This window comes from Pseudomonas sp. 20-5 (assembly GCF_056782835.1).
The window spans coordinates 4442926-4663567 of the sequence record NZ_CM165584.1 but is presented as its reverse complement, the minus strand read 5'-3'; the positions used below and the strand labels follow the sequence as shown (position 1 = coordinate 4663567).

The following is a 220642-nucleotide window of genomic DNA, read 5'->3' as shown; positions in this document are numbered from 1 at the left end:
TGTTTTAACTCGCTTCGCTTCAAAGGCCCCTGGAGCATCGGGACAAAAGTCGAAGCAAGGGTAGCCGTCAATCTCTCGAATATCTGCAGTATCCAGTTGTGCTATTTCATTAGTGCGGGCGCCGGTGAAATAGCCTACAAGTGGAAGCCAGAACCAGAAAGGATATGCTTTGGTTCTGTTAGCTGGTAGTGCTCCGCGATAGATATAACCAGAAAATATCGCTTCAACATCTGTCTTCGAGAAGGCCTTACCGCCTCGCGTACGAACTGTTTTCCTTTCCTGAATAGGTTTAATGACTAAGTCATCTGGAGTGATAGTCGTTAGATCGAGGATGCTAGCGGCGTGTTTTTGAATGTCTTTCATAGCGCCGATTAGGGCTCTTGTCGCCTCGTGCCCAAGCATCTGCTCTGGCGTGTCAGTTGTCAGGTCATCTACAGGGGTTGGGGGATTAAGGGATGCAATAGCGTGGACTTTAACCTTGCGCGCAGCGTCGTAAGCAGCCTGCCAGTCTCGTTTAGTCAGCTGGGATACGGCCTTGTGCTGCGTAAGTACGGTCATCACGCGAGCCCGGCGCTCGCTCTCTTCATAGGTGCCTCCGTGGTTTGCTTGCCCGCCTTTCTCTGAGGTATCGGCTTTGTCCCGTTCAAGCTGGTGTTTCCATACGTCGTAGAGAGTCCATTCTGCTATTGCAGGATCAAAGTCAGGCCTCTGTGTAGTCAAGGTTGGAGCTGCGGAGGCAAAACCGCTCAGCGCCAGCTGATCTCGGAGCTTTGGCAGGATGGCTCGTAGCTCTGTCGATTGGTAGGTGCGGGAAAGCTCTAGCAGTCGTTGCGCCATCTGCTCTAATTCGGCTGGTATTGGGCGGCCATAGGCTCCAGTCAGCAGGCGCTCTACTTCCCTGCGTCGTTGGCGGGCTTCGATTTCTTGATTGGAAAGTATGGGCTCCGCTAATCGGCTCTCGTCCTGCGGACTGGAGAAATCCGGTGCAGGCTTGGTATCCGATACAAGCCCCATTAGCTCTTTGTAGTCGGCCTCGGTTAGGCCGAGTTCATCACGCTCAACCATGTTCACTACCTTGTCAAAGACGGCTTCGTAGCGTGCGACGTATTGCCGGGCACGCTTACGCGCCAGCCTTTCGCTGTCTGTTTTCAGGGTACGTCTGACTTCTCGCTGGCCATGGAGCAAGGCTCGCAATGGTCGTGGAATCACGATGCGGAAGTAGAAGGTTCCGTGTCGGTTGCGTGTGAGGTAGGAGGGGGAGGGTTTCATGCTGGGCACCGAAGCGATGCCCCACATGAGTGTCACACCTCAGTGTCACACCGGCCTGGAACGGCCGGTAGACTGAGCACAAAAGCCTATGAAATCAAGCTCTTGTGTGGTTGATGGTGGAGCCGGGGGGATTTGAACCCCCGTCCGCCAGCTCTCCGCTATCGGTTCTACATGCTTAGCCAGCTCTACTGAGTTAACTCCGCGCCGCCCGAGTGGCAGGGTGCTTGGAGCGAGCTGTATGAGTTTTAGCCGTTACGTCTACAGCGAACTTGGCGGCGATCCTGTTCTATCTGACAGTCGTTTCGGGTTTACAGGCATCCCCTAGCGACTGCTAGCCGCATTAAGCAGCTAGAGCGTAGTTGTCGTCGTTGGCAACTATAAGTTTGCAGCAGCGAATTTACGAGTTCTGCTACCAGCTCGGCATGCCCCTCAAGTTTTGTTACCGGCGTCGAATCCTAATCGGCCCCAAAACCTTGACAGGTCGACGACCAGTCTACGGCAAAGGGCTGCGAGAGTCCAATCCGCCGCTCATAAACCTTTGACGCCGCTGGGTTTCCCCTCCGGAGGCGGGCTCAGGTCCAGGGGTTTGTCCGGTGCCTTGGCGTTCCGCCCGGGCGCCAGTTGTTTTTCCACGTCGGCCTGGATCGCCTGCAACACCGGTTGCAGGTCGCGCATGTTGTCGCGGACCTCGGGGTAAGGGTGGTCCTTGGCGAAAGCGGCGATGCGTTCCAGCAACTGGGCGCGCACCGGGGAGGGCAGGTGGATGAACAGCTCGGGCATTTCCTTGGCCAGTTCGGCGGAGTAGAGCACCAGGTCCTGGCGCTCGAACTGGGCGGTGAGGCCGAGGTAGTCGAGGGCGCTGCCGGTGAGCATCGCCGCGGCCGCCTTGGTTTCCTGCATGCCCTGCAGGCGCGCGGGGTTGCGCTGCTCGGCCTGGGACAGGGTCATCCAGAATTCGACGGTGAGGGTGAACAGGATCGACTGCTCGCGCAGCGAGTAGCTCATCAGGCCCAGCGCCTCGGCGCCGTAGGGCTGTTTGGCGGCGCGGAAATCGAAGTACAGGCGCATCAGCTCCTTGAGCTTGAACAGTACTTCGCGGGCCTCGTTCTGGCGGATCTCCAGGGGGCTGTAGATGTTCAGCTGCGGGCGGAAGTTTTCCTCGCTGACCATGCGCAGGTAGAGCGGCCCGGTGAATTCGCCGCTGCGTCGCGGCAGGGCGTTCTTCTGGGTTTCCTCGATCTTCTTCAGGGCGTCGATCAGCACCTGGTAGTCGTGGCTGTCCCAGGGCTTCTGGATGTCCGGGATGCGCTGGCCGAGGTAGTAGAGGTCGGCGGCCGCGAGCGGGCGGCCGAGAACCAGTAAAAGGATGGCCAGCGGCCAGAGCAGGCGGCGTGATAGGGTCGGCACGGACTTTCCTTGCGGGGCGCGTGGATCGGCCTAGGTTAGCGATGGCCGGGGCCGCCGTCACCCCGCGCTTCGATTGGGGCGGACGGGATGGCAACGGCGCAGTGGGACGGCTTGCAGGCGGTATTCGAGGATCTCGGCGGCTACGGCGCGCTGGCGCGCCAGGCGGCGCAGGGCGAGGGGCCGCTGGTGGGGCATCTGCAACGAACCAACATCCAGCTCGCGGCGATCCCGGTGTTCACCCGCAAGGGGATCGCCGAGACCACGGTCAACGACTTGCTGGAGGCGGCGCGGGTCTCGCGGCGGACTTTCTACAAGTATTTCGCCGGCAAGCTGGAGGTGCTGGAAAGCATCTACCACAGCGCCGTGCAATTGCTGCTGGCGCGCTTCGGCGGGCTGCGCAGCGAGGCCGGCAGCGACGAGGACTGGTTGCGGGCGATGGTCTCGCTGTTCTTCGACTACCACCTGGCGGTCGGTCCGATCATTCGCATGATGCAGGAGGAGGCCCTGCATGCCGGCTCGCCGCTGGCGGCGCACCGGCAGCGCGCGCACCTGAAGATTATCGAGCTGTGGGCCGAGCGCCTGGGCGCCCAGGGCGCGGCCCACGATGCGCTGACCTACCGGGTGCTGATCTGGGCGATGGAGGCGGCTTCGCTGGAGCTGCTCAATGCCAGCGACCCGCTGGAGCTGCCGCGGGTCAAGCGGGTGCTCGGTGACCTGCTGGTGGGTACGCTCTGTCCCAGCACCCAGGCTCCGACGAGACTGCAAGGGTAACAGCCGGGCAGTCGCCGCTCGCGCCTACAGAACCTAGGTTGGGCTCGCAGCCCGCCGTGGCCATGCTCTGATGCCCTGTCATAACAACAAGACGGGAGACGTGCGTCCATGTCCGCGACACCCTATCTGCTGCAACCGCCGCTGGCGGTCGGATTCGCCCGCCTGGGCTTCGGCTCTCTCTCGCTGGAGTCGTTGCGCGAACGCTACGCCGCACCGTCCAGCGGCTCGCGCTTCATCGAGCTGGACGGTTTCCCGCTGCACTACCGCGACGAAGGCAGCCGCGACAAGCCGGTACTGGTGATGATCCACGGCGTAGTGGCCTCGCTGCACACCTGGGACGACTGGGTGAAGGCGATGTCGCCGTACTTCCGCATCGTGCGCTTCGACGTACCGGGCTTCGGCCTGACCGGGCCGGGGCGTGACAGCCGTTACTCTGGCGAGCGCATGGTGGCGATCCTCGGCCAGTTGCTCGATTTCCTCAAGATCGACAAGGCCTCGATCGCCGGCAACTCCCTGGGCGGCTATATCGCCTGGAACTTCGCCCTGGCGCAGCCGCAGCGGGTGGAGCGGCTGGTGCTGATCGACCCGGCCGGTTACCAGATGCGCAAGGTGCCGTGGATGATCGCCTCGGCGGCGCTGCCCGGCTCGACCCTGGCGATGCCGCTGTGGATGCCGCGAGCGCTGATCGCCCAGGGCATCAAGGAAGTCTATGGCGAGCCGGGGCGGATCAAGCCGGGGGTGGTCGACCGCTACTACGATCTGAGCCGCCGCCCGGGCAACCGCAAGGGCATGATGGAGATCTTCCGCGTGTTGCTGAAGGTCAACCGCGAGGAGCTCGGCACCTCCGGCGAACGCATCGCCCGGATCGTCGCGCCGACCCTGCTGATGTGGGGCGAACGCGACCGCTGGATCTCGCCGAAGCATGTACCGCTGTGGCAACGCGACCTGCCGGGGATCCAGGTGAAGACCTATCCGGGCGTCGGGCATATCCCCATGGAGGAGATTCCCGAGCAGACCGCGGCGGATGCACTGCGCTTCCTGATGGCCTGATCCCAGGCCTTCATGAAGAAGCCCGCGCTGGTCAGTCGCGGGCTTTTTAATGCGTGGACGAAAGGCCGAAATACCAGGCAGGGCAGGGAAGCGATGCATGCCCCTCTCGCGGCGCGGAGGGGCGGCGAGGAGGGTCAGGCGGCCTTCGGTTCCGGTTCGAATTGGTCGCGGTACTGCTCGATGAGGTGCAGGTTATTGTGCTGCCAGGGGTGGAAGTCCTTCTTGTAGAAGTCCAGGTACACGCCCACCAGCGAGCGGAACACGCCGTCCTTGCCCCACAGCCACTTGATGCCGTCGCGCCAGACCTTGAAGTTCCACAGCAGGCCGTCGCGCTTGAGCATGTGGACCAGGCCCTTGGTGGTGTCGAGGGCGAAGAAGAAGGTGCCCTGGACCATCGCCCGGCGGCGCAGCCTGGCCTTGCCGTTGACCAGCATGAACACGTCGTAGGCCACCGCCTTGTGCTCGGTTTCCTCCAGTGCGTGCCAGCGCCACAGGCGGGCCATGGTCGGGTCGGCGCCTTCCAGCCACCTGGGGTTGCTCAGCAGGCCGTCGGCCATGATCGCGGTGAGGTGCTCCAGGGCCGCGGTGGCCGCCAGTTGCCGCGACGGGTGCAGTTTCTGCTGGGCGAAGCGGATGCGCCGTTTGGCGCCGCCTTCCAGGCGGTCGATGTCGTAGCCGAGGGCGCGCAGGCGGTCGCTGTAGACCAGGTGCTCGCGGCTGTGGTGGCCTTCCTGGCCGATGAAGCCACGGATCTGTTGCTTCAGCGCCGGGTCCTCGACCCGTTCGCGGTAGTGGCGCACGGAGTCGATGAAGAAGCGCTCGCCATCGGGGAACAGCACCGACATGGCGTTGAACATGTGGGTCTTGAAAGCGTCGCCGCTGTGCCAATGGCGCGGCATCGGATCGGGCAGGTCGAAGTCCAGATGACGCGGGCGGATCTCCAGACCTTCGGGGGTGGTGCTGGCCATAGCGGCTCCCTGTGATGGTGAAGGACCATGGGATCGACTATCGCTTGCGGGGGATAGCCTCACAAGGTTATCTTCTGCCAACTTTCCGGTCATATCCGGCCAGCGGTCAGAACAATAAACAGCCATGAAACAACCGCTCAATTTCACCGCCGAACTGGTGCCGGTGGCCTATGCCGAGGCACTCCTCGATCTTGTCGCGGAGTACGGCGTATCCCGCCAGGCGCTGTTCGACGCTGCGCGGGTGCGTCCCGAGGTGCTGGACAGCCCGAACGGCCGCCTGTCCTTCCTCGACTTCAACCAGCTCACCTACAGCGCCCAGGCCCTGTGCGGCGAGCCGGCGCTGGGGCTGGTGCTCGGCCAGCGCCTGAACGTCTCCGCCCACGGCATCCTCGGCTACGCGGTGCTGTCCAGCGCCAACCTGGGCAAGGCCATCCAGTTCGCCCTCAAGTACTACCGGGTGCTCGGCCTGGCCTACGAACTGGAACTGGTGCTCGATGACGGCCGCGCCGAGTTGCGCGCGGTGGAGTCGATGCCGCTGGGCGCCGCCTCGGTGTTCGCCGCCGAGGGCCTGATGGCGACGCTGTATTCCATCGCCTGCTTCCTGGTCGGCGAGCCGTTGCAGGACGTGCGGGTCGGCTTCGCCTATCCGCCGCCGGCCCATGCCCGGCGCTACGCCGAGGTGTTCGGGGTGGCCGCGGAGTTCGAGCAGCCCTGGCACTGGCTGAGCATGCCCAGCGAGTACCTGGAACGACCGATGGCGCTGGCCAACCCGGCCACGGTGCAGATGTGCGAGCAGCAGTGCGAGGCGCTGCTGGCCACCCTGGACGTCCAGGAAGGCCTGCTGACCCGTGTGCGCCGCCTGCTGCTGGCGCGTCCCGGCGACTTCCCCGATCTCGAACAGGCCGCCCGCGAACTGCACACCAGCGGGCGCAGCCTGCGCCGGCACCTGTCGTCGTTGGGCACCACCTACCAGCAGGTCCTCGACGATGTGCGCAAGCGCCTGGCCCTGCAATACCTGACCACCACCCAGCTACCGCTGTACGAGATCGCCCTGCTGCTCGGCTTCAACGATTCGTCGAACTTCCGCCGGGCGTTTCGCAAGTGGACCGGCAAGCTGCCCAGCGACTACCGCGAAGCGCCCTGAGCCGACGCCGGCGATCCTCGGCAGCGGATGGATGTGCCATGCTTGGCGTTTCATAGAAATCCATGGCGCGCTTGCCGCGCCGACCGTGATCGGAGTCTTGCATGTCGACATCCCCCGCGCTGATCCGCGAAACCTTTCCCGTCGGGCCTTTGCAGTGCAACTGCACCATCATTGGCGATCCGCTGACCAGGAAGGCCATCGTCGTCGATCCGGGCGGCGACCACGAAATGATCCTGCAGCGCCTCGACCGCCTCGGCCTGCAGGTGGTCAGCATCATCCATACCCACGCGCACCTGGATCACTTCCTAGCCTCCGGCGAGATGAAGAAGCGCACCGGCGCCAGCCTGCACCTGCACAAGGACGACCAGTTCCTCTGGGACAACCTGGAGATGCAGTGCCAACTGTTCGGCGTGCCCTACACGCCGGTGCCGGCCCCGGACCGCTGGCTGGCCGACGACGAGGAACTGGCCTGCGGTTGCGGAGTGGCACTGCACACGCCGGGGCATACGCCGGGCTCGATGAGTTTCTGGTTCCCCCGGGCGAAGCTGCTGATCGCCGGCGACACCCTGTTCCGCCGTGGCATCGGCCGCACCGACCTGTGGGGCGGCGACTCGGCGGCGATCCAGCGTTCGATCCGGCAGCGCCTGTACAGCCTCGACGAGGACGCCACGGTGGTCGCCGGCCATGGCCCGGACACCACGCTGGGCGAAGAGATGCGCGAGAACCCCTTCGTCAGGGGCTGAAAAGGATTTTTCCGAGCATCGGGAATTTTGCCACTTGGCTATGCTCTAAGATATCGGCCGCCCCTCACGCAGGGGCGTTTCAGTACCTCGAGGAGTAGTTTTCCCATGTTCACCTCCCGTTGCCTGCCTCTGGCCGCAGCCGTCACCGCACTGGCGCTGCTCGCCGGTTGTGCCAACAACAACCCCTACGACACGCAAAGCCAAAGCCAGGGTGGCATGAGCAAGACGGCCAAGTACGGCGGACTGGGTGCGCTGGCCGGCGCCGTCGCCGGCGCTGCGATCGACCACAACAACCGTGGCAAGGGCGCGCTGATCGGCGCTGCCGTTGCCGGCGCGGCCGCCGCGGGTTATGGCTACTACGCCGACAAGCAGGAAGCCGAGCTGCGTCGGCAGATGGAAGGCACCGGCGTGGAAGTGCAGCGCCAAGGTGACGACATCAAGCTGATCATGCCGGGCAACATCACCTTCGCCACCGATTCGGCGAACATCGCCCCGAGCTTCTACGCGCCGCTGAACAACCTGGCGAACTCGTTCAAGCAGTACAACCAGAACACCATCGAGATCGTCGGCTACACCGACAGCACCGGCAGCCGCCAGCACAACATGGACCTGTCCCAGCGTCGTGCGCAGAGCGTGGCCGGCTACCTGACCGCCCAGGGCGTCGACGGCACCCGCCTGAGCACCCGCGGCATGGGCCCGGACCAGCCGATCGCGAGCAACTCCACTGCCGACGGTCGCGCGCAGAACCGGCGCGTCGAGGTCAACCTGCGACCGGTTCCGGGCGCCCAGGGCCCGGCGCAGACCCAGCCGCAGTACTGATCGCGGCCTGGACGAAAAAGCCCGCCATTCGGCGGGCTTTTTCATGGGCGCTGGTCGGCGCTCTTCGTCCTAAGCCTTGGCGTTACCGGGAAACTCGCGGTGCAGGCTGTCGAGCAACTGGTCCTTGCGCTCCCACAGCTGGTTGACCCATTGCTGGAATTCCGCGCGGTAGCCGGCGTCCTGGTCGTAGCTCTTGCCGACGAACTGGCGCGGAATCTCCAGTTCCTCGAAGCGCACCACGACGTCCTTCAGGCGTCCGGAAAGCAGGCACCAGAAGGTCGGGCTGCCGTCCGGGTAGTGGATGGTCACGTTGACCAGGGTCTTCAATTGCTCGCCCATGGCGTCGAGGACGAAGGCGATACCGCCGGCCTTGGGCTTGAGCAGGTGGCGGAACGGCGACTGCTGCTCGTCGTGCTTGGCGCGGGTGAAACGGGTGCCTTCGAGGAAGTTGAACACCGCTACCGGGATGCGGCTGAACTTGGCGCAGGCCTTGCGCGTGGTCGCCAGGTCCTGGCCTTTCTTCTCCGGGTGCCTGGCCAGGTAGGCCTTGCTGTAGCGCTTCATGAAGGGGAAATCGAGGGCCCACCAGCACAGGCCGATGATCGGGACCCAGATCAGTTCCTGCTTGAGGAAGAAGCGCAGCAGCGGGATGCGTCGGTTCAACTGGTATTGCAGGACGAGGATGTCGACCCAGCTCTGGTGGTTGCTGGTGACCAGGTAGGAGTGTTGGTACTCCAGGCCCTCCAGGCCCTGGACGTTCCAGCGGGTGCGCTGGACCAGGTTCATCCAGCCCTTGTTGCAGGCGATCCAGCCTTCGGCGATCAGGCTCATGATCTTGCTGCACAGGCGCTGGGCGGCGGCGAACGGCAGGAGCAGCTTGACCAGGGTCATGCCGAACAGCAGGCAGGCCCAGCACAGGGTGCTGGACACCAGCAGCAGGCCGGCCAGGGAGCCGCGCAGGAAATGGGGGAGAAACGACAGCATCAAGGAGTCCTTGTACGTAGGCGCCCGGCCAGGGCCGGGCGCGTGGAGCGGGGCGTGGTCCCGCCGTTCACATGGCACATCCTCGTGCCTGGCCGAAGCCAGTGCCGCCCACTGGGCGGCGTTCCTTCAGGCCGGGGCCTGGGCGTCCGCCTGGATGGCGGTGAGGGCGATGGTGTAGACGATGTCTTCCACCAGCGCGCCGCGCGACAGGTCGTTCACCGGTTTGCGCAGGCCTTGCAGCATCGGCCCGACGCTGACGCAATCGGCGCTGCGCTGCACCGCCTTGTAGGTGGTGTTGCCGGTGTTCAGGTCGGGGAAGATGAACACCGTGGCCTGCCCGGCCACCGGGCTGTTCGGCGCCTTCTGGCGGCCGACGCTGGCGATGGCGGCGGCATCATACTGCAAGGGTCCGTCGATCAACAGGTCGGGGCGCTGCTCGCGCGCCAGGCGGGTGGCCTCGCGAACCTTGTCGACATCCACCCCGGAACCGGAGTCGCCGGTGGAGTAGCTGATCATCGCGACCCGTGCCGGGATGCCGAAAGCCTGCGCCGACGCGGCACTCTGCACGGCGATCTCGGCCAGGTCACTGGCCGAAGGATCGGGATTCACCGCGCAATCGCCGTAGACCAGCACCTGGTCCGGTAACAACATGAAAAACACTGACGACACCAGGTTGTAGCCGGGCGCGGTCTTGATCAGTTGCAGCGCCGGGCGGATGGTGCTGGCGGTGGTGTGGATGGCGCCGGAGACCAGGCCGTCGACCTCGTCCAGGGCAAGCATCATGGTCGCCAGGACCACGCTGTCCTCCAGTTGCTGCTCCGCCATCGGCGCGTTCAGCCCCTTGCCCTTGCGCAGCTCGACCATCGGTTCGACGTAGCGCTGCCGCACCAGGTCAGGGTCGATGATCTCCAGGCCTTCCGGTAGCACGATGCCCTGGGCCTGGGCCACCGCCTGGACCTCTTCCGGCTTGGCCAGCAGCACGCAGCGGGCGATGCCGCGCGCCTGGCAGATCGCCGCCGCCTGTACGGTGCGCGGCTCGCTGCCCTCGGGCAGGACGATGCGCTTGCCGGCCTTCTGCGCGCGTTGCACCACCTGGTAGCGGAACGCCGGCGGCGACAGGCGCAGCTCGCGCGGCGTGCCGCAGCGCTGCTTGAGCCATTCGAAATCGATGTGCCCGGCGACGAACTCGGTGACCCGCTCGGCGCGCTCGCGGTCGTCCACCGGGATTTCCTTGTTCATCCGGTTCAGGTTGGTCGCGGTGTCGTAGGAGCCGGTGGCCACCGACAGAACCGGCAGGCCGCCCTGCAGGGCGCCGCGGCAGAGTTCCATGATCCGCGGGTCGGGCGGGAAGTCGCTGCACAGCAGCAGGCCGGCCAAGGGTACGCCGTTCATCGCGGCCAGGCTGGCGGCGAGGATGATGTCGTCGCGGTCGCCGGGGGTCACCACCAGCACGCCGGGCTTGAGCAGTTGCACGGTGTTGGGCACGGCGCGGGCGCATAGCACGATCTTCTGCACCCGGCGCTGCTCGTAGTCGCCGGCGTTGATCACCCGTGCGCTGAGCAGGTCGGCGATGTCGCGGGTGCGCGCGGCGTTGAGTTCGTCCTGCCAGGGAATGCAGCCGATCAGGCGGAAGTCGTCGCGCAGCAGCGGCGAGTGTTCGGTGAGGCGCCGGGCGAAGTCCGCCACGCCGTCCTCGGCGTTGGCCGCGTCGGCCTCGCCGCGGACCTTGTTGAGGATCACCCCGAGTACCTTCGGGTCGCGCGGGCCGCCGAACAGCTGGGCCTGGATCTCGATACGGTCGGTCAGTTCGGTGAGCGTCTCGTTTTCCGGCGCGGAGACCAGGATCACCTCGGCGTCGAGACTCTTCGCCAGGTGGAAGTTGACCCGCGCGGCGTAGCTGGCGTGACGGGTCGGTACCATGCCTTCGACGATCACCACGTCCTTGTCGGCGGCGGCGCGCTGGTAGAGGCTGATGATCTCTTCGAGCAGTTCGTCCAGTTGGCCGTCGCCGAGCATGCGCTCGACCTGGGCCAGCGGCAGCGGCTTCGGCGTATCCAGGCCGTGGGTGCGCGCCACCAGTTCGCTGGAGCGCTCCGGGCCGAGGTCGCCGGGATGCAGTTGGGCGATGGGTTTGAAGAAGCCAACCTTCAGCCCGGCGCGTTCCAGGGCGCGAAGCAGGCCGAGGCTGATCGAGGTGAGGCCGACGCCGAAACCGGTCGGGGCGATGAAGAAGGTATGCATCTGGGCTCCTTAAGCCGTGCGTTTGGCCACGCCGCCTGGTTGGGCGGGGGCGTCGATCCAGTTCAGTCGAGCAGGGCCAGCGTGTCGAGGGCGATCTGCCGCTCTTCGTTGGTCGGGATCACCAGTACCCGCGGATGCCCCGCGGCCTGGATCGGCCCGGCGACGCCGCGCACGCAGCGGGCGTTGGCCTCCTGGTCGAGGCGCAGGTCGAACAGCCGCAGGTGGGCGGCGGTCTTGGCACGCACCAGCGGCGAGTTCTCGCCGATGCCGCCGGTGAAGATCACCCCGTCCAGTTGCGGCAGGGCGCAGCTCATCGCCGCCAGGGACTTGGCCAGGCGGTAGCAGAACACCTCGATCGCCAGGGCCGCGCCGGGGTGGCCCTGCTCGCGCTCCTGCTCCAGGGTGCGCATGTCGTTGGACAGGTCGGAGAGGCCGAGCAGGCCACTTTCGTTGTTCAGCATCGAGTCGATGCGCTCCAGGCTCCAGCCCAGGGTCCGCGCCAGGTGGCTGTGCAGGTTGGGGTCGACGTCGCCGCTGCGGGTGCCCATTACCAGGCCTTCCAGCGGGGTCAGGCCCATGCTGGTGTCGAGGCTCTGGCCGTTGACGATGGCGCAGGTCGAACTGCCGTTGCCGAGGTGGGCGCTGAGCCAACTGCTGTCGCCGACCGCCAACCCGGCCATTTCCGCGGCGCGGTGGCTGACGTAGCGGTGGCTGGTGCCGTGGAAGCCGTAGCGGCGTACGCCATGCTCGCGGTAGAGGGCTTCCGGCAGGGCGTAGCGGTAGGCGTGCTCCGGCAGGCTCTGGTGGAAGGCGGTGTCGAACACGGCGACGTGGGGCAGCTTGGGAAACAGCGTCATCGCTGCCTCGATGCCTTGCAGGTTGGCCGGGTTGTGCAGCGGCGCCAGCGGCGCGGTGGCCCGGATCGCCTCGACCACCCGGTCGTCGATGCGCGTGGCATGGGTGAACAGCTCGCCGCCATGCACCACCCGGTGGCCGATGCCGTGGAGCTTGCCGCCCGCGGCGTTCTGCACCATCGGCAGCAACTGGGCGAGGGCGGCGCGGTGGTCGGCGTTGGGAATCATCAGGCTGTCGCTGTCGCCGCCGCGCTTCCAGCGCAGCACCGCATCGCGGCTGCCCAGGCGCTCGGCGAGGCCGTGCAGGGGAAACAGGGAGTGGGCCTCGTTGACCAGGGCGAACTTGATCGACGAACTGCCGCAGTTGATCACCAGTATGTTGCGTGAGGGCATCACTGCTCCTTGGTCTGCTCTTCTTCTTCCCGGGCACACCAGCCGCAGCGAAATTCGCGGCCGAGCTGTCTGTGCCGCTCGTTTTCGTCAAGGACCCAGGCGCGCGATTGCCAGGGCGGTTGGTGGCGCAGGTGTTGAGTATGGCCACAGGACAAGACTGCCACCCAATGGCCTTCCTCGTCCTGATGAAAATCAATCACCCGCGACGGCGCTCGCGCGCCCCGTTCATCAGGGGCGCGGTCGCTTTCGGGGCTATTGATGCGTACACTTACGCATTCATCTTCTTTATCGAAAAGGTTTCGAACCATGCAGATCGCGGCCAACAAGGCGGTTTCCATCGACTATACCCTGACCAACGACGCCGGGGATGTCATCGACAGTTCCGCTGGTGGCGCGCCGCTGGTCTACCTGCACGGTGCCGGCAACATCATCGTCGGCCTGGAGAAGGCCCTGGAAGGCAAGAACGTCGGTGACGAACTGAGCGTCGCCATCGAGCCGGAAGACGCCTATGGCGAATACAGCGCCGAACTGGTCGCGACCCTGACCCGCGAGATGTTCGAAGGCGTCGACGAACTGGAAGTCGGCATGCAGTTCCACGCCTCGGCTCCGGACGGCGGCATGCAGATCGTCACCATCCGCGACATCGACGGCGACGACGTGACCGTCGACGGCAACCATCCGCTGGCCGGCCAGCGCCTGAACTTCAAGGTCAAGGTAGTCGACGTGCGCGAGGCCAACGCCGAGGAAATCGCCCACGGCCACATCCATGGCGAAGGCGGTCACCACCACTGATCGGCGTTCATTCGCCGATTGATGGCCTGGGCCGTCCGCCGGCGGAACTGCTAAGCTGGTATAGCGAAAGGCGCCTGTGGGCGCCTTTCGCGTCATGCGCCATGCCTGGGCTCTTTACCCCGTCCCTGGGGATGCGCCGCAGCCAGGGTTCTTGCCCGGTGCGGGGCTTGGCACGTTGTGTCGCTGAATGCGCAAGGAGTACGTCATGAGTGCCTTTCACGATCTCACCCTGCAGGGGTTGGATGGACAGGACCTGCCGCTTTCCCCGTTCAAGGGCAAGGTGCTGCTGGTGGTCAATGTCGCCTCCAAATGCGGCCTGACACCCCAGTACGCCGGCCTGGAGAATCTCTACCAGACCTACCGCGAGCGCGGTTTCGCGGTGCTCGGCGTGCCCTGCAACCAGTTCGCCGGGCAGGAGCCGGGCAGCGAGGCGGATATCCAGTCCTTCTGCAGCCTGAACTATGGCGTCAGCTTCCCGATGAGCGCCAAGGTCGAGGTCAACGGCAGCGCGCGGCATCCGCTCTATCGCCTGCTGGCGGGCGAGGGCGCGGAGTTTCCCGGCGACATCACCTGGAACTTCGAGAAATTCCTGCTCGGTCCCGACGGTCGCGTGCTGGCGCGTTTCAGCCCGCGCACGGCGCCGGACGACCCGGCCCTGGTGCAAGCCATCGAGAAGGCCCTGGGTTGATCTCCCGCGGGACGCGTTCGCGTCCCGCCGCTTCCTTTCCTGTCTTGCGCCGCTTCATGACGCAACGCGATAAGCCCCTGCCTGTAACGCCTGATCACCGCCGTTGATAATGCTGGGCGGACGAGACGACCGGTCATATTCTCTCGTTCCATGACTAGCAACCGACTCGACAAGCGCGAACTGATCCTGGCCAAGGGCTCCGAGGTCATGACCCGACGTGGCTACCACGGCACCGGGGTGCTGGAGATCGTCCAGGCCGCGCGCATCCCCAAGGGCTCTTTCTATCACTACTTCGATAGCAAGGAAGCTTTCGCCCAGCAGGCCCTGGAGCACGTCTACGCGCCGCGCCTGGCGCGCTACGCCCAGGCCCTCGGCGATAGCCGCTTCAGCCCGCGCGAGCGGGTGCTGCGCTACTACGGCGAGCTGCTGGAGCACTTCGCCCGCCAGGAAAAGCCCGAATACCACTGCTTCATCGGCAGCCTGAGCTTCGAGATGGCCGAGCTGTCGCCGCCGATCGCGGCCAAGGTCGAGTCGATCCTGCAGGCTTCCGCGCGAATCCTCCAGGACTGTCTGGAGCAGGCGCGCGAGGCCGGCGAACTGGCCGCCGACGAGGACTGCGCGAGCCTGGCCGGCTTCATCGGCTTCGCCTGGCAGGGCGCCCTGGCGCGCTTCAAGGTCGGCGCCGGCCTCGCTCCGCTGAATGCTTTCATGTCGCGCCTGGAGCTGCTGCTCCGCGCCTGATACCTGCCCGAACCTCCCATTCCCCCTCAGGAGTCCGTCCATGAGTGCCCCCGTAGAAGCCCTGTTCCAACCGTTCCGCCTCGGCGCCCTGGAACTGCCCACCCGTGTGGTGATGGCACCGATGACCCGCAACTTTTCCCCCGGCGGCGTACCCAACGCCAAGGTCGTCGAGTACTACCGCCGGCGCGCCGCCGCCGGCGTCGGCCTGATCGTCAGCGAAGGCACAACGGTCGGCCACAAGGCCGCCAACGGCTATCCGAACGTGCCGCGCTTCTATGGCGAGGACGCCCTGGCCGGCTGGAAGCAGGTGGTCGAGGCGGTGCATGCCGAGGGCGGGCGCATCGTTCCGCAGCTCTGGCACGTCGGCAGCGTTCGGCGCCTGGGCGTGGAGCCGGACGCCAGCGTGCCCGGCTACGGCCCGATGGAGAAGGCCAAGGACGGCAAGGTGCTGGTCCACGGCATGAGTAAGGCCGACATCCAGGACGTCATCGCCGCCTTCGCCCAGGCCGCCCGCGACGCCCAGGCGATCGGCATGGACGGGGTGGAGATCCACGGCGCCCACGGCTACCTGATCGACCAGTTCTTCTGGGAAGGCAGCAACCAGCGGGACGACGAGTACGGCGGCAGCCTGGCCAATCGCTCGCGCTTCGCCGTCGAGCTGGTGCGGGCGGTGCGCGCGGCGGTCGGCGCGGATTTCCCGATCATCTTCCGCTTCTCTCAATGGAAGCAGCAGGACTATTCCGCGCGCCTGGTGGAAACCCCGGAGGGCCTGCGCGAGTTCCTCGCGCCGCTGGTGGAGGCCGGCGTCGATATCTTCCACTGCTCGACCCGCCGCTTCTGGATTCCCGAGTTCGAAGGCTCGGAACTCAACCTGGCCGGCTGGACCCGCGAGCTGACCGGCAAGCCGACCATTACCGTGGGTAACGTCGGCCTGGACGGCAGCGAGTTCCTGCAATTCTTCGGCAAAACCGACGAGGTGGCGCAGCCGGCGAGCATCGACGGCCTGGTGGAGCGCCTGGACAAGGGCGAGTTCGACCTGGTCGCGGTGGGCCGCGCGCTGCTGGTGGATCCGGAGTGGGCGGTGAAGGTCCGCGAGGGGCGTATCGGCGACATCAAGCCGTTCAGCCGCGAGGCCCTGGCCAGCCTGGTCTGAAGGCGCGTCCGCGACGCACCGGCCCGGCGCCGCGCCGGCAAGCAGATCCCACCCCTCGGGGTGGGATTTTTCATGGCCGTGATTTTTTCCGAAAACCCGCCGTGCGGCCGGCTGACTTCAAAGTCCGAAACGGGCATTGTATGACCGCCAACACAACAATAGGCCGAGAAACGGCCAGAGGAGCGAATCCATGCGTATCGGCCTGGTGGTCGACGCGACCTGCGACCTGCCGCCCGAATTCCTCGCCGCCCACGGCATCCGCGTGATGCCGATCGGGATCCGCCTGGGCGAGCAGCGGCTCATCGATCGACGCGACCCCGACACCACCCTGAGCTTCTACCGCGACCACCTGCCCAAGGTCGGTAGCAAGGACGGCAGCCAGCCGCTCTCCGCCGCCGAGTTGCAACAATGGTTCCTCGACGAACTGGTGACCGACTTCGACTACGTGGTCTGCCTCACCGTCGACAGCCTGCGCAGTCCGATCTTCGAGCACGCCACCCAGGCCTCCTTCGGCCTGCTCCAGCACTACCACGAGCGCCGCCACGCGGCCGGCATCGCCGGTCCCTTCACCCTGCGCGTACTCGACAGCCACTCGGTGTTCGCCGGCATCGCCTGCCTGGCGGCCGAGGGCACGCGCCTGCTGGCGCAGGGCAGCCACCCCAACGCGCTGCGTACGCGCCTCGAACAGCTCAGCCAGCAGACCTGCACCTACCTGGTCGCCGATGACCTGGGCCACTTGCGCCGGCGCGGCTTCCAGAAGGGTGATCGCAGCGGTTTCGTCGACCGGGTCAAGGGCGCAGCGCTGGGGTTGGGCTCGCTGCTCGACGTCAAGCCGGTGTTCAGCCTGGCCGATGGCGAGGACAAACCGGTGGCGCTCTCGCCGAGCTTCGAGAAGTCGGCGGAGAAGCTGTTCGGCTATGCCCTGGCGCGGGTACAGGCGGGTGAGCTGCTGGCACCGCAACTGGGTCTCAGCTATGCCGGCGATCCGACCGCGCTGCGCGACCTGCCGGGCTTCGCCGCGCTGGAGAACGCCTGCCGCGAGCGCGACATCCACTTGCACCTGGGCATGCTCAGCCCTACCGGCGGCATCAACCTGGGCGCCGGGGCCATGAGCCTGGGCTTCATCGCCACGCCGAAAGCCTTTGCCTGAGACCTACTCGCGGCTGCGTGGCAAGGCCCCGCCATCCTCTGCCGGCGGCCGCTCGGGCTTCGACCGAGCGGGCTGGACCAGCGGACTGGCGCAGGCGTCTTCCAGGTAGTTCTGGAAGTGCTCGACGATACTGTCCCAACCTTGCCGGCTGGCGTGTTGGCGGGCGTTGAGACGGACCCGGCGCAGGCGTTCCTGGTCGTCCAGCAGCCAACTGGCGACTTCGACGAAGCCGCTCTTGTCGCCCGGCGCGGCGAGCACGCCGTTGTGCCCATGGCGGATGTGCTGGCCGGCGGCGGCCTGGTCGAAGGCGACCACCGCGAGGCCGGCGGCCTGGGCTTCGAGGACCACGTTGCCGAAGGTCTCCGACAGGCTTGGGAAGAGGAACAGGTCGCCCGAGGCGTATTGGGCGGCCAGGGTTTCGCCGCGCTGGACGCCGCAGAACAGCGCTTCGGGCAGGTCCCGTTCGAGGTGCCTGCGCTCCGGCCCGTCGCCCACCAGTACCAGGCGCAGCTTCAGCTGCGGATGGGCGGCGCAGAGCGCGCGGAAGGTGCCGCCGAGCAGGCCGAGGTTCTTCTCTGCCGCCAGCCGGCCGACGTGCAGCACGGCGATGTCCTGTTCGCCCAGGCCCCAGCGCCGGCGTAGTTCGGGATCGCGCCGGGAGGGATGGAAGAGTTGGCTGTCGACCCCGCGGGAGAGCAGGTTGAGACGTTCGAAACCGCGCCGCTGCAATTCCATGCGCTGGCTGCCGCTGGGCACCAGGGTCATCTGCGTGCGGTTGTGGAACCAGCGCAGGTAGCCGGTGACCAGCCGGGTCAGCGGACCGAAGCCGTAGTGCTCGCTGTACTGCTGGAAGTTGGTGTGGAAGCCGCTGACCGCCGGGATGCCCAGGCGCCGCGCGGCGCGCAGGGCAGAGAAGCCGAGCGGGCCTTCGGTGGCGATGTAGAGCACGTCCGGGCGCTGGCGCTTCCAGCAGCGCAGCAGCTTGTGCAGGCTCGACATGCCCCATTGCAGGCCGGGGTAGCCGGGCAACGGCCAGCCGCGGGTCAGCACCAGCTCGGCGTCGCTGCGCCGGCCGTCGTCGCCGGGCTGGCGCGGGCGCACCACCTGGACCCGATGGCCAAGCTGCTGGAGACCGGCATGCAGGCGCCCCAGGGTATTGGCGACGCCGTTGACTTCCGGTGGGTAGGTTTCGCTGATCAGGGCGATGCTTAGAGGTCTGCTCATGACGTCAGTGTCGACCGACGCCGTGTAGCGGATGTGAAGTTTTGGTGACGCTTGCGTGACGGCGCCCCTGTCGGGGCGCCGTGGATTTCAGCGTTGCAGCAGGCGTGGGTTCTCCTCGCCGAAGATCTGCTTGCGCAGGGCCTTGAGGCGTTCGTCGATGGCGGCGTGACGCTGCTCCTCGTCGTCGACGCTGGCGAGCACCTCGGCGATCACCTTGTCTGACTCTTGCGCGTATTCGCGCAGTTGCTCTTCCTCGCCAGGCGTCGGCGCTTGCTGCTGGACGGAGGCGTTGTCCTTGAGCGCCATCCAGATCTCGAAGTCGAGCGCCTCGCGGCGCCTGGCATCGGCCTCCACATAGGGCGTCAGACGCTGGATCTCCTCGAAGGTCTGGCGCGGATCGGCGCCGACCGCCACCTCGCGCTTGAGCTGTTCGATCAGGCCTTCGGCGGCCTGCTTGCGTTCGATCTCGGACATCTGCCCGGCGTTGCGGCCGAACTCGCCGAGTTGCTGTTCCAGGTTGTCGGGAGCGGTGGCTGTATTCATCTCGGGGGCTCGGGAAGGAATGGAAGGTTTTGCCGCCGGTGTGTCCTGCGGGGGAGACGCGAAGGGCGCGACGGGCGCCGGCTCCGATGGGTAAAGCAACAGGACGGCGCCGATGGCCGTGCCGCAGAGCAGCAGGGCCAGCAAGGTCCAGGTCAGGGTAGGTCTCATGCGATGGACTCCTCGCTTCAGGTCGCTGCGATGTCGAGCAATGGATCGCTCCTGCTCGGCTTGCCGGTCTCGACGTGTCCGGCCAGGCGGCGGAGATAGTTGGCTTCCGTATTGCTGGCGGTCACGCTGAGGTCGTACCAGCCCTGGCTGCTGCGTAACAGCCACACTTCACTGATCGCCTGGTTCGGTTCGAGTTCATAGCGACGGCTGCCCTCCCGGGTATAGGCCGGGTTCGGCGTCACCGTCACGCTGCACGGCAGGCGGCCGAGATTGCGGATGTTCAACTGCAGGTTGCCGTTGCGTTGATAGGTGACCGATACCTCGGGCCGCGCCATCTGCGCGGCGAGATGCAGGTTGCCGTGGAACTCGCGGAAGAAGCCGTTGGGGCCGTGCACCTCGAAGGCGTAGCGGCCGTTGGCGTCGAGCAGGTCGTCGAGTTCGTCGTTGAGGGTCCGGCCCAGTTCCTCTCCGCTTTCCTGGACCACCGGATAGCTGGTCACGGTATAGAAGCGCGGATTGCCGACTTCCCGCGGCTGCACCTGGAATACCGCAGCGGAGTGTCCCTGCGGATTGCCCGGCAGGCTCATGCCGTCGTTGCCCAGGGTCAGGCGCAGCTTGCCGGCGGCGATGTCGAGGGCCAGCGTGGCGTGCAACTGGTAGGGCACCGCGAGGGTAGGGCGCTGGCCCTTTTCCTGGCCGGGCAGGCTCTTCGGCTCGTAGGACCAGTACTTGGGGCTGGGCCGGTAGAACTGCTGCCAGTAGGCGTCCTCCTTGCGCGCGTCGCTCTGCGGGACGTTGGTCAGGTCGGGGGCGACCTGGGTATCGCCTGCGCCCTGGAAGTCGAACAGCGAAGTCAGGTCGCCGCAGACGGCACGCCGCCAGGGCGAGATGTTTTCCTCGACGACGCCGAAGCGGCGTTCGAGGAAGCGCAGCACCGAGGTATGGTCGAACACTTCGGCGCTGACCTTGCCGCCCTTCGACCAGGGCGAGATGGCGATCAGCGGGACGCGGTGGCCGAGCCCGATGGGCAGCCCGCTGGATGCCTCGATCTCGCCGGCGGTGCTGACCGTGGAAAGGCCGACGCCATCCTTCCACGGCGGCACCGGGGCGCTGGCGTGGTCATAGAAGCCGTCGCCCTCGTCGTAGTTGAGGATGAACACGGTCCTGGCCCAGACCTCGGGGTTGCTGGTCAGCGCCTCGAGCACCCGGGTCACGTAGTACTCGCCGAACGAGGGGCCCCACCAGGGATGCTCGCAGTAGCAGTAGGGCGCGACGATCCACGACACCTGCGGCAGCGTGTTCTCCTGCACATCCTTGCGCAACTGGTCGACGCCGCGGGCGAGCATGGCGCGCTGCCAGAGGTCCGAATCGCGCGGAGCGTTCTTGAAGTTCCTGAACCAGGCGAGGGCGTTGCAGTCGTAGTTGTTCTGCTCCTGGAGCCGGTATTTCCAGTAGGCGTCGACGTACAGGTACCAGAGTGACGAGGAGCGGTAGCCGCCTTCCTGGTAGACCCGCCAGTCCACGCCAGCGGCGCTTAGCCGCTCGGGATAGGTGGTCCAGTCCACCGTGCCGCTGGCGCCGATGGTGCCGTCGCCCATGTCGTTGCCGATGTGTACGTCCTTGCCGTCGCCGCTGGGGGCGGCGCGTCCGCTCATGTGGTAGAGGCGGTTCGGATTGGTCGGGCCCATCATCGACTGGTGGTAGGCCTCGCACAGGGTGAAGGCGTCGGCCAGGGCGTAGTAGTAGGGAATGTCGCCGCGCTTGAAGTAGCCCATGGCTTCGGGGTACTGCACCGCCATCCACTTGTCGTTGCGGCCCTGGTTCCAGATCGCGTGGAAGGCCGACCATTCATGGTTCTGCGAACTCACCCACTGGGCGCTGGTGACCTTGGTATCCCAGTGATAGGGGGAGAACTCGTACTTGTAGTTCTGGTACCAGACCGGCTTGCCGTCCTGGCGCTTGAGCGCGCGAGGGTCGTTGAAGCCGCGGACGCCGTTGAGGTGGCCGAAGTAGTGATCGAAGCTGCGGTTCTCCTGCATCAGGATGACCACGTGCTGGACGTCCTGGATGGTTCCGGTGCGGATGTCCGGCTCGACGGCCAGGGCGCGCCGGAGCGTCTCCGGGAACAGCCCGGAAAGGCCGGCCAGGGTAGCGGCCTGGGCGCCGTGCTTGAGAAAGGTTCGACGGCGGAATTTCCAGTTTTCGGTCATCGTTTTATTTCCCGGGTGGTTTTTTGATTTCCATCAATCTGCGTACTTCTTGTTTCGAGATGATTAATCGTCTTCGCTGTTTTTCCGGCAGGGAATACAGCGAGCCGATGGTTTCATGGCGATAATTTATCGGTTGATCCCGAAAGCGACTTCGATATGACCTTGAGCGACAACTTGAGAAGTTTTTCGGGATAAAAACAAAGGGCATGGAAATGGAGTTCCATGCCCTTGTCGGCTGAATGAAAGGTCACTTGTTCATGTGTTTAAATCACATTTTATTTGACGACTTTCATGCGTCATAAAGTTGGCTGGCGAATCTCGCAACCTTGGCTGGAGCCCGCTAGGGAGTGGTGCCGAGCACCTCGAAGGAGCGGGTCGATCCGCCGATTTCGCTGATCTTCTGGGTCCAGAAGTTCTTCGCGTTGCCGTAGTGCCTGATGTAGTAATGGCCGGGCTCGGTCCCTGGTGGAATGGACCAGTTGATAGTCGCTTTCGAGGCAGATATACCCACTCTCTCCCAGCGGTATTGAGTATCCCAGTCATTATCGGTGGCAACGGTCACGGGCGTCTGTTTGCCATCCTTGCCGATATTCACCACTTCCAGGAAAGTCTTCTCGGTGCGCAAGTCATTCTTCGGATGTCCGGTCACGAAAGCGACGGTCACCTTGTCGCCGATGCGATAACTTTCCCTGGGTTGTTGCAACACGTCGCCGAAGGACTTGCCGATATAGGGATCATCGGCCACTACTCCGGTCTGGAAGTTCATCTGGCAGCAGGACAGGTCCGGCGCTATCGCCGAGGTTTCCACCGGCAGGCGTTCGCGCAGCGCCACCGCCATGTCGACGAACAACTGCTGGTAGGCGGCCTGGGTCCAGGGGCCATAGAGGGTCGAGCCGCCTTCGTATTCCTGGGCGGCGTATTCCTCGCGGGTGGTGACGTAGCTGGCATAGGCATTCGCGTAGCCATTGAAGACCACATGGCGGATACCGGCCGCTTCGCTGGCCGCCTGCACCGCGCGGCGGATCCGCACCCCGGCCATCACGGTGAACTCGGCGGGGGCGCCGAGCAGTTCCAACTGGCCGATGCGGAACATCTGGATCGGCAGCACCGTCGGCGTCCAGGGGTAGGGTTTCTTGTTGCCGGTGTCGGCGAGGATGGTCTTTTCCGCCTGGCATTGCACCAGTTCCTGCGGCGGCACGCCGGTGAGCAACCCGCCCAGGGCCGAGAGGAACGGATTGTTGCCTTCCTCCAGCCCCAGCGGGCCTGGACCGTCTTCGGTGCTACCGGCGGCCAGGCTGGTGCCGATGGCCGCGGTGCACAACTGGCGCGGCTGGCCGTCGGTGAACTCCGGGCGGATCGGCAGGCGGGTGAAGTCGACGAAACGGAAGCGCGAATCCAGTTCGCCGAGCACTTCCTCCTGGGCCTGGCCGGCGATCTCGTAGGCCTTGGCGAATTGGCGCAGACCGATCTCGCGGGTGTTGTCGAACTCGTTGTCGAAGGGACCGGAGCCGGGCTTCAGGTTCAGGTTGGGCGACAGGTTGCCGGCATTGGTCTGGGCGAAGGCGGCGACGAAACCGCTCTTGCGGCTGACGTCGTGCTCCCAGTGATAGGAGGCGTAGCCCTTGTTGTCCGGGGAGATCAGGTGATTGGCGTTGGTCATCGAGGTGCTGTGCACCGGGAACCAACTGATCGCGCCGGCCAGGTCGCCGTTGGCGTCGACGAAGCTGAGCACGCTCATCTGCGGGTCGATGCCATCCTCGTAGCCGGCGATGTCCGGATTCTTCAGGTGCGACAGCAGCGAACGGTTGCGGCTGGCGTTGCGCAGCTCGCCGCTGCCGTAGAACAGGCGGCCGGGCTGCAACCTGGCCTGGGCCCGCTCGATGGAGCGGACGATGCCGTCGACGATGGCGTTGAAGGTCTTTTCCTGGAAGCCGAGCACCGACAGGTTGTACATCGCGTAGTGGGAGAAGCCGCCCGGACCGGAGTGGGTGTGGGTGGCGGCGAGCATCACGTTGTTCTCGTCGTAGACACCGGGGTACTTCGCCTTGAGCCGGGCCAGGACCTTCAGGTGCACGGCCTGGAAGATCATCCCCAGGTCGGTGTTGACGTAGACCAGGCGACGTCCGCTGGCCGCTTCCTCGATCACGAAGGCACGCGCCCACTGGCGCATGTGGATGCCGGCGGTCTTCTGTTCGAGGGAGGAGTAACCCATCATGCCGACTTCGGCGGCTTCGCCGGTGATGTCCGCCTTGCCCAGGCCGAAGCGGTAGGGCAGGTCGTCGGCCCTGGCAGGCATGGAGAGCGCCAGCAGGACGCAGGACAGCAAGAGCGCGGTGAATGCGGAACGTGACATGGCGACCCTCTTCTTGTTTTCCGCCGCTGGGCGGGCTGGGGACGGTGGTCATCGAAAGCGGGCCGGAGCCTGCTTCGCCTGGTTGCCACTGTAGTGCCAGGGTGGTGGAGTCGAGGGGGGCGTAGCGGACAGGAAGGGGGTGAGCGCCGGCCATCCTGCATGGACGGCAAGGCAGGCGGGTAAAAAAAGGCCGCCTGCGTGGGGAGGCACCGGCGGCCAGTCGGTTCGGCAGCGTCGAGCCGGTCTGCAAGGGCTGGCGCAGGTCTCGGCTGCGGCCTGCGCCGACGCTCCCGAGGGCATTCGTAGTGTGCCCGACGCCGGCTGTCAGGGTGCTGACGCCCGCCTGACAATGCCGACAGCGGACACCGGGCGCATGCTTATTTCACCAGCGCCTTCTCGCCTTCCTCGCGGACCCAGAACAGGGTGGCGCCGGCGACGGCGGCGGGCATCATGACCAGGTTGACCAGCGGGATCAGCAGCGCCAGGTAGGTCACCCCGCCGAAACCCATGCACGCCCAGCGCTTGCTGCGCAGCCAGGCGAGCATCTCGTTCCAGCCGAGCTTGTGGTTGTCCGCCGGATAGTCGATGTACTGCACCGCCATCATCCAGATGCCGAAGAGGATCCACAGCGGCGTGGCGATCAGGTTGACCCCGGGCACGAAGCTCAGCACCAGCAGCACCAGCGCGCGCGGCAGGAAGTAGGCGAGCTTGCGCATCTCGCGACCCATGGTGCGCGGGATCATCGCCAGCAGTTCGGCCCAGCTGAACGGCGGGAAGTCGTCGCGGCCGCGAACCACCACCTCGACCTTTTCCGAGAGGAAGCCGTTGAACGGCGCGGAGATGATGTTGGCGACCATGGTGAAGGTGAAGAACACGATCACCAGCACCAGCAGGACGAACAACGGCCAGACGATGTACTGCAGGAAGCTCAGCCAGTCGGGCAGGCTGGGCATCAGCAGGTCGACCCAGTGGCTGAACTGCTGCATCGCGAAGCCGATCAGCAGGGCGAACACCAGCAGGTTGAGGGTCAGGGGGATCAGCACGAACAGGCGCAGGCCGGGACGCATGATCAGCTTCAGGCCTTCGCCGAGGTATTGCGGGCCGCTCAGGGCTGGCATAGGGAATGGTTCTCCGATGGGATGCGGGCTGAAACCTTAGCAGACTGGCGAAAGCCCGCGACAGAGCCTGTTTGTCCGCGCATTTCAGGCTGGCGCCTGGTACAGGCAATAGTGGTTGCGCTGGCGCTTGGCCTCGTACATGGCGCTGTCGGCGGCACGGACCAGTCCTTCGGCATCGCCGGCATGCCGCGGGTAGAGAGCGATGCCGATGCTCGGGGTGACGAAGTCGATGCGTTCGCCATTCAGCGCGATCGGTTGGACCAGCGCCGCCAGCAGGCGTTCTGCGAGGCGCTGCGGATTGTTTTCCTGGCTGTCCTCGAGGAGCACGGCGAATTCGTCGCCGCCCAGGCGGTAGGCCTTGTCCGGCTGCCGCAGGGTGCTGCGTACCCGTTCGGCGACGGTCCTGAGGAGGGCATCGCCGATGTCGTGGCCGAAGCGGTCGTTGACCTCCTTGAAGCGGTCCAGGTCCAGGTACAGCAGCGCCAGTTCGCTTCCGCCGGAGCCGGCGCGAAGCAACGCCTGGCCGAGCTGTTCGTCGAAGGCCTTGCGGTTGCCCAGGCCGGTCAGCGGGTCGCGGTAGGCCATTTCCAGCAATTGCTGCTGGTAGGCGATCTGGTCGCTGACGTCGCGGACGATGCCGCGGTAGCCCCGTAGTTCGCCCTGCAGGTCGTGGATCAGCGAAACCGTGGCCTCGAAGTAGCCGAGGCTGCCGTCGGCGCGCTGCAGGGGGATGGCGAAGGTCTTGCCTGCGCCGCTCTGCATGGCGCGCTGGAAGGGTTGGCGGGCACGCGCCAGGTCGTCTTCGCCGAGCAGTTCGTAGTAGGGATGGCCGATCAGCGTTTCGCGCGTCTGGCCGAGCAGTTGGCAGAGCGCGGGGTTGACGGTGAGGATCACGCCGTCGACGTCCATTTCGAAGTAGCCGTCGCGCATCGACTGGAGGATCGCCCGGTCGCGCGCCTCGCTGTGTTCCAGGCGCTCGAGCATCTGGTTCATCTCGCCCGCCAGTTGTCCCAGCTCGTCGTTGCCGAAGTCGCTCAGGCGTATCGAGTGGGCGTTGCGTCCGACTTCGGCGACCTCCCGGTTGAGCCGTTGGACCCGGCGCAGGACCCACAGCTCCAGGGCCAGGTAGCCGACCAGGAAAGCGCCCAGCGCGACCAGCAGGGAGGCGCCGAGGAAGAAGTTGATGGCCTTCTCGCCCTGGATGTAGAGCAGGCGTTTCTTGGTGATGTCGAAGCGCAGCTGCGGCTCGCCGCTGGAACTCAGGTACTGCACCGAGACCTGCTGGACATGTTCGCCGATGAACCGCCGTGGGCTGAGCAGGGCCTGGTTGTGGGTACTGCCGCTGCGGCTGCGCAGCGGCTTCCAGGTGGAGTCGGTGGCGATGTTGGGCATCGGTTGCAGGTCGGCCTGCATCTGTTCGCGGAGGTTGGCCAGGCGTTCCCGGTCGAGGAAGTAGCCGGCGAGGATCGCGCCCTTCGCCGGCGCGCTACCCTGGTTGTTGCTGATAGGCACGCTGACCAGCAGGGTCGGCAGGTTGTCGACCAGCAGCAGCTCGCTCAGGCTGTGGTCGGTGCGTCCGCGAAAGTCCAGCGCGCCGAGGCGGATGGCGCGTTGCTGCAGTGCCTCGAGCAGGGCCTGGTCGCTCGCCGAGGGGGCGCCGAAGAGCACGCGCTGGTCGGGCGCGGGCGGGGACCACTGCTTCAGTTGCAGGTGACCCCGGTCGTCGAGGAACAGGACGAAGTCGAATCCCAGGTCGTCGAGCATCTCGTGGTCGAGGTTTTCCTGTTCGAAGGTCTCGTTGGGGCGCTGGATGAAGTCGTAGCTGGCATCCCACCAGGCGTAGGTGCGAACGATGTCCAGATGGCGCTTCAACTCGAAGTCCAGCCGGTTGTGCAGGACGGTGGCGCCCTCTTGCAGGCGTTGCTGGTCCTCTCGGTCGAAACGGCTCAGCAGGATGCTTTCCGACAAGAGCCAGATACCGCCGAGACTGGCGGCCAGCAACGGCAGGAACAGCCAGAGCAGGCGTGTGCGTAGGGGCATGCGGTGAGGACGGGTAATGGGCGACAGCATGAGTCTAGCCGCAGGTTGAGAGCATAGGCTGACTCTATCGTGCGAATTGAAATTCGACATTTCAATGCATCGTCGTGGCTGGGTAACCTGCGCTGCATATTCTTCCGGGAGCCTGGCGTCGCCGGGCGCAACCCAACCTTCTAGGAGCCTCGCGATGAGCGTACTGGTCAACAAGCAAGCCCCCGATTTCACTGCCGCCGCGGTCCTCGGCGACGGTTCCATCGTCGATGCCTTCCAGCTTTCCAGCCTGCGCGGCAAGTACGTCGTACTGTTCTTCTGGCCGCTCGACTTCACTTTCGTCTGCCCCTCGGAAATCATCGCCCACAACAACCGCATGGATAAGTTCCGCGAGCTGGGCGTCGAGGTGGTCGGTGTCTCCATCGACTCGCAGTTCACCCATCACGCCTGGCGCAGCACGCCGGTGGAGAAGGGCGGCATCGGTGCGGTCGAGTTCACCATGGTCGCCGACGTCAAGCACGAGATCACCCGCGCCTACGGCATCGAGCACGAGGACGGCGTGGCCTTGCGTGCTTCGTTCCTGATCGACCGCGCCGGGGTGGTCCAGCACCAAGTGGTGAACAACCTGCCGCTGGGGCGTGAGGTGGACGAGATGGTGCGCCTGGTCGAGGCCCTGCAGTTCACCGAGGAACACGGCGAGGTCTGCCCGGCCGGCTGGCGCAAGGGCCAGAAAGGCATGAAGGCGAGCGCCGAGGGCGTGGCCTCGTACCTGGCCGAGAACGCCGAGGCACTGTGATCCCGATGCCGGGCGCGAAGTGTGCCCGGCCGACCTTTTCCCGGGGCGACCGCTCCTTCCAAGCCTTCCCCATGTGCTTTGGTGGCCCCGTTTTTATTCGCGCCGACGCTGATGTCGGCAGGAGTCCGACGAGATGCCCGATACCCTCCGCCACGCCCGAGTGATCATCCTCGGTTCCGGTCCCGCCGGTTACAGCGCGGCTGTCTACGCCGCGCGCGCCAACCTCAAGCCGCTGCTGATCACCGGCATGCAGGCCGGCGGCCAGTTGACCACCACCACCGAGGTCGACAACTGGCCGGGCGATCCCCACGGCCTGACCGGCCCGGCACTGATGCAGCGGATGCAGGAGCACGCCGAGCGCTTCGAGACCGAGATCGTCTTCGACCACATTCATGCCGTGGACCTGGCCGGCAAGCCGTTCACCCTGCGCGGCGACAATGGCACCTACACCTGCGACGCACTGATCGTCGCCACCGGTGCCAGCGCGCGCTACCTGGGGTTGCCGTCGGAGCAGGCGTTCATGGGCAAGGGCGTGTCGGCCTGCGCCACCTGCGACGGTTTCTTCTACCGCAACCGCGAAGTGGCGGTGATCGGCGGCGGCAATACCGCTGTCGAAGAGGCCCTGTACCTGGCCAACATCGCCAGCCGGGTGACCCTGGTGCATCGTCGCGAAACCTTCCGCGCCGAGAAGATTCTCCAGGACAAGCTGCAGGCGCGGGTAGCCGAAGGCAAGATAGTGCTCAAGCTCAACGCCGAGGTCGATGAGGTGCTTGGCGACACGATGGGCGTCACCGGCGTGCGCCTGAAGACCCGCGATGGTGGCAGCGAGGAGATCGCCGTGGATGGCATGTTCGTCGCCATCGGCCATACTCCCAATACCTCGCTGTTCGAAGGGCAACTGGCCCTGAAGGACGGCTACCTGGTGGTCAACGGCGGGCGCGAAGGCAACGCCACCGCGACCAACGTACCGGGTGTGTTCGCCGCCGGCGACGTGGCCGACCACGTCTACCGCCAGGCGATCACCTCGGCCGGCGCCGGCTGCATGGCCGCGCTGGATGTGGAGCGCTATCTCGATTCGCTCTGATGAGAAGACAGCCCTGAGTGCTGCGTGCAAGGAAGGCCCCGCTTCGGCGGGGCTTTTCTTTGTCCGTTCGGAAGGCCGCGGGCAGTGGGTCGTCCGGTTACGCATCCGCCGACGGCGTACATCGGGGCCGAGCGGCGTGCCGGCAGAACACGACTTAAGGACGGCGGACTGCGAATAGAGCAATTGCTCTAGCCGGCCTAGAATCCAGACGCTTCATCCTTCCCACGACAACACAATAGAAGGAGCGTCATCCATGTTTCTCAGCCCTAGCGCGATCTGCCTGCTCGGCCTGATCGCCTGGACCCTGTTGCTGGTCTTCCTGCTGGTCAGCCAGCGCGGCCTGCTGGTACTCGGCGGGCGGATGGCGGTGAACGCCTTCGCCGCCGATGGCAGCAACACGCCTGGCGGTTTCGGCCAGCGGCTGGTGCGAGTCCATGCCAACTGCGTGGAGAACCTGCCGCTGCTGGCCGGCGCGCTGCTCTACGCGATCGCCAGCGGGCAGAGCAGCCTGACCGACCCGTTGGCGCCACTGGTGCTCGGCGCACGGCTGTTCCAGTCGCTGATGCACCTGGTCAGCACCTCCGCGCTGTTCGTCTGGCTGCGTTTTGCCGGCTTCTTCGTGCAGTTGCTGGTGCTCGCCTGGTGGCTGCTGCTCCTCGCGGGGCTGGCCTAGCGGCGCCGGCTCAGTCGCCGGCGGCCAGTTGCTCGGCGAATACCTCGCGGTCGACGTTCGCTCCGCTGAGGATCAGGCCTACCTTCAGCCCCTTCAGGCGCTCGCGCTCCTGCCAGGCGGCGGCCAGCGCCGCCACCCCGGCGCCCTCGGCGACGTTGTGGGTGCTGGTGAAGCACAGGCGCATGGCCGCGCCGATCTCCCTGTCGCTGACCCGCACCAGACGATCGGCGCCGGCCAGGATCATTTCCAGCGCGCTCGGGTCCGGCGTACTGCACGCCATGCCGTCGGCCAGGCGGGTGTCGACCGGGTGGCTGATCGCCGTGCCGGCCTCGAACGACAGGGCGTAGGCCGGCGCATGGGCGGACACCACGCCGACGATGCGGGTCTTCAGGCCCAGCGCGTCGCGCGCGGCGATCAGGCCGCAGATGCCCGAACCCATACCGATCGGCACGTAGACTTCGTCAAGGTCGGCCAGCGCGGCGAACAACTCCAGGCTGTAGCTGGCGACCCCGGCCACCAGCCAGGGATGGAACGCCGGAATCAGGTGCAGGCCTTCGCGCCGGGCGCGCTCGGCGGCGTATTCGCGGGAGGCTTGGAAGTCCTCGCCGTGCTCGATCAGCTCCGCGCCAAGGCTGCGCATCGCCGCGTTCTTCTCGCGGCTGTTGCCGTGCGGCACGACGATGATCGGCTGGATGCCGTAGCGGCTCGCCGAGAAGGCCACCGACTGGCCGTGGTTGCCGCGGGTCGCGCTGATCACGGCGGCCGGCCGCTCGCCCTGGTGCGCCAGGTGGTGGAAATACACCAGGCCGCCGCGCAGTTTGAAGGCCCCCACCGGCAGGTGGTTCTCGTGCTTCATCCACACTTCGCAACCCAGTGCCTCGCATAGCAGCGGCCAGCGTATCTGCGGCGTCGGCGGCAGGCTCTGGTGGACGATGGCGGCGGCCTGTTGGAGGGCGGCGAGAGAAAAAGGCATGCGTGGTTTCCCCGTGCTGGTGGTCGGACCAGCCTAGGGAGCGCACGGCAGATTGAACAGGCACACGTAGCCAGGGTTTCGCCGGGGGACTGTACCGTTGCGCGGATTCGCCGTCTCGCGGCGGGTGCCTGGCGGCGAAAACGACTGCCGCCCGGAGCGGGCGGCAGTCGAGGGCGTTACAGCAGGGTCCAGGCGTCCTGCCAGGCCATGCCCTTGCCCGGGGCGTAGTAGAGGTCCCAGCCCTTGCACCAGCCGGAGTTCGGGTAGGGCTTGCACTGGTAGCGCTTGCCATCGGCACCGCGCACTACGGTCCCGGCGTCGTATTGCTGCAGGCCTTGCGGATAGTCGAAGTCGACCTTGCCGTCGCCGCCCGGTTGCTCGCCGCCGCCCTCGACCGGCAGTTCGATGTCGACCTGGAAGCGGTAGCCGGCCTGGCGCACGTAGACCTGGTTGTCCTGCGAGCTGGCCACCGGGCTGACCGCCCCGTAGGCATCCAGCACGCCGATGTTGACCAGGGTGGAGTCCTGGTTGACCTTCTGCGCCAGCGCCAGCGGCCATTGCTTGGCACCGTTGGCGCCCTGGGCCAGGGTCAGGCTGTGACGCTGGGCGTCGCGGCCCTGGGCATCGAACAGACGCAGGGTGACGGTAGCACCGGCTGGCAGGTCCTGCTGCGCGCGCAGGTTGCCCAGCGCTTGCCAGGGGTTGGCGACGGCGCCGCTGAAGCTCACGTCGATGCAGGCGTAGAAGGCTTCCGGGCTGTCCGAGCGCTGCCAGACGTTATAGATCACATGCTTGCCGGTCTTGCCCTGGGGCAGCGGGCAGTTCATCCGGTAGGTGCCGTTCTCCAGCTTGACGCTGGTGATCGAGCAGAACGGCGCGGGTTCCAGGTCGCTCCAGGCCAGCGGCTTCTCGGGGTTGTAGCCGTCCTTGGTGATGTAGAAGTCGAAGTAGCGGGTCGCGTGCGGCGCGCTGGCCTTGTAGACGAACTGGAAGTTGCCGCTGGCGTCCGGCGCGATGGCAGTGCTGGGCCAGTCGCTGCGAGCCAGGTTCAGGCCCTTGAACAGTGCCTTGCCGGCGCCGCAGAGCTGGCCGTCGGGGACCACCGCCTGGTGGTTGCCGTTGGCGTTGCCCTGGTTGACGCCATTCCAGTCGTACAGCGCCTGGGTGCCGCCAGCGGCGACGGCGGCCTTGCAGGCGGCCGACTTGGGATTCTCCGGACCTTCGAGGAAGCAGCCGTAGACCCGACTGGGCGGCGTTTCCATCGAGCCGTGGGCATGGGCTGCCTGGGGCAGGAACAGGGCGAGGGTGAGTGGCAGGAGTGCCAGGGTGGCTGAGTAGTGTTTCATGACAAGTCCTTTTTTCCAGAACCGGATTCATTTCGAAGCGGGCTGATCCTAGCCCTCGGTGCCGGTTTGAGGTCCCTACCAAATGTGACGGGCCGGTCAGATTCGCTACCCATTCCTGATGGATGTCGCGGAATGCAAAGCGGTCGGCACCCGCACTGTGAGCCGGTAGAGGCAGGCAAAGGGCCGCCATGGGGGCGGGGAAGGGACGCCGGCGGGAAGGTGGCGGACCTGTCAGAACGATCAGTGTCCGCGCCCGGCCGCAGCCGGGCGGGAAGGGAACTAGACCTGGCTGCCGAGCTGTTCGGCGCGACGCAGCCAGCCCTGGCGCTGTTCCTCGCTGGAACTGCGCATCGGCGCGAACTCTTCCAGGCGGCGGGTGGCGATGCCACAGGCGCCGAGCACGCTGCGCACCATCTGCCGGTGCGCCGGCGGGCCCTTGAGGAAGCGCAGCCGCGACAGCGGCTGGTCGTGGCAGACCAGCAGGTCGGCGCTGCGCCCGCCCAGCAGTTGCTCCCAGTCCTTGTCCTGGGTGCCGCGGTAGCGGAAGGCGAAGCCCGGCTGCAGGGCGCGGTCGAAGAAGCCCTGCAGCAGCGCCGGCAGGCCGCCCCACCAGACCGGGTAGACGAACACCAGGTGCTCGGCCCAGTGGATCTGCCGCTGCGCTTCCAGCAGGTCGGGTTCGAGCACCTGGCTCTGTTCGTAGCCTTCGTGGAGGATCGGGTCGAAGGCCAGCTCGCCCAGCTTCAGTTCGCGCACCACGTGATCCTTGCTGCGCGCGCCCTGGGCGTAGCATTCGGCGAGCAGGTGGCAGAAGCTCTTGCGCTTGGGCGAGCCGACGATCAGCAGGATGCGCTTGCCGTCGCCTTCCAGCGGGGTGGCGCCGGTCTTGGCGGTTTCAACCATGGTGGCCGGCCTCCAGCATCTGCTCCGGCCGTACCCATTCGTCGAACTGCGCTTCGTCCAGGTAGCCCAGCTGCAGCGCCGCGGCGCGCAGGGTGGTGCCTTCGGCGTAGGCCTTCTTGGCGATTTCGGCGGCCTTGTCGTAGCCGATGTGCGGGTTCAGCGCGGTGACCAGCATCAGGCCGCGCTCCAGCAGGTCGGCCATGCGCTGGGCGTCCGGCTCCAGGCCGGCGACGCAATGCTTGTTGAAGTTGCGGCAGCCGTCGGCGAGCAGGCGGATGGACTCCAGCAGGTTGTAGACGATCACCGGCTTGAACACGTTGAGTTGCAGATGGCCCTGGCTGGCGGCGAAGGAAATCGTGCTGTCGTTGCCCATGACCTGGCAGGCCAGCATCGACAGCGCCTCGCACTGGGTCGGGTTGACCTTGCCGGGCATGATCGAGCTGCCCGGCTCGTTGGCCGGCAGCTTCACCTCGGCGAAGCCGGCGCGTGGGCCGGAACCGAGCAGGCGCAGGTCGTTGGCGATCTTCATCAGGGCCACCGCCAGGCTCTTCAGGGCGCCGGAGAGGATGACCAGCGGCTCGTGGCCGGCCAGGGCGGCGAACTTGTTCGGCGCGGCGACGAAGGGCAGGCCCGATTCGGCGGCGATTTCCGCGGCGATGGCGTCGGCGAAGCCCTTCGGCGCGTTGAGCCCGGTGCCCACCGCGGTGCCGCCCTGGGCCAACTGGTAGACCGCCGGCAGCGCCGCGCGGATGGCGCGCTCGGCGTAGTCGAGCTGGGCGACGAAGGCCGAGAGTTCCTGGCCGAAGGTGATCGGCGTGGCGTCCATCAGGTGGGTGCGCCCGGTCTTGACCAGGCTGGCGTGCCGCGCCGACTGTTCGGCGAGACCGCCGGAAAGCTCGGCGATGGCCGGCAGCAATTGTTCGTGCACGGCCTTGGCGGCGGCGATGTGCATGGCGGTGGGGAAGCTGTCGTTGGAACTCTGCGCGCGGTTGACGTGGTCGTTGGGATGCACCGGCGACTTGCCGCCACGCGGATTGCCGGCCAGTTCGTTGGCGCGGCCAGCGATCACCTCGTTGACGTTCATGTTGGTCTGGGTGCCGCTGCCGGTCTGCCAGACCACCAGCGGGAAGTGTTCGTCGTGGCGGCCTGCGAGGACTTCGTCGGCGGCCTGTTCGATCAGCCGGGCGACTTCCGGCGGCAGTTCGCCGAGGTGGTCGTTGACCCGCGCGGCGGCTTTCTTGATCAGCGCCAGGGCGTGGATCACGGCGAGCGGCATGCGCTGGCCGCCGATGGCGAAGTTCTCCAGCGAACGCTGGGTCTGGGCGCCCCAGTAGGCGTCGTCGGGCACCTCGATGGTGCCCAGGCTATCGGTTTCGGTCCGGCTCATGAGTGTTCTCCAGGGTGCGTATCCGGCAGTTTAGGCCTTCGCTCCCGCCTTGGGTTCCGCTGCCGTCGCTTCCTCGTGGGCATTTTTCGCCGCGCTGCGGGTCGGAAATAGATTGCCCGCCGCCGGCCTCACCAGCGCGCGCGGGTCGAACCGATCCAGCCGAGGGCGCCGTCCACCGGCACGCAGTCGCCGTCGTCGTGGCGCAGGGTGCCGTTGAAACGGCCGAACCACTGGCGGGTATTGGCATAGAACAGGCCGACGCTGGGCCGCGCCTGGTGCAGCTGTTCGGGACGGAAGAGCAGCTCGACGCGACCGCAGGCGCTGTCCAGGCGCCATTCGGCCAGCGGGTCGCGAGGCTCGCGGATGTGCACGTCGTCGAGCACGCGGCTGAGCTTGCCGCCGAACCACAGGGCGTTCTCGCGCAGGTCGCTGGCTTCGGTCCAGCCGGTGCCGAAGTTGCCGGCGATGCCGCCGGGGGCGGCGAAGGCGGCGCGGGTCCAGTAGGTATGCAGCGGCCAGACACCGCGGCCGAAGTCCAGCGCGGCGAAGCTCTGGCCCGCCTGGCAGTCGTAGCGTCGGCGGCCGAGCTGCAGGCAGCCGCTGATCGGCAGGCCGAGCTGGCGGCTGCAGGCATGGAAGGTGTGTTCGCCCATCGGCACCACCAGGTTCACCGACTCCAGGTGCGACGGTCGTCGCACTTCCAGCGCCAGCTCCAGCGGCAGGCCACCGAGGTCCGGGGCCTGGCCGGTGACGCGCAGGCGCCCGGGCTGTTCGTCGAAGCGCAATTGCAGGCGGGGATGCTCGAAGGCATGGCTGGCCTGCGGCTCGTCGGGCAACTGGCAGCCGAGGCCGAAGAAGCGGATCTGCGTGTGCGCTACCGCCTGGCCGCTGTCCAGGTCGAGGAAATAGGCGGCGCCGTAGGTCAGGTAGTCGAGGTCGGCGATGGTCAGCGAGAGCATCCAGCCGGGGCTGACGATGCACCAGTGGTTCCAGCGCTTGCGCCGGCCGAAGTGGCCGGGGATGTGGCAGAGCACCCGCGGCCGGGCGGACCAGCCGACCGCCCGGGGATCGAGCCGGCCGTGGCCGTCGCAGAGGTTGCGCAGGGGCGGGGGCGATACGGCGAGGGTATCGGCGGCGGTTCCGTTCATCTAACACATCCATGTGACAGGCTGACGCAAGCATGCCGGCTGCGGAAGGAAGGCGGCAAGTACCCACTACAGAACTGATAGTAGACGGCATGGAGCGGGCGGGCGCCGGATAGGATTCTCCCGATATTCGGCGCCGCGCTTGAGCGGATTTCGAACTTAGGCGCAGAATGTCGGGTCCCACGGACACATCTACCCAACCTCAAGGATTTTCCATGACCCGTCTTCGCCTCATCGGCAGCGCCGTGCTGCTCAGCCTCAGCTCCATGGCCATGGCCGATTCCGCCAGCCAGGCCGAGCAATTCCTCAAGCTGGTCCATGCCGACAAGCTGACGGTCCCGGTCTATGCCCAGGTGCAGCAGATGCTGGCCCAGCGCTTCGCCCAGGCCAAGGCGCCGGAGAGCAAGAAGGCGGTTCTCGAGCGTTACCAGGCCAAGGCCAATGCCGAACTGGACCGCGCCATCGGCTGGGACAAGATCAAGCCCGAGCTGATCAAGCTCTACACCACCAACTTCACCGAGTCCGAGCTGAAGGACCTGAATGCCTTCTACCAGTCGCCGCTGGGCAAGAAGGTGCTGGAGAAGATGCCGCGCCTGACCGCCGAATCCGCCCAACTGACCCAGGCCAAGCTGCAAGGCGCCGTCGAGCCGGTGAACAAGCTGATGGCCGACATGGACAAGGAACTCGGCGTCGCCGCGCCGGCCCAGAAGAAAAAGTGAGTCGTGATTCGCGATGAGCATGCGTGACCGTATCCAGACCGCCCTGCAGCCCCTCGATCCGCAACACGTCGAGGTGCTCGACGAGAGCCACATGCACAGCCGCGGGCTGGAGACCCACTTCAAGGTGGTGCTGGTCAGCCCGCAGTTCGCCGGGTTGAACGCGGTGAAGCGGCACCAGAAGGTATATGCCACCCTCGGTGGGTTGATGGGCGAGTTCCACGCCCTGGCGCTGCATACCTTCACCCCTGAGGAGTGGAGCCAGGCTGCGGTGCCGGCCTCGCCGACCTGCCGCGGCGGGAGCAAGCACGACATACCCTGAGACGGCGTCCGTCGCGGCGGGGTGCAGAGCCTGCCCCTGCTGCGCTAGACTACGCACCCAGCGCCGGCCTTCCGCCGGCGTTGTCGTTTCCATGGCGCCAGCGGCTGGCGCTTTTCGTTCCGGTCCGCCCTTTACGCGGGCGACCACCTGGAGGCTATATCCCCATGACATCCATCGTCGTGGCGGCGCTGTACAAGTTCGTGACTCTCGACGATTACGTGGCGCTGCGTGAACCCCTGCTGCAAACCCTGCTCGACAACGGTGTGAAAGGCACCTTGCTGCTGGCCGAGGAAGGCATCAACGGCACCGTCTCCGGTAGCCGCGAAGGCATCGATGCGCTGTTCGCCTGGCTGCGCAGCGATCCCCGGCTGGCCGATATCGAGCACAAGGAATCCTACTGCGACGAACAGCCGTTCTACCGCACCAAGGTCAAGCTGAAGAAGGAAATCGTCACCCTCGGCGTGCCTGGCGTCGATCCGAACAAGCAGGTCGGCCAGTATGTCGAGGCGAAGGACTGGAATGCCCTGATCAGCGATCCGGAAGTCCTGCTGATCGATACCCGCAACGACTACGAGGTGGCGATCGGCACCTTCGAGGGCGCGGTCGATCCGAAGACCAGGTCGTTCCGCGAGTTCCCCGAGTACATCAAGGCCCACTACGACCCGGCGCGGCACAAGAAGGTGGCGATGTTCTGCACCGGCGGCATCCGCTGCGAGAAGGCTTCCAGCTACATGCTCGGCGCCGGTTTCGAGGAGGTCTTCCACCTCAAGGGCGGCATCCTCAAGTACCTCGAAGAGGTGCCGCAGGAACAGAGCCTGTGGCGCGGCGACTGCTTCGTATTCGACAACCGCGTGACCGTGCGCCACGATCTTAGCGAGGGCGAGTACGATCAGTGCCACGCCTGCCGCAACCCGGTTTCGCTGGAGGACCGCCAGTCCGAGCACTACGTGCCCGGCATCAGCTGTCCGCACTGCTGGGACTCGCTGAGCGAGAAGACCCGCGCCGGCGCCCGCGAGCGGCAGAAACAGATCGAACTGGCGCGGCAGCGCAACCAGCCGCACCCGCTCGGTCGCGATCCGCGCCAGTCCACGCTGGAGAACTGAACCTTGGCCAAGGCCCGCCTGCTGTACGTGATGGACCCCATGTGCTCCTGGTGCTGGGGCTTCGCCCCGGTCGCCGAGGCGCTGTCCCGGCAGGCGGCCGCCGACGGCGTCGCTTTCCACCTGGTAGCCGGTGGCCTGCGCGCCGGCCACGGCGCGGCGCTCGACCCGAATACCCGCGGCTACATCCTCGGCCACTGGCAGACCGTGCAGCAGACCACCGGCCAGCCGTTCCGCTTCGACGACGCGTTGCCCGAAGGCTTCGTCTATGACACCGAGCCGGCCTGCCGGGCCCTGGTGGCGGCGCGCAGCCTCGACGAGGAAAGCGCCTGGCCGCTGGTAAGGGCGATCCAGCGGGCGTTCTACGCCGAGGGTCGCGATGTCACCCAGGCGGCGGTGCTCGCCGGCCTGGCGGAAGCGGTGGGGCTTCCGCGCATCGAGTTCGCCGCGGCCTTCGACAGCGGCGAGGCGCGTGACGCCACCGCCGCCGATTTCGCCTGGGTCCAGGACCTCGGCATCGCCGGGTTCCCGACCCTGCTGGCCGAACGCAACGGCCAACTGGCGTTGCTCACCAACGGCTACCAGCCGCTTGCCGAACTTTCACCCTTGCTCGGCCGCTGGCTGGAACGGGGCCGGCATGAGTGAGCGCGGAGACCGCCTGAGCTGGGCGGAGATTCGTCGACTCGCACTGCGCCACAAGAAAGCCCTGTTGTTCGCCAACCTGGTGGCGGTGCTGGCCACCCTCTGCACCGTGCCGATTCCCTTGCTGCTGCCGCTGCTGGTGGACGAAGTGCTGCTCGGCAAGGGTGACGGCGCGCTGCGTTTCATGGACCGCCTGTTGCCCGCCGACTGGCAGGTGGCGTTCGGCTACATCGGCCTGATGTTGGCGGCGACCCTTCTGTTGCGGGGGGCGGCGCTGGTATTCAACGTGCTCCAGGCGAAGCTGTTCGCGCGGCTGTCCAAGGACATCGTCTACCGCATCCGCCTGCGTCTGATCGAGCGCCTCCGGCATATCGCCTTGGGCGAATACGAAACCCTCGGCGGCGGGTCGATCAGCGCCCACCTGGTCACCGACCTGGATACCCTGGACAAGTTCGTCGGGGAAACCCTCAGCCGCTTCCTGGTCGCCTTGCTGACGCTGCTCGGCACCGCCGCGATCCTGGTCTGGATGCACTGGCAGCTGGCCTTGCTGATCCTGCTGTTCAACCCGCTGGTGATCTGGTCCACGGTGCAGCTGGGCAAGCGCGTCAAGCATCTCAAGAAGCTCGAGAACGACAGCACCGCGCGCTTCACCCAGGCGCTCACCGAGACCCTCGAGGCGATCCAGGAAGTCCGCGCCGGCAATCGCCAGGGCTATTTCCTCGGCCGCCTCGGCCACCGCGCCCAGGAGGTCCGCGACTACGCCGTGGCCTCGCAATGGAAGAGCGACGCCGCCGGGCGCGCCAGCGGCCTGCTGTTCCAGTTCGGCATCGACGTGTTCCGCGCCGCGGCGATGCTCACCGTGCTGCTCTCGGACCTGTCGATCGGCCAGATGCTCGCGGTGTTCAGCTACCTCTGGTTCATGATCGGTCCGGTCGAACAGCTGCTCGGCCTGCAATACGCCTACTACGCCGCTGGCGGCGCGTTGCAGCGGATCAACGAGTTGCTGGCGCGGGCCGACGAGCCGCGCTACCCGCCGCTGCGCGATCCGTTCGCCGGCCGCACGACCGTTGGCATCGAGGTGCGCGGGCTGGATTTCGCCTACGGCGAGGACAAGGTCCTGGAGCAGTTGGACCTGAACATCGGCGCCGGCGAGAAGGTTGCCCTGGTCGGCGCCAGCGGCGGCGGCAAGAGCACGCTGGTGCAACTGCTACTCGGCCTCTACAGTGCGCAGCGCGGCAGCATCCGCTACGGCGGGGTGCCCCTGGAGGAAATCGGCCTGGACTGCGTGCGCGAACATGTCGCGGTGGTCCTCCAGCATCCGGCGCTGTTCAACGACAGCGTGCGGGCCAACCTGACCATGGGCCGCGAACGCAGCGACCAGGCCTGCTGGCGGGCTTTGGAGATCGCCCAGTTGGCCGACGGCGTGCGGCGCCTGCCGCAGGGGCTGGACACCGTGGTCGGGCGTTCCGGGGTGCGCCTGTCGGGCGGTCAGCGGCAGCGCCTGGCGATCGCCCGGATGATCCTCGCCGAGCCCAAGGTGGTGATCCTCGACGAGGCCACCTCGGCCCTCGACGCCGCTACCGAGTACGCCCTGCACCAGGCGCTCGGCGACTTCCTCGAAGGCCGCACCACATTGATCGTGGCTCATCGGCTGTCGGCGGTGAAGCAGGCCGACCGGGTCCTGGTCTTCGATGGCGGGCATATCGCCGAAGACGGCGACCACCAGCAACTGATCGCCGAAGGCGGCCTCTACGCCCGGCTCTACGGACATCTGCAACAGATGTGAGGCGCCAGGCTGTCGCCTGGCGGTTTTTCTCGTATATTCCATATAAGACATCCGGTTTTTATTGGCTGCGGCAATAAAAAACGCTGTCTGTTCCGCCAGGTGCAGGGCAGGTTCGGCAAACAGCCACTAGACTCCTACTGTTTGCCGGGTGTCCGCCTCCTCCAGCGTCGTGGCTGCCGGCAGGCAAGGCCTCGGGAGTTCTGCGACGGGATCTTGAGCGGCCGACAGGTGATGCAGTCAGGGGTGACGGAGACGGCACCCGATCGCTTAGCGCCAGTTTGAATGGTAGATGGAATGAGGCAGAACCGGACTCTCGACAAGCCCCGCCTGCTCGGCCTGGTATGGCCCTTCATCGTCGTGGTGCTGTTGCAGGCCATGCTGGCGGGCGGCAGTCTCTACGTCCTCTCCGCGGTGCGCAGCTATGTCGGCGGCGAAAGCCTCTGGTCGAAGGGCCAGAAGGATGCCATCTACTATCTCACCCTCTATGCCGACTCACGCGCCGACGAAGACTTCCGCCGCTACGAGGAGGCCATCGCGATCCCCCTCGGCGACCGCGAGATGCGCCTTGCCCTGGACCAGCCCGACCCGGACATCGAGGCGGCCCGCCAGGGCATCCTCAAGGGCGGCAACCATGCCGACGACGTTACCGCGATCATCTGGCTGTACCGCAACTTCCACGACTTCAGTTACTTCGAGCGCGCCATCGAGCTGTGGCTGGTGGGCGACAAGTACGTCATGGAACTGATCGACGTCGCCGGCAAGATGCGCGCGGGCATCGGCACCGGGCAGGCCAGTGCCGAGCAGGTGCAACAGTGGAAGACCGAGATCCATGCGATCAACGAGAAGGTCACGCCGGCGGCCAAGGCCTTCAGCGACGCCCTCGGCGAGGGCTCGCGGGCCTTGCTCAGGCTGCTGCTGGTGGCCAACCTGACCACCGCCAGCGTGCTCATCCTCCTGGCGTTCCTGCGGACCCGGCAGCAACTGATGCAGCGCCAGGAAGTGGAGAACGCCCTCGATGCCGAGCGCGAACGGGCCCAGATCACCCTGGCCTCGATCGGCGACGGAGTGATCACCGCCGACACCCAGGGGGGCATTTCCTACCTCAACCCGGCCGCCGAGCAGATGACCAACTGGACGCTGGACAAGGCCCGCGGCCTGCCCCTGGCGTCGCTGTTCCGGATCGTCGACGAAAGCTCGCGGGAGGAGGGCATGCTGCTGATCGAGCAGATCCTCAGCGGCGAGATCGACGGCGGTCGCGAGCATTCCAAGCTGGTTCTGCGTCACGACGGCAGCAGCGTGCCGGTGACCCTGGTGGGCGCGCCGATCCACCGTGGCGCCGAGATCACCGGGGTGGTCCTGGTGCTTCACGACATGACCCGCGAGCGCCAGTACATGGCGCGCCTGTCCTGGCAGGCGACCCACGATGCGTTGACCGGGCTGACCAACCGCCGCGAGTTCGAGTATCGCCTGCAGATAGCGCTGGAACGCCTGGAGCGCAACAGCGGGCGGCACGCCCTGATGTTCCTCGACCTGGACCAGTTCAAGCTGGTCAACGACACCTGCGGCCACGCCGCCGGCGACGAACTGCTGCGCCAGGTCTGTACCCTGCTGCAACAAGGCTTGCGCGAGGGCGACACGCTGGCGCGGCTGGGCGGCGACGAGTTCGGCATCCTGCTGGAGAACTGTCCGGCGGAAAAAGCCGTGGAGATCGCCGACCATCTGCGCAAGACCATCCAGGACCTGCACTTCACCTGGAGCGGGCAGCCGTTCAACTGCACCGTCAGCGTCGGCCTGGTGCACCTGCTGCCGGGTATCTCGACCCTCGAGGAGGCGCTGCGCTCCGCCGACATGGCCTGCTACATGGCCAAGGAAAAGGGCCGCAACCGGGTCCAGGTGTTCCATCAGGACGACGTCGAACTATCGATGCGCTTCGGCGAGATGACCTGGGTCCAGCGCATCCACCTGGCGCTGGAGGAAGACCGCTTCAGTCTCTATGCCCAGCCCATCGTGCCGCTGGGCGAAGGTGCGGAGGAGGGCTTGCACGTCGAACTGCTGCTGCGCCTGCGCGACGAGGGCGGGCGCCTGGTGCCGCCGCTGAGCTTCATACCCGCCGCCGAGCGCTACGGCCTGATGACGCTGATCGATCGCTGGGTGGTGGAGAATGCCTTCCGCACCCTTGTCGAGCGCGCCCAGGACCCTCGCGCCGAGCCGATCGGCACCTGCGCCATCAATCTCTCCGGCGCGACCATCGGCGACGAGTCGTTCCTGCAGTTCCTCACCGAGCTGTTCGCCCGTTACCGCATTCCGCCGCAGACGATCTGCTTCGAGGTCACCGAAACCGTGGCGGTTGCCAACCTGGCCAGCGCCATCCGCTTCATCAACGAGCTCAAGGACACCGGTTGTCGTTTCTCCCTGGACGATTTCTGCGCCGGCATGTCGTCCTTCATCTACCTCAAGCACCTGCCGGTGGATTACCTGAAGATCGATGGCAGCTTCGTCAAGGACATGCTCGAGGATCCCATCGATCGCGCCATGGTCCAGGTGATCAACCATATCGGCCACGTGATGGGCAAACGTACCATCGCCGAGTTCGTCGAGACCGTCGAAGTCATGGAAGCGCTGCGCGAGATCGGCATCGACTATGCCCAGGGCCTGGCCATCGGCGCGCCCCTGCCGTTCAGTCGCCAGCCTCCGGGGGCTGGAGTGGATGCCCAGGGCCTGTGGTCGAGCCTGGGACAGAACCTCCGGTAGGTGACCGCGGGGCGAAGAAAGAGTAGTTTCGCTGCTATGAGGCCGTTGCCGACAAGAAGAGAAGGGAGACGGGTGTGAGCGAGTTCTTTGACCGTACGGGCCCCTTGCAGGAGGCGGGAAGCTATCCGCAGTGGGCGCAGCAACTGATCGTCGACTGCCAGGCGAGCAAGGACCGGGTTTCCGGTCACGAGCTGTACCGGCGCATGCGCGACGCCGAGCTGAGCCCGGCGCTGATGCGCCTGTACCTGATCGGCGGCTGGCCGGTGGTCGAGCAGTTCCCCTTGTACATGTCGCAGAACCTGCTGAAGACCCGTTTCGCCCGCCATCCCGGCGAAGACATGGCGCGCCGCTGGCTGATGCGCAACATTCGGGTCGAACTCAACCACGCCGACTACTGGCTGCACTGGGCCGAGGCCCACGGCGTGAGCCTGGCCGAGATCCAGGCGCAAGACGTGCCGGCCGAACTGCACGCGCTCAGCCACTGGTGCTGGCACACCTGCGCCAGCGACTCACTGGCGGTGGCCATGGCCGCCACCAACTACGCCATCGAAGGCGTCACCGGCGAGTGGTCGGCGCTGGTCTGTTCGAACGGCGTCTACGAAAACGCCTTCCCCAAGGAAGGCCGCAAGCGCGCCATGAAGTGGCTCAAGCTCCACGCCCAGTACGACGATGCCCACCCCTGGGAGGCGCTGGAGATCATCTGCACCCTGGCCGGCACCAATCCCAGCGCCGAGCTGCGCCGGCAACTGCGCGACGCGATCTGCAAGAGCTACGACTACATGTACCTGTTCCTCGAGCGCTGCATGCAGCTGGAGGAGGCGCGCAGCGCCCGCAAGCTCGCGGTCGGCGCGGAGTAGTCTTGCGCGCAGCGGAATCCCGGCGTGTTCCGCCGGGATTCCGCCCGCTCCTCAGGGCACCAGGATGATCTTCTCGCAGGTGCCTTCGTTCACCGCCCGGTACTGCTCAACGCCCTGCTCCAGCGGGACTTCCCGCAGCCCGTCCGGCAGCGGCAGGCGGCCTTGGTCGAACAGCTTGCCGAAGGCGTCGAGGAAGCCTGCGCAGGCTTCCACGCCATAGAGCAGCGAGTTGATCCCCACCACCGAGCCACCGCGACGGTACAGGTTCAACGCCGGCAGGCGCACATGGCCGTCGGCCGGTGCGGCGATGATCGCCAGGCGACCGAAGGCGGCCAGCGCCGGGACCGCCGCCTCGAGCCAGAAACCGGTCGTATCGAAGATCACCTCGGCCCCGCCGGGGAAGATCCCTTCCACCTGTGCCGCCAGTTCGGCCGGCTCGCCCAGCAGCAGCGCGGCGATGCCCTGCGTTTCCAGCGCCTGGCGTTGCTCCTCGCGCCGCACCGCGCCGATCGCTTCGGCCCCCAGGGCCTTGGCCAGCGCCAGCGCGGCCTTGCCGACCGCGCCGTTGGCGCCGATTACCAGGAGCCGGGTGCCGGCCTTGACCTGGCTGCGTTGCAGGGCGTCCCAGGCGGTGCTGTAGGGCACCCCGCAACTGGCGGCCTGGGCGAAGCTCAGGCTTTCCGGCTTGAGCGCGACGCCGGCGGCCGGCAGGGTCAGGAACTGCGCGTGGCTACCGTCGCGGAAGAATCCCGGCTCCCGCCCGGTGCCCCAGACCGCCTGGCCGAGCAGAGCCTTCGGTCCCTCCACCACCACCCCGGCGAAGTCGCGGCCCGGTACCCGGGGCAGGGTGGTATAGGGGAAGCGGCCGAGGACGTTCTTCACGTCGCTCGGATTCAGCCCGGCAGCGCGGATTTCCACCCGCACCTCATCGGCGGCGGGAAGCGGGTCGGGCATGTCCACCAGCTCGAGGGCGGCGAGGTCGCCGGTACGGTCGAATTGCAGTGCTTTCATCGGGGGCTCCGTGTCGTCGCGGCGATCAGTGCAGCCACTGCTGCAGCAGGTCGCGGCCAAGGGGGAAAAGCTGTTCGCCGAGCTGCATGCCAAGCAGGCCGACCAGGGCGATGGCGGGGGGCGCCGGCGAGCGGAAGTCGAGGACGGCGTAGAGCGCGCCGACCAGCAGGCCGATGCCGAGGGAGATCAGGTAGTTCATGGCGGCTGACAGGGAGGGTGAACGATGGTGCCAGTCTAGTTGGCCGAAAAAACATCTATCGGCCAATCGCTATCGAATACCGGTCAAGGCTGGAACGGCTGGTGATGCTCGGCCCTGTACTCGGTGGGAGAGACGCCCAGCTCGCGGCGGAACATGTCGCTGAAGGCGCTCGGCGTATATCCCAGGGCATGGGCGATGCCTGCCACCGGACGGCCATCGATCAGTGCGGCGGCGGCGGTCGCCAGCTGCACCTGCCGCCGCCAGTCGGCGAAGCCCATGCCCAGGCTGCGCTGGAACAGGCGCGAGAGGGTCCGCACGCTGGCCCCGGCGTCTTCGGCCAGGCGCTCCAGGCCGATGTCCAGGGAGGGATTGGCCATCACCGCCTGGCACAGCGCGAGCAGGCGCCTGTCGGAGGCGTCCGGCAGCGGTACGCGTAGGCTGGAACGGCGCGCGCGGCCGAGTTCGAGCACGGCGAGATCGGCCAGCGCCCGATAGTAGTGGGGGTCGCTCTGTCGTTCCTGCTCCACCAGGCTGACGATCAGCTCGCGCAGCAGCGGGCCGACCACCAGCACCAGGGTGCGGTCCTCCAGGCCGCGGGAGAGTTCCGGGCTCAGGTAGATGTTGCGCATCTGCAACTCGGAGGCGACCCGCACCGCATGGCGCAGGCCCGGAGGCAACCAGACCGCCCGTTGCGGCGGGACCGGCAGGGCCTCGTCGGGCGTCTCCAGCCACATCATCCCGGACACCGCATAGAGCACCTGGCCCCAGGCGTGCTCGTGGGCATCGACGCGGTGCCCGGCAGGATAGCTGCGGGCGACGCCGCGCAGGGGCCGGCGGCTGTCGCTCAGGTCGGGTGGTGCGGGTCGTGCCATGGGAATGCCGTCGCGGAGGAAAGACGCAGGTTAACCGCTTGACGCCGATCATGCAGCGCCGGCTTTCAGCGCAGCCGTGACAGCGCTGCTGGCAGCTTTTCGCACCGCACTGTAAAGATAACTTTACGAAGACCGGGCGTTCGCCATGCATGCCGCCGGCGCGTAAGGAATAGTTGCCAGAAACCCTGCGCCAGGCCCTGTGCCGGGCCCTGCCGACGGCTTGTCCGCCGCGCCGCCACGGGGTGAGATGAAGGCATCTCCCATGTCGTCGGCCGCCTGGACCGGCGGCGGTCCATTCAACAAGAACAACGAGGAGGCCGGATGAACGCCGTGGCCAAGATCGAACAGCACAATCCCATCGGTACCGACGGATTCGAATTCGTCGAGTTCACCGCCCCCGACGCCAAGGGCATCGAGCAGCTGCGCCAGCTGTTCAACATGATGGGCTTCACCGAAACCGCCAAGCATCGTTCCAAGGAAGTCTTCCTGTTCCAGCAGAACGATATCAACATCGTGCTCAACGGCAGCCCAACCGGGCATGTCCATGAATTCGCCCTCAAGCACGGCCCGAGCGCCTGCGCCATGGCCTTCCGGGTGAAGAACGCTTCCCAGGCCGCCGCCTACGCCGAATCCCAGGGCGCCAAGCTGGTGGGCAGCCACGCCAACTTCGGCGAGCTGAACATCCCTTCCCTGGAAGGCATCGGCGGTTCGCTGCTGTATCTTGTCGACCGCTACGGCGACCGCAGCATCTATGACGTCGACTTCGAGTTCATCGAAGGCCGCAGCGCCAACGACAACTCGGTCGGCCTGACCTACATCGACCACCTGACCCACAACGTCAAGCGCGGCCAGATGGACGTCTGGTCCGGTTTCTACGAGCGCATCGCCAACTTCCGCGAGATTCGCTACTTCGACATCGAAGGCAAGCTCACCGGCCTGTTCTCCCGCGCCATGACCGCACCTTGCGGGAAGATCCGCATCCCGATCAACGAGTCGGCCGACGATACCTCGCAGATCGAGGAATTCATCCGCGAATACCATGGCGAAGGCATCCAGCACATCGCCCTGACCACCGACGACATCTATGCCACCGTGCGCAAGCTGCGCGACAACGGCGTGAAGTTCATGTCGACCCCGGACACCTACTACGAGAAGGTCGACACCCGCGTCGCCGGGCATGGCGAGCCGCTCGAGCAACTGCGCGAACTGAACCTGCTGATCGACGGCGCCCCGGGCGACGACGGCATCCTGCTGCAGATCTTCACCGACACGGTGATCGGCCCGATCTTCTTCGAGATCATCCAGCGCAAGGGCAACCAGGGTTTCGGCGAGGGCAATTTCAAGGCCCTGTTCGAGTCCATCGAGGAAGACCAGATTCGCCGCGGCGTGATCTGATCCCGCTGCCGCCAGCCTCTTCCGGGGCTGGCGGTTTTCCTTGCGCTCCGCGTTTCCGTTCCAGCGGCGCCGATCGCGCCAGCCTTGCCCGCACCGCCGAGCCACGAGCCTGGCGGCCCATTCACGTCACGTACAACAACAAACAGGTGACGCATGATCCGTGAGTCCTCCCTCCGCCCAGCCGACCGCCCGCCGCCACGCGCCCCGCATGGCGCCCGCCGTGCGCCTGCCGCCTGAGCCGCACGGCCCCGTTTCGCCTCCGACAACAATAAATTTCCACTTGCGTGAGATAATTCAATGGACGGCCAACATCCGCATTCGGGCGAGCTCAAGCGCGGCCTGAAGAATCGTCACATCCAGTTGATCGCCCTCGGCGGCGCCATCGGCACCGGCCTGTTCCTCGGCTCGGCCGGGGTGCTCAAGTCGGCGGGCCCGTCGATGATCCTCGGCTACGCCATCGCCGGCTTCATCGCTTTCATGATCATGCGCCAGCTCGGCGAGATGATCGTCGAGGAGCCGGTCGCCGGCTCCTTCAGCCACTTCGCGCACAAGTACTGGGGCGGCTTCGCCGGCTTCCTCTCCGGCTGGAACTGCTGGGTGCTGTACATCCTGGTCGGGATGTCGGAACTGACCGCGGTCGGCAAGTACATCCACTACTGGTGGCCGGAGGTGCCGACCTGGGCCACGGCGGCGTTGTTCTTCGTCGTCGTCAACGCGATCAACCTGGCCAACGTCAAGGCCTTCGGCGAAGCCGAGTTCTGGTTCGCGATCATCAAGGTGGTGGCGATCATCGGCATGATCCTGCTCGGCTGCTACCTGCTGTTCAGCGGCAGCGGCGGTCCGCAGGCTTCGGTGAGCAACCTCTGGGCACACGGCGGTTTCTTCCCCAACGGAGTGAGCGGACTGGTGATGGCCATGGCGATCATCATGTTCTCCTTCGGTGGCCTGGAAATGCTCGGCTTCACCGCGGCCGAGGCGGACAAGCCGAGGACGGTGATCCCGAAGGCGATCAACCAGGTGATCTATCGCATCCTGATCTTCTACATCGGCGCCCTGGTCGTGCTGCTCTCGCTGACGCCCTGGGACAGCCTGCTGCAGACCCTCAACGCTTCCGGCGATGCCTACAGCGGCAGCCCGTTCGTGCAGATCTTCTCGATGATCGGCAGCGGCACCGCCGCGCACCTGCTGAACTTCGTGGTGCTCACCGCCGCACTGTCGGTGTACAACAGCGGCACCTATTGCAACGGCCGCATGCTTCTCGGCCTGGCCGAGCAGGGCGATGCCCCGCGCGCGCTGGCCAGGGTCGACAAGCGCGGCGTACCGGTACGCGCCCTGGTGGTATCGGCGCTGGTGACCTTCCTCGCGGTGGTGGTGAACTATGTGATCCCGCACCAGGCGCTGGAGCTGCTGATGTCGCTGGTGGTGGCGGCGCTGGTGATCAACTGGGCGATGATCAGCATGGCGCACCTGAAGTTCCGCGCGCAGATGGACCGCCAGGGCACCCGCACGCACTTCCGCGCGTTCTGGTATCCGTACGGCAACTACCTGTGCATGGCCTTCGTGGTGTTCATCCTCGGCGTCATGTTGCTGATCCCCGGCATCCAGGTCTCGGTCTATGCCATCCCGGTCTGGCTGCTGGTGATGTGGGCCTGCTACCGACTCAAGGGAGCCCCGCGGCCGATGCCGGGCCTGCGGGTGAAGCCGGTCACCGAGTGATCGATGGGGCGCCGGCGCGCAGAGGAGAGGGGAGCGCTCCTTTGCGTGTCCCGGCGGCCCACAAGACTTTTTCTAGGGGCGCCTGTCGTTGACGCGGCAGGTGCCGAATTCCTACAGTGGCAGCGCCATTTTTTCTCGTTAGAGGGATTTCCATGAAAAAAGCGCTCTGGCTGCTTCTGGCTGCCGTTCCCGTGGTCCTGGTCGCCTGCGGCGGCAGCGACGACGACAAGCAGACCGCCCAGGTCGATTACCTGGCCCTGCCGGGGGATGCCAAGCTGGATACCCGCAGCGTCGACTACAAGTGCGAGAACGGTCGCAAGTTCACCGTGCAGTACCTGAACAAGGGCGACAACAGCCTCGCCGTGGTGCCGGTCAGCGACAACTCGACGCTGGTCTTCAGCAATGTGATTTCCGCCTCCGGCGCCAAGTACGCCGCCGGCCAGTACATCTGGTGGACCAAGGGCGAGGAAGCCACCCTCTACGGCGACTGGAAGGGCGGCGAGCCCACCGACGGGGTCGCCTGCAAGGAGCGTTGAGTTCGACCTGGCGCCTTAGTCGAAATGAAGGAGCCCGGCCGCGGCCGGGTTTCTTTTGGCCTGCTTTTCCGCTCGGCAAAGGGGTTATGCTGGCAGCCCGTTGGTCCACCGTGCCGCCCCATGCTGATCATCTCCAATGCCGTCCACCTGCCCGACCATGAGATCGAGCTGAATGCCATTCGCGCCCAGGGCGCCGGCGGGCAGAACGTCAACAAGGTCTCCAGCGCGGTGCACCTGCGCTTCGACATCCAGGCCTCGTCGTTGCCGCCGTTCTACAAGGAGCGTCTGCTGGCACTGAACGACCAGCGCATCAGCGGCGACGGCGTGGTGGTGATCAAGGCCCAGCAGTACCGGACCCAGGAGCAGAACCGCGAGGATGCCCTGGAGCGCCTGGCGGAGTTGATCCGCAGCGTGGCCAAGGTGCAGAAGGCGCGGCGCCCGACCAAGCCTACGCGCGGCTCGCAGAAGCGCCGGCTGGACGGCAAGGCCAAGCGCGGCGCGGTGAAGGCCGGGCGCGGCAAGGTGGATTTCTGAGCCGGCCGGTCTTCGCGACGGATCAGCGTACGGCCTGGGCCACCGGCTGGCCGAGGCCGCGCTCGCGGTCGCGTTGCAGGCGATAGGCCTTGGCCGCGGCCGGGATCGCAGTGACCTGGCCGGTTTCCAGCCAGCGTCGCAGGCGCGTGGCGTCGGCGAAGTGGGTGTACTTGCCGAAGGCGTCCAGCACCACCAGATTGACCGGGCTGCGGTTGATCGTGGTGCGCATCACCAGGCAGTGGCCTGCCTCGTTGGTGAAGCCGGTCTTGGTCAACTGGATGTTCCAGGTCTTGTTGTTGATCAGGTGGTTGGTGTTGCGGAAGCCCAGGGTGTAGTTGGGGTGGCGGAAGGCCACGGTCTTCTCCGGAGTGGTGCTCCACTGACTGAGCAGCGGATATTGCCGGCTGGCCACCAGCAGGCGGGTGAGGTCGCGAGCGGTGGAGACGTTGTGCAGCGACAACCCGGTCGGCTCGACGTAGCGGGTGTTCTTCATTCCCAGGGCGTGGGCCTTGGCGTTCATCGCCTTGACGAAGGCGTTCTTGCCGCCCGGATAGTTCTGCGCGAGGCTGGCGGCGGCGCGGTTCTCCGAGGACATCAGGGCGAGCAGGAGCATGTCCCGGCGGCTGATCTGGCTGCCGACCCGCACCCGGGAAAACACCCCGCGCATTTCGCTGGTCTCGCTGATGGCGATCGGCAGTACCTCGTCCAGCGGCAGTTTCGAGTCGAGCACGACCATGGCGGTCATCAGCTTGGTGATCGAGGCGATCGGCACCACCAGGTCGGGGTTGCGCGAGTAGAGCACCTTGCCGGTGTTCTGATCGGTAACCAGCGCGCTGCCCGACGCCAGCTCCTGTTGCAGCGGCAGCCCGGCCTTGGGCGGCGGGGAGGCGGATACCGCGGTGGCAACGCTGAGGGACAGGAACAGGGTGACCAGTGACAGGAGACGGTTTCTCACGTGCGTTGCTCACTAAGACGAGAAAGTGGGGGCCGTGGGGCGCAGTGTGAACTGGTGCCCATAGTTGAGCATTTTATGCTCTTTTGTAGGAAAAGCACGTAGGGCTTTGAAAGTGCTGACTTATGGTTGGCCCGGTTCAGAGAGGTTCGGCGGATAACGCCTGTGGCGTTATTCGCCCTACGCCCGCATGGTCGTGGTGCGGTAGGGCGAATAACCGCAACGCGGTTATCCGCCGCCTCGGCGGGAGTGTGCGGCATTCGCTGGGGCGAAAAAAAGCCGGCCATCACAGCCGGCTCAGGGTAACCGTGAGGGTTCAGTCCGCGCAGACCTGGGCGATGGCTTGCGCCAGGCGGTCGAGGCGGCGCGCGTCGAGACCGGCGACGTTGGCCCGGCCGCTGGAGACCAGGTAAACGGCGTGCTCGTCGCGCAGCCGAGCGACCTGCTGCGGGCTCAGTCCGGTATAGGAAAACATCCCGCGTTGCGCGCCGACATGGGCGAAGCGCTCGGCCAGGCCGTGCGGCGCCAGGGCTTCGACCAGGCCGATGCGCAGGCTGGCGATGCGCGAGCGCATGCCTTCGACCTCTTCCTGCCAGAGTCCCTTCAACTCGCTGTCGCCGAGGATCGCCGCGACCACCTCGGCACCATGCGCCGGCGGGGTCGACCAGAGGTTGCGGGCGAGGAAGGCCAGTTGGCTACGCAGGTCGGTGAGCTTCTCGGCGTTCTGCGCGCAGACGATCAGCGCACCGACGCGGTCGCGGTACAGGCCGAAGTTCTTCGAGCAGGAACTGGTGACCAGCACCTCCGGCAGTTCGCCGGCGAACAGGCGTACCGCCCAGGCGTCTTCCTCGAGACCGTCGCCGAAGCCCTGGTAGGCGAAGTCGATCAGCGGCAGCAGCTCGCGGCGACGCACCACGTCGAGCACCCTGCGCCAGTCGTCGTGGCTCAGGTCGAAACCGGTCGGGTTGTGGCAGCAGGCATGCAGCAGCACCACGTCTCCCTGGGGAATGCGCTCCAGGCCAGCAAGCATCGCCTCGACATCCAGGCGGTTGTCGGCGCTGACGTAGGGGTAGTGGGAAACCTTCAGGCCGGCGGCGGCGAACAGGGTCTCGTGGATCGGCCAGGTCGGGTCGCTCAGCCAGATGCCGCGGCCGGGCAGGCAATGGGCGATGAAGTCGCCGGCCAGGCGCAAGGCGCCGGTGCCGCCGGGCGTCTGGGTGGCGTCGGCGCGTTGCTCCAGCAACAGCGGCGAGGCGGCGCCGAGCGCCAGTTCCGCCAGGCGCGCGGCGAACAGCGCATCGCCGTGGCCGCCGACGTAGCTCTTGGTGGTTTCCTGCTCGACCAGGCGCTGCTCGGCGAGTTTCACCGAGCGCAGGATCGGGGTCAGGCCCTGGGCATCCTTGTAGACACCGACGCCGAGGTCCAGCTTGTCCGCGCGCGGATCGTTGCGGTAGGCGTCGAGCAGGCCCAGGATCGGGTCGCCCGGTACGCGGGCGACCTTGGCGAAATGACTCATTTGCGCCCCTCGGCGGTTTTCGCTACCTCGTCGGTGCGCGCCGCCATGATGAAGTCGTTGCGGTGCAGGCCCTTGATCGAGTGGCTCCACCAGGTCACGGTGACTTTGCCCCACTCGGTCAGCAGGCCCGGATGGTGGCCTTCGGCCTCGGATATCTCGCCGACGGCATTGGTGAAGGCCAGGGCATGCTTGAAGTTCTTGAACAGGTAGACCTTCTCCAGTTGCATGATGCCGTCGCGGACTTCGATGTTCCAATCCGGGATCTGCCGCAGCAGCACGGGTAGTTCTTCGTCGCTGACGTGCGGGGCGTCTGCGCGGCAGGCTTCGCAATGGGCTTGGGTGAGTGCGGTCATGGTGGGAGTCCTTGGTTGTCGCATGTGGGAGCGGCGGACGGGCCGTGCCCGTCCACCATAGTACAAGGCCGCCGCGGGGTCAGCCGCGGCGGCGGCGTTTCTCGTCAGGCCGCCTGCTTGGGCGGGAACAGCGGCGCGTGCAGGCCCAGGCGCATGGCCTCGTGGACCAGCGCCATGATGTCTTCCTGGGCCAGTTGGAACAGGCGCTTGAGGTCGGGCAGGACGAAATAGAGCGGTTGCAGGATGTCGATGCGGTAGGGCGTGCGCATCGCCTCCAGCGGATTGAAGGCCTGGTGCAGCGGCTCGTCGGAGAGGCTGTAGACGGTCTCCTTCGGCGAGGAGAGGATGCCGCCGCCGTAGATGCGCTTGCCCTGGTCGGTCTCGACCAGGCCGAACTCGATGGTCATCCAGTACAGGCGGGCGAGGAACACGCGTTCCTCCTTGCTCGCCTTGAGGCCGAGCTTGCCGTAGGTATGGGTGAACTCGGCGAACCAGGGGTTGGTCAGCAGTGGGCAGTGGCCGAAGATCTCGTGGAAGATGTCCGGCTCCTGCAGGTAGTCCAGTTCTTCCGGGGTGCGGATGAAGGTGGCGACGGGGAATTGCTGGCTGGCCAGCAGTTCGAAGAAGGTCTGGAACGGAATCAGCGCCGGAACCCGCGCCACGCGCCAGCCGGTGGTGGCCTGGAGAACCCTGTTGATCTCGTCGAGCTGGGGGATCCGGTCGTGGGGCAGGCCGAGCTGTTCGATGCCGTCGAGGTATTCCTGACAGGCGCGGCCTTCGATCACCTTCAGTTGCCGGGTGATCAGGGTATTCCAGACCTGGTGCTCGGTTTCCGGATAGTGGATGAAACCGTTGTCGTCGGGCTGGCGGGCCACGTACTGCGTCGTTTTCATACGGACTCCATGAGCGGCTTGTGGCCGCGGGGTCTTTGTTGTTGTCGTTGCCTTATCGATACCGCGTCGGGACGGTCCGTGCAGCCCCGGATAGGGACCGGGCAACGGGGAGGAATCGGCGTTTTCGTAAAGTTTTCCTTACGAATTGGCCTGGGTCGCCTGTTCATTGGGTCAGGCATTGTTGCTGGTGAGTCTAACTGTCACATATTCTTGACGGAAATTTCCGGCCGGGAGTTAAAAAACCGGCCGCGAGCCCATCAGAACGACAACACCGGGCCACGCCATGCGTATCAAAGTGCACTGCCAGAACCGTGTAGGCATCCTCCGCGACATCCTCAACCTGCTGGTCGACTACGGCATCAACGTCAATCGCGGCGAAGTCGGCGGCGACCAGGGCAACGCCATCTACCTGCTCTGTCCGAACATGATCAACCTCCAGTTGCAGTCGTTGCGGCCCAAGCTGGAGGCGGTGCCGGGGGTCTTCGGGGTCAAGCGCGTCGGCCTGATGCCCAGCGAGCGCCGGCACCTGGAACTCAACGCGCTGCTCGCCGCCCTGGACTTCCCGGTGCTCTCGGTGGACATGGGCGGGCAGATCGTCGCCGCCAACCGTGCCGCCGCGCAGTTGCTCGGCGTGCGCGTCGACGAGGTGCCGGGGATTCCGCTGTCGCGCTATGTGGAGGACCTCGACCTGCCCGAACTGGTGCGCGCCAACAAGGCGCGGATCAACGGGCTGCGGGTGAAGGTGAAGGGCGACGTGTTCCTCGCCGACATCGCGCCGCTGCAATCCGAGCACGACGAGAGCGAGGCGCTGGCTGGAGCGGTGCTGACCCTGCATCGCGCGGATCGCGTCGGCGAGCGCATCTACCATGTGCGCAAGCAGGAGCTGCGTGGCTTCGACAGTATCTTCCAGAGTTCGCGGGTAATGGCCGCGGTGGTCCGCGAGGCGCGGCGCATGGCGCCGTTGGACGCGCCGCTGCTGATCGAGGGCGAGACCGGCACCGGCAAGGAGCTGCTGGCGCGCGCCTGCCACCTGGCCAGCCCGCGCGGGCAGTCGCCGTTCATGGCGTTGAACTGCGCCGGCCTGCCGGAATCCATGGCCGAGACCGAGCTGTTCGGCTATGGTCCGGGAGCCTTCGAGGGCGCCCGCCCGGAGGGCAAGCTCGGCCTGCTGGAGCTTACCGCCGGCGGCACGCTGTTCCTCGACGGCGTCGGCGAGATGAGCCCGCGCCTGCAGGCCAAGCTGTTGCGCTTCCTGCAGGACGGCTGTTTCCGCCGGGTCGGCAGCGACGAGGAGGTGTACCTGGACGTGCGGGTGATCTGCGCCACCCAGGTAGACCTGTCCGAACTCTGCGCCAAGGGCGAATTCCGCCAGGACCTCTATCACCGTCTCAATGTGCTCTCGCTGCACATCCCGCCGCTGCGCGAGTGCCTGGATGGCCTGGCGCCGCTCGCCGAGCATTTCCTCGACCAGGCCAGCCGGCAGATCGGCTGCGGCCTGCCGAAGCTTTCCGCGCAGGCGCTGGAACGTCTCGAACGCTACCACTGGCCGGGCAACGTGCGGCAATTGGAAAACGTGCTGTTCCAGGCGGTTTCGCTGTGCGAAGGGGGAACGGTCAAGGCCGAGCACATCCGCCTGCCGGACTACGGCGCGCCGCAGCCGCTGGGGGATTTTTCCCTGGAAGGAGACCTCGACGCCATCGTCGGGCGCTTCGAGAAGGCGGTGCTGGAGCGCCTGTTCCGCGAACATCCGAGCAGCCGCCAGTTGGGCAAGCGCCTCGGCGTTTCGCATACCACGGCGGCGAACAAGCTGCGCCAGCATGGCGTGGGGCAAGGCGAGGGCTGAGCGGCATGCTTGCCGGTTTGTTGCAGGCTGGGAAAGAAACGGTGGAGGCGTCGGCCCTTGTGAAAGGGCGGCAGCACGATGAGGCGTGGGGAGGACGGCCAGGATGTTCGCCGAGAGGCGGGATTGTCGCCGCCGAGTACACAATGATCGCGCCGGATGGGCGAGCTGCCCCTCGTGGCGCGATCCTTCGGAGGTCGACCCGGAGGTCGAGCAGAGTTTAGCCGCCAGTGCAGCCGTTGCCCCAGACCTGATATTCGACGGTATGTTTCTGGCCGTTCGAATCTTCGTAGGTCATGCGTGCGGGAACGATGCCGCAGGCATTGGAAGTGTCGGTTGAAGATATAACGCGAGCCACATCCAGTTGCATGCCATAGGCATATTCTTCAACAGCGTTTTCCTGCTGGCTGGCAGGTTGATCCTGGGCGCCAGCCGCCATCACCAGCGGCGAGCAGGCGAACAGGGCCATCAGGGCGAAAGCCTTCATTACTATTTACCTGAGTAGTTTCTGAGTGGGTACGATCTGCCGTCGGAAGACAGGCGGACAGGTCACCGGGGCAACTCGATAAACAAGGCTGGGTAAGTAAGTCTGCAATCAAGTTGCGGAGTCGAAGTTCAACGGGAGTTAACTTCGGCTGTTGGGTTTATTGTAAGTTGGGATAGGCTGCGACATATAGACTCAGTCAAGACAAGAACCTTGTACGGATCGGTAACAATATCCCTGTGGCCTTCTGCGCCGCGGCTTTGCGACCGGCTCACGGGTTTCTTTCCTGGCCCAGGGGCGATTGCGGGTCGAGCAGGGCGCTGCGAATGAAGTGCAGGTAGCTGAGCACCCGTCGCAGCGGCGAGGTATCGAACTGCGGTGCGCGCGGCTCCGGCGCCGCCCGTACCGCCATGATCGCCTGGTTCACCGCGTGCAGAGCGCGCTGGCGGTTGCTCGGCCCGGGTTGCAGGAACAGCCGGATCAGCGCCCGGCCCATCAGGCGGATCGCCCGGCGCCAGGCGGTGCGTTCGGCGTAGCAGGGCTCCTGGGGCAGGCGTTGCTGTTCGAGGCGCAGCTCAATGATCGCCTGGCCGACCTCCAGCACCAGGAACATCCAGCCCAGCAACCGGCGTTGCACGTCCGGGCGGCCGGCGGAGAAGGTGTAGGCCTGGTTCAGCAGGTCGCGGGTGCCGCTTTCGAAACCGGAGACCAGGCCCTTGCTCTTGCCGCTGATGGCGAACACCACCCGCTCGCGCAGGTCGTGCTCCAGGCGCTTCCACATCCACGGCCGGTTCGGCGGCAGGATCACCATGGCGGCGACCGTGGCGAGGACCATCGACAAGAGTAGTGCCAGGTATTCGTTGAAGAAGGCCAGGGCGTCGTAGCGCGCCATGTTGGCCGGCAGCGAGGCGAAGCAGAACCACACCAGCAGGCCGACGCCGTAGCCGTTCCACTGCGGCCGCCAGAGCAGCAGGGCGCCGACCGCGAAGACCGGCAGCAGGCAGCAGAGCAGCATCGGGAAACCGTCCACGTGGGGTAGCAGGTAGAGCAGCACGAACAGCCCGATGCAGGCCCCGGCGAGGGTCCCGAGGGTGAGTTGCAGCGACAACCGGCCGGGATTCGGCGAGGTCGAGGAGAGCGCCGAGATCAGTACCGCGGTGAGGGCGAAGGTGCCGCCGTGGGGCCAGGAGGTCTGGATCCAGAACGTGCCGAGCAGGCCGATCATCAGCGCGCTGCGCGCTCCGGCGACCAGCGCGGCGACCGGGTTGGCGCGGGCGACGAAGCTTTCCTTCCATTGCTCGCGGGCATGGTGGTGTTCGGCCAGGGAAGCGTGGGTCAGGGCGTAGTTGTGCAGGTCGTCGGTGAAACGGAAGGCCAGTTCGGCAGCGGTGTTGAAATCCAGCAGGTCGTTCTCGCCGGGGCGCTGCTCCACCAGGCGCTGGCGGGCCTGGCGGATGTTCTGCATCAGTTCCGGCTTGTAGGCCTCGATGCGTTCGGCCAGGCGCGCGGCGTCGGCGTCGGTGGGCGTCCGTTCGCGAATCGGCGCGAGCAGCCCGGCAAGCTCCGCCAGGCAGGGCGCCAGGACCTCCAGGACATTCTGCGCCCCGCGCCCGCGCAGGCGTTCGAGCAGGCGGTGGAGGCCGTGGAAGCGACTGGTCATGACCATGAATTCGTTGTTCAGGCGAATCAGCCGGCCGCTGCGCAGGCGCATGTGCGGATCTTCGAAAGTAGTGGCGCTGCGCAGGTTTTCCAGGCCCACGGACTGGGCGACGAAGCGCGCGCTGAGCTCGCCGAAGCGCTCGCCGTCGAGGCTGCCCTGCAGGCCTTCGGCGGCGAACCCGGCGAAGTCGCGGAAGCGCCCGTAGAGTGTGTTGCGCAGGGCGGCGCCGCTGGTCTGCGGCAGGAAGATGGCGCTGACGGTACCGGTGCAGAGGATGCCCAGGGATATTTCCAGGACCCGCCACAGCGCCGCCATGAAAGCGCCTTCCGGGTGCGCGGTGGCTGGAATCCCGATCATGGTCGCGGTGTAGCCGGCGAGTACGCAGGCGTAGCCGCGGAAATCGCGGTAGCGCGCGGCGCCGGCGGTGCACAGGCCGACCCAGAGCGCCAGGCAGGCGAGGAACAGCACGCGCTCCTGGGCGAACAGGGCGATCAGAGTGACCATCACGCTGAGGCCGATCAGGGTTCCGACGATGCGGTAGAAGCTCTTGGCCAGGACCTGCCCGCTCTGCGTCTGCATGACGATGAAGACCGTCACCAGCACCGTGCTCGGCTGCGGCAGCTCCAGGCGATAGGCCAGCCACAGGGCGAGGCTGGCGGTGAGCAGGGCCTTGAACACGAAGACCCAGGCGACGCCGTCGCTACGCGCCCATTCGAGCAGGGCGCGGCGCAATTCGTCGGGGCTGGGAAAGAACGCGAGGGGAGCCGGTGGAACCAGGGGGAGACCTTTCCGGGTGGCGCGGGGCACTGCTGCGAATCCTGAACGACGGCGAGGGGAGGCCGAAACGGCTGGGAATTCTAGGAGCGCCCGCGCTTGCGGATAAGAGCTCGGATAGGTGAAAAATTTTTGTCACAAAAGGCAATAATAGGTGGGTTGACTCGTGACAGAATCTGCGCCGCCTTGGGGTGTCCTCCGGGTTGCGTGGAAAAGAGACGCGCCATAAGCGTCAGAGCCTAGAGGGCCGTGATGGATATCCTGTTCAATATGCGCGCGTTCGTCAGCGTCGCGGAGACCGGCAGTTTCACTGCCGCCGCCCAGCGCCTGGACCTGACGACCGCCTATGTCTCCCGTGCGGTGGCCAAGCTGGAGGCCCACCTGCAGACCCGCCTGCTGCATCGCACCACCCGGCGCATCGCGCTGACCGAAGCCGGGCAGCGCTACCTGATGCGCGCCCAGCAGATACTCGCCTACATCGAGGAGGCCGAGGCCGAGGCGGGCGACGCCCATGCGCGGCCGTCGGGCACGCTGAAGGTCCACGCGATGACCGGCATCGGCCAGCACTACCTGATCAAGGCCATCTCGCAATATTGCGAGACCTACCCGGAGGTTGGCTTCGACCTGACCCTGGCCAACCGGATCACCGACATTCTCGACGAGGGCTACGACATTTCCGTGGTGATAGCCCCCGAACTGCCGGACTCCGGTTTCGTCTCCAAGTGCATCGGCCAGACCTACAGCATCCTCTGCGCCTCGCCGGGCTACATTGCCGCGCACGGCTTCCCCAAGCTGCCGGCGGAGCTGTCCGCGCACCGTTGCCTGCGCCTGGTGAACTCGGTGATGTCGCTGGACCGCTGGCTGTTCGACGGGCCCGACGGCCAGGAACTGGCCTGCATCAACCAGACGCATTTCCAGGTCAACACCGCCGACGCCATGACCGAGGCGGTGGTCTCCGGCATGGGTATCGGCGCGCTGCCGGTGTACGCGGCGGTCAACGGCCTGAAGGACGGCAGCCTGGTGCGGGTGTTGCCGCGCTATAGCCTGTTCCATCTCAACGTCTACGCCCTCTACCCCTCGCGGCAGTACCTGGATGCGAAGATCCGCACCTGGGTCGAGTTCCTCCGCGAGCACATGCCGGCGATGCTCGCCGCGGACGAGCACAGCCTGGCGGAGAGCGGTGGGTTGGCGAACTGAGCGGGAGTGGTGGGCGGCGCCCTTCGCGACGATCGCACCCCGGCTTGTCGGGAGTCGTAGGGCGGATAACCGCCTGGCGGTTGTCCGCCGATTCTCCGGAGCCCCGCGGACAACGCCAGGGGCGTTATCCGCCCTATAGGCTGTCTCCCACCCTCTGCAACTCCTCGATCAACGCCCGCAGGCAACTCGGCAGTGCTTCCAGGTCGCGTACCAGCAGGCTGCGCTCGCGGATCGCCCAGGGCTCGTCGAGTTCGATGGTCGCCAGCTTCATCGTCCGGCTGTGGCGGCGCGCGGCGGACTGCGGGATCACGCCGATGCCGACGCGGCCCTCGATCATCCGGCAGATCGCCTCGAAGCTGGAGACCTGGATGCGCAGCGATAGCTGCTCGCCCATCTGCTCCACCCGTTCGTACAGGAAGGCGTGCAGGGTGGTGCCCTCGGGCAGGCCGATATGCTGGAACTGCAGGGTGTCGCGCAGGCGTACCCTGGCCTGTCCGGCCAGCGGATGGCCCTGGGGCACCGCCATCACCAGGCGGTCGGTGCTGAAATGCAGGACCTGCAGGCCACTGGCCGCCACCGGCCCGGCGATGATGCCGAGGTCGGTGGAGCCGTCCAGCACGCCGCGGACAATGTCGCGGCTGAGGCGTTCCTGCAGGTCGACGGTGACCCCGGGACGAGCGGCGAGGAAGCCGGCGAGGATTTCCGGAAGGAATTCGGTGACCGCGGTGGTATTGGCGAAGATGCGGATATGCCCGGCGGCGTCGCTGCCGTACTCGGTGAACTCGCTCTTCAGGTATTCCACCTGGCGCATGATCAGCCGCGCGTGCTGTAGCAGGCGCTGGCCCGCCGGGGTCAGTTCGACGCCGCGGCTGTCGCGATACAGCAGGCGGCTGCCAAGCTGGCCTTCGAGCGCCTTGACCCGCGCGCTGGCGGCGGCCGGGGAAAGGAAGGCGCGGCGCGCGCCCTGGGTCAGGCTGGGCGACTCGGCGATATGGATGAACAGGCGCAGGTCGGCGAGATCGAAATGCATGGGCACTCCATGGCGTTCGGCAAATCCGAACGCGCCATTGCGTAATTGCAAATTCTCAAAACGCTAGCATCCTATCATTCTCCTCCCATCACCCCCTAGGTCATGGGAAGCCACGCATGAGTGAGTCCGCTTTCGCCCCCTGGATCGGTCGCCAGGAAGAAACCCACGATCAATTGAGCCGCAACCTGGTCAAGCGCATCGCCGCCACCTTCGGCGAGCCGACCCCGGCCCACGGCGAAGCGCTGCCGCCGCTCTGGCACTGGGCGTTCTTCCAGGACCCGGTGGAGGCCGCCGGCCTCGGCGTCGACGGCCACCCGGCGCGCGGCGGTTTCCTGCCGCCGGCGGACGATCGCAACCGCATGTGGGCCGGCGGGCGCCTGGAGTTCCACCAGCCGCTGCGGGTCGGCGGCGAGGCCAGCCGCACCTCGACCATCCTCCGGGTCGAGGAGAAGCACGGTCGCAGCGGCGCGCTGCTGTTCGTCACCCTGCGCCACGACTACCGCCAGGACGGCCAACTGGCGCTGAGCGAAGAGCACGACATCGTCTACCGCGAACCGACCCCGCCCAAGCTCGGCGGTACCGAGGCCTTGCCCGAGGGCGACTGGCGCGAGGCGCTGGAGCCCGATCCGGTGTTGCTGTTCCGCTACTCGGCGGTGACTTTCAACGGCCACCGCATTCACTACGACTGGCCCTATGTCACCGATGCCGAAGGCTATCCGGGCCTGGTGGTGCACGGTCCGCTGATCGCCACCCTGGCCCTGCGCGCGTTCTGCCGGGCCAATCCGCAGGCGCGCCTGCGTCGCTTCGCCTATCGCGGCCTGCGCCCGCTGATCTGTCCCGAGCCGTTCGAGGTCGGCGGCCGCCTGCTCGCTGCCGGCAAGGCCGAGGTATGGGTCGGCAATGGCGCCGGCCTGGCCCAGCGCGGCGACGTGGAATTCGACTGAAAGGGCCCCAGCGCCCATCCAACGACAAGAATCGAGGAGTCACCGATGAATCCGAACAGCGAAGAGCTGAACGCGATCCGCGAGGGCGTACGTGCCCTCTGCGCCGAATTCGACGCCGCCTACTGGCGCCGCATCGATGAGCAGCGCGGTTTTCCCGAGGCCTTCGTCAAGGCCCTGACCGACGCCGGCTGGCTCTCGGCGATGATCCCGGAGGAGTACGGCGGTTCCGGTCTGGGCCTGGCCGAGGCCTCGGTGATCCTGGAGGAAGTCAACCGCTGCGGCGGCAACTCCGGCACCGTGCACGGGCAGATGTACAACATGTTCACGTTGCTGCGTAACGGCAGCGAGGCGCAGAAGCGCTTCTACCTGCCGAAGCTGGCCAGCGGCGAGCTGCGCCTGCAGTCGATGGGGGTGACCGAGCCGACCACCGGCACCGATACCACCAAGATCAAGACCACCGCCGTGCGCAAGGGCGACCGCTATGTGATCAACGGGCAGAAGGTGTGGATCTCGCGGATCCAGCACTCCGACCTGATGATCCTGCTGGCGCGCACCACGCCGCTGGCCGAGGTGAAGCGCAAGTCCGAAGGCATGTCGATCTTCCTCGTCGACCTGCGCGAGGCCATCGGCAAGGGCCTGACCGTGCAGCCGATCGCCAACATGGTCAACCACGAGACCAACGAGCTGTTCTTCGACAACCTGGAGATCCCCGCCGATAGCCTGATCGGCGAGGAAGGCAAGGGCTTCCGCTACATCCTCGACGGCCTCAATGCCGAGCGCACCCTGATCGCCGCCGAATGCATCGGCGACGGCCGCTGGTTCATCGACAAGGCCAGCCACTATGCCCGCGACCGCGTGGTCTTCGGCCGGCCGATAGGGCAGAACCAGGGCGTGCAGTTCCCCATCGCCGAGGCGCACATCGAAGTGGAGGCCGCCGACCTGATGCGCTGGCGCGCCTGCCAGGAGTACGACGCCGGGCTCAACGCCGGGGCCAGCGCGAACATGGCCAAGTACCTGGCGGCGAAAGCTTCCTGGGAGGCGGCCAACGCCTGCCTGCAGACCCACGGCGGCTTCGGCTTCGCCTGCGAGTACGACGTCGAGCGCAAGTTCCGCGAGACCCGCCTGTACCAGGTGGCGCCGATCTCCACCAACCTGATCCTGTCCTACGTGGCCGAGCACCTGCTCGAACTGCCGCGCTCGTTCTGAAGCGGGAGCCGCCCATGCAGATCGACCGTCTCGACCACCTGGTGCTCACCGTCCGCGACATCGACGCCAGCATCGATTTCTACACCCGCGTGCTGGGCATGCGCGCCGTTACCTTCGGCGCGGGTCGCAAGGCCCTCGCCTTCGGTGCGCAGAAGATCAACCTGCACCAGGCCGGGGGCGAATTCGAACCCAAGGCCGAGCGACCTACGCCAGGGTCCGCCGACCTCTGTTTCATCGTCGCCACGCCACTCGAGGCGGTGGCCGAGCAACTGCGCCAGCAGGCCGTGGAAATCCTCGAGGGCCCGGTGCAGCGCACCGGCGCCGGCGGGCCGATCCTCTCGCTGTACCTGCGCGACCCCGACCTGAACCTGATCGAACTGAGCAACCCGCTGTAGGCCGCGTGCCTCGGGACAACTACAAGAGAGCGTTGGTCATGACCGACTACACCCAGCAACTCGCCGGCTTTCTCGCCGGCCTGCGCTACCAGGACCTGCCGCCGGCGGTGCTGGCGCGGATGGAAGAATTGTTCCTCGACTGGCTCGGCTCGGCGCTGGCCGGCAAGGGCCAGCATCCGATCCCATTGTTCGAGCGCTACGCCGAACGCATGGGCCCGGCCGACGGTAGCGCGCAGATCCTGCCCAGCCGGCGGCGCAGCTCGCCGTATTTCGCCGCCCTGGTGAACGGCGCGGCTTCCCACGTGGTGGAGCAGGACGACCTGCACAACAGCTCGGTGCTGCACCCCGCGGCGGTGGTCTTCCCTGCTGCCCTGGCCGCGGCCCAGGACCTCGGCCGCAGCGGCGCCGAGCTGATCCTCGCGGCGGTGGCCGGCTACGAGGCCGGCATCCGCATCGGCGAATTCCTCGGCCGTTCCCACTACCGGGTGTTCCATACCACTGCCACGGTCGGCACCCTCGCCGCGGCAGTGGCGGTGGGCAAGCTGATGGACTTCGACCGCGAGCGCTTCGTCGACCTGCTCGGCAGCGCCGGAACCCAGGCCGCCGGGCTCTGGGAGTTCCTCCGCGACGCCGCCGATTCCAAGCAGTTGCATACCGCCAAGGCCGCCGCCGACGGGCTGCTCGCCGCCTATCTCACCGCCGACGGCCTGAGCGGCGCGCGACACATCCTCGAAGGCGAGCAGGGGATGGCCGCCGGGATGTCCAGCGACGCCGACCCCGAGCGCCTGGTGGATCGCCTCGGCAGCCGCTGGGCGTTGCTGGAAACCTCGTTCAAGTTCCACGCCTCGTGCCGCCATACCCATCCCGCGGCCGACGCGCTGCTGGCGCTGATGCAGCGCGAAGGGCTCGATCACTCGCAGATCGCCGCGGTCACCGCGCGGGTCCACCAGGGCGCCATCGACGTGCTCGGCCGGGTGGTCGAGCCGCAGACCGTGCACCAGGCGAAGTTCTCCATGGGCACCGTGCTGGGCCTGATCGCCGTGTACGGCAAGGCCGGCCTCGGCGAGTTCCATCGGCATGCGCTGAGCGACCCGCGGGTCGCAGCGTTCCGCGAGCGGGTCGAGATGCGCCTGGACCCGGAGGTCGACGCCGCCTATCCGCAGCGCTGGCTCGGGCGGGTCGAAGTACTGGATCGCGAAGGGCGGCGCCATACCGCCGCCATCGACGAACCCAAGGGCGATCCCGGCAATACCCTCAGCCGCGACGAACTGGCCGACAAGTTCCGCCGCCTGCTGGCGTTCTCCGGCGCGGCCACCGACGCCGAGGCGGAAATCCTTATCCAGCGCGCCTGGGGCCTGCGCCAGGCGCCTTCCGTAGCGCCGCTGATCTGATCAACCGAACCAGCCGCACCTCGTCTTCGACGGACGAGGGCAGGGAGTCCGACCCATGACACAATCCCACCGACCGCGCCCGCTCGACGGCATCACCGTGGTCAGCCTGGAGCACGCCATCGCCGCGCCGTTCTGCACCCGCCAACTGGCCGATCTCGGCGCGCGGGTGATCAAGATCGAACGCCCCGGCGTCGGCGATTTCGCCCGCGGTTACGACGAGCGGGTCAACGGCCTGTCGTCGCACTTCGTCTGGACCAATCGTTCCAAGCAGAGCCTCAGCCTCGACCTCAAGCAGGCCGAGGCGCTGCCGTTGCTGGAGAAGCTGCTGGCCGGCGCCGACGTGCTGGTGCAGAACCTCGCGCCGGGCGCCGCCGCGCGCCTGGGCCTGTCCTACGAGGCGTTGCGCGAGCGCTTCCCGCGACTGATCGTCTGCGATATCTCCGGCTACGGCGAAGGCGGTCCCTACGAGAAGAAGAAGGCCTACGACCTGCTGATCCAGAGCGAGGGCGGCTTCCTTTCGGTGACCGGCGGCGCCGGGCCGAACGAGATGGCCAAGGCCGGCTGTTCGATCGCCGATATCGCCGCCGGCATGTACGCCTACAGCAGCATCCTTTCGGCCCTGCTGCTGCGCGAGCGCACCGGCGAGGGCAGCCGCATCGACGTGTCGATGCTGGAGAGCCTGGTGGAGTGGATGGGCTACCCGATGTACTACGCCTACCAGGACGCGCCGCCGCCGCCGCGCGCCGGCGCTTCGCACTCGACCATCTACCCCTATGGGCCATTCCCCGCCGGCGACGGCGGCACGGTGATGCTCGGCCTGCAGAACGAGCGCGAGTGGCGGGCCTTCTGCGACAAGGTCCTGCGCCGCCCGGAACTGGCCGACGACGAACGCTTCTCGGCGAACTTCAAGCGCTCGGCCAACCGCGAGGAGCTGCGTGCGCTGATCGTCGAAGCCTTCGCCGCCTTGCCGGCCGCCGAGGTGGTGGCGCGCCTGGAACAGGCGCAGATCGCCAGCGCCCACGTCAACGACATGGCCGGGGTCTGGGCGCACCCGCAGTTACAGGCGCGGCAACGCTGGACCTCCATCGACAGCCCGGCCGGGCGCCTGCCGGCGTTGTTGCCGCCGGCCAGCAGCAGCGCCTTCGTTCCGCGCATGGATGCGGTGCCGGCGCTGGGCGGCGACAGCGACGCGCTGCTTGCCGAACTGGGCTGTACCGCGGCCGATATCCAGCGCCTGCGCGCGACCGGAACGGTATGAGGAGGCGGACATGAACCGACAGATCGTGCGCAGCGCGCTGTTCGTCCCGGCGACCCGCCCGGAGCGGATCCCCAAGGCCCTTGCCAGCGGCGCCGACCGGGTCATCGTCGACCTCGAGGATGCGGTGGAGGAGGGGCTGAAGGTCGAGGCGCGGGCCAATCTCCGGCGTTTCCTCGTCGATACGCCGGAAGCCCGGGTGCTGGTGCGGATCAACGCGGCGGAGCATCCCGGGCATGCCGACGACCTGGCGCTGTGCCGCGACCACGCCGGAGTGATCGGCCTGCTCCTGCCGAAAGTGGAGAGCGCCGCCCAGGTGCGCCACGCCGCCGTGGCCAGCGGCAAGCCGGTCTGGCCCATCGTCGAGAGTGCCCGCGGCCTTGCCGCGCTGGGCGAGATCGCCGCCGCCGCGGGGGTCGAGCGGCTGTCCTTCGGCAGCCTCGACCTGGCCCTGGACCTCGATCTCAACAGCGGCAGCAACGCAGCCGAACAGATTCTCGGTCACGCCCGTTACGCACTGCTCCTGCAAACGCGCCTGGCAGGCCTGGCGCCGCCGCTGGACGGCGTCTATCCGGCGATCCAGAACCGTGCCGGACTGGTCGAGGCAGTGCGCTTCGCTCGCGACATGGGCTTCGGCGGGTTGCTGTGCATCCATCCGAGCCAGGTCGAGCCGATCCACCAGACATTGATGCCGAGTCCCGCGGAACTGGAGTGGGCGCGTCGGGTGGCAGAGGCCGGCGCCTCCGGTGCCGGCGTCTTCGTGGTCGACGGCGAGATGGTCGACGCGCCGGTGCTGGGGCGCGCGCGACGCCTGCTGGAGCGGGCCGGGGAGGGTGGCTGAACGCGTTCGACAGACGCGAACGCGGGCTTGAGCAATGGCGAATTCTCCGAACGCGCCGGCTGCGTCAGGCTCGTCGATACCTCGAAAGCACAACAACAATCTGAGGTCACGAAATGTTCAAGACGATGGTACGGGCGCTGTTGTGCGCCCTGGCGATCGGTGGCTCCTGCCTGGCGAATGCCGCGCAGCCGATCGTCATCAAGTTCTCCCACGTGGTCGCGGAAAACACGCCCAAAGGCCAGGGCGCGCTGCTGTTCAAGAAACTCGTCGAACAGCGCCTGGGCGGCCGGGTCGAGGTAGACGTCTATCCCAACTCGTCGCTGTTCGGCGACGGCAAGGAAATGGAGGCGCTGCTGCTGGGCGACGTGCAGATGCTGGCGCCGTCCCTGGCCAAGTTCGAGCAGTACACGCGCAAGGTGCAGATCTTCGACCTGCCGTTCCTCTTCGACGACATCCAGGCGGTCGACCGCTTCCAGCGCAGCCCGCAGGGGCGCGCCTTGCTGACCAGCATGCAGGGCAAGGGCATCCTCGGCCTGGCCTACTGGCACAACGGGATGAAGCAGCTCTCCGCCAATCGCCCGTTGCTGGAGCCGGAAGACGCGCGCGGGCTGAAATTCCGCGTGCAGGCGTCCGACGTGCTCAACGAGCAGTTCCGCCAGCTCCGCGCGATCTCCCGGAAGATGTCCTTCGCCGAGGTCTACCAGGGCTTGCAGACCGGCGTGGTGAATGGCACCGAGAACACCTGGTCGAACTACGAGAGCCAGAAGGTCAACGAGGTACAGAAGTATTTCACCGAGTCCAACCACGGCTTGGTGGACTACATGGTGATCACCAACGCGAAGTTCTGGAATGGCCTTCCGGCGGACATCCGCGAAGAACTGCAGCGGATCATGGACGAGGTCACCGTGCAGGTGAACCTCGAGGCCGAGCGCCTCAACCGCGACGCCCGCCAGCGCATCCTCGCCAGTGGCGCCAGCGAGATCCATACCCTGAGCCCGCAGCAGCGCGCCGACTGGCGCCAGGCGATGCAGCCGGTATGGCAGAAATTCCGCGGCAATGTCGGTGCCGATCTGCTCCAGGCCGCCGAAGCTTCCAACCGTCCCGATTGACCCGTCCGGCCCCGCCCGGCCGGGCGGGGCATTGTGGAGAACGCTGCGATGAATCGACTCGTGCGCGTCTGGAACCGCTTCGAGGAGGGCGCTATCGCCTTCCTGCTGGCGGCGATGACGCTGGTGACCTTCCTCTATGTGGTGATGACCAACGTCTTCACCCTGTTCTACGACCTCGGCGACCGCCTGCCGACACTGCGGGCTCCGCTGTACTCGATGGGCGACGCGATCCTCGGGGTAGCCCAGGATATGTCCTGGAGCAACGCGCTGACCAAGGCGCTGTTCGGCTGGCTGATCTTCCTCGGCATCGCCTACGGCGTACGCACCGCCGGCCACCTCGGGGTGGATGCCCTGGTGCGCCTGGCGCCGCGTCCCTTGCAGCGCCTGATCGGGATACTCGCCTGCCTCTGCTGCCTGGGCTACGCCGGGCTGTTCATGGTCGCCAGCTACGACTGGGTGAAGACCCTGTTCGTCGCCGGCATCGGCGCCGAGGACCTCGACCACTTCGGCATCCTCCAGGCCTACATCGCGGTGGTGGTGCCGGTCGGCTTCGGCCTGGTGCTGCTGCGCTACCTGGAAATCCTCGTCAACCTGTTGCGCGGTCGCCAGCTCGGGCTGGGCCTCGCCGACGAGGCCGCCGAGGCCTCCAAACTGGCCGGCGAAGAGGCCGGGGAGAACCGTCCATGACCGTGCTGATCCTGTTCCTGCTGCTGTTCCTGTTCATGTTCATCGGCGTGCCCATCGCCATCTCCCTGGGGCTGTCCGGCGCCCTGACGATCCTGCTGTTCAGCCCGGATTCGGTGCGCTCGCTGGCGATCAAGCTGTTCGAGACCTCCGAGGCCTACACCCTGCTGGCGATCCCGTTCTTCCTGCTCTCCGGCGCGTTCATGACCACCGGTGGCGTGGCGCGGCGCCTGATCGACTTCGCCAATGCCTGCGTCGGGCATATCCGCGGCGGCCTGGCGATCGCTGCGGTGCTTGCCTGCATGCTGTTCGCCGCGCTGTCCGGTTCGTCGCCGGCGACAGTGGCGGCGGTCGGCTCGATCGCTGTGGCCGGCATGGTCCGCTCCGGCTATCCGCGCGCCTTCGGCGCGGGGATCATCTGCAATGCCGGGACTCTGGGCATCCTCATCCCGCCATCGATCGTGATGGTGGTCTACGCCGCCGCCACCGAGACCTCGGTGGGCAAGCTGTTCGTCGCCGGGGTGGTTCCGGGGCTGCTGCTCGGGGTGATCCTGATGGTGGTGATCTACATCGTCGCGCGGGTCAAGAAGCTGCCGGCGCAGCCGCGCGCCAGCTTCCGCGAGTGGCTGGCCGCCGCACGCCGTGCAGGCTGGGGCCTGTTGTTGCTGGTGATCATCCTCGGCGGCATCTATTCCGGGCTGTTCACCCCCACCGAGGCGGCGGCGGTGGCGGCGGTGTATTCGGCCTTCGTCGCGCTGTTCGTGTACAAGGACATGCGCCTGCGCGACTGTCCCAAGGTGCTGCTGGAGTCGGGGCGGCTGAGCATCATGCTGATGTTCATCATCGCCAATGCCATGCTCTTCGCCCACGTGTTGACCACCGAGCAGATCCCCCAGCAGATCACCGAATGGGTGGTGCAGGAAGGCCTGACCCCGATCGGCTTCCTGCTGATGGTCAACGTGGTGCTGCTGGTCGCCGGCAGCTTCATGGAGCCCTCGGCGATCGTGCTGATCCTGGCGCCGATCTTCTTCCCCATCGCCATGAAGCTGGGCATCGACCCGATCCACCTGGGCATCGTCATGGTGGTGAACATGGAGATCGGCCTGGTACACCCGCCGGTCGGCCTCAACCTGTTCGTCACTTCGGCGGTCACCGGCATGCCGCTGGGGGCGACCATCCGCGCGGCGCTGCCGTGGCTGATGATCCTGCTGCTGTTCCTGATCCTGGTGACCTACGTGCCGTTGATCTCGCTGTGGCTGCCGGGCCTGCTGGGCATGAGCTGAGGTCGCGGCGGCGGGGCGCGGGACGCGCTCCGCCGCTGGCGCAAGGCTACGATCGGCGCGGCTTATAGCTACTATCGGCGCTGTCGCGCAGTGGTAAGACCATGGTCGTATGGTTCGTGGGGTGTGCGCTCGCTACAACTGGGCACAACAAAAACAACACTCACGTACCGAGGTTAAAGCCATGTCTGCGGCATCCCTGTACCCCGTGCACCCGGAAGCGGTGGCACGGACCTTCACCGACGAAGCCACCTACAAGACGATGTACCAGCAGTCCGTCGTCAACCCCGACGGCTTCTGGCGCGAGCAGGCCCAGCGGATCGACTGGATCAAGCCGTTCGAGAAGGTCAAGCAGACCTCCTTCGACGACCATCACGTGGACATCAAGTGGTTCGCCGACGGCACCCTCAACGTGTCGCACAACTGCCTCGACCGTCACCTCGCCGAACGCGGCGACCAGGTGGCGATCATCTGGGAAGGCGACGATCCCGCCGACCACCAGGAAATCACCTACCGCCAGCTCCACGAGCAGGTCTGCAAGTTCGCCAACGCCCTGCGCGGGCAGGACGTGCACCGCGGCGACGTAGTGACCATCTACATGCCGATGATCCCCGAGGCCGTGGTCGCCATGCTCGCCTGCACCCGCATCGGCGCGATCCACTCGGTGGTCTTCGGCGGCTTCTCCCCCGAGGCCCTGGCCGGGCGCATCATCGATTGCAAGTCGAAGGTGGTGATCACCGCCGACGAAGGCGTGCGCGGCGGCAAGCGCACTCCGCTGAAGGCCAATGTCGACGACGCCCTGACCAACCCGGAAACCTCCAGCGTGCAGAAGATCATCGTCTGCAAGCGTACCGGTGCGGAGATCAAGTGGAACCAGCACCGCGACGTCTGGTACGACGACCTGATGAAGGTTGCCGGCAGCACTTGCGCACCCAAGGAAATGGGCGCCGAGGACCCGCTGTTCATCCTCTACACCTCCGGCTCCACCGGCAAGCCGAAGGGCGTGCTGCATACCACCGGCGGCTACCTGGTGTACGCCTCGCTGACCCACGAGCGGGTCTTCGACTACCGTCCGGGCGAAGTCTACTGGTGCACCGCCGACATCGGCTGGGTCACCGGCCACACCTACATCGTCTATGGCCCGTTGGCCAACGGCGCCACCACCATTCTGTTCGAGGGCGTGCCGAACTACCCCGACGTGACCCGCGTGGCGAAAATCATCGACAAGCACAAGGTCAACATCCTCTACACCGCGCCGACCGCGATCCGCGCGATGATGGCCGAAGGCAAGGCGGCGGTGGCCGGTGCCGACGGTTCCAGCCTGCGTCTGCTCGGTTCGGTGGGCGAGCCGATCAACCCGGAAGCCTGGCAGTGGTACTACGAGACCGTCGGCCAGTCGCGCTGCCCGATCGTCGACACCTGGTGGCAGACCGAGACCGGCGCCTGCCTGATGACCCCGCTGCCGGGCGCCCACGCGATGAAGCCGGGCTCCGCGGCCAAGCCGTTCTTCGGCGTGGTCCCGGCGCTGGTGGACAACCTCGGCAACCTGATCGAGGGCGCCGCCGAGGGCAACCTGGTGATCCTCGACTCCTGGCCGGGCCAGGCGCGGACCCTGTTCGGCGACCATGACCGCTTCGTCGACACCTACTTCAAGACCTTCAAGGGCATGTACTTCACCGGCGACGGCGCGCGCCGCGACGAGGACGGCTACTACTGGATCACCGGGCGGGTCGACGACGTGCTCAACGTCTCCGGCCACCGCATGGGCACCGCCGAGGTGGAAAGCGCGATGGTCGCCCACCCGAAGGTCGCCGAGGCGGCGGTGGTCGGCATGCAGCACGACATCAAGGGGCAGGGCATCTATGTCTACGTCACCCTCAACTCCGGGGTCGAGCCGAGCGAGGCGCTGCGCCAGGAGCTGAAGCAATGGGTTCGCCGCGAGATCGGTCCGATCGCCACGCCGGATGTGATCCAGTGGGCGCCGGGACTGCCGAAGACCCGTTCGGGCAAGATCATGCGGCGCATCCTGCGCAAGATCGCCGCGGCCGAGTACGACACCCTCGGCGACATCTCCACCCTTGCCGACCCGGGCGTGGTCCAGCACCTGATCGAGACCCATCGCTCGATGCAGGCCGCCTGACTTCCGCCTGATCCGAAACGACCCCGCGCGGTGCGAGCCGCGCGGGGTCTTTCATTTGGCGCGGGCCGAGGAGGAGGGCGTTTCGAATGGGCTCGCGCCGGGAATGGGGCGGCGGTAACACTTCGGTGATGCGCGCCTGCGCATAATTGGGGCGAGAGGAAACGCCACGCACAGCCAAGGTGCGACACGGGGTAGCAGTCGAGGCGAGTCGTAGCGGCCAAGCCATTGAAGGAGAAGGAATTGGCAATTTATGGCTTGAGATTTGCTTTACTCATTGATTACACTTCGCGCTTTCCGGGCACAAATGTCGCTGCCTGTCAATATCGCCGAATGCCCTCTTCGGTGCTTTTATAATTAGTTGTCGCATTGAAGAAATAACCACTTTCGGCCTGTCGCTAGAATGCCGCTCACCCCAGCTGGCGCCCTGTCCACGAGAAGGCGCCATGCGCAAGAGCCGGTGATCACGCATATCCGTCGGCAGCCTGGGCAAGGTTCTATTTCTCCTGCCAATCGATGCCATCCCCTTCGAAGGAGTTCCAGATGAAGAAGCTCGCACTTCTCGGCGCCCTGGCGCTGTCCGTGCTCTCCCTGCCCACTTTCGCCGCCGACAAGCCGGTGCGCATCGGCATCGAGGCGGCCTACCCGCCGTTCTCGCTGAAGACCCCGGACGGCCAGTTGGCAGGCTTCGACGTGGATATCGGCAATGCCCTCTGCGAAGAGATGAAGGTGCAGTGCAAGTGGGTCGAGCAGGAGTTCGACGGCCTGATCCCGGCACTCAAGGTGCGCAAGATCGATGCGATCCTCTCGTCGATGACCATCACCGACGAGCGCAAGCGTTCGGTCGACTTCACCAACAAGTACTACAACACCCCGGCGCGCTTCGTGATGAAGGAAGGCGCCAGCCTCAACGATCCCAAGGCCGACCTGAAGGGCAAGAAGGCCGGCGTGCTGCGTGGCAGTACCGCCGACCGCTACGCCTCCGCCGAACTGACCCCGGCCGGCGTCGAAGTGGTGCGCTACAACTCCCAGCAGGAAGCCAACATGGACCTGGTGGCCGGTCGCCTCGACGCGGTGGTCGCCGACTCGGTGAACCTCGAGGACGGCTTCCTCAAGACCGATGCCGGCAAGGGCTACGCCTTCGTCGGTCCGCAACTGACCGATGCCAAGTACTTCGGCGAAGGCGTCGGCATCGCCGTGCGCAAGGGCGATAGCGAGCTGGCCGGCAAGTTCAACGCGGCCATCGACGCGCTGCGCGCCAACGGCAAGTACAAGCAGATCCAGGACAAGTACTTCAGCTTCGACGTCTACGGTTCGAACTGACGCTATCCGTCAGAGGTGGCACAAACGTCCGCGACGCCTCGCGCTGTTTGTGCCACTTTTTTATTGACTGGACGCCACTGCTTTAGCGCTGCATTAGCTGCATAGAGGTACCGTTTTGATGATCACTGGCTACGGTGCGACCATCGTCGATGGCGCCTGGCTGACTCTCCAGCTGGCCCTGCTTTCCATGCTCCTGGCCATCGTCCTCGGCCTGCTGGGCGCGGCCTTCCGCCTGTCGCCGGTGCGCTGGCTGGCCTGGTGCGGCGACCTGTACGCCACGGTAGTGCGCGGCATCCCCGACCTGGTGCTGATCCTGCTGATCTTCTACGGCGGCCAGGGCCTGCTGAACTGGGTCGCCCCGCAACTCGGCTACGACGACTACATCGACCTGAATCCCTTCGTGTCCGGCGTCGGCACCCTCGGCTTCATCTTCGGCGCCTATCTCTCGGAGACCTTCCGCGGCGCCTTCATGGCGATTCCCAAGGGGCAGGGCGAGGCCGGCTACGCCTACGGCATGAGCCACCGCCAGGTGTTCTTCCGCATCCAGGTGCCGCAGATGATCCGCCTGGCGATCCCCGGCTTCACCAACAACTGGCTGGTGCTGGTCAAGGCCACCGCGCTGATTTCCGTGGTCGGCCTGCAGGACATGATGTTCAAGGCCAAGCAGGCCTCCGATGCGACCCGCGAGCCGTTCACCTACTACCTCGCCGTGGCCGGCCTGTACCTGCTGGTGACCAGCGTGTCGCTGCTGTTGCTGCGCCTGCTCGAACGCCGCTATTCGGTCGGCGTGAAAACCGCGGAACTGTGAGTCAAGGGGCCCTATCGTGATCTTCGATTTCTCCGTCATCTGGGACAGCCTTCCGCTCTATTTCGACGGCCTGCTGGTCACCCTCAAGCTGCTCTCGATCTCCCTGCTGATCGGCCTGCTGCTGGCGGTGCCGCTAGCGCTGATGCGGGTCTCCAAGCAGCCGCTGGTGAACTTCCCGGCCTGGCTCTATACCTACGTGATCCGCGGCACGCCGATGCTGGTCCAGCTGTTCCTGATCTACTACGGCCTGGCGCAGTTCGACGCGGTGCGCGAGAGCGCGCTGTGGCCCTGGCTGTCGAACGCGTCCTTCTGCGCCTGCCTGGCGTTCGCCATCAACACCAGCGCCTACACCGCCGAGATCCTCGCCGGCAGCCTGAAGGCCACGCCCCATGGCGAGATCGAGGCGGCCAAGGCGATGGGCATGTCGCGCCTGAAGATGTACCGCCGTATCCTCCTGCCGTCGGCCCTGCGGCGCGCCCTGCCGCAGTACAGCAACGAAGTGATCATGATGCTGCAGACCACCAGCCTGGCGTCCATCGTCACCCTGGTGGACATCACCGGCGCCGCGCGGACCGTCTACTCGCAGTACTACCTGCCGTTCGAGGCGTTCATCACCGCCGGCCTGTTCTACCTGTGCCTGACCTTCATCCTGGTGCGCCTGTTCAAGCTTGCCGAGCGCCGCTGGCTGGCCTATCTGGCGCCGCGCAAATCCTGATCCGGAGGACCGCATGGAGCGTATCGACCACCTGCTGCCGTGGAGCACCCTGGGAAGCGAGAAGCGCCTGAGCGTGTTCCGCTTCGGCTGCGGCGCGCGCAAGGTCTACATCCAGTCCAGCCTGCACGCCGACGAGCTGCCGGGCATGCGCACCGCCTGGGAGCTGAAGCAGCGGTTGCGCCTGCTGGAGGCGGAAGGCCGCCTGCGCGGCACCGTCGAGCTGGTGCCGGTGGCCAATCCGGTCGGTCTCGGGCAGATGATCCAGGCGCTGCACCAGGGGCGCTTCGAAATGAGCAGCGGGCGCAACTTCAATCGCGATTTCCCCGACCTGCTGGACGCGGTGATCGACAGCGTCGGCGAGCGTCTCGGCAGCGATCCGGCGGCCAATGTCGCGCTGGTCCGCCAGGCCCTGCGCGCGGCGCTGGACGCCCTGCCGCCGGCGACCTCGGAACTGGAGGGCATGCAGCGCGTGCTCTATCGCCACGCCTGCGACGCCGACCTGGTGCTCGACCTGCATTGCGACTTCGAGGCCGCCATCCATCTCTATACCCTGCCGCAGCAATGGCCCGCCTTCGCCTCCCTGGCCGCACGCCTGGGCGCCGCTGTCGGGCTGCTCGCCGAGGAGTCCGGCGGCGGTTCCTTCGACGAGGCCTGCTCGGTGCCGTGGCTGCGCCTGTCGCGCCTGTATCCGCGCGCCGAGCTGCCGCTGGCCTGCCTGGCGACCACCGTCGAACTCGGCGGCCAGGCCGACACCACCGTGCAGCAGGCCGAGGCCAACGCCGCGGCGATCCTGGCCTTCCTCGCCGAGCAGGGCTTCGTCGAGGGCGAATGGCCGGCGGCGCCCGAAGCCTGCTGCGAAGGCTTGCCCTTCGAGGGCACCGAATACGTCCACGCCCCGCATACCGGCGTGGTGAGTTTCCTGCGCCGGCCGGGCGAATGGGTGGAGGCGGGCGAACCGCTGTTCCAGGTCATCGATCCCCTGGCCGACCGTGCCAGCACCGTGTGCGCCGGGGTTTCCGGCGTGCTTTTCGCCATCGAACGGATGCGCTACGCGCAGCCGGGACTCTGGCTGGCCAAGGTGGCCGGTCGTCAACCGATCCGTCAGGGACGCTTGCTCAGCGACTGATTAGCCGAGAACACACACATGTACAAACTGGAAGTCCAAGACCTGCACAAGCGCTACGGTAGCCACGAGGTGCTCAAGGGCGTCTCGCTGGCGGCGAAAGCGGGCGACGTGATCAGCATCATCGGCTCGAGCGGTTCCGGCAAGAGCACCTTTCTGCGCTGCATAAACCTGCTGGAACAGCCGCACGCCGGCAAGATCCTGCTCAACGGCGAGGAGCTGAAGCTGGTGCCCGGCCGCGACGGCGCGCTGAAGGCCGCCGACTCCCGCCAGTTGCAGCGCATGCGCTCGCGCCTGTCGATGGTGTTCCAGCATTTCAACCTGTGGTCGCACATGAGCGCCCTGGAGAACGTCATCGAGGCGCCCGTGCATGTGCTCGGCGTGTCGAAGAAGGAAGCCATCGAGAAGGCCGAGTACTACCTGGCCAAGGTCGGCGTGGCGCACCGCAAGGACGCCTACCCGGCGCACATGAGCGGCGGCGAGCAGCAGCGCGTGGCGATCGCCCGGGCGCTGGCGGTGGAGCCGGAAGTGATGCTGTTCGACGAGCCGACCTCGGCGCTCGACCCCGAACTGGTGGGCGAAGTGCTGAAGGTCATGCAGGACCTGGCGCAGGAAGGCCGCACCATGGTGGTGGTGACCCACGAGATGGGTTTCGCCCGCGAGGTGTCGAACCAGTTGGTGTTCCTGCACAAGGGCCTGGTCGAGGAACACGGCTGCCCGAAGGAAGTCCTCGCCAACCCGCAGTCGGACCGCCTCAAGCAGTTCCTCTCCGGCAGCCTCAAGTAACATTCATCGCAGAGGCCGGCTAAGCTGCTCCCATGACTGCCCAACCCCAACGCATCGGTTTCCTCCTCTGGCCCGCCACCCGCGCGCTGACGCTATCGCTTGCCGAGGAAGCCCTGCGGGCGGCCCGGCGGTTGCACCCCGAGGCGCTCTACGAGCCGCTGTTCCTGCTCGCCGAAGCGCCGGCCGAAGAGGAGGGCTGGCGCCTGCCGGGAACGGCCTGGAACGGCAGGCTGGAGCAATGCTCGCGGCTGTTCCTGGTCGCCGACGAGGCGCCGGCGGCGGTGTCGCCAGCGCTGGGCCTGGCGCTCAAGCAACTGGCGCGTTCGGGAGCGGCGATCGGCGCGCTGTCCGCCGGCATCTACCCGCTGGCCCAGCTCGGCCTGCTCGACGGCTATCGCGCCGCGGTGCACTGGCGTTGGCACGACGACTTCACCGAGCGCTTCCCCAAGGTCATCGCCACCAATCACCTGTTCGAGTGGGATCGCGACCGCATGACCGCCTGCGGCGGCATGGCGGTACTCGACCTGCTGCTGGCGCTGCTGTCCCGCGACCATGGCGCTGAACTGGCCGGCGCGGTCTCGGAGGAGCTGGTGGTGGAGCGCATTCGCGAAGGCAACGAGCGCCAGCGCATCCCGCTGAAGAATCGCCTCGGCTCCAGCCATCCGAAGCTGACCCAGGCGGTACTGCTGATGGAAGCCAATATCGAGGAGCCACTGACCACCGATGAGATCGCCCAGCATGTGTGTGTTTCGCGGCGCCAGTTGGAACGGATCTTCAAGCAATACCTGAACCGCGTACCCAGCCAGTACTACCTGGAGCTGCGCCTGAACCGCGCGCGGCAGATGCTGATGCAGACCAGCAAGTCGATCATCCAGATCGGCCTGTCCTGCGGTTTCTCTTCCGGGCCGCATTTCTCCAGCGCCTACCGCAACTTCTTCGGCGTCACTCCGCGCGAGGACCGCAACCAGCGGCGCGGCGGCAGCGCCTTCGAGACGACCTTCACTCCCGTCGAACGCGGCTGATCGCCAACGGCGCGGCGGTTTCAGCCGGGCTTTGCGACGCCCCGGGAGGCGGATCGCCTCGGGAAGTCGCCGAGTTCGCGACGGGCCGTCGGAATGATCGTCTCCAGCAGTTCCAGCGGAACGTCGCTGGCGAACAGGTTGACCACGAAACGCCGGCCGACGTCGTCGCGAAAGACCTCGAACAGCGGCTGTTCGCCGCGCCAGCACTCCAGGCCGAGGCCGTCGCGCGGATTGACGTCGGAGGCGAAGACGAGACGGTAGTCGATTCCCTCGATGGGCATGGCTTGTTTCCCTGCTGTTCCCGCCCGCGGGGCGGCGTAGAAGAAGTATGCACCCGAGTGCATCGCGCGTTTACACTGCGCCTTCCCGATGCTTTCTGTCGCATTTCCGAAAGCCGCGGAAATTCCCGGGTTGGCGCTATAACAAGTTGTCGCATGGCGGCAATGCCGGCCCGGTCCCAATCCCTACAATCCTTTCATCGATAGCCGCCTTCAGGCAGGAGAAACACCGATGTCCGCTCCCCATGCGCAGGTAGAACGTGCCGATTTCGACCGGTATATGGTCCCCAACTACGCCCCCGCCGCCTTCATTCCGGTGCGAGGCGAGGGATCGCGCGTCTGGGACCAGAGCGGCCGCGAACTGATCGATTTCGCCGGCGGCATCGCCGTGACCTCCCTGGGCCACGCGCATCCGGCGCTGGTCAAGGCGCTCACCGAGCAGGCCCAGCGCATCTGGCACGTTTCCAACGTCTTCACCAACGAGCCGGCCCTGCGCCTGGCGCGCAAGCTGGTGGACGCCACCTTCGCCGAGCGGGTGTTCCTCGCCAATTCCGGCGCCGAAGCCAACGAGGCGGCCTTCAAGCTGGCTCGCCGCTACGCCAACGATGTCTACGGCCCGCAGAAGTACGAGATCATCGCCGCCAGCAACAGCTTCCACGGGCGCACCCTGTTCACCGTCAACGTCGGCGGCCAGCCGAAGTATTCCGATGGCTTCGGGCCCAAGTTCGAGGGTATCACCCACGTTCCCTACAACGACCTGGAAGCGCTGAAGGCGGCGATCTCCGACAAGACCTGCGCCGTGGTGCTGGAACCGATCCAGGGCGAGGGCGGCGTGCTGCCGGCGCAGCAGGCCTACCTGGAAGGGGCGCGCAAGCTGTGCGACGAGCACAACGCGCTGCTGGTCTTCGACGAGGTCCAGAGCGGCATGGGCCGGGTCGGCGAGCTGTTCGCCTACATGCACTACGGCGTGGTCCCGGACATCCTCTCCAGCGCCAAGAGCCTGGGCGGCGGCTTCCCTATCGGTGCGATGCTGACCACCGGCGAGATCGCCAAGCACCTGTCGGTCGGCACCCACGGCACCACCTACGGCGGCAACCCGCTGGCGTCGGCGGTGGCCGAGGCGGCGCTGGACGTGATCAATACCCCGGAAGTGCTGGATGGCGTGAAGGCCAAGCATGAGCGCTTCAAGTCCCGCCTGCAGAAGATCGGCCAGGAGTACGGCATCTTCGACGAGATCCGCGGCATGGGCCTGCTGATCGGTGCGGCGCTGACCGACGAGTGGAAGGGCAAGGCCAGGGATGTGCTCAACGCCGCCGAGAAAGAGGCGGTGATGGTGCTCCAGGCCAGCCCGGACGTGGTGCGCTTCGCGCCGAGCCTGGTGATCGACGACGCCGAGATCGACGAAGGCCTGGAGCGCTTCGAGCGCGCCGTGGCCAAGCTGGTCCGCGGCTGAGCGAACCCACGGGGCCCCGGCGCAGGCCGGGGCACCCGATGCGAAATCCCGGAGCGGCCCGCGCCGGAGCCGGGAACCGTGCCGCCGTGCGTGGCGCGGGATCTTCCCTGCTGGACGTTCGAAACCGTGGCACAGGAAGGTGCCGCGGTCCCGCGCATGGATGCGGCAATCATCGTTGTCTGAGAAAGGAGTGACGCCATGTTGGTGATGCGCCCCGCCCAAGCGGCCGACCTGCCACAGGTGCAGCGTCTGGCGGCGGACAGCCCGGTAGGCGTCACGTCCTTGCCGGATGACGCCGAACGCCTGCGCGACAAGATCCTCGCTTCCGAGGCCTCGTTCGCCGCGGAGGTGAGCTACAACGGCGAGGAAAGCTATTTCTTCGTCCTCGAGGACAGCGCCAGCGGCGAGCTGGTCGGCTGCTCGGCGATCGTCGCCTCGGCCGGGTTCTCGGAACCGTTCTACAGCTTCCGCAACGAAACCTTCGTGCACGCCTCGCGCTCGCTGTCGATCCACAACAAGATCCATGTCCTCTCGCTGTGCCACGACCTTACCGGCAACAGCCTGCTGACCAGTTTCTACGTACAGCGCGACCTGGTGCAGAGCGTCTATGCCGAACTCAACTCGCGCGGTCGCCTGCTGTTCATGGCCAGCCATCCGGAGCGCTTCGCCGACGCGGTGGTGGTGGAGATCGTCGGCTACAGCGACGAGCAGGGCGAATCGCCGTTCTGGAACGCGGTCGGGCGCAACTTCTTCGACCTGAACTACATCGAGGCGGAAAAGCTCTCCGGGCTGAAGAGCCGCACCTTCCTCGCCGAACTGATGCCGCACTATCCGATCTATGTGCCACTGTTGCCGGATGCCGCCCAGGAGTCCATGGGCCAGGTCCACCCGCGAGCGCAGATCACCTTCGATATCCTGATGCGCGAAGGCTTCGAGACCGACAACTACATCGACATCTTCGATGGCGGCCCGACCCTGCACGCGCGTACCTCGGGGATTCGCTCGATCGCCCAGAGCCGGGTGGTTCCGGTGAAGATCGGCGAGGCGCCGAAGAGCGGGCGTCCATACCTGGTCACCAACGGCCAGTTGCAGGACTTCCGCGCGGTCGTGCTGGACCTGGACTGGGCGCCCGGCAAGCCGGTGGCCCTGAGTGTTGAAGCCGCCGAGGCCCTGGGCGTCGGCGAAGGCGCCAGCGTGCGCCTGGTAGCGGTCTGAAGGAGCCAGTCATGATCGTACGTCCTGTTACCAGCGCCGACCTGCCGGCCCTGATCGAGCTGGCGCGCAGCACCGGCACCGGCCTGACCACCCTGCCGGCCAACGAGCAGCGCCTGCAGCATCGCGTCAGCTGGGCCGAGAAGGCCTTCCGCGGCGAGGCCGAACGCGGCGACGCCGACTACCTGTTCGTCCTCGAGGACGACGCCGGCAAGGTCGTCGGCATCTCCGCCATCGCCGGAGCGGTGGGGCTTCGCGAACCCTGGTACAACTACCGGGTCGGCCTCACCGTGAGCGCCTCGCAGGAACTCAACATCCATCGCGAGATCCCCACGCTGTTCCTGGCCAACGACCTGACCGGCAATTCCGAGCTGTGCTCGCTGTTCCTCCACGCCGACCACCGCAGCGGCCTCAACGGCAAGCTGCTGTCGCGTGCGCGCTTCCTGTTCATCGCCGAATTCCGCCACCTGTTCGGCGACAAGCTGATCGCCGAGATGCGCGGCATGTCCGACGAGGAGGGGCGTTCGCCATTCTGGGAAAGCCTCGGCCGGCACTTCTTCAAGATGGAATTCTCCCAGGCCGACTACCTCACCGGGGTCGGCAACAAGGCCTTCATCGCCGAGCTGATGCCGAAGTTCCCGCTCTACACCTGCTTCCTCTCCGAGGAGGCGCGCGGGGTGATCGGCCGCGTCCATCCGAACACCGAGCCGGCGCTGGCCATGCTCAAGGCCGAGGGCTTCAGCTACCAGGGCTACGTCGACATCTTCGACGCCGGCCCGGCGATCGAGGCCGAGACCGACAAGATCCGCGCCATCGCCGAGAGCCAGAACCTGGTGCTGGCGGTGGGCACTCCCGGCGACGACGCCGAGCCCTACCTGATCCACAACCGCAAGCGCGAAGACTGTCGCATCACCGCCGCGCCGGCGCGGGCCGCCGCCGGCACCCTGGTGGTCGATCCGCTGACTGCCAAGCGCCTGCGCCTGTCGGCCGGCGCCTCGGTACGCGCGGTGCCGCTGTCGGCGCAGAAGCGCGGTTGAAAGCCTGATGGAGGCGTCCCGGCGAGGGCGCCCGAGGAGTCGATGATGAGTACCCATTACATTGCCGGCCAGTGGCTGGCGGGCCAGGGCGAGACCCTGGAGTCCCTCGACCCGGTTGGCCAGGGCGTGGTCTGGTCCGGGCGCGGCGCTGACGCCACCCAGGTCGACGCTGCCGTGTGCGCCGCCCGCGAGGCCTTCCCGGCCTGGGCGCGGCGCCCGCTGGAGCAGCGCATCGAGTTGCTCGAGCGCTTCGCTGCGACCCTCAAGTCCCGCGCCGACGAGCTGGCCCGAGTGATCGGCGAGGAAACCGGCAAGCCGCTGTGGGAGTCGGCCACCGAAGTGACCAGCATGGTCAACAAGGTGGCGATCTCGGTGCAGGCGTTCCGCGAGCGCACCGGCGAGAAATCCGGTCCGCTGGCCGACGCTACCGCCGTGCTACGGCACAAGCCGCATGGCGTGGTGGCGGTATTCGGTCCCTACAATTTCCCCGGCCACCTGCCCAACGGGCATATCGTCCCGGCGCTGCTGGCCGGTAACTGCGTGGTGTTCAAGCCCAGCGAGCTGACCCCGAAGGTCGCCGAGCTGACGCTCAAGGCCTGGATCCAGGCCGGCCTGCCGGCCGGCGTGCTCAACCTGGTCCAGGGCGGTCGCGAAACCGGCGTCGCGCTGGCCGCCCACCGAGGGCTCGACGGTCTGTTCTTCACCGGGTCCAGTCGCACCGGCAACCTGCTGCACAGCCAGTTTGGCGGCCAGCCGCAGAAAATCCTGGCGCTGGAGATGGGCGGCAACAACCCGCTGGTGGTGGAGGAGGTCGCCGACCTCGACGCCGCCGTCTACACCATCATCCAGTCCGCCTTCATCTCCGCAGGCCAGCGTTGCACCTGCGCCCGCCGCCTGCTGGTGCCGCAGGGCGCCTGGGGCGACGCACTGCTGGCGCGCCTGGTGGCGGTCAGCGCTACCCTGCGGGTCGGTCGCTTCGACGAACAGCCGGCGCCGTTCATGGGCGCGGTGATTTCGCTGAGCGCCGCCGAGCACCTGCTCAAGGCCCAGGAGCATTTGATCGGCAAGGGCGCACAGCCGCTGCTGGCGATGACCCAGCCGATCGACGGCGCCGCCCTGCTGACCCCGGGCATCCTCGACGTCAGCGCGGTGGCCGAGCGACCGGACGAAGAGTTCTTCGGGCCGCTGTTGCAAGTGATCCGCTACTCCGATTTCGCTGCGGCGATCCGTGAAGCCAACGCCACCCAGTACGGCCTGGCCGCCGGGTTGCTGTCGGATTCCCGCGAGCGTTTCGAGCAGTTCCTCGTGGAAAGCCGCGCCGGCATCGTCAACTGGAACAAGCAGCTCACCGGCGCCGCCAGCAGCGCGCCGTTCGGCGGTATCGGCGCGTCCGGCAACCACCGGCCGAGCGCCTACTACGCCGCCGATTACTGCGCCTATCCGGTCGCCTCGCTGGAAAGCCCCAGCGTGTCCCTTCCTGCCACCCTGACTCCCGGGATCAGCCTATGAATGCCCATGAAGTGAATTTCGACGGCCTGGTCGGCCCGACCCACAACTACGGCGGCCTGTCCTACGGCAATGTCGCTTCGCAAAGCAACAGCCAGGCGGTGTCCAACCCGAAGGAAGCGGCGAAGCAGGGCCTGGCGAAGATGAAGGCGCTGATGGAGATGGGTTTCAAGCAGGGGGTACTCGCTCCGCAAGCCCGCCCGGATACCGCTGCGCTGCGTAGCCTGGGCTTCTCCGGCAGCGACGAGGAGGTGATCCGCCGTGCGGCGAAGGAAGCGATGCCTCTCCTCGCCGCCTGCAGCTCGGCGTCGAGCATGTGGACCGCCAATGCCGCCACGGTCAGCCCGAGTGCCGACACCGCCGACGGCCGCGTGCATTTCACCGCGGCCAACCTGAACTGCAAGTTCCACCGATCCATCGAGCATCCCACCACCAGCCGCGTGCTGGCGGCGATGTTCAACGACGAGCGGCATTTCGCCCATCACGCGGCGCTGCCGGCAGTGAGCCAGTTCGGCGACGAAGGCGCGGCCAACCACACGCGCTTCTGCAAGGACTATGGCGATGCCGGCGTGGAGTTCTTCGTCTTCGGTCGCAGCGCCTTCGACAGTCGCTTCCCGGCGCCGCAACGCTATCCGGCGCGCCAGACCCTGGAAGCCTGCCAGGCCGTCGCGCGTCTGCACGGGCTGAGCGAGGCCGGAGTGGTCTACGCTCAACAGAACCCGGCGGTGATCGACCAGGGCGTGTTCCACAACGATGTGATCTCGGTGGGCAATGGCGAGGTGCTGTTCCATCACGAGGACGCCTTCCTCGATACCGAGAAGGTCCTTGCCGAACTGCACGACAAGCTGGGCCGCCGCGGCGGCCGCTTCCGCGCCATCTGCGTGCCGCGCGACCAGGTCGCGGTGGAGGACGCGGTGAAGTCCTACCTGTTCAACAGCCAACTGCTGTCGAAGGCCGACGGTTCGATGCTGCTGGTGGTACCGGAGGAGTGCCGGAACAACCCGCGGGTCTGGAACTACCTGGACCAGCTCACCGGCGACGACGGTCCGATCCGCGAAGTGAAGGTCTTCGACCTCAAGCAGAGCATGCAGAACGGCGGCGGTCCGGCTTGCCTGCGCTTGCGCGTGGCGCTGCAGGAACGGGAGCTGGCGGCGGTGAATCCGGGGGTGATCATGAGCGCCGGCCTGTACGACACGCTGGTAGCCTGGGTCGACCGGCACTACCGCGACCGCCTGAGCGAGACCGACCTGGCCGACCCCCAACTGCTGCTGGAGTGCCGGACGGCATTGGATGAACTGACGCAGATCCTTAAACTGGGCTCGGTTTATTCCTTCCAACTCGATTGAGAGCCTCGCCACCATGTCCGATAGCCTGCAACTGATCCTCGAAGATACCGACGGCACCCAGCTGGAAACTTCCTGCACCCGTTTCGCCGTGGTCTGGCAGGGCAAGGAAGTGTGGGTCCAGCAAGCCGGCAACGGCCAGTTGCTGATCGGCGTCGACGTCGAAGACGGCGATACCGAATACACCAACCTGCTGCTGCGGCCGATGGCGACCAACCTGGTCAGCCTGCAACTGGAGATGGAGCCGATCGAAGAGGGCGACGACCACGAGCACGGCCCCGACTGCGGCTGCGACCACACCCACTGACTGAGGACATCCCATGCTCGCCCTCGGCAAACTGCTCGACTTGACCCTGGCCGGCCGCGAGCCGACCGAGAAGATCCAGCTCACCGCCGACGGCACCCGCCTGCACTGGCTGGCCGAGGGCGCGCTGGAAGTCACGCCGATCGGCGCCCGCGATAACGGCGTCGACCTGTTGCTCTCGGCCGGTATCCACGGCAACGAGACCGCGCCCATCGAACTGCTCGAACGGCTGATCCGCAAGGTCGCCGCTGGCACCCTCAAGCCTGCCGCCAGGGTCCTCTTCCTGTTCGGCAACCCCGAAGCCATCCGCCGCGGCGAGCGCTACGTCGAACAGGACATGAACCGCCTGTTCAACGGTCGCCACGAGGAGGGCAGCGGCAACGAGGCCTTCCGTGCCGCCGAGCTGGAGCGCCTGGCCCAGGTGTTCTTCAGCAAGACCGAGCGAGTCCACCTGCACTACGACCTGCATACCGCGATCCGCGGCTCGAAGATCGAGCAGTTCGCCCTCTACCCCTGGGCCGAGGGCCGCCAGCATTCCCGCAGCGAACTGGCCCGCCTGCGCGACGCCGGCATCGAGGCGGTGCTGTTGCAGAACAAGCCGGGCATCACCTTCAGCGCCTACACCTACGGTCAGCTCGGCGCCGAGGCCTTTACCCTGGAACTGGGCAAGGCACGTCCGTTCGGAGAGAACCAGGAGGTCAACCTGGAGCGCCTGGAGCGGAGCCTGGAGCTGCTGATCGACGGCAGCGAGGAACAGCCGGACGGCTCCCGGCTCGACGGCCTCAAGCTGTTCAGCGTGTCGCGCGAGGTGATCAAGCACAGCGACCACTTCCGCCTGCACCTCGACGACGACGTGGCCAACTTCACCGAACTCTCGCCGGGCTACCTGCTGGCCGAGGATATCGGCGGCACGCGCTGGGTGGTGGACGAGGTCGGCGCGCGCATCATCTTCCCCAATCCACGGGTGAAGAACGGCCTGCGTGCCGGAATCCTGGTGGTGCCGGCCAAGCTCTGAGGCGTATCGGCCTTCCCTCTCGATCATGACGGAGCGCTTCGGCGCTCCGTTTCCGTTGCGGCCGGGAAGATTTCCCGACTTCCCTTGTGGCTGTCGGTAGAGCGCCGTAGGATCGGGCTTTTCCGCCGAACCGAGGAGCCCTCCGTGCCTGTCATCGACCTGCGCAGCGACACCGTCACCCAGCCCACCGCCGGCATGCGCGAAGCCATGGCCGCGGCCGAACTGGGCGACGACGTCTATGGCGAGGACCCTACGGTCAACCGCCTGGAGGCCGAACTGGCGGCGCGCCTGGGCTTCGCCGCGGCGCTCTTCGTACCGACCGGGACCATGAGCAACCTGCTCGGATTGATGGCCCACTGCGAGCGCGGCGACGAATACATCGTCGGCCAGCAGGCGCATACCTACAAATACGAGGGCGGCGGTGCCGCGGTGCTGGGCTCGATCCAGCCGCAGCCGATCGACGGCGAGGCCGACGGATCGCTCGACCTGGACAAGGTCGCGGCGGCGATCAAGGCCGACGACTTCCATTTCGCCAGGACCCGCCTGCTGGCCCTGGAAAACACCATGCAGGGCAAGGTGCTGCCGCTCGACTACCTGGCCGCGGCGCGCGCTTTCACTCGCGCGCGTGGCCTGGCCCTGCACCTGGATGGCGCGCGCCTGTACAACGCGGCGGTGAAGCTGGGCGTAGACGCCAGCGAAATCACCCGGCACTTCGACTCGGTGTCGGTGTGCCTGTCCAAGGGCCTCGGTGCGCCGGTGGGCTCGGTGCTTTGCGGCAGCGTCGAACTGATCGGCAAGGCCCGTCGCTGGCGCAAGATGGTCGGCGGCGGGATGCGCCAGGCCGGTCTGCTGGCGGCTGCCGGCCTGTACGCCCTCGATCACCAGGTGGCACGCCTGGCCGACGACCACGCCAACGCCGCGCGCCTGGGCGACGGGCTGCGCGAACTGGGCTATGCGGTGGAGCCGGTGCAGACCAACATGGTCTACGTCGATGTCGGCGAGCGGGCGGTCGCGCTGCGCGACTTCCTCGCCGAGCGCGAGGTGCGGATCAGCGCGGCGGCGCGTTTGCGCCTGGTCACCCACCTGGACGTTTCCGCCGAGTCCATAGGACAAGTACTGGATGCCTTCGCGGCCTTTCGTCGCTCATAAGCGAAAAGGTCGGCAATAGGCAATAACTATCGCGCAAATACACTACAACCTTGCCCAAGGGCCGATATAATGCGGCCCTTTGCCGGCGATTCGTGGCCGCCAATTTTCCGTGGAAGAACCTATGAAAAGCGCTGAAATCCGTGAAGCCTTCCTCCGCTTCTTCGAAGAGAAGGGACACACCCGTGTCGCTTCCAGTTCGCTGATCCCGGCGAACGATCCGACCCTGCTGTTCACCAACGCGGGCATGAACCAGTTCAAGGACTGCTTCCTCGGCCTGGAAAAGCGCGCCTACACCCGTGCGACCACCAGCCAGAAATGCGTGCGCGCCGGCGGCAAGCACAACGACCTGGAAAACGTCGGCTACACCGCGCGGCACCACACCTTCTTCGAAATGCTGGGTAACTTCAGCTTCGGCGACTATTTCAAGCGCGACGCCATCCATTACGCCTGGGAGTTCCTCACCGGCGAGAAATGGCTGAACCTGCCCAAGGAAAAGCTCTGGGTCACCGTCTACGCCACCGACGACGAGGCCTACGACATCTGGACCAAGGAAGTCGGCGTGCCCGCCGAGCGTATGGTGCGGATCGGCGACAACAAGGGTGCGCCCTATGCGTCCGACAACTTCTGGGCGATGGGCGATACCGGACCTTGCGGTCCCTGCACCGAGATCTTCTTCGACCATGGGCCGGAGATCTGGGGCGGCCCGCCCGGTTCGCCGGAAGAGGACGGCGACCGCTACATCGAGATCTGGAACAACGTGTTCATGCAGTTCAACCGCACCGCGGACGGCGTCATGCACCCGCTGCCGGCGCCGAGCGTGGACACCGGCATGGGCCTGGAGCGCGTCAGCGCGGTACTCCAGCACGTGCACTCGAACTATGAGATCGACCTGTTCCAGAATCTGCTGAAAGCCTCCGCCGAGGCCATCGGCTGCGCCAACGACGACGCGCCGTCGCTGAAGGTGGTAGCCGATCACATCCGTTCCTGCAGCTTCCTGATCGCCGACGGCGTACTGCCGTCCAACGAGGGTCGCGGCTACGTCTTGCGGCGGATCATCCGCCGCGCCTGCCGCCACGGCAACAAGCTGGGCGCCAGGGGCACCTTCTTCCACAAGATCGTCGCAGCGCTGGTCACCGAGATGGGCGATGCCTTCCCCGAGCTGAAGCAACAGCAGGCGCACATCGAGCGCGTGCTGAGGACCGAGGAAGAGCAGTTCGCCAAGACCCTGGAGCAAGGCCTGAAGATCCTCGAACAGGACCTCGCCGAACTGCAGGGCAGCGTGATTCCCGGCAACGTGGTGTTCAAGCTGTACGACACCTATGGCTTCCCGGTCGACCTGACCAATGACATCGCCCGCGAGCGCGAGCTGACCATCGACGAGGACGGCTTCGAGCGCGAGATGGAGGCCCAGCGCGAGCGCGCCCGCGCTTCCAGCGCCTTCGGCATGGACTACAACAGCCTGGTCAAGGTCGACGGCGAGACCCGCTTCCTCGGCTATCAGGGCGTCTCCGGCGCCGGGCAGATCGTCGCGCTGTTCAGGGACGGCCAGGCCGTCGAGCGCCTGGAGGAGGGCGAGGAGGGCGTCGTGGTCCTCGACCAGACGCCGTTCTACGCCGAATCCGGCGGCCAGGTCGGCGACAGTGGCTACCTCGAGGCGGCTGGCGTGCGCTTCGACGTGCGCGATACCACCAAGGCTGGCGGCGCGCACCTGCACCATGGCGTGGTCGCCCGGGGCAACCTGAGCGTCGGCGGCGCGGTCAAGGCCGAGGTCGACGCTTCGGTACGCCAGGCCACCGCGCTCAACCACTCCGCGACCCACCTGCTGCATGCCGCGCTGCGCCAGGTACTGGGCGACCACGTACAACAGAAGGGCTCGCTGGTGGACAGCCAGCGCCTGCGTTTCGACTTCAGCCACTTCGAGGCGATCAAGGCGGAACAACTGAAGGCCCTGGAGGATATCGTCAACGCCGAAATCCGTCGCAACACCGAGGTCGAGACCGAGGAAACCGATATCGACACCGCCAAGGCCAAGGGCGCCATGGCGCTGTTCGGCGAGAAGTACGGCGACCAGGTGCGCGTACTGAGCATGGGCGGCGATTTCTCCGTCGAGCTGTGCGGTGGCACCCACGTATCCCGCACCGGCGACATCGGCCTGTTCAAGATCACTAGCGAGGGTGGCGTGGCTGCCGGCGTACGCCGTATCGAGGCGGTCACCGGCGCGGCGGCGCTGGCCTACCTGAACGGTGCCGAGGAGCAGCTCAAGGAAGCCGCCAGCCTGGTCAAGGGCAGCCGCGACAACCTGCTGGACAAGCTCGGCGCCCTGCTGGAGCGCAACCGCTCGCTGGAGAAGGAGCTGGAACAGCTCAAGGCCAAGGCTGCCAGCGCGGCCGGCGACGACCTTTCGGCGGCGGCGGTGGAAATCAAGGGCGCGAAGGTACTCGCCGCGCGCCTCGATGGTCTGGACGGCAAGGCGCTGTTGGCGCTGGTCGACCAGTTGAAGAACAAGCTCGGCCGCGCAGTGATCCTGCTCGGCGGCGAGCTGGACGGGAAGGTCGTACTGGTCGCAGGCGTGACCCAGGACCTGACCGGCCAACTGAAGGCCGGCGAGCTTATGAAGCAAGCCGCGGCGGCAGTTGGTGGCAAAGGTGGCGGACGCCCGGATATGGCCCAGGGCGGCGGCACCGATGCAGCGAAATTGGACGAGGCCCTGGCCCTGGCCCAGCGCTTCGTCGAGCAAGGGCTCTGATGCCATGCCGGCCCCGCGCCAGAGCGACGCGGGGCCGGGCGGCCAGCGCCCCTTGATGCCCGGCCGGCGGTGCGCCCCGCCAGTCCGGGTAGCGAAAGAATGTGGCAGGTTCAAAAGGGCGCCCTTCACGGAATCAGGCGGTTTGAAATGGCTTTGATCGTACAGAAGTTTGGAGGGACCTCCGTCGGCACCGTCGAGCGTATCGAGCAGGTGGCCGAGAAGGTGAAGAAATTCCGCGAAGCGGGCGATGACGTCGTCGTGGTGGTATCCGCCATGAGCGGCGAGACCAACCGTCTGATCGGCCTGGCCAACCAGATCATGGAGCAGCCGGTTCCGCGCGAACTGGACGTCATGGTCTCGACCGGAGAGCAGGTGACCATCGCCCTGCTCAGCATGGCCCTGATCAAGCGCGGCGTGCCGGCGGTCTCCTATACCGGCAACCAGGTGCGTATCCTCACCGACAGCGCGCACACCAAGGCGCGCATCCTGCACATCGACGACACCCACATCCGCGCCGACCTCAAGGCCGGCAGGGTAGTGGTGGTCGCCGGTTTCCAGGGCGTCGACGGCAACGGCAACATCACCACGCTGGGCCGCGGCGGTTCCGATACCACCGGGGTGGCCCTGGCGGCGGCGTTGAAGGCCGACGAATGCCAGATCTACACCGACGTCGACGGCGTCTACACCACCGATCCGCGCGTAGTGCCGCAGGCCCGTCGGCTGGACAAGATCACCTTCGAGGAAATGCTGGAAATGGCCAGCCTCGGTTCCAAGGTGCTGCAGATCCGGGCGGTCGAGTTCGCCGGCAAGTACAACGTTCCGTTGCGCGTGCTGCACAGCTTCCAGGAGGGTCCGGGCACCCTCATTACTATCGATGATGAAGAGGAATCCATGGAACAGCCGATCATCTCCGGCATCGCCTTCAACCGCGACGAAGCCAAGCTGACCATCCGTGGCGTACCCGATACCCCCGGCGTGGCCTTCAAGATCCTCGGGCCGATCAGTGCCGCCAATGTGGAAGTCGACATGATCGTGCAGAACGTGGCGCACGATAACACCACCGACTTCACCTTCACGGTGCATCGCAACGATTACCTGAACGCCCTGGAAATCCTCAAGCAGACCGCCGCCAACATCGGCGCGCGCGAAGCCATCGGCGACACCAACATCGCCAAGGTTTCCATCGTCGGCGTCGGCATGCGTTCGCACGCCGGCGTGGCCAGCCGCATGTTCGAAGCGCTGGCCAAGGAAAGCATCAACATCCAGATGATCTCCACCTCGGAAATCAAGGTTTCCGTGGTGATCGAAGAGAAGTACCTGGAACTGGCGGTACGTGCCCTGCACACGGCGTTCGAGCTCGACGCGCCGGCGCGACAGGGTGAGTGACGCTGACAGGCGAAAGGCGCGGCAACCCCGCGCCTTTTGTCGTTTTTGACCGTTTGGCAGGAACTTTCATTCCGGCGGGACTGGTCAATACTGGGTGAAGGATCGCGCTCTTGATTTCTGCGGATCCGCCGCCATTTCTTTTTTGCAGACTGTTGTCCTGAAATATTCGCGTGAGGAGAAAGGAATGCTGATTCTGACTCGTCGGGTCGGAGAGACCCTGATGGTAGGTGACGACGTCACCGTGACGGTACTGGGTGTCAAAGGGAACCAGGTGCGCATCGGCGTCAACGCGCCGAAGGAAGTCGCCGTACACCGGGAGGAAATTTACCAGCGCATCCAGAAAGAGAAAGATCAAGAGCCAAACCATTAATTTTTATCTAATTTTCCCTTTGCAAACGGGGTAAAGATGGGTATCATGCGCCCCGTGTTGCGGAGAGGTGGCCGAGTGGCCGAAGGCGCTCCCCTGCTAAGGGAGTACACCTCAAAAGGGTGTCGGGGGTTCGAATCCCCCCCTCTCCGCCATTCAAGTGTTAGAGGTTGATTCAGGCGGCGAAAGCCATCTTGGTAACTAAGTTACTGATTTGATTGAAAAAATCGCTTGACGGATAAAATCCACAATCTATAATGCGCCCCCACGACGCACTCATAGCTCAGCTGGATAGAGTACTCGGCTACGAACCGAGCGGTCGGAGGTTCGAATCCTCCTGAGTGCGCCATATTTCGAAGGGTTCCTCTCGTCAGGGGCTCGGCGAGCGAAGGATCGACAGTTGCGGTCTTTCACGGTAAAACAAGCGTTACCGGCAGGTGGCCGGAAAAAGCACCGACACGCACTCATAGCTCAGCTGGATAGAGTACTCGGCTACGAACCGAGCGGTCGGAGGTTCGAATCCTCCTGAGTGCGCCATACCGAAAGGGCCTGCAGCAATGCAGGCCCTTTTTCTTTGCCCGGGATTTTTCTTCCGCCGGAACGCGGCCCCGTCGTCAGGCGGGGCGGGAAGGGGTCAGACCAGCACCGAGTACCAGAACACCCGGCCGATCACGTTGATGTGCTCGGCGGCTTCCTGGGGCTCGTAGCGCTCGTCCGGATGCTCGTCACTGTTGAAGCTGCGAATGCGCAGGCCGCCGCCTGGAAGGCGGTAAAGCAGTTTAACGCGCAGTTGGCCGTCGTGGTCGAAGGCGTACATGTCGCCGTCCTTGATCGTCCGCGCGCTAGTGTCCACGCCTACCGTGCTGCCGTCCGGCAGCACCGGCTCCATGCTGTTGCCGCTGACCGTGACGCAGGCGGCACTGGCCGGATCGATGTTCTTCTTGCGCAGGGTGTACTTGCCGAAGCGCAGCTTGCGCCCGCCGGTCTGCAGGATCACCGTGCTGCCCTTGCCGCCGGACAGCTCGATCTCCTTGTAGAAGGGCAGTTCGATCTCGTCGGCATCCAGGGGCGTTTCGTCGTCCCATGACTCTACTGCGCCAAGCCAACTGGCATTGGGTCCTGCGTTCGCCTGGCCGCGCTCGGCGAGCATCTCGCCGCGACCTTCCGCCAGCCACAGGGGGTTGACGCCGCAGGCGCCGGCGATCTGCGCGACGAAGCTGGTGGCGCGGGACTTGCCGCGCTCCAGATCGGAAATGGAGGTCTGGGTCATGCCTACCGCCTGGGCAAGCTGGACCTGGCTGAGATGGGCGTGCTTGCGCGCCGCCTTGATGCGATCTTTGAGTTCCATAGGGGGCAAGACTAAGGGTGTGCCTGTGGCATTGCAAGCGTCAGTATATGGGTATTACCATAATTTCAGCGCTTTCCTACTCGCCTCGGGTAGGACGGCGGCCCAACACAGCCACTGCGGGTGGCTAATGCGAGCGGCCAGCCAGGTGGGCCGGCCAAGGAGGGAATACCATGTTTCAAAGTACCGAGCAGGCGCTGGCCGTGGCCTACTGGATGTTCGAGCACCAGCCGGGACCGAAGTCGTCGACGGCGATGGTGATCGATGGCCTGCGCGAGCGCTTCGATCGCAGCTTCATCGAACACCTGCCCAGCGGTTTGAGTCCGCACGAATGGCAGGCCCAGGCGGTGATGACCGTGCGTTTCGCCCAGCGCCAGCTGGCTGCGCACCCACTGGAGCTGGCGGTGGTGCGGGCCGAGTTCGCCCGCGGGCGGGATTTCGTCCTTGGCCTGGCGGCTTTGCGCGACTGGCTGAAGCCCGGGGCCGACCCGATCGAGCAGCGGGCAACCCTGGCCTTGCTGATGCGCATGTTCCGTCGTCCGCCGTCGAGCATCCGCGAGATCGAGCGACTCAGCGGCCTGTCGAAGAGCACCCTGCATCGCTGGGACAAGGAATGGCGCGAGCGGGTCGTCGCTTTGCTGCGCCAGGCCTTGCAGCGACTGGAGGAGCCGATGGCGGAGGTGGGGATCGTGGGCGAGCGCTAAAAAAATTTCTGTATGAAAACGGGTTTTCCCATATTGACGCTATGGGACGATAAAGGTATAAATTCTCCACGATTGAAATTCCTCTGGCCGAAGCCCGCCGATGCGGGCTTCGGCCGTTCCGGGCCCGCCTTTTCGGCGGGCCTTTGCATTTCCGGGAGTCATCCATGTCCGAGCCAAGCTCTGCGGCCTCCGCCGCCAGCGCAATGGCTGGCGTCGGCCTGGCCATGTACCTGCCGGGTATCGATATCGATGGCAACGCCTTGCTGGGAGGCTTCGGCGGCGCCATCTTCTTTGTCGTGTTCGCCCGTGACTACAACGCCCTGACCCGCCTCGGCTACCTGCTGGTGTCCTGGGTCGGCGGCTATTACGCCGGAATCGAGGCGCTCGGCCGCGGGTTGACCCAGACCAGCGGCATGGCCGCCTTCGTCGCCGCGACCCTCTGCGTGACCGGCGGCATCGGCATGCTCGAGTGGATGCGTGGCGGCGAACTGCCCAGCTGGATGCGCGGGCTGTTGCGCCGCCGGGGAGGCAAGTCCGATGGTTGATCCGCTGTCCACCCTGACCGTGCTGGTCTGCTCGGCGATCTGCATGCGCCTGATCACCTATCGCCGCGCCGGCGCGCGTTTCCGCCCCGGCGTTTCCCTGTGCGCCTACCTGCTGGCGTTGTGCACCGGCTGCCAGGCGCTGGGAATAGTGGCCGGGTTGTATCGTGCCGAGCACCTCTCGCCGTGGATGCTCGGGGTACTGCTGGTGCTGCTGGTCCTGCTGTTGCAGGCGCGCGGCAACCTGGCGCGGGTCCTGCGCCTGCATTGAACGAACGTACTTCGCTCCGGCCTGGCCGGCGGTTGTATCCGCCGCGTCGGTGCCTGTCCGTCATCCATCCATCCTGAAAAAGGAGTTCGCCATGTCCAGTGCAACCGTGCGCCTGGATCACGCCGCCCTGCGCGAAACGTTGCGGCAGTTGTTCGGCCTGCCCGCCGGCAGCGTCATCGATGCCGATCAACTGCTGGCCCCGCCGGCCATCCCCTTCATGACCTTGCGCCTGGAGTCCTCGAGCCTGCTTGGCAAGGTGCGGCGGGAGTTTTCCGCCAGTGGCGAGCAGGAGTCCCTGCTGGCCAGTTGCGAGAGCATCTTTCGCCTGACCTGGCATGGACCCGAGGCGCACCAGTACCTGCAGGATGCCCGCTGCCTGCTGCAGTCAGGCAATGCCGGCGAGCGCCTGCGCGTGCTGAAGGCCAGCCTGCTGCGCCTGACACCCATCGAAAACCTGTCCGTCGTGCAGGATGGCCAGGCGCTGGGGCAGGCTCGTTTCGACCTTGTTCTCGCTCACGAACACGTGCTGCTCGTCGACCTCGAGCGCACCGCTCCCGGGCAGGCCTCCGGGGGGGGGGGCAGGTGGAACGGCTTCCTAGAGGTCGTTGCGATGCATCGTAGCGATGCCATCCATACATAGAGGAGAGATCCATGGTCATGTTGATCAGTCGTCGCGTCGGCATCGTTCGCCTGGATGCGGTGATTTCCGAAAACCTCGCGCAGGCTGCCGGGAGTGTCGTCGAGACGGGGCAAGAGGCTGCCGTCAGCGCGCGCGGCGACAAGCTCATCACCATCGTCGGCAGCATTGTCGACCATGCGCCCGCTGACGAGCCGTTGCCCTCCTTGCTGCCGATGGAGGGAGGCAGCCGCGCGTTGAACGAGTACCGTGTGCGCAAGGGCATCGCTGCCTTGACTTCACTGCAAGGCGCTTCCGAAACGGTGGACGTGCAAACGGGATTCCACCTCTATCGCGGTCTGTTCATCACGCGCGTTGTTGCCCGGCGAACCGCAGAAAGAGGATTGAGCCTGACCATAACCGCCAGCCAGAGGCGTGCGCGGCGGGTAGGCGGTAGGCTGCTGAAGACTGTCGTCCGTCTTTTCCATGCAGGCAGGGCGACACCCTGCCCGGCACGCTAAGGGCGATGCCGGTCCTGCTTTCATCGGTATGAGGACGGCCCGGCCTTAGCTCCCGGGATCGACTCGCTCCACCCGGTACCTTCTCTTCCCTTCACACATCCCTCCTGATCGAAGCTCACGCTTCTCGCTCCCCGTCGCTTGTCGGCCTTGTACTGATAACGCACCTCCGCATTGTTCCCGCTGACCCGGTCCGGCTTGCCCAGCGCCCGCTCCACATCGGAGCGGGTCATTCCCGCCATTATCCGCTGCTCCACGATCGCCTTGCGGCGTTCCTTCTCGTCCAGGCGTCTGCCGCAGCGATCTTCTCTTTCTCCGATCACCGCGAGCGGCACGCTTTTCCGGCCGATGGACGCCTTTTTCGTCTTCGTCTCGGCCATCGGCGTGACGCTCCTGCCTCCCGGCGGCGGGTTGTCCGCCACGACGGTCTCGCCGGCCTGCCCGGCGGGGCAACCGAGTTGGGTGAAGCTGACATGGCCGCTGGCGTCTTCGCAGCGGAATACCGCAGCGGCCTCGCAGGTGGACGCCAGCGAGAGGAGGAGAAGGAGGGACAGGGAACGCATGGGCGGCACTCCGGGTCGGATAAGGGTGAGTGCAGGCTAACGCGTTGCCTTTTTCCGCGGGGCCGAGTGTCCTGAGTGAAATTTCCGGCGTCGCAGTCAGGCGTCGAGTGACGATGAACTTTGTGCCGCAAGCGCTTGTTCTTGCCGCCATTTTGTAACGCGCAAAACGCAAGCGGAGTGTTATCATTATCCGTATCTGCCCCGAGAGGGCCCTTGGAACACCCCCATGGACTTACCCAGTAGAAACTCGAACAGTTTCCCGTTTGACCAATCACGTTTCTGATTGACCCCTTTGGCGTGCTCCGCTACTGGGGGTGGAGCGCGCTATGACCGAAGTAGAAGCCAAGAAGCCGCAGGAAAGCCTGCAGGACCGCCTAGCGCAGGTGGTCGAGCTGCTGCATCGCCACAAGGTGGTGGAAGACCTGACCCATCGTCAGGAAGGCCAGCACCATGACCGGGTGGAAAACCTCGTCCACCGGCAGAATCTCGTAGAACTCCAGCGCAAGCTGGAGGAACTGCACCCCGCCGACATCGCCCACATCCTCGAATCGCTGCCGCTGGACGACCGCCTGACGGTCTGGCAACTGGTCAAGTCCGAGGACGACGGCGACATCCTTCTCGAAGTCTCCGACGCGGTCCGGGAAACCCTGATCGCGGACATGGACGACCACGAGATCATCGCCGCGACCAAGGACCTGGACGCCGACGAACTCGCCGACCTGGCGCCGGAACTGCCGCGCGACGTGGTCCATGAACTGATGGAAAGCCTCGACGCGCAGCAGCGCGAGCGAGTGCGTTCGGCGCTGTCCTACGAGGAGGACCAGGTCGGCGCGCTGATGGACTTCGAGATGGTCACCATCCGCGAGGACGTCAGCCTGGAAGTGGTGCTACGCTACCTGCGCCGCCTGAAGGAACTGCCCGGGCATACCGACAAACTGTTCGTGGTCGACTACGACGGCGTGCTCAAGGGCGTGCTGCCGATCAAGCGCCTGCTGGTCAACGATCCGGACAAGCAAGTGCTGGAAGTCATGGCCACCGACCCGGTGACCTTCCACCCGGACGAGGACGGCTACGACGCCGCCCAGGCATTCGAGCGTTACGACCTGATTTCCGCGCCGGTGGTGGACAAGGGCGGCAAGCTGATCGGTCGTCTGACCATCGACGAGATGGTCGACCTGATCCGTGAGGAAAGCGAAAGCGAAGTCCTCAACATGGCCGGTCTGCGTGAAGAAGAAGACATCTTCGCCTCGGTCTGGAAGTCGGTGCGCAACCGCTGGGCCTGGCTGGCCACCAACCTGATCACCGCCTTCGTCGCCTCGCGGGTGATCGGCCTGTTCGAAGGCTCCATCGAGAAACTGGTGGCGCTGGCCGCGCTGATGCCGATCGTTGCCGGCATCGGTGGCAATTCCGGCAACCAGACCATCACCATGATCGTCCGCGCCATCGCGCTCGACCAGGTACAGCCGACCAGCAACAGTCGCAACCGCCTGCTGCGCAAGGAGCTTGGCGTCGCGCTGGTCAACGGCCTGGCGTGGGGCGGAGTGATCGGCGTGGTGGCCTTCTATCTTTACGGCAACTGGGAACTGGGCGTGGTGATGACCGCCGCGATGACCCTGAACCTGCTGCTGGCGGCGATGATGGGAGTGCTGATCCCGATGACCCTGCATCGTTTCGGACGCGATCCGGCGATGGGCTCCAGCGTGATGATCACTGCGATGACCGACAGCGGCGGTTTCTTCATCTTCCTCGGCCTGGCGACGATCTTCCTGATGTAGCCGGAGCGCCACGCGAGAAGCCGCCCACGGGCGGCTTTTTTCATGGCGGTCAGATCAGCGGGGAAACCTTCGGTGGCGACCAGGACAGCACGCTCAGGCAGCGATCGCCGCCATTGACGAAATACTCGTCGACGGCCTTGGTCTCGCGGGCGACGAAGCCCTCGCGACGGCATTCCTGGTCCAGCCAGCCGCCTTGCTCGACCCGGTACAGCCAACCCTCGGATGCCGCACAGGCTGGCCAGAATTCCAGCAGGTCGGCAGCGTCGAGCTGGCGCAGGCCTTCGACTTCGACGAACTCGACGCGCCAGGTGCGCTGGTTGGCGAGGTCGCGGACGAGGATGGTCAGGCCGGCGCGATCCTGGCGGCACTCCAGGAACCAGGGGTCGACGCAGGGCGGCGCCTGGAGCAGAACCGCCAGCAGTGGCTCCGCGCGTTCAGCCACGGACGCGCAGGGTCAGGCCCTTGAGGAAGTTGCGCAGCAACTGGTCGCCGCAGGTCCGGTAGTTGCTGTGGCCGGGCTTGCGAAACAGGGCGCTCAGCTCGGGTTTGGAGACCGGGAAGTCGACGCTGTCGAGGATGGCATGGAGGTCTTCCTCCTTGAGTTCGAAGGCGACCCGCAGCTTCTTCAGGATCATGTTGTTGCTCAACGGCAGCTCCAGCGGCGGTAGCGGACGCGACTCGTCGCGACCGCGGCGCTGGATGATCAGTCCGTCCAGGCAGCGCGCCAGGTAGCGGTCGGGGCAGGCCTGGAAGCCGTCTTCGTCTTCCTTCTTCAGGTAAGCCTCGAGCAGGTCCGCTTCGACTTGCTCGCCGAACGGGGCGGCCAGTTCGGCCAGATGTGCGTCGGGAAGATCCAGCAGGTAGCGCAGGCTGCGTAGTACGTCGTTGTTGAGCATCGTGCTCTCCGGAACGGTTGGCGATGAAAAAGCCCCGCGGGGCGGGGCTCTTCAGGGGGGCTCAGACCAGCTCGGCCCAGAGGTCGTACTCGTCGGCATCGGTGATGCGCACGCGGACCTTGTCGCCCGGCTTCAGCTCGTCGCTGTCGACGAACACGTTGCCGTCGATTTCCGGAGCGTCGGCCCAGGAGCGGCCGACCGCGCCCTGTTCGTCGACTTCGTCGATCAGCACTTCGATTTCCTTGCCCACCTTGAGCTGCAGGCGAGCGGCGGAAATCGCCTGCTGGTGGGCCATGAAGCGTTCCCAGCGGTCCTGCTTGACCTCGTCCGGCACCGGCTCCAGGCCCAGCTCGTTGGCCGGAGCGCCTTCGACGGGGGAGTACTGGAAGCAGCCGACGCGGTCGAGCTGGGCTTCCGTCAGCCAGTCGAGCAGGTACTGGAAGTCTTCTTCGGTTTCGCCCGGGAAGCCGACGATGAAGGTCGAGCGGATGGTCAGTTCCGGGCAGATCTCGCGCCACTGCTTGATCCGGGCCAGGGTCTTGTCCTCGAAGGCCGGGCGCTTCATGGCCTTGAGCACCTTCGGGCTGGCGTGCTGGAAGGGGATGTCGAGGTACGGCAGGAGCTTGCCGGCGGCCATCAGCGGGATCACGTCGTCGACGTTGGGGTACGGGTAGACGTAGTGCAGGCGAACCCACACGCCCATGCTGCTCAGCGCCTCGCAGAGTTCCTTCATGCGGGTCTTGACCGGCTGGCCGTTCCAGAAGTCGGTCTTGTACTTCAGGTCCACGCCGTAGGCGCTGGTGTCCTGGGAAATCACCAGGAGTTCCTTGACCCCGGCCTTGACCAGGCGCTCGGCCTCGCTCAGCACGTCGCCGACCGGCCGGCTGACCAGCTTGCCGCGCATGGACGGGATGATGCAGAAGCTGCAGCTGTGGTTGCAGCCTTCGGAAATCTTCAGGTAGGCGTAGTGGCGTGGGGTCAGCTTGACGCCTTGCGGCGGGACCAGGTCGACCAGCGGGTTGTGTTCGGTCTTCGGCGGCACCACTTCGTGCACCGCGGTAACCACCTGCTCGTACTGTTGCGGGCCGGTGACCGCCAGGACGCTGGGATGCACGTCGCGGATCGCGTGCTCTTCCACGCCCATGCAGCCGGTGACGATGACCTTGCCGTTCTCGGCGATGGCTTCGCCGATCACTTCCAGGGACTCGGCCTTGGCGCTGTCGATGAAACCGCAGGTGTTGACCACCACGACGTCGGCGTCTTCGTAGGTCGGAACGACCTCATAGCCTTCCATGCGCAGCTGGGTGAGGATGCGCTCGGAGTCGACCAGCGCCTTGGGGCATCCAAGACTGACGAAGCCGACTTTGGGAGTGGGGGTGGACATGGCTAACCTCGGTAGGCGGGCGCGCTTGCTGGCGCCTCTGATCAAAAAGTGCGCAATTCTAGCGGCAGCGCCGCGGCTTTTCCAGTCTCCCGTGCAGCTCTTTTCCGGCCCTGGAAAAACTCTCCGCGGGCGCTCGGCAATCGGCTCCCCGGCCTTCTATAGTCATAGCAGTCCGTGGCCTCGGCGCTTGCATCGCGGACGGCATGGGCGCAGCATTTGCCGAATTTTTCCGGGGGAAAGCGTTTCATGAGTGATGCAGCGACGCGTGCCGAGGAGACGTCGGAGGGGCATTCCAGCTCTGCCATCGGCCTGATGGTCGGGGCGGTTGGAGTCTGCTATGGGGATATCGGCACCAGTCCCTTGTATACCCTGAAAGAGGTCTTCATCGGCGGCTACGGGGTGCAGGCCAACCACGATGGCGTCCTTGGCGTGCTGTCGCTGATCTTCTGGTCGCTGGTCTGGGTCGTTTCCATCAAGTACGTGATCTTCGTCCTGCGTGCCGACAACCAGGGCGAGGGCGGGGTGATGGCGCTGTCGGCCCTGGCGCGCCGGGCGGCGGCGCCGTTCGGCAGGCTGCAGACTTTCGTGGTGGTTGCCGGCCTGATCGGCGCGGCGCTGTTCTACGGCGACAGCATGATCACCCCGGCGATCTCGGTACTGTCGGCGGTAGAAGGGCTGGAGATCGCCTTCGACGGCCTGGAGCACTGGACGGTACCGCTGGCGCTTATCGTGCTGATCGGCCTGTTCCTGATCCAGAAGCACGGCACCGCGCGGATCGGCATCCTGTTCGGCCCGGTCATGGTGCTCTGGTTCGGCGCCCTGGCGGCGCTGGGCGTCTACGGGGTGATCCAGCAGCCGGAAGTGCTGCAGGCGATGAACCCTGTATGGGCCGTGCGTTTCTTCAGCTCGCATCCCGGCATCGGTGTCGCCATCCTCGGCGCCACCGTACTGGCGCTGACCGGCGCCGAGGCGCTGTACGCCGACATGGGCCACTTCGGTCGCAAGCCGATCGCCCGTGCCTGGTTCCTGCTGGTGCTGCCGGCGCTGGTGCTGAACTACTTCGGCCAGGGCGCGACCATCCTTTCCAACGCCGAGGCGGCGCGCAACCCCTTCTACCTGCTGGCGCCGGGCTGGGCGCTGCTGCCGATGGTGGCGCTGTCCACCCTGGCCACGGTGATCGCCTCCCAGGCGGTGATCTCCGGCGCCTTCTCCCTGACCCGCCAGGCGATCCAGCTCGGCTACGTGCCGCGGATGACCATCCAGCACACTTCCAGCCACGAGCAGGGGCAGATCTACATCGGCGGGGTGAATTGGGCGCTGATGGTCGGCGTGGTCCTGCTGGTGCTCGGCTTCGAGTCCTCGGCGTCGCTGGCGGCTGCCTACGGCGTGGCGGTGACCGGAACCATGCTGATCACCACCCTGCTGATGGGCGTGGTGATCTGGCGCCTGTGGAAATGGCCGCTGTGGCTGGGCGTCCCGTTCTTCTGCGTGATGCTCGCGGTGGACAGCCTGTTCTTCGCCGCCAACCTGCCCAAGGTGATCCAGGGCGGCGCCTTCCCGGTCATCGCGGGTATCGTCATCTTCATCCTGATGTCCACCTGGAAGCGTGGCCGCCAACTGCTGGTGGAGCGTCTCGACGAGGGCTCGCTGCCGCTCTCGGTGTTCATTTCCAGCATGCGCGTGCAGCCGCCGCACCGGGTCCAGGGGACCGCGGTGTTCCTTACCGCGCGTACCGACGCGGTGCCTCACGCGCTGCTGCACAACCTGTTGCACAACCAGGTGCTGCACGAGCAGGTGGTGCTGCTCACCGTGGTCAACGAAGACAGCCCACGGGTTTCGCCGGATCGCCGTTTCGAGGTCGAGGCCTATGGCGACGGGTTCTTCCGGGTGATCCTGCACTTCGGCTTCATGGAAGAGCCAGACATCCCGGCTGCCTTGCGCCTGTGCCATCTCAACGAACTGGACTTCAGCCCGATGCGCACCACCTACTTCCTCAGCCGGGAGACGGTGATTCCATCCAAGCGCATCGGCATGGCGCGCTGGCGCGAGGGGTTGTTCGCCTTCCTGCTGAAGAACGCCAACGGCAACCTGCGCTATTTCAACCTGCCGCTCAACCGGGTGATCGAGTTGGGAACCCAGGTCGAGATCTGATCCGCTCCGCTGCAAAAAAGCGCGCCCGATTGGGCGCGTTTTTTTGCGCGTTTCTCAGCGCCGTTGCGGCAGCATCCGTACCAGGGTGTTGTCGCGGCTGACGAAGTGATGGAAGAGCGCCGCGGCGGCGTGCAGGCCGATCAGGAAATAACCGGCGTTGCCGATGGTTTCGTGCCATTCCTTGATTTGCCCGGCGAGGTCGGGGTTCTTGTCGACCAGCGGCGGTAGCTCCAGGCCGAAGAACGGTATCGGCTTGCCGGCGGCGCTGAGGATCAGCCAGCCGGCGAAGGGCAGGCCGATCATCATCAGGTAGAGGGCGTAGTGCATCAGCCTGGCCAGCGTCGCCTGCCAGGCGGGGATGGCGGGCTCTATGCGCGGGGTAGGGGTGGCCAGGCGCACCAGCAGGCGCAACCAGACCAGCAGGAAAACGCTCAGGCCAAGCATGAAGTGCCATTGCTTGAGCAGTTCGCGGGTTTCGCTGCCCTTGGGGAAATTGCCCTTCAGTTCGATACAGGCGTAGACCCCGGCGATCAGCAGCAGGGTCAGCCAGTGCAGGACAATGGTCAGGCTCCCATAACGGGATTCGGTGTTTTTCCAGCTCATCACGGTTCCTTCTCTTCGGCTCTCGGGAGCCCGCTCTGCGGCGGGTCGGCCGGTATTCTCGGCGGCTCCGCTGAAGCCAGCCTGAATGCCCCCGGCAGGCTCAGTCTAGCTGGCGCCGGCCGGGGACAAGAAGGGCGGAGCGGGGAGAGCTTGATCGCGATCAGACGTCGGGAGCGTTCTCGCGGTCGCGGATGGCCTGGAGCATCTTCTTCGCCAGGGACAGGTAGTCCTCGTCGAAGTGGTGGCCGCCCGGCAGTTCGAGCTTCTCGCCGACGGCCTGGGATTGGGTACAGCCGCTTTCGTCCTTTTCTTCGGCGCCATAGATGCAGAACACCTTGGCTGCCGGCAACCTGGCCATTTCCGGGCCGGTGGCGGCTTCCTCGCCGGCCTTGCCCAGCCAGCCTTCCACTTCGATCTCGAAGCTGCCGGTCCGCGCCAGCGCCAGCAGCAGCATGGCTTTCACTTGCTGCTGGTCCTTTCCGGGCAGGCGGTTGTAGATCGCCGGCAGGATGTCAGCGCCGAACGAGTAGCCGGCCAGGACGAAACGTTTCGCGCCCCACTTCTCGCGGTAGTGTTGCATCAGCTTGGAGAGGTCGGCGGCGCTCTGTTCCGGGCTCTTGTGTTGCCAGTAGTAGCGCAGGGTGTCGATGCCGACCACCGGGTAGCCCATGCTGGCCATATGCTCGGCAGAGTCCTTGTCCAGGTCGCGCCAGCCGCCGTCGCCGGAATAGAACAGGGTGACGATGTCCGAGGGTTTCGCCGCGGGGACCTCGAGTACCGGCAGGGCCTCGGCGTTGCCTTGCAGTTGCAGGCGCAACTGATGGGCGAGCACGTCGGACAGCGGGGTGTCGTAGTCGCTGATGCTGGTTTCCGCGCTCGACTGCTTGCGGACGAAGACTGCGGTGTCGTCGTCCGGGTTGTCGTTCCAGGCCAGCAGCCACTGGCCGTGCGACGCCTGGTGCGGCAGCGGGGCGTCGCAGTCGCGCTCGGCCAGGGCAATGTCGAAGCCGACCGAGAGCGCCTTGGCCTTGTCGTCGTCCTGGCTGGCGAGCCAGCGCCAGGCGGTGGTCGAGCCCGGGCCGATGCCGGCGACCAGGTTCGGCTTGCCGCCGAGGTGGGCAATGACCGCTTCGAGCCGGGACTGCTGCGCCCTGCAATCGCCGTTTTCCGGGGGGAAGTACTGGATCACCCGGGCGGCGCTGTCGTGAGCCAGGTTCAGCATCTGGGCGTCGTTCAGTTGCTGTTCGGGGGCGGCGATCACCACCACCCGCGAGCGCGGCTTCTCGCCGGGTTCGGCAAGGGTGGCGTGGCCGCCGTCGTCGAGGTCCAGGGCTTCCAGTTTCGCCTGGGCCGCCGGTCGGCTCCAGAGCAGCAGGGCGGCACCGACGATCAGCACCAGGGCGGCGACCAGAAAACGGCGCCAGTGACGTTTCACGACAGACATATCAGCGTTTCACCAATCCAGTCAGGCCGCCGGCGATCAGCGCGGCGGTATCGGCCAGGGCCACCAGCGGGTCGAGCCCGGCTGGCACGGCCAGGTAGCGGGGTTCCCAGTCGGGCTGGAACTTGTCCTTGAAGCGTCGCAGCCCCTGGAAATTGTAGAACTGTTCGCCCCGCCGGAAGACCAGCGCGCCCAGGCGCTGGGTCAACGGCGCGCCGCGCCTTGGCTGGAGCCCGGCCAGCGGCACCATGCCGAGGCTGAAGCGCGCGTGGCCCTTGGCCTTGTAGTGGAGGATGAGGCCGAGCATGAGGAACTCCATGGTCAGCTTCGGCGCGTCCGGGTGCACGCGCATCAGGTCGAGGCTCGCCAGTTCGCGGCTGTCGGTTTCCAGCAGGTTGGCGAAGGCCACCGGCTTGCCCTGGTGGCGGACGATGGCGATGCGGAAGAAGTTCAGGTACGCCGGGGTGAAGCGGCCCAGGGAGAAGCCTTTCTCGCGCACCTGCTTGCCGCCCAGCCAGGCGTCCGATATCGCCTTCAGCTCGTCCAGCGGAGCCTGGCCCGGTTCATGGAACTCCAGGGCCAGGCCGTCGCGCTGGCCGCGGTTCCAGGTGTAGCGCAGGTCTTTCATTTCCTTGCCCTTGTTCTCCAGGTCGAAGCGCAGCAGGTCGACTCGCGCTTCTTCGCCGAGCTTGAGGGCGGTCAGGCCAATGTCCATGTAGAACGGCAGGTTCTCGGCACGCACCTGGTAGAACACCGGGCGGGCATGGTGCAGGTCGCAGAGGTCGCGGAACTGCCAGATCAGTTCGGCGCGCTGCATGGCCGGGCCGATCGGGTCGTACAGGGCGATCATGCTGCGACCGCGGCGGGCGTACATGAGGAAAGCGTCGTCGCCCTCATGGAAGAGCAGGGCCTTGTCGCCGGTCAGGGCCAGGCCGCCATCCGGCTGGTCCGAGTGGCGGATGATCCGCGCCGCGCGCTGCAGCTCTTCCGCGTTCGGCTCGCGGATCGCCGGCGGTGCCGCGCGCAGCAGCCAGCCAAGGGCCAGGGCCAGGAGCAGCAGGCAACTGCCGAGGGCGGCGCGCAGGGCGCGCGGGGCGTCGGCGTCCAGGGCGAACTGCCACCAGAGCTGGTTGCTGTAATGCACGTCCTGGTTGGCGAACAGCAGCAGCCAGACCGAGGCGCCGACCACGCAGATGCTGGCGCCTACGTAAAGCGGCGAGAAGGGGACTTCCATCAGCCGGCTGGGACGGTAGAAGGAGCGGCGGAACATGGCGAGCAGCGCGGCGGTCAGGCTCAGCAGGCTGGCTTCCTCCCAGTCGAAGCCTTTCAGCAGCGAAAGCAGGGCGCCCACCAGCAACAGCACCAGGGTCAGGGCCCAGGCGGCCGACAGCCGTCGGCGCAAACCCTGCGCGAGCAGGAGGCAGAGCACGCCGATCAGGCTGGCGACCAGGTGCGAGGCATCGATCAGGCGATGTGGAATGAGGAAACCGAGGTGTTCCAGGCGGGTGTCGATCGCCGGTGTGGCGCCGGAAAACAGCAGCACGACACCGGAGAGGAAGACCAGGATCGCCAGGATCGGTGCGGCGAAACCCGAGGCGACGCGAATCGCCTGGCGCGTCACCCACAACCGGCGCGCTTCGAGGAACAGCAACAAAAGGCAGGCCAGCAGCAGTGGCAGCACCACATAAATCAAGCGGTACAAGAGCAGGGCCGCGGCCAGCGGCGCGGCGCCCAGTTGGCCGGCGAACGCGGCCAGCAGCACCGCCTCGAACACCCCGACTCCGCCCGGTACGTGGCTGAGTACGCCGGCGGCCAGGGCGAGCAGGTAGACCAGCAGGAACGCCGCGAAGGGTGGGGTTTCCGGCAGCAACAGATAAAGGACGGTAGCGGCGGCGGCGACGTCGAGGGCGGTGATCAGCAGTTGCAGCAGCGATAGGCGCAGGCCTGGCAGGCGCAGGCTGCGGCGGCCGAGGCGGACCAGCAGGCTGTCGGGGGACGGCCGTTCTCCCGGCAGGCGGTGCCGGGCCAGGAACGCCACCAGGCCGACAGCCAGCGACAGGACGGCGATCGCGATGACGGCGACCAGGGCGCGGGGCAGGTGCAGCGCCGACGCCGCATCGTCGAGGTCGCAGAGTGCGGCGAGTGCCGCCAGCACCGGCAGTGCGCAGCCCAGGGAAAGGCTGGCAAATAGCGTCATCCGGGCAATTTCGGCAGCGCCGATGCCATGCCGGGAATACAGTCGGTAGCGTACGGAGCCGCCGGAAAGCAGCGACAGGCCTACCGCATTGCCGATGGCGAAGGCGCTGAAGCCGCCGGTGGCCAGGCTGCGCATGGGCAGCGTGACGCCAGCGAAGCGGCTGGCCGACCACTCGTAGCCGAGCAGGATGACGAAGCCGAGGGCGGTCGCGCCCAGGGCGCCGAGCAGCGCCGGCCTGGGCACGTCGGCGATGGCATCGTGGAGGGCGCCGGGATCGATCTCCCGTAGCAGGTGGTAGCAGGCCACCAGCGCCAGGCCGAACAGCAGCAAGGTGAAGACCAGGCCGATGGGCTGGCGGTAGGCGGTAATCCGATCGATCAGCCGGATGCGTTGTGGGGACGCGGGAGAGCTGGGTGGAGCGGGATGTTCTGGAACGGGAGCGTCGGTGCGCATCAGCCACCTCATGGGAATTTGCGCGACAGAGTATGGCCTCTCGGGCGAGTTCCCAAGTGGTCGCAGCAGATTTTTTCTGTGCGGGGCGGCGTCCTGTCACAGGGAGAAGACCGTCGGGTTTTGCAGGAGTTGCGTCGGCGAAGTGGCCGAAGGCCATTTGCTGGTATTCGTTCAGCGATGGTTCAGCTTGCCGTGGGCATAGTGGCGGCTTGCACTGTCCGACCATTTCCGAGGGGGGAAGGGTGACGATGATCCAGGCGGGCATTCATGTCGGCGCCGGAGTCGTGCTGGGCGTGGCCGCTGGATGGTGGCTGGGGGATTGGGAACAGTCGTTGCAGGTCAAGGACTCGGTGGCGCGGGTCGATTGCCTGTTGTACGGCGCCCTGCTGGTGGTGTTGCTCCGCCACGACGGTTGGTTGCGCCGCCTGGGCCTGCTGGGCCTGGGGCTGTTCTGCGGTTCCCTGCTGGTCTATTCGGTGAATCCAGCAAGCCTGTTCGCTGCGAAAGAGTCCTGGAGCCTTGCGCGGATCTCCATGCGGGCCTTCGGTCCGCTGGTGATGCTGGTCGTGGGGATGGCCTGCGCGCGCCTGGCACACGAGTTGCGCTGACGCAGGCGTTGCGCTCACGCCGGAGTCAGGTGACGCGATTCCTCGCGGTATTCCTTCAACCAGCGCAGCACTTCCACGGCCTCCCAGCGAGAGGGGTCGTACAACGCATAGATCTCGCCCTGGTAGCCGACCACATCGAGCGGCCGGTGGAAGCCGGCGCGCTGGAACAGCGCCTCGATCTCGGCGAAGCAGGTGTTGAAGTGCACGCGGGTGAACGGCGTCTTGCCGTCGGTGACCAGGCCGTCCATCTGCAGTTCGTCCACTGCCTGGCGGATGTCGTCGAGTTCCATCCGGTTCACGCTGCGCTTCAATTGTTCGACGTTCAGCATCTGTCTGTCCTTTCCGTATCCGTTACCGAGCATTCATCGAAGGCTGAGCTGGCTGTACGAATATACAGTTAAATGTGCGATGATGCGAGCGAACGGAGGACGAGGCGATGCAGTGGAGCAGGAGGGGCGGAATGCAAAAAGCCCCGGCGCTATCGCTAGCGCCGGGGCTTTTCGAATGTGGTTGCGGGAGCTGGATTTGAACCAACGACCTTCGGGTTATGAGCCCGACGAGCTACCAGACTGCTCCATCCCGCGTCTGTGTGGGCGCATTCTACGGACTCTCGTCGGGCTGTCAATCGATTTTTCGAAAAAAGTGTTTTTTCTTCAAATGCTTAGCGCTTGCCCAATGTTAGAATTCAGCGCTCCGGGGCAGGCCCGGCGGGGCTTGTAGCGAGATTCCGGTGCGGAAAATCATCCATATAGACTGCGACTGTTTCTACGCCGCCCTCGAGATGCGCGACGACCCCAGCCTGCGCGGCAAGGCGCTGGCGGTTGGCGGTTCGCCGGACAAGCGCGGAGTGGTCGCCACTTGCAGCTACGAGGCGCGGGCCTATGGCGTGCGCTCGGCGATGGCCATGCGCACGGCGCTCAAGCTGTGTCCCGATCTGCTGGTGGTGCGCCCGCGTTTCGATGTCTACCGGGCGGTGTCGAAGCAGATCCATGCGATCTTCCGCGATTATACCGATCTGATCGAGCCGCTTTCGCTGGACGAGGCCTACCTGGACGTCAGCGCTTCGCCGCATTTCGCCGGTAGTGCCACGCGGATCGCCCAGGACATCCGCCGCCGGGTGGCCGAGGAGCTGCACATCACCGTTTCGGCGGGCGTCGCGCCGAACAAGTTCCTGGCCAAGATCGCCAGCGACTGGCGCAAGCCGGACGGGCTGTTCGTGATTACCCCGGAGCAGGTCGACGGGTTCGTCGCCGAGTTGCCGGTGGCCAAGTTGCATGGCGTCGGCAAGGTCACGGCGGAGCGCCTGGCGCGGATGGGCATCCGCACCTGCGCCGACCTGCGCCAGGGCAGCAAGCTGAGCCTGGTGCGCGAGTTCGGCAGCTTCGGCGAACGCCTGTGGGGACTGGCCCATGGTATCGACGAGCGACCGGTGGAAGTCGACAGCCGGCGCCAGTCGGTGAGCGTCGAATGTACCTTCGATCGCGACCTGCCGGACCTGGCGGCTTGCCTGGAGGAACTGCCGACCCTGCTCGAGGAGCTGGACGGACGCCTGCAACGCCTGGATGGCAGTTATCGGCCGGACAAGCCGTTCGTTAAACTGAAGTTTCACGATTTCACCCAGACCACGGTGGAACAGTCCGGCGCCGGGCGCGACCTGGAGAGCTACCGGCAATTGCTCGGCCAGGCCTTTGCCCGTGGCAATCGTCCGGTGCGCCTGATCGGCGTCGGCGTGCGCCTGCTCGACCTGCAGGGCGCCCACGAACAACTCAGGCTGTTCTGATGCTCCTCATGGCGTCAACGAAGTCGCGAGGTTCCGCGGCGACGGCTCTTCCCCTACCGGCAAGGCGCTGAAGCGGCCGAGATCCTGCAGCAGTTCCAGGCGTGCTGCACGGAGTGGGCCGCGTATGGCTTCCTGTTGTTCCACGTCGAGCGGGCGGTCGTCGCCATCGCTCACCGGACCGTGGTGACGGTCCGTGCCACGCAGTGGGAAGCTCACCTTGAAGCCTTCGCCCAGGTAGGCGATGCGCGTGGTATCGGCGCTCACCGCATAGTCGCGATGGTAGTCCGCTGCGAGCAGGTCCTGTCCCAGCGAGTAGTCGCGGGGCGGATTGTGTACGCCCAGCAGCGGCAGGAGCGTTGCGGGCAGGTCGATGTGGCTGGTGATGCCGCGGACGGCACGGGGCGCCTGTCCGGGAATGCTCAGCACGGCGACGGTGCCGGTCTGATAGCGATTGAACTCGGTATTGTGGCCCCAGCGCGAGCGTTCCATGAACTCCTCCCCATGGTCGCCGAGCACCACTATCGCGGTGTTTTCCAGCAGGTGCTGGTTTTCCAGGTGCTGCAGCAGGCGGCCGATCTGTGTATCGACTTCGCGCACGGCATTCAGGTAGCGGTTCTTGATCAGCGGCATCTGCGCCTGGAAATCGGTGGTCAGGTAGTTGAAGTTGACCAGATAGGGGCGGATTTTCGCGGTCTCGTCGCGGAAGCTGTAGTTGGCGTGGCTCGACTCGAGGAACAGGCAGGCGAAGAACGGCCGGTCGGGTAGTCGGCGATCGACGAAGCGCAGCAGGTCGTCGGTGTTCCGGGCGTCGCGCTGCCAGGCAGGCTCCGGGCTATCCAGCACGTGCAGGTCCTGGGGGCGCAGGTTGACGAACACGCTGCGGTCGAAGGGCGGATAGCTGAAACGTTGCGCGGCATTGATCCGGAACTGGTAGTTCTGCTGCCTGAGTACCTCCATGAGCACCGGCGGCTGGCCGGCCTTCAGCACGGCGTCCCAGTAGCCGCCGTGCAGCCCGTAGAACATGCCGAAGACGCCCATCTGGGTCAGGTTGCCGCTGCTGTAGTGGTTGTCCAGGCGGATCGCCCGGTTGGAGAAGTCCCACAGCCTGGGCATGTAGCGCGGATCGAGCATGTCCCCGCGGAGCGACTCGGCGACGATCCAGACGATGTTCAATGGGTGCGCCGGGGCGCTGATCTCCAGCGGCCGGAGCGGATAGTGCAGGTCGCTCTGCTGCTGGAGCAGCTCGCGCTGGGTGGGCGTCGGCTGGATGCCCAGGCTTCGCGCCAGGCTGCGGACGGTCAATGGCAGGTAAAGCGGATAGCGTTCGCTGGCCAGCAGGATCGGCCGGTAGTCGCGCAGGGAGCTGAACGCATAGGCCAGGCGTTCGCCCAGGGCCAGGCAGAGGAAGGCCGCCAACAGGTAGCGCCAGGCGCGCCGAGGGAGCGCGGGAAGGCGCTCGCGGCTGACCTGGCAGGCGCTGTACAGCAGCACCTGCAGACAGAGGAGGGCCAGGGCCGCCAGGCTTGCGCTGAGCAGGGTGCCGTCGCCGCTGCCGAGGCTGGAGAGGCCGCCGGGCGAGACCAGCAGGCCGATGCTGAAACCGTTGAGGTGGAATCCGTACAGGTCGTAGAGGGTGCGGTCGGCGTAGAGCAGTATCTGTACCGCCGCGCTGCCGACGATGGCCAGCACGCCTGCCAGCCACGGACTGAGGCGCACGGGAAGGCGATCATGGAAATGCAGGAGCAGTCGGCAGGCGAGGTACACCGGGACTATATAAAGGAAGGCGTAGCTCAGGCTGGCAGCGACGCTCCAGAGCGGCAGCCAGGCGTCGTCGAAGACGATCCCGTCCTGCAGGCGCAGCACCTGCCAGAGCACCACCAGCCACGACAACAGAAAGAAGCGGTTGAGTGTCTCGGTGCTGGGTGGGGCGAACATCAAGCGTCTCCGGGCGAGGATGCGGAAGCCTAGGGACGTGGTGGTCAAGCGGGAATGAAATGGATGTCAAAAAAATGTAAACGGGCGGCGCCGGGTAGCGCCGCTTCAGGCTTCAGTCGTGCTCGGGGACCAGGCGCAGCGGCTTGCCTTCGGCCGGCCACAGGCGCAGCTCGTCGGACGGCGAAATGTCCCAGTGCTGGACGCTCTGCAGCAGGGCCAGGAAGCGCCGTTCCTGCTCCATGATCTCCGCCGCGCACAGGCGGCGGGTGCTGCCGATGGCGCCGAACTGAAGGAGGTCGTCCTGCAGGGTGTAGCTGGCGAACCAGTGGTTGCAGCCGCCATTGCCGAAGGCGCGGCCCTGGCCGTCGAAGGTCAGGCTGATGTGGCTGTAGTCCATCGTCGGTTGTGCCCCGACCCAGTCGACCTGGTAGGCCTGCTCGGTTTCCAGGGTGGTCTCCTGGCTGGCGCAACCGCCCAGGATCAGGGCGGCGGAGGCGAAGAGGGCGAGAGAGGGTTTCATGGCGTTTCCTTTGCGCATTTCGTACGGGCGATAGTTCACAGACCGTCGGTCGGACGGGGCGTTCGCCCTACTGGCATTTCGGGCACAGGTGCTTGCCTTCGCGGCTGCGCCAGCCCAGTTCGTGAATGCGTTCTTCGGCGGCCGGCGCCAGGGCCTTGCGACCGAGACTGGCGTCCACGGCGAACTCGAAGTCGAGACGAGCCTGGCACTGGTCGCAGTCGACCTGCCAGGTATGGATCGCCAGTTCGCGGAATGCCGGGCCGCGGGCGACCGCCAGCCACTGGCCGGGTGGGTTGATCAGGTGGCGAACCTTTTCCACGGTCAGGCGCATGCTCAGGGTCTTGCTGCCCTTGAGGCTGACCAGCAGCACGTCGTCGGCCTTGATCGAGCCGCCGGTGCCGGTGACCTGGTAGCGCCCCGGGGAGAGCGCGCGGCATTCGTTGAGGGTGTATTGCGGGTTGAGCAGGGTGTAACGGAAATCGTGTTCAGCCATGGAGCCTCCAATCAGCCGCGCATGCTACCACGCCATCAGGCCCGGACCCGATTGCGCGGCGTCCCGTCCTGCCAGGCGGCGATGTTGTCCAGGGTGGTGTCGGCGATCGCCGCCAGCGCCTCGCGGGTAAGGAAGGCCTGGTGGGCGGTCACCACCACGTTGGGGAAGCTCAGCAGGCGTGCCAGCACGTCATCCTGCAGGGGCTGGTCGGAGCGATCCTCGAAAAAGATATCCGCTTCCTCTTCATAGACGTCCAGGCCGAGGTAGCCCAGTTGTCCGCTCTTCAGCGCCTCGATCAGCGCCGCTGCGTTCACCAGGGCGCCACGGCCGGTATTGATCAGCATCGCGCCGGGTTTCATCGTCGCCAGGCGCTGCGCGTCGATGAGGTGGCGGGTGTCGGCGGTCAGCGGGCAATGCAGGCTGACGATGTCGGACTCGGCGAGCAGGGCGTCGAGCGCCAGGTAGCGGCCGCCGAGCGCTTGGATGCGCGGATTGGGATAGGGATCGTAGGCCAGCAGCTCGCAGCCGAAGCCGGCCATGATGCGGGCGAAGGTCTCGCCGATCTGTCCGGTGCCGATCACTCCGACGCGTTTGCCGTGGAGGTCGAAGCCGGTCAGCCCATGCAGCGAGAAATCGCCCTCGCGGGTCCGGTTGTAGGCGCGGTGCAGGCGCCGGTTGAGCGTCAGGATCAGGCCGACCGCGTGCTCGGCGACAGCGTGCGGCGAATAGGCCGGGACGTGCACCACCGGCAGGCCGAGCGCTTCGGCGGCGGCCAGGTCGACGTGGTTGTAGCCGGCCGAGCGCAGGGCGACCAGGCGCGTGCCGCCGGCCGCCAGGCGTTCCAGCACCGGCCGCGAGAGGTCGTCGTTGACGAAGGCGCAGACTACTTCGAAGCCCTGGGCGAGGACCGCCGTGTCCGCCTGCAGGTGGGCCTGCTGGAAGTGCAGTTCGAAGCCGTGCCGGTGGTTGCTGGCCTGGAAGCTCTCGCTGTCGTAGGCCTGGGTGCTGAAGAACAGGATGCGCATGGTCAGAGTTCGCTGGAGTCGAGGCTGGTGGAGGACAGGTGGGTGGTGGCCGAGGCAGTGTCGGCCAGGGCCTCGATGGCCTTGTCCAGCTCGTCCAGGGCCGCGGCCGCCGCCGGATCGTTCTGCTTGAGCAGGGTTTCGCTGGTCTGGCAGGCCGCGCGCAACTGCGGCACGCCACAGTAGCGGGTGGCGCCATGCAGCCGGTGGACCCTCTCGAGCAAAGCGGTGCGGTCGTCGTTGTCGCGGGCCTGGCGAATCGCCTGGCGGTCCGCCGCCAGCGAGGCCAGCAGCATCGCCAGCATGTCGGCGGCGAGGTCGGCCTTGCCGGCGGCCAGGCGCAGCCCTTCCTCGGGGTCGAGCACGCTCAACTGGCCGAGCTGCGGCGCACGGCTCATGCTGGCCAGCGACTGGCCCAGGCTCAGTCCGGTCCACTTCAGCACTACCTGGGCCAATTGCTGCTCGTCGATCGGCTTGGTCAGGTAGTCGTCCATGCCGGCCTGCAGCAATGCGCGCTTCTCGTTGGAAAGCGCATGTGCGGTGAGCGCGATCACCGGCACCGGGCTGACTTCCCGCTCGGCCTCCCAGCGGCGGATCGCCTCGGTGGCCTGGCGGCCGTCCATGCCGGGCATCTGCACGTCCATGAAGACCAGGTCGAAGCGCTCGCGCTGCACCACCTCGAGGGCCGCGTAGCCGCTGTCCACCGCGGTGACCTGGGCGCCGAGGTCGCTGAGCAGGGTCTGCACCAGCAGCAGGTTGGCCGGGTTGTCGTCGACGCAGAGCAGCCGTGGCGGCCGTCCGGAAACCATGGCGTGGGGCTTGTCGCTGCGCGTCGGGCGGACTTGAAGCAACTCCTGCAGCTTGCGTTGCAGCTTGCGGGTGCAGGCGGGCTTGGCCTCGACCTGTTCGTCGGGCAGGGTCGCGTGGTATTGCGCCTGCTCGGTGGTCGGGCAAAGCACCAGGGTCTTGCAGCCGAGCCGTTCGAATTCCCAGAACGACTGGCTCAGCTCTTCCGGCGGATGGATCGCGGCCGAGACGCCGAGCACCGCCAGGCTGATCGGCAACTGGCCGGGCGGCGGGTTGCGCAGGCTTTCCTGGAGGCTGTCGAGGTCGGCGAATTCGCTCACTTCCAGGCCGAAGTCGGTGAGCTGGTGGTGCAGCGAGCGGCGCGTCAGTTCCTGCGGTTCGAGCAGCGCCACGCGTTGGCCCGCGGCCCAGGAGGCGCCCGGCTCCTCGTTGTCGTCGCGACTTTTCGGCAGACTCAGGCTGATCCAGAACTCGGCGCCTTCCCCTGGCGTACTGTCGACGCCGATCTCGCCGCCCATCTGCTCGATCAGGCGCTTGGAGATCACCAGGCCCAGGCCGGTGCCACCGGCTTGTCGCGACAGTGAGTTGTCGGCCTGGCTGAAGGCCTTGAACAAGGCTTGCTGGTCCTCCTCGGAGAGGCCGATACCGGTGTCCTGTACGCTGATCCGCAGCTGCGCGCGGTCGTCGCTTTCGTCCTCGAGCATGGCGCGCACGGCGACGGTGCCGCCCTGGGTGAACTTGATGGCGTTGCCGACCAGGTTGGTGAGGATCTGCTTCAGCCGCTGCGGGTCGCCCTGCAATTGGATCGGGGTATCCCGGTAGACCAGGCTGACCAGTTCCAGTTGCTTCTCGTGGGCGGCCGGAGCCAGCATGGTCAGGGCGTCCTGGATCAGGTCGCGGAGATTGAAAGGGAGGTTTTCCAGAACCAGCTTGCCGGCCTCGATCTTCGAGAAATCGAGGATCTCGTTGATGATCCCCAGCAGGCTTTCCGCCGATTTCTGGATGGTCGTGAGGTAGTCCTGCTGGCGCGGGCTGAGCTCGCTCTTCTGCAGCAGGTTGGTGAAACCGAGGATGCCGTTGAGCGGGGTGCGGATCTCGTGGCTCATGTTGGCGAGGAACTCGGACTTGATCCTGCTCGCCTCCAGGGCCTCCTTGCGCGCCAGGTCCAGCTCGATGTTCTGGATCTCGATGGTTTCCAGGTTCTGCCGTACGTCCTCGGTGGCCTGGTCGATGTTGTGCTGCATTTCCTCCTGGGCGCTCTGCAGCGTTTCCGCCATGCGGTTGATGCCAGAGGCCAGTTCGTCCAGCTCGTTGCTGCCCATCGGTGGCAGGCGGGTTTCCATGCGGCCTTCCTTGAGCTGGGCGACGCCCTGGCTGATCAGTTCCAGCGGCGCGTTGATCGCGCGGCTCATGCGCAGGGCGAGGAGGGCGGTGACGCCGAGGCCGGCGGCGATCAGCAAGAGGCTGGTGAACAGGCTGCGATATCCGCGCAGCAGAGTCCCGTGGTGCGACAGTTCCAGTTCGACCCAGCCGAGTACGCGCTCGTCGTCAGGCTCGGTGGCGCCGGACAGGCTGTGGTGGCGGCCAAGAACCGGTAGCAGGAAGTGCGTGGTGTCCAGTTCGGTGGACATGCTCAGATGGCTGGCGTCGCCGGCCGGGGCGACGGTGAGCATGCTTGGCCCGGCATGGGCGAGGCGTTCCTGGCGGGCGTCGAGGAAGGTCACCGCGCGCACGTCCGGTTGGTCCAGCGCCTCGTTGGCGATGCGGTTGAGCACGGCGGTATCCTTTCGCGCCAGCGCGGTGGCGGCCAGCGGCGCCAGTTGTTCGGCGATCAGTTGCCCGCGCTCGATCAACTGGGCGCGCATGTCGGACAGCTGGACCCAGGTGAAGTAACCGCCAAGCACCATCGCCAGCAGGCTGGTGGGGAGCAGGGTGAGCAGCAGTACGCGCCCCTTGATGCCGAGATCCTTGAACACACGTCTCTCCGTCGAGCCAGATCGGGATGGCCGACGCTCCCCGGCCATACGTTTACCCCGCGCAGTTTAGCGGGTCGCGGAAGGGGAATCTGCACCGATGTGCGCAGCCCGGCGGATTCGGCTTGCGACGAAGCGGAAAGATCGTGAATACTGGCACGATTGCTAATCAATCTTATTTGGCTGCCATGTTCCCATCCCTGACGCCCGACCCCCGACTGCTGGCCATCGAGGACGATCCGACACTGGGTGCACATCTGTTCCAGCACCTCAATGGCAGCGGTTTCGAGGTGACCTGGTGCCGAGACGGGGAAGAGGGGTTGGCGGCTGCGCGCAGCGGCGGCTATGACCTGATCCTGATGGACATCATGCTGCCCGGGCGCGATGGCCTCGAGATTCTTCGCCAACTCCGCCAGGAGCAGGCGCTGCCGGTGATCCTTATGTCGGCCCTGGGCGCCGAGCAGGACCGCATCGCCGGGTTCAGCCAGGGCGCCGACGATTATCTGCCGAAGCCTTTCAGCCTGGCCGAGCTGCGGGTACGCATCGATGCCATCCTGCGTCGGATCGCCCTGGAGCGGGGGGGCGCGCCGGGCCGCTGCGCCGAACCGCTGGCGCGGCCCTCGCTGCAATTCTCTGCCGATGTCTGCGATGTCAGCCTTGGCGAGCGGTTCGCCGGCCTGACGCCGACCGAATACCGCCTGCTGGAAACCTTCCTCGCCGCGGAAGGCGAGACCCTGACCAAGGCCTTCCTTTACCAGCATGTCCTGCACCGCGGTCATACCCAGCATGATCGCAGCCTGGACATGCACGTCAGTCACCTGCGGCGCAAGCTGCAACGCCTCGGTTACGCCGGTCACCAGTTGCATACCGTCTGGGGCAAGGGTTACGTCCTGACACCGGCGCCATGATGCCCAACCGCCATTCGCTGTTCTGGCGCCTGGCCCTGGTGCTGGTGGCGTTCTTCCTGCTATCGGTATGGCTGTCCTGGACCTGGGGACGCAGTGCCGAACTGAAGGGTTACTACCTGTCCGCCGAAGCCCGCTCCGCCTTGGCGGATTATGCGCGGCGAGCCGAACGTGCCTGGCTCGACGATGGCCGCGAGGGCATCGACCGTTGGCTGGCCGAGCCGCGCCAGCGGGCGCTGGACTGGGTGGTCGTGCTCGACGGACGGTTGCAATCGCTGGGCAGTCGTCCGCTCACCACGGAGGAAGCCGAGCGCCTGACTTTCCTGCGGGGCGTCGACTGGCCGATGAGCTCCCGCTCGTTGTCGCGGCCGTTCATCAGCCTGCGCTTCCCCGAACATCCGGAGCAAGGCCGGGTGGTCCTGCGTCTTCCCGCCGAGTTCGTCCCTCCCGGCTTGTCGCCGGCCAAGCGCCTGGTCACCCATGGCCTGGTGCCGGCCGGGCTGGCCCTGCTGCTGGGAGTGTTGCTGTATCGGCGCTGGATAGTGCCGCTGGGACGCCTGCGAGCGCAGGCCAATGCCCTGCGCGGCAACGACCTGACGGCGCGTACGCAGGCAGAGATCAGCCGGCGCAGCGACGAGCTGGGCGATCTGGGGCGGGCGTTCGACCATATGGCCGAGCGACTTGACGAGCACATGGTGTTGCAGCGCCAACTGCTCCGCGATCTCTCCCACGAGCTGCGCACGCCGCTGGCGCGCCTGCAGGTGGCGGCAGAGGGCACGCTGTCCGCGCAGCTCCTGCGCGAGCGCCTGGAGCAGGAGGTACAGGGCATGCAGCAACTGGTGGACAACACCCTGGAGCTGGCCTGGATGGACACCGAACGCCCGGTATTGGCGCTGGAGGACATTTCCATCCCGGCGTTATGGGACCTGCTGGTGGAGAACGCACGCTTCGAAAGCGGCTGGGCCGCCGAGCGGTTCCGCAGCGCTCTGCCCGAGGATTGTGTCGTGCGTGGCAACCTCAATGCACTTGCCCAGGCCCTGGAGAACCTGCTGCGTAACGCCATCCGGCATTCGCCGGAAGGCGGCGTGATCCGCCTGCATGGTCGGCGCGAAGGAAGTTGCTGGTGGCTTTGCCTGGAAGACCAGGGCGAGGGTGTGGCCGAGCACCAGTTGGAGACCATCTTCCGCCCGTTCACCCGGCTGTCTTCGGCACGTACCGGCAAGGGCTTCGGCCTGGGACTGAGCATTGCCCGTCGCGCCGTGGTGCTCCAGGGCGGCCGCCTATGGGCGGAAGCCGCCGATCCGGGGCTGCGCCTGTGCCTGGTGCTGCCTTCTGCCTAGCGAGGCGCAGGTGCCTTTACATTTGGCCTGGATGTAAATGATCTTTACTCTCTTTTGTGAATGATTATCATCCGTTCCGATCTCCTCGGCCGGCCTTGTTCCGGGTCTGCGCCCTGTCCTACCCGTGCCGAGACGTCACCCGCGCAACGCCGGCGACCCAGGCTTCAGAAAAAACGTCAACGTATCCCTCGTGGCTCGCCTGCTACCCGTTTTCCCTCGACAGGAGTAGTCACGCATGTACCCCCAATTCCGTCGCGGCCATCTCGCCGCTGCCGTCCTTTTCGCTTCATCGAGCCTGCTGGGCGGGCAGGCCCTGGCCGAGGACGAGCGCCTGGAAGAGCTGGACGAACGCGCCGAATCGGTGGTCCAGCTGGGTGACGAGGTGGTGCTGGGCACCGCCGAACAGGAGCTCAAGCAGGCACCGGGGGTATCCATCATCACCGCCGAGGACATCAGGAAGCGCCCGCCGGTGAACGATCTCTCCGAGATCATCCGCACCATGCCCGGGGTCAACCTCACCGGCAACAGTTCCAGCGGCCAGCGCGGCAACAACCGGCAGATCGACATCCGCGGCATGGGGCCGGAGAACACCCTGATCCTGGTCGACGGCAAACCGGTCAGCTCGCGCAACTCGGTGCGCTACGGCTGGCGCGGCGAACGCGACACCCGCGGCGACAGCAACTGGGTGCCGCCGGAGGAGGTCGAGCGCATCGAGGTCCTCCGTGGGCCCGCGGCGGCACGCTACGGTTCCGGCGCGGCGGGCGGGGTAGTCAACATCATCACCAAGCGCCCGACCGATCGTTTGCGTGGTTCCATGACGGTGTTCACCAACATTCCGGAAAGCTCCAAGGATGGCGCCACGCGCCGCGCCAACTTCAGCCTTAGCGGGCCGCTGACCGAAGCCTTGAGCTTCCGCGCGTACGGCAGCGCGAACAAGACCGATTCGGACGATACCGACATCAACCTCGGACATACCGTCAACCCGAGCCGTACCGTGGCCGGACGCGAAGGGGTACGCAATCGCGATCTCAGCGGGATGCTGTCGTGGCAGGTGACCCCCGACCAGGTCGTCGATTTCGAAGCGGGCTTCAGCCGACAGGGCAACATCTATGCCGGCGATACCCAGAACAACAACGGCACCGCCAATACCCAGGGACTCGCCGACGACGGTGCGGAGACCAACCGCATGTATCGCGAGAACTACGCCATCACCCACAACGGGACCTGGTCGTTCGGTACTTCCAGGTTCGTCGCCCAGTACGACTCCACCCGCAACAACCGTCTGGAGGAGGGGCTGGCCGGTTCCGTCGAGGGGCAGATCGGCGCCGACCGTTCGTTCAGCACCAGCAAGCTGGAGAACTATCGCCTCAGCGGCGAACTCAACCTTCCGTTGCATGCGTTGTTCGAGCAGGTGCTGACGGTGGGCGCGGAGTGGAACAAGGAAACCCTCAACGACCCGTCCTCGCTCAAGCAGGGCTTCGTGGGAAGCGATAGCTTGCCGGGGACCCCCGCGGCCGGCTCGCGAAGCCCGAAAAGCAAGGCGGAGATCCGCGCGCTGTACGTGGAAGACAATATCGAACTGCGCCCCGGCACCATGCTCACCCCCGGGCTGCGCCTGGACGATCACAGCGACTTCGGCCTGAACTGGAGCCCGAGCCTGAACGCTTCCCAAACGCTCGGCGAATACTTCACGGTCAAGGCCGGTATCGCACGGGCCTTCAAGGCGCCCAACCTGTACCAGAGCAACCCGAACTACCTGCTCTATACCCGTGGCAACGGTTGCCCGATCCAGACCAGCAGCGGCGGCTGCTACCTGGTCGGCAACGAGAACCTGGACGCCGAGACCAGCGTAAACAAGGAACTGGGCATCGAGTTCCGGCGCGATGGCTGGGTCGCCGGGCTCACCTACTTCCGCAACGACTACAAGAACAAGATCGTCGCGCCGCTGGATGTCATGGGACAGACCGGGACCGGTAACAACATCCTGCAATGGAGCAACGCGAAGAAAGCAGTGGTCGAGGGCCTGGAAGGCAACCTGCTGGTCCCCCTGCACGAGGACCTGAGCTGGAGCACCAACCTGACCTATATGCTGCAATCCAAGGACAAGGACACCGGCAACCCGCTTTCGGTGATCCCCGAGTACACCCTGAACTCGACCCTGGACTGGCAGGCCAGCGAGCGACTTTCCACCCAACTGACCAGCACCATCTACGGCCGCCAGGAGCCGCCGAAGCATGGCACCAGCCGCAACACGCCGGTGGTCTCGCGAAAAGAGGTGGGTACCTATGGCATCTGGGGCGTCAGCGCCGGCTACACCTTCAGCGAGAACCTGAGCGTACGGGGCGGGGTAAGCAACCTCTTCGACAAGCGCCTGTACCGCCAGGGCAACTCCTTCGACGCCGGCGCGGCAACCTACAACGAGCCGGGTCGCGCCTACTACGTTTCGATGACCACCTCGTTCTGATCGCCGCGGCCAACGTGCTTTCACCGGCAGGCGCAACGCCTGTCGGACCTTTCTTTGGCGTTGGTCAGGCATCGGCTGTCCAACGCCAGGTTTTCTCTTCGGACGCCTCTGGTCATCGCATCGCATACCGTTTCGGGCGGTCTTTCGGCTGAATCGGCATGCATGACCGGATATTGCGGTGCTAGGGTCCGGCCCCAGTTTCCCGGTATCATGCTCAGCCTTTACCGTCAGTGCCGAACGAGTGCCTCCATGACCGTGCAGTACCCGACTATCGCCGACTGCGTTGGCAATACCCCTCTGGTGCGTCTGCAGCGCCTTCCCGGGGAAACCTCCAATACCCTGCTGGTGAAGCTCGAAGGCAACAACCCGGCGGGATCGGTGAAGGACCGCCCGGCCCTGTCGATGATCACCCGTGCCGAACTGCGCGGCGACATCCGCCCCGGCGATACGCTGATCGAGGCTACTTCCGGCAACACCGGCATCGCCCTGGCCATGGCGGCGGCGATCAAGGGTTACAAGATGATCCTGATCATGCCGGACAACTCCACGGCCGAACGCAAGGCGGCGATGACCGCCTATGGCGCCGAGCTCATTCTGGTCAGCAAGGAAGAGGGCATGGAGGGCGCGCGCGATCTGGCCGACAAGCTGCAGCGCGAAGGCCGCGGCAAGGTCCTCGACCAGTTCGCCAATGGCGACAACCCGGAAGCCCATTACCACAGCACCGGCCCGGAAATCTGGCAGCAGACCGGCGGCAGCATCACCCATTTCGTCAGCTCCATGGGCACCACCGGGACCATCATGGGCGTCTCGCGCTACCTCAAGGAGCAGAACCCGGCGGTGCAGATCGTCGGCCTGCAACCCATGGAGGGCTCGGCCATCCCGGGAATCCGACGCTGGCCGCAGGAATACCTGCCGAAGATCTATGACGCCAGTCGCGTCGACCGGGTCGTCGACATGCACCAGGACGAAGCCGAGGACATCATGCGCCGGCTGGCCCGCGAGGAAGGCATCTTCTGCGGCGTGTCCTCCGGTGGGGCGGTGGCGGCGATGCTGCGCCTGTCCCGCGAACTGGAGAATGCCGTGCTGGTGGCGATCATCTGCGACCGCGGCGACCGCTACCTGTCTTCCGGCGTCTATGACCCGCGCTGAGCATGTCCATGGCCAGAAATAAGGGCGGGCTGCGCTTCCAGCCCAGCGGTGGTGCGCGCGGTCCCGCGATACCGGTAGGCAAGAAGCAGCGCCTGACCATCGAGCGCCTGGCCCATGACGGCCGAGGTATCGCCCACGAGGCGGGGATGACCTGGTTCGTCAGCGGCGGGCTGCCTGGCGAGGAACTTGAGGCCCGGGTGCTGGGCGCACGAAGCAAGGTGGTCGACGCGCGCAGCGAGCGCCTGTTCAGCAGTAGCGACCTGCGTCGCCGCGAGCCCTGCACTGTAGCGGGTCGCTGCGGCGGCTGCACCCTGCAGCACCTGGAACACGGCGAGCAGTTGGCCCTGAAGCAGCGTACCTTGCAGGAGCAGTTGCAGCGTTTCGCCGGGATCGAGCCGGAAGAATGGGCCGCCCCTCTGGTCGGGCCCGAATTCGGCTATCGGCGCCGCGCTCGGATCGCCGTGCGCTGGGATGCCAGGGCGCGGCGTCTGGATGTCGGCTTCCGTGCCTCGGCCAGCCAGGAGATCGTCGCCTTCGATGAGTGCCTGGTCCTGGTGCCGCCTTTGCAAACGATTGCCCGTGCCCTGCCTGCTCTTCTGCAGGACTTCCGCAAGCCGGAAAGCATCGGCCACGTGGAGCTCTTCCATGGCACGGCCAGTGCATTGCTGTTGCGGCATACGACTGCCCTGGTCGACGAGGATCGCCAGCGCCTGGCCGCTTTCTGCTCCGCACACCAGGCCCAGCTCTGGCTGCAAGGTGCGGAACAGCCCTTGCCGGTGGAGCCGGCCGCCGAACTGGGCTACTCCTTGGGTGACTGGCAACTGACTCTGGCATACCGACCCGGAGACTTCGTCCAGGTCAATGCGCCGGTGAACGAGTCGATGATCCGCCAGGCCCTTGACTGGCTGGCGCCGACCGCCGACGAGCGGGTCCTCGACCTGTTCTGCGGGCTGGGCAATTTCTCCCTGCCGCTGGCGCGCCGGGTGGCGCGGGTAGTCGGGGTGGAGGGCGTGGCGGCGATGGTCGAGCGGGCAGGCGCCAACGCGCTGGCCAATGGCCTTGGCAACGCGCACTTTTTCCAGGCCGACCTGTCCAAAGCGCTTGCCGAAGCGCCCTGGGCGGAGCAAGGTTTTACCGCTGTGCTGCTCGATCCGCCGCGCGACGGCGCGTTCGAGGCGGTACGCGAAATGAGTTCTCTGGGTGCCCGGAGGGTAGTCTATGTATCCTGCAATCCGGCGACCCTGGCGCGCGATGCTGGCGAAATGGCCAGGCAGGGCTATCGTCTGAAGCGCGCCGGAATCCTCGATATGTTTCCGCAGACCGCACATGTCGAGGCCATGGCTTTGTTCGAGGCAGGCTAGGATGCCTGCGTAATCCGACCAGCCCGTTCGAAGGCTGGCGCAGTCATCGGTGGGCTACGCGCACCGTGGTAAAGGGTAGGCAAGATGGTACAGGTGAGAGCGCACCAGCCGGTCAACACCGACGGCAGTATCAACCTCGAGGCCTGGCTGGACCACGTCCAGAACCTCGTCCCCGGGCTCGATCGTCAGGGCTTGCTGGAGGCTTGCGAGTTCGCTCGCGAATCCGAGCAGCGAGCGATCGCCGCACAGAACTCCTGGGCGGAAGGCACGTCCAGCTTCCAGACCGGACTGGAAATCGCCGAGATCCTCGCGGACCTCAAGCTGGATCAGGAGTCCCTGGTCGCCGCGGTCATCTATCGAGGCGTGCGGGAAGGCAAGATCACCCTGGAAGCGGTCAACAAGCATTTCGGGCCGGTGGTGGCCAAGCTGATCGAGGGCGTGCTGCGCATGGCCGCAATCAGCGCCAGCCTCAATCCGCGCCATTCCATGGTGCTGGGTACCCAGGCGCAGGTGGAGAACCTGCGCAAGATGCTGGTGGCGATGGTCGACGACGTTCGCGTCGCCCTGATCAAGCTGGCCGAGCGCACCTGCGCCATTCGCGCGGTGAAGAACGCCGACGAGGAAAAGCGCCACCGCGTCGCCCGGGAAGTCTTCGATATCTACGCGCCGCTGGCCCACCGCCTGGGCATCGGGCATATCAAGTGGGAACTGGAGGACCTGTCCTTCCGTTACCTCGAGCCCGACCAGTACAAGCAGATCGCCAAGCTGCTGCACGAGCGCCGGCTGGATCGCGAGCAGTACATCGCCAACGTGATGAGCCAGTTGAAGGAAGCTCTCGCGGCCACCGGCGTACAGGCCGATCTCAGCGGACGGGCGAAACACATCTATTCGATCTGGCGCAAGATGCAGCGCAAGGGCCTGGACTTCAGCCAGATCTACGACGTGCGCGCCGTGCGCGTGCTCGTTCCGGAGATGCGCGACTGCTACACCGCGCTGGGCATCGTGCATACCCTCTGGCGGCACATTCCCAAGGAATTCGACGACTACATCGCCAACCCCAAGGAAAACGGCTATCGCTCGCTGCATACCGCAGTGATCGGCCCCGAGGGGAAGGTGCTGGAAGTACAGATCCGTACCCACTCCATGCACGAAGAGGCGGAGCTCGGAGTCTGCGCGCACTGGCGCTACAAGGGGACCGACGTCAAGGCCAGCTCCAACCATTACGAGGAAAAGATCTCCTGGCTGCGCCAGGTGCTCGAATGGCACGAGGAACTGGGCGACATCGGTGGCCTGGCGGAGCAACTGCGGGTCGATATCGAGCCGGACAGGGTCTACGTCTTCACTCCCGACGGCCATGCCATCGACCTGCCCAAGGGCGCGACCCCGCTGGATTTCGCCTATCGGGTCCACACTGAAGTCGGGCACAACTGCCGCGGGGCGAAGATCAACGGACGCATCGTGCCGCTGAACTACAGCCTGCAGACCGGCGAGCAGGTCGAGATCATCACCGGCAAGCACAGCGGTCCGAGCCGCGACTGGCTGAACAGCAACCTGGGCTACGTCACCACCTCCCGGGCGCGGGCGAAGATCGTCCACTGGTTCAAGCTGCAGGCGCGGGACCAGAACGTCGCTGCCGGCAAGGCCCTGATCGAACGCGAGCTGTCGCGCCTGGCGCTGCCGCCGGTGGATTTCGACCGGCTGGCGGAGAAGGCCAACGTGCGTACCGCCGAGGATATGTTCGCCGCTCTCGGCGCCGGCGACCTGCGCTTGGCGCACCTGGTCAACTATGCCCAGCAACTGGTCGAGCCGGACCGCGACAGCGAGCAACTCGAACTGATCCCGCGCAAGCCGAGCAAGATCGGCCACGGCAAGCGCGGCGACGTGCAGATCCAGGGTGTCGGCAATCTCCTGACGCAGATGGCCGGCTGCTGCCAGCCGCTGCCGGGAGATCCCATCGTCGGCTACATCACGCTGGGCCGTGGGGTCACCATCCACCGCCAGGATTGCGCCACCGCGCTGCAACTGGCGGGACGCGAACCGGAGCGGATGATCCAGGTCAGCTGGGGGCCGGAGCCGGTTCGCACCTATCCGGTGGATATCGCGATCCGTGCCTATGATCGTTCCGGCCTGTTGCGCGACGTGTCCCAGGTGCTGCTCAACGAGCGGATCAACGTTCTGGCGGTGAATACCCGTTCGAACAAGGAAGACAACACCGCGACCATGCAACTGACCATCGAGATTCCCGGTCTGGACGCTCTTGGACGCCTGCTGGCGCGCGTCTCGCAACTGCCCAACATCATCGAGGCGCGGCGCAACCGTACGCCTTGAGGCGAGGTGGAAACAGGCCACGGGCGCTCGCAGGCTGCCCGTGGCCTTTTCGTTTCCGGAAAGGGCAGAATGCCCGGACCGTTCACTGAAGACCCGAGATACCCATGTACCGACTCGACGACCTGCTCCACCTCATGGCGCGCCTGCGCGATCCCGAATTCGGCTGCCCCTGGGATCTCCAGCAGAGCTACGCGACCATCGTCCCGCACACCCTGGAAGAAGCCTACGAAGTAGCGGACGCCATAGAGCAGGGGGATTTCCCGCAATTGCGCGAGGAACTGGGCGACCTGCTGTTCCAGGTGGTCTATTACAGCCAGTTGGCTCGCGAAGAGGATCGCTTCGCTTTCGACGAGGTGGTGGACGGCATCACCCGCAAGCTGATCCGTCGACATCCCCACGTATTCCTCGATGGCGATCTCTATGGCAAGCCCGATGCGGCGAAGCTGGCCGAAGCGGCGGTCAAGCAGCGCTGGGAAGAACTGAAGGCCGAGGAGCGTGCCGCCAAGGCCAAGGAGCCGCAGCAGTTGTCGCTGCTGGATGACGTTCCTGTCGCCCTGCCGGCGTTGTCACGGGCGGCGAAGTTGCAGAAGCGCGCGGCGCAGGTCGGCTTCGACTGGCCGGAAGCGCTGCCGGTGGTGGACAAGGTTCGCGAGGAGCTGGACGAAGTCCTCGAGGCGATGGCAGAGGGTGACGAGGGTGCCGTGAGCGAGGAGGTTGGCGACCTGCTGTTCGTCGTGGTCAACCTGGCCCGGCATCTCAAGGTCGATCCGGAGGCTGCTCTGCGCCAGGCCAACGGCAAGTTCGAGCGGCGATTCCGGTTCATCGAGCGGAACCTGCGCGAAGCCGGCCGGAAAGCCGAAGAGTGTTCGCTGGAGGAACTGGACAGCCTCTGGGGCGAGGCTAAGAAAGCGGAGAGGAGCGCGCCCGGCTGTTAATGGGAAAATTACCGTGGCAGCCGGGCTGCCACGGCATCTGAATCAGCCGAAGATCCAACGATAGAGGATGACCAGCAGGATCACCGCCAGCACCGGGCGGAGGATTCGGTAGGCCTTCGGGTAGGCGCGTTTGAAGCGCTTCACCTGGGCGCCGATGGCATTGCCGCCGCGAATGGCGACCGAGTAGGCCTGGTTGATGCTGCCGACGCGTTCGCCTTCGACGTTCTGCGGTGCGGTCGCTCGCCCGAGAATGCCGCTTATCCAGCGATTGAGCCGGGTCAGCAGGCGGGAGCGGAGCGGCCGCTCGATATCGCAGAAGAGAATCACCCGGGTCTGCTCGGTCTCGTTCTTCACCCAGTGGACGAAGGTTTCGTCGAACATCACGTCTTCGCCATCCCGCCACGCGTAGGGCTGGCCGTCGACGTAGATGCGGCAGTTGTCCGAATTCGGCGTGGACAGGCCGAGGTGATAGCGCAGCGAGCCGCCGAAGGGGTCGCGGTGCGGATTCAGGTGGCTGCCGCCGGGAAGCAGGGTGAACATCGCGCCCTTGACGTTGGGGATGCGGCTCACCAACTCTACGGTCTTCGGGCAGAGCTGCTGGGCGGAGGGCAGCGGGCCGTCGTACCAGGTCAAGTAGAAGCGCTTCCAGCCTTTCTTGAAGAACGAGCCGAAGCCGGCTTCGTTATTGTTCAGGGCAGCCCGGATATAACCCTCGTCGAACAGGTTGAGGGCTTCTTCGCGGATGGTTTGCCAATTGTTCTTCAGTTCGTCCAGCTCCGGAAAACGGCTGCGATCCAGATAGGGCTTCGAGGGAACGCTGGAGAACAGGTACATCAGCGAGTTGTAGGGGGCGAACCAGGCGGAGTGGTTGACCAGTTGGCGCAGGAAGGGCAAGCGCGCGCGCCCACGGAAATGGACGAACAGGACGCTGGCGACGAACAGGCCCACCAGAGTGACTTTTACCAGGAGAGAAACGCTCATGCCTTGCTTTCCATGCCTTCGATATCAGGGGCCGGGAGGAGTGCCTGCGGGTGCTCGGGACGGTAGGGAGGGGTCTCCAGGGCATGCGTGGCAGTTTGCGAGCCGCCGAGACTTGCGTTGAGGCGGCTGAGGCTGGAGGATTATACCCCCTGCGAGGGCCGGCTGAACCCCAGTCGGCTGGAAGATTATGCCGCACCCCACCGGGCGTGCCACGCGAGCGAGTCGTTGACGAATGAGCATGTCATTGCGTGACCAGTTGCTGAAAGCCGGGCTGGTCAATGAGAAACAGGCCAAGCAGGCCACCAAGCAGAAACAGAAACAGCAGCGCCTGGAGCACAAGAACCAGGTCGACAAGGACGACTCCCAGCGCCAGGCCGCGGAGCAGGCCAAGGCGGAAAAGCTGGCGCGCGACCAGGAATTGAACCGCCAGCAGCAGGAAAAAGCCGAGAAGAAGGCCAAGGCCGCGCAGATCAAGCAACTTATCGAAGGGACGCGCCTGCCCAAGCTGGAAAGCGACGACTACTACAATTTCGTCGACGCCAAGAAGGTCAAGCGGATCGCGGTCAACGACCTGATCCGCGACAAGCTGAGCCGAGGCAGCCTGGCTATCGTCAGCTATGACGGACGCTACGAGATCGTGCCCCGGGATGCGGCGGTGAAGATCCAGGAGCGCGATCCGCGGCGGGTGGTGCTGCTCAACGTACAGAGCCAGGAGCCGGACGAAGACGATCCCTACAAGGACTATGTGGTGCCCGACGATCTCATGTGGTGAGGCCCGCATCCGGAGTGTCGCTTGACCGGTACGGATGCCGGTCAACTACCAATTCTGGAATGCGAAGCAGTTCTAAAATAACTACCGATGATTTCGTTTCGATAGCATAATGCCTTTCCTCAGAAATATCCTACGGTTGCCTTTGCGTGCATCTGTGGGCTAGCCGCCTATCGAAAAGGACGTTGGTATGCCTTCCTCACAGCTTCCGGGGGCTTCGCCCTCGGAGATCGATCTCGTTCAGCTGTTCCAGCAATTGTGGGCGTCGAAATGGCTGATAGCGCTGATCGCGGCCTTGGCGACCGCCGCTGCGCTCGCCTACGCGCTGTTGGCCGTTCCGACCTACCAGGTGGATGTCCTGTTGCGGCCGATCCAGACCAAGGCCCTGGAGGCTGTCAATGTCAACGGGCTGTATGCCCTGACTCCGCGGGAAGCGCTGGATCGCGTCGGCAACGAGCTGGCAGCCTACTCCGGCAGGCTGGAGTATTTCGAAGCCCATCCAGAGCTATTCCAGCAATTGAACGCCGAGGGCTTGTCCCCCGAGCAGGCTTTCTGGAAGTTCAACCAGGATGCCTTCAGCATGCAGCAGGCGGACTTGAAGAAGGACCCCCAGGCGGCGCCTTTCTTCCGCTTGTCCATGCAGTATCCCCAGGGCATGGATGGTGCCGCCATTCTCAACGGCATGCTCGCGTCGACCATCGAGAACGAGCGTCAGCGAATCCTGGACGACCTCCAGGCGCGTATCGACGGTCGCCTGCAATTCCTCGAGCAGGATATCGAAGGCAAGCGTGCCAGTTACCAGGCTACCAAGGAGGGCAAGATCGCCCGGTTGCTGGAAGCGGACAGCATCCGGCGGGCCGGCCTGGAGGATGAGCTCAAGGCGTTGCGCGGGCGGCTGAAGATGGTGCGCGATTCGCGTATCCAGCAGCTCAACGAGGCTATCCAGATCGCCACCCGGCTGGGGATCGTCAAGCCGACGACCCCGGGCGCACTGGGAGAGGTCGGGCAGGATGGCTCGCGCAGCGTTTTCCGCACCGAGGTGAATAACCAGCAGATACCCCTGTATTTCATGGGTGTCGATGCCTTGACCGCCGAGCGCGATACCTTGCTCAAACGCAAGGGCGATGACTTCACCGAGCCCCGCGTGGCGAAGATCCAGCAGGAGCTGAAGCAGCTGGAGAACAACCGTGAAGTGCAATACCTGCAGGCTCGAAAGGGCGAGGAGCGTTTCTTCGAAAACATCGACAAGCTGCGTGGAGAGCAGGCGCGCCTCAAGACTCTGAAGGCGAGCGAGCTGAAGATCGAACTGGTGCGGATCGACCAGAAGGCTTCGACCCCTCTGAAACCGATCAAGCCGCGCAAGGCCTTGGTGGTGGCCTTGGGTCTCCTGGGCGGGTTGGTGTTCGGCGTGCTGGTGGCTCTGGTTCGGGCAATGTTGCGTGCCCCTCGGCAACGGGTACAGGAAGATAGCCTGCCGCCGGGAGTCGTCAGTCTCGACCGGAGCCTTTCCGGGACCTGAGACCAAAGGTGCGCCCCCGAAGTACGCGGGGGCGCATGGTTCAGGCCGATTTACCTATCTGTCGCAGTTCTTCTTCTTTCTCCAGCTTGATCCGATAGGCGTGGGCGTCATCCTCGTTATGGAAGACGCCAACCAGCAGTCCCTGCTGATGCACGTCCCAGCAGCGGCGGCCAAGCGCACGCAGCTCGCGGGATTTGTGGTCATCGTCACGCTCGGTCACTGTCACACTCATCTTTTCTGCTCCAGGGTTGATCTGCATCAAGGCAAATCCAGCCTATTTCAATAGCAGGCTAATCAAATAGCCCTGGAATTGAGAAAAACCTTTTCAGTTTCCAAGGTGTGAAGGTGGCATGCCGGATGCTCTGGAACAGGCCTCTTCCCTCAGGCGTATGCGGCCGAACAAGGCCGCTTCCGTGAGGGCGGTAATCGCCAACAGGCGATCCAGGCGCAGCAGCAGAGTCGCTCCTTCGACGGCCACCTCAAGGTATTCCTCCTTGCCGCCGCCTGGCCGAACGGCCCGGGTATGCGTCGTGCGCGCCTCGGCTTCGAAGCGAACACCGTCCTCGAGTTCGAGGAGCAACCGGTAGCGGTAGAGGCAGGCGATCTCCAGGTAGTCATGGAGATCGCAGGCGATCGGGCGGTAGCTGTCCATTGGCCTCAACAGCCTTCCAGGGGAAGGATGTAATGGCCATGGAGCCGAATGGCTTCGGCAACCTCTGCTGTCGCAATCTCGCTATGGCAGTAGCTGCAATGCCCCTGGCTGATATCGGCCTCGTCTATGCCTCTTCCGGCGAGCCAGCGTCGAGCGAACTCGCCGGCGCGAGCCCCCAGCTCCTCCGTGACCAGGACATCGAAGTGCAGGTAGCGGCCGTCGCGGGTTCGCACATGGGTGTCGAAGATCTTCACCTCCATGGCCGTTCTCCTTATTTCAGATCGCTGAGCGCCGCACCGAAGTTAAGGTGCAGTACCTGTCCGTCGACAACCAGGGCAGGAACCGACCTGACCCCGGCCTTTTCCGCCTCGGCGATGCGTGCCGATTGTTCGGCGAGATGGACCACTTCGATGTCCACCTGCTTGCGATCGAGCAATGGCAGCAAGGAACGTTCGGCTTCGACACAGATTGCGCAGCCGGCGTGGTAGTAGATGGCTTTGGTCATGCTGATTCTCCTGTAGGAATTTAGTATCGATACGATACGTTTTCAGCCTAAACAAGGCGCGACCTCTTTGTCAAACATGTTTTTAGTCGATACTATAATGGCAAGGAGGTATCCCATGTCCGCCATCGCCCTTTACGATTATCTGGAAAGGCTGACCAGCCTGATGCGTGCCTGGTCCCGCGAGCAGCCGCTGGTGGCTGAGCTGCAGCCGGTGCAGTTGAGCGCCTTGCATTACCTGGCGCGTTGTAATCGCTATTCGGATACTCCGCTGGGGGTGACCGAATACCTCGGCTTGACCAAGGGCACAGTGTCGCAATCGCTCAAGGTGCTGGAAGGGCGGGGGCTGATCAGCAAGCTGCCGGATGCGCGGGATCGGCGCAGCGTTCATCTGCGGCTGACCGATGCGGGGCGCGCGCTGATCGAGGCGGTGATTCCGCCGCAGTTCCTCGAGCAGGCCGTCACGGCACTGGGCGAGAAGGGCGAACACTTGCAAGGCTTGTTGCGTGATCTTCTGGTCGTCATCCAGCGTCAGGAGGATGTGCCTGGTTTCGGCCTTTGTCGGTCCTGCCGGTTCCATCAACGGCGTGCGGGTTCGCCCTTCTGCGGTCTAACCGGGGAGCCGTTGAGCGATGCCGATGCCGAACTGATCTGCCGCGAGCACCAGGCCTGCGGCTGATCCGCGGGCAATAAAAAACCGGGCAATGGCCCGGCTTTTCGTGGGAGGGGGGATCAGCTCTTTTCGCCAGTGACGGTCTTGCCGTCGATGGTGCCTTCCTTGAGCATGATCTGGTATTCCTTGCCGTCGGTTTCCATCTGGTACAGGCGGACCAGCAGGTAGTCCCAGTCCTTGGCGAACCAGAGGATGGTCTTGCGGTTGCTCTTGCCCGGATCACGCACGCGCTCGACCTTGATCGCGTTGATCAGGCCAGCCTGGGTGCGTACCTTTTCCTCGCCGAGAACCCGGAAGTCGTAGGTATCGACATCCTCGCCCTCGATGATCTGGTAGCTCATGCTCTTCTTGCCGTCGGCAACGTCATGCTGCAGGACCAGTTGATAGGTGGACTTGTCCAGTTGACCGCGATTCAGGGGTTGCCGCACCGCATCGCCGCGGTCGCTGCCGAGCACCTGCTTCTGCGACCAGTCGAAGTCCAGTTCGATCTGCTTGCCTTTGCCCAGACCCTGGCGGGCGAAGCGGTAGGTCTGCGGCAGGAAGGTGTCGTTCTCGACCTTGAAGGTGCTGACTTCGTTGAGGCTGGCCAGCAGCATGGAGGCCTCGAAGTCCAGTTGCCAGCGGCCGTCGCCGAGAGCCTTCAGGCTGCGGGAGGCATTGCCGCTGATGGGCATCTGTTTCCAGTCGGCGGTATAGCTGGCGGTGAACGGCTTCAGCTCGAAGGCATAGGCCGGCAGGGTCAGCAGCGTCAGCAGGAACAGCATGGCTTTACGCATTGCGAATCTCCTTGGTGCGAATCTGATGGCCGGTGGCAGGCAGGGCCTGGCCATCCAGCAGGGCGCCCTGTTCGCCCAGGCGCAAGCGGCCCTCGGCGAACCAGCGCATGGCCAGCGGGTAGATCCGGTGTTCTTCCTCGTGAACCCGTCTGGCCAGGCGTTCCGGCGTATCTTGCGACTCTACCGGGATTACTGCCTGTACGACCAGTGGCCCCCCATCGAGTTCCTCCGTCACGAAGTGCACGCTGCAACCGTGCTCGCGGTCGCCGGCTTCGAGGGCGCGTTGATGGGTATGCAGCCCTTTGTGGCGCGGCAGCAACGAGGGATGGATATTCAGCAGACGCCCCTGGTAATGGCGAACGAAATCGGCGGTGAGGATGCGCATGAACCCGGCAAGGATCACCAGGTGCGGTTCATGGGCATCGATCCGTTGTGCCAGGGCCTGGTCGAAGCTTTCGCGATCGGCATAGGCCTTGTGATCGAGCACCTCGGCCTGGATGCCGGCCTGGCGCGCGCGTTCCAGGCCATAGGCGTCCGCGCGGTTGGAGATCACCGCGCGGATCCGGGCCGGCGTGGCGCCGTCCCGGAGGCTGTCGATCAGCGCCTGCAGGTTGCTGCCGGAGCCGGAAATCAGCACCACGACATTGCAGAGTTTCGGCATCAGTGGTTTTTCAGATTGTTCAGGACCACGCGCTCGGCGTCCGCGCCGCAGGTTTCGATGCGACCGATCTGCCAGGGTTGCTCGCCGGCGGCACGCAGGACTTCCAGGGCTTTCTCGGCGTCGCTCTGGGCCACGCAGATGACCATGCCGACGCCGCAGTTGAGTACGCGATGCATCTCGGTCTCGTCGACGTTGCCCTGTTCCTGCAGCCAGTCGAATACCGCCGGACGGTTCCAGCTGGCGACATCGATCACGGCCTGGGCGTTGTCCGGCAGGACGCGCGGGATGTTGTCCAGCAGGCCGCCGCCGGTAATGTGAGCCATGGCCTTGACCGCGCCGGTCTGCTTGATCAGTTGCAACAGCGGCTTGACGTAGATGCGGGTCGGCGCCATCAGCAGGTCGGCCAGCGGCTTGCCGTCGAGTTGGACCTGCTCGATGTCGGCGCCGGAAACCTCGATGATCTTGCGGATCAGGGAGTAGCCGTTGGAGTGCGGGCCGGAGGAGGGCAGGGCGATAAGCGCGTCGCCGGCCTGGACCCTGGAGCCGTCGATGATCTCGGCCTTTTCCACGACGCCGACGCAGAAGCCGGCCAGGTCATAGTCTTCGCCTTCGTACATGCCGGGCATTTCGGCGGTCTCGCCGCCGACCAGGGAACAGCCCGCCAGTTCGCAACCGGCACCGATGCCGGTGACTACGGTGGCGGCGACGTCGACGTTGAGCTTGCCGGTGGCGTAGTAGTCGAGAAAGAACAGCGGCTCGGCGCCGCAGACCACCAGGTCGTTGACGCACATCGCCACCAGGTCCTGGCCGATGCTGTCGTGCTTGTTCAGGTTGAGCGCCAGGCGCAGCTTGGTGCCCACCCCGTCGGTGCCGGATACCAGCACCGGCTGCTTGTAGCCGGCCGGGATTTCGCAGAGGGCGCCGAAGCCGCCGAGGCCGCCCATCACTTCCGGGCGTGCGGTGCGCTTGGCCACGCCTTTGATGCGTTCCACCAGGGCTTCGCCGGCGTCGATGTCCACACCAGCGTCCTTGTAGCTCAACGAGGGTTGCTTGCTGCTCATAAATCCAGGCCTATAGGGGTAATTCGGAGATCGGCCGGCCGCCCAGGCGTGCAACGCTGTTTGCCGGTTTTGAAGGCGCGCGATTTTATCAGGCTTGCCACGCAGCGGCCATCTCGGTTGCCGCTGGACGGACTGCTGTTTAAGGTATAGGTCCACTTGCGCGGCCTTCACAGCTCGTCGCCGCCGTTCCCATCCGTTCGTCGAGAGCCCTCCATGCGCATAGCCCGACTCTTCGTTCTCTGTTTTTCCCTGCTAGGCTTGCCCGTCTTCGCGGCAACGGTCCCCAATCTCTACCAGGTCCACGAGCCGGTTTCGTCGCAGCAGCCCGGGGAGCGCGATGCCGGACTGGTGCGAGCCCTGCAGACCCTGCTGGTGCGCCTGACCGGCAATCCGCAGGCGCCGCAGAATCCGGCATTGGCGGGGTACCTGAAGGATCCGCAGCAACTGATCAGCCAGTACGCCTTCGAAAATGGTCCGCCGCTGGCGCTGGTGGTCGATTTCGATCCGACCGCCACCGGTAATGCGCTGCGGGCCGCCGGCCTGCCGAGCTGGGGCGCCAACCGGCCGGCGGTGCTGGCCTGGTGGCTGAACGAAAGCGCCGATGGCAGCTCCCTGGTCGGTGACAACCAGGCCTCGGCCGAACCGCTCAAGCGTGCGGCGCAGAACCGCGGCTTGCCGTTGCGCCTGCCTCTGGCGGATCTCGACGAACAGATCGTCGGTACCCCGGAGAACCTCACCGCCGCCCAACCCGATGCCCTGCGCGCAGCCTCCGAGCGTTATGCCGCCGATGCCTTGCTGGCAGTGGACGCCAAGGAGGCGGACGGCAAATGGCAGGCGCAATGGCGGCTGTGGATGGGCGATTCGCGAGAGCAAGGCCAGGCTGAAGGCGCTACGCCCGACGCGTTGGCAGACAGCGTGATGCTGGCCGTCGGCAACCGCCTGTCTACCCGTTTCGTTGCCACGCCGGGAGCGGCGACCGGCCTGACCCTCCAGGTCCAGGGCGCGACACTGGCACGCTATGCCGAGTTGCAACGCCTGCTCGATCCGTTCGGCGCGCGCCTGGTAGGCGTGCGGGGCGACCGCCTCGACTATTCCGTGAAGGCTAGTCCCGAGCAATTGCGTGCCCAGCTGGGCCTGGCGCAGTTGCAGGAAGTCCCGGCCGACAGCGTACCGCTGGATGCCTCCGGCCAGCCCGCAGCGCCCAGCGCGGCGGTGCCGTCGTCGACCCAACTGAATTTCCGCTGGCAGTGAGTCGGCGCGCCGATCCGCTCCTATGCAACGGAGCGGGCCGGCGCGCGACCGGCCGATGCTCTGGGCAAGGAGCCTCGGCTATCGGCAAACCTTTGATTTTGCTTGCCTAGTTGCTCATTGTGCGGCCTTGCCGAGGCGTATAAACTTTGCAGCCTTTACGGTGACTCCTGCGGCGTTTTCGGATTGTCCGCCCAGCCTGGCATGAAACCTATTCAGCTTCCCCTCAGTGTGCGTCTGCGCGACGACGCCACCTTCGCCAACTACTATCCCGGTGCCAATGCCGCGGCACTGGGATATGTCGAGCGTTTGTGCGAAGCCGAGGCTGGCTGGGCGGAAAGCCTCATCTACCTCTGGGGACACGACGGCGTCGGCCGCAGCCACCTGTTGCAGGCGGCCTGCTTGCGTTTCGAGCAGTTCGAAGAGCGAACCATCTACCTGCCGATGGCCGATCTGGTGCAGTACGGCCCGGAAATCTTCGACGATCTCGAGCAGTGCGAGCTGGTCTGCATCGACGACCTGGATGTGCTGGTTGGCAAGCGAGAGTGGGAAGAGGGGCTGTTCCACCTGTTCAATCGACTGCGCGATACCGGTCGGCGCCTGCTGCTGGCGGCATCGAAGTCGCCCCGGGAGCTGCAGGTCAAGCTGCCGGACCTGAAGTCCCGCCTCACCATGGCGCTGATCTTCCAGTTGCACGGTCTTTCCGACGAGGACAAGCTTCGTGCCCTGCAACTGCGGGCATCCCGTCGTGGCCTGCATCTGACCGATGAAGTCGGTCGTTTCATCCTCAACCGCGGTTCGCGCAGCATGAACTCTCTGTTCGATCTGCTGGAGCAACTGGATCGCGCTTCGCTCCAGGCTCAGCGCAAGCTGACCATTCCTTTCCTCAAGGAAACCCTCGGCTGGTAAGCGTCGACAGTCCGTCGGCGAACTCCCGCATGGCCGTGCCGCAGTCCTTGGGTTTCGCTTGCGGCAGGAAGTGACCGCCTTCTATCCGTCTCTCCATCCATGCGCCGGCAATACTGGAGCGCTGTCCGCAGGCTTCCCGGCGGTCGGCAGGGCAGGAGGGGGCTCCTGCCTTACCATCAGCGTTCCCCGGCGACCCGTCGGTCGTACTGGAATCGCCAGCGCGTATAGAGCAGCGCGGCGCAGAACAAGGTCACGCTGAGTAGCACTTCGGCCCAGCCGAACAGGCGCTGCGTGGGATCGAAGGCGGCGAGTACGCCGAGGATGAAATACAGGTTGACCACGTAGCAGGCCCAGGCATGCCCGCGCGCGCTGCCCATGAGCAGTCCGGGGGCCACCACCAGCAGCGGCAGCAGCTTGAAGGCGAGGACCAGCCAGGGCACCCAGCTCGCCGCACCATGGGCGTCCGCGTAGATCAGGTCGCGAATGAGGATGAGCAGGACCAGGCCGACGAAGCTTCCCAGGCTGATGGCGCGGCTGAGCGCCAGGCGCGGCTGCAGCCACGCTACTTCGGGCAGCGGTTTGTTCTTGCGGGCCATTTCAACTCCCCAGCTTGCCGGCGGTTTCCGCCAGGCGTTTGCCCAGCGCGCGACACAGGGTCAGTTCGTGCTCATCGAGGCTGCGCTTGCCATCGGCGCCGGCGAAGTGGCTGGCGCCGTAAGGCGTGCCGCCGCCGCGGGTTTCCAGCAGGGCGGGTTCGCTGTAGGGAATGCCCAGGACCAGCATGCCGTGGTGCAGCAACGGCAACAGCATCGATAACTGAGTGGTCTCCTGGCCGCCGTGCAGGCTGGCGGTGGAGGTGAAGACCGCTGCCGGCTTGCCGACCAGGCCGCCGGTCAGCCATAGGCTACTGGTACCGTCGAGGAAGTATTTCAGCGGGGAAGCCATGTTGCCGAAGCGGGTCGGGCTGCCGAGGGCCAGGCCCGCGCAGTTCTTCAGGTCCTCCAGGGTTGCGTACAGCGCCCCCTCCGCGGGGATGTCCGGGGCGACCGCTTCGCATTCGGTGGATACCGCGGGAACCGTGCGTACGCGCGCCTCGAAGCCGCCCTGTTCGACGCCACGGGCGATCTGCCGGGCCATTTCCGCGGTAGCGCCATGGCGACTGTAGTACAGCACCAGGATGTAGGGACTGCTCAAGCGAGGATCTCCAGGACTCTTTCCGGAGGCCGGCCAACCACCGCCTTGTCACCCGCGACCAGCACCGGGCGCTCGATCAGCTTCGGATGCCTGGCCATTGCCTCGATGATGGCCTCTTCGCCAAGACTGGGCTCATCCAGGCCGAGGGCCTTGTATTCGTCCTCCCCGGTCCGCAGCAACTGGCGGGCGGGAATGCCGAGCTTGGCCAGGATCGCTTTCAGCTCGGCGGCGCTCGGCGGGGTTTCCAGATAGCGCACCACCTGCGGTTGCAGGCCGCGGGCTTCGAGCAGTTCGAGCGCTGCGCGGGATTTCGAGCAGCGCGGATTGTGCAACAGGATCAGTTCGCTCATGTCAGGGGTCGCATGGCCGGTGAAGTGACGGCTATTCTAACCGCCTCGTCGACCAGGACTGAACCCGTCGGCGCGAAGTACCGCCCCGAGAGGCGAAGAACCGGCGCGACTTCAAGGAGAGGGCATGCGCGAACATTTCAACGATGGGGTCGAGTTCGCTCGCTTCCTCGCTCATCGCTTCGTCACCGACAAGGCTCCCAACAGCGCGGCGGCGCTGACCTACACCACGTTGTTCGCGGTAGTGCCGATGATGACGGTGATGTTTTCCATGCTTTCGCTGATTCCGGCATTCCATGGCATGGGCGAGTCGATCCAGACTTTCATCTTTCGCAATTTCGTGCCTTCCGCTGGAGAAGCGGTGGAAACCTACCTGAAGAGTTTCACCACCCAGGCCCGGCACCTGACCTGGGTCGGGGTGGTCTTTCTGGCAGTCACCGCCTTCACCATGCTGGTGACCATCGAGAAAGCCTTCAACGAGATCTGGCGGGTTCGCCAGCCACGCCGCGGTGTCGGGCGGTTCCTCCTCTACTGGGCGATCCTCAGCCTGGGCCCATTGTTGCTGGGGGCCGGCTTCGCCGTGACCACCTACATCACTTCGCTGTCGCTGCTCCATGGCCCGGACGCGTTGCCGGGCGCAGAGACGCTGCTGGGGCTGATGCCGCTGGCGTTCAGCGTGGCGGCCTTCACCCTGCTCTATTCGGCGGTCCCGAACGCCCGGGTCCCGGTGCGCCATGCCCTGATGGGCGGCGTGTTCACCGCGGTACTGTTCGAAGCCGCGAAAACCCTGTTCGGGCTGTACGTAAGCCTGTTTCCCGGCTACCAGTTGATCTACGGTGCCTTCGCCACCGTGCCTATCTTCCTGCTGTGGATCTATCTTTCCTGGATGATCGTTCTGTTCGGCGCGGTGCTGGTCTGCAATCTCTCTTCTTCCCGTCTCTGGCGGCGGCGCTCGCTGCCCAAGCTGATCGTCCTGCTCGGCGTGCTGAGGGTGTTCCACCAGCGCCAGCAGCTTGGACAGTCGCTGCGCCTGACCCACTTGCATCGTGCGGGTTGGCTGTTGCCCGAGGATGAGTGGGAGGAACTGCTGGACTTTCTCGAGAAGGAGCAGTTCGTCTGCCGCGCCGGCGGAGGCGAGTGGGTGCTGTGCCGGGATCTTGGCGCCTACAGTCTGCATCGCTTGCTGAATCGCTGCCCCTGGCCCATGCCTAGCCGAGAGCGCATGCCTGCGAATCTGGACGAGGCGTGGTATCCGCCGTTCCAGCAGGCCATGGAGCGCTTGCAGGTGGAGCAGGAGGCGCTGTTCGGAGAAAGCCTGGCCCACTGGCTGGCGGACGGAACCTCGGGAGCGAAGGTGACGTAAAGTGTCAGTTTGCGGCGAACGATGTGCATGAGGCGCTGCATGCTGCCGGAGGAACCCCAGCAAGCGCAGGGAAAGCGCTGTTGGCACGCTTCTGGCAAACCCTCGTGTGACAGTCGTTTCACTCCGTAGTTCCGCCGAGGTTCCCGTTCATGCTCCCAATGTCGAACAAGGTCGTCCATTTGCATCACAAGGATGAGCAGGCAGCGCTTGAGCGTTTGAACCGGATTACCGGGCTGCAGTTCAGCAGTTGGCCGGAGTCGCTGGTGCCGGCGCGCAGCGTCAGCGAACCGTCGCCTGAGAAAGCGCGGGACGAACCCCTGCTCGATCAGGTGCGCCAGGGCTGAGCGATCCGGCTCAAGCTTCGGACACCTGCTGGGACCTGTTTTCCTGCTCCACCGCTTGTACGAAGAACTCCTCCACGACCAGTCGGGAAAAGGCCGTCGCCGACTTCAGGCGTACCTGCATGTTCTCCACTTTCTGCCGTACGGGCAGGCGGGCAATGCCGGAAAGCAGGATGCGTTGCTGGCGGTCGATTCGTCCGTGATCCACCGCCACTTCGCGCTGGCGCCCGCCATCCAGATAGCTGACCACCAGTGACACCAGCAGGTCGCAGGCATCCGGAAGATGTAGCCAGGCGGCAATGTTGTAGTCCGCGACCAGGCCCTCGTGGGCTGTCAGGGTCGGGCGTGCGGCATCCACCAGGTGTGCGGGGACGCTTCCGATCAGATGGTCTTTCATAAGCAGCAGTGTGTCCGTTTAAAAGGGCTTCGGACTCGTCGCTCTCGACTTCTCCCCAAGTCGATCCTGCCGATGCCTGGGCATACGGCCGGTTGAGTCGTCGTGTCGTGTGTGGCACGCGGATTATAGGGGTGGTCCTTTGCGTCAAACTGTGCGGTTCGACGGCGATCGTAGTGACTCTTCTCGCACTTTGTGCCTTGTAGGAAGTATCGGGGCTTCTTCTTCCCATATTCGTCTCCACTCGGTTTTGCAGAGGTGGATGGCTTCCAGTAAGGTCTCGCCATAGTGCCGCGCCGGGTTGCCCTGGTCCGGCCGAAGTTTTCCTGACTCGAGAGGTTCCTGACATGGGGAGTTGGCTACGCCCGCTGGGCGCTGCTGCGGTGTTGTTTCTCGCGGGCTGTTCGGCGGATTACGGAGTCGACCAGGACGGGCGTCCTGTCGCTGCGGAGCAGTTGGACGGGCATTGGCTGGTGGTCAATTACTGGGCTGACTGGTGCGCGCCCTGCCGGGCCGAGATTCCGGAGATGAATCGCCTTGCGCAGGTGCTGGAAGGGCAGGGCGGGCGCGTCATTGGCGTGAATTTCGATGGCCTGCGCGATGCCGAGTTGAAGAAGTCGGCCGATGGCATGGGGATTCGCTTCACCGTGCTGGCCGATGATCCGGCGCCTCGCTTCAAGCTCCCTCGCAGCGAAGCGTTGCCCGTCACCTATATCGTCGATGCTCGGGGGGAAATGCGTCAGCGTCTGCTGGGCGAGCAGACGGCCGATGGCATATTGAAACAGCTCGAGGCTTTGCGGGAGGGACGCTGATGGCGAGGATCTGCTTGCATGCCTATGTCGGCGGCCGGGTACAGGGCGTCGGTTTCCGTCAGGCGACCCGGGAAGAGGCTGATCGCCTCGAACTCGACGGTTGGGTGCGAAACCTGGATGACGGGCGTGTCGAAGTCGTCTGGGAGGGCGAGGAGGACCGGGCGAAAGCCCTGGAGCGATGGCTGGGGCGGGGCCCGCGGCACGCGGAGGTCTCTGCGGTCGAGGTCGAGCAAATGCCGCTGCAGGGGATCGCTGGCTTCGTCGTCCGTCGCTGACGAGGCGAGTTCGCCGTCAGGGCGTCTCGCCAGGGTCCGCGGCCAGGCGACCGGCATCCCGGAGCAGGGCATGCATAAACTGCTGCTGCAGTTCGGGGTCGTTGCGCGTGAGCTCGATCAGGCTCTGTTCCAGTTCGCTGGCTTCTTCTTCCAGGCCCAGCTCCGCGAGGCGTTTCACCCGATGGACCCAGTGGTGGACGTCATCGCCTTCCAGGTCGTCATAGATCAGGGCGTGAGCTTCCAGGAGCTTGCCGCGCAGGCTGCGGCTGACGCGGAGGCTGGCATCGGCGCGGGTACCATCCTGTGGGTCGCTCACCGAAAGGTGTATCTGCGAGATGCGGCTGATGTCCTGTTCGGCGAAGGGGCTGTCGAGCAGGTTGAGGCGCAGCACGCCATGACGGTCGGTAAGCAGTTCGTTGAGTTCCTTGCCGGAACTGACCAGGACCGGACGCTCCGCCCAGGGCAGGCTGGAGTATTCTAGGCGCTTGTCGCGCTGTTTCTCGTCGATGCTCGCGAGATTCTGTTCGGCGCGACCGTTGGATTCCACGTTCATGAACGGATTCACCCCGGCCAGTCCGTAGTTGATCCAGCCGTGGGTGATGTTGTCCGGTACGCTGCCGAAGGTCACCACGTTGACGATGTTCGCTCCGACGCCGGCCACCAGCGCCACCGCGCCCAACGGGATCTCGTAGATCTCCCGCCAGGCCTGGTACGGCGTATAGCGGTCGTAACGGCGCGTCACCTCGAACTCGGTGACCTCGAAGGACTTCTGGTCGTTGATCCGGACCCGGCGCTGCGGCAGTTCGAGCACATCGGGCTGGCCGACATCGACTTGCAGGGTGTGTTCGAGCAGCTTCCGCTCGACGCGCTCCTCATGCTCGCTACGCTGCGGCAACTGGTTGGCGCAGCCGCTCAGCAGAAGGCCGCCGCACAGGGCGGCGGCGAATAGGCGCAGGGGTCTTCCGGTGGGCATCGTTACGCTCAGCGGCTGAGTTTTTCGGTGATGAACGACATCAGTTCGCCGATCGGCAGGTTCTGCGACTCGCTGTCGCGGCGGCCCTTGTATTCCAGGACGCCTTCGCTGAGGCCGCGGTCGCTGATCACGATGCGGTGGGGAATGCCGATCAGCTCCATGTCGGCGAACTTCACCCCGGGGCTGGTCTTCTTGTCGCGATCGTCCAGCAGCACTTCGAAACCGGCTGCGGTCAGCTCGGCATAGAGCTTGTCGGTCGCCTGCTTGACGCTCTCGGTTTCGTACTTCAGCGGTACCAGGGCGATCTGGAACGGCGCCAGTGCGCTTGGCCAGAGAATGCCGCGCTCGTCATGGTTCTGCTCGATGGCGGCGGCGACCACGCGGGATACGCCGATGCCGTAGCAGCCCATGATCAGGTTGACCGGCTTGCCCTGTTCGCTCAGGACGCTCAGCTTCATCGCTTCGCTGTACTTGGTGCCAAGCTGGAAGATATGACCGACCTCGATGCCGCGCTTGATCACCAGGGTGCCCTTGCCGTCCGGGCTGGGGTCGCCTTCGACGACATTGCGCAGGTCGGCGACCTCGGGCAGCGGCAGGTCGCGCTCCCAGTTCACGCCGAAGTAGTGCTTGTCCTCGATGTTGGCGCCAGCGGCGAAATCGCTCATCAGGGCGACGGAGCGGTCGACGATGCAGGCGATCGGCAGGTTGACCGGGCCCAGCGAGCCGGGGCCGGCGCCGATGGCGGCACGGATCTCGGCCTCCGAAGCGAATACCAGCGGGCTGGCGACCAGCGGCTGGTTGGCGGCCTTGATTTCGTTGAGCTCGTGATCACCGCGGACGATCAGGGCGACCAGGGTGCCTTCTTCGGCGCCATGCACCACCAGGGTCTTGATGGTTTTCTCGATCGGTAGCTGGAAGCCGTCCACCAGGGCCGCGATGGTCTTGGTGTTGGGCGTGTCGACCAGGCGCATGTCCTCGGTGGCGCTGCCGCGGGCGCTCTCGCGCGGCACGGCTTCGGCCTTCTCGATGTTCGCGGCGTAGTCGGAGCTGTCGCTGAAGACGATATCGTCCTCGCCGGAGTTGGCCAGCACGTGGAACTCATGGGAGCCGCTGCCGCCGATGGAGCCGTTGTCGGCTTGCACGGGACGGAAATCCAGGCCGAGGCGGGAGAAGATCTTGCTGTACGCCTGGTACATCCCGTCGTAGGTCTGCTGCAGCGAGTCCTGGCTCAGGTGGAAGGAATAGGCGTCCTTCATGATGAATTCGCGTCCGCGCATCAGGCCGAAGCGCGGGCGGATCTCATCGCGGAACTTGGTCTGGATCTGATAGAAGTTGATCGGCAGTTGCTTGTAGCTGTTCAGCTCGTTGCGCGCGAGGTCGGTGATCACTTCTTCGTGGGTCGGGCCTACGCAGAATTCGCGCTCGTGGCGGTCCTTCAGGCGCAGCAGCTCAGGGCCGTATTGCTCCCAGCGCCCCGACTCCTGCCACAGCTCGGCCGGCTGCACCGCCGGCATCAGCACTTCCAGGGCGCCGGCAGCGTTCATTTCCTCGCGGACGATGGTCTCGACCTTGCGCAGTACCCGCAGGCCCATTGGCAGCCAGGTGTAGAGACCCGAGGCCAGGCGACGGATCATGCCGGCGCGAAGCAGCAGTTGATGGCTGATTACCACCGCGTCGGCGGGGGTTTCTTTGAGCGTGGAAAGCAGATACTGACTGGTACGCATCTTTGGCCGTTATGTCGGTTGTATCGGGAGGAATGGCTGGGCATTGTACGGTGCCGGTCTGGCTGCGTACAGGGCGCCGGCCATCGATGATGAGGAGTCAGCAGGCAATGAACGCGGCGCAGGTACAGGCGTTGATCCGCATGGGGCTGCCCATGGCCGAGGACATCGATTTTCGTGTCGAGCGTCTCGACGAACGACATGCGCTGGCGCGCATACCTTTTCACGGCAAGCTGGTGCGTCCCGGTGGAACGCTGTCCGGCCCGACCATCATGGCGCTGGCCGACGCGGCGATGTACGCGGTCATTCTCGGGCGTCTCGGGGCGGTCGAGATGGCCGTGACCTCGAACCTGAACATCAACTTCCTCAGCAAGCCCAGGCCCGAGGACCTGTTGGCCGAGGCGAGCATCCTCAAGCTGGGGCGGCGCCAGGTCGTCTGCGAGGTCGGGGTGTTTTCGCAGAGTAATGAGGAAGACCTGGTGGCCCATGTCACCGGTACCTACGCCCTTCCTTTATAGGCGCGTTGCCGCCAAGAAGAAAAAACCCGGCGATGCCGGGTTTTTTCGTTGCCTGTCGGTCGATTACAGGATCGACAGCGGATAGTCGACGATCAGGCGGAACTCGTTCTGGTCGCCTTCGCCCTGGTCGGCGTTGGCACGGTGCCAGGCCTGGCGGATGCGGAACGACAGGTCCTTGGCCGGACCGGACTGGACCACGTACTTGGCTTCGAGGTTGGTTTCGTGGTGCTTGCCATCCTCGCCGTACAGGCCTGCATAGGAGGAGCTGGAATCGACCTTGGTACCGTCGATGTCCTTACCATTGATGTAACGCAGCATGAAGGTCAGGCCAGGAACGCCGTAGGAGGCCAGGTTCAGGTCGTAGCGGGCCTGCCAGGATTTCTCGCCAGGACCGTTGAAGTCGGAGTACTGGACGGAGTTGGCGAGGAAGATCGAGTCGCCGCCGGCGCCGGAACCGTTGCCGCCGAAGCCGATGTAGTCGAACGGCTCGTCGCCATGCACCTGCTGGTAGGCCAGGGTGAAGGTGTGGGCGTCCAGGGTATACGCGCCCGCCAGGGACCAGGTGGTGTTGCTGATGTCGCCAGCCTTGGACTTGCCTTCGTCGGTGGTGCGGTAGATGTTGAAGTCGAAGCCCAGCGATTGATCGGAGGCCAGCGGGATGGTGTAGTTGGTGTTCAGGTAGTACTGGCGATAGATGTCTTTCAGCTCTGCGCCATAGAGGGAGGCGCTGAGGTTGTCGGTGATCGCGTAGCGGCCGCCAGCGAAGTCGGCGCTCTTGGCTGTCTGGCCGGCGTAGGTGGCGTAGAGCTCACCGCGCGATTTGACGGTGGTCGGCTCCTTGCCCTCGGTGAAGTGGCCTGCCTCGAGGTCGAGCCCTTCGAATTCGCTGCTCTGCAGCTGGAAGCCGGTCGCGGTCTGCGGGAACAGGCGGCTGCCGCCAGCGGCGAAGACCGGGGCGGTCGGTTGCATCTCGCCCCACTTCAGCATGGTCTTGGAGATGCGCACCTTCACGGCGCCGCCGGCGCGGCTGTAGTCATCGCGCGGCTTGCCGTCGTTCATCACCGGCAGGTTGCCGGTGCCGGTCTTGTCGGAGGTGCCGTCGAGCTTCAGGCCCAGGTAGCCGAAGGCATCGACGCCGAAGCCCACGGTGCCTTGAGTGAAGCCGGATTCGTAGGTGGTGAGGAAGCCCTGGGTCCAATCGACGCGATCACCCCGACCTTCCTTGCCGTCACGGTTGAAATAGTAGTTGCGGAGCAGCAGGTTCAGGCTGCTGTCTTCGATGAACCCCTTCGCTTCGGCCTGATCGCTGACGAATGCGTCGGCCACGGCGAACTGAGTGCTACCTGCGGAAACCGCCAGTGCAATGGCGCTCCACTTCATCACTTTCATTGTGATTGCTCCTTTGGTTTTGAAATTATCTCTGCCATCACAGTGCCGCAGTGACGGCTAGTTCTTCTTGTCGGCGCTAACTTATAGCACGCAGTGTTTCTTGGCGATAGTTGAGGTTCCGAAGCGACGGATTCTTTACCGTGCTGTCGCAAAATTGCATGACGCATGTCGCATCTGCGTAGGTGCGCAGTTGAAAAAATGACGTATGTCGCGGGGTTGGTCACTCTTGTTGAGGTCGCTTCTCAAGTCGCTTTTTCCGATTGGCGGGGCCTTGTAATAAAAATGTCATGTTCCGTACGGCCCCTCTTACTGTGATGAAAGAGGTATAAGCAAACTCCGTGCACAAATTGGAAAATGGCTTCGCCTATGTATTCCAGTTGGTCTCTTCGAGAGCGAGGCTATTCTGTTTGAAAGCAAACGAATTATGCTTTGAAACCTGATTGTAATCCGTCTGCTTCAAGGGTTGGTTGCCATCGAGTTGTCTGTGGCGAATGCGTTTGTATCCACGGCATGTCTTATGTTCGGCGTCGCGCTGTATTCATTTGGCCGGCATCTTATGGGGCGTTCGGCTGGAGAGGCGCGCCAAGCTGGGGCGGGCGGATGTGTGGGCTTGCTTTGGCCGGGCGGCGAAGTATCCTGCGCGGCAGTTACGGCGGGGCCCTTCCCGGAGGGAGGGGCTAAGCTGTCCATGAACGACGGTCGAACAGGAGAGGTCAGTATGTTCGCTTTGGATCCCCGGCTGGAGCAGGACACCCTGTTGCTCGGCGACTTTCCCCTCAGCCGCCTGCTGCTGATGAACGATGCCCGCTATCCGTGGTTCATCCTGGTGCCGAGGCGGGAGGATGTCACCGAGCTGTTCCAGCTCGATGTCGATGACCGGCAGGCGCTGTGGCGCGAGGCCACGCTGCTGGCAGAGGTCCTCAAGGACACCTTCCGTGCGGACAAGATGAATGTCGCTAACCTGGGCAATGTGGTCAGCCAGCTTCACATGCACGTGATCGTCCGGCGACGTGGTGACGACGCCTGGCCCGGCCCTGTCTGGGGGCGCCATCCGGCTCGGCCTTATTCTTCCGAGCAGGTCGAGGCGATCCGCGGCAAGTTGCGGATGGTGCTGACCGACGGCTTCCGTTTTGCCGGGGAGGCCTAGATGGAGCTGGACGCGCGCATGGATGACCTGGAATGCCGCCAGGCTTTCCAGGATGACACTTTGCAGGCTCTCAACGATGTGGTGGTCGAGCAGCAGCGCAGCATCGAGCGACTGCAGCTTCAGGTCGCGGCATTGATCAAGCGTCTGGAAGACGTCCAGGGGCTGGTGGGCGAGGCGGGGGAAGACGAAGCGCCTCCTCCCCATTATTGAATGCACAAAAAACCCGCCGTTCGGCGGGTTTTCTGTTTTTCGCGGCGGTCAGCGGCGGGAGGCGATCACGTCTTCCGCCTGCAGGCCCTTGTCCCGTTGTACCACCGAGAACTCCACGCGCTGGCCTTCGATGAGGATGCGGTGGCCTTCGCCGCGAATCGCTCGGAAGTGGACGAAGATGTCCTCGCCCGAATCGCGGGAAATGAAGCCGAAACCTTTTGAGGTGTTGAACCACTTCACGGTACCGGTCTCCCGGTTGCCGCTGTCCTGGCTGCCGCCGAGGGCTGCCGGGGCGCTGGCGCTGCGCGAGACCGGTTTGCCGGGTTTCAGGCTGCCCGCCAGTTGCAGGGCCGTGGCCAGCACCAGGCTTAGCAGGGGCAGGACGATCGCCGGCTGGTCGGCGATGGTCGGCAGCGGCGCCAGCAGGATCAGTGCCTGCAGGACGACGCCCAGGACCAGCAGGGCGGCTGCGCCGGCCTGCAGCGGGCGGGTTGGATGTGACGATTGCAGTACGGGAGCGAAGAGCAGGTTGATCAGGCCCAGAATGGCCAGGTAGATGGCATCGGGATGTTGCAGGAAGGGTGTGGCTTCGGTTCTTAGGCTGGGAATGAAGGACAGCAATAGGGCGGCGACGCCCGTGACCAGAAGGACGATTTTCAACATGTCAATGAGTTCACCTTGATGGGGTAACGATCAAGTAGCCGGACAGCGCTTCGGTGCATGAAACGAAAGGTGCGGAAGGACGGCCGGCCTATGCGCGTGACGCACGGCGGCTATTTAACAGGAAAGCAGGAGGCTACTCAAATCAAGCGGTTGGCGCCGGAGGGGGGAGGGCGGGACCCTGAGGCGGGCCCCGCTTTCTATCGAGCGATCGACGATCAGCTGGCAAGAAGGCTGCGCAACATCCAGGCGGTCTTTTCATGCACCTGCATACGTTGGGTGAGCAGGTCGGCGGTGGGTTCGTCGCTGACCTTGTCCAGCAGCGGGAAGATGCTGCGGGCGGTGCGCACCACGGCTTCCTGACCCTGGACCAGTTGCCGGATCATCTCCTCGGCTTCCGGAACGCCTTCCTCCTCCTTGATGGACGAGAGGCGGGCGTAGGCGGCGTAGGTGCCGGGCGCCGGGAAGCCCAGGGCCCGGATGCGCTCGGCGATGTCGTCTACGGCAACGGCCAGTTCGGTGTACTGGCCTTCGAACATCAGGTGCAGCGTGTTGAACATCGGGCCGGTGACGTTCCAGTGGAAGTTGTGGGTTTTCAGGTAGAGGGTGTAGGTGTCGGCCAGTAGCCGCGACAGGCCCTCGGCAATGGCTGCGCGATCCTGTTCGCCGATTCCGATATTGATTTCCATGGCGTTCTCCTTTCAGTCGGCCTTGTGAATGGGGCACTCCGAAACAGTTGGAGTGAGGCTAACACAGGGTTTTTCCCAGCGCTCTTGGTCTATGTCAAAGGCGGCGATAGGGAGAATCTATTCCGACTGCCCGGTCAAGCGAATGGTTCGCAGGGGGAGGCGAAATGCTTCCGTTCAACGGCCTGGCTTCCCGCGTGACAGGCCGGCGGGGCTGGCTGCAAGCCATGGATTTTTCAGGCTATAATCCCCGCCTTCAATGCGAAGTGAGCCCGGATGCGGGTGCTTCGCCGTTGCCGTTCACCGGGCAGCGCGGGAGATGTCCTTCCGGGGGCGTACCGATGGTTCCGGTGCTCGGTCAGGGCCGGCGAGAGCCCGGCAATGGTCGCCAGGCAGCCGGCGGCTCCACAGAATCCAAGACTTACGAGAAGCGAACCACACCATGATGCGCAGCCACTATTGCGGCCAACTGAACGAGAGCCTGGACGGCCAGGAAGTCACCCTTTGCGGTTGGGTTCACCGCCGCCGCGACCATGGTGGAGTGATCTTCCTCGATGTGCGCGATCGCGAGGGGCTGGCCCAGGTGGTGTTCGATCCGGACCGTGCGGAAACCTTCGCCAAGGCCGACCGGGTGCGCAGCGAGTTCGTGGTGAAGATCACCGGCAAGGTGCGCCTGCGCCCTGAAGGCGCGCGCAACCCGAACATGGCGTCTGGCTCCATCGAGGTACTGGGCTACGAACTGGAAGTGCTGAACCAGGCCGAGACTCCGCCGTTCCCGTTGGATGAATACTCCGATGTGGGCGAGGAAACCCGCCTGCGCTACCGCTTCATCGACCTGCGTCGTCCGGAGATGGCCGCCAAGCTGAAGCTGCGCGCGCGCATCACCAGCAGCATTCGCCGCTACCTGGACGACAACGGCTTCCTCGACGTCGAGACCCCGATCCTCGGCCGGCCGACGCCGGAAGGCGCGCGCGACTACCTGGTGCCGAGCCGTACCTACCCGGGCCACTTCTTCGCCCTGCCGCAGTCGCCGCAGTTGTTCAAGCAACTGCTGATGGTCGCCGGCTTCGATCGCTACTACCAGATCGCCAAGTGCTTCCGTGACGAGGACCTGCGTGCCGACCGCCAGCCGGAATTCACCCAGATCGACATCGAGACCAGCTTCCTCGACGAGAGCGACATCATCGGCATCACCGAGAAGATGGTGCGCCAGCTGTTCAAGGAAGTGCTGGATGTCGAGTTCGACGAGTTCCCGCACATGCCGTTCGAAGAGGCCATGCGCCGCTACGGTTCGGACAAGCCCGACCTGCGCATCCCGCTGGAGTTGGTGGACGTCGCCGACCAGTTGAAGGAAGTGGAGTTCAAGGTCTTCTCCGGTCCGGCCAACGATCCGAAGGGGCGTGTCGCCGCCCTGCGTGTGCCGGGCGCCGCCTCCATGCCGCGCAGCCAGATCGACGACTACACCAAGTTCGTCGGCATCTATGGTGCCAAGGGCCTGGCCTACATCAAGGTCAACGAGCGCGCCAAGGGCGTGGAAGGTCTGCAGTCGCCGATCGTGAAGTTTATCCCCGAGGCCAACCTGAACGTGATCCTCGATCGCGTTGGCGCGGTCGACGGCGACATCGTGTTCTTTGGTGCCGACAAGGCCAAGATCGTTTGCGATGCCCTGGGCGCGCTGCGTATCAAGGTCGGCCATGACCTCAAGCTGCTCACCCGGGAGTGGGCGCCCATGTGGGTCGTGGACTTCCCGATGTTCGAGGAGAACGACGACGGCTCGCTGTCCGCGCTGCACCACCCGTTCACCTCGCCCAAGTGCACCCCGGCCGAGCTTGAGGCCAATCCGGGCGCGGCGCTTTCCCGCGCCTACGACATGGTGCTCAACGGTACCGAGCTGGGTGGCGGTTCCATCCGTATCCATGACAAGTCCATGCAGCAGGCGGTGTTCCGTGTGCTGGGCATCGACGAGGCGGAACAGGAAGAGAAATTCGGCTTCCTGCTCGACGCGCTCAAGTACGGTGCGCCGCCGCATGGCGGCCTGGCCTTCGGCCTGGATCGCCTGGTCATGCTGATGACCGGTGCATCGTCTATCCGCGAAGTGATCGCCTTCCCGAAGACCCAGAGCGCTGGCGACGTCATGACCCAGGCACCGGGTTCCGTGGACGGCAAGGCCCTGCGCGAGCTGCACATTCGCCTGCGCGAGCAGCCGAAGGCCGAGTGATTCGAATCAACCCGCGGAGGCGCCGCTTGCGGCGCCTCCTGCCGAGAGAGCAATACGGAGTGAGTTATGGCTGGTCATTCTAAATGGGCCAACATCAAGCACCGCAAAGAGCGGCAAGATGCCAAGAAAGGCAAGATCTTTACCAAGCTGATCCGTGAGCTGACCGTCGCTGCAAGGCAGGGCGGCGGCGTCCCGGCGGACAACCCGCGTCTGCGCCTGGCCGTGGACAAGGCGCTGACCGCCAACATGACCCGCGATACCATCGATCGTGCCATTGCGCGCGGCGTCGGCTCCAACGATGCCGACAACATGGTCGAGCTTTCCTATGAAGGTTATGCGCCGAGCGGCGTAGCGATCATCGTCGAGGCGATGACCGACAACCGCAACCGTACCGCTGCCGAAGTGCGTCATGCCTTCAGCAAGTGTGGCGGCAACCTGGGCACCGATGGTTCGGTCGCCTACATGTTCGAGCGCAAGGGACAGATCAGCTTCGCTCCCGGCGTGGACGAGGAAGCGCTGATGGATGCGGCCCTGGAGGCTGGCGCCGATGACGTGGTAGTCAACGACGATGGCTCCATCGACGTGTTCACCACCTTCGCCGACTTCATTTCGGTGAACGAGGCGCTGGCCGCCGCCGGATTCAAGGGCGACGAAGCCGAAGTCACCATGATCCCTTCGACCACCGCGACCCTGGACCTGGAAACCGCGCAGAAGGTGCTCAAGCTGATCGACATGCTCGAGGACCTGGACGACGTGCAGAACGTCTATTCCAATGCCGATATCCCGGACGACGTGATGGCGCAGCTCGGCTGAGCCGATCGGAGCGATAACGCGAAGCCGGAAGTGGGGTACGCTTGATGCGTTCGAACCCCGCTTCCGGCTTTTAGTATCCAGCTTATGACTTTGATTCTAGGGATTGACCCGGGCTCGCGCATCACCGGCTTCGGCGTGGTGCGGGAAACGGCGCGCGGTTGCGAATACGTGGCGTCCGGATGTATACGGACCGGTAATGGCCCCTTGCACGAGCGTCTACACGTGGTGTTTCGCAGCGTCCGCGAGGTGATCCGCACCCATGGCCCGACGGCCCTGAGCATCGAGCAGGTGTTCATGGCGCGCAACGCCGATTCGGCCCTGAAGCTGGGGCAGGCGCGGGGGGCGGCCATCGTCGCGGCAATGGAGGAGGGGTTGAGCGTGGCGGAGTACACCGCCTCGCAGGTCAAGCAGGCAGTCGTGGGGACCGGCGGTGCAGACAAGCAGCAGGTGCAGATGATGGTCATGCATCTGTTGAAGCTGACCCAGAAACCGCAGATAGATGCTTCCGACGCCCTGGCCATCGCCCTGTGTCATGCCCATACCCAACAGAGTCTGGTCCCCCATGGCCTGGTGGGCGCACGCCGACGTGGCGGGCGCCTGCGTCTTTGAATAAGGAAAGCTCTTCGTGATCGGACGCTTGCGTGGCACCCTGGCGGAGAAACAGCCGCCACACCTGATCCTCGATGTGAATGGCGTCGGCTATGAAGTGGAAGTGCCGATGACGACCCTCTATCGGTTGCCTTCGGTGGGCGAGCCGGTGACCTTGCATACCCATCTGGTTGTGCGTGAGGATGCGCACTTGCTCTATGGCTTCGCCGAAAAGCGCGAGCGAGAGCTGTTCCGTGAGCTGATCCGGCTCAACGGCGTGGGTCCGAAACTGGCCCTGGCGCTGATGTCGGGCCTGGAAGTGGACGAACTGGTGCGTTGCGTCCAGGCACAGGACACCTCCACCCTGGTGAAGATCCCCGGTGTTGGCAAGAAGACCGCCGAGCGCCTGCTGGTGGAGTTGAAGGACCGCTTCAAGGCTTGGGAAAACATGCCCACGATTGCACCGTTGGTGATGGAACCCCGTGCCAGCGCTACAGTCTCAAGCGCCGAGGCCGATGCAGTCAGCGCGCTGATCGCCCTCGGCTTCAAGCCACAGGAAGCCAGTCGTGCCGTCGCAGCCGTACCGGGAGAGAATTTGTCCAGCGAAGAAATGATCCGCCAGGCCCTGAAGGGCATGGTCTAGGTGGCGCCCGATGATCGAGCCTGATCGCCTCATATCCGCCGTTTCCGGTCGCGAACGCGATGAGCAGCTGGACCGTGCCATTCGCCCGCTGAAGCTGGCCGACTACATCGGCCAGCCCAGCGTGCGCGAGCAGATGGAGCTGTTCATCCATGCCGCGCGCGGCCGCCAGGAGGCGCTCGACCATACGCTGATCTTCGGTCCGCCGGGGCTGGGCAAGACGACCCTGGCGAATATCATCGCCCAGGAAATGGGCGTTTCCATCAAGAGTACTTCCGGGCCGGTGCTCGAGCGTCCCGGCGATCTCGCCGCGTTGCTGACCAACCTGGAGGCCGGCGACGTCCTGTTCGTCGACGAGATCCACCGTCTTTCGCCCATCGTCGAAGAAGTGCTGTATCCGGCCATGGAAGATTTCCAGCTGGACATCATGATCGGCGAAGGGCCCGCGGCCCGCTCCATCAAGCTGGACCTGCCGCCGTTCACCCTGGTCGGCGCGACCACCCGTGCCGGCATGCTGACCAATCCACTGCGCGATCGCTTCGGTATCGTCCAGCGCCTGGAGTTCTACAACGTCGAGGACCTGGCGACCATCGTCAGTCGGTCGGCCGGCATTCTCGGCCTGGAGATCGAGCCGCAGGGCGCGGCGGAAATCGCCAAGCGCGCCCGCGGTACGCCGCGAATCGCCAATCGCCTGCTGCGCCGGGTACGCGACTTCGCCGAGGTCCGGGGGCAGGGCGACATTACCCGGGTGATCGCCGACAAGGCATTGAACCTGCTCGATGTCGACGAGCGTGGCTTCGACCACCTCGACCGTCGTCTGTTGCTGACCATGATCGACAAGTTCGATGGCGGGCCTGTAGGAATCGACAACTTGGCTGCGGCGTTGAGCGAGGAGCGGCACACGATCGAAGATGTACTGGAGCCCTATCTGATCCAGCAGGGCTACATCATGCGGACACCGCGGGGGCGCGTGGTAACACGCCATGCGTACCTGCACTTTGGCCTGAATATTCCGAAAAGGTTGGGGCCGGGGGTGACGACGGATCTGTTCACGTCTGAAGATGGTAATTAATTGCATTTGTGGGCGATTGCCGATTGGCAAAGCCGGGACTTGGTTCTAGAGTATGCGCGCGCAACACGGGGGAAAGCCGTTCCAGCAGCGTTTCCGGGTCTATTACGAGGACACGGATGCCGGCGGCATCGTCTATTACGTCAACTATCTCAAGTTCATGGAACGGGCTCGGACCGAGCGGCTGCGAGCTTTGGGGTTCGCCCAATCGCAACTGGTCGGCGACAATCTGCTGTTCGTCGTGCACTCCGCCGAGGCGCGTTACCACGCCCCGGCCAAGCTCGATGATGAACTGCTTGTCAGCGCCGAGGTCGAGGAGTTGAACCGGGCGAGCCTGAAGTTTCGTCAACAGGTTCGTCGAGCGTCGGACTCCGTCCTGCTCTGCGAGGGGCGGTTCCTGGTGGCGTGCGTGCGAGCGGACACCCTGAAGCCACGTGCTATCCCCGAAACGTTGCGTGCGGCTTTTGCCGGAAGCCCGGATTCTTTTTCAGCAGGAGATTAAAGTGGAACCGAACGTCGTCGACCATACCTCCATGTGGAGCCTGATCAGCAACGCCAGTATCGTGGTGCAGCTGGTCATGCTGACCCTCGTGGCCGCCTCGGTCACATCTTGGATCATGATTTTCCAGCGCGGCAATGCCATGCGCGCCGCCAAGAAGGCACTGGATGCTTTCGAAGAACGCTTCTGGTCGGGCATCGACCTGTCCAAGCTGTACCGCCAGGCCGGTAGCAATCCGGACCCGGACTCCGGCGTCGAGCAGATCTTCCGTGCCGGCTTCAAGGAGTTTTCCCGTCTGCGCCAGCAGCCCGGCGTCGATCCCGATGCGGTGATGGAGGGCGTGGCGCGCGCCATGCGTGTGGCCATCTCCCGTGAGGAGGAGAAACTCGAAGCCAGCCTGCCATTCCTGGCAACCGTCGGTTCCACCAGCCCGTACGTCGGCCTGTTCGGTACCGTCTGGGGTATCATGAACTCCTTCCGTGGCCTGGCCACCGTGCAGCAGGCAACCCTGGCCACCGTCGCCCCGGGTATCGCCGAAGCGCTGATCGCTACCGCCATCGGCCTGTTCGCCGCGATCCCGGCGGTCATCGCCTACAACCGCTTCTCCGCACGTTCTGAGATGCTGATCGGTCGTTACTACACCTTCGCCGACGAGTTCCAGGCCATCCTGCACCGCAAGGTGCACACCAGCGACGACTAAGACGACTGAGAGGTAAGCCGATATGGCAAGGGTTCGTCACAAGCGCAAGCCGGTCGCGGAAATGAACGTGGTGCCTTACATCGACGTGATGCTGGTACTGCTGGTGATTTTCATGGTGACCGCACCGATGCTTAACCAGGGGGTCAAGGTCGACCTGCCGAAGGTGTCCAGCGAGGCGTTGCCTCAGGACAACAACAAGCAGGTCCTGACCCTTTCGGTGAAGGCCGACGGTTCCTATTACTGGAACGTCGGCAGCGAAGTGGATACTGAAAAACAGACCGATAGTGCCGTGTCGTTGGAACAGATGACCGATGCAGTCACCAAGATCATGAGTGCCCGTCCGGACACCCAGGTATTCATCCGCGGCGACAAGGCGGTGAACTATGGTGCGGTGGTTGGCGCCATGGGTGCCTTGCAGCAGGCCGGTGTGCCCAACGTCGGGTTGATTACCGAGGCCCCCTGATCTTGAAGCAACAGTTCGAACGCTCGCCTTCCGAGAGTTATTTCTGGCCCGTCGTCCTGGCGGTGGTCCTGCACGTTCTGATCTTCGCCATGCTGTTCGTCAGCTGGGCGTTTGCTCCGGAGCTTCCTCCCTCCAAGCCGATCGTGCAGGCCACGCTCTACCAGCTCAAGTCGAAGAGCCAGGCGACGACACAGACCAACCAGAAGATCGCTGGCGAGGCGAAGAAGACCGCCTCCAAGCAATACGAAGTCGAGCAGCTCGAACAGAAGAAGCTCGAGCAGCAGAAACTCGAGCAACAAAAGCTGGAACAGCAGCAGGTCGCTGCTGCGAAAGCGGCGGAACAAAAGAAGGCTGACGAGGCTCGAAAGGCCGAGGCCCAGAAAGCCGCCGAGGCGAAAAAGGCCGATGAAGCCAAGAAAGCTGCCGAGGCCAAGGCCGCCGAACAGAAGAAGCAGGCTGACATAGCCAAGAAGCGCGCCGAGGACGAGGCCAAGAAAAAGGCCGCTGAGGACGCCAAGAAAAAGGCAGCCGAGGACGCGAAGAAGAAAGCGGCCGAGGAGGCCAAGAAGAAGGCTGCTGCGGAAGCGGCGAAGAAGAAAGCCGCCGTCGAGGCCGCCAAGAAAAAGGCCGCCGCCGCTGCCGCGGCAGCCCGCAAGGCTGCCGAGGACAAGAAGGCGCAGGCATTGGCCGAGTTGCTTTCGGATACGACCGAGCGCCAGCAGGCCCTGGCCGACGAGGTGGGCAGCGAGGTCACCGGCAGTCTCGACGACCTGATCGTCAACCTGGTGAGCCAGCAGTGGCGGCGTCCTCCATCGGCGCGTAATGGAATGAGCGTAGAAGTACTGATCGAAATGCTGCCGGACGGTACCATCACCAATGCCAGCGTCAGCCGTTCGAGTGGCGACAAGCCTTTCGACAGTTCGGCGGTGGCGGCGGTGCGCAACGTCGGCCGTATTCCCGAGATGCAGCAATTGCCGCGGGCTACCTTCGACAGCCTGTATCGTCAGCGCCGCATCATCTTTAAACCGGAGGATTTGAGTCTGTGAGTACCCTGATTCGCATTGCGCTGTTCGCCCTGGCCCTGGTGGCAGGTGCTGCGCAGGCTGCCGACCCGCTGGTGATCTCCAGCGGTAACGACCGTGCCATTCCCATCGCCGTGGTGCCGTTCGGCTTCCAGGGGGGCAACGTGTTGCCGGAAGACATGTCCAATATCATCGGCAACGACCTGCGCAACTCCGGCTACTTCGAGCCGCTGCCCCGGCAGAACATGATCAGCCAGCCGGCGCAGGCCAGCGAAGTGATCTTCCGTGACTGGAAGGCAGTTGGCGTCAACTACGTGATGGTCGGCAACATCGTGCCTGCCGGCGGACGCCTGCAGGTGCAGTACGCATTGTTCGATGTCGGCACCGAGCAGCAGGTCCTGACCGGCAGCGTGACCGGCAGCACCGATCAGCTCCGCGACATGTCGCACTACATCGCCGACCAGTCGTTCGAGAAGCTCACCGGTATCAAGGGCGCGTTCTCCACCAAGATGCTCTATGTCACCGCCGAGCGTTTCTCGGTCGACAACACCCGCTACACCTTGCAGCGCTCCGACTACGACGGCGCCCGCCCGGTGACCCTGCTGCAGTCGCGCGAGCCCATCGTGTCGCCGCGCTTCTCGCCCGATGGCCGCCGTATCGCCTATGTCTCCTTCGAACAGAAGCGCCCGCGTATCTTCATCCAGTACGTCGATACTGGCCGTCGTGAGCAGATCACCAATTTCGAGGGCCTGAATGGCGCTCCGGCATTCTCCCCTGACGGCAACCGCCTGGCCTTCGTCCTGTCGCGCGACGGCAACCCGGAAATCTACGTCATGGACCTTGGCAGCCGCGCCCTGCGCCGCCTGACCAACAACCTGGCGATCGATACCGAACCCTTCTGGGGCAAGGACGGCTCTACCCTGTACTTCACCTCGGACCGTGGCGGCAAGCCGCAGATCTACAAAATGAACGTGAACAGCGGTGCCGTGGACCGGGTAACCTTCATCGGCAACTACAACGCCAACCCGAAACTCTCGGCCGACGAGAAGACCCTGGTAATGGTCCACCGCCAGCAGGGCTACACCAACTTCCAGATCGCCGCCCAGGACCTCCAGCGCGGCAATCTGCGGGTGCTGTCGAACACCACTCTGGACGATTCGCCCACTGTTGCGCCCAATGGCACCATGCTAATCTACGCCACCCGCCAGCAGGACCGGGGCGTGCTGATGCTCGTATCCATCAACGGACGCGTACGGATACCTCTCCCTACCGCTCAGGGCGATGTGCGCGAGCCTTCCTGGTCCCCTTACCTGAACTGACGGTCGCCAACGGTTACAAACTTATACACTGGGGTTCATTAGGAGTTACATGATGGAAATGCTGAAATTCGGCAAATTTGCTGCGCTGGCTCTGGCCATGGCTGTGGCTGTGGGTTGCTCCTCCAAGGGCGGCGATGCTTCCGGTGAAGGTGCCAATGGCGGCGTCGATCCGAACGCAGGCTATGGCGCCAACAGCGGTGCCGTTGACGGCAGCCTGAGCGACGAAGCCGCTCTGCGTGCGATCACCACCTTCTACTTCGAGTACGACAGCTCCGACCTGAAGCCGGAAGCCATGCGCGCTCTGGACGTACACGCGAAAGACCTGAAAGGCAGCGGTCAGCGCGTAGTGCTGGAAGGCCACACCGACGAACGCGGCACCCGCGAGTACAACATGGCTCTGGGCGAGCGTCGTGCCAAGGCCGTTCAGCGCTACCTGGTGCTGCAGGGTGTTTCGCCGGCCCAGCTGGAACTGGTTTCCTATGGTAAAGAGCGTCCGGTCGCTACCGGCCACGACGAGCAGTCCTGGGCTCAGAACCGTCGCGTCGAGCTGAAGAAGTAAGAAGTCGTTATGCCCAAGCACCTGCGTGTCCTGACGTTCCTCGCGCTCAGCCTGCCATTAGCGGCCTGGGCGGAAGTTCCTGTGTATGACGGCGTTGCCGCCAACAATGGCGGCAACGTTCCTCCTTCCGGGTATGGCACGGCAGGTGCCGGCGGCGCCTTTGCCGGAGGTGGGGTGACAACCCCCACCTCCGTGCAGGGCGAACTGTTCATGCAGCTCCAGCAGATGCAGGACGAGTTGGCTCGCCTGCGTGGCACGCTCGAGGAGCAGCAGAACCAGATCCAGCAGCTCAAGCAGGAAAGCCTGGAACGCTACCAGGACCTCGACCGTCGGATTTCCGGTGGTGGCGCTCCCGCTGCACAGAATTCCGCACCCGCTGGCGCCATCAACGCCAATGGGGCGCCTGCGGCTCCCGCAGGCAACAACGCACCGGCGCCGAGCAGCGAGCCGGGCGACCCGGCGAAGGAGAAGCTCTACTACGATGCGGCCTTCGACCTGATAAAGAGCAAGGATTTCGACAAGGCGAGCCAGGCGTTCAATGCCTTCTTGCGCAAGTACCCGAACAGCCAGTACTCCGGCAACGCCCAGTACTGGCTCGGCGAGGTGAACCTGGCCAAGGGCGACCTGCAAGGTGCCGGCCAGGCCTTCGCGCGGGTCAGCCAGAGCTACCCCAGCAGCCAGAAGGTGCCCGACTCGCTGTACAAGCTGGCGGACGTCGAGCGTCGCCTGGGTAACAACGACAAGGCCAAGGGTATCCTCCAGCAGGTCATTTCCCAGTACCCAGGCACTTCGGCCGCTCAACTGGCGCAGCGCGATCTCAAGAACCTTCGCTGATCCCGTTCCCGATGAACAAACCCGCGCCTGTCGCGGGTTTTTTCGTTAGAATCGGCGCCCCCGTGAAGCTGCATGGTTTCAGCTCGGCTGATCTTCGTGCCTCTCCACGCGAGACCTTCCGGGATTTCGAGCGCCACGACAGGATACGTCCCGTGGCGTTCCTTCATTTACCGCAACGGAGGCGGACGACCTGTTCAGTCGTCACGCCCGTGGCTGAATATGCAACAGACCCTGCGCATCACCGAGATTTTCTACTCGTTGCAGGGGGAAACACGTACCGCCGGCTTGCCGACGGTCTTCGTGCGCCTGACCGGCTGCCCCTTGCGCTGTCACTATTGCGATACCGCCTATGCCTTCAGCGGCGGCGACGTCGTTAGCCTGGACGCCATTTTCGAGCGGGTTGCCGCCTACAAGCCCCGCTACATCTGCGTGACCGGCGGGGAGCCGCTGGCCCAGCCGAATTGCATCTCTCTGCTGGAACGGCTCTGCGACGCCGGCTACGAGGTTTCCCTGGAAACCAGCGGGGCTCTCGACGTGTCACGGGTCGACCCGCGCGTAAGCAAGGTTCTCGACCTCAAGACGCCGGGATCTGGCGAGGTCGGACGCAACCGATACGAAAATATCCCGTTGCTGACCGACAACGATCAGGTGAAGTTCGTCGTCTGTTCGCGAGAGGACTACGACTGGGCGGTATCCAAGCTGATCGAGTACCGCCTCGACCAGCGTGCCGGTGAAGTCCTGTTCTCGCCGAGCCACCATCAGGTCAGCGCGCGAGAACTGGCCGATTGGATCGTGGCCGACAACCTGCCGGTCCGCCTGCAATTGCAACTGCACAAGATTCTCTGGAACGACGAACCGGGCCATTGAGACGAGGAATTCATCATGAACCAGAAGAAAGCGGTCATCCTGCTCTCCGGCGGCCTCGACTCCGCCACCGTTGTCGCCATGGCCAAGGCCGACGGCTACGCCTGCTACACCATGAGTTTCGACTACGGCCAGCGCCATCGCGCCGAGCTGCAGGCCGCCGAGCGCGTGGCCCGGCAGTTGGGCGTGATCGAGCACAAGGTGATAGGGCTCGACCTCAATGGCATGGGCGGCTCGGCATTGACCGACGAGAGCATCGCGGTGCCCGAGTCGCCTAGCGAAGGTATACCGGTGACTTACGTGCCGGCGCGCAATACGGTGTTCCTCTCGCTCGCCCTGGGCTGGGCCGAGGTCCTGGATGCCCGTGACATCTTCATCGGTGTGAATGCGGTGGATTACTCTGGTTATCCGGATTGTCGCCCTGAATTCGTCGAGGCTTTCGAGCGCATGGCGAACCTGGCAACCAAGGCGGGCGTGGAAGGCAATGGCTTCCGCATCCAGGCGCCGCTGCAGTATCTGTCCAAGGCGCAGATCATCCAGGCGGGCGTGGCGCGTGGGGTGGATTACGGCCTGACGGTGTCCTGTTATCAAGCCGATGAGCAGGGACGTGCGTGCGGCAAATGCGATAGCTGCCGGCTGCGTGCGGATGGCTTCGCGGCGGCTGGTATTTCCGACCCGACGCCATATTTCTGAAAAAAATTCACGAGGGGTGTTGTTTTTACGTTAGAAATCAGTATTATACGCCTCGCGTTGGGTCGTTAGCTCAGTCGGTAGAGCAGTTGGCTTTTAACCAATTGGTCGTAGGTTCGAATCCTACACGACCCACCATATTAGAAAGGAGTTTCTGTAGCTCTCCGTAGAGCTCGCAACTTTAGCTTCGGAGCTGCAGTATGCCTTGGCCAGGAAACTGGCCAGAATCGACCGAGTCGATATGAAAAGCCCGCCCGACAAGGCGGGCTTTTCTGTTTCCGCAGTCCGGATATCTCATCCCCAGCGCACCGCAACTCTTATCCTTATCGACATCGGGAAGAAGGCCGGTTTCGCGCTTCCGCCAGTCATATCGGTACTGGCAGCCGCTTTCCCGTTCGTTCTGGCGTGTTCCTGTCAGACCCCGCGCAGCCTGGTGAACTGGTGCACGGCTATCCGAGGATTTGTCAGCGGACCGGGACTCCCATAGAGTGAGGTTCCTTTCCTGGCGACCGGATGAGTGACCCGATGCCGACCCCGGTTTTCATAAAGAGAACGGTACTGTTTGGCGACTGTGATCCCGAAGGGATCGTCTATACGCCACGTTTTTCATACTTTGTGCTGGAAGCGGTGCAGGAGGCGCTCGGGGTCTGGCTGGGCGGCCCGGGGCTCAGAACCCTCCTGGGGTTCAGGATTCTTCCCCCGGCGAGAGCGTTCTCCCTGGAATTCCTGCATCCGGTCACCTGGGACGACGAGCTCACGATGCAGGTGGGCGTGTCGAACGTGGGGACGCATTCTTTCTCGTTTTCAGTCGAAGGACGTCTTTCGCCGGACGTGGTGGCGTTCACTGCGAGCCTGACGCAGGTCTGTGTCTCCCCGGATACCCGCGAAGTCATGGAGGTCCCCGCGCAGCTCCGCGCGCTCCTCGCATAGAGAAACATTCTGGCTATTCGTCGCGGCGCTGGCTACGGCCGGCAGGACGCTGCGAGCGGCATGCCGCTGACCTGCTCCGTGGGGCTCCGGAGGAGGGCGGCAAGCCGCCTTCCTTCATTTCTACTCGTTGCCGAGCATCGCATCCAGATCGCGCATGGTCTGTTTCTTGGCCTGGACGCCCTGCAGTTCGACGAACATTGCCTGGACGGTCTGCACCATGCGTGCAATGGGCATCTTGCCCAGCGGCAACATCTGGTTGTTGTCGCGGATGGCCGGGGCGCAGACGAAAGCGAACGAGCGTTGCAGCCAGTAATCGTATTTCCCCGGGTCGATCCAGCCGTCGACGGTTTTCACGTTGGTGATGACGTTGTCGATGCGGCGCATGGCGCGTGCGTTGTCGAAGCGGACCCTGCGCTCCTTGCACTTGAACTGGACCTCGTAGGCCGTCAGCGTCGGCATCGACCGGTCTTCGAATAGCTGGATGATCTGCGCCGACTGGATACCTTTGGGTTGCTGCAAGATGCCGGTGGCGTTGGCGACGAATACCTCGTTGTTGTAGCGTTCGCCCTTGCCGTAGACGATCCAGTAGTCGCCGGTGCTTTCGGCGACCGCAGTCGTTGCCGTGCAGATGAAGGTGAGCGGCAGCAGCCAGCGCCGAGCGTGAAGGAATGGTTTGCCCATGAGTTCGTCCTTGAATGTCTTGTTCCCGACCGCGGAGGGTCATCCAAGGGACGAATCATAGGTGCAGCCCAAGGTGAGGGTCGACTAGCACAGATGAGCTATGGACGAAGCGGGGGAACTCGCTCGGAGTTCGCTCCATCGGCACGTTCGGGATGGTCGATGGCTGGCGCCTCGGGTGCGCTCCGCCACGCATTCGAACGAGAACGACGGGCCGGCTTTACTGCTCGGAAGGCACGCTGCGCCGCTGTTGGCGGCATCAAGCTGCCGGCGATGGGGGAGGGCGGCAGGCGCTCGTCGACTGGCCGGTCGATCTGCCGGGTACGCCTGCTGGACGTCGTTAGGGTCAGGCCGTCTGCCGCGCGATGACTCCATGAGGTCGGGGGGCTAGTCGAAAAGCGCCTCTGGCGTTTCCGCGTGGATTCGCTGCCATAACGTCTGGATCTGCGAGGCCAGTACCCGGTGCTCGGAAAGCGGCGGCAAGGCGTCCACCGGGAAGTACTCGGCCGCCGACGTTTCGTCCGTTTGTTGTTGAAGACTGCCTCCGGTGACGTGGCAGAAGAAGAAGGCTTTCAACGCATGCGGCAGTTGGGGAGGGTGGGGATGCTTGTGCTTGTCCAGCAATGCCAACAGGCGTATCGCTCGAACTTCCAGTCCGCTTTCTTCCTGGGTTTCGCGAACTACCGCATCTGCCGGCGACTCGTTTACGTCGCACCAGCCGCCTGGTAGGGTCCAGCGACTATCCGAGGCCTCCCGAACCAGCAGAACCCGCTGTTGCGAGTCGAGGATCAACGCACGGACGTCCAGTTTCGGGGTCGGGTAGTGGCTGTCCAGAGCGATCCAGTTCTCGACCCGTTCGTACGCTACCCCCTGGTCGCTGGCGATGAATTCGGCGACGGCATGCTGGAGCGCGCGAAAGCGTCCGATGTCGAAGCGGTCCTTGGAGAAGGCGAGACCGGCCTGGGCGGTGGACAGTATCAATTCCAGAAGACGGGCAAGCGCCCTGGGATCGCTGACCGATGGCATCCTTCCTTCCGTTTTTTCGGCCTTCGCGTGGTCCGCGTCGTGCAAGCCGTCCAATGGATTTGCCATAGATAGAACCCTCGCCGCTCGATGATCTGTAGAGCTGGTTTTCAACCAGGTGTTCCCTGCGTCTTCCTCGTATGCCTGTGTGCGCCAATAGTGGCTTATGCCGCTGTTTCATCGCGACCTGCGCGTAACCCAGACTCGCCTGTCGCAGCGATGGCTCCTCCGCCAGGTTCGCTTCGAACCGTCAGGCGGTCGCAACCGATGACGCCTCTTCGCACAGACTTACCGTAGGAGTTTCCCTCCCCGAAACGAGCGGTCGGGCCGGCTGCGGTCGGCTGGCAAAGGTAGACTCCGTGCCGGCCATGAGCGTTTCCAGGGCCGTTTGGGTCCGTTCGAGGAGACGCAACAAGCGATGCTCCCCTGTTTGGACGGCAGAGGCGGAGGCAATTCCCTTATGCTGCTTGCGGATAACTGGCCCGGACGGCATGTACGGCCTTGTCGTTCTACGGATGCCTGGAGTCCCGCAGGCGGGATAGCGCAACGCGCAGTGACCTTCCTTTAAGCATATCGATGGAGTCTGTATGAAAGAGCTTGGTTCGGAATCGCCGATGGAAAGTCTTTTCGACATTCGTTCACTGGAGGTCATTACCGGCGGCGAGCCGGCTGCATTGCAGCGGTTGCTGGAAACTTTATTGGCCAGCAGTCGGGATGATCGTACTCGGTTGGCGGAATTGCTTGAACTCGCAGACCTGCAAGGAGTGGCCGAACTTGCGCACAGGATAAAAGGGGCTGCGAGGGTGGTGGGCAGCAGCCTATTGGTCGAGTCTTGTTCCTGCCTTGAAAAGGCTTGCCAGAACCCATCGGAGTCTTCCGAGCGGATAGCCAATCTGGCCTCTTCATTGGAAGGCAAACTAAGTGCGTTCGAAATCAGTATCTCAACCGAATTGGCAAAGCTCTAGAGATCGGACCAGATAGAGGTTTCAGAAGCTGTTCAGGTTTCTCCATAACCTGAATCGCATCTATTCACCAGCATGGATTTCCCGTTCCCGTAAGCTCCGCGCCTGCTGCTGGGTAATGGGATAATTGGGAGCCTGCTGGGTTTGCTTTGGTTTGTCTTGGTTTTTCATTTTTCTATATAAGAGGCGCTATCGAAGCTGATGCGCTTCTTTCGGATCGTTCATTTTGTTTGGCTATTAGTGGTAACGGGCTTATGGTGTCGGAGGGTTTTTAACTACGAGGTTTTTTCCGCTTGTAGGAAACTTCATACAAGCACTGGGGAGATTTCACACGATTGCCTGGGAAGTGCTTCGTTGTCGTTCTATTCGGCTTTTCGGAGAATGTTGCTGGCTCTTATAGAGTTCAAAAATCGCAACACTTTCACTGTCAAAAGGAAGCTCAATCGTGTCCATTTCCATGAAAAGCATTCTGGCTGCCGCAGTAGCCAGCCTGGTCGTCGGCAATGCCATGGCGGCAGACGGCACCATCAATTTCAAAGGTGAAATCACCGCGGCCGCTTGCAGCATCACTGGTGGTGCCGGCACCACCGTTGGCGGTGCTGCGGGCAACCAGACCATCGACGTAAACCTTGGCAAGATCAGCATCGACTCGCTGGGCGGCACCGCGGGCGGCAGCATCGCCGGTGGTACCAGCCTGAACCTGAACCTGGACTGTGGCAAGACCGGTACCGGCCTGACCACCGTCAAGCTGAAGTTCAACCCGATGTCTGGGAGCACTATTGACCCGAACAATGAGAGCCTGCTGAAAACCGTCGGCACCGCCACCGGTGTCGGCATCGGTATCTATGGATCCGATGGCAAGCTGCTGAACCTGTCGGCGAACGAGACCATCGATGCGCCCCTGGATTCCAAGGTACAAAAAGATGGCGAAGGCAATGACATCACTGTCTACAGTGCCAAGCTGAATCTGCGTGCCGCTTATGTCAAATCCGGCTCCGTAGCTCCTACGGCTGGTAGTGCCGACGGCTCCCTGCCGTTCACCCTGGAATACAACTAAGTTCTGCTACGTGGGCGGGGTATGTATATACCCCGTTCCATGAGGTGCGAGTTCATCATGAAATATCCATTTTCTTCCAGAGTTATCTGGGGTGGCATCCTTTTGCTTTTTTCCACCCTGGCCAATGCGGGAATCACACTGGGAGGAACCCGGGTCGTTCTGCAGGCGCCTGCCAAGGAGGCTGCGATCCTGGTCAGGAACCAGGCTTCCAAGGACGTGATGATTCAATCCTGGGTAGAGGCTGATAATGGGGCAGATAAACGTGAGGTTCCGTTTGTCATCACGCCTGCCCTCAGTCGTTTGGGAGGCAACAAGCAGCAAACCCTGCGTATCCTGTTTCAAGGGGAGGGCTTGCCGAGCGACAGGGAATCCGTATTCCGCCTGAACGTCCAGGAAATTCCGCAAAAATCTGCCTCGGCTAATACGTTGCAGATAGCTTTGCGCCAGCGTATCAAGGTCTTCTACCGCCCCGATAACTTGTCGGGAACTTCCGCCGAAGCGCCTGGAAAGTTGAGCTGGCGTCTTGTCCGTCAGGGTGGAAAGTCGGTTGTCGAAGTTTCCAACGATACTGCGTTTCATGTCTCTTTAGCCAGCGTGAAATTAAAAGCTGGCAATGCCTACTATGTTGTTGATGCCGACATGGTCGCGCCGAAGTCGAGTCGCCGATTCGAAATCAAGGGAACTCCATCCGGCGTTTCTGGAAATGTCGAGTTCCAGAGCGTAAATGACTATGGCGGACTCGATAAACATTCCAGCTCCTTATCCGACTGAAGCTCAGAAGAGCAGAGTAGAAGAGCAGAAGAACTGCTCTTAACTTTCCCTATGGATGGGTGTTTCCGTTTTGTCGGAAATTAGTCCAAGGAATATTCGCGTGGCCATATTTAGGAAAAAGTTCGATTTCGAGTTGTCCGTCTATTCCAGGTCTTCCTGTCTCATGGCCTTGGGATTGGCTTTGCCTGCCGTAACCTTCGCGGTGGAATTCAACGCCGAGTTCCTGAACAACGAGGGCGGGGCGCCCGTTGAACTGAAGTATTTCGAGAACGGCAACTCGGTGTCGCCCGGCACTTACAGCGTCGACATTCATTTGAACCAGATCATGATCCGGCGCGAAGATGTCGTGTTCAGTGCCGATCCCGAAACCGGAAGCGTTCGTCCGGTCGTCCGGGTAGGGCTGCTCAAGGAGATCGGGGTCGATATAGCCCGGCTGACGCGAGACAAACTCATTCCGGATAATCTGGAAAACAATACGCCCCTGAATGTCGCCGAACTCATCCCCGGTGCATCCATCGAGTTCGACGTCAACAGCCTTTCCCTGCTGGTCAGCATTCCACAGCTGTATGTACAGCGGCACTCGCGTGGCTATGTGGATCCCTCTCTTTGGGATGACGGTGTCACCGCGTTGTTTTCCAACTACCAGGCCAACTTCACGCGCAACACCAACTTTGGCCAGAACAGCGATTATCGCTACCTGGGCCTGCGCAACGGCTTCAACCTGTTTGGCTGGCGTCTGCGCAACGACTCCTCCCTGAGCGGAGGTACCGGCATGCGCAACAAGTTCAGTAGCAACCGTACCTATGTGGAACGTGACATTCGTGCCCTGAAGGGGACCTTGTCCCTCGGCGAGTTGTATACCTCCGCTCAGGGGGATGCTTTCGAGAGCGTGCGTATGCGCGGCGTGCAACTGCAATCCGATATCGGCATGCTGCCCGACAACGAGATCAGCTATACCCCGGTGGTGCGCGGTATCGCTGAAACCAATGCGACGGTCGAGGTGAGCCAGAATGGCTTCGTGATCTATTCCACCAACGTACCTCCCGGTGCGTTCGAGATCACCGACATCTATCCCAGCGGCTCCAATGGCGACCTGGAGGTCAAGATCATCGAGGCGGACGGACGCCAGCGGTCCTTCAAGCAGTCCTATTCCTACCTGCCGGTCATGACCCGCAAGGGGAACCTGCGCTATGGCCTGGCCGCCGGTGAGTACCATAATGATGGCCAGCCGTCGGTCAACCTGCTCCAGGGGTCGGCTGTGTATGGCTTGTCCGACAGGGTTACCGGCTTTGGCGGCCTGCTCGCTGCGGAGAAGTACAATGCCACCAACCTGGGCCTCGGCTTCAACACGCCCCTGGGCGGTTTTTCTGCGGACGTGACCCATAGCCAGTCCCGCACGCGGCGGGGTGGGCGCAACCAGGGACAGAGTCTGCGGCTTCTCTATTCCAAGACCATCAACGCCACCGAAACCAGCTTTACCGTGGTGGGCTATCGCTATTCCACGGAAGGCTACCGTACTCTCAGCCAGCATATCGACGACATGTCCGAAGAGAGCTACCTCTATGGCTCAAGTTCCAGTCGGCAGAAGAGCCGCATAGACCTGACGGTGAACCAGACGCTGTTCCGACGCAGTTCGCTCTATCTCACGGCGGGCGAAACCACATATTGGAATCGCCCCGGCAGCAGCCGTCGCGTGCAGTTCGGCTTCAGCAGCGGCATCAAGCGCGCGAGCTATAGCCTGGCGGTTTCCCGTACCCAGGAGACGGGTTCGTTCGGGCGCTCCGATACCCAGTTCACGGCCTCCGTCAGCATCCCCTTGGGCGGTAGCGCACGCTCCAGTCAGGTATATGCCAATGCCGTGAGTTCACAGCATGGTGATTCGAGCCTGAACACCGGTATCTCCGGATACCTGGATGAAGCCAATGCGTTCAACTACAGCGCACAGGCCAACTACAGCAAGGACGGCGGCAACTCCGGCAGCGTCGGCCTGGGTTGGGACACGTCCAAGGCCAAGTTGTCCGCCAATTACAGCCAGGGGCGCGACAACAAGCAGATCAACCTGGGAGCAAGCGGTTCGGTAGTGGTGCATTCGGGGGGAGTGACCTTCGGCCAGCCGGTGGGGGAAACGTTCGGCCTGGTGGAGGTTCCGGAGGTCGGCGGCGTCGGCCTCGACGGCTACTCTTCGGTTCGCACCGACGGCCGTGGCTATGCCGTGCTCCCCTACATGCAACCCTATCGTTACAACTGGGTGAACCTGGATACCAATACCCTTGGAAGCGATACCGAGATCAGCGACAGCACGCAAATGGCCGTGCCGACCCGGGGCGCCGTGATCGCCAAGCGTTTCTCCGCGGAGTCCGGTCGGCGGGTGCAGTTCGACCTGAGCATGGACTCTGGAGGAAAGATTCCCTTCGGTGCACAGGCATACGACAAGGAAGAGCGGGTCGTGGGAATGGTCGACAACCTGTCCCGTTTGCTGGTGTTCGGTATCGAGGACCAGGGGCGCCTGTCCATTCGCTGGAGCGATGGCTCCTGTTCCGTCGACTATCAGTTGCCGCCCAGGAACAAGGACCTGACTTACGAACGAGTTGCGCTCAGTTGCCGTCGGTCCTCGATCTGAAATGTCACCGCTGCAGTCGGGTCAAGTCAAAAGGCGAGGATTTTTCCGGTGAACACCGGGCGCGAGGGCAAGCGGCAGCTCACTCGTCCTCGATCATGCTCAACAGGTCTGGTGTCCTGCCTCGGGTTTCCAAACGCAGCAACCACTGCTTGGCGGCCAACCCACCGGCGAAACCGGTGAGGCCGCCAGAGGCTCCGATCACCCTATGGCAAGGTGCAACAATGGACAGTGGGTTCCGTCCGTTGGCGGCTCCAACCGCCCGTACTGCGTTGGGGCTGCCGATCTGCACGGCTATTTCCGTATAGCTGCGGGTCTCGCCGAATGGAATGGTGAGCAGGGCGGACCAGACCTTTTTCTGAAATTCGGTACCTTGGAAGTCGAGCGGGAGTTCGAACCGGGAACGTTTGCCGGAAAAATATTCCCGCAACTGGCGTTCGGTTTCCGCCAGGAGGGAGCTGTCCTCGGAGAGCCGCATCTCGTCCAGCGGTACTCGGTTGGGACGCTCATGCTGCCAAAGAATCGCGACCAGAAAGGCATCGTCCCTGGCTACCAGGGTCAGTGTCCCGACCGGCGATTCCATTTTCCTGTAGCTATGGGGCATGTAGGTGTCCTCTTCGGCAGGCTCGCCCAGTGTACTACGCAATGGGATTTCAACAGGGAAGCCTGCAAATGGCAGGCGAGGCGGGGCGGAGCGCTATCGGCCCGATGGATGGCCGCCTGCTTCCAGGCATGCCGTCGCCCCCTTGGAGCCCAGGCCGAGCGCCTCGAACTGTGAGATCTGGGAGGCGATTTGCCGAGCAAAGTGGGTTGTCATTGGTTTGCCATCTCATGGGTTCGGACGAGGCCTCGAGCAAGGGTTGTAACGGTTTTTGTCTGGCCAATGGGCTCTTGCGTAAAAAGGCTGCCGCCCTTCTTGCTTGGTTGCCGTTCTCGGATCCCGCGCAGCCCGGTGGGTGTGCCAAATTTCTCGCGGTTTGGATCGCGCCGATTGCCGCGGCCTACGAAGCCCGTGGTTCTTCTCCCCGAAACTTTTTCGTTCGGACTCCGAATATCGCGCTTCGCCCAGCGCCGCTAGTTTCCCGTTCCTGACAAAGCAAGCGCTCTGGCTCAGGTATCTCCTGATCCGGATGCATATCGCTGAAGAGGGAACGTTCTGTCATGTCCACATTGGCCAACCTGACCGAGGTTCTGTTCCGCCTCGATTTCGATCCCGATACCGCCGTTTATCACTATCGGGGCCAGACTCTCAGCCGGCTGCAATGCCGGACCTACATTCTCTCCCAGGCCAGCCAACTGGCCCGCCTGCTCAAGCCCGGCGATCGCGTGGTGCTGGCGTTGAACGACTCGCCTTCGCTGGCCTGCCTGTTCCTGGCCTGCATCGCGGTCGGCGCCATTCCCGCCGTGATCAATCCCAAGTCCCGCGAGCAGGCCCTGGCCGATATCGCTGCCGACTGCCAGGCCAGCCTAGTGGTGCGTGAAGCCGATGCACCGTCGCTGAGCGGTCCTTTGGCGCCGTTGACCCTGCGTGCGGCCGCCGGACGCCCTTTGCTCGACGATTTCTCGCTGGACGCGCTGGTCGGTCCTGCGGACCTCGATTGGAGTGCCTTCCATCGCCAGGACCCGGCGGCAGCCTGTTTCCTGCAATACACCTCGGGTTCCACCGGGGCGCCCAAGGGGGTGATGCACAGCCTGCGCAACACGCTCGGTTTCTGCCGGGCGTTCGCTACGGAGTTGCTGGCATTGCAGGCGGGAGACCGGCTGTATTCGATTCCCAAGATGTTCTTCGGCTATGGCATGGGCAACAGCCTGTTCTTTCCCTGGTTCAGCGGAGCCTCGGCGCTGCTCGACGATACCTGGCCGAGCCCGGAGCGGGTTCTGGAGAACCTGGTCGCCTTCCGCCCCCGGGTCCTGTTTGGGGTGCCGGCCATCTATGCCTCGCTGCGTCCGCAGGCCAGGGAGCTGTTGAGCAGCGTGCGCCTGGCGTTTTCCGCCGGCTCGCCGCTGCCGCGCGGCGAGTTCGAATTCTGGGCCGCGCACGGGCTGGAGATCTGCGACGGCATCGGGGCTACCGAGGTCGGCCATGTGTTCCTCGCCAACCGCCCGGGCCAGGCGCGTGCCGACAGCACCGGGCTGCCGTTGCCTGGCTATGAGTGCCGGCTGGTGGACCGCGAAGGACACACTATCGAGGAAGCGGGCCGGCAAGGCGTGCTGTTGGTGCGTGGCCCTGGGCTGAGTCCGGGTTACTGGCGGGCCAGCGAAGAGCAGCAGGCGCGCTTCGCAGGTGGCTGGTACCGCACCGGCGACCTGTTCGAGCGCGACGAGTCGGGTGCCTACCGTCACTGTGGGCGGGAAGACGATCTGTTCAAGGTGAATGGCCGCTGGGTGGTGCCGACCCAGGTCGAGCAGGCGATCTGCCGTCATCTGCCGGAAGTGAGCGAGGCGGTTCTGGTTCCTACCTGCCGGCTGCACGACGGCTTGCGTCCGACCCTGTTCGTCACCCTGGCCACTCCGCTGGACGACAACCAGATCCTGCTGGCGCAGCGCATCGACCAGCATCTCGCCGAACAGATTCCCTCGCACATGCTGCCCAGCCAATTGCATGTGCTGCCGGCCTTGCCGCGCAACGACAACGGCAAGTTGGCGCGCGCCGAGCTGCGCCACCTGGCCGACACCCTTTATCACGACAACCTTCCGGAGGAACGGGCATGTTGATTCAGGCTGTGGGGGTGAACCTGCCCCCATCCTATGTGTGTCTGGAGGGGCCGCTGGGAGGCGAACGCCCTCGCGCCCAGGGCGACGAGATGCTGATGCAGCGCTTGCTGCCGGCGGTTCGCGAAGCCCTGGACGAGGCGGCGGTCAAGCCCGAGGAGATCGACCTGATCGTCGGCCTCGCCCTGTCTCCCGACCATCTGATCGAGAACCGCGACATCATGGCGCCGAAGATCGGCCATCCGTTGCAGAAGGTCCTCGGCGCGAATCGCGCGCATGTCTTCGACCTCACCGACTCGAGCCTGGCCCGCGCCCTCTACGTGGTCGATACCCTCGCCAGCGACCAGGGCTATCGCAACGTCCTGGTCGTGCGCGGCGAATCCAGCCAGGGATTGGAAGTGGACAGCGAGTCCGGCTTCGCCCTTGCCGACGGCGCCCTGGCGCTGCTCTGCCGGCCGACCGGCAAGGCCGCGTTCCGTCGCGGTGCGCTGGGCGGTGATCCGGCGCAGGAATGGCTGCCGCTGAGCATTCCGCTGAATACCGATATTCGCCAGGTAGGCGACGTCAAGGGACACCTCAACCTGCCGGCCCAACCTGGATTGCCCGAAGCGGTACGCGCCGGATTCACCCGTCTGGCCGGGGACTTCCCGCAACTGAACTGGGTGCGCGAGGAATGGTTCGGCCAGGGACGGCCCGATGGTCGTTGCCTGGGGCCGTTCGAACTGGCGTCGCAACTGCGCGCGGCACAGCGCGACCGTCTGGATGAACTGCTGCTGATCAGCTTCGATCCGTTCGGCATGGTGGTGGAGGGCGTGACCCTGGAACTGGCGGGAGAAGCTCATGCATAAGGTCAAACTGGCAGCGATCACCTGTGAACTTCCGGCTCGCAGCTACGAAAACGACGATCCGGTGTTCGCCGCGGTACCGGACCTCAGCGAGTCCTGGTGGCAATTCTGGGGCGTCAATCGGCGGGGCTATTTCGACCCGCGGAACGGCGAGAACGAGTTCAGCCTGGTGGTCCGGGCCGCCGAGCGCCTGCTGCGCAGCAGCGATACCGCGCCGGATAGCGTGGACATGCTGATCTGTTCGGCTTCCTCGCCGATCATGACCGACGCCGGCGATGTCCTGCCGGACCTGCGCGGACGTCTCTACCCGCGCATGGCCAACGTGCTGTCCAAGCAGCTCGGCCTGAGTCGGGCGCTGCCATTGGATTCGCAGATGGAGTGCGCCAGCTTCCTGCTCAACCTGCGCCTGGCAGCGAGCATGATCCGCCAGGGTAAGGCCGAGAAAGTGCTGGTGGTGTGCAGCGAGTACATCTCCAACCTGCTCGACTTCACCTCGCGTACCTCGACCCTGTTCGCCGATGGCTGCGCGGTGGCCCTGCTGACCCGCGGCGACGATGACAGCTGCGACCTGCTGGCTTCGGCCGAACACAGCGACGCTACGTTCTATGAAGTGGCCACCGGTCGCTGGCGCCTGCCGGAAAACCCGACCGGCGAGGCTAAGCCGCGGCTGTATTTCTCGTTGTTCAGCGACGGCCAGAACAAGATGGCCAGCTTCGTCCCGACCAACGTGCCGATCGCGATGCGCCGGGCGTTGGAAAAGGCCGGCCTGGGCAGCGATGACATCGATTATTTCGTCTTCCACCAGCCAGCGCCGTTCCTGGTCAAGGCCTGGGCCGAGGGCATCGGTGCCCGTCCTGAGCAGTACCAACTGACGATGGGCGATACCGGCGTGATGATCTCCGTTTCCATCCCGTACACCCTGATGACCGGCCTGCGCGAGGGCAAGATCCGCCCCGGCGATCGTATCGTCATGGCCGGCGCAGCCACTGGCTGGGGGTTCGCCGCCCAGGTCTGGCAATTGGGCGAGGTGCTGGTGTGCTGAGGCATCGCCATGTTGAACCACGGTGTCCGAGGAGGGCTGCACATGGGTAATCCGATCCTGGCCGGGCTGGGTTTCAGCCTGCCGAAACGCCAGGTCAGCAATCATGACCTGGTAGGGCGCATCAATACGTCGGACGAGTTCATCGTCGAACGTACCGGCGTGCGCACCCGCTATCACGTCGAGCCGGAACAGGCGGTCAGCGCGCTGATGGTGCCGGCGGCGCGCCAGGCCATCGAGGCTGCCGGGCTGCTGCCGGAGGACATCGACCTGTTGCTGGTGAACACCCTGTCGCCGGACCACCACGACCCGTCCCAGGCCTGCCTGATCCAGCCGCTGCTGGGCCTGCGGCACATCCCGGTACTGGATATCCGGGCACAGTGCAGCGGGTTGCTGTACGGCTTGCAGATGGCTCGCGGGCAGATCCTCGCCGGGCTGGCACGGCATGTCCTGGTGGTCTGCGGCGAGGTGCTGTCCAAGCGCATGGACTGTTCGGACCGCGGCCGCAACCTGTCGATCCTGCTCGGCGACGGTGCCGGCGCAGTGGTGGTCAGCGCCGGCGAGAGCCTCGACGACGGCCTGCTGGACCTGCGCCTGGGCGCCGACGGCAACTACTTCGACCTGCTGATGACTGCGGCGCCGGGCAGTGCCTCGCCGACCTTCCTCGACGAGAATGTCCTGCGCGAGGGCGGGGGCGAGTTCCTCATGCGCGGCCGGCCGATGTTCGAGCATGCCAGCCAGACCCTGGTACGGATCGCCGGCGAAATGCTCGCGGCCCATGAGCTGACCCTGGACGACATCGACCATGTGATCTGCCATCAACCGAACCTGCGCATCCTCGATGCGGTGCAGGAGCAACTGGGCATTCCCCAGCACAAGTTCGCGGTGACCGTGGATCGTCTGGGCAACATGGCTTCGGCCTCGACCCCGGTCACGCTGGCGATGTTCTGGCCGGACATCCAGCCGGGACAGCGGGTGCTGGTCCTGACCTACGGCTCCGGCGCGACCTGGGGCGCGGCGCTGTACCGCAAACCTGAGGAGGTGAACCGGCCATGTTGAGGCTTTCGGCTCCCGGTCAACTGGATGATGACCTGTGCCTGTTGGGGGACGTCCAGGTGCCGGTGTTCCTGCTGCGTCTCGGTGAGGCGAGCTGGGCGCTGGTTGAAGGAGGGATCAGCCGGGATGCCGAATTGGTTTGGGCGGACCTGTGCCGCTGGGTCGCCGACCCGTCCCAGGTGCACTACTGGCTGATCACCCACAAGCACTACGACCACTGCGGCCTGCTGCCCTACCTGTGTCCGCGGCTGCCGAACGTACAGGTCCTGGCGTCCGAGCGGACCTGCCAGGCCTGGAAGTCGGAAAGCGCGGTGCGGGTGGTCGAGCGCTTGAACCGGCAACTGTTGCGTGCGGAGCAGCGGTTGCCCGAGGCCTGTGCCTGGGACGCTCTGCCGGTTCGCGCGGTGGCCGACGGCGAGTGGCTGGAGCTGGGACCGCGGCATCGCCTGCAGGTCATAGAGGCCCACGGCCACAGCGACGATCACGTGGTTTTCTACGACGTGCGACGCCGACGCCTGTTCTGCGGCGATGCCCTGGGCGAGTTCGACGAGGCAGAGGGGGTGTGGCGGCCGCTGGTGTTCGACGACATGGAGGCTTACCTGGAGTCCCTGGAACGTCTGCAGCGTCTGCCGACCCTGCTGCAACTGATCCCGGGACACGGCGGCCTGCTGCGGGGGCGGCTGGCCGCGGATGGGGCCGAGTCGGCCTATACCGAGTGTCTGCGCCTGTGCCGGCGGTTGCTCTGGCGCCAGTCCATGGGCGAATCCCTCGACGAACTGAGCGAGGAGCTGCACCGCGCCTGGGGTGGGCAGAGCGTCGACTTCCTGCCCGGCGAACTGCACCTGGGGAGCATGCGCCGGATGCTGGAGATTCTCTCCCGCCAGGCGCTGCCTCTGGACTGAGACGGGACATCCATTGCGGCGATCGCCGCCGACGGCAGCGGTCGCAATTGGGGGAAAAGGGGGTTACCGATGATGAACATGCCGTTGCGCGCTAGCGTCGCGCAGGCCAGTCGCCCATGGGCGCGAGGAGGTGGCTCGTGAGCGGGGTTGGCTATCGACTGGAAGAAAGTCTGGAGTACCGCACGCTGGTGCCGGAGGCGCTGTCGATCTGGCGCATGGCCGGCGCCAACCGGATGCTGTTCGACTGCTTCGACGTGGACAGCAAGGCTGCGCGGCGTAGCGTGGCGATCCTTTCCAGCTGCCTGCGCATCGAGTGCTGGGGGCGCGATGTGGTGCTGCGGGCGTTGAACTCCAACGGACGCGCCTTGCTGGCGCCGTTGAGCGAGGACTGTCCGGCCCAGGTCACCTGCTTGCGTGACGGCGACACCCTGCACTGGCGCTTCCCCCAGGAAGAGTCGCATGCGGACGAGTGGCGACGCCTGCATGGCCTGTCCAGCCTGGAGGCGCTGCGCCGCGTGCTCGGAACGCTGGGCGACGCGGAGGGGCCCGTGCTGCTGGGCGGCCTGTTCAGCTTCGACCTGGCCGAGCAGTTCGAACCCTTGCCGGCGCCGGCCGAACCTGCGCGGCATTGCCCGGACTACCTGTTCCTGGTGCCGGAGTTGCTGCTGGACATCGATCACCTGGCGCGCCGGACTTCGCTGCAGGCGTTCGTCCACGATCCGGCCGGGCACGACCGGTTGGCCGCCAGCCTGCGCCAGTGTGCCGACGAATTCCATGGCGCCGTGGAGGAGGCTTCCGAGTCGCCGGTGGCAGGCGTACGGGCCGGCAACTACCAGGTCGACCTGGACGATGCGAGCTTTGCCCGCCAGGTAGAGCGCCTGCAGGCCCACGTGAGGGCCGGCGACGTGTTCCAGATCGTACCGTCGCGCAGCTTCAGCATGCCGTGTGCGGACCCCTGGCGGGCCTATCGCCAGTTGTGCCTGCGCAACCCCAGCCCGTACCGCTTCTTCCTCGATGCGGGGGACTTCTGCCTGTTCGGCGCTTCGCCGGAGTCGGCATTGAAGTACGACGCGGAGAGTCGCGAGGTGGAACTCTATCCCATCGCCGGCACCCGCCCGCGCGGACGCGATGCCCGGGGCGCCATCGATGCGGAACTGGACAATCGCCTGGAAGCGGAGTTGCGCCTGGACGCCAAGGAGATCGCCGAGCACATGATGCTGGTCGACCTGGCGCGCAACGATCTGGCGCGGGTCTGCCGCAGCGGTACGCGGCAGGTGCGCGACATGCTCAAGGTCGATCGCTACAGCCACGTGATGCACCTGGTCTCGCGCGTGGCTGGCGAACTGCATGGCGAACTGGATGCGCTGCATGCCTACCGTGCCTGCCTGAACATGGGCACCCTGGTCGGTGCGCCGAAGGTCCGTGCCATGCAGTTGCTGCGGCAGTACGAGGATGGCTATCGCGGCAGCTACGGTGGCGCGATCGGCATTCTCGACAGCGCCGGCAACCTCGATACCAGCATCGTCATCCGCTCCGCCGAGGTCCGCGAAGGTATCGCCCGGGTCCGGGCAGGCGCCGGCGTGGTGCTGGATTCGGATCCACGGCTGGAGGCCGAGGAAACCCGCAACAAGGCGCTGGCGGTGCTGACCGCCGTGGCCGCTGCCGAACGCGAAAGGGGAGAGCGCGATGCGCATCACGCTGTTGGATAACTTCGATTCCTTCACCTACAACCTGGTCGAGCAGTTCTGCCTGCTCGGCGCGGAGGTCCGGGTGATGCGCAACGATACGCCGTTGCCGACGATCCAGGCGGCATTGCTGGCCGACGGTTGCGAACTGCTGGTGCTGTCGCCGGGGCCCGGTCGGCCGGAAGACGCCGGCTGCATGCTGGAATTGCTCGCCTGGGCCCGCGGGCGCTTGCCGGTGCTCGGCGTCTGCCTCGGCCACCAGGCGCTGGCGCTGGCCGCCGGTGGCGCGGTGGGCGAGGCGAGGAAGCCGCTGCACGGCAAGAGCACGTCCCTGCGTTTCGATCAGCGTCACCCGCTGTTCGACGGCATCGCTGACCTGCGCGTCGCGCGCTACCACTCGCTGGTGGTCAGTCGCCTGCCGGAAGGTTTCGACTGCCTGGCCGATGCCGATGGCGAGATCATGGCGATGGCCGATCCGCGCAATCGACAGCTGGGCTTGCAGTTCCATCCCGAGTCGATTCTCACCACCCACGGCCAGCGTCTGCTGGAGAACGCTCTACTCTGGTGCGGCGCGCTGGCGGTACGCGAGCGCCTTCGGGCCTGAGCGGCGCTGCGCCGTTTCGACGATGCTCGGTTGCCAGGCCGGCGCATCGTCGAAACGCTGGCGGCCGAGTTCGCGCAGGCGCTGGCGGGCGCTTTCGAGAAAGCGCAGGAAGCTGCGCTCGGATTCCAGCGCGGTGTTGTAGTAGCAATACACCTTGGTGTCGATGCCGCCCGGTTCGTAGAGTTCGCTGAGGACTGCCAGGGTACCGTTGCGCAGGCGTTCCTCGACGAAATAATGCGGCGCGATGCCCCATCCGACGCCGGCTTCCACCAGACGCAGCATGTCGTCGAAGTTTTCCACGAAGAGCACCTTGTCGCTGACCGGCCGCAGCAGGTTCGAATGCTGCCCGGAGCGGCTGCCGAGGCTGATCTGCCGGTAATTGGCCAGGCTCGCGATGCTGTGCAGGGAGGCATTGCACAACGGGTGCTGCGGATGGGCGACGACGAACGCCTTGGTGTAGCCGAGCACGCACTGGTTGAAGCGGGAGATCTTCAGTTCCTCGTCGATGGTGATGGCGATATCGATTTCCGCGTTGTCCTGCTTGATCGTCGCCAGGCTATCGGCGGGCGAGGTGCGTATCAGGCTGACCATGTTGAAATCGTCGAGCAGTACGCTGCTCACCGTATCGCAGAACGACGGCGGGATGGCGGTGTCCAGCAACACCCGGAGATTGCGCGGACCCTTGTTGAGATTGAAGGCGATGTCGCCGATCAGCTGCTGGTAGTTCAGCAGGCTGCGCATGTAAGGGATCAGGCGAAGCGCCTGCTCGGTGGGTTCGACCTTGTAGCCGTCCCGACGGACCAGCTCCACGCACAGGTCGATTTCCAGGTTGCTGACCGCCGAGCTGACCGCGGTGTGCGACTTGCGCAGGATCCGCGCAGCGGAGGAAATCGAACCGGAGGCGATGACCTGGAGGAACATGTTCACGTGATTCAGGTTATGAATAGGCATCCCTTATTCCTTTTATTGGGTGGCGCGTGCCGCTTCCCTTGATCGGGTCAGGTTGCCGCTACTGTGGAAGAAGCGTCGAGGACTCGATAGATAGCGCCCGAGTGTTTCAACTTGTCTTCTGGATGACGTTTTCATCGGGGAAACCTCCCGTCGGTCAGTGAAGCGCAAGGGCTGGCGTGCGAGGGTGGAATCGGCCGCCGGCTCGCTTTCTGCGCGGCGGGCGCACGGCACGGGGAGTCGTCGTTTTGGAGGTGAGGGATGACGGCTCTGTTTCAGGATATTTTTATAATTATGTGAAAGAAGAGCTTATTTCAACGAAATATGTTTCATATTGCTCGTAAATTCGACGAAAAGAAAATCCGGATATTTACCGGTTATTTAACGTTAATACCAAGGGCCTAATACCAAAGTATTAACGCTGGCATGCCGGCATGTCGTGTTCGGTCGTGGAGCGAGCCGAGCCAGGGACGGTTCTAAGAAACGAAAAAATTATGTCGCGTAGGTCTAACGACCGAAACCTATGTCTTTTGTTAGCGTAGCCACCGGCCAGGCCGGTACGGATGCCGGGATGGCCCTGGCGCGACCTATGCGGTTAGAATCCGCGGCCTTGCAGGCGGATCCCCGGGGTTTGCTCAAGGGGACACGGGTGCCGTGCCCGAAACCTGCAATCGTCAGTTCCCTGCGGTCCAGCCTGCCGCCGGGTATAAAATCGAGAGACGCGCTGTTGCGCCTTCAGGTGTAGCGACTATGACGCACATTTCCGAACGACTCCTGGTACAGGCCCACCTGGCCGCCAAGCAACCCCGTGTGTTGAGCGAGCAGGAGAGCGCCGAGCATCGCGCGGCGATCGCGGCCGAACTGAAGGCGCAAAATGCTGTACTGGTGGCGCATTACTACTGCGACCCGGTGATCCAGGCGTTGGCCGAGGAGACCGGCGGTTGCGTATCCGATTCGCTGGAGATGGCCCGTTTCGGCAACCAGCATCCGGCGCAGACGGTGGTCGTGGCCGGGGTGCGCTTCATGGGCGAGACGGCGAAGATCCTCAACCCTGAGAAGCGTGTGCTGATGCCGACCCTCGAAGCGACCTGCTCGCTCGACCTGGGCTGCCCGGTGGATGAATTCTCGGCATTCTGCGACCAGCACCCGGAACGGACCGTGGTGGTCTATGCGAACACCTCCGCGGCGGTGAAGGCACGCGCCGACTGGGTCGTGACCTCCAGTTGCGCGGTGGAGATCGTCGAACACCTGATGGACAACGGCGAGCCCATCCTCTGGGCGCCGGACCAGCACCTGGGACGCTACATCCAGCGCGAGACGGGGGCCGACATGCTGCTCTGGGATGGCGCCTGTATCGTCCACGAGGAGTTCAAGGCCAAGCAGCTGGAAGACATGAAGGCGCTCTACCCGGACGCCGCCATCCTGGTCCACCCCGAATCGCCGGAAAGCGTGGTCGCGCTGGCCGATGCCGTGGGCTCGACCAGCCAGTTGATCAAGGCCGCGCAGACCCTGCCGAACAAGACCTTCATCGTCGCCACCGATCGCGGCATCTTCTACAAGATGCAGCAGTTGTGCCCGGACAAGGATTTCATCGAGGCCCCCACCGCCGGCAACGGCGCCGCCTGCCGCAGCTGCGCGCACTGCCCGTGGATGGCGATGAACACGCTCGAGCGGACCCTGGCCTGCCTGCGCGAGGGCAGCGGGGAAATCTTCGTCGACCCGGCGTTGATCCCGAGGGCGGTCCGTCCGCTCAAGCGCATGCTCGACTTCACCCAGGCCGCGCGCCTGCGCCAGGCCGGGAACGCCTGATCCTGGCGAGGGCGTCCCGCTGCGTAGGGCGAGTAAGCGCGGTGCGGTTGTTCGCCCAACCCCCTGTTTCGATGAGCTTCGCCGGGTGTTTTTCCTCGGATATGCCGCTCAGCGGAACATTTCCTTGACCATCTTTTCCTGTTGGCGAATTTCCTGCTGGCGAGCGTCGAGTCGCGCAGCCAGTTGGAAGTTGCCGCCAGCGCGGCGCTTGGCGAAATCGAGCTGCTCGATGGCGGCCTGGTAGTCGCCGGTCAGAGACAGGTACTCGGCACGGGCCTGGTGCACGCCGATGGCGTTGTTGGTCAGGCTGCGCACCTCGGCCAGGCGGTTCCAGACATCCGGGTCCAGCGGCCGCGCCTTGCTCAGGTCGTCGAGGATCTTCTCCGATTCCTGCGGCTTGCCCATCTTCAGCATCAGGTCGGCGCGCACCTGTTTCAGCGGGTAGCTGCTGGGGAACTGGGCGAGCATCTTCTTCAACCGCTGATCGGCATCCGGAAGGCGGTTGGCGGTGATGTCCAGCTCGACCTGGGCCAGGTTGTAGGCCACGTCGTTGGGTGCCTTCGCCAGCAATTGCCTGAGGTTGTCACGGGCATCGTTGAGCTGGCCGATGCGCGTCTGCGAGATGGCCAGTCCGTAGCGCGCGGCATCCAGCTTGGGATTGTCGTTGAGCATGGCGCGGAAGCGCTTGCCGGCCATCCCCGGGGTTTCCTCGAAGAGCAACTGGGTGCGCGCGCGCATCTGCTGGTAGCGCAGGCTGTCTTCCTTGCCGCCCTGGGGATACTGTTCGGCGCGGTTGCGGGTGTCGGCGATACGCGATTCGGTGACCGGGTGGGTGAGGAGGAACTCCGGCGGCTTGCCGTCGTAGCGATACTGCCGCGCCAGGCGCTCGAACATGTTCGGCATCGAGCGCGGATCGTAACCGGCGCGAACCATGTTGGTGACGCCGACGCGGTCGGCTTCCTGCTCGTTCTGCCGGGAAAAGCGCAACTGGTTCTGGATCGCCGCCGCCTGGGTCCCGGCGATCGCCGCGATACCCGCATCCCCTGCGCCGGCGGCCGCGGCGACGATGCCGGCGAGCATCGCTGCCATCACCGGCAGTTGCATGCGCTGCTGTGCCTCGATGCCGCGGGCGAAGTGGCGCTGGATCAGGTGGCCGAGTTCGTGGGCCAGCACCGCGGCATACTCGCCTTCGGTCTGGGCGTTGAGCAGTAGCCCGCCGTTGACCCCGATCACGCCGCCGGGCGCGGCGAAGGCGTTGATCTGTGCGTCGCGGATGAGGATGAAGGCCAGCCGGTGGTCCTGCAGGTCGCTGGTTTCGGCCAGCCGGTAGACGCTGCTTTCGACGAAGTCCTTGAGCTGCGGGTCGGAGATCGCATCGACCTGGTTGCGCAGCATGCTCAGCCAGGCGCGGCCCAGCTGGAACTCCTGCTCCGGCGAAACGATCGAGGAAGATGCGTCGCCCAGGGAGGGCAGATCGTCCGACATGACCGGCGAAGCGAGCATGCAGGCGAGCGTCAACAGGGCAGGGCGCAGTACATTCATGCAGGAGGCTCAGGTTGGCAAAGGCCTTACTTTAGCCGTTGGTTATCGGCACTGCCTAGGTATCTGCCCGAGCCCCCGAAGCTGTTGGACTTCGAGCGCCGTTTCAACTGGCCAGCGGCGGATAGGCTTGGGTATGCTTGTCGGCCCTTCGGGAGAGGCTGTCATGACGGATAACGATTCATCCCCCCTGGTATGTGACGCGGAGCTGGATGCCAGTGGTCTCAATTGTCCGCTGCCCCTGCTAAAGGCCAAGCTGGAGCTGAACCGCCTGCCCAGCGGCGGGGTGCTCAAGGTGATCGCCACCGATGCCGGGTCGCAGCGAGACTTCCGGGCCTTCGCCCAGCTCGCCGGCCATGAACTGCTGCGCGAAGAGGCCGCCGAAGGCGTCTATCGATACTGGCTGCGCAAGCGTTAGCGGAGCCTTCGCCGTTCCGATTCAGGATTTCCGATGATCAAGGTGTTACGCGACTGGATGCAGCGCTACTTCTCCGACGAGGAGGCAGTGGTGCTGGCGATCATGCTGGTGCTCGGCTTCAGCGTCATCCTCGCCTTCGGCGGGATGCTCGCGCCGGTACTGGCGGCGATGGTGATCGCCTTCCTGATCCAGGGCGTGGTCGGCATGCTGGAACGCTTCCGGGTGCCGCACCTGTTCGCCGTGTGGCTGGTCTACAGCCTGTTCCTCGGCTTGCTGGCGCTGTTCCTGGTGGTCCTGCTGCCGCTGCTCTGGCAGCAATTGTTCACCCTGTTCAACGAACTGCCGCGGATGCTCGGCGAATGGCAGAGCGTGCTGCTGATGCTGCCCGAGCGCTATCCCAGCCTGATCAGCGAGGAGCAGGTGCTCAAGGCCATCGAGACCGCGCGCGGCGAATTCGGCCAGATCGGCCAGTGGGCGCTGACCTCGTCGCTGGCCAGCCTGCCGGTGGTGGTGAACGTCATGATCTACCTGGTGCTGGTGCCGATCCTGGTGTTCTTCTTCCTCAAGGACAAGAAGCGCTTCCATACCTGGTTCCACCGCTACCTGCCGCGCGAGCGCGGGCTGATGAAACAGGTCTGGGCCGAGATGAACCAGCAGATCGCCAATTACATTCGCGGCAAGGTCATCGAGATCGTCATTACCGGCGCGGTGACCTACATCGCCTTCGCCTACCTGGGGCTCAACTACGCAGCGCTGCTGGCCCTGCTGGTCGGCCTGTCGGTGGTGGTGCCGTACATCGGCGCGGTGGTGGTGAGCGTACCGGTGGCGATGATCGCCTTCTTCCAGTGGGGCTGGAGCGACCAGTTCATCTACCTGATGGTGGCCCACGCGATCATCCAGGCGCTGGATGGCAACGTGCTGGTGCCGCTGCTGTTCTCCGAGGCGGTGAACCTGCACCCAGTGGCGATCATCTGCGCGGTGTTGCTGTTCGGCGGGCTCTGGGGCTTCTGGGGCGTGTTCTTCGCGATCCCCCTGGCGACCCTGGTGAAAGCGGTGCTGGATGCCTGGCCCAAGGACCTTCCCGAGACTCCGGCAGCCACGCGATAGCATCGGCCGCATGAAAAATGCAAAAGGCCGCGGATGCGGCCTTTTTTTTCGGGGCGGGGCTCAGGCGCCGTTGAGCGCCTGGGCGGCGGCGAGAACCGCGTCGACATGCCCGGGCACCTTCACGCCGCGCCACTCCTGGCGCAGTACGCCGTCCCTGTCGATCAGGAAGGTGCTGCGGTCGACGCCCATGTATTCCTTGCCGTAGAGCTTCTTCAGCTTGATCACGTCGAACAGCTGGCAGACCGCTTCATCCTTGTCGCTGATCAGCTCGAAGGGGAATTCCTGTTTGCACTTGAAGTTCTCGTGGGACTTCAGGCCGTCGCGGGAGATGCCGAAGACCTCGGTATTGGCCTTCTGGAACGCCGCGTACTGGTCGCGGAAGCCCTGGCCCTCGGTGGTGCAACCGGGGGTGCTGTCCTTCGGGTAGAAATACAGGACGACCTGCTTGCCCTTCAGCGCGGACAGGGTCACCTCCTTGCCGCTGGTTGCGGGGGCGGTGAAGTCGGGTACGGGTTTGTCGATTGCGACCGGCATGGCTCGGCTCCTCAGGGGTGTTGGGGGCGCCAGGGTTCGATCAGGGCATCCAGGTTCAGGGCGTCGGCAAAGTCCAGGAACTGGTCGCGCAGCCAGCTGATCTGGGTGCCGGCGGGCAGCGTCACGGTAATCGTGGCGTTGAGCATGGTGGTGTTAGTGTGCGGCGCCTGGTAGGTGTCGCAGGTCAGGTTCTCCAGCTCGATGTTGTGGTCGATGAAGAACTGGCAGAGTTCGTTGAGGATGTCCGGGCGATACACCGCGCTGACATAGGCCACGTAAGGCAACGCCTGGGCGCGGGTCACGTGGGCGTTGCTGCGGGTCATGCTGAGGGTGATGTCGCCGCGCTTGGTGAGGGCCGGCAGGCTGCCCTCGAGGCGGGCGAGGGCATCCCAGCTTCCGGAGATCTGCAGCACCAGGGCGCTGAACTCTCCGTGGCGGGTCAGGCGGCTGCTGACCACGGCGCAGCGGCTCTCGACGCAGGCGCGGCAGAGCAGGGTGGTCAGCTCCATCGGATTGGGGCCGAGGGCGCTGATCAGAAGGAATTGTTCGCGGGGTTGGCTGGTGGACATTCAACTTTCCTGGAATACGCTGGCGGCACGGGCCGTACCTAAAGCGGGAAGGGTAGCGAAAAGCGCCGCCGAGGGAAACGTCTGCCGCCTGTCAGCGGCTTCCGACGAGGTGGCGCTCGTCTTGTGCAAGGCCTGCCGCCGACAGTACCATTACCGCTTTAATTTCGCGGCAGGAGCGGTTGCATGATTGCGGGCAGTATGGTGGCACTGGTCACCCCCTTCGATGCTCAGGGTCGACTGGACTGGGACAGCCTCGCCAAGCTGGTGGACTTCCACTTGCAGGAAGGCACCAACGCCATCGTCGCCGTCGGCACCACCGGTGAATCGGCCACGCTGGACGTGGAAGAGCACATCCAGGTGATCCGTCGCGTGGTCGACCAGGTCAAGGGCCGCATCCCGGTGATCGCCGGCACCGGCGCCAACTCCACCCGCGAGGCGGTGGCGCTGACCGAGGCCGCGAAAAGCGGCGGCGCCGACGCCTGCCTGCTGGTGACGCCGTACTACAACAAGCCGACCCAGGAAGGCATGTACCAGCACTTCCGCCATATCGCCGAAGCCGTTGCGATCCCGCAGATCCTCTACAACGTACCGGGCCGCACCTCCTGCGACATGCTTCCGGAGACCGTCGAGCGCCTGTCCAAGGTGCCGAACATCATCGGCATCAAGGAGGCCACCGGCGACCTGCAACGCGCCAAGGAAGTCATCGAGCGCGTCGGCAAGGACTTCCTCGTCTATTCCGGCGACGACGCCACGGCCGTCGAGCTGATGCTGCTGGGTGGCAAGGGCAACATCTCCGTGACCGCCAACGTCGCGCCGCGCGCCATGAGCGACCTGTGCGCCGCCGCCATGCGCGGCGACGCCGCAGCCGCGCGCGCCATCAACGATCGCCTGATGCCGCTGCACAAGGCGCTGTTCATCGAATCCAACCCCATTCCGGTGAAGTGGGCCCTGCATGAGATGGGTCTGATCCCCGAGGGCATCCGCCTGCCCCTGACCTGGCTCAGCCCGCGTTGCCACGAGCCGCTGCGTCAGGCCATGCGCCAGACCGGCGTATTGGCTTGATCAAGGAGCTCCACGCAATGAAGCGACTGGCTGGACTGACCGCCCTCGCCCTGGTTATCGGCAACACTTCCGGCTGCGGCTGGCTGTGGGGGCCGGAGGGCTATTTCCGCGACCGCGGTGACGACTACCTCGGCGCCCGCGAAACGCCTCCCATGCAATTGCCCGAAGGGGTGCACAGCAAGCCGCTCGATCCGCTGCTGCCGATTCCGCTGAACGTCGCCACCACCCACGAAAAAGAGGGTGAGTACGAGGTTCCGCGTCCGCAGCCGCTGGCCAACGCCGGCGACATCAGCGACTACAGCCTGCAGCGCAGCGGTGATAGCCGCTGGGTCGTGGCCCAGCGTCCGCCGGCGGAAGTCTGGCCGGTGGCCCGGCAGTTCTTCGAGGAGAACGGTTTCCGCATCGCCGACGAGCGCCCGCAGACCGGCGAGTTCAGTTCCGACTGGCAATCGCTGTCGCAGCTTTCCGCGCCGCTGGCACGCCGCCTTAGCAGCCGCGTGAGCGGTGTCGAGCCGGACGGCCAGGCACGGGTTCGGGTGCGTATCGAGCCCGGCGTGCAAAGCAATACCAGCGAGGTCTACGTGCTCAGCCAGACCCGCGCCGCCGGTGACACCAGCAGCCCGAGCTGGCCGAGCAAGTCGGTGGCGCCGAGCCTCGACGCGGCGCTGCTCGACGAGATGGTCGCGAGCATGGCGCGCAGCGCCGAGCAGGGCGGCTCGGTCTCGCTGCTGGCAGCCAACTCGATCTACGACACGCCCGGCACCTTCGAGTTGAGCAAGGACGGTAGCGGCAACCCGGTGCTGACCTTGCAATCCGACTTCGACCGCTCCTGGGTCAGTGTCGGGCGTGCCCTGGATAACGCCGATATCCGCGTCGACGACCTCAACCGCAGCCTTGGCGTGTACTACGTGAACATCGCCGAAGGGGCGAAGAAGCCCGACGAAGACAAGCCCGGGTTCTTCAGTCGCCTGTTCGGCGGCGGCGAGAAGACCAAGGAAGAGGAAGACGCCAAGGCGCAGCGCTACCAGGTCCGCCTGACCACCGTCAGCGACGCCGTGCAGGTCACCGTCGACAAGGACATCAACACTTCTGCGCCGGCCGATGTCGCGCAAAACGTACTGGAAAAACTCCAGGAGAGCATGCGCAATGCGGTTCGCGGTTCTGGGCAGCGGAAGCCGGGGCAATTCGGCCTTGGTGAGCAGTTCTGACACCCGGATACTGATCGATTGCGGCTTCCCGCTGCGTGAAATCATCAAGCGTCTGGCGCGCCTGGGGCTGAGCCCCGCGCAGCTGGACGCGATCCTGGTCACGCACGAACACGCCGATCACATCCATGGCGTCGAACTGCTGGCGCGGCATTACCAAATCCCGGTCTATCTCAGTGCGGGTACCCTGAGCGGCATGCGCCGCCCGGTGCACCCCGCCGAGCTGTTGAGGGCCGGCCAGCGCCTGGCGATCCGCGGGCTGGAAGTGCAGGTGGTTGGCGTCTCGCACGACGCCCGCGAGCCTACCCAGTTCGTGCTGTCCGACGGGCAGCGGCGCTTCGGCATGCTCACCGATCTGGGAATGGCCACGGCCGAGGTGCTGGAGTGCTATCGTGCGGTGGATGCTCTGGTGGTCGAGGCCAACCACGACAGCACGATGCTAGCCGGTGGCCCGTATCCCTATTTTCTCAAGGCCCGCGTAGGCGGTTCGCGAGGGCACTTGAACAACCATCAGTCCGCAGAACTGGTGAAGCAGCTGGATTGGGGCCGCATGCAGCACCTGGTGCTGGCCCATCTCAGCGAAAAGAACAACTCGCCGCAGCTGGCCCGGCAAACCTTCGTCGACACCCTCGGGTGCGATCCGGGCTGGCTGCAGGTGGCCGATCAGCATTCAGGCCTGGATTGGCGCGAGATCGCCTAGGCCCTATTACCCGTAAGCGGAGCCCATCATGGAAAAACGCGAAGAACTCTACCGCGGCAAAGCCAAGTCGGTTTACCAGACCGACGATGCCGATCGTCTCATCCTGCTGTTCCGCAACGACACCTCCGCCTTCGACGGCAAGCGCATCGAACAGCTCGATCGCAAGGGCGCGGTGAACAACAAGTTCAACGCCTTCATCATGCAGAAGCTGGAAGCTGCCGGCATTCCGACCCAGTTCGACAAGCTGCTGTCGGATACCGAGTGCCTGGTGAAGAAGCTCGACATGATCCCGGTCGAGTGCGTGGTGCGCAATTTCGCCGCCGGCAGCCTGGTGCGTCGCCTCGGCGTGGAAGAGGGCATCGCCCTGACTCCTCCCACCTTCGAGTTGTTCCTGAAGAACGACGCCCTGGGCGATCCGTTCATCAACGAATCCCACGTCCAGGCCTTCGGCTGGGCCACTCCCGAGCAACTGGCGCAGATGAAGACCTATTCCTTCAAGGTCAATGAAGTGCTGAACAAGCTGTTCGACGACGCCGGCCTGCTGCTGGTGGACTTCAAGCTGGAGTTCGGCCTGTTCCATGGCCAGATCGTCCTCGGCGACGAGTTCAGCCCGGACGGCTGTCGTCTGTGGGACAAGGAGACCCGCAAGAAGATGGACAAGGACCGCTTCCGCCAGGGCCTCGGCGATGTGATCGAAGCCTACGAAGAGGTAGCCAAGCGCCTGGGCGTGCCGCTTTAACCTCTAAATGCGCGCAACCATCTGAAAGAACGCGAAAAAATCTTCAAGAAAGCTTCGCGTTCTTCGTACAAGCTGGTATCATGCGCGCCGCACGGAGAGATGCCGGAGTGGTCGAACGGGACGGATTCGAAATCCGTTGAGTCAGCAATGGCTCCTAGGGTTCAAATCCCTATCTCTCCGCCATTACATATGAGCAAAGCCCCTGGAATGCCTGGCGTTCCGGGGGCTTTGTCTTTTCTGGCGAGCGTTCGGGCATCCCCTCTGCCGGGCGGGCGAAAAAGCCGTGCCATGGTTTCGGGTGCCGGCCAGGTCGTGCAGCTTTCCTAGGAATGCTGCGGGCCCTTCCTTCGTTCTGCCCTTCCTTCTCCTCTGGGTGGTCGTCCCGCTCTGCCTGGGTTTCGTGGGTGCGCTGAGCGCGCATTTCTCCACCGCTTCCGATTTTCTGTCCTTCGGGCGCCGGGTCGGGCGACCTGCCGGTTTCGATGGTCGGTGCGGTTCTTCTTAGTATCCCGGCGCTTGAAGGCGCCGCGGATGTGTGGCCGAGCTGCATGGCACGGTTTCCTTCCGGCGGACAGCCAGGATATCGGTTTGTGCCGAGTCCCGGAGACGGGGCTGGGGAGGAAGAAATGCGTCCGCTCGTTTCCGTCGTTTGCGCCTGTTTCAATATCTCGAAGTATCTGGACGAGGCGATCGCCGGCATCTACGCGCAGGGCTATCCCAATCTCGAGTTGATCGTGGTGGATGACGGATCCACGGACGACACCTATGAGCGTCTCGCCATGCTCCGCGAGCGTCACGGTTTCCAGCTCTACCGCCAGGCTAACCGAGGGGTGAGCGACGCGCTCAATCACGGTTTGCGTCATGCGCGGGGGGAGTTCGTGATGACTCCCGACCTCGACGACATTGTCCTGCCTGGAGCGCTCGACACGCGCGTCGACTACTTGCTTGCGCACCCCGAGGTCGGGTGCGTGGGCGGTTTCAATATCTGTATCGACAGTGCCGGTAACGAAGTGGCGCGAGACGGTTTCAGCGAGGGTTGTGTGGAGCGTTGGGGGTTCGATGCAGCATTGGCCGAGACCCTGGTGGTCATGCCGCTTACGGCGCTCTACCGCATGGACGCGATGAAGCGGGCGGATTTCTTCGACCCGTCGATTCGCGTGCAGGATTTCCAGATCACCCTCAGGATCGCGGCGCAGGGCTATGAAATTCATCGACTACCGGCCTACATGGGGCGTTATCGCCGGCATGGAAGCGGTCTATCCGGCAGGTACAAGCTCAATTACGAGGCGGATATGCAAGCCATCGAGCCTTATCGGGCTCACCCGAATTATCGCCGGGCCCGGCAACTGATCCTGAACAAGGCGCTGAAGAAGGCTGTTGTCCAGGATGGGCGATATGCCTGGCAGCTGTTCCGCTCGGTGCCGCTGCGGGCGTGGGACCGGGTGACGCTGAAGCGATTCTGGCGCTTCCTCCGTTATCTGCCGGTCCTCGGGTTGAAAGGTGGTACCGACGTCGCGGGTCGATAACGGCGGGCCGGCTAATCTTTCAGTGGGTTGAATGTCATTTCAGGATTTCCCCTTCAGTGCCTCGCCCTGGGGAAATAGCGCGCGGCTCACGAAGCGCGCGGTATCCCGCAGGCTGGTGCCGATCCGTTCCAGGTCGTCGGGCTGGTGTTGGGCGCTGATGCCGATCGCGGAGATGGCGAAGCGCGGTTGTCCGTCGCGGTCGGTGATGGCGCTGGCGACCATGCTCACGCCGCGGTAAAGGTGTTCCTGGTCGATAGCCCAGCCGCGCTCGACGGCCTCGGTCGCTTCGGCCTGGTAGCGCTCGAAGCTCGGCGGATTTTCCCAGCGCACGCGGGTCAGTCGGCGGCGCAGTTCGTCCTCCGGCAGTTCGCGCAGGCCGGCAATGCAACGCCCGGCGGCGCCGACCAGTTCCGGCAGGCGCGTGCCGACGGCGACGTTGACGTGGGCGACGGGCGGCGCGGCAAGGGCGATGACGCGGATGTGCGCATCGTCGGTGACTTGCCACAGGGCGATGAGGATGTGGTGGGCAAGGCTTAGTCGCTCCAGCTCTGGCTGGATCAGGTCGGCATAGCTGCGTCCGACGAATCCTACGGCCAGTTCCGACAGGCCAAGGCCCAGTTGGTAGGTCTTGCCCGCATCGTCGAAGGAGGTCAGTCGTTCGTTGCTCAGGGTGCGCAGGATATTGAAGGCGCTGCTCGGGCTGATACCGGTGGCGCGAGCGATGGCGGCCACGCCTTGCGGTCCGTCGGCGTGGGCCAGGTGGCGAAGTATCTGAATGGCGTTCACTACCGCGCCGACATCTTTGCTGCTGGTGCCTTTGGTTGTGGCGTCCTTGGTCATTTTTCCTCTTTTCATTCAGTATTGTGATTGACATTCACGATAGTGAATATATTCTGGCCTTCCGGAACGTACAACCGGGGGCGGAAGCAGTATCCGGTTCGGCGTCCAGCGCGATGCACTTTGCAGCAAAGGTCGACAAGAACAAAGGAGAAACCTCGTGGCAGATCTTCCCGATGGCAGTACTCCGGGACCTGAGGCGCAGTACCTTGCGTTTCTCGCCCAGGGCCGTTTCATGTTGCAGCGCAGCCGTTCCAGCGGTCGCCATGTGTTCTACCCGCGCCAGTTGGTGCCGGGTAGCGGCGAGACTGATCTCGAGTGGGTTCCCGCCAGCGGCCTGGGTACGCTCTACGCGATCACTGTCAATCGCTCCCGCGGCGGCAATCACAATGTCGCGCTGGTCGACCTGGACGAGGGCGTGCGCATGATGTCGCGGATCGACGGGCACCAGAGCCTGCCGATCGGCACCCGTGTGCAGGCGCGCATCGTCGAGCAGGATGGTGCCAATGTCGTGGTGTTCGTTCCCCACCAGGAGGGACGACCATGAGCGCAGCCATCCGTGGCAAGACCGCCATCGTCGGCATCGGTAGCGCCGGCGTCGGCGAGGCGCCGGGCTACAGCGCCATCGAACTGCTCGGCCAGGCGTCGCTCAGGGCCATTGCCGATGCCGGCCTGAAGCTTTCCGACATCGACGCGATCTTCGCAGCCACCAGCTCCCATGCCTTTCCCACCTTGTCGGTCGCCGAATACCTCGGCATCCGCCCGAAATTCGTGGATGGCACCAATATCGGCGGCTCCAGTTTCGAGCTGCACCTGCTGCAGGCCACTTTGGCACTGGAGGCCGGTCTCTGCGACGCTGCGCTGATCTGCTACGGCTCCAACCAGCGAACCGCCGGCGGCCGCCTGGTATCGATGAGCGAGCCACAATGGCACGAGACGCCCTACAAGCCGCGCCACCCGATCACCGCCTATGCCCTGGCGGCCAGCCGGCACATGCACCAGTACGGCACCACACGCGAGCAGCTCGCCGAGGTGGCGGTCTCTGCCCGGCAATGGGCCAACCTGAATCCCGAGGCGTTCGCCCGCGGACCGTTGAGCGTCGATGACGTCCTTGCCGCGCGGATGGTCAGCGACCCGCTGAGCGCCGCCGACTGCTGCCTGGTCACCGACGGCGGCGGCGCCTGCGTGGTAGTGCGCGCCGAGCGCGCCCGCGACTTGCCCAATGCGCCGGTGTACTTCCTTGGCGCGGCCGGAGCGCAGTGGCATCGCTCGATCGTGTCGATGCCCGACCTCACCGTGACGGCGGCCTCGGAAAGCGCTCCGCGAGCCATGCAGATGGCCGGTGTGCGGCACGCCGACATCGACCTGGTGATGCTCTACGACGCCTTTACCATCAACACCCTGCTGTTCCTCGAGGACCTGGGATTCTGCGCCAAGGGCGAGGGCGGCCCATTCGTCCAGGGCGGACGCATCGCGCCCGGCGGCGAGTTGGCGGTGAACACCAACGGTGGCGGGCTGTCCTGCGTGCATCCGGGGATGTACGGGATGTTCCTGATCATCGAGGCGGTGACCCAGCTCCGCCGCCAGGGCGGCGAGCGGCAGTTGGCCAAGGCCGACGTGGCGTTGCTGCACGGCAACGGCGGCACGCTGTCCAGCCAGGTAACCGCGTTGCTCGGTACCGGCGACACGCTCTAGACCCCTGGCCGACAGGCCTTCCGGGCGCTGCCGTGGCGGCGTCCCGCGGGCGCGCTCGCCCGCGAGAAGGTTGTCGTGCCGGCCACAGACAAACGGATCAGGTGAACCCATGTCAGCGAACCACTCGCAACAGCTCATCGACGCTCCCCGTTTCGCCAGTCTTACTCCATTGATCGAACCACGCTCGGTCGCGGTGATCGGCGCTTCCAGCGACCCGACCCGCATCGGTGGCCGACCCATCGCCTACATGCTGCGCCATGGCTATGCCGGGCAAATCCTCCCGGTCAATCCGAACCGTGCTGAAATCCAGGGGCTACCGGCCTTCGCCAGCGTCGCGGAGCTGCCGCAGGCACCGGACGCGGCCATTGTCGCGGTGCCTGCGCCTCAGGTGCTGGAGACCGTCCGGGCACTGGGCCGCCAGGGGGCGCGCAGTGCCATCGTGTTCTCTTCCGGATTCAGCGAGGTCGGCGAGGCCGGCGCGGCGATGCAGGATGCGGTGGTAGCCGCTGCCCGCGAGTACGGTATGCGTCTGCTCGGTCCGAATGCGCTGGGCGCGTTCAACAGTAACCTCGGTTACTACGCGTTCTTCTCCACCAGCCTGGAACGTGGCGTACCGCTGCCCGGCCGGGTAGGCATCGCCACCCAGTCCGGCGCATACGGCGCGCACCTGCTCGGCATGGCGTGCCAGCGCCGCCTGGGAACCCCTATCTGCGTGGCCACCGGTAACGAGGCCGACGTCACCCTGGGCGACAGCATCGGCTGGCTGGTGGAGTCGCCGGAGATCGACGTGGTGATGGCCTACGCCGAATCCATCCGCAACGTCGACAGCTTCCTCGCCGCCCTGGAGGCCGCGCATCGCGCCGGCAAGCCGGTGATCCTGCACAAGGTCGGGCGCAGCGCCCTGGGTAGCCGCGCGGCGCTGTCCCACACCGCTTCGCTGGCCGGCGACGACAAGGTGCTGGACGCCGTGCTGGGCGACTATGCGGTGATCCGCGCCAGGACCACCGAGGAACTGATGGACATCGCCTACCTCGCCACCCGGCGTATCTATCCGGTGGGCAACAGCCTCGGCATGATCACCGTCAGCGGCGGCGCCGGGATCATCGTCAGCGATGTCGCCGAGGAAGTCGGCCTGCCGATGCCGCCGATGCCGGACATGGCCCAGGAGCGGCTGAAGGCACGGCTGTCCTTCGCTTCGCCGATCAACCCGGTGGACTGCACCGCGCAGGCCCTGAACGACCTGACGCTGGTGCGCGACTTTACCGAGTCGATGGTGGTCGATGGTGGCTACCGTTCGCTGCTCGCCTTCTTCACCCAGGCCGGCACCGCCGCCTCCATCGGCGCGCGTCTGGCCGAGCAGTTCCGGCGGATCAAGGAGGCTCATCCCGAGCGTCTGTTCGTGGTCTCGGTGATGGGCGAGGGGGAGGAGCTGGCACCCTACGAGGAGGCCGGCTTCGCACTGTTCGAAGACCCCACCCGGGCGGTAGTGGCGATCCAGGCCATGGGGCGGTTCGGCGAAGCCTTCGCCCGGCCGTTGCGCCTGCGCCGGCCTGCCGGCGGGCTACAGTTGCCCGCCTCCACGCCCGGCGAAGCCGAGGCCAAGCGCCTGCTGGCGCGCGCCGGTATCGAGTCCGCCGCCGAGGCGGTGCTGGGCAGTGCCGAAGAGGCGGTTGCCTTCGCCGAGGGCATCGGATACCCGGTGGTGCTGAAGCTCGCCTCGGCGGACATCCAGCACAAGTCGGAAATCGGCGGCGTGCTGCTTGGCGTAAGCGATGCGGACGCGGTACGCGCCGGTTTCCAACTGCTCCTGCGCCGGGCCGCCGAGAAGGCGCCGCAGGCGCGTCTCGATGGCGTCCTGGTGGCGCGCCAACTGCAGGGCGGGGTGGAGTGCTTCATGGGGATCCAGCGCGATCCGCTGTTCGGCCCGGTGGCGCTGTTCGGCCTGGGCGGGATCTTCGTCGAAGTGCTGCAGGACGTGGTGTTCCGCCGCTGCCCGTTCGAGGTCGACGAAGCCGAGGCGATGATCCGTAGCATCAGAGGCGCGCCGCTCCTGTTCGGCGCGCGTGGCCGGCCGCGGGCCGACGTCGCGGCGCTGGCACGGCTGCTGTCGAATCTCTCGCGGTTCGCCTGGGAGGCGGGAGAGCGCTTGCGCTCGGTGGACCTCAACCCGGTCATCGCCTTGCCGGAGGGCCAGGGCGCCTGGGCGGTGGATGCGGTGTTGGAAGTCGAGGAGGTGGCCGATGGCGCTCGATCCTGAGGTGCTCCTGAACTACCCGATCCCCGAAGTACGCCAGCGCTACAGCCGGCGCGACAGCGCCTTCTACGCATTGAGCCTCGGTCTGGGCGGCGACCCGCTGGACGAGCGCCAACTGGCCTACGTCGATCCGTGCCGCGATCTCCAGGCATTGCCGTGCATGGCCCTGGTGCTCGGTCATCCGGGCTTCTGGCTGGGCAATCCGGCGACTGGCGTGGACGCGCTGCGCCTGGTTCACGGCGAGCAGCGCCTGGAGTGGCGGCGGCCGTTGCCGGCGGAAGGCGAGGTGATCGGCCGGACCCGGGTCACCGGTCTGGTAGACAAGGGCGCCGACAAGGGCGCGCTGCTCTACAGCGAGAAGGTGCTCAGCGACGCGCTCAGCGGCGAGGTGCTGGCTGTCGCCCGCAGCACCACCTTCCTTCGCGGCGACGGCGGCTTCGGTGGTTCCCGGCAGGTGCCGGAAACGCCGCATCGCTTGCCTGAACGGACACCCGACCTGCGACTCGACCTGCCGACCCGTCCGGAGCAGGCCCTGTACTACCGCCTCAACGGCGACGACAACCCGCTCCACGCGGAGCCCGCGGCAGCGCTGCGGGCCGGCTTCCCGCGGCCGATCCTGCATGGCCTGTGCACCCTCGGCGTGGCATTCCACGCGGTGTTGCGCGGGCTCGCCGACTACCGCGCGGGGCAACTGGGACATCTGCAGGTACGTTTCTCGGCTCCGGTGTTTCCCGGCGAGACCTTGCGTACCGAGATGTGGAGCGACGGCTCGTTCCGCACTCGCGTCGTCGAGCGCGATGTGGTGGTGCTGGACAACGGCCGGGTAGGTCCGCCGCCAGAGCGGCCGGACTGAAGCGAAGGGCGGCGGCGCGAGGGAACGACTGTCGGGCTGCCGTGAAGATCAACCGAAATCCTGCTTGCGAGAACAAGAATAATGAATGCAACCGCGCTTTCCCCGAACCCGGCGCCGGCCATTTCCCGGCGCACCATGCTGATCGCCTTCGTCTTCTGCTTCCTCGGCCTGCTCGCCGACGGCGTCGACCTGATGTTCCTGGCCTACAGCCTCAACAGCCTGAAGGCCGAATTCGGCCTGAGCAACTTCGAAGCCGGCTCCCTCGGCAGCCTGACTCTCGCCGGCATGGCCGTCGGCGGCATCTATGGCGGCTGGTGCTGCGACCGCTTCGGCCGGGTGCGAGTGGTGACCTGGACCATCGTGCTGTTCTCCATCGGTACCGCGTTGCTGGGGCTGACCCAGAACTACTGGCAGTTCGCGCTGATCCGCTTCGTCGCCTCGCTCGGCCTCGGCTCGCTGTTCGTCGCCTGCAACATCCTGATGTCCGAGTGCGTCGGAACCAGGTACCGCACCACCATCCTCGCCGCCATGCAGGCCGGCTGGACCGTGGGCTACCTGGTGGCGACCCTGCTGGCGGGGCAGATCATCCCCGAGTTCGGCTGGCGCGCCTTGTTCTTCACCGCCGTGGCGCCGGCGCTGGTCTGCCTGGCCCTGCGGCCCTGGGTGCCGGAGTCGCCGTCCTGGCTCGCGGCCCAGGCCGGGCGCCAGCGTCCCGGCGCGGCTCCGCAGAGCCACGCCGAGGCTGGCGGCGCCGGCCCGCTGGGACGGATGCTGGGCGATCCGGAAACGCGCGGCATGTTCCTGCTCTGGAGCCTCACCTCCTGCTTCCTGCTGTTCGGCTACTACGGCACCAACAACTGGATGCCGTCCTACCTGGAGAGCGAGTTGGGGATGAACTTCAAGTCGATGACCGGCTACATGGTCGGCACCTACAGCGCGATGATCCTCGGCAAGGTCGCCGCCGGCGTCTGCGCCGATCTCTTCGGCCGGCGCCTGACCTTCGCCGCCGGGGCCATCGGCAGCGCCGCCTTCATGCCGTTGATCGTGTTCTACCACTCGCCCTCCAACATCCTCTGGATCCTCATCACCTTCGGCTTCATCTACGGCGTTCCGGTCGGGGTGCTGGCCACCTACATGACCGAGAGCTTCTCCACCCGCGTCCGCGGCTCGGCGGTGGGCACCGCCTACAACCTGGGTCGTATCGGCGCGGCGGTGGCGCCCGCCGGCATCGGCCTGCTGGCCACCCACGTGTCGATCGGCGCGGGTTTCCTGGTGATGGGCATCACCTACGTGCTCACCGGGCTGATCCCGGCGCTGTTCATTGCGGACCGGCTCTACGACCCGAACCGCGAGTCCCGCGATGCCGAGAGCGCTTCCCGACGGCAAGCGCCGGGCAGTGCCGGGGATACCGCCGAGCGGCGCGCGGCCAAGGCCTGATCCTGCGGCAGGAGTGCACATCCATGAGTTCTTTTCCACGACAGCCAGCGGCGGAGCAGCGGCCCGCCAGCTTCCAGGAGTTCATCGGCCTCGAGCGCTGGACCGATGCCGACGGGGTGGCGCGGGTGCGCCTGGGGCATCGCCCGGAACTGATGAACTACCTGCAACAGTTCCACGGCGGGGTGTTGATGTCGGTGCTGGACGCCGCCATGGCCCAGGCGATCCGTGCCTGCCTGCCGGACTGCTCGATGGTGACCATCGACATGGCTACCCACTTCATGGGGAGCGCCCGCGGCGAGCTTCGTGCGGTTGGCAGGGTGGTGCGACGGACCCGCACGATCTGCTTCTGCACGGCGGAAATCTGCAACGAGGACGGCGAGGTCATCGCCATGGCCTCGGGCAGCTTCAGGTACCGCGCGGCTAAGCCGTAGCGGAGTTCCGGCGGCGCGGCAGCGGAGCCATCCGTCGCGCGTCCGGACCACGGCCTGCGCGGTCGCTCCGCGCGGACAAGCCGGCGCCGCCCGTGCAGATGACGAACGGGCGGTCGGCGTATCGACAGGAGGGCGAACAGATGAGTGAGCAAGACGAGTGGGCCGGCGAGCGCGAGCAGCGTCTGCGGATGATCCGCGACAGCGCGGCTTCGCTGGTGCCGCGCGACGGCGACCTGACCCGCGTGCGCCGCGGTCGTTTCACCGGTAGCGGGGTGGACCGCCAGGCCTGGCGCGAGGTCTGCGCCATGGGCTGGCCGGCGCTGCGCCTGGATGAAGCGTTGGGCGGCAGCGGCCTGGGCATGAGCGAATACGCGGCGTTGCTGGAGGCGCTGGGGCGCGGCCTGCTGCCCGAGCCGCTGATCGAGGCCGGGCTGGTGGCGCCGCTGCTGCCGGAAGACGAGCGCGTTGCGTTGCTGGCCGCTGAGCGGCTGGTCCTGCCGGCGGGCATCGCCTACCGCGATGGGCGGCGACGCCCTCGTATGCAGCAAGGGCGGTTGCACGGCGAAGTCGCTCACGTACATCTGGCTGGTGCCGCCGATGCCTGGCTGGTGGCCTGCGAGCAGGGCCTGGCGCTGGTCGAGCGCGATGCCGATGGCGTGGAACTGCTCTGCGAGGCGACCCAGGATGGCGCTCACCTGGCGCGCCTGCGTTTCCGCGATGCGCCGGCACGGTGGTTGTCCGGCGAGGTAACGGAACAGGTTCTGGACGAGGCAGCGCTGGCCTGCGCTGCCTATCTGGTCGGACTGATGGATGGCGCCTTCGAGCGAACCCTGGAGTACCTCAAGGTACGTCGCCAGTTCGGCCGCGAGATCGGTAGTTTCCAGGCGCTGCAGCACCGCATGGTCGACCTGAGGATCCAGATCGAACTGTCGCGCGCCATGGTCGAGCAGGCCGCCGCCGCGATCGATGCCGGGGCGTCGGAAAGCGAGCGCCAGCGGCAGGTTTCCAGCGCACGGGTACGGGCCTCGGAAGCGGCTCTGCTGGTGACCCGCCAGGCCATCCAGTTGCACGGCGGCATCGGCTACACCGACGAGGCGGACATCGGCCTGTTCCTGCGCCGCGCCATGGTACTGCTCAATGCCCACGGCTCGCTGGCGTTCCACAAGGCGCGCTACGCCGCGCTGCTACAGCGGGAGGTGGCCTGATGAGCGGTTTGTTGCAGGAAACGCGCGGCACGGTGCGCCTGTTGCGCTTCGACAACCCGGCCCGGCGCAACGCACTGTCGCCGGCGCTGCGCATGGAATTGCTGCGGGCCCTGGAGGCGGCCGAATGCGACCCATCGATCCGCAGCGTGCTGCTGACCGGTGGCGAAGAGGTGTTCTGCGCCGGCGGCGACCTGGGCGACATGCGGGTGACCGAGTTGGCCGCCGGCAGGGCGCGAATGCAGGACAACGCGCGGCTGGTGCGGCAGATGGTGCGCATGGGCAAGCCGCTGATCGCCGCGGTCGAGGGCTGGGCGGTGGGGGCCGGGCTGTCCGTGGCGCTGGCCTGCGACAGCATCGTTTGCGGCGCCGGCGCCCGCTTCGCCGCCGGCTTCGGCAAGGTCGGGCTGCTCGCCGACCTCGGCCAGTTGCATACCTTGCCGGCGCGCATCGGTTGGGGGCGGGCACGGCAGATCCTGATGTTCGGCCAGGTGGTAGAGGCCGAGGAGGCACTGCGCATCGGCCTGGCCGACCGCCTCTGCGCCGCTGGCGGCGCCTTGGCGATGGCGCTGGAGCTGGCCGGGCGGGTGGAGCAGCAGGCGCCGTTGCCCCTGGCGATGACCAAGGCGTTGCTCGCCGAGGGCCTTGACCTATTGCTGGAGCGGGAGGGCGAGTTGCAGAGCCAGTTGTTTCTCAGCGCCGACCACGCCGAGGGCAAGGCGGCCTTTCTCGCCAAGCGTCCCCCCGTATTCAGAGGAAACTGAGATGAGCGACTACGACAGTCTCGATGACAACGCCTTTCGCCTGATGGTCCGTGAGTGGATCGCCGCCAACTATCCGCAGCGCATCCGCAATCCGCCCCGTCGCCTGGGGCGCGAGGAAACCCGCGAGTGGTACCTGCTGTTGTCGCGCCAGGGCTGGCTGTGTCCCGGCTGGCCCAGGGAGTACGGCGGCATGGGGCTGAGCGCCGGCAAGCAACTGATCATGATGGAGGAAATGGAGGAGTACGGCTGCGCGCGCCTGCCCGACAGCGGCGTGACCATGCTCGGCCCATTGTTGATCCGCTATGGCGACGAGGCGCAACGGGCGCGCTTCCTGCCGCGCATTCTCAGCGGCGAAGACATCTGGTGCCAGGGCTACAGCGAGCCCAACGCCGGCTCCGACCTGGCCAGCCTGCGCACCGAGGCGCGCCTGGAAAACGGCGAGTGGGTGATCAACGGACAGAAGACCTGGACCACCATGGGCTCGGAGGCCAACTGGATCTTCCTGCTGGTCCGCACCGAGCGCAGCGCCAAGGCGCAGCACGGCATCAGCTTCCTGCTGGTGCCGATGGACAGCCCGGGCATCGAGGTGCGGCCGATCCTCAACCTGGAGCTGCACGGCGAGTTCTGCGAAGTGTTTTTCAACGACGTGCGGGTGCCCTACGACAGCCTGGTCGGCGGAATCAACCAGGGTTGGAGCATGGCCAAGGCGCTGCTCGGTTTCGAGCGGATCTTCCTCGGTTCGCCCAAGCAGTCCACCTTCGCTCTCCAGCGCCTGGAGCGCCTGGCCCGGCACCTGGGACTGTGGCACGACCCTCTGTTCGTGCGCCGCTTCGCCGCGCTGAGCATGGACCTGGACAGCCACAAGGCGCTCTACGAGCGTTTCGCCGAACGCCTGCGGCGTGGGGAGAGCCTCGGCCCGGAGGTATCCATGCTGAAGATCTTCCAGTCCGAACTGTTCCAGCGCATCAGCGAGCTGGGCCTGGAGGTCGCCGGGGAGGATTCGGCCCTGCTGCAGCCCTTCGCCGAAGACCCCGAGTTGCATCCGGCGGGGATCTTCATCCAGTCGCGGCCGACCACCATCTACGGCGGCAGCAACGAAATCCAGCGCAACATCCTGGCCAAGAGCGTCCTCGGCCTGCCGGGCTGAGCGCAACCGAACGACATCCACGGGACGAAGAGGATTACCCATGAGCAGCAGACTCAATGAAGGCAAGGTCGCGATCGTTACCGGCGCGGGCGGCGGCATCGGCCGCGAGATCGCCCTGGCCCTGGCCGATTCCGGGGCACGGGTGGTGATCAACGATATCGGCGTATCGCTACAGGGCGAGGGCGGGTCGGCCTCGCCGGCCGAAGAGACCCTTGGCCTGATCCGCCAGCGAGGCGGCGAAGGTCTGATCAACACCGACAGCGTCGCCGACTGGGACAGCGCGCGGCGTATCGTCGAATGCGCCATGGACGGTTTCGGGCGTCTGGATATCGTGGTGAACAACGCTGGCATCCTGCGCGATGCGATCTTCCACAAGATGAGCGCCGACGACTGGCTGTCGGTGATCAATGTCCATCTCAACGGCAGCTTCTTCGTCAGCCGGGCCGCCGCCGAACGCTTCCGTACCCAGCAGGCCGGCGCCTTCGTACACATGACCAGCACTTCCGGGCTGATCGGCAACTTCGGCCAGGCCAATTATTCCGCGGCCAAGCTGGGCATCGTCGCCTTGAGCAAATCCATCGCCCTCGACATGCAGCGCTACAACGTGCGTTCGAATTGCATCGCGCCGTTCGCCTGGAGCCGGATGACCGACTCGATCCCGGCCGCAACCCCGGAGCAGAAGGCCCGCGTCGACAAGCTGCAGCGCATGACCCCCGAGAAGAACGCGCCGCTGGCCGTCTACCTGGCGTCCGACGCCGCCCGCGAGGTCACCGGCCAGGTGTTCGCCGCGCGTCACCACGAACTCTTCCTGATGAGCCAGAGCCGGCCGCTGCGCAGTGTGCATAGCGAGCACGGCTGGACCCCGCAGAGCATCGCCGAGCACGGCATGCCGGCGTTGCGCGGCAGCTTCATGGACCTGGCGCGCAGCCCGGACGTGTTCTCCTGGGACCCGATCTGACCGAGGAGGCAATCCATGGGCGTGTTCAGGACCCGTTTCACCGAGACCTTCGGCGTCGAACACCCGATCATGCAGGGCGGCATGCAGTGGGTCGGCCGTGCCGAGATGGCTGCGGCGGTGGCCAACGCCGGTGGCCTGGCGACGCTGTCGGCGTTGACCCAGCCGAGCCCGGAGGCACTGGCTGCGGAGATTGCCCGCTGCCGCGAGCTGACCGATCGGCCGTTCGGGGTCAACCTGACCTTGCTGCCGACGCAGAAGCCGGTGCCCTATGCCGAATATCGCGCAGCCATCATCGAGACGGGAATCCGCGTCGTCGAAACCGCCGGCAACGACCCCGGCGAGCACATCGCCGAATTCCGTCGACACGGCGTCAAGGTGATCCACAAGTGCACCGCCGTGCGCCATGCGCTCAAGGCCGAGCGACTGGGCGTGGACGCCGTCTCCATCGACGGCTTCGAGTGTGCCGGCCACCCGGGCGAGGACGACATCCCCGGCCTGGTGTTGCTGCCGGCCGCGGCCAACCGGCTACGCGTGCCGATCATCGCCTCCGGCGGTTTCGCCGATGGACGTGGCCTGGTCGCGGCGCTGGCGCTGGGCGCCGACGCGATCAACATGGGCACGCGCTTCCTGGCCACTCGCGAATGTCCGATACACCCTGCGGTGAAGGCGGCGATCCGTGCGGCCGACGAGCGTTCCACCGACCTGATCATGCGTTCCCTGCGCAATACCGCGCGGGTGGCGCGCAACGCGATCAGCCAGGAAGTACTGGCGATCGAGGCACGCGGCGGCGCCGGCTACGCCGATATCGCCGCGCTGGTCAGCGGCCAGCGCGGTCGCCAGGTGTACCAGCAGGGCGATACCGACCTGGGGATCTGGTCGGCCGGCATGGTCCAGGGCCTGATCGACGACGAACCGGCCTGCGCCGAGTTGCTCAGGGACATCGTCGAGCAGGCGCGCCAACTGGTGCGTCAACGCCTGGAGGGCATGCTCGCCGGGGTCTGATCCGCTCCGCCACGGCGGTCGCGGCAGGGAGTGGCCGCGGCGCCGTGTCTATCCACTGACGACGAAGAGACAACAACAATGAAAATTCTTCCCGTTCCGATGCTGGCCGCGGGGCTGGCGTTGCTGCCGTCGTTCGCCCAGGCGGAGTTTTTCGCCGACGGCAAGGCCGGCCTCGAACTGCGCAATTTCTATTTCAATCGCGACTATCGCCAGCCCGGCGCCAGCCAGTCCTATTCGGAGGAGTGGGCGCAGGGTTTCCTGTTGCGCTACGAGTCCGGCTACACCGAGGGGCTCTTCGGTCTGGGCATCGATGCGCTGGGCCTGCTGGGCGTCAGGCTGGACTCCTCGCCAGAGCGATCCGGTAGTGGTCTGTTGCCGTATTCGACGAGCGACCGGCGCGCCGCCCACGACTATTCCAGCCTGGGCCTGACCGCCAAGCTACGGGTCTCGCACAGTACGCTGAAGATCGGCAGCCTGATGCCCAGGCTGCCGGTGGTGCAGTTCAACGACACGCGCCTGCACCCGCAAACCTTCCAGGGTGGACTGCTGGAAGTGAACGAGATCGACGGGCTGGCGCTGCAGTTTGGCCAGTTGCGCCAGGTCAAGCAGCGCGACTCGACCAACGCCGAAGACCTCGGCATCACCCGCGGCAACAAGCGCAACGTACTGGCGGGCCGGCACCCCGGCAGCGACCGCTTCGACTTCGCCGGCGGTACCTACCGCTGGAGCGAGCGCCTGAGCAGCAGCTACCACTACGCCAACCTGGAGGATTTCTACCGCCAGCATTATCTCGGCGTGCAGCACCTCTTGCCGCTCACCGATGACCGGTCGCTGAAGTCCGACATCCGCTGGGCGCGTTCCACCGACGAGGGCGGCAGCCGCGTCGACAATCGCGCGCTGAATGCGCTGTTCACCTATCGCCTGGGTGGCCACGCCTTCGGCCTCGGCTACCAGCGCATGTCCGGCGACAGCGGCTTCGCCTACCTGGCCGGGACCGATCCGTATCTGGTCAACTTCGTGCAGATCGGCGATTTCGCCAACAAGGACGAGCGCTCCTGGCAGTTGCGCTACGACTACGACTTCGCCGCCATCGGCCTGCCCGGCCTGACATTCATGAGCCGCTACCTGCGTGGCGAACACATCGACCTTCTGGACGGCGGTGGGCGCGGCAAGGAATGGGAGCGGGACACCGATATCGCCTACCTGGTGCAATCGGGGCCGCTGAAGAACCTGGGGATCAAGTTGCGCAACGGCACCTTCCGCAGCGATTTCGGCAACGACATCGACGAGACCCGGCTGATCGTCAGCTACGCGTTGCCGCTGTGGTGAAGCGGACTTGAGTTTCCCGATGTTTCCGCGCCATTGACCCTGTAGTGGCTACAGCCTTTTCACTGGAAGCCGTCAGATCCAGACGAGAGGGTTGTGCCATGGGGTTCTTCGAACGGTTGTTGATGGGTGGGCGTCATCATGGACAGGGCGGTGGTCATCACGGCGGCGGTCATCACCGCGGTCAGGGCGGCTATCCGCCGGCGCCAGTCGCGGCGGGAATGGCCTGTCGCGCCTGCCGCACCGCGAATGCGGCGACGGCACGATTCTGCCAGGGCTGCGGCGGCGCCCTGGCGCCGCTGCGCTGTATCGCCTGCAGCGCCGATCTCGCGGCGGGCGCGAAGTTCTGCGGCGCCTGCGGTGCGCCGCAGCAGTAGCCTCAGTCGACGGCGAGGATTTCCACCGCAAGGGGGGAGTCCTTCGCCCCGGTCTCGTCGCCCGGGTGCCTGCCGATCAGGCTCTGGCCCAGTGGCGAGCGAGGCGTGATGACCAACACCTCGCGACCTTCGCAATCGATCTTCAGCCCGGCCGCCTCGGGGCCGAGGAACACTGTTCGCCGGCTGCCGTCGGCGTTCAGCAGGGTGACCAGCGCGGTGAGCTGGATGCCCTGTTCCTCGTCGAAATCGCGCAGCACCAGGTTGCGGTACAGGCCCAGCGCCTGGCGGATCTCCTCGACCCGGCGCGACTGCCCGGCGGCCAGGTAGGCCGCTTCCAGGCCGAGGGTGTCGTACTTGTTCTCGGCGACGTTCTCTTCGTGGGTTGCCGTCTCATGGGCGGTCTGCGCGGCGCGGACGGCGACTTCCAGGTCCGCGGCGAGCTTTTCCGTGATCAGGCGCAACAGCTTTTTCTTGTCCATGTCGGGTAGGCGGGGGCTGGCCGGCGAAGGCGTGCATGGTACGGGAAACACGGCGGATCGCGACAGCTCGGAGCCAGTATGAAAACTCGGAATGACGTGGCGAATAAAGGTCGTTTGTCGCTACCGGGCAAACCGACTAAAACGAGCGGAAACGAACAGCCAGGAGAACCTCACATGATCGACGGATTGCTGCGCAGTCTCGGCCTCGACCCCAATGCTTTTCGCGATGGCGAGCTTGCCGTGCATACCCCCATCGACGGCAGTCGCCTGGCTGCGGTGCGACTGGAGGGGCGCGCCGCCGTTGCCGCCAAGGTCGAGCGCGCCGAACAGGCGTTCCGCGCCTGGCGCCAGGTGCCGGCGCCGCGCCGTGGTGAACTGGTGCGGCTGTTCGGCGAGGAATTGCGTCGGCACAAGGCCGAACTCGGCGAACTGGTGTCCTGGGAGGCGGGCAAGATCACCCAGGAAGGCCTCGGCGAAGTCCAGGAAATGATCGATATCTGCGACTTCGCGGTGGGCCTCTCGCGCCAGTTGTACGGTCTTACCATCGCATCCGAGCGTCCCGGCCACCACATGCGCGAGACCTGGCACCCGCTGGGCGTGGTAGGCGTGATCAGCGCGTTCAACTTCCCAGTCGCGGTGTGGTCGTGGAATACCGCGCTGGCGCTGGTCTGCGGTAATTCCGTGGTCTGGAAGCCTTCGGAGAAGACCCCCCTCACCGCACTGGCCTGCCAGGCACTGTTCGAGCGTGCCGCGCGGGCCTTCGGCGGCGATGCGCCGGCGCACCTGAGCCAATTGCTGATCGGCGACCGCGAGGCCGGCGAAGCGCTGGTGGACGACCGTCGCGTCGCCCTGGTCAGCGCCACCGGCAGCACTCGCATGGGGCGCGAAGTGGCGCCGCGGGTGGCGGCGCGTTTCGCTCGCTGCATCCTCGAACTGGGCGGCAACAACGCGATGATCCTGGCGCCAAGCGCCGACCTCGACCTGGCGGTGCGCGGCATCCTGTTCGGCGCGGTGGGCACCGCCGGGCAGCGCTGCACCACCTTGCGCCGGTTGATTGCCCATGAGTCGGTGAAGGACGAGATAGTCGAGCGCCTCAAGGCAGCCTATTCCAGGGTCCGTATCGGTCATCCGCTGGAGGGCAACCTGGTCGGGCCGCTGATCGACGAACGCAGCTACCTGGCCATGCAGGACGCCCTGGCGCGAGCCCGCGAGCAGGGGGGGCGGGTGTTCGGCGGCGAGCGGCAATTGCAGGAGCGCTATCCGGATGCCTACTACGTGTCGCCGGCCATCGTCGAGATGCCGGGACAGACCGAAGTGGTGCGCACGGAGACCTTCGCACCGATCCTGTACGTGGTCGGCTACCGCGATTTCGACGAGGCCCTGCGCCTGAACAACGAGGTTCCCCAGGGACTGTCGTCGTGCATCTTCACCACCGACCTGCGCGAGGCGGAACTGTTCCAGGGCGCGGCGGGCAGTGACTGCGGGATCGCCAACGTCAACATCGGCACCAGCGGGGCGGAAATCGGCGGGGCGTTCGGCGGCGAGAAAGAGACCGGCGGCGGCCGCGAGTCCGGCTCGGACGCCTGGAAGGCCTACATGCGACGGCAGACCAACACCGTCAACTATTCCCGCGAGCTGCCGCTGGCACAGGGCATCACCTTCGATTGAACGGGGCGCGGCGGGCTCCCGCCGCATGGCAATGAGGCTGGCAGCGGAGTCGCGCATGGGCGGTTTGCAGCAACGGTGTCTGTGGGAAGTGGTTACGCCTCGCCTGTCCGGAGCGGCGAGCCTGAACGGCGAGCAGCGCGCCGACGTATGTGTGATCGGCGCCGGTTTCACCGGGCTTTCGGCGGCGCTCCACCTGCTGGAGGCCGGCCGTTCGGTGTGCGTGCTGGAAGCGTACGAGGTCGGCCACGGCGGGTCGGGACGTAATGTCGGATTGATCAACGCCGGCACCTGGATTCCCCCGGACGAGGTGCTCGCCACCCTCGGCGCCGAGCAGGGAGAAAAGCTCAACGCCGTGCTGGGGCGGGCGCCGGCGCTGGTGATGGAGACCATCGAACGCCTCGGCATCGATTGCCAGTTGCGCCGCGAGGGCACCCTGCACATGTCGCACAACGCCAGCGGCGTGGCCGATCTGCAACGCCGTCACGCGCAGTGGACGCGCCGCGGCGCTCCGCTGGAGTTGCTGACCGGCGCGGCTTGCCACGAGGCCTGCGGCACCCGGCGAATCAGCGCGGCGTTGCTCGACCGACGCGCCGGCACTCTCAATCCCATGGCCTATTCGCGTGGACTGGCTACCGCCGTCGTACAGCGGGGTGGGCAACTGTACCAGCGCTCGCCGGTGCTCGCCCTGGAGCGGCAGGGCGCGCTGTGGGCGGTGCGCAGCGCCGCGGGGGCGGTACTGGCGGAACAGGTGGTGATCGCCTCCAACGCCTATACCGAGGGCGAGTGGACCAACCTGAGGCGGCACTTCTTTCCCGGCTACTACTACCAGGTGGCTTCGGCGCCGCTGCACGGCGCCGCGGCCGAGCGCATCCTGCCTCACGGCCAGGGTTCCTGGGATACCAGGACGGTGCTCAGCAGCATTCGTCGCGATGCCCAGGGTCGCCTGTTGCTGGGAAGCCTCGGCAATGGCGCGAACAAGCCCGCCTGGTTCCTGCGGCAATGGGCCGATCGAATCCGGAGCCATTACTTTCCCGACCTGGGCCAGGTCAACTGGGAGTACAGCTGGACGGGTTGCATCGCCTTCACCCCCGATCATCTGATGCGCCTGTTCGAGCCTGCGGAAGGCTTGCTGGCGGTGACCGGCTACAACGGACGCGGCGTGACCACCGGTACGGTAGTGGGCAAGGCGTTCGCCGACTACTTGCTGAGCGGCGAGCGAGCGACATTGCCGTTGCCGTTCAGTGACATGAAGCCCGTCCCCGCGGCCAGGCTGCGCAGTTGCGCCTACGAGATGGGTTTTTCTCTCTATCACGCCGGTCAATGCTTGCGCGTGGTTCTCTAGGCTCGACCGAATCAAGGTGTGTTTTCAGCAAAATAATGATAGTTTGTTGTAAACACACATGAGGAGGTCGTCATGAGCGCTCTCATCAAGGAACGTCCCAGCGCCGATGCCGTCCTGGCCAAGGCCGTCCTGGCCGCGCGCGAGCAATTGGGGCTGACGCAGCTCGAACTGGCCGGCATCGTCGGCGTCGATCGCAGCGCCATCAGCCGCTGGAAGACCCAGGGCCTGCGGGTGGACAGCAAGACCGGCGAGCTGGCTCTGCTGCTGGTGCGAGTCTATCGCGCACTGTATGCCCTGTTCGGCGGGCAGCAGGAGGACATGCGCCACTTCCTGCGCACTCCCAACCATCACCTGGCGGGCGAGCCGCTGGCACTGATGGGACAGGTGCAGGGCCTGGTTCATGTGCTGGAATACCTCGATGCGATCCGCGGCAAGGTCTGATACCCGGCGCGCCTGTACGGGGGCCTACGCCTGTCACGGAAAAGGCTGGCAGCCAGAGGCGACAAGCCTGGCTGAATGGAGACTGCGGTGCCGCTACGCTGGCATCCGACACCACAGGAAGCGAGGGGCGGAAGGTGAGCGAGATCTGGCGACAGTGCAAGGGTGAGCGGCATATCCGACCGCTCCAGGGGCGCCTGGTGCGGTTGGTGGAGAGCCAGGAGCAGGTGGCGACCCTGCAATTGGTCGACACCCTGGAAGAACAGGCGTTGCTCGAGGAACTGCTCGAGTCGAGCAAGCCGCCGGTGCCGGCGGATGCCGAGCCATTGCATTACCTGTTGAAGACCCCGTTCCGTTATCCGCCCTTGCGCTGGGGGTCGCGGTTTGGCCGTCGCCACGAGCCAAGCCTGTTCTACGCCGCGTTGAAGCTGGAAACGGCCATGGCCGAAAGCGCGTATTACCGTTGCGTCCTGTGGAGTGGCATGGTGGTGCCGCCACCGAGCGGGAGGATTCTGTCCGAGCACGCTTCGTTCGAGGCGGGCTGGAAGGTGGAGCGGGGAATCCGTCTGCAGGCGCCGCCTTTCTCCGATCACGAGGCTGCGCTGACCGACATCGCCGACTACCGCGCTCCCCAGGAACTGGGAACTGCCATGCGCAGCGCCGGGGTGCAGGCATTCGAATACCGTTCGGCGCGTTGCCCGGAGCGCGGCTGCAATGTCGCCCTGTTCACGCCCGCGGCCTTCACCGAAAAGCGTCCTCGCAACCTGACGCCCTGGCTGTGCGAAACCACGGCCGGTTACGTGGCCTTCAAGCCGGCGCATGTGCCGGGGTCGCCGAAAATCTTCTCCTGGGAGCTGTTCCTGGTGGACGGAAAGTTGCCGCATCCGGCGTGAGTGGAGGGGGCACGGTTGCCAGCGATCCGGGGGCGCCGTCTGAAGGCCGCCACCTGCCGGTTGGGCAGGGCTGGCCTGCATGCCCCGAGGGAAAGAGTGGCTGAGGATTTCGAACGGCATTGCCCTGCAATGGGGCGGCAAGAGGCTTCGGCGAAAATTTGTGCACAAATGGAAAGCAGCTTGTCAAGGGTTGAGAGCGTTAGGCTCTAAACGCTTGATTTTTCATGTTTGAAACGTAACTTATTGAAAAATAACGATAAAAATAGTTGGTGAAAAAATCGTCAATCTGTCCCATAGCCCCACTCCATCGGGGGTTCGGCAGTTTTTTAGGGGCTTTTCCACTGGGTTATCCACAGGATCTGTGGATTTCCCAAGCGCTTGCTCGACAGCACATCGCACGCTCCAAGGCAAGCCCTGTAGCCGCGACAAAAATGCCGTGGAAGCAGAAATGTCCCGGCGGCGAAGGGCGCAGGGCGATGGTTTCCGTTATGGAAGTATCTGAAATGTCCTGCGCATGGGGTACGCACAGCTCGGAAGCGGAGTGCTCGTTCGGCGCGGCGCTATTCGCTCGACGGTCTTTTCCCAAGAACCTAGAATCCGCTGCACGCGCGCCTGCCAGGCGGGTGTTGCGTCGTTTTCCGCTGGAGTGCCCCATGCCCGTCGATCTACCGAACCTGTTGCTTGGCCTGCTGGCTGCCGCGATTCCCCTGGCCGGCCTGGCATGGCAGCTACAGAGAAGGGCCAGCCTGGCGGAGCGCGAGATAGCCTTGCTCGGCGAGCGACTGGCGACCGCGCAACTGGCCCAGGACGGGCTGAATGCGCAGTTGGAGACCAGTAGGGAGGCTTACCAGCAACTCGGCGAGCGCCATGCCAGGCTCTCCGGCGAGGTCGCCGCGCTGCGTCGGGAAGCCGAGTTGATGGGGGAGGAGCGGCAACGGGCGTCCCAGGCGGAGGCACGTTGGGCCAGCGAGCGCCAGGGCCGGGAAGAGGAAGTGCGTCGCCTGGCTTCCGAACGGGCTGCGCTGGCTGCGGAACTTCGCGAGCAGCAGGAAAGCCACCAGCAGCGCCTGACCGACCTGCAGTCGGCCCGCGACGAGTTGCGGGCACAGTTCGCCGAACTGGCGGGAAAGATCTTCGACGAGCGCGAACAGCGTTTCGCCGAGACCAGCCAGCAGCGCCTGGGGCAGATGCTCGATCCACTGAAGGAGCGCATCCAGGCGTTCGAGAAGCGGGTGGAGGAAAGCTACCAGCAGGAAGCGCGCGAGCGTTTCTCCCTGAGCAAGGAACTGGAGCGTCTGCAGCAGCTCAACCTGCGCCTGGGCGAGGAAGCGACCAACCTGACCCGCGCGCTCAAGGGCCAGAAGACCCAGGGCAACTGGGGCGAACTGGTGCTGGAGCGGGTGCTCGAGCATGCGGGCCTGGAAAAAGGCCGGGAATACGAGACCCAGGTCAGCCTGAAGGGCGCCGAGGGCGAACGCTTCCAGCCGGACGTGCTGATCCGCCTGCCCGGCGACAAGCAGGTGGTGGTGGATGCCAAGGTCAGTCTCACGGCCTACCAGCAGTACATCGCCGCTGACGACGATCTGCTGCGCCAGCAGGCGCTGAAGCAGCACGTAACGTCGTTGCGCAACCATGTGAAAGGCCTCTCCGGCAAGGACTATCGACGCCTGGAAGGGTTGCACAGCCTCGACTTCGTCCTGCTGTTCATGCCGATCGAGGCGGCTTTTTCGACGGCCCTGCAGGCCGAGCCGAACCTGTTCCAGGACGCCTTCGCGCAGAATATCGTGATCGTCAGCCCGACCACCCTGCTGGCCACCCTGCGGGTAATCGACAGCCTCTGGCGCCAGGAGCGGCAGAACCAGAATGCGCGGGAAATCGCCGAACGTGCCGGTTCGCTGTATGACAAGTTCGTGCTCTTCGTCCAGGACCTCGATGAGGTCGGTTCGCGCCTGCAGCAACTGGACAAGGCCTATGCCGCGGCGCGCAACAAGCTCACCGAGGGACGTGGCAACCTGATCAGTCGCAGCGAGCAACTCAAGCTGCTCGGTGCCCGCGCCAGCAAGAGCCTGCCGACGGACTGGCTGGACCGGGCGCTGGTGGCGCCCGTGGAAGAGGCCGGAGAGGAGTGAGATCGGTTCGATCCCGTGCCCGGGCTTTCGAGAAAACGGAGGCTTTCCGGGAGGGGGATAAAAGAAGGGCGTCCGGAAGGACGCCCTGAAGATGATCATGGAGTAAGTCGGCTGTTCAGAGCCACGGCGCGGAGGAAAGTTCCGCGCCGTCCGTTCAGCGAGCGGGAGTGAGCGTCAGCCGCTTGTTGCCGTAAACGCGATCGAGGTTCTGTGGCTGGAACGGGAAGCTGACGTAGCGCCCCTTGAGCCAGGCGTCGATACCGTCGGCGTAGTGCGGGCTGGCCGGATTGCCGGATTGGCCGCTGCTGTTCACGCCGATCATCGGTTCGCTCTGGCCGAAGTCGACGATCAGCCGCATCGCCGGGATCAGCCAAGTGTCGAAGTCCTGGCCCCAGCCGTAGGCCGATACGTCCAGCGTGGTGTGGTCGCCGCCGGCCGGATAGGGCCCGCGATCGAGATAGCCCTTGATCGCGCCGAGTCCGGCGCGCTCGCCGGCGCCCAGGTAGGGGGCCATTTTCGAGCTGTCGCTCCGCCATTCGTAGGTGTGCAGCTTGCCCCATTGCCAGGCCTTGCGCTCGCTCCCCAGTCGCTGTTCGCAGAACTCCACGGCGGCGGCGAGGCTGCGCGCGAGGATTGCCGGCTTGTCCTCCTTCTGCGGAGTGCGGGTATCGTCCCAGAACGGACTGTCGTCGCGCCCGAGCAGGTGGTCGGCTTGCGCCGAGTAGGAGAGGTTGGCGGTCTCGACGAAGGCTTTCCAGGCAGGGCCGTCCTCCGGTCCTAGCTCGTCGAGGAATATCTGCCTGGCGCTCTCGTGGAGGAAGGCGCCGTACAGCGCGGCGTCGCTGGAGCTGGCTGTCAGCTTGCCGTCGAACGCCATCAGCCGGTCGTAGGCCTCCCGCGCCCGGCTGCGTTGCGCCTCCGGCAAGGCGTCGATGGCCTGGCGCAGCGGCGCCGCCATGCCGGGATTGTCGAACATGGCTTGCAGCTTGGCGACGAACAGCGAGGTCTGGTCGTACTGCATGCGGATCATGCTCTGGGTGTCGTGGCTCTTGCTGGCACCGGCGAGCTGGGCGATGCGCTCGGCGCGCTCCGGGTAGTACCAGGAATTGGACAACTGGGCGCCGTAGCCGGGCTGCACGGTGCGGTGGTTGGCGGTACCCAGCCAGCCCTGCTGCGGGTCCTGGTCGGAGGGGTGGAGGATCGGGTCGGCATAGCCATCCCAGTCGTAGCGGCCGTCCCAGCCAGGGGAGGGCAGCAGGCCGCGACCCTCCTTGCGGTTCGGATAGCGTCCGGTGACCTGCCAGCCGATGTGCTTTTCGTCGGCGAACACGATGTTCAGCGGCATCGCGCGAATCTCGCGGGTGGCGTCGAAGGCCTGCTCGATGGTCTTGGCCCGCGACAGGTCGAAGAAGCCGTCCAGGGTCTTGTCGGCTTCCTGCTGGATGCTCCGGTAGGCCAGTCCGTAGCCGCTCTTCAGCGGCAGCGGCTGGAGGATGTTCTTGCGCTCGCCCAGGGCGCTGTTGAGCAGCGGGCCATGGCGGGTTTCGTGGATGACCTCGCGGATCGGCCGCTGGCCCTTGATGAAGAAGGTTTCCTGGCGTTCGCGGGTTGGCTGCCACTTGCCGTCGGCCAGGTAATAGAGCCGGTTGCCCTGGCGTCGCAACTGTTCCAGGTAGAGATCCTGGTTGTCGCCCAGGACCATGGTCATGCCCCAGGCCAGCTTGCCGTTGAAGCCCGCCACCACGCCCGGCAGACCGGCGATGGAAACGCCCGCGGCCTGGTACTTGGGCGAGCGGATCTGCACGTAGTTCCACACCGACGGCATGCTCAGCGGCAGGTGGGTGTCGTTGGCCATCAGGCTCTTGCCGCTGCGGCTGCGTTGCGGCGCGATAGCCCAGTTGTTCGAGGCGGCGACCCCGAGCATGCTCAGCGCTGCGACCTGCCGCGCCGCGCCCTCGACGCCCGCGAGGCCGGGAACCTGCCCGTCCAGGCGCAGGCCCTTGAGCTTTTCCGCCTCGTCGAACGGCAGGTTTTCGTCGGGGTAGGTCGGCGTCAGCCAGGCCAGCTTGTCGCTGCCGACCTTCTGCGCGAGCGTCAGCGAGGCGATTTCTTCCTGTAGGTTCACCGCCAGGCCGAAGTTGAGCAGGGCGAAGACCAGGGCCGAGTCCTCGGGCTTCCAGTATTCCGGACGGTAGCCGGACTGGGCCAGGTCCATCGGCAGCTTGTCGCGATAGCGATACAGGTAGGCGTTGACCCCGCGCGCGTAGACCTCGAAGAAGCGTTGCAGGCGCGGCGAGGCGTTCCTGTACTGGATCTCCGCGGCCTGGCGCAGGTTCACGGTACGCATGAAACGGTCGATCTCCAGCGCGCCGGGGCCGACCATCTCGGCCAGCCGTCCCTGGGCCAGCAGGCGCAGGCTGACCATCTGGCTCAGGCGGTCGGAGGCGTGTACGTAGCCCAGGGCGAACAACGCGTCATGGAAGGTGCCGGTTTCGATCAGTGGCATGCCCAGCGCGTTGCGCCGGATCGATACGTTTTGCGCCAGGCCCTTGATCGGTTGCACGCCGGAGGTCGGCGGCAGGCTGTCGGCGTAGCGATCGTCGAGCCAGGACTGGCAACCGGCCAGGCCCAGGAGGGTGCCGAAGGCCGCGGCGGCGCCGCAACGGGGAAGAAAACGCATGAAGGCTGGCGAGGCCATGGGGTGGGGGCTCCTGCGGGAGTGGTCGCGTCGAGAGGCGCTACGTTAGTGAGGAGCGCAGGGCTGCGCAAGCTCCGCCTGCGGTCGTCCGCGAGGACGTCCGCAGGCCGGCTCGGGACTCGCTACTTCGGCGGATTGATGCGCTCCACCAAAGCATAGGCGCGTTGCGTCGCCGGACGCTGGCGAATGCTCTCGAACCAGCGCTGCAGGTGCGGAAAGTCGGCGAGATCCTGCTCCTGCCACTGGTGCGGGACGATCCACGGATAGATGGCCATGTCGGCGATGCTGTAGTCGTCGCCGGCGACGAAGGCGCGGTCCGCCAGGCGCTGGTCGAGAACGCCGTACAGGCGCGCGGTTTCCTTGACGTACCGGTCGATGGCGTAGGGAATCTTCTCCGGGGCGAAGCGGTTGAAATGGTGGTTCTGCCCTGCCATCGGCCCCAGCCCGCCCATCTGCCAGAACAGCCACTGCAGGGTTTCCTGGCGCGCGCGCAGGTCCTTGGCGAGGAAGCGTCCGGTCTTTTCCGCGAGATAGAGCAGGATGGCGCCGGACTCGAACAGCGACAGGGGAGCGCCGCCGTCGGCCGGTTGGCGATCGACGATGGCGGGAATCTTGTTGTTCGGCGACACCTTCAGGAAATCCGCCTGGAACTGGTCGCCCTGGCTGATGTTGATCGGATGGATGGCGTAGGGCAGGCCGGTTTCTTCCAGGAAAAGAGTAATCTTGTGGCCGTTCGGGGTGGTCCAGTAGTACAGGTCGATCATCGGTGCGTCTCCGGCTCGTCGATGGGCTACGAACGGAAGACTCTACGCCAGGAACCTAGGTTCGATGCAAACCGCTGTCGCGCATGACGCCCCGGCGGGGCTGGTGGCGCGCCAACGAAAAGGCCCGCTGCTCAGCGGGCCTTCGGATGCCGGCGCGTGCGAAGGGTCAGGCGCCGTGGCACTTCTTGAATTTCTTCTCGCTGCCGCAGGGGCAGGGATCGTTGCGGCCTACGGCCTTGAGCGGATTGCGCACCGGCTCGTGGCTGTGGTTGCAGTGCGGACCATGGACATGACCATGGCCATGATCGTGATGATGATCGTGGTCGTGGTTGCAGTTCGGGCCGTGTACGTGGGGTTCCTGACTCATGGTGGACCTATTCTGGGATGAAATCGCCGGGAATTATCTCGCCATTTCGTCTCAGGTGCACGCTGCGGCCGAACATCAGTCCGGTCTTCACTTCGCCTTGCAGGCGGTAGCGGATCGGCTCCTCGGGACGCTCGAGGAGCTTGACGATGTATTTCATGTGGCGCCAGAGATTGGTTCGCACCGGCACGTCGAATACCTCGTGGCCGTGGGCGGGAACCGTGAACCACTGGCCGGACTCGCCTTCTGCGAGCTGGATGTCGTTCAGTTGCACGGCGTACTGCAGGCCGCGTACCGGCAGGCTGAAATCGTTGGGGTTGTCGATGCGGAAGCGCATCACGAACTCCTGTTCCAGCAAGCGTGCCTTGACCACTTCCACCTTCAGCAGCTTGACGTCGGGGTCTTCGAAGCTGCCGGTCATCCAGCTGCAGCCCGAGAGATGGGAGAGAACTCCCCACGCCATTATTAGGCTGATAATTCTTATCATTTGCGCCTGGTAATTCATGCTATTCCCCCCGAGACGCCCCAGTTTAACAAGCAGTGATTGTGCTGCAACTTATTGTTGTGTAGAGGAAAGATGTTTCAGGTACAGGCCTGTGTCCATATGTTTCCCATAGCGCAGTCGGGGGAGCATGGAGAAGCGCGTACGCCCGTGCAAGTCTTCCCGTCGGCTGGCGTGACCGGCTCGGCTAACCTGAACGGACCCGCCGGCCGATTTGCCGGACCCAGTCACTCCACGCGTGGCTGTCGATGGGTACAATCGCTCGACGAAACGCCAGGGCCGCCATGCCGAGCGGCCCTTCACTCGGAGAGATGCCAATGAGCCGCTTTGAAATCGCCTTTTCCGGCCAGTTGGTCGCCGGCGCCCGTCCCGAGGTGGTCAAGGCCAACCTGGCCAAGCTGTTCCAGGCCGACGCGCAGCGTATCGAACTGCTGTTCTCCGGCCGCCGGGTGGTGATCAAGAACAACCTCGATGCCGCCTCCGCGGAAAAATACCGCAGCGTGCTGGAGCGAGCGGGAGCGATCGCCGTGGTCGCCGAGATGGAGGTCGAGGAGGTGGTCATGGCGCCGCCGCCTGCGCAGACGACTCCCGTGGAGGCCCCGCAGACCCGCGCCGCTACTGGTACCAGCGCGCCCGCCGGACGCTTGCAGGTAGCGCCGCGGGACGGCTACATGGCGGCGTTCGCCGAGGTCGATGCGCCGGATTTCGGCCTGGCTCCGGTAGGCGCCGACCTACAGGACGCCAAGGCCGAAGCCGAGGCGCCGAAACTCGACCTGAGCCGCTTCAGCGTCGCCCCGGTCGGTAGCGACATGGGCCAGGCACGCTCCGAGCCAGCGGCTCCGGCTCCGGACACCAGCCACCTGCGCCTGCAGGACTGAGGCGGGCAGTGGCCTGCGACAAGCCAGGGCGTGGGGCGGATAACCGCGTCGCGAGGCCGTGGCATCGGGGACTGGCGAGGGGTTGGAGGAACGCGTCGGCCAGGGGGCAGGCGCTTGCTTCAGTGGTCGAAATCGTCCTGGTAGACGAACTTGGGCATTTCCCAGTGGAAGCGGATGGCCAGCAGGCGGAACAGGAAGCCGCTGAACAGGGTGATCAGCATCGCCTGCTCGGAAGGCAGTTCCAGCTCCACGCAGATCAGGTAGCACCAGGCGCTGGCGAAGGACACGCTGGCATAGAGTTCGCGGCGGAATATCAAGGGTACGTCGTTGCACAGGATGTCGCGGAGAATGCCGCCGAACACCCCGGTGATCACCCCGCTGATCGCCGCGATCAGCAGGCTGTGGCCCATTTCCAGGCTGACCTGGCAGCCGATCAGGGTGAAGGCCACCAGGCCAACCGCGTCGAGTACCAGGAACAGCGAGCGCAGGTGGCGCATCAGCGGCGCGATGAACACTGTCACCAGCGCGGCGACTGCGGTCAGCGCCAGGTATTCCGGGTGACGGACCCAGGTCAGCGGGTAATGGCCCAGCAGCATGTCGCGTACCGAGCCGCCGCCCAGGGCGGTGACGCAGGCGATCAGCACCACGCCGAACAGGTCCATGCTGCGCCGGCCGGCCGACAGCGCACCGGTCATGGCTTCGGCGGTGATGGCGATGATGTAGAGCACGGTCAGCAGCATGGGGATGGGGCCCGGATGAAAAGGCTGCGCATTCTACCCGAGCGCTCGTCAACGCCCAAACCGCGCAGCCTGGCGCAGCATCTCAGGCGTGCATGCGCAACCAGAAGCGTTCCTGGCAGGCGTTGACGAAGTGCTTGTAGCGTGGGCTGATTTCCTGCCCGGCGGAATCCAGCACTTCGTAGCCGATCCAGCATTCCTCGCAGGCCCCGCTGCTCGGCAGGAGGTCGCGCTCGCAGTGCTGGCGCAGGCGCACGCCGTTGTCGAAACGGTAGAGCGCTTCGCAGCTGTGGATCTCGACGCCGTCCTCGCAGCGCTGTTGCTCTTCGACCTGCGCATCGCTTATCGAGACCGGCGAGGGCAGGGCATGGATGGCGCGGATATAGCTGGCGAGCGAATGCATCAGGTGATCCACGGACCGCAGCATTTCTTCAGCTTGCCGCCGGCGCCGCAGGGGCAGGGATCGTTGCGGCCGAGTTTCAGGGCCACGGTCGGATCGAGGAAGTACCAGCGACCGTTGCGCTGGACGAAGCCGGAACATTCGCGATGGGCATGTTCCCCGTCGGCGTCGTGCCAGCGCGCGACGAAGGTGACTCGCGCATGCTCCGGCTGGCCGCCGAGCACCTCGTGGTTTTCCACCTCCAGACCGAGCCAGGTGCTGCCGTGGCTCCAGGCGCGGATGCCGTCGAGATCGAGGCCGGCCTGTTGCGCCGGCAGCGTGGTGTCGCGCAGATAGTCCACCAGTCCGAGGGCGTAGGCGCTGTAGCGCGAGCGCATCAGGGCTTCCGCGGTAGGCGCGGGATGTCCCTGGTGATAGCGGCCGCAGCAATCGTCGAGCGGGTCGCCGCTGCCGCAGGGGCAGGAGGGTTGGGTCATGGTTACCACCAGTACTTGCCGAAGTTTTCCGGGTTGGCCCAGAACTTGGCGTTCAGCCAATCGGGGACCTGCTTGTATTCGTGCAGGTCGTAGGTGTACAGGGTCAGCGTCTGGCCTTCGCGCTGGAAGCGTTCGCTGTTCTGCATGGCGAGGGCGAAGAAGTCGGTTTCCTGCCAGTTGCTGGCCTCGAGGTCGACCAGTACGGCGACCCGGCTGGCGTTCAGGTTGCGCACGCCCGCGAGCAACTGCAGACCGGTGCGCTGCGGCAGGTGTTCCAGGCAATCGACGAACAGCGCCAGGTCGAAGCGCTGGCCGGCCAGTTCGGCGGGCAATGCCGCCGCCGGGCTGTGCGCCAGTTGGCACTGGGGATGGTTGTGGATGAAGGCCTCCACCGCCGGCAGCCGGCTGGCGCCGACCAGCAGCAAGCGCTTCGGCGCGTAGCGGGCGAGCAACGCGGCCAGGGCCTGCTGCGGGGTGCGGGGAGAAATCGGTTCGCTCATGGGAAAACACTCTCCTGGGATTCGCCAAGACTAGCCTGAAGCGCCTGCATGGCCTAGTGCTGGCGCTTTTTTCGGCTGGGGTCTTTACTCCCTATTTGTCGGTTACAACCGATCCACGAGGAGAGTTCCAATGAGCATCACGAGGACCGCTTTACCCCTGATTCTGGTCAGCGGCTTGCTGACCGGTTGCGCAGGGTTGCAGAAAAGCGACTGGCCGACCTGTGCGGCGGTCGGTGGTGTTACCGGCGCCGGCCTGGGCGCGATCGAAAGCAGCAGCTGGGCCGGCTGGGGCGCCCTGATCGGCGGTGGCGTCGGTGCCGCCTATTGCTGGGTGCACGGTGCCGGCGAACAGGTCGCGCCGCCGCCTCCGCAGCCGGTCGAGGAAGTCGCGCCGCCGCCTCCCGTCGTCAAGGAAGAAACCATTGTCGTGCGCGACCTGCACTTCGCCTTCGATTCGTCGAAGGTGGACGCCGCCGACAGCGAGAAGCTCAACGGCATCGCCGAACGCCTGAAAGGCGAGGCGGCCAGTACGCGCCTGAGTATCACCGGGCATACCGACAGCGTCGGTTCCGATGCCTACAACCAGAAGCTGTCGGAACGGCGCGCGAATGCCGTTGCGAACTATCTGATTGATGCCGGGGTGCCTTCGAGCATCATCGTCGGCGTGCAGGGATTGGGCGAAAGCCAGCCGGTCGCCGACAACAAGACTCGCGAAGGGCGGGCCGAGAATCGCCGGGTGGAAATCCTCATCAAGCGCGAATGACGCAGGCGGCGCGGAGCAGAACGGGGGCGTCGAAGCCCCCGTTTTCGTTCATGGCTGGCGCCGCGGCGGGCTGGCGAGTATGTTCCCCCGCACACGATGTCTTGGGGGGAGTTCCATGAAAGCGTTTCTCGGGCTGGGCAAGCTCGTGACCCTGGTATTCTGGGGCGCGGTGCTGGTCAATCTGCTGCATCCGTTCGCCTATCCGCTGAACTGGCTGTTGTCGATAGCCGGCGGCCTGATCCTGTTGATCCACCTGATCGAGATTCTCGTCCTCGGAGGACGCCTGAAAGCGCGCGCGCATCCCTGGCTGGATCGTCTCCAGGTCTTGCTGTTCGGGGTCTTCCACATGCTTGCGTTGCCGGCGTTGAGCCCGGCCAGCGAGTTACCGCAGGACAAGGAGGACGATCATGCGTAAGGCCATGCTCGGATTGTTCCTGGTCGTTCCCCTGGCCTGGGCTGGCGCCGCGTTTTCGGCCGAGGCGCCGCCGGCACGCCAGCAGGGTATCGGCGGAACCGTGAAGGTGCAGGCGAACTCGGTGATGCGCCTGCCCAAGCGGGCCCAGGAGCTGCGCCTGCGCAGAGTGGAGATCGGCGAGGATGCCGCCCTGCTGATTCCGCTGGAGGTCAGCGTCCTGCGCATCGAGGAACTGCACATGGCGAAGAACGCCCGGATCGGCGTGGCGCCAGGCGAGGAGCGAATCAGCATCGAAGTCGTCAGCGGCCGCCTGGCCGATGGCAGCATCATTTCCGCGCCCGGCGCGACCGGCACCTTCCGGCAAAGCGCCGGTAACGGCCGCGACCTGACCTTGCGCCTGCAGGCGGTGGAGGTGGAAAGCCTGCTGCTGGACGCCCGCGGTGGCGTCGGCGCTCCAGGCTACGATGGCCTGGACGGGGCTTCCGGCAAGGCCTCCGGCTGCCTCTGGGGCAGCGCGCTGAAAGGTGGCGACGGCCAATCCGGAAGCGACGGCGGTCCGGGCGGGGCGGGCGGTCGGATTCGTCTGGAAGTGCCGGGCGATTTTCCTCTGGAGCGCTTGCAAACCCGTCTGCAAGGCGGCGTCGGCGGCGCTGGAGGCAAGGCCGGCAAACCGGGTGCGGCGGATAACGCCACCGGTTGCTGGATCTACTCGGTGGATGCCGGTCGTGCGGGGCGCAGCGGAGAGGACGGCGCGAACGGCACCAACGGCAGCGACGGCAGCCTGGACGTCGTGCGCTTCTGAGGAGAGGCCGGCAGCACGGCTTCCGGCGCCTCGCCGGTTCAGAGGCTCGGGCGTGCCGCTACCAGGGCTATCAGCAACAGGCCGAGGAGCAGGTTGAAGCCGACGGTGCGGCGGATCTTCCCCAGCGCCTGCCCGCCTGCCGGCCAGTCCTGGGCCTGCACCGCGCGGCGCAGTTCCGGCACTTGCAGCGCCTGCACCCGCAGGAACAGTGCCAGCATGGCGACGTAGAGCCCCATCATTACCTGTACGTAGCGCGGCGCGCCGGCGAAACCGTTGAAGCTCAGGTGCAGCATGCCGACGCCGCTGATCGGCAGCAGGATCACCGCAGCCCAGACCCAATGGAAGAAACGGCGGAACACCTCCAGCCACAGGCCCAGGCGGGCTGGGGCCTCCAGCGCGGCGACGGCCGCCGGACGAAGAATCGTCCAGGCGAAGAACATGCCTCCGACCCAGACCAGGGCGGCCAGGACATGCAGGGCGTAGACGAGGGCGTAGGGGGTCATTCGGCGATCTCCGCTGGCGGTTGTGACGAAGCGCGTTATCATAGCCGCCCTGTCGAACCACTGAAAATTTATCCAGCTATGGCGCGCCGGCGGATTCGTCTTCCGCTGCGCGCCGGGCCCAGGAATTCCATGCTCAGCGCCGAACTCAAGTCCCAGATCCAGGGTGCCTACACCCGCTTTCTCGAAGCCAAGGAGCTGAAGCCTCGCTATGGCCAGCGCCTGATGATCGCCGAAGTGGCCAAGGCCCTCGGCGCGATCAAGGAGGACGAGGAGGGGCACCGCGAGGGCGAGCCGGCGGTGGTCGCGGTGGAGGCCGGAACCGGTACCGGCAAGACCGTGGCCTACAGCCTGGCGGCGATCGCCT

At 65.3% G+C, this 220642-nt stretch carries 216 protein-coding genes, 6 tRNA genes and 1 other RNA gene (2 of these 223 running past the window's edge); 143 read left to right on the top strand and 80 right to left on the bottom strand.

Annotated elements, in window-relative coordinates; genetic code table 11:
* From AC1RB9_RS21540 to AC1RB9_RS21530, 3 genes are all read right to left on the bottom strand, one after another.
* Positions 1-1296: the 5' portion of a site-specific integrase gene (locus tag AC1RB9_RS21540; protein ID WP_023130174.1), read on the bottom strand. 612 nt of this gene lie to the left of the window's left edge; only the first 1296 of its 1908 coding nucleotides appear in the window; the start codon lies at positions 1294-1296; its stop codon lies off the left edge, out of view.
* Between the two features lie 87 nt (positions 1297-1383).
* Positions 1384-1736, bottom strand: a transfer-messenger RNA (tmRNA) gene (ssrA, locus tag AC1RB9_RS21535).
* 61 nt (positions 1737-1797) lie between these two features.
* On the bottom strand, positions 1798-2676 hold the full coding sequence (locus tag AC1RB9_RS21530) for a hypothetical protein (RefSeq protein WP_003109435.1): 879 nt from the start codon (positions 2674-2676) through the stop codon (positions 1798-1800).
* Between the two features lie 87 nt (positions 2677-2763).
* On the opposite strand from AC1RB9_RS21530, the gene AC1RB9_RS21525 reads away from it, so the two are divergent.
* Complete coding sequence (locus tag AC1RB9_RS21525) at positions 2764-3447, top strand: TetR/AcrR family transcriptional regulator (protein WP_003454564.1); 684 nt, start codon at positions 2764-2766, stop codon at positions 3445-3447.
* Positions 3448-3555: 108 nt separating this feature from the next.
* Positions 3556-4497, top strand: coding sequence for an alpha/beta fold hydrolase (locus AC1RB9_RS21520; protein ID WP_003085798.1), 942 nt, complete (start codon positions 3556-3558; stop codon positions 4495-4497).
* A gap of 134 nt (positions 4498-4631) precedes the next feature.
* Here AC1RB9_RS21520 and AC1RB9_RS21515 read toward each other — a convergent pair whose 3' ends face one another.
* The gene (locus AC1RB9_RS21515; RefSeq protein ID WP_003109433.1) at positions 4632-5465 is read right to left on the bottom strand and encodes a metal-dependent hydrolase; all 834 of its coding nucleotides are present in this window, start codon (positions 5463-5465) and stop codon (positions 4632-4634) included.
* Between the two features lie 124 nt (positions 5466-5589).
* On the opposite strand from AC1RB9_RS21515, the gene oruR reads away from it, so the two are divergent.
* The 3 genes from oruR (at position 5590) to AC1RB9_RS21500 (ending at position 8171) form a co-directional block, all read left to right on the top strand.
* Complete coding sequence (gene oruR / locus AC1RB9_RS21510) at positions 5590-6609, top strand: ornithine utilization transcriptional regulator OruR (protein ID WP_003114220.1); 1020 nt, start codon at positions 5590-5592, stop codon at positions 6607-6609.
* A gap of 101 nt (positions 6610-6710) precedes the next feature.
* Entirely contained in the window at positions 6711-7352 is a 642-nt protein-coding gene (locus AC1RB9_RS21505; RefSeq protein ID WP_003454560.1) for an MBL fold metallo-hydrolase, read from the top strand.
* 105 nt (positions 7353-7457) lie between these two features.
* Complete coding sequence (locus AC1RB9_RS21500; RefSeq protein WP_003085808.1) at positions 7458-8171, top strand: YiaD family glycine zipper/OmpA-like lipoprotein; 714 nt, start codon at positions 7458-7460, stop codon at positions 8169-8171.
* A 69-nt stretch (positions 8172-8240) separates the two neighbouring features.
* Here AC1RB9_RS21500 and AC1RB9_RS21495 read toward each other — a convergent pair whose 3' ends face one another.
* The 4 genes from AC1RB9_RS21495 to AC1RB9_RS21480 all read right to left on the bottom strand — a co-directional run bounded on the left by AC1RB9_RS21495 (position 8241) and on the right by AC1RB9_RS21480 (position 12981).
* Complete coding sequence (locus tag AC1RB9_RS21495; RefSeq protein ID WP_003085811.1) at positions 8241-9155, bottom strand: acyltransferase; 915 nt, start codon at positions 9153-9155, stop codon at positions 8241-8243.
* 126 nt (positions 9156-9281) lie between these two features.
* Complete coding sequence (pta, locus tag AC1RB9_RS21490; protein WP_003114221.1) at positions 9282-11396, bottom strand: phosphate acetyltransferase; 2115 nt, start codon at positions 11394-11396, stop codon at positions 9282-9284.
* A 62-nt stretch (positions 11397-11458) separates the two neighbouring features.
* Positions 11459-12643 carry an acetate kinase gene (locus AC1RB9_RS21485; protein ID WP_003085814.1) on the bottom strand — a complete coding sequence of 395 codons (1185 nt, stop codon included), beginning with the start codon at positions 12641-12643 and terminating at the stop codon, positions 11459-11461.
* Complete coding sequence (locus AC1RB9_RS21480) at positions 12643-12981, bottom strand: DUF3565 domain-containing protein (protein ID WP_003109430.1); 339 nt, start codon at positions 12979-12981, stop codon at positions 12643-12645. Before AC1RB9_RS21480 ends, AC1RB9_RS21485 begins: the two co-directional genes overlap by 1 nt.
* Between AC1RB9_RS21480 and AC1RB9_RS21475 the strand changes: the two genes are divergently transcribed.
* The 5 genes from AC1RB9_RS21475 to AC1RB9_RS21455 all read left to right on the top strand — a co-directional run bounded on the left by AC1RB9_RS21475 (position 12950) and on the right by AC1RB9_RS21455 (position 17167).
* Positions 12950-13435 carry an FKBP-type peptidyl-prolyl cis-trans isomerase gene (locus AC1RB9_RS21475; RefSeq protein WP_003085816.1) on the top strand — a complete coding sequence of 162 codons (486 nt, stop codon included), beginning with the start codon at positions 12950-12952 and terminating at the stop codon, positions 13433-13435. The two genes, AC1RB9_RS21480 and AC1RB9_RS21475, sit on opposite strands and share 32 nt — an antisense overlap.
* 205 nt (positions 13436-13640) lie before the next feature.
* Positions 13641-14123: a glutathione peroxidase gene (locus tag AC1RB9_RS21470; RefSeq protein ID WP_003109429.1), complete on the top strand. Its 483-nt coding sequence runs from the start codon at positions 13641-13643 to the stop codon at positions 14121-14123.
* Positions 14124-14273: 150 nt separating this feature from the next.
* Positions 14274-14864: a TetR/AcrR family transcriptional regulator gene (locus AC1RB9_RS21465; RefSeq protein WP_003116488.1), complete on the top strand. Its 591-nt coding sequence runs from the start codon at positions 14274-14276 to the stop codon at positions 14862-14864.
* A gap of 40 nt (positions 14865-14904) precedes the next feature.
* A complete protein-coding gene (locus AC1RB9_RS21460; protein WP_003122997.1) occupies positions 14905-16017 on the top strand; it encodes an NADH:flavin oxidoreductase in 1113 nt (370 codons plus the stop codon).
* 190 nt (positions 16018-16207) lie between these two features.
* A complete protein-coding gene (locus AC1RB9_RS21455; RefSeq protein WP_003114223.1) occupies positions 16208-17167 on the top strand; it encodes a DegV family protein in 960 nt (319 codons plus the stop codon).
* Positions 17168-17170: 3 nt separating this feature from the next.
* On the opposite strand, the gene AC1RB9_RS21450 is transcribed toward AC1RB9_RS21455, so the two are convergent.
* The 6 genes from AC1RB9_RS21450 to AC1RB9_RS21425 all read right to left on the bottom strand — a co-directional run bounded on the left by AC1RB9_RS21450 (position 17171) and on the right by AC1RB9_RS21425 (position 26823).
* Positions 17171-18391, bottom strand: coding sequence for a glycosyltransferase family 4 protein (locus tag AC1RB9_RS21450; protein ID WP_003454558.1), 1221 nt, complete (start codon positions 18389-18391; stop codon positions 17171-17173).
* Positions 18392-18478: 87 nt separating this feature from the next.
* Entirely contained in the window at positions 18479-19102 is a 624-nt protein-coding gene (plcR, locus tag AC1RB9_RS21445; protein ID WP_023084560.1) for a phospholipase C accessory protein PlcR, read from the bottom strand.
* Positions 19103-19119: 17 nt separating this feature from the next.
* Complete coding sequence (locus AC1RB9_RS21440) at positions 19120-21312, bottom strand: phosphocholine-specific phospholipase C (protein WP_003158120.1); 2193 nt, start codon at positions 21310-21312, stop codon at positions 19120-19122.
* Between the two features lie 340 nt (positions 21313-21652).
* Positions 21653-23665, bottom strand: coding sequence for a ceramidase CerN (cerN, locus tag AC1RB9_RS21435; RefSeq protein WP_003454557.1), 2013 nt, complete (start codon positions 23663-23665; stop codon positions 21653-21655).
* A 377-nt stretch (positions 23666-24042) separates the two neighbouring features.
* Entirely contained in the window at positions 24043-24783 is a 741-nt protein-coding gene (gene cysZ / locus AC1RB9_RS21430) for a sulfate transporter CysZ (protein WP_003116482.1), read from the bottom strand.
* An 84-nt stretch (positions 24784-24867) separates the two neighbouring features.
* Positions 24868-26823: a sensor domain-containing diguanylate cyclase gene (locus tag AC1RB9_RS21425; RefSeq protein WP_003115193.1), complete on the bottom strand. Its 1956-nt coding sequence runs from the start codon at positions 26821-26823 to the stop codon at positions 24868-24870.
* A gap of 184 nt (positions 26824-27007) precedes the next feature.
* Between AC1RB9_RS21425 and AC1RB9_RS21420 the strand changes: the two genes are divergently transcribed.
* From AC1RB9_RS21420 to AC1RB9_RS21410, 3 genes are all read left to right on the top strand, one after another.
* The gene (locus tag AC1RB9_RS21420) at positions 27008-27607 is read left to right on the top strand and encodes a peroxiredoxin (RefSeq protein ID WP_003085842.1); all 600 of its coding nucleotides are present in this window, start codon (positions 27008-27010) and stop codon (positions 27605-27607) included.
* Between the two features lie 133 nt (positions 27608-27740).
* Positions 27741-28691, top strand: a complete 951-nt coding sequence (trxB, locus tag AC1RB9_RS21415) for a thioredoxin-disulfide reductase (protein ID WP_003114229.1) — start codon at positions 27741-27743, stop codon at positions 28689-28691.
* Positions 28692-28944: 253 nt separating this feature from the next.
* Positions 28945-29364 (top strand): MAPEG family protein, encoded by a 420-nt coding sequence (locus tag AC1RB9_RS21410; RefSeq protein WP_003085846.1) that lies wholly within the window; start codon positions 28945-28947, stop codon positions 29362-29364.
* Between the two features lie 10 nt (positions 29365-29374).
* Here the strand turns inward: AC1RB9_RS21410 and AC1RB9_RS21405 are convergent, their stop codons facing one another.
* The 5 genes from AC1RB9_RS21405 to AC1RB9_RS21385 all read right to left on the bottom strand — a co-directional run bounded on the left by AC1RB9_RS21405 (position 29375) and on the right by AC1RB9_RS21385 (position 35121).
* Positions 29375-30337, bottom strand: coding sequence for a threonine dehydratase (locus AC1RB9_RS21405; RefSeq protein ID WP_003114230.1), 963 nt, complete (start codon positions 30335-30337; stop codon positions 29375-29377).
* A gap of 176 nt (positions 30338-30513) precedes the next feature.
* Positions 30514-31683 carry a chitin-binding protein CbpD gene (gene cbpD / locus AC1RB9_RS21400; RefSeq protein WP_003114231.1) on the bottom strand — a complete coding sequence of 390 codons (1170 nt, stop codon included), beginning with the start codon at positions 31681-31683 and terminating at the stop codon, positions 30514-30516.
* Between the two features lie 279 nt (positions 31684-31962).
* Positions 31963-32586, bottom strand: coding sequence for an NAD(P)H-dependent oxidoreductase (locus AC1RB9_RS21395; RefSeq protein ID WP_003085852.1), 624 nt, complete (start codon positions 32584-32586; stop codon positions 31963-31965).
* Entirely contained in the window at positions 32579-33973 is a 1395-nt protein-coding gene (locus AC1RB9_RS21390) for a class II fumarate hydratase (protein ID WP_003085854.1), read from the bottom strand. Before AC1RB9_RS21390 ends, AC1RB9_RS21395 begins: the two co-directional genes overlap by 8 nt.
* A 128-nt stretch (positions 33974-34101) precedes the next feature.
* Positions 34102-35121 carry a DUF2804 domain-containing protein gene (locus AC1RB9_RS21385; protein ID WP_003114233.1) on the bottom strand — a complete coding sequence of 340 codons (1020 nt, stop codon included), beginning with the start codon at positions 35119-35121 and terminating at the stop codon, positions 34102-34104.
* Positions 35122-35288: 167 nt separating this feature from the next.
* On the opposite strand from AC1RB9_RS21385, the gene AC1RB9_RS21380 reads away from it, so the two are divergent.
* The 7 genes from AC1RB9_RS21380 (at position 35289) to AC1RB9_RS21350 (ending at position 43292) form a co-directional block, all read left to right on the top strand.
* Positions 35289-35837 (top strand): DUF2059 domain-containing protein, encoded by a 549-nt coding sequence (locus AC1RB9_RS21380; RefSeq protein ID WP_003120754.1) that lies wholly within the window; start codon positions 35289-35291, stop codon positions 35835-35837.
* Positions 35838-35850: 13 nt separating this feature from the next.
* Positions 35851-36156, top strand: a complete 306-nt coding sequence (locus tag AC1RB9_RS21375; protein ID WP_003114234.1) for a BolA family protein — start codon at positions 35851-35853, stop codon at positions 36154-36156.
* Between the two features lie 164 nt (positions 36157-36320).
* On the top strand, positions 36321-37259 hold the full coding sequence (gene trhO / locus AC1RB9_RS21370; RefSeq protein WP_003085861.1) for an oxygen-dependent tRNA uridine(34) hydroxylase TrhO: 939 nt from the start codon (positions 36321-36323) through the stop codon (positions 37257-37259).
* Between the two features lie 39 nt (positions 37260-37298).
* Positions 37299-37901 (top strand): DsbA family protein, encoded by a 603-nt coding sequence (locus tag AC1RB9_RS21365; protein ID WP_003145641.1) that lies wholly within the window; start codon positions 37299-37301, stop codon positions 37899-37901.
* Complete coding sequence (locus AC1RB9_RS21360; protein ID WP_003085865.1) at positions 37894-39684, top strand: ABC transporter ATP-binding protein; 1791 nt, start codon at positions 37894-37896, stop codon at positions 39682-39684. Before AC1RB9_RS21365 ends, AC1RB9_RS21360 begins: the two co-directional genes overlap by 8 nt.
* A 294-nt stretch (positions 39685-39978) precedes the next feature.
* Positions 39979-42435 carry an EAL domain-containing protein gene (locus tag AC1RB9_RS21355; RefSeq protein ID WP_003114236.1) on the top strand — a complete coding sequence of 819 codons (2457 nt, stop codon included), beginning with the start codon at positions 39979-39981 and terminating at the stop codon, positions 42433-42435.
* Positions 42436-42509: 74 nt separating this feature from the next.
* Positions 42510-43292: an iron-containing redox enzyme family protein gene (locus AC1RB9_RS21350; RefSeq protein ID WP_003106577.1), complete on the top strand. Its 783-nt coding sequence runs from the start codon at positions 42510-42512 to the stop codon at positions 43290-43292.
* 51 nt (positions 43293-43343) lie between these two features.
* Here AC1RB9_RS21350 and AC1RB9_RS21345 read toward each other — a convergent pair whose 3' ends face one another.
* From AC1RB9_RS21345 to AC1RB9_RS21335, 3 genes are all read right to left on the bottom strand, one after another.
* On the bottom strand, positions 43344-44303 hold the full coding sequence (locus tag AC1RB9_RS21345; RefSeq protein ID WP_003106575.1) for a quinone oxidoreductase family protein: 960 nt from the start codon (positions 44301-44303) through the stop codon (positions 43344-43346).
* A gap of 25 nt (positions 44304-44328) precedes the next feature.
* A complete protein-coding gene (locus AC1RB9_RS21340) occupies positions 44329-44502 on the bottom strand; it encodes a DUF1427 family protein (RefSeq protein WP_003106572.1) in 174 nt (57 codons plus the stop codon).
* Between the two features lie 83 nt (positions 44503-44585).
* Entirely contained in the window at positions 44586-45374 is a 789-nt protein-coding gene (locus AC1RB9_RS21335) for an AraC family transcriptional regulator (protein WP_003114237.1), read from the bottom strand.
* 321 nt (positions 45375-45695) lie between these two features.
* Here AC1RB9_RS21335 and hppD point away from each other — a divergent pair, with 321 nt between their 5' ends.
* The 4 genes from hppD (at position 45696) to arfB (ending at position 49555) form a co-directional block, all read left to right on the top strand.
* A complete protein-coding gene (hppD, locus tag AC1RB9_RS21330; protein ID WP_003106569.1) occupies positions 45696-46769 on the top strand; it encodes a 4-hydroxyphenylpyruvate dioxygenase in 1074 nt (357 codons plus the stop codon).
* A 297-nt stretch (positions 46770-47066) separates the two neighbouring features.
* Positions 47067-48485, top strand: a complete 1419-nt coding sequence (locus tag AC1RB9_RS21325; RefSeq protein WP_003085884.1) for an amino acid permease — start codon at positions 47067-47069, stop codon at positions 48483-48485.
* Positions 48486-48637: 152 nt separating this feature from the next.
* Entirely contained in the window at positions 48638-49021 is a 384-nt protein-coding gene (locus AC1RB9_RS21320) for a lysozyme inhibitor (protein ID WP_003085889.1), read from the top strand.
* 120 nt (positions 49022-49141) lie between these two features.
* The gene (gene arfB, locus AC1RB9_RS21315) at positions 49142-49555 is read left to right on the top strand and encodes an alternative ribosome rescue aminoacyl-tRNA hydrolase ArfB (RefSeq protein ID WP_003105972.1); all 414 of its coding nucleotides are present in this window, start codon (positions 49142-49144) and stop codon (positions 49553-49555) included.
* A gap of 22 nt (positions 49556-49577) precedes the next feature.
* Here the strand turns inward: arfB and pbpG are convergent, their stop codons facing one another.
* The 4 genes from pbpG to phhA all read right to left on the bottom strand — a co-directional run bounded on the left by pbpG (position 49578) and on the right by phhA (position 53269).
* Positions 49578-50510 carry a D-alanyl-D-alanine endopeptidase gene (pbpG, locus tag AC1RB9_RS21310; protein WP_003114239.1) on the bottom strand — a complete coding sequence of 311 codons (933 nt, stop codon included), beginning with the start codon at positions 50508-50510 and terminating at the stop codon, positions 49578-49580.
* 313 nt (positions 50511-50823) lie between these two features.
* Positions 50824-52023, bottom strand: coding sequence for an amino acid aminotransferase (locus AC1RB9_RS21305; RefSeq protein ID WP_003114240.1), 1200 nt, complete (start codon positions 52021-52023; stop codon positions 50824-50826).
* The gene (locus tag AC1RB9_RS21300; protein ID WP_003085898.1) at positions 52020-52376 is read right to left on the bottom strand and encodes a 4a-hydroxytetrahydrobiopterin dehydratase; all 357 of its coding nucleotides are present in this window, start codon (positions 52374-52376) and stop codon (positions 52020-52022) included. The genes AC1RB9_RS21305 and AC1RB9_RS21300 overlap by 4 nt, the downstream gene beginning before the upstream one ends.
* A 104-nt stretch (positions 52377-52480) precedes the next feature.
* Entirely contained in the window at positions 52481-53269 is a 789-nt protein-coding gene (phhA, locus tag AC1RB9_RS21295; RefSeq protein ID WP_003105977.1) for a phenylalanine 4-monooxygenase, read from the bottom strand.
* Positions 53270-53552: 283 nt separating this feature from the next.
* On the opposite strand from phhA, the gene AC1RB9_RS21290 reads away from it, so the two are divergent.
* Positions 53553-55112, top strand: coding sequence for a sigma-54-dependent phenylalanine hydroxylase transcriptional regulator PhhR (locus tag AC1RB9_RS21290; protein WP_003105980.1), 1560 nt, complete (start codon positions 53553-53555; stop codon positions 55110-55112).
* Between the two features lie 217 nt (positions 55113-55329).
* Here the strand turns inward: AC1RB9_RS21290 and AC1RB9_RS21285 are convergent, their stop codons facing one another.
* Positions 55330-55596, bottom strand: coding sequence for a DUF2790 domain-containing protein (locus AC1RB9_RS21285; RefSeq protein WP_003085904.1), 267 nt, complete (start codon positions 55594-55596; stop codon positions 55330-55332).
* Between the two features lie 268 nt (positions 55597-55864).
* Positions 55865-58060: an FUSC family protein gene (locus AC1RB9_RS21280; RefSeq protein WP_003123248.1), complete on the bottom strand. Its 2196-nt coding sequence runs from the start codon at positions 58058-58060 to the stop codon at positions 55865-55867.
* 219 nt (positions 58061-58279) lie between these two features.
* On the opposite strand from AC1RB9_RS21280, the gene AC1RB9_RS21275 reads away from it, so the two are divergent.
* On the top strand, positions 58280-59224 hold the full coding sequence (locus tag AC1RB9_RS21275; protein ID WP_003105984.1) for a LysR family transcriptional regulator: 945 nt from the start codon (positions 58280-58282) through the stop codon (positions 59222-59224).
* Between the two features lie 133 nt (positions 59225-59357).
* On the opposite strand, the gene AC1RB9_RS21270 is transcribed toward AC1RB9_RS21275, so the two are convergent.
* On the bottom strand, positions 59358-60254 hold the full coding sequence (locus tag AC1RB9_RS21270) for a LysR family transcriptional regulator (protein ID WP_003454550.1): 897 nt from the start codon (positions 60252-60254) through the stop codon (positions 59358-59360).
* 116 nt (positions 60255-60370) lie between these two features.
* On the opposite strand from AC1RB9_RS21270, the gene AC1RB9_RS21265 reads away from it, so the two are divergent.
* From AC1RB9_RS21265 to argR, 16 genes are all read left to right on the top strand, one after another.
* Positions 60371-61198 (top strand): HTD2 family dehydratase, encoded by an 828-nt coding sequence (locus tag AC1RB9_RS21265; protein ID WP_003085910.1) that lies wholly within the window; start codon positions 60371-60373, stop codon positions 61196-61198.
* A gap of 45 nt (positions 61199-61243) precedes the next feature.
* Positions 61244-62404 (top strand): acyl-CoA dehydrogenase family protein, encoded by a 1161-nt coding sequence (locus AC1RB9_RS21260; protein WP_003085913.1) that lies wholly within the window; start codon positions 61244-61246, stop codon positions 62402-62404.
* A gap of 14 nt (positions 62405-62418) precedes the next feature.
* A complete protein-coding gene (locus AC1RB9_RS21255; RefSeq protein ID WP_003085915.1) occupies positions 62419-62799 on the top strand; it encodes a VOC family protein in 381 nt (126 codons plus the stop codon).
* A 38-nt stretch (positions 62800-62837) separates the two neighbouring features.
* On the top strand, positions 62838-64190 hold the full coding sequence (locus AC1RB9_RS21250; RefSeq protein WP_003085916.1) for an MmgE/PrpD family protein: 1353 nt from the start codon (positions 62838-62840) through the stop codon (positions 64188-64190).
* A gap of 55 nt (positions 64191-64245) precedes the next feature.
* Positions 64246-65448, top strand: a complete 1203-nt coding sequence (locus AC1RB9_RS21245) for a CaiB/BaiF CoA transferase family protein (RefSeq protein ID WP_003085918.1) — start codon at positions 64246-64248, stop codon at positions 65446-65448.
* 10 nt (positions 65449-65458) lie between these two features.
* Positions 65459-66286: an HpcH/HpaI aldolase/citrate lyase family protein gene (locus tag AC1RB9_RS21240; protein WP_003085920.1), complete on the top strand. Its 828-nt coding sequence runs from the start codon at positions 65459-65461 to the stop codon at positions 66284-66286.
* Between the two features lie 113 nt (positions 66287-66399).
* Positions 66400-67395 carry a TRAP transporter substrate-binding protein gene (locus AC1RB9_RS21235; protein ID WP_003114244.1) on the top strand — a complete coding sequence of 332 codons (996 nt, stop codon included), beginning with the start codon at positions 66400-66402 and terminating at the stop codon, positions 67393-67395.
* Positions 67396-67443: 48 nt separating this feature from the next.
* Complete coding sequence (locus tag AC1RB9_RS21230) at positions 67444-68082, top strand: TRAP transporter small permease (RefSeq protein WP_003114245.1); 639 nt, start codon at positions 67444-67446, stop codon at positions 68080-68082.
* Positions 68079-69362, top strand: coding sequence for a C4-dicarboxylate TRAP transporter large permease protein DctM (gene dctM, locus AC1RB9_RS21225; protein ID WP_003085927.1), 1284 nt, complete (start codon positions 68079-68081; stop codon positions 69360-69362). Before AC1RB9_RS21230 ends, dctM begins: the two co-directional genes overlap by 4 nt.
* Positions 69363-69543: 181 nt before the next feature.
* Complete coding sequence (gene acs, locus AC1RB9_RS21220; protein ID WP_003110260.1) at positions 69544-71499, top strand: acetate--CoA ligase; 1956 nt, start codon at positions 69544-69546, stop codon at positions 71497-71499.
* A gap of 540 nt (positions 71500-72039) precedes the next feature.
* Positions 72040-72819, top strand: a complete 780-nt coding sequence (locus tag AC1RB9_RS21215; protein ID WP_003085932.1) for an ABC transporter substrate-binding protein — start codon at positions 72040-72042, stop codon at positions 72817-72819.
* 118 nt (positions 72820-72937) lie between these two features.
* A complete protein-coding gene (locus tag AC1RB9_RS21210; protein ID WP_003085934.1) occupies positions 72938-73627 on the top strand; it encodes an ABC transporter permease in 690 nt (229 codons plus the stop codon).
* Positions 73628-73643: 16 nt separating this feature from the next.
* The gene (locus AC1RB9_RS21205) at positions 73644-74342 is read left to right on the top strand and encodes an ABC transporter permease (protein ID WP_003085936.1); all 699 of its coding nucleotides are present in this window, start codon (positions 73644-73646) and stop codon (positions 74340-74342) included.
* A 13-nt stretch (positions 74343-74355) separates the two neighbouring features.
* Positions 74356-75468 carry a M14 family metallopeptidase gene (locus AC1RB9_RS21200; protein ID WP_003159660.1) on the top strand — a complete coding sequence of 371 codons (1113 nt, stop codon included), beginning with the start codon at positions 74356-74358 and terminating at the stop codon, positions 75466-75468.
* A gap of 18 nt (positions 75469-75486) precedes the next feature.
* Positions 75487-76251, top strand: coding sequence for an arginine/ornithine transport ATP-binding protein AotP (aotP, locus tag AC1RB9_RS21195; RefSeq protein WP_003159661.1), 765 nt, complete (start codon positions 75487-75489; stop codon positions 76249-76251).
* Between the two features lie 32 nt (positions 76252-76283).
* The gene (gene argR / locus AC1RB9_RS21190; protein WP_003085944.1) at positions 76284-77273 is read left to right on the top strand and encodes a transcriptional regulator ArgR; all 990 of its coding nucleotides are present in this window, start codon (positions 76284-76286) and stop codon (positions 77271-77273) included.
* A 20-nt stretch (positions 77274-77293) separates the two neighbouring features.
* Here the strand turns inward: argR and AC1RB9_RS21185 are convergent, their stop codons facing one another.
* A complete protein-coding gene (locus tag AC1RB9_RS21185; protein WP_025270892.1) occupies positions 77294-77617 on the bottom strand; it encodes a hypothetical protein in 324 nt (107 codons plus the stop codon).
* Positions 77618-77783: 166 nt separating this feature from the next.
* Between AC1RB9_RS21185 and aruC the strand changes: the two genes are divergently transcribed.
* The 14 genes from aruC to AC1RB9_RS21115 all read left to right on the top strand — a co-directional run bounded on the left by aruC (position 77784) and on the right by AC1RB9_RS21115 (position 91606).
* Positions 77784-79004, top strand: a complete 1221-nt coding sequence (gene aruC / locus AC1RB9_RS21180; protein ID WP_003112608.1) for a bifunctional succinylornithine transaminase/acetylornithine aminotransferase — start codon at positions 77784-77786, stop codon at positions 79002-79004.
* Between the two features lie 198 nt (positions 79005-79202).
* Positions 79203-80219 carry an arginine/ornithine succinyltransferase subunit alpha gene (aruF, locus tag AC1RB9_RS21175; RefSeq protein ID WP_003085950.1) on the top strand — a complete coding sequence of 339 codons (1017 nt, stop codon included), beginning with the start codon at positions 79203-79205 and terminating at the stop codon, positions 80217-80219.
* An 11-nt stretch (positions 80220-80230) separates the two neighbouring features.
* Positions 80231-81253, top strand: coding sequence for an arginine N-succinyltransferase (gene astA / locus AC1RB9_RS21170; RefSeq protein ID WP_003112607.1), 1023 nt, complete (start codon positions 80231-80233; stop codon positions 81251-81253).
* Between the two features lie 42 nt (positions 81254-81295).
* Positions 81296-82762, top strand: coding sequence for a succinylglutamate-semialdehyde dehydrogenase (gene astD, locus AC1RB9_RS21165; protein ID WP_010895527.1), 1467 nt, complete (start codon positions 81296-81298; stop codon positions 82760-82762).
* Positions 82759-84105, top strand: coding sequence for an N-succinylarginine dihydrolase (gene astB, locus AC1RB9_RS21160; protein WP_003085956.1), 1347 nt, complete (start codon positions 82759-82761; stop codon positions 84103-84105). The genes astD and astB overlap by 4 nt, the downstream gene beginning before the upstream one ends.
* Positions 84106-84118: 13 nt before the next feature.
* Entirely contained in the window at positions 84119-84409 is a 291-nt protein-coding gene (locus AC1RB9_RS21155; RefSeq protein WP_003085959.1) for a hypothetical protein, read from the top strand.
* Between the two features lie 13 nt (positions 84410-84422).
* On the top strand, positions 84423-85421 hold the full coding sequence (gene astE / locus AC1RB9_RS21150) for a succinylglutamate desuccinylase (protein ID WP_003112605.1): 999 nt from the start codon (positions 84423-84425) through the stop codon (positions 85419-85421).
* Between the two features lie 144 nt (positions 85422-85565).
* On the top strand, positions 85566-86570 hold the full coding sequence (gene ltaE / locus AC1RB9_RS21145; RefSeq protein WP_003111717.1) for a low-specificity L-threonine aldolase: 1005 nt from the start codon (positions 85566-85568) through the stop codon (positions 86568-86570).
* A gap of 121 nt (positions 86571-86691) precedes the next feature.
* Positions 86692-89316 (top strand): alanine--tRNA ligase, encoded by a 2625-nt coding sequence (gene alaS / locus AC1RB9_RS21140; protein ID WP_003159662.1) that lies wholly within the window; start codon positions 86692-86694, stop codon positions 89314-89316.
* A gap of 147 nt (positions 89317-89463) precedes the next feature.
* Complete coding sequence (locus tag AC1RB9_RS21135) at positions 89464-90702, top strand: aspartate kinase (protein ID WP_003085971.1); 1239 nt, start codon at positions 89464-89466, stop codon at positions 90700-90702.
* A 184-nt stretch (positions 90703-90886) separates the two neighbouring features.
* On the top strand, positions 90887-91072 hold the full coding sequence (csrA, locus tag AC1RB9_RS21130) for a carbon storage regulator CsrA (RefSeq protein ID WP_003085981.1): 186 nt from the start codon (positions 90887-90889) through the stop codon (positions 91070-91072).
* 61 nt (positions 91073-91133) lie between these two features.
* Positions 91134-91224 (top strand) — tRNA-Ser (locus AC1RB9_RS21125).
* A gap of 117 nt (positions 91225-91341) precedes the next feature.
* Positions 91342-91418 (top strand) — tRNA-Arg (locus AC1RB9_RS21120).
* Between the two features lie 111 nt (positions 91419-91529).
* A tRNA-Arg gene (locus tag AC1RB9_RS21115) sits at positions 91530-91606 on the top strand.
* A 97-nt stretch (positions 91607-91703) separates the two neighbouring features.
* Here the strand turns inward: AC1RB9_RS21115 and alpR are convergent.
* Positions 91704-92417 (bottom strand): transcriptional regulator AlpR, encoded by a 714-nt coding sequence (gene alpR / locus AC1RB9_RS21110; protein WP_003085982.1) that lies wholly within the window; start codon positions 92415-92417, stop codon positions 91704-91706.
* A 170-nt stretch (positions 92418-92587) separates the two neighbouring features.
* On the opposite strand from alpR, the gene AC1RB9_RS21105 reads away from it, so the two are divergent.
* The 5 genes from AC1RB9_RS21105 (at position 92588) to AC1RB9_RS21085 (ending at position 95068) form a co-directional block, all read left to right on the top strand.
* Positions 92588-93118, top strand: coding sequence for a hypothetical protein (locus AC1RB9_RS21105; RefSeq protein ID WP_003085984.1), 531 nt, complete (start codon positions 92588-92590; stop codon positions 93116-93118).
* A gap of 164 nt (positions 93119-93282) precedes the next feature.
* Positions 93283-93663: a phage holin family protein gene (locus AC1RB9_RS21100; RefSeq protein ID WP_003454542.1), complete on the top strand. Its 381-nt coding sequence runs from the start codon at positions 93283-93285 to the stop codon at positions 93661-93663.
* A complete protein-coding gene (locus AC1RB9_RS21095; protein WP_003085989.1) occupies positions 93656-93931 on the top strand; it encodes a phage holin family protein in 276 nt (91 codons plus the stop codon). Before AC1RB9_RS21100 ends, AC1RB9_RS21095 begins: the two co-directional genes overlap by 8 nt.
* A gap of 91 nt (positions 93932-94022) precedes the next feature.
* Positions 94023-94571 carry a phage neck terminator protein gene (locus AC1RB9_RS21090; RefSeq protein WP_003454541.1) on the top strand — a complete coding sequence of 183 codons (549 nt, stop codon included), beginning with the start codon at positions 94023-94025 and terminating at the stop codon, positions 94569-94571.
* 11 nt (positions 94572-94582) lie between these two features.
* The gene (locus AC1RB9_RS21085) at positions 94583-95068 is read left to right on the top strand and encodes a hypothetical protein (protein WP_004353269.1); all 486 of its coding nucleotides are present in this window, start codon (positions 94583-94585) and stop codon (positions 95066-95068) included.
* Positions 95069-95088: 20 nt separating this feature from the next.
* Here AC1RB9_RS21085 and AC1RB9_RS21080 read toward each other — a convergent pair whose 3' ends face one another.
* On the bottom strand, positions 95089-95628 hold the full coding sequence (locus AC1RB9_RS21080; RefSeq protein WP_003112600.1) for a DUF4124 domain-containing protein: 540 nt from the start codon (positions 95626-95628) through the stop codon (positions 95089-95091).
* A gap of 326 nt (positions 95629-95954) precedes the next feature.
* Between AC1RB9_RS21080 and mgtE the strand changes: the two genes are divergently transcribed.
* Positions 95955-97403: a magnesium transporter gene (mgtE, locus tag AC1RB9_RS21075; RefSeq protein ID WP_003085996.1), complete on the top strand. Its 1449-nt coding sequence runs from the start codon at positions 95955-95957 to the stop codon at positions 97401-97403.
* 49 nt (positions 97404-97452) lie between these two features.
* Here mgtE and AC1RB9_RS21070 read toward each other — a convergent pair whose 3' ends face one another.
* The 3 genes from AC1RB9_RS21070 to rimO form a co-directional block, all read right to left on the bottom strand.
* Positions 97453-97845 (bottom strand): hypothetical protein, encoded by a 393-nt coding sequence (locus tag AC1RB9_RS21070; protein ID WP_003085997.1) that lies wholly within the window; start codon positions 97843-97845, stop codon positions 97453-97455.
* Positions 97838-98299 (bottom strand): YehS family protein, encoded by a 462-nt coding sequence (locus AC1RB9_RS21065; RefSeq protein ID WP_003104756.1) that lies wholly within the window; start codon positions 98297-98299, stop codon positions 97838-97840. The genes AC1RB9_RS21070 and AC1RB9_RS21065 overlap by 8 nt, the downstream gene beginning before the upstream one ends.
* Positions 98300-98360: 61 nt before the next feature.
* Positions 98361-99683, bottom strand: a complete 1323-nt coding sequence (gene rimO / locus AC1RB9_RS21060; protein ID WP_003086001.1) for a 30S ribosomal protein S12 methylthiotransferase RimO — start codon at positions 99681-99683, stop codon at positions 98361-98363.
* Between the two features lie 246 nt (positions 99684-99929).
* On the opposite strand from rimO, the gene AC1RB9_RS21055 reads away from it, so the two are divergent.
* Positions 99930-101834: a potassium transporter Kup gene (locus tag AC1RB9_RS21055; RefSeq protein ID WP_003104754.1), complete on the top strand. Its 1905-nt coding sequence runs from the start codon at positions 99930-99932 to the stop codon at positions 101832-101834.
* Between the two features lie 54 nt (positions 101835-101888).
* On the opposite strand, the gene AC1RB9_RS21050 is transcribed toward AC1RB9_RS21055, so the two are convergent.
* The 3 genes from AC1RB9_RS21050 to mprF all read right to left on the bottom strand — a co-directional run bounded on the left by AC1RB9_RS21050 (position 101889) and on the right by mprF (position 106528).
* Positions 101889-102437 carry a cytochrome b gene (locus tag AC1RB9_RS21050; protein ID WP_003454537.1) on the bottom strand — a complete coding sequence of 183 codons (549 nt, stop codon included), beginning with the start codon at positions 102435-102437 and terminating at the stop codon, positions 101889-101891.
* A gap of 160 nt (positions 102438-102597) precedes the next feature.
* A complete protein-coding gene (locus AC1RB9_RS21045; protein ID WP_003454536.1) occupies positions 102598-103881 on the bottom strand; it encodes a virulence factor family protein in 1284 nt (427 codons plus the stop codon).
* 1 nt (position 103882) lies between these two features.
* On the bottom strand, positions 103883-106528 hold the full coding sequence (mprF, locus tag AC1RB9_RS21040) for a bifunctional lysylphosphatidylglycerol flippase/synthetase MprF (protein ID WP_003454535.1): 2646 nt from the start codon (positions 106526-106528) through the stop codon (positions 103883-103885).
* A 248-nt stretch (positions 106529-106776) separates the two neighbouring features.
* On the opposite strand from mprF, the gene AC1RB9_RS21035 reads away from it, so the two are divergent.
* The gene (locus tag AC1RB9_RS21035) at positions 106777-107136 is read left to right on the top strand and encodes a PA0921 family PhoP regulated protein (RefSeq protein ID WP_003104747.1); all 360 of its coding nucleotides are present in this window, start codon (positions 106777-106779) and stop codon (positions 107134-107136) included.
* Positions 107137-107150: 14 nt separating this feature from the next.
* On the opposite strand, the gene AC1RB9_RS21030 is transcribed toward AC1RB9_RS21035, so the two are convergent.
* Both AC1RB9_RS21030 and AC1RB9_RS21025 read right to left on the bottom strand, forming a co-directional pair.
* Positions 107151-107465 carry a hypothetical protein gene (locus AC1RB9_RS21030; protein WP_003086015.1) on the bottom strand — a complete coding sequence of 105 codons (315 nt, stop codon included), beginning with the start codon at positions 107463-107465 and terminating at the stop codon, positions 107151-107153.
* 178 nt (positions 107466-107643) lie between these two features.
* Positions 107644-107720, bottom strand: a tRNA-Met gene (locus AC1RB9_RS21025).
* Between the two features lie 146 nt (positions 107721-107866).
* Here AC1RB9_RS21025 and dinB point away from each other — a divergent pair.
* Positions 107867-108916, top strand: coding sequence for a DNA polymerase IV (gene dinB / locus AC1RB9_RS21020; protein WP_003086018.1), 1050 nt, complete (start codon positions 107867-107869; stop codon positions 108914-108916).
* Between the two features lie 6 nt (positions 108917-108922).
* On the opposite strand, the gene AC1RB9_RS21015 is transcribed toward dinB, so the two are convergent.
* The 5 genes from AC1RB9_RS21015 to gacS form a co-directional block, all read right to left on the bottom strand.
* Positions 108923-110851, bottom strand: a complete 1929-nt coding sequence (locus AC1RB9_RS21015) for a sulfatase-like hydrolase/transferase (protein ID WP_003454534.1) — start codon at positions 110849-110851, stop codon at positions 108923-108925.
* 112 nt (positions 110852-110963) lie between these two features.
* Complete coding sequence (locus AC1RB9_RS21010) at positions 110964-111371, bottom strand: META domain-containing protein (RefSeq protein ID WP_003112593.1); 408 nt, start codon at positions 111369-111371, stop codon at positions 110964-110966.
* Between the two features lie 67 nt (positions 111372-111438).
* Positions 111439-111864, bottom strand: coding sequence for a hypothetical protein (locus tag AC1RB9_RS21005; protein ID WP_003112592.1), 426 nt, complete (start codon positions 111862-111864; stop codon positions 111439-111441).
* Positions 111865-111899: 35 nt separating this feature from the next.
* Positions 111900-112889, bottom strand: coding sequence for a 2-hydroxyacid dehydrogenase (locus AC1RB9_RS21000; RefSeq protein WP_003086027.1), 990 nt, complete (start codon positions 112887-112889; stop codon positions 111900-111902).
* A gap of 2 nt (positions 112890-112891) precedes the next feature.
* Positions 112892-115669, bottom strand: coding sequence for a two-component system sensor histidine kinase GacS (gene gacS / locus AC1RB9_RS20995; protein ID WP_003102426.1), 2778 nt, complete (start codon positions 115667-115669; stop codon positions 112892-112894).
* Between the two features lie 185 nt (positions 115670-115854).
* On the opposite strand from gacS, the gene pirR reads away from it, so the two are divergent.
* The 7 genes from pirR to mazG all read left to right on the top strand — a co-directional run bounded on the left by pirR (position 115855) and on the right by mazG (position 126148).
* A complete protein-coding gene (pirR, locus tag AC1RB9_RS20990) occupies positions 115855-116574 on the top strand; it encodes a response regulator transcription factor PirR (protein WP_003102425.1) in 720 nt (239 codons plus the stop codon).
* Complete coding sequence (gene pirS / locus AC1RB9_RS20985) at positions 116574-117911, top strand: sensor histidine kinase PirS (protein WP_010895528.1); 1338 nt, start codon at positions 116574-116576, stop codon at positions 117909-117911. The genes pirR and pirS overlap by 1 nt, the downstream gene beginning before the upstream one ends.
* A gap of 235 nt (positions 117912-118146) precedes the next feature.
* A complete protein-coding gene (gene pirA / locus AC1RB9_RS20980) occupies positions 118147-120375 on the top strand; it encodes a TonB-dependent siderophore receptor PirA (RefSeq protein WP_003117107.1) in 2229 nt (742 codons plus the stop codon).
* Positions 120376-120624: 249 nt separating this feature from the next.
* Positions 120625-121524: a cysteine synthase B gene (cysM, locus tag AC1RB9_RS20975; protein ID WP_003102419.1), complete on the top strand. Its 900-nt coding sequence runs from the start codon at positions 120625-120627 to the stop codon at positions 121522-121524.
* Positions 121525-121532: 8 nt separating this feature from the next.
* Positions 121533-122885: a 23S rRNA (uracil(1939)-C(5))-methyltransferase RlmD gene (rlmD, locus tag AC1RB9_RS20970; RefSeq protein WP_003102417.1), complete on the top strand. Its 1353-nt coding sequence runs from the start codon at positions 121533-121535 to the stop codon at positions 122883-122885.
* Positions 122886-122969: 84 nt separating this feature from the next.
* Positions 122970-125213, top strand: a complete 2244-nt coding sequence (gene relA / locus AC1RB9_RS20965) for a GTP diphosphokinase (protein ID WP_003086042.1) — start codon at positions 122970-122972, stop codon at positions 125211-125213.
* A gap of 104 nt (positions 125214-125317) precedes the next feature.
* A complete protein-coding gene (gene mazG / locus AC1RB9_RS20960) occupies positions 125318-126148 on the top strand; it encodes a nucleoside triphosphate pyrophosphohydrolase (RefSeq protein ID WP_003163153.1) in 831 nt (276 codons plus the stop codon).
* Positions 126149-126190: 42 nt separating this feature from the next.
* Here the strand turns inward: mazG and lpxO2 are convergent, their stop codons facing one another.
* Positions 126191-127129 carry a lipid A hydroxylase LpxO2 gene (gene lpxO2, locus AC1RB9_RS20955; protein ID WP_003086047.1) on the bottom strand — a complete coding sequence of 313 codons (939 nt, stop codon included), beginning with the start codon at positions 127127-127129 and terminating at the stop codon, positions 126191-126193.
* Positions 127130-127361: 232 nt separating this feature from the next.
* Here lpxO2 and AC1RB9_RS20950 point away from each other — a divergent pair, with 232 nt between their 5' ends.
* Entirely contained in the window at positions 127362-127901 is a 540-nt protein-coding gene (locus AC1RB9_RS20950; RefSeq protein ID WP_003086049.1) for a DUF2058 domain-containing protein, read from the top strand.
* 187 nt (positions 127902-128088) lie between these two features.
* Positions 128089-129417 (top strand): Wzz/FepE/Etk N-terminal domain-containing protein, encoded by a 1329-nt coding sequence (locus AC1RB9_RS20945; protein ID WP_003117106.1) that lies wholly within the window; start codon positions 128089-128091, stop codon positions 129415-129417.
* Positions 129418-129457: 40 nt separating this feature from the next.
* Here AC1RB9_RS20945 and AC1RB9_RS20940 read toward each other — a convergent pair whose 3' ends face one another.
* The 4 genes from AC1RB9_RS20940 to AC1RB9_RS20925 all read right to left on the bottom strand — a co-directional run bounded on the left by AC1RB9_RS20940 (position 129458) and on the right by AC1RB9_RS20925 (position 130574).
* The gene (locus AC1RB9_RS20940; RefSeq protein ID WP_003454532.1) at positions 129458-129649 is read right to left on the bottom strand and encodes a hypothetical protein; all 192 of its coding nucleotides are present in this window, start codon (positions 129647-129649) and stop codon (positions 129458-129460) included.
* Between the two features lie 93 nt (positions 129650-129742).
* On the bottom strand, positions 129743-130069 hold the full coding sequence (locus tag AC1RB9_RS20935) for a Rho-binding antiterminator (protein WP_003454531.1): 327 nt from the start codon (positions 130067-130069) through the stop codon (positions 129743-129745).
* Positions 130070-130074: 5 nt separating this feature from the next.
* Positions 130075-130329, bottom strand: a complete 255-nt coding sequence (locus tag AC1RB9_RS20930) for a DUF2024 family protein (RefSeq protein WP_003086057.1) — start codon at positions 130327-130329, stop codon at positions 130075-130077.
* 11 nt (positions 130330-130340) lie between these two features.
* Complete coding sequence (locus AC1RB9_RS20925; protein ID WP_003117103.1) at positions 130341-130574, bottom strand: glutaredoxin family protein; 234 nt, start codon at positions 130572-130574, stop codon at positions 130341-130343.
* Between the two features lie 115 nt (positions 130575-130689).
* Between AC1RB9_RS20925 and AC1RB9_RS20920 the strand changes: the two genes are divergently transcribed.
* Positions 130690-131250 carry a MarR family winged helix-turn-helix transcriptional regulator gene (locus AC1RB9_RS20920; RefSeq protein ID WP_003112585.1) on the top strand — a complete coding sequence of 187 codons (561 nt, stop codon included), beginning with the start codon at positions 130690-130692 and terminating at the stop codon, positions 131248-131250.
* A gap of 53 nt (positions 131251-131303) precedes the next feature.
* Here the strand turns inward: AC1RB9_RS20920 and AC1RB9_RS20915 are convergent, their stop codons facing one another.
* Genes AC1RB9_RS20915 through purM form a run of 3 tightly spaced genes read right to left on the bottom strand, consistent with a single transcriptional unit; the run spans position 131304 to position 133742 of the window.
* Positions 131304-132020, bottom strand: coding sequence for a DUF3108 domain-containing protein (locus tag AC1RB9_RS20915; protein WP_003086061.1), 717 nt, complete (start codon positions 132018-132020; stop codon positions 131304-131306).
* Complete coding sequence (gene purN / locus AC1RB9_RS20910) at positions 132013-132681, bottom strand: phosphoribosylglycinamide formyltransferase (protein WP_003454530.1); 669 nt, start codon at positions 132679-132681, stop codon at positions 132013-132015. The genes AC1RB9_RS20915 and purN overlap by 8 nt, the downstream gene beginning before the upstream one ends.
* Positions 132681-133742, bottom strand: a complete 1062-nt coding sequence (purM, locus tag AC1RB9_RS20905) for a phosphoribosylformylglycinamidine cyclo-ligase (protein ID WP_003109942.1) — start codon at positions 133740-133742, stop codon at positions 132681-132683. Before purM ends, purN begins: the two co-directional genes overlap by 1 nt.
* Positions 133743-133955: 213 nt before the next feature.
* On the opposite strand from purM, the gene AC1RB9_RS20900 reads away from it, so the two are divergent.
* Both AC1RB9_RS20900 and hda read left to right on the top strand, forming a co-directional pair.
* Positions 133956-134993, top strand: coding sequence for a DUF2066 domain-containing protein (locus tag AC1RB9_RS20900; protein WP_003454529.1), 1038 nt, complete (start codon positions 133956-133958; stop codon positions 134991-134993).
* Positions 134994-135194: 201 nt separating this feature from the next.
* Positions 135195-135899 (top strand): DnaA regulatory inactivator Hda, encoded by a 705-nt coding sequence (gene hda, locus AC1RB9_RS20895; RefSeq protein ID WP_003102398.1) that lies wholly within the window; start codon positions 135195-135197, stop codon positions 135897-135899.
* Positions 135900-136075: 176 nt separating this feature from the next.
* Here hda and AC1RB9_RS20890 read toward each other — a convergent pair whose 3' ends face one another.
* The 3 genes from AC1RB9_RS20890 to arsC are packed head-to-tail and all read right to left on the bottom strand — an operon-like array spanning position 136076 to position 137443.
* On the bottom strand, positions 136076-136495 hold the full coding sequence (locus tag AC1RB9_RS20890) for a DUF2069 domain-containing protein (RefSeq protein ID WP_003086072.1): 420 nt from the start codon (positions 136493-136495) through the stop codon (positions 136076-136078).
* A 1-nt stretch (position 136496) separates the two neighbouring features.
* On the bottom strand, positions 136497-137093 hold the full coding sequence (gene wrbA, locus AC1RB9_RS20885; RefSeq protein WP_003102394.1) for an NAD(P)H:quinone oxidoreductase: 597 nt from the start codon (positions 137091-137093) through the stop codon (positions 136497-136499).
* The gene (arsC, locus tag AC1RB9_RS20880) at positions 137090-137443 is read right to left on the bottom strand and encodes an arsenate reductase (glutaredoxin) (protein WP_003112580.1); all 354 of its coding nucleotides are present in this window, start codon (positions 137441-137443) and stop codon (positions 137090-137092) included. Before arsC ends, wrbA begins: the two co-directional genes overlap by 4 nt.
* Before the next feature lie 124 nt (positions 137444-137567).
* Here arsC and AC1RB9_RS20875 point away from each other — a divergent pair, with 124 nt between their 5' ends.
* Complete coding sequence (locus AC1RB9_RS20875; protein ID WP_003117099.1) at positions 137568-138803, top strand: YihY family inner membrane protein; 1236 nt, start codon at positions 137568-137570, stop codon at positions 138801-138803.
* 158 nt (positions 138804-138961) lie between these two features.
* Positions 138962-139147 (top strand): hypothetical protein, encoded by a 186-nt coding sequence (locus AC1RB9_RS20870; protein WP_003112577.1) that lies wholly within the window; start codon positions 138962-138964, stop codon positions 139145-139147.
* A gap of 10 nt (positions 139148-139157) precedes the next feature.
* On the opposite strand, the gene AC1RB9_RS20865 is transcribed toward AC1RB9_RS20870, so the two are convergent.
* Positions 139158-139541 (bottom strand): hypothetical protein, encoded by a 384-nt coding sequence (locus AC1RB9_RS20865; protein WP_003109947.1) that lies wholly within the window; start codon positions 139539-139541, stop codon positions 139158-139160.
* A gap of 344 nt (positions 139542-139885) precedes the next feature.
* Between AC1RB9_RS20865 and AC1RB9_RS20860 the strand changes: the two genes are divergently transcribed.
* Together AC1RB9_RS20860 and AC1RB9_RS20855 are read left to right on the top strand one after the other, a co-directional pair.
* Positions 139886-140350: a TlpA disulfide reductase family protein gene (locus AC1RB9_RS20860; RefSeq protein WP_003454528.1), complete on the top strand. Its 465-nt coding sequence runs from the start codon at positions 139886-139888 to the stop codon at positions 140348-140350.
* On the top strand, positions 140350-140625 hold the full coding sequence (locus tag AC1RB9_RS20855) for an acylphosphatase (RefSeq protein ID WP_003102385.1): 276 nt from the start codon (positions 140350-140352) through the stop codon (positions 140623-140625). The genes AC1RB9_RS20860 and AC1RB9_RS20855 overlap by 1 nt, the downstream gene beginning before the upstream one ends.
* Positions 140626-140641: 16 nt before the next feature.
* Here AC1RB9_RS20855 and AC1RB9_RS20850 read toward each other — a convergent pair whose 3' ends face one another.
* Together AC1RB9_RS20850 and AC1RB9_RS20845 are read right to left on the bottom strand one after the other, a co-directional pair.
* Complete coding sequence (locus tag AC1RB9_RS20850; RefSeq protein WP_003102379.1) at positions 140642-141598, bottom strand: hypothetical protein; 957 nt, start codon at positions 141596-141598, stop codon at positions 140642-140644.
* An 8-nt stretch (positions 141599-141606) separates the two neighbouring features.
* Positions 141607-143322 (bottom strand): proline--tRNA ligase, encoded by a 1716-nt coding sequence (locus tag AC1RB9_RS20845; RefSeq protein ID WP_003102377.1) that lies wholly within the window; start codon positions 143320-143322, stop codon positions 141607-141609.
* Between the two features lie 107 nt (positions 143323-143429).
* On the opposite strand from AC1RB9_RS20845, the gene AC1RB9_RS20840 reads away from it, so the two are divergent.
* Positions 143430-143837 (top strand): PaaI family thioesterase, encoded by a 408-nt coding sequence (locus AC1RB9_RS20840; protein WP_003086091.1) that lies wholly within the window; start codon positions 143430-143432, stop codon positions 143835-143837.
* 63 nt (positions 143838-143900) lie between these two features.
* Here AC1RB9_RS20840 and AC1RB9_RS20835 read toward each other — a convergent pair whose 3' ends face one another.
* Positions 143901-145226, bottom strand: coding sequence for an OprD family porin (locus AC1RB9_RS20835; protein WP_003107743.1), 1326 nt, complete (start codon positions 145224-145226; stop codon positions 143901-143903).
* 718 nt (positions 145227-145944) lie between these two features.
* On the opposite strand from AC1RB9_RS20835, the gene AC1RB9_RS20830 reads away from it, so the two are divergent.
* The gene (locus tag AC1RB9_RS20830) at positions 145945-146373 is read left to right on the top strand and encodes an HIT family protein (protein ID WP_003107742.1); all 429 of its coding nucleotides are present in this window, start codon (positions 145945-145947) and stop codon (positions 146371-146373) included.
* Positions 146374-146583: a SlyX family protein gene (locus AC1RB9_RS20825; RefSeq protein ID WP_003086099.1), complete on the top strand. Its 210-nt coding sequence runs from the start codon at positions 146374-146376 to the stop codon at positions 146581-146583.
* A 48-nt stretch (positions 146584-146631) separates the two neighbouring features.
* Here AC1RB9_RS20825 and AC1RB9_RS20820 read toward each other — a convergent pair whose 3' ends face one another.
* Positions 146632-147246: a cold-shock protein gene (locus AC1RB9_RS20820; protein ID WP_003106665.1), complete on the bottom strand. Its 615-nt coding sequence runs from the start codon at positions 147244-147246 to the stop codon at positions 146632-146634.
* Between the two features lie 215 nt (positions 147247-147461).
* Entirely contained in the window at positions 147462-147932 is a 471-nt protein-coding gene (locus AC1RB9_RS20815; RefSeq protein WP_003086103.1) for a Dps family protein, read from the bottom strand.
* A 439-nt stretch (positions 147933-148371) separates the two neighbouring features.
* Here AC1RB9_RS20815 and aspS point away from each other — a divergent pair, with 439 nt between their 5' ends.
* The 16 genes from aspS (at position 148372) to AC1RB9_RS20735 (ending at position 161137) form a co-directional block, all read left to right on the top strand.
* On the top strand, positions 148372-150147 hold the full coding sequence (gene aspS, locus AC1RB9_RS20810) for an aspartate--tRNA ligase (protein ID WP_003123218.1): 1776 nt from the start codon (positions 148372-148374) through the stop codon (positions 150145-150147).
* Positions 150148-150213: 66 nt separating this feature from the next.
* Complete coding sequence (locus tag AC1RB9_RS20805) at positions 150214-150960, top strand: YebC/PmpR family DNA-binding transcriptional regulator (protein WP_003086107.1); 747 nt, start codon at positions 150214-150216, stop codon at positions 150958-150960.
* 84 nt (positions 150961-151044) lie between these two features.
* The gene (ruvC, locus tag AC1RB9_RS20800) at positions 151045-151569 is read left to right on the top strand and encodes a crossover junction endodeoxyribonuclease RuvC (RefSeq protein ID WP_003112575.1); all 525 of its coding nucleotides are present in this window, start codon (positions 151045-151047) and stop codon (positions 151567-151569) included.
* Positions 151570-151585: 16 nt separating this feature from the next.
* Positions 151586-152191, top strand: coding sequence for a Holliday junction branch migration protein RuvA (ruvA, locus tag AC1RB9_RS20795; protein WP_034060724.1), 606 nt, complete (start codon positions 151586-151588; stop codon positions 152189-152191).
* A gap of 10 nt (positions 152192-152201) precedes the next feature.
* A complete protein-coding gene (gene ruvB / locus AC1RB9_RS20790; RefSeq protein ID WP_003086123.1) occupies positions 152202-153260 on the top strand; it encodes a Holliday junction branch migration DNA helicase RuvB in 1059 nt (352 codons plus the stop codon).
* A gap of 52 nt (positions 153261-153312) precedes the next feature.
* Complete coding sequence (ybgC, locus tag AC1RB9_RS20785; protein WP_003086124.1) at positions 153313-153759, top strand: tol-pal system-associated acyl-CoA thioesterase; 447 nt, start codon at positions 153313-153315, stop codon at positions 153757-153759.
* A gap of 1 nt (position 153760) precedes the next feature.
* The gene (gene tolQ, locus AC1RB9_RS20780; RefSeq protein ID WP_003086125.1) at positions 153761-154456 is read left to right on the top strand and encodes a protein TolQ; all 696 of its coding nucleotides are present in this window, start codon (positions 153761-153763) and stop codon (positions 154454-154456) included.
* A 22-nt stretch (positions 154457-154478) separates the two neighbouring features.
* Positions 154479-154919: a protein TolR gene (gene tolR / locus AC1RB9_RS20775; RefSeq protein ID WP_003086126.1), complete on the top strand. Its 441-nt coding sequence runs from the start codon at positions 154479-154481 to the stop codon at positions 154917-154919.
* A gap of 2 nt (positions 154920-154921) precedes the next feature.
* A complete protein-coding gene (gene tolA / locus AC1RB9_RS20770; protein WP_003117096.1) occupies positions 154922-155965 on the top strand; it encodes a cell envelope integrity protein TolA in 1044 nt (347 codons plus the stop codon).
* Positions 155962-157260, top strand: a complete 1299-nt coding sequence (tolB, locus tag AC1RB9_RS20765; RefSeq protein WP_003086128.1) for a Tol-Pal system beta propeller repeat protein TolB — start codon at positions 155962-155964, stop codon at positions 157258-157260. Before tolA ends, tolB begins: the two co-directional genes overlap by 4 nt.
* A gap of 52 nt (positions 157261-157312) precedes the next feature.
* Entirely contained in the window at positions 157313-157819 is a 507-nt protein-coding gene (gene pal, locus AC1RB9_RS20760; RefSeq protein WP_003111417.1) for a peptidoglycan-associated lipoprotein Pal, read from the top strand.
* 9 nt (positions 157820-157828) lie between these two features.
* The gene (ybgF, locus tag AC1RB9_RS20755) at positions 157829-158653 is read left to right on the top strand and encodes a tol-pal system protein YbgF (protein WP_003120698.1); all 825 of its coding nucleotides are present in this window, start codon (positions 157829-157831) and stop codon (positions 158651-158653) included.
* A gap of 219 nt (positions 158654-158872) precedes the next feature.
* Complete coding sequence (gene queE / locus AC1RB9_RS20750) at positions 158873-159520, top strand: 7-carboxy-7-deazaguanine synthase QueE (protein ID WP_003112571.1); 648 nt, start codon at positions 158873-158875, stop codon at positions 159518-159520.
* Between the two features lie 15 nt (positions 159521-159535).
* Positions 159536-160210 carry a 7-cyano-7-deazaguanine synthase QueC gene (gene queC / locus AC1RB9_RS20745; protein ID WP_003111415.1) on the top strand — a complete coding sequence of 225 codons (675 nt, stop codon included), beginning with the start codon at positions 159536-159538 and terminating at the stop codon, positions 160208-160210.
* A 59-nt stretch (positions 160211-160269) separates the two neighbouring features.
* Positions 160270-160345 (top strand) — tRNA-Lys (locus AC1RB9_RS20740).
* A gap of 387 nt (positions 160346-160732) precedes the next feature.
* A complete protein-coding gene (locus tag AC1RB9_RS20735; protein WP_003112559.1) occupies positions 160733-161137 on the top strand; it encodes an acyl-CoA thioesterase in 405 nt (134 codons plus the stop codon).
* 120 nt (positions 161138-161257) lie between these two features.
* On the opposite strand, the gene AC1RB9_RS20730 is transcribed toward AC1RB9_RS20735, so the two are convergent.
* Positions 161258-161818, bottom strand: a complete 561-nt coding sequence (locus AC1RB9_RS20730; RefSeq protein ID WP_003117022.1) for a hypothetical protein — start codon at positions 161816-161818, stop codon at positions 161258-161260.
* 384 nt (positions 161819-162202) lie between these two features.
* A complete protein-coding gene (locus AC1RB9_RS20725; protein ID WP_003120654.1) occupies positions 162203-162841 on the bottom strand; it encodes an NUDIX hydrolase in 639 nt (212 codons plus the stop codon).
* Between the two features lie 584 nt (positions 162842-163425).
* On the opposite strand from AC1RB9_RS20725, the gene AC1RB9_RS20720 reads away from it, so the two are divergent.
* The 4 genes from AC1RB9_RS20720 (at position 163426) to AC1RB9_RS20705 (ending at position 168248) form a co-directional block, all read left to right on the top strand.
* The gene (locus AC1RB9_RS20720; RefSeq protein ID WP_033873211.1) at positions 163426-163803 is read left to right on the top strand and encodes an Hpt domain-containing protein; all 378 of its coding nucleotides are present in this window, start codon (positions 163426-163428) and stop codon (positions 163801-163803) included.
* A 442-nt stretch (positions 163804-164245) separates the two neighbouring features.
* Positions 164246-164857, top strand: coding sequence for a fimbrial protein (locus tag AC1RB9_RS20715; RefSeq protein WP_004348355.1), 612 nt, complete (start codon positions 164246-164248; stop codon positions 164855-164857).
* A gap of 57 nt (positions 164858-164914) precedes the next feature.
* Entirely contained in the window at positions 164915-165628 is a 714-nt protein-coding gene (locus tag AC1RB9_RS20710; RefSeq protein ID WP_003123215.1) for a fimbrial biogenesis chaperone, read from the top strand.
* Positions 165629-165728: 100 nt separating this feature from the next.
* Positions 165729-168248: a fimbria/pilus outer membrane usher protein gene (locus AC1RB9_RS20705; protein WP_003123214.1), complete on the top strand. Its 2520-nt coding sequence runs from the start codon at positions 165729-165731 to the stop codon at positions 168246-168248.
* Between the two features lie 79 nt (positions 168249-168327).
* Here the strand turns inward: AC1RB9_RS20705 and AC1RB9_RS20700 are convergent, their stop codons facing one another.
* On the bottom strand, positions 168328-168849 hold the full coding sequence (locus tag AC1RB9_RS20700; RefSeq protein WP_003086236.1) for a methylated-DNA--[protein]-cysteine S-methyltransferase: 522 nt from the start codon (positions 168847-168849) through the stop codon (positions 168328-168330).
* Between the two features lie 557 nt (positions 168850-169406).
* On the opposite strand from AC1RB9_RS20700, the gene pqsA reads away from it, so the two are divergent.
* From pqsA to phnB, 7 genes are all read left to right on the top strand, one after another.
* On the top strand, positions 169407-170960 hold the full coding sequence (pqsA, locus tag AC1RB9_RS20695; protein ID WP_003112552.1) for an anthranilate--CoA ligase: 1554 nt from the start codon (positions 169407-169409) through the stop codon (positions 170958-170960).
* Positions 170954-171805: a 2-heptyl-4(1H)-quinolone synthase subunit PqsB gene (gene pqsB / locus AC1RB9_RS20690; protein WP_003108611.1), complete on the top strand. Its 852-nt coding sequence runs from the start codon at positions 170954-170956 to the stop codon at positions 171803-171805. Before pqsA ends, pqsB begins: the two co-directional genes overlap by 7 nt.
* Positions 171798-172844 carry a 2-heptyl-4(1H)-quinolone synthase subunit PqsC gene (gene pqsC / locus AC1RB9_RS20685; RefSeq protein WP_003108612.1) on the top strand — a complete coding sequence of 349 codons (1047 nt, stop codon included), beginning with the start codon at positions 171798-171800 and terminating at the stop codon, positions 172842-172844. Before pqsB ends, pqsC begins: the two co-directional genes overlap by 8 nt.
* A gap of 42 nt (positions 172845-172886) precedes the next feature.
* On the top strand, positions 172887-173900 hold the full coding sequence (pqsD, locus tag AC1RB9_RS20680; protein ID WP_003117014.1) for an anthraniloyl-CoA anthraniloyltransferase: 1014 nt from the start codon (positions 172887-172889) through the stop codon (positions 173898-173900).
* On the top strand, positions 173894-174799 hold the full coding sequence (pqsE, locus tag AC1RB9_RS20675; protein WP_003086247.1) for a 2-aminobenzoylacetyl-CoA thioesterase PqsE: 906 nt from the start codon (positions 173894-173896) through the stop codon (positions 174797-174799). The genes pqsD and pqsE overlap by 7 nt, the downstream gene beginning before the upstream one ends.
* A gap of 116 nt (positions 174800-174915) precedes the next feature.
* Positions 174916-176508, top strand: coding sequence for an anthranilate synthase component 1 (locus tag AC1RB9_RS20670; protein WP_010895533.1), 1593 nt, complete (start codon positions 174916-174918; stop codon positions 176506-176508).
* Positions 176486-177088: an anthranilate synthase component II gene (gene phnB / locus AC1RB9_RS20665; protein WP_003112548.1), complete on the top strand. Its 603-nt coding sequence runs from the start codon at positions 176486-176488 to the stop codon at positions 177086-177088. Before AC1RB9_RS20670 ends, phnB begins: the two co-directional genes overlap by 23 nt.
* Here the strand turns inward: phnB and mvfR are convergent.
* Positions 177041-178039: a multiple virulence factor transcriptional regulator MvfR gene (gene mvfR / locus AC1RB9_RS20660; RefSeq protein ID WP_003108614.1), complete on the bottom strand. Its 999-nt coding sequence runs from the start codon at positions 178037-178039 to the stop codon at positions 177041-177043. The genes phnB and mvfR overlap by 48 nt on opposite strands.
* 747 nt (positions 178040-178786) lie before the next feature.
* Here mvfR and nadA point away from each other — a divergent pair.
* Positions 178787-179845: a quinolinate synthase NadA gene (nadA, locus tag AC1RB9_RS20655; RefSeq protein WP_003112547.1), complete on the top strand. Its 1059-nt coding sequence runs from the start codon at positions 178787-178789 to the stop codon at positions 179843-179845.
* Between the two features lie 108 nt (positions 179846-179953).
* Here the strand turns inward: nadA and AC1RB9_RS20650 are convergent, their stop codons facing one another.
* A complete protein-coding gene (locus AC1RB9_RS20650) occupies positions 179954-181387 on the bottom strand; it encodes a tetratricopeptide repeat protein (protein WP_003112546.1) in 1434 nt (477 codons plus the stop codon).
* Between the two features lie 163 nt (positions 181388-181550).
* On the opposite strand from AC1RB9_RS20650, the gene AC1RB9_RS20645 reads away from it, so the two are divergent.
* Entirely contained in the window at positions 181551-181802 is a 252-nt protein-coding gene (locus AC1RB9_RS20645) for a sulfurtransferase TusA family protein (RefSeq protein WP_003086258.1), read from the top strand.
* A gap of 33 nt (positions 181803-181835) precedes the next feature.
* Entirely contained in the window at positions 181836-182909 is a 1074-nt protein-coding gene (locus AC1RB9_RS20640) for an AI-2E family transporter (RefSeq protein WP_003108615.1), read from the top strand.
* A 60-nt stretch (positions 182910-182969) separates the two neighbouring features.
* Here AC1RB9_RS20640 and AC1RB9_RS20635 read toward each other — a convergent pair whose 3' ends face one another.
* Positions 182970-183443, bottom strand: coding sequence for a peroxiredoxin (locus AC1RB9_RS20635; RefSeq protein ID WP_003086262.1), 474 nt, complete (start codon positions 183441-183443; stop codon positions 182970-182972).
* Positions 183444-183454: 11 nt separating this feature from the next.
* Positions 183455-184012, bottom strand: a complete 558-nt coding sequence (locus AC1RB9_RS20630) for a glycine cleavage system transcriptional repressor (RefSeq protein WP_003086267.1) — start codon at positions 184010-184012, stop codon at positions 183455-183457.
* Positions 184013-184195: 183 nt separating this feature from the next.
* Here AC1RB9_RS20630 and dapA point away from each other — a divergent pair, with 183 nt between their 5' ends.
* The 6 genes from dapA (at position 184196) to wapB (ending at position 189244) form a co-directional block, all read left to right on the top strand.
* Positions 184196-185074 (top strand): 4-hydroxy-tetrahydrodipicolinate synthase, encoded by an 879-nt coding sequence (gene dapA, locus AC1RB9_RS20625; protein ID WP_003086270.1) that lies wholly within the window; start codon positions 184196-184198, stop codon positions 185072-185074.
* A 17-nt stretch (positions 185075-185091) separates the two neighbouring features.
* Positions 185092-186282 (top strand): outer membrane protein assembly factor BamC, encoded by a 1191-nt coding sequence (gene bamC / locus AC1RB9_RS20620; RefSeq protein ID WP_003086271.1) that lies wholly within the window; start codon positions 185092-185094, stop codon positions 186280-186282.
* On the top strand, positions 186221-186979 hold the full coding sequence (locus AC1RB9_RS20615) for an MBL fold metallo-hydrolase (protein ID WP_003123205.1): 759 nt from the start codon (positions 186221-186223) through the stop codon (positions 186977-186979). Before bamC ends, AC1RB9_RS20615 begins: the two co-directional genes overlap by 62 nt.
* A 28-nt stretch (positions 186980-187007) precedes the next feature.
* Positions 187008-187718 (top strand): phosphoribosylaminoimidazolesuccinocarboxamide synthase, encoded by a 711-nt coding sequence (gene purC / locus AC1RB9_RS20610; protein ID WP_003108622.1) that lies wholly within the window; start codon positions 187008-187010, stop codon positions 187716-187718.
* A gap of 93 nt (positions 187719-187811) precedes the next feature.
* A tRNA-Ser gene (locus AC1RB9_RS20605) sits at positions 187812-187901 on the top strand.
* 350 nt (positions 187902-188251) lie between these two features.
* The gene (gene wapB / locus AC1RB9_RS20600; RefSeq protein ID WP_079275377.1) at positions 188252-189244 is read left to right on the top strand and encodes a 1,2-glucosyltransferase WapB; all 993 of its coding nucleotides are present in this window, start codon (positions 188252-188254) and stop codon (positions 189242-189244) included.
* Between the two features lie 39 nt (positions 189245-189283).
* On the opposite strand, the gene AC1RB9_RS20595 is transcribed toward wapB, so the two are convergent.
* A complete protein-coding gene (locus tag AC1RB9_RS20595; protein WP_003120643.1) occupies positions 189284-190084 on the bottom strand; it encodes an IclR family transcriptional regulator in 801 nt (266 codons plus the stop codon).
* Between the two features lie 157 nt (positions 190085-190241).
* Between AC1RB9_RS20595 and AC1RB9_RS20590 the strand changes: the two genes are divergently transcribed.
* The 13 genes from AC1RB9_RS20590 to AC1RB9_RS20530 all read left to right on the top strand — a co-directional run bounded on the left by AC1RB9_RS20590 (position 190242) and on the right by AC1RB9_RS20530 (position 203527).
* Complete coding sequence (locus tag AC1RB9_RS20590; protein WP_003086280.1) at positions 190242-190628, top strand: Zn-ribbon domain-containing OB-fold protein; 387 nt, start codon at positions 190242-190244, stop codon at positions 190626-190628.
* Positions 190625-191776: a thiolase gene (locus tag AC1RB9_RS20585; RefSeq protein WP_003448986.1), complete on the top strand. Its 1152-nt coding sequence runs from the start codon at positions 190625-190627 to the stop codon at positions 191774-191776. The genes AC1RB9_RS20590 and AC1RB9_RS20585 overlap by 4 nt, the downstream gene beginning before the upstream one ends.
* Before the next feature lie 109 nt (positions 191777-191885).
* A complete protein-coding gene (locus AC1RB9_RS20580; RefSeq protein ID WP_003448989.1) occupies positions 191886-194033 on the top strand; it encodes an acetate--CoA ligase family protein in 2148 nt (715 codons plus the stop codon).
* Positions 194017-194883 carry a MaoC/PaaZ C-terminal domain-containing protein gene (locus AC1RB9_RS20575; protein WP_003112540.1) on the top strand — a complete coding sequence of 289 codons (867 nt, stop codon included), beginning with the start codon at positions 194017-194019 and terminating at the stop codon, positions 194881-194883. Before AC1RB9_RS20580 ends, AC1RB9_RS20575 begins: the two co-directional genes overlap by 17 nt.
* 81 nt (positions 194884-194964) lie before the next feature.
* Positions 194965-196320 (top strand): MFS transporter, encoded by a 1356-nt coding sequence (locus AC1RB9_RS20570; protein ID WP_003158190.1) that lies wholly within the window; start codon positions 194965-194967, stop codon positions 196318-196320.
* Positions 196321-196343: 23 nt separating this feature from the next.
* Entirely contained in the window at positions 196344-196751 is a 408-nt protein-coding gene (locus AC1RB9_RS20565; RefSeq protein ID WP_003158192.1) for a PaaI family thioesterase, read from the top strand.
* 140 nt (positions 196752-196891) lie between these two features.
* Positions 196892-197956 (top strand): acyl-CoA dehydrogenase family protein, encoded by a 1065-nt coding sequence (locus AC1RB9_RS20560; protein ID WP_003158193.1) that lies wholly within the window; start codon positions 196892-196894, stop codon positions 197954-197956.
* Positions 197956-198717 (top strand): enoyl-CoA hydratase/isomerase family protein, encoded by a 762-nt coding sequence (locus AC1RB9_RS20555; RefSeq protein WP_003086299.1) that lies wholly within the window; start codon positions 197956-197958, stop codon positions 198715-198717. The genes AC1RB9_RS20560 and AC1RB9_RS20555 overlap by 1 nt, the downstream gene beginning before the upstream one ends.
* Position 198718: 1 nt before the next feature.
* Positions 198719-199864 carry an acyl-CoA dehydrogenase family protein gene (locus AC1RB9_RS20550; RefSeq protein WP_003123195.1) on the top strand — a complete coding sequence of 382 codons (1146 nt, stop codon included), beginning with the start codon at positions 198719-198721 and terminating at the stop codon, positions 199862-199864.
* 40 nt (positions 199865-199904) lie between these two features.
* Positions 199905-200822: an SDR family NAD(P)-dependent oxidoreductase gene (locus AC1RB9_RS20545; protein WP_003123194.1), complete on the top strand. Its 918-nt coding sequence runs from the start codon at positions 199905-199907 to the stop codon at positions 200820-200822.
* A gap of 15 nt (positions 200823-200837) precedes the next feature.
* Positions 200838-201824: an NADH:ubiquinone reductase gene (locus tag AC1RB9_RS20540; RefSeq protein ID WP_004353331.1), complete on the top strand. Its 987-nt coding sequence runs from the start codon at positions 200838-200840 to the stop codon at positions 201822-201824.
* Between the two features lie 78 nt (positions 201825-201902).
* On the top strand, positions 201903-203153 hold the full coding sequence (locus AC1RB9_RS20535; RefSeq protein ID WP_023086513.1) for an OprD family porin: 1251 nt from the start codon (positions 201903-201905) through the stop codon (positions 203151-203153).
* A gap of 98 nt (positions 203154-203251) precedes the next feature.
* A complete protein-coding gene (locus AC1RB9_RS20530) occupies positions 203252-203527 on the top strand; it encodes a zinc ribbon domain-containing protein (protein WP_010792073.1) in 276 nt (91 codons plus the stop codon).
* 2 nt (positions 203528-203529) lie between these two features.
* On the opposite strand, the gene AC1RB9_RS20525 is transcribed toward AC1RB9_RS20530, so the two are convergent.
* Entirely contained in the window at positions 203530-204006 is a 477-nt protein-coding gene (locus AC1RB9_RS20525; RefSeq protein ID WP_003112531.1) for a GreA/GreB family elongation factor, read from the bottom strand.
* 174 nt (positions 204007-204180) lie between these two features.
* On the opposite strand from AC1RB9_RS20525, the gene amaB reads away from it, so the two are divergent.
* The 5 genes from amaB to AC1RB9_RS20500 all read left to right on the top strand — a co-directional run bounded on the left by amaB (position 204181) and on the right by AC1RB9_RS20500 (position 210476).
* Entirely contained in the window at positions 204181-205674 is a 1494-nt protein-coding gene (gene amaB, locus AC1RB9_RS20520; protein WP_003086325.1) for an L-piperidine-6-carboxylate dehydrogenase, read from the top strand.
* Positions 205675-205729: 55 nt separating this feature from the next.
* Complete coding sequence (amaA, locus tag AC1RB9_RS20515) at positions 205730-207016, top strand: L-pipecolate oxidase (protein WP_481864876.1); 1287 nt, start codon at positions 205730-205732, stop codon at positions 207014-207016.
* 72 nt (positions 207017-207088) lie between these two features.
* Entirely contained in the window at positions 207089-207457 is a 369-nt protein-coding gene (locus AC1RB9_RS20510; protein WP_003086329.1) for an antitoxin Xre/MbcA/ParS toxin-binding domain-containing protein, read from the top strand.
* Between the two features lie 134 nt (positions 207458-207591).
* A complete protein-coding gene (locus AC1RB9_RS20505) occupies positions 207592-208347 on the top strand; it encodes an RES family NAD+ phosphorylase (protein ID WP_003449003.1) in 756 nt (251 codons plus the stop codon).
* Between the two features lie 767 nt (positions 208348-209114).
* Positions 209115-210476, top strand: a complete 1362-nt coding sequence (locus tag AC1RB9_RS20500) for a DNA recombination protein RmuC (RefSeq protein WP_003081943.1) — start codon at positions 209115-209117, stop codon at positions 210474-210476.
* A gap of 154 nt (positions 210477-210630) precedes the next feature.
* Here the strand turns inward: AC1RB9_RS20500 and quiP are convergent, their stop codons facing one another.
* The 4 genes from quiP to AC1RB9_RS20480 form a co-directional block, all read right to left on the bottom strand.
* A complete protein-coding gene (quiP, locus tag AC1RB9_RS20495) occupies positions 210631-213174 on the bottom strand; it encodes an acyl-homoserine-lactone acylase QuiP (protein WP_003140632.1) in 2544 nt (847 codons plus the stop codon).
* Between the two features lie 122 nt (positions 213175-213296).
* Complete coding sequence (locus AC1RB9_RS20490) at positions 213297-213938, bottom strand: glutathione binding-like protein (protein WP_003112525.1); 642 nt, start codon at positions 213936-213938, stop codon at positions 213297-213299.
* A gap of 166 nt (positions 213939-214104) precedes the next feature.
* Positions 214105-214305 carry an SEC-C metal-binding domain-containing protein gene (locus AC1RB9_RS20485; protein ID WP_003081984.1) on the bottom strand — a complete coding sequence of 67 codons (201 nt, stop codon included), beginning with the start codon at positions 214303-214305 and terminating at the stop codon, positions 214105-214107.
* A 7-nt stretch (positions 214306-214312) separates the two neighbouring features.
* Positions 214313-214807, bottom strand: coding sequence for an LEA/WHy family protein (locus AC1RB9_RS20480; protein WP_003081986.1), 495 nt, complete (start codon positions 214805-214807; stop codon positions 214313-214315).
* A 314-nt stretch (positions 214808-215121) separates the two neighbouring features.
* Between AC1RB9_RS20480 and AC1RB9_RS20475 the strand changes: the two genes are divergently transcribed.
* Complete coding sequence (locus AC1RB9_RS20475; RefSeq protein ID WP_003081987.1) at positions 215122-215682, top strand: hypothetical protein; 561 nt, start codon at positions 215122-215124, stop codon at positions 215680-215682.
* A 119-nt stretch (positions 215683-215801) separates the two neighbouring features.
* Here AC1RB9_RS20475 and AC1RB9_RS20470 read toward each other — a convergent pair whose 3' ends face one another.
* The 4 genes from AC1RB9_RS20470 to AC1RB9_RS20455 all read right to left on the bottom strand — a co-directional run bounded on the left by AC1RB9_RS20470 (position 215802) and on the right by AC1RB9_RS20455 (position 217795).
* A complete protein-coding gene (locus AC1RB9_RS20470; RefSeq protein WP_003081997.1) occupies positions 215802-216422 on the bottom strand; it encodes a trimeric intracellular cation channel family protein in 621 nt (206 codons plus the stop codon).
* 82 nt (positions 216423-216504) lie between these two features.
* The gene (locus tag AC1RB9_RS20465) at positions 216505-216822 is read right to left on the bottom strand and encodes a hypothetical protein (RefSeq protein WP_003082000.1); all 318 of its coding nucleotides are present in this window, start codon (positions 216820-216822) and stop codon (positions 216505-216507) included.
* Complete coding sequence (locus AC1RB9_RS20460; RefSeq protein WP_003082003.1) at positions 216822-217295, bottom strand: YchJ family protein; 474 nt, start codon at positions 217293-217295, stop codon at positions 216822-216824. The genes AC1RB9_RS20465 and AC1RB9_RS20460 overlap by 1 nt, the downstream gene beginning before the upstream one ends.
* Before the next feature lie 2 nt (positions 217296-217297).
* Complete coding sequence (locus tag AC1RB9_RS20455) at positions 217298-217795, bottom strand: DUF6231 family protein (RefSeq protein WP_003082006.1); 498 nt, start codon at positions 217793-217795, stop codon at positions 217298-217300.
* A 130-nt stretch (positions 217796-217925) separates the two neighbouring features.
* On the opposite strand from AC1RB9_RS20455, the gene AC1RB9_RS20450 reads away from it, so the two are divergent.
* The 3 genes from AC1RB9_RS20450 to AC1RB9_RS20440 all read left to right on the top strand — a co-directional run bounded on the left by AC1RB9_RS20450 (position 217926) and on the right by AC1RB9_RS20440 (position 219775).
* On the top strand, positions 217926-218558 hold the full coding sequence (locus AC1RB9_RS20450) for an OmpA family protein (RefSeq protein WP_003082015.1): 633 nt from the start codon (positions 217926-217928) through the stop codon (positions 218556-218558).
* Between the two features lie 115 nt (positions 218559-218673).
* On the top strand, positions 218674-218973 hold the full coding sequence (locus AC1RB9_RS20445; RefSeq protein WP_003082018.1) for a DUF1145 domain-containing protein: 300 nt from the start codon (positions 218674-218676) through the stop codon (positions 218971-218973).
* Entirely contained in the window at positions 218966-219775 is an 810-nt protein-coding gene (locus tag AC1RB9_RS20440) for a hypothetical protein (protein WP_003082021.1), read from the top strand. The genes AC1RB9_RS20445 and AC1RB9_RS20440 overlap by 8 nt, the downstream gene beginning before the upstream one ends.
* 38 nt (positions 219776-219813) lie before the next feature.
* Here the strand turns inward: AC1RB9_RS20440 and AC1RB9_RS20435 are convergent, their stop codons facing one another.
* Complete coding sequence (locus tag AC1RB9_RS20435; protein WP_003082024.1) at positions 219814-220278, bottom strand: CopD family protein; 465 nt, start codon at positions 220276-220278, stop codon at positions 219814-219816.
* Positions 220279-220407: 129 nt separating this feature from the next.
* On the opposite strand from AC1RB9_RS20435, the gene dinG reads away from it, so the two are divergent.
* Positions 220408-220642 carry the 5' portion of an ATP-dependent DNA helicase DinG gene (gene dinG, locus AC1RB9_RS20430; protein WP_003449010.1) on the top strand. The gene runs 1910 nt beyond the window's last position, so only the first 235 of its 2145 coding nucleotides appear in the window; its start codon is at positions 220408-220410; the stop codon falls past the right edge of the window.

Excerpts from the sequence above, each read along its gene's own strand:
- AC1RB9_RS21525 (WP_003454564.1), top strand. The coding sequence starts at position 2,764 with ATGGCAACGGCGCAGTGGGACGGCTTGCAGGCGGTATTCGAGGATCTC.
- AC1RB9_RS21520 (WP_003085798.1), top strand. The coding sequence starts at position 3,556 with ATGTCCGCGACACCCTATCTGCTGCAACCGCCGCTGGCGGTCGGATTC.
- AC1RB9_RS21515 (WP_003109433.1), bottom strand. The coding sequence starts at position 5,465 with ATGGCCAGCACCACCCCCGAAGGTCTGGAGATCCGCCCGCGTCATCTG.
- oruR (WP_003114220.1), top strand. The coding sequence starts at position 5,590 with ATGAAACAACCGCTCAATTTCACCGCCGAACTGGTGCCGGTGGCCTAT.
- AC1RB9_RS21505 (WP_003454560.1), top strand. The coding sequence starts at position 6,711 with ATGTCGACATCCCCCGCGCTGATCCGCGAAACCTTTCCCGTCGGGCCT.
- AC1RB9_RS21500 (WP_003085808.1), top strand. The coding sequence starts at position 7,458 with ATGTTCACCTCCCGTTGCCTGCCTCTGGCCGCAGCCGTCACCGCACTG.
- AC1RB9_RS21495 (WP_003085811.1), bottom strand. The coding sequence starts at position 9,155 with ATGCTGTCGTTTCTCCCCCATTTCCTGCGCGGCTCCCTGGCCGGCCTG.
- pta (WP_003114221.1), bottom strand. The coding sequence starts at position 11,396 with ATGCATACCTTCTTCATCGCCCCGACCGGTTTCGGCGTCGGCCTCACC.
- AC1RB9_RS21485 (WP_003085814.1), bottom strand. The coding sequence starts at position 12,643 with ATGCCCTCACGCAACATACTGGTGATCAACTGCGGCAGTTCGTCGATC.
- AC1RB9_RS21475 (WP_003085816.1), top strand. The coding sequence starts at position 12,950 with ATGCAGATCGCGGCCAACAAGGCGGTTTCCATCGACTATACCCTGACC.
- AC1RB9_RS21480 (WP_003109430.1), bottom strand. The coding sequence starts at position 12,981 with ATGGAAACCGCCTTGTTGGCCGCGATCTGCATGGTTCGAAACCTTTTC.
- AC1RB9_RS21470 (WP_003109429.1), top strand. The coding sequence starts at position 13,641 with ATGAGTGCCTTTCACGATCTCACCCTGCAGGGGTTGGATGGACAGGAC.
- AC1RB9_RS21465 (WP_003116488.1), top strand. The coding sequence starts at position 14,274 with ATGACTAGCAACCGACTCGACAAGCGCGAACTGATCCTGGCCAAGGGC.
- AC1RB9_RS21460 (WP_003122997.1), top strand. The coding sequence starts at position 14,905 with ATGAGTGCCCCCGTAGAAGCCCTGTTCCAACCGTTCCGCCTCGGCGCC.
- AC1RB9_RS21455 (WP_003114223.1), top strand. The coding sequence starts at position 16,208 with ATGCGTATCGGCCTGGTGGTCGACGCGACCTGCGACCTGCCGCCCGAA.
- AC1RB9_RS21450 (WP_003454558.1), bottom strand. The coding sequence starts at position 18,391 with ATGAGCAGACCTCTAAGCATCGCCCTGATCAGCGAAACCTACCCACCG.
- plcR (WP_023084560.1), bottom strand. The coding sequence starts at position 19,102 with ATGAGACCTACCCTGACCTGGACCTTGCTGGCCCTGCTGCTCTGCGGC.
- AC1RB9_RS21440 (WP_003158120.1), bottom strand. The coding sequence starts at position 21,312 with ATGACCGAAAACTGGAAATTCCGCCGTCGAACCTTTCTCAAGCACGGC.
- cerN (WP_003454557.1), bottom strand. The coding sequence starts at position 23,665 with ATGTCACGTTCCGCATTCACCGCGCTCTTGCTGTCCTGCGTCCTGCTG.
- cysZ (WP_003116482.1), bottom strand. The coding sequence starts at position 24,783 with ATGCCAGCCCTGAGCGGCCCGCAATACCTCGGCGAAGGCCTGAAGCTG.
- AC1RB9_RS21425 (WP_003115193.1), bottom strand. The coding sequence starts at position 26,823 with ATGCCCCTACGCACACGCCTGCTCTGGCTGTTCCTGCCGTTGCTGGCC.
- AC1RB9_RS21420 (WP_003085842.1), top strand. The coding sequence starts at position 27,008 with ATGAGCGTACTGGTCAACAAGCAAGCCCCCGATTTCACTGCCGCCGCG.
- trxB (WP_003114229.1), top strand. The coding sequence starts at position 27,741 with ATGCCCGATACCCTCCGCCACGCCCGAGTGATCATCCTCGGTTCCGGT.
- AC1RB9_RS21410 (WP_003085846.1), top strand. The coding sequence starts at position 28,945 with ATGTTTCTCAGCCCTAGCGCGATCTGCCTGCTCGGCCTGATCGCCTGG.
- AC1RB9_RS21405 (WP_003114230.1), bottom strand. The coding sequence starts at position 30,337 with ATGCCTTTTTCTCTCGCCGCCCTCCAACAGGCCGCCGCCATCGTCCAC.
- cbpD (WP_003114231.1), bottom strand. The coding sequence starts at position 31,683 with ATGAAACACTACTCAGCCACCCTGGCACTCCTGCCACTCACCCTCGCC.
- AC1RB9_RS21395 (WP_003085852.1), bottom strand. The coding sequence starts at position 32,586 with ATGGTTGAAACCGCCAAGACCGGCGCCACCCCGCTGGAAGGCGACGGC.
- AC1RB9_RS21390 (WP_003085854.1), bottom strand. The coding sequence starts at position 33,973 with ATGAGCCGGACCGAAACCGATAGCCTGGGCACCATCGAGGTGCCCGAC.
- AC1RB9_RS21385 (WP_003114233.1), bottom strand. The coding sequence starts at position 35,121 with ATGAACGGAACCGCCGCCGATACCCTCGCCGTATCGCCCCCGCCCCTG.
- AC1RB9_RS21380 (WP_003120754.1), top strand. The coding sequence starts at position 35,289 with ATGTCGGGTCCCACGGACACATCTACCCAACCTCAAGGATTTTCCATG.
- AC1RB9_RS21375 (WP_003114234.1), top strand. The coding sequence starts at position 35,851 with ATGAGCATGCGTGACCGTATCCAGACCGCCCTGCAGCCCCTCGATCCG.
- trhO (WP_003085861.1), top strand. The coding sequence starts at position 36,321 with ATGACATCCATCGTCGTGGCGGCGCTGTACAAGTTCGTGACTCTCGAC.
- AC1RB9_RS21365 (WP_003145641.1), top strand. The coding sequence starts at position 37,299 with ATGTGCTCCTGGTGCTGGGGCTTCGCCCCGGTCGCCGAGGCGCTGTCC.
- AC1RB9_RS21360 (WP_003085865.1), top strand. The coding sequence starts at position 37,894 with ATGAGTGAGCGCGGAGACCGCCTGAGCTGGGCGGAGATTCGTCGACTC.
- AC1RB9_RS21355 (WP_003114236.1), top strand. The coding sequence starts at position 39,979 with ATGAGGCAGAACCGGACTCTCGACAAGCCCCGCCTGCTCGGCCTGGTA.
- AC1RB9_RS21345 (WP_003106575.1), bottom strand. The coding sequence starts at position 44,303 with ATGAAAGCACTGCAATTCGACCGTACCGGCGACCTCGCCGCCCTCGAG.
- AC1RB9_RS21340 (WP_003106572.1), bottom strand. The coding sequence starts at position 44,502 with ATGAACTACCTGATCTCCCTCGGCATCGGCCTGCTGGTCGGCGCGCTC.
- AC1RB9_RS21335 (WP_003114237.1), bottom strand. The coding sequence starts at position 45,374 with ATGGCACGACCCGCACCACCCGACCTGAGCGACAGCCGCCGGCCCCTG.
- hppD (WP_003106569.1), top strand. The coding sequence starts at position 45,696 with ATGAACGCCGTGGCCAAGATCGAACAGCACAATCCCATCGGTACCGAC.
- AC1RB9_RS21325 (WP_003085884.1), top strand. The coding sequence starts at position 47,067 with ATGGACGGCCAACATCCGCATTCGGGCGAGCTCAAGCGCGGCCTGAAG.
- AC1RB9_RS21320 (WP_003085889.1), top strand. The coding sequence starts at position 48,638 with ATGAAAAAAGCGCTCTGGCTGCTTCTGGCTGCCGTTCCCGTGGTCCTG.
- arfB (WP_003105972.1), top strand. The coding sequence starts at position 49,142 with ATGCTGATCATCTCCAATGCCGTCCACCTGCCCGACCATGAGATCGAG.
- AC1RB9_RS21305 (WP_003114240.1), bottom strand. The coding sequence starts at position 52,023 with ATGAGTCATTTCGCCAAGGTCGCCCGCGTACCGGGCGACCCGATCCTG.
- AC1RB9_RS21300 (WP_003085898.1), bottom strand. The coding sequence starts at position 52,376 with ATGACCGCACTCACCCAAGCCCATTGCGAAGCCTGCCGCGCAGACGCC.
- phhA (WP_003105977.1), bottom strand. The coding sequence starts at position 53,269 with ATGAAAACGACGCAGTACGTGGCCCGCCAGCCCGACGACAACGGTTTC.
- AC1RB9_RS21290 (WP_003105980.1), top strand. The coding sequence starts at position 53,553 with ATGCGTATCAAAGTGCACTGCCAGAACCGTGTAGGCATCCTCCGCGAC.
- AC1RB9_RS21285 (WP_003085904.1), bottom strand. The coding sequence starts at position 55,596 with ATGAAGGCTTTCGCCCTGATGGCCCTGTTCGCCTGCTCGCCGCTGGTG.
- AC1RB9_RS21275 (WP_003105984.1), top strand. The coding sequence starts at position 58,280 with ATGGATATCCTGTTCAATATGCGCGCGTTCGTCAGCGTCGCGGAGACC.
- AC1RB9_RS21270 (WP_003454550.1), bottom strand. The coding sequence starts at position 60,254 with ATGCATTTCGATCTCGCCGACCTGCGCCTGTTCATCCATATCGCCGAG.
- AC1RB9_RS21265 (WP_003085910.1), top strand. The coding sequence starts at position 60,371 with ATGAGTGAGTCCGCTTTCGCCCCCTGGATCGGTCGCCAGGAAGAAACC.
- AC1RB9_RS21260 (WP_003085913.1), top strand. The coding sequence starts at position 61,244 with ATGAATCCGAACAGCGAAGAGCTGAACGCGATCCGCGAGGGCGTACGT.
- AC1RB9_RS21255 (WP_003085915.1), top strand. The coding sequence starts at position 62,419 with ATGCAGATCGACCGTCTCGACCACCTGGTGCTCACCGTCCGCGACATC.
- AC1RB9_RS21250 (WP_003085916.1), top strand. The coding sequence starts at position 62,838 with ATGACCGACTACACCCAGCAACTCGCCGGCTTTCTCGCCGGCCTGCGC.
- AC1RB9_RS21245 (WP_003085918.1), top strand. The coding sequence starts at position 64,246 with ATGACACAATCCCACCGACCGCGCCCGCTCGACGGCATCACCGTGGTC.
- AC1RB9_RS21240 (WP_003085920.1), top strand. The coding sequence starts at position 65,459 with ATGAACCGACAGATCGTGCGCAGCGCGCTGTTCGTCCCGGCGACCCGC.
- AC1RB9_RS21235 (WP_003114244.1), top strand. The coding sequence starts at position 66,400 with ATGTTCAAGACGATGGTACGGGCGCTGTTGTGCGCCCTGGCGATCGGT.
- AC1RB9_RS21230 (WP_003114245.1), top strand. The coding sequence starts at position 67,444 with ATGAATCGACTCGTGCGCGTCTGGAACCGCTTCGAGGAGGGCGCTATC.
- dctM (WP_003085927.1), top strand. The coding sequence starts at position 68,079 with ATGACCGTGCTGATCCTGTTCCTGCTGCTGTTCCTGTTCATGTTCATC.
- acs (WP_003110260.1), top strand. The coding sequence starts at position 69,544 with ATGTCTGCGGCATCCCTGTACCCCGTGCACCCGGAAGCGGTGGCACGG.
- AC1RB9_RS21215 (WP_003085932.1), top strand. The coding sequence starts at position 72,040 with ATGAAGAAGCTCGCACTTCTCGGCGCCCTGGCGCTGTCCGTGCTCTCC.
- AC1RB9_RS21210 (WP_003085934.1), top strand. The coding sequence starts at position 72,938 with ATGATCACTGGCTACGGTGCGACCATCGTCGATGGCGCCTGGCTGACT.
- AC1RB9_RS21200 (WP_003159660.1), top strand. The coding sequence starts at position 74,356 with ATGGAGCGTATCGACCACCTGCTGCCGTGGAGCACCCTGGGAAGCGAG.
- aotP (WP_003159661.1), top strand. The coding sequence starts at position 75,487 with ATGTACAAACTGGAAGTCCAAGACCTGCACAAGCGCTACGGTAGCCAC.
- argR (WP_003085944.1), top strand. The coding sequence starts at position 76,284 with ATGACTGCCCAACCCCAACGCATCGGTTTCCTCCTCTGGCCCGCCACC.
- AC1RB9_RS21185 (WP_025270892.1), bottom strand. The coding sequence starts at position 77,617 with ATGCACTCGGGTGCATACTTCTTCTACGCCGCCCCGCGGGCGGGAACA.
- aruC (WP_003112608.1), top strand. The coding sequence starts at position 77,784 with ATGTCCGCTCCCCATGCGCAGGTAGAACGTGCCGATTTCGACCGGTAT.
- aruF (WP_003085950.1), top strand. The coding sequence starts at position 79,203 with ATGTTGGTGATGCGCCCCGCCCAAGCGGCCGACCTGCCACAGGTGCAG.
- astA (WP_003112607.1), top strand. The coding sequence starts at position 80,231 with ATGATCGTACGTCCTGTTACCAGCGCCGACCTGCCGGCCCTGATCGAG.
- astD (WP_010895527.1), top strand. The coding sequence starts at position 81,296 with ATGATGAGTACCCATTACATTGCCGGCCAGTGGCTGGCGGGCCAGGGC.
- astB (WP_003085956.1), top strand. The coding sequence starts at position 82,759 with ATGAATGCCCATGAAGTGAATTTCGACGGCCTGGTCGGCCCGACCCAC.
- AC1RB9_RS21155 (WP_003085959.1), top strand. The coding sequence starts at position 84,119 with ATGTCCGATAGCCTGCAACTGATCCTCGAAGATACCGACGGCACCCAG.
- astE (WP_003112605.1), top strand. The coding sequence starts at position 84,423 with ATGCTCGCCCTCGGCAAACTGCTCGACTTGACCCTGGCCGGCCGCGAG.
- alaS (WP_003159662.1), top strand. The coding sequence starts at position 86,692 with ATGAAAAGCGCTGAAATCCGTGAAGCCTTCCTCCGCTTCTTCGAAGAG.
- AC1RB9_RS21135 (WP_003085971.1), top strand. The coding sequence starts at position 89,464 with ATGGCTTTGATCGTACAGAAGTTTGGAGGGACCTCCGTCGGCACCGTC.
- csrA (WP_003085981.1), top strand. The coding sequence starts at position 90,887 with ATGCTGATTCTGACTCGTCGGGTCGGAGAGACCCTGATGGTAGGTGAC.
- alpR (WP_003085982.1), bottom strand. The coding sequence starts at position 92,417 with ATGGAACTCAAAGATCGCATCAAGGCGGCGCGCAAGCACGCCCATCTC.
- AC1RB9_RS21105 (WP_003085984.1), top strand. The coding sequence starts at position 92,588 with ATGTTTCAAAGTACCGAGCAGGCGCTGGCCGTGGCCTACTGGATGTTC.
- AC1RB9_RS21100 (WP_003454542.1), top strand. The coding sequence starts at position 93,283 with ATGTCCGAGCCAAGCTCTGCGGCCTCCGCCGCCAGCGCAATGGCTGGC.
- AC1RB9_RS21095 (WP_003085989.1), top strand. The coding sequence starts at position 93,656 with ATGGTTGATCCGCTGTCCACCCTGACCGTGCTGGTCTGCTCGGCGATC.
- AC1RB9_RS21090 (WP_003454541.1), top strand. The coding sequence starts at position 94,023 with ATGTCCAGTGCAACCGTGCGCCTGGATCACGCCGCCCTGCGCGAAACG.
- AC1RB9_RS21085 (WP_004353269.1), top strand. The coding sequence starts at position 94,583 with ATGGTCATGTTGATCAGTCGTCGCGTCGGCATCGTTCGCCTGGATGCG.
- AC1RB9_RS21080 (WP_003112600.1), bottom strand. The coding sequence starts at position 95,628 with ATGCGTTCCCTGTCCCTCCTTCTCCTCCTCTCGCTGGCGTCCACCTGC.
- mgtE (WP_003085996.1), top strand. The coding sequence starts at position 95,955 with ATGACCGAAGTAGAAGCCAAGAAGCCGCAGGAAAGCCTGCAGGACCGC.
- AC1RB9_RS21065 (WP_003104756.1), bottom strand. The coding sequence starts at position 98,299 with ATGCTCAACAACGACGTACTACGCAGCCTGCGCTACCTGCTGGATCTT.
- rimO (WP_003086001.1), bottom strand. The coding sequence starts at position 99,683 with ATGTCCACCCCCACTCCCAAAGTCGGCTTCGTCAGTCTTGGATGCCCC.
- AC1RB9_RS21055 (WP_003104754.1), top strand. The coding sequence starts at position 99,930 with ATGAGTGATGCAGCGACGCGTGCCGAGGAGACGTCGGAGGGGCATTCC.
- AC1RB9_RS21050 (WP_003454537.1), bottom strand. The coding sequence starts at position 102,437 with ATGAGCTGGAAAAACACCGAATCCCGTTATGGGAGCCTGACCATTGTC.
- AC1RB9_RS21045 (WP_003454536.1), bottom strand. The coding sequence starts at position 103,881 with ATGTCTGTCGTGAAACGTCACTGGCGCCGTTTTCTGGTCGCCGCCCTG.
- mprF (WP_003454535.1), bottom strand. The coding sequence starts at position 106,528 with ATGCGCACCGACGCTCCCGTTCCAGAACATCCCGCTCCACCCAGCTCT.
- AC1RB9_RS21035 (WP_003104747.1), top strand. The coding sequence starts at position 106,777 with ATGATCCAGGCGGGCATTCATGTCGGCGCCGGAGTCGTGCTGGGCGTG.
- AC1RB9_RS21030 (WP_003086015.1), bottom strand. The coding sequence starts at position 107,465 with ATGCTGAACGTCGAACAATTGAAGCGCAGCGTGAACCGGATGGAACTC.
- AC1RB9_RS21015 (WP_003454534.1), bottom strand. The coding sequence starts at position 110,851 with ATGTTCGCCCCACCCAGCACCGAGACACTCAACCGCTTCTTTCTGTTG.
- AC1RB9_RS21010 (WP_003112593.1), bottom strand. The coding sequence starts at position 111,371 with ATGAAACCCTCTCTCGCCCTCTTCGCCTCCGCCGCCCTGATCCTGGGC.
- AC1RB9_RS21005 (WP_003112592.1), bottom strand. The coding sequence starts at position 111,864 with ATGGCTGAACACGATTTCCGTTACACCCTGCTCAACCCGCAATACACC.
- AC1RB9_RS21000 (WP_003086027.1), bottom strand. The coding sequence starts at position 112,889 with ATGCGCATCCTGTTCTTCAGCACCCAGGCCTACGACAGCGAGAGCTTC.
- pirR (WP_003102425.1), top strand. The coding sequence starts at position 115,855 with ATGTTCCCATCCCTGACGCCCGACCCCCGACTGCTGGCCATCGAGGAC.
- pirS (WP_010895528.1), top strand. The coding sequence starts at position 116,574 with ATGCCCAACCGCCATTCGCTGTTCTGGCGCCTGGCCCTGGTGCTGGTG.
- pirA (WP_003117107.1), top strand. The coding sequence starts at position 118,147 with ATGTACCCCCAATTCCGTCGCGGCCATCTCGCCGCTGCCGTCCTTTTC.
- cysM (WP_003102419.1), top strand. The coding sequence starts at position 120,625 with ATGACCGTGCAGTACCCGACTATCGCCGACTGCGTTGGCAATACCCCT.
- rlmD (WP_003102417.1), top strand. The coding sequence starts at position 121,533 with ATGGCCAGAAATAAGGGCGGGCTGCGCTTCCAGCCCAGCGGTGGTGCG.
- relA (WP_003086042.1), top strand. The coding sequence starts at position 122,970 with ATGGTACAGGTGAGAGCGCACCAGCCGGTCAACACCGACGGCAGTATC.
- mazG (WP_003163153.1), top strand. The coding sequence starts at position 125,318 with ATGTACCGACTCGACGACCTGCTCCACCTCATGGCGCGCCTGCGCGAT.
- lpxO2 (WP_003086047.1), bottom strand. The coding sequence starts at position 127,129 with ATGAGCGTTTCTCTCCTGGTAAAAGTCACTCTGGTGGGCCTGTTCGTC.
- AC1RB9_RS20950 (WP_003086049.1), top strand. The coding sequence starts at position 127,362 with ATGAGCATGTCATTGCGTGACCAGTTGCTGAAAGCCGGGCTGGTCAAT.
- AC1RB9_RS20945 (WP_003117106.1), top strand. The coding sequence starts at position 128,089 with ATGCCTTCCTCACAGCTTCCGGGGGCTTCGCCCTCGGAGATCGATCTC.
- AC1RB9_RS20940 (WP_003454532.1), bottom strand. The coding sequence starts at position 129,649 with ATGAGTGTGACAGTGACCGAGCGTGACGATGACCACAAATCCCGCGAG.
- AC1RB9_RS20935 (WP_003454531.1), bottom strand. The coding sequence starts at position 130,069 with ATGGACAGCTACCGCCCGATCGCCTGCGATCTCCATGACTACCTGGAG.
- AC1RB9_RS20930 (WP_003086057.1), bottom strand. The coding sequence starts at position 130,329 with ATGGAGGTGAAGATCTTCGACACCCATGTGCGAACCCGCGACGGCCGC.
- AC1RB9_RS20925 (WP_003117103.1), bottom strand. The coding sequence starts at position 130,574 with ATGACCAAAGCCATCTACTACCACGCCGGCTGCGCAATCTGTGTCGAA.
- AC1RB9_RS20920 (WP_003112585.1), top strand. The coding sequence starts at position 130,690 with ATGTCCGCCATCGCCCTTTACGATTATCTGGAAAGGCTGACCAGCCTG.
- AC1RB9_RS20915 (WP_003086061.1), bottom strand. The coding sequence starts at position 132,020 with ATGCGTAAAGCCATGCTGTTCCTGCTGACGCTGCTGACCCTGCCGGCC.
- purN (WP_003454530.1), bottom strand. The coding sequence starts at position 132,681 with ATGCCGAAACTCTGCAATGTCGTGGTGCTGATTTCCGGCTCCGGCAGC.
- purM (WP_003109942.1), bottom strand. The coding sequence starts at position 133,742 with ATGAGCAGCAAGCAACCCTCGTTGAGCTACAAGGACGCTGGTGTGGAC.
- AC1RB9_RS20900 (WP_003454529.1), top strand. The coding sequence starts at position 133,956 with ATGCGCATAGCCCGACTCTTCGTTCTCTGTTTTTCCCTGCTAGGCTTG.
- hda (WP_003102398.1), top strand. The coding sequence starts at position 135,195 with ATGAAACCTATTCAGCTTCCCCTCAGTGTGCGTCTGCGCGACGACGCC.
- AC1RB9_RS20890 (WP_003086072.1), bottom strand. The coding sequence starts at position 136,495 with ATGGCCCGCAAGAACAAACCGCTGCCCGAAGTAGCGTGGCTGCAGCCG.
- arsC (WP_003112580.1), bottom strand. The coding sequence starts at position 137,443 with ATGAGCGAACTGATCCTGTTGCACAATCCGCGCTGCTCGAAATCCCGC.
- AC1RB9_RS20875 (WP_003117099.1), top strand. The coding sequence starts at position 137,568 with ATGCGCGAACATTTCAACGATGGGGTCGAGTTCGCTCGCTTCCTCGCT.
- AC1RB9_RS20870 (WP_003112577.1), top strand. The coding sequence starts at position 138,962 with ATGTCGAACAAGGTCGTCCATTTGCATCACAAGGATGAGCAGGCAGCG.
- AC1RB9_RS20865 (WP_003109947.1), bottom strand. The coding sequence starts at position 139,541 with ATGAAAGACCATCTGATCGGAAGCGTCCCCGCACACCTGGTGGATGCC.
- AC1RB9_RS20860 (WP_003454528.1), top strand. The coding sequence starts at position 139,886 with ATGGGGAGTTGGCTACGCCCGCTGGGCGCTGCTGCGGTGTTGTTTCTC.
- AC1RB9_RS20855 (WP_003102385.1), top strand. The coding sequence starts at position 140,350 with ATGGCGAGGATCTGCTTGCATGCCTATGTCGGCGGCCGGGTACAGGGC.
- AC1RB9_RS20850 (WP_003102379.1), bottom strand. The coding sequence starts at position 141,598 with ATGCCCACCGGAAGACCCCTGCGCCTATTCGCCGCCGCCCTGTGCGGC.
- AC1RB9_RS20845 (WP_003102377.1), bottom strand. The coding sequence starts at position 143,322 with ATGCGTACCAGTCAGTATCTGCTTTCCACGCTCAAAGAAACCCCCGCC.
- AC1RB9_RS20840 (WP_003086091.1), top strand. The coding sequence starts at position 143,430 with ATGAACGCGGCGCAGGTACAGGCGTTGATCCGCATGGGGCTGCCCATG.
- AC1RB9_RS20835 (WP_003107743.1), bottom strand. The coding sequence starts at position 145,226 with ATGAAAGTGATGAAGTGGAGCGCCATTGCACTGGCGGTTTCCGCAGGT.
- AC1RB9_RS20830 (WP_003107742.1), top strand. The coding sequence starts at position 145,945 with ATGTTCGCTTTGGATCCCCGGCTGGAGCAGGACACCCTGTTGCTCGGC.
- AC1RB9_RS20825 (WP_003086099.1), top strand. The coding sequence starts at position 146,374 with ATGGAGCTGGACGCGCGCATGGATGACCTGGAATGCCGCCAGGCTTTC.
- AC1RB9_RS20820 (WP_003106665.1), bottom strand. The coding sequence starts at position 147,246 with ATGTTGAAAATCGTCCTTCTGGTCACGGGCGTCGCCGCCCTATTGCTG.
- AC1RB9_RS20815 (WP_003086103.1), bottom strand. The coding sequence starts at position 147,932 with ATGGAAATCAATATCGGAATCGGCGAACAGGATCGCGCAGCCATTGCC.
- aspS (WP_003123218.1), top strand. The coding sequence starts at position 148,372 with ATGATGCGCAGCCACTATTGCGGCCAACTGAACGAGAGCCTGGACGGC.
- AC1RB9_RS20805 (WP_003086107.1), top strand. The coding sequence starts at position 150,214 with ATGGCTGGTCATTCTAAATGGGCCAACATCAAGCACCGCAAAGAGCGG.
- ruvC (WP_003112575.1), top strand. The coding sequence starts at position 151,045 with ATGACTTTGATTCTAGGGATTGACCCGGGCTCGCGCATCACCGGCTTC.
- ruvB (WP_003086123.1), top strand. The coding sequence starts at position 152,202 with ATGATCGAGCCTGATCGCCTCATATCCGCCGTTTCCGGTCGCGAACGC.
- ybgC (WP_003086124.1), top strand. The coding sequence starts at position 153,313 with ATGCGCGCGCAACACGGGGGAAAGCCGTTCCAGCAGCGTTTCCGGGTC.
- tolR (WP_003086126.1), top strand. The coding sequence starts at position 154,479 with ATGGCAAGGGTTCGTCACAAGCGCAAGCCGGTCGCGGAAATGAACGTG.
- pal (WP_003111417.1), top strand. The coding sequence starts at position 157,313 with ATGGAAATGCTGAAATTCGGCAAATTTGCTGCGCTGGCTCTGGCCATG.
- ybgF (WP_003120698.1), top strand. The coding sequence starts at position 157,829 with ATGCCCAAGCACCTGCGTGTCCTGACGTTCCTCGCGCTCAGCCTGCCA.
- queE (WP_003112571.1), top strand. The coding sequence starts at position 158,873 with ATGCAACAGACCCTGCGCATCACCGAGATTTTCTACTCGTTGCAGGGG.
- queC (WP_003111415.1), top strand. The coding sequence starts at position 159,536 with ATGAACCAGAAGAAAGCGGTCATCCTGCTCTCCGGCGGCCTCGACTCC.
- AC1RB9_RS20735 (WP_003112559.1), top strand. The coding sequence starts at position 160,733 with ATGCCGACCCCGGTTTTCATAAAGAGAACGGTACTGTTTGGCGACTGT.
- AC1RB9_RS20730 (WP_003117022.1), bottom strand. The coding sequence starts at position 161,818 with ATGGGCAAACCATTCCTTCACGCTCGGCGCTGGCTGCTGCCGCTCACC.
- AC1RB9_RS20725 (WP_003120654.1), bottom strand. The coding sequence starts at position 162,841 with ATGCCATCGGTCAGCGATCCCAGGGCGCTTGCCCGTCTTCTGGAATTG.
- AC1RB9_RS20720 (WP_033873211.1), top strand. The coding sequence starts at position 163,426 with ATGAAAGAGCTTGGTTCGGAATCGCCGATGGAAAGTCTTTTCGACATT.
- AC1RB9_RS20710 (WP_003123215.1), top strand. The coding sequence starts at position 164,915 with ATGAAATATCCATTTTCTTCCAGAGTTATCTGGGGTGGCATCCTTTTG.
- AC1RB9_RS20700 (WP_003086236.1), bottom strand. The coding sequence starts at position 168,849 with ATGCCCCATAGCTACAGGAAAATGGAATCGCCGGTCGGGACACTGACC.
- pqsA (WP_003112552.1), top strand. The coding sequence starts at position 169,407 with ATGTCCACATTGGCCAACCTGACCGAGGTTCTGTTCCGCCTCGATTTC.
- pqsB (WP_003108611.1), top strand. The coding sequence starts at position 170,954 with ATGTTGATTCAGGCTGTGGGGGTGAACCTGCCCCCATCCTATGTGTGT.
- pqsC (WP_003108612.1), top strand. The coding sequence starts at position 171,798 with ATGCATAAGGTCAAACTGGCAGCGATCACCTGTGAACTTCCGGCTCGC.
- pqsD (WP_003117014.1), top strand. The coding sequence starts at position 172,887 with ATGGGTAATCCGATCCTGGCCGGGCTGGGTTTCAGCCTGCCGAAACGC.
- pqsE (WP_003086247.1), top strand. The coding sequence starts at position 173,894 with ATGTTGAGGCTTTCGGCTCCCGGTCAACTGGATGATGACCTGTGCCTG.
- AC1RB9_RS20670 (WP_010895533.1), top strand. The coding sequence starts at position 174,916 with ATGGGCGCGAGGAGGTGGCTCGTGAGCGGGGTTGGCTATCGACTGGAA.
- phnB (WP_003112548.1), top strand. The coding sequence starts at position 176,486 with ATGCGCATCACGCTGTTGGATAACTTCGATTCCTTCACCTACAACCTG.
- mvfR (WP_003108614.1), bottom strand. The coding sequence starts at position 178,039 with ATGCCTATTCATAACCTGAATCACGTGAACATGTTCCTCCAGGTCATC.
- nadA (WP_003112547.1), top strand. The coding sequence starts at position 178,787 with ATGACGCACATTTCCGAACGACTCCTGGTACAGGCCCACCTGGCCGCC.
- AC1RB9_RS20650 (WP_003112546.1), bottom strand. The coding sequence starts at position 181,387 with ATGAATGTACTGCGCCCTGCCCTGTTGACGCTCGCCTGCATGCTCGCT.
- AC1RB9_RS20645 (WP_003086258.1), top strand. The coding sequence starts at position 181,551 with ATGACGGATAACGATTCATCCCCCCTGGTATGTGACGCGGAGCTGGAT.
- AC1RB9_RS20640 (WP_003108615.1), top strand. The coding sequence starts at position 181,836 with ATGATCAAGGTGTTACGCGACTGGATGCAGCGCTACTTCTCCGACGAG.
- AC1RB9_RS20635 (WP_003086262.1), bottom strand. The coding sequence starts at position 183,443 with ATGCCGGTCGCAATCGACAAACCCGTACCCGACTTCACCGCCCCCGCA.
- AC1RB9_RS20630 (WP_003086267.1), bottom strand. The coding sequence starts at position 184,012 with ATGTCCACCAGCCAACCCCGCGAACAATTCCTTCTGATCAGCGCCCTC.
- dapA (WP_003086270.1), top strand. The coding sequence starts at position 184,196 with ATGATTGCGGGCAGTATGGTGGCACTGGTCACCCCCTTCGATGCTCAG.
- bamC (WP_003086271.1), top strand. The coding sequence starts at position 185,092 with ATGAAGCGACTGGCTGGACTGACCGCCCTCGCCCTGGTTATCGGCAAC.
- AC1RB9_RS20615 (WP_003123205.1), top strand. The coding sequence starts at position 186,221 with ATGCGGTTCGCGGTTCTGGGCAGCGGAAGCCGGGGCAATTCGGCCTTG.
- purC (WP_003108622.1), top strand. The coding sequence starts at position 187,008 with ATGGAAAAACGCGAAGAACTCTACCGCGGCAAAGCCAAGTCGGTTTAC.
- AC1RB9_RS20595 (WP_003120643.1), bottom strand. The coding sequence starts at position 190,084 with ATGACCAAGGACGCCACAACCAAAGGCACCAGCAGCAAAGATGTCGGC.
- AC1RB9_RS20585 (WP_003448986.1), top strand. The coding sequence starts at position 190,625 with ATGAGCGCAGCCATCCGTGGCAAGACCGCCATCGTCGGCATCGGTAGC.
- AC1RB9_RS20580 (WP_003448989.1), top strand. The coding sequence starts at position 191,886 with ATGTCAGCGAACCACTCGCAACAGCTCATCGACGCTCCCCGTTTCGCC.
- AC1RB9_RS20575 (WP_003112540.1), top strand. The coding sequence starts at position 194,017 with ATGGCGCTCGATCCTGAGGTGCTCCTGAACTACCCGATCCCCGAAGTA.
- AC1RB9_RS20570 (WP_003158190.1), top strand. The coding sequence starts at position 194,965 with ATGAATGCAACCGCGCTTTCCCCGAACCCGGCGCCGGCCATTTCCCGG.
- AC1RB9_RS20565 (WP_003158192.1), top strand. The coding sequence starts at position 196,344 with ATGAGTTCTTTTCCACGACAGCCAGCGGCGGAGCAGCGGCCCGCCAGC.
- AC1RB9_RS20560 (WP_003158193.1), top strand. The coding sequence starts at position 196,892 with ATGAGTGAGCAAGACGAGTGGGCCGGCGAGCGCGAGCAGCGTCTGCGG.
- AC1RB9_RS20555 (WP_003086299.1), top strand. The coding sequence starts at position 197,956 with ATGAGCGGTTTGTTGCAGGAAACGCGCGGCACGGTGCGCCTGTTGCGC.
- AC1RB9_RS20550 (WP_003123195.1), top strand. The coding sequence starts at position 198,719 with ATGAGCGACTACGACAGTCTCGATGACAACGCCTTTCGCCTGATGGTC.
- AC1RB9_RS20545 (WP_003123194.1), top strand. The coding sequence starts at position 199,905 with ATGAGCAGCAGACTCAATGAAGGCAAGGTCGCGATCGTTACCGGCGCG.
- AC1RB9_RS20540 (WP_004353331.1), top strand. The coding sequence starts at position 200,838 with ATGGGCGTGTTCAGGACCCGTTTCACCGAGACCTTCGGCGTCGAACAC.
- AC1RB9_RS20535 (WP_023086513.1), top strand. The coding sequence starts at position 201,903 with ATGAAAATTCTTCCCGTTCCGATGCTGGCCGCGGGGCTGGCGTTGCTG.
- AC1RB9_RS20530 (WP_010792073.1), top strand. The coding sequence starts at position 203,252 with ATGGGGTTCTTCGAACGGTTGTTGATGGGTGGGCGTCATCATGGACAG.
- AC1RB9_RS20525 (WP_003112531.1), bottom strand. The coding sequence starts at position 204,006 with ATGGACAAGAAAAAGCTGTTGCGCCTGATCACGGAAAAGCTCGCCGCG.
- amaB (WP_003086325.1), top strand. The coding sequence starts at position 204,181 with ATGATCGACGGATTGCTGCGCAGTCTCGGCCTCGACCCCAATGCTTTT.
- amaA (WP_481864876.1), top strand. The coding sequence starts at position 205,730 with ATGGGCGGTTTGCAGCAACGGTGTCTGTGGGAAGTGGTTACGCCTCGC.
- AC1RB9_RS20510 (WP_003086329.1), top strand. The coding sequence starts at position 207,089 with ATGAGCGCTCTCATCAAGGAACGTCCCAGCGCCGATGCCGTCCTGGCC.
- quiP (WP_003140632.1), bottom strand. The coding sequence starts at position 213,174 with ATGGCCTCGCCAGCCTTCATGCGTTTTCTTCCCCGTTGCGGCGCCGCC.
- AC1RB9_RS20490 (WP_003112525.1), bottom strand. The coding sequence starts at position 213,938 with ATGATCGACCTGTACTACTGGACCACCCCGAACGGCCACAAGATTACT.
- AC1RB9_RS20485 (WP_003081984.1), bottom strand. The coding sequence starts at position 214,305 with ATGAGTCAGGAACCCCACGTACACGGCCCGAACTGCAACCACGACCAC.
- AC1RB9_RS20480 (WP_003081986.1), bottom strand. The coding sequence starts at position 214,807 with ATGAATTACCAGGCGCAAATGATAAGAATTATCAGCCTAATAATGGCG.
- AC1RB9_RS20475 (WP_003081987.1), top strand. The coding sequence starts at position 215,122 with ATGAGCCGCTTTGAAATCGCCTTTTCCGGCCAGTTGGTCGCCGGCGCC.
- AC1RB9_RS20470 (WP_003081997.1), bottom strand. The coding sequence starts at position 216,422 with ATGCTGCTGACCGTGCTCTACATCATCGCCATCACCGCCGAAGCCATG.
- AC1RB9_RS20465 (WP_003082000.1), bottom strand. The coding sequence starts at position 216,822 with ATGCATTCGCTCGCCAGCTATATCCGCGCCATCCATGCCCTGCCCTCG.
- AC1RB9_RS20460 (WP_003082003.1), bottom strand. The coding sequence starts at position 217,295 with ATGACCCAACCCTCCTGCCCCTGCGGCAGCGGCGACCCGCTCGACGAT.
- AC1RB9_RS20455 (WP_003082006.1), bottom strand. The coding sequence starts at position 217,795 with ATGAGCGAACCGATTTCTCCCCGCACCCCGCAGCAGGCCCTGGCCGCG.
- AC1RB9_RS20450 (WP_003082015.1), top strand. The coding sequence starts at position 217,926 with ATGAGCATCACGAGGACCGCTTTACCCCTGATTCTGGTCAGCGGCTTG.
- AC1RB9_RS20445 (WP_003082018.1), top strand. The coding sequence starts at position 218,674 with ATGAAAGCGTTTCTCGGGCTGGGCAAGCTCGTGACCCTGGTATTCTGG.
- AC1RB9_RS20440 (WP_003082021.1), top strand. The coding sequence starts at position 218,966 with ATGCGTAAGGCCATGCTCGGATTGTTCCTGGTCGTTCCCCTGGCCTGG.
- AC1RB9_RS20435 (WP_003082024.1), bottom strand. The coding sequence starts at position 220,278 with ATGACCCCCTACGCCCTCGTCTACGCCCTGCATGTCCTGGCCGCCCTG.